Source organism: Acinetobacter sp. AS23 (genome assembly GCF_023612055.1).
Classification (GTDB): Bacteria; Pseudomonadota; Gammaproteobacteria; order Pseudomonadales; family Moraxellaceae; genus Acinetobacter; species Acinetobacter oleivorans.
On sequence record NZ_CP082274.1, the window covers coordinates 2,766,304 to 2,996,989 of the forward strand.

227 protein-coding genes, 2 tRNA genes, 1 other RNA gene and 1 pseudogene (2 of these 231 running past the window's edge) are annotated in these 230,686 nt (G+C 38.9%); 102 read left to right on the top strand and 129 right to left on the bottom strand.

Annotated features, from left to right (window positions below):
- Together ahpF and K6I41_RS13055 are read left to right on the top strand one after the other, a co-directional pair.
- Positions 1-41, top strand: the end of a protein-coding gene (gene ahpF, locus K6I41_RS13050) for an alkyl hydroperoxide reductase subunit F (RefSeq protein ID WP_250374515.1). 1,525 nt of this gene lie to the left of the window's left edge; 41 of the gene's 1,566 nt are visible here — the last part of the coding sequence; its start codon lies beyond the left edge, outside the window; its stop codon occupies positions 39-41.
- A 172-nt stretch (positions 42-213) separates the two neighbouring features.
- Positions 214-558 (top strand): hypothetical protein, encoded by a 345-nt coding sequence (locus K6I41_RS13055; RefSeq protein WP_005303582.1) that lies wholly within the window; start codon positions 214-216, stop codon positions 556-558.
- Positions 559-623: 65 nt separating this feature from the next.
- Here K6I41_RS13055 and K6I41_RS13060 read toward each other — a convergent pair whose 3' ends face one another.
- Positions 624-1,235 (bottom strand): glutathione binding-like protein, encoded by a 612-nt coding sequence (locus tag K6I41_RS13060; protein ID WP_005303579.1) that lies wholly within the window; start codon positions 1,233-1,235, stop codon positions 624-626.
- A 207-nt stretch (positions 1,236-1,442) separates the two neighbouring features.
- Positions 1,443-3,881 (bottom strand): ExeM/NucH family extracellular endonuclease, encoded by a 2,439-nt coding sequence (locus K6I41_RS13065; RefSeq protein WP_250374516.1) that lies wholly within the window; start codon positions 3,879-3,881, stop codon positions 1,443-1,445.
- A 145-nt stretch (positions 3,882-4,026) separates the two neighbouring features.
- On the opposite strand from K6I41_RS13065, the gene trmB reads away from it, so the two are divergent.
- Positions 4,027-4,743 carry a tRNA (guanosine(46)-N7)-methyltransferase TrmB gene (gene trmB / locus K6I41_RS13070; RefSeq protein WP_004642023.1) on the top strand — a complete coding sequence of 239 codons (717 nt, stop codon included), beginning with the start codon at positions 4,027-4,029 and terminating at the stop codon, positions 4,741-4,743.
- A 175-nt stretch (positions 4,744-4,918) separates the two neighbouring features.
- Complete coding sequence (locus K6I41_RS13075; protein WP_250374517.1) at positions 4,919-5,545, top strand: glutathione S-transferase family protein; 627 nt, start codon at positions 4,919-4,921, stop codon at positions 5,543-5,545.
- 13 nt (positions 5,546-5,558) lie between these two features.
- Here K6I41_RS13075 and K6I41_RS13080 read toward each other — a convergent pair whose 3' ends face one another.
- From K6I41_RS13080 to K6I41_RS13100, 5 genes are all read right to left on the bottom strand, one after another.
- Positions 5,559-6,338, bottom strand: a complete 780-nt coding sequence (locus tag K6I41_RS13080) for a Rossmann-like and DUF2520 domain-containing protein (protein WP_250374518.1) — start codon at positions 6,336-6,338, stop codon at positions 5,559-5,561.
- Between the two features lie 94 nt (positions 6,339-6,432).
- A complete protein-coding gene (locus tag K6I41_RS13085) occupies positions 6,433-7,848 on the bottom strand; it encodes an OmpA family protein (protein WP_151826925.1) in 1,416 nt (471 codons plus the stop codon).
- Positions 7,849-8,061: 213 nt separating this feature from the next.
- Complete coding sequence (locus K6I41_RS13090; RefSeq protein ID WP_174766096.1) at positions 8,062-9,297, bottom strand: dihydroorotase; 1,236 nt, start codon at positions 9,295-9,297, stop codon at positions 8,062-8,064.
- Between the two features lie 12 nt (positions 9,298-9,309).
- Positions 9,310-10,326 carry an aspartate carbamoyltransferase catalytic subunit gene (locus K6I41_RS13095; protein WP_151987355.1) on the bottom strand — a complete coding sequence of 339 codons (1,017 nt, stop codon included), beginning with the start codon at positions 10,324-10,326 and terminating at the stop codon, positions 9,310-9,312.
- Between the two features lie 122 nt (positions 10,327-10,448).
- On the bottom strand, positions 10,449-10,793 hold the full coding sequence (locus K6I41_RS13100; RefSeq protein ID WP_005299015.1) for a hypothetical protein: 345 nt from the start codon (positions 10,791-10,793) through the stop codon (positions 10,449-10,451).
- Positions 10,794-11,032: 239 nt separating this feature from the next.
- Between K6I41_RS13100 and rlmKL the strand changes: the two genes are divergently transcribed.
- On the top strand, positions 11,033-13,243 hold the full coding sequence (gene rlmKL, locus K6I41_RS13105; RefSeq protein WP_034596304.1) for a bifunctional 23S rRNA (guanine(2069)-N(7))-methyltransferase RlmK/23S rRNA (guanine(2445)-N(2))-methyltransferase RlmL: 2,211 nt from the start codon (positions 11,033-11,035) through the stop codon (positions 13,241-13,243).
- An 18-nt stretch (positions 13,244-13,261) separates the two neighbouring features.
- On the opposite strand, the gene K6I41_RS13110 is transcribed toward rlmKL, so the two are convergent.
- Positions 13,262-13,678, bottom strand: a complete 417-nt coding sequence (locus tag K6I41_RS13110) for a hypothetical protein (protein ID WP_250374519.1) — start codon at positions 13,676-13,678, stop codon at positions 13,262-13,264.
- A 268-nt stretch (positions 13,679-13,946) separates the two neighbouring features.
- On the opposite strand from K6I41_RS13110, the gene K6I41_RS13115 reads away from it, so the two are divergent.
- Positions 13,947-14,441: a CinA family protein gene (locus K6I41_RS13115; RefSeq protein WP_250374520.1), complete on the top strand. Its 495-nt coding sequence runs from the start codon at positions 13,947-13,949 to the stop codon at positions 14,439-14,441.
- 50 nt (positions 14,442-14,491) lie between these two features.
- Here the strand turns inward: K6I41_RS13115 and clpB are convergent, their stop codons facing one another.
- Positions 14,492-17,071, bottom strand: a complete 2,580-nt coding sequence (gene clpB, locus K6I41_RS13120; protein WP_013198493.1) for an ATP-dependent chaperone ClpB — start codon at positions 17,069-17,071, stop codon at positions 14,492-14,494.
- A 300-nt stretch (positions 17,072-17,371) separates the two neighbouring features.
- On the opposite strand from clpB, the gene K6I41_RS13125 reads away from it, so the two are divergent.
- On the top strand, positions 17,372-18,181 hold the full coding sequence (locus K6I41_RS13125) for a M23 family metallopeptidase (protein ID WP_250374521.1): 810 nt from the start codon (positions 17,372-17,374) through the stop codon (positions 18,179-18,181).
- Here the strand turns inward: K6I41_RS13125 and K6I41_RS13130 are convergent.
- The 3 genes and pseudogenes from K6I41_RS13130 to K6I41_RS13140 all read right to left on the bottom strand — a co-directional run.
- The gene (locus K6I41_RS13130; protein WP_250374522.1) at positions 18,178-18,603 is read right to left on the bottom strand and encodes a GNAT family N-acetyltransferase; all 426 of its coding nucleotides are present in this window, start codon (positions 18,601-18,603) and stop codon (positions 18,178-18,180) included. The genes K6I41_RS13125 and K6I41_RS13130 overlap by 4 nt on opposite strands.
- A 94-nt stretch (positions 18,604-18,697) precedes the next feature.
- On the bottom strand, positions 18,698-19,120 hold the full coding sequence (locus tag K6I41_RS13135; protein WP_005041936.1) for an OsmC family protein: 423 nt from the start codon (positions 19,118-19,120) through the stop codon (positions 18,698-18,700).
- Between the two features lie 135 nt (positions 19,121-19,255).
- Positions 19,256-19,318 (bottom strand): annotated as a pseudogene (locus K6I41_RS13140) (hypothetical protein); the annotation flags it as partial.
- Positions 19,319-19,559: 241 nt separating this feature from the next.
- Here K6I41_RS13140 and crp point away from each other — a divergent pair.
- Both crp and K6I41_RS13150 read left to right on the top strand, forming a co-directional pair.
- The gene (crp, locus tag K6I41_RS13145) at positions 19,560-20,267 is read left to right on the top strand and encodes a cAMP-activated global transcriptional regulator CRP (protein ID WP_004793675.1); all 708 of its coding nucleotides are present in this window, start codon (positions 19,560-19,562) and stop codon (positions 20,265-20,267) included.
- Positions 20,268-20,426: 159 nt separating this feature from the next.
- On the top strand, positions 20,427-21,476 hold the full coding sequence (locus tag K6I41_RS13150; RefSeq protein ID WP_250374523.1) for an NADP(H)-dependent aldo-keto reductase: 1,050 nt from the start codon (positions 20,427-20,429) through the stop codon (positions 21,474-21,476).
- A gap of 55 nt (positions 21,477-21,531) precedes the next feature.
- Here K6I41_RS13150 and K6I41_RS13155 read toward each other — a convergent pair whose 3' ends face one another.
- The 6 genes from K6I41_RS13155 to gap form a co-directional block, all read right to left on the bottom strand.
- The gene (locus tag K6I41_RS13155) at positions 21,532-22,311 is read right to left on the bottom strand and encodes a M48 family metallopeptidase (protein WP_013198497.1); all 780 of its coding nucleotides are present in this window, start codon (positions 22,309-22,311) and stop codon (positions 21,532-21,534) included.
- Positions 22,312-22,426: 115 nt separating this feature from the next.
- Positions 22,427-22,744, bottom strand: a complete 318-nt coding sequence (locus K6I41_RS13160; RefSeq protein WP_013198498.1) for a hypothetical protein — start codon at positions 22,742-22,744, stop codon at positions 22,427-22,429.
- Between the two features lie 119 nt (positions 22,745-22,863).
- On the bottom strand, positions 22,864-24,183 hold the full coding sequence (locus K6I41_RS13165) for an adenylosuccinate synthase (protein WP_151767711.1): 1,320 nt from the start codon (positions 24,181-24,183) through the stop codon (positions 22,864-22,866).
- 63 nt (positions 24,184-24,246) lie between these two features.
- Positions 24,247-25,413, bottom strand: a complete 1,167-nt coding sequence (locus K6I41_RS13170) for an ATP phosphoribosyltransferase regulatory subunit (RefSeq protein WP_003652693.1) — start codon at positions 25,411-25,413, stop codon at positions 24,247-24,249.
- 183 nt (positions 25,414-25,596) lie between these two features.
- Positions 25,597-26,685, bottom strand: coding sequence for a hypothetical protein (locus tag K6I41_RS13175; protein WP_250374524.1), 1,089 nt, complete (start codon positions 26,683-26,685; stop codon positions 25,597-25,599).
- A 164-nt stretch (positions 26,686-26,849) separates the two neighbouring features.
- Positions 26,850-27,869 (bottom strand): type I glyceraldehyde-3-phosphate dehydrogenase, encoded by a 1,020-nt coding sequence (gap, locus tag K6I41_RS13180; protein WP_250374525.1) that lies wholly within the window; start codon positions 27,867-27,869, stop codon positions 26,850-26,852.
- Between the two features lie 270 nt (positions 27,870-28,139).
- On the opposite strand from gap, the gene alaS reads away from it, so the two are divergent.
- The 3 genes from alaS (at position 28,140) to csrA (ending at position 32,622) form a co-directional block, all read left to right on the top strand.
- Positions 28,140-30,776 carry an alanine--tRNA ligase gene (alaS, locus tag K6I41_RS13185; RefSeq protein ID WP_174759245.1) on the top strand — a complete coding sequence of 879 codons (2,637 nt, stop codon included), beginning with the start codon at positions 28,140-28,142 and terminating at the stop codon, positions 30,774-30,776.
- A 65-nt stretch (positions 30,777-30,841) separates the two neighbouring features.
- A complete protein-coding gene (locus tag K6I41_RS13190; RefSeq protein ID WP_004793772.1) occupies positions 30,842-32,122 on the top strand; it encodes an aspartate kinase in 1,281 nt (426 codons plus the stop codon).
- A gap of 245 nt (positions 32,123-32,367) precedes the next feature.
- Positions 32,368-32,622, top strand: coding sequence for a carbon storage regulator CsrA (gene csrA / locus K6I41_RS13195; RefSeq protein WP_004793773.1), 255 nt, complete (start codon positions 32,368-32,370; stop codon positions 32,620-32,622).
- A 67-nt stretch (positions 32,623-32,689) separates the two neighbouring features.
- Here the strand turns inward: csrA and rnhB are convergent, their stop codons facing one another.
- Together rnhB and K6I41_RS13205 are read right to left on the bottom strand one after the other, a co-directional pair.
- A complete protein-coding gene (gene rnhB, locus K6I41_RS13200) occupies positions 32,690-33,256 on the bottom strand; it encodes a ribonuclease HII (protein ID WP_250374526.1) in 567 nt (188 codons plus the stop codon).
- A 70-nt stretch (positions 33,257-33,326) separates the two neighbouring features.
- The gene (locus tag K6I41_RS13205; protein ID WP_004793775.1) at positions 33,327-33,716 is read right to left on the bottom strand and encodes a hypothetical protein; all 390 of its coding nucleotides are present in this window, start codon (positions 33,714-33,716) and stop codon (positions 33,327-33,329) included.
- A gap of 237 nt (positions 33,717-33,953) precedes the next feature.
- Here K6I41_RS13205 and K6I41_RS13210 point away from each other — a divergent pair, with 237 nt between their 5' ends.
- Positions 33,954-34,511, top strand: coding sequence for a cytochrome b (locus tag K6I41_RS13210; RefSeq protein ID WP_192455778.1), 558 nt, complete (start codon positions 33,954-33,956; stop codon positions 34,509-34,511).
- Positions 34,512-34,555: 44 nt separating this feature from the next.
- Here K6I41_RS13210 and K6I41_RS13215 read toward each other — a convergent pair whose 3' ends face one another.
- From K6I41_RS13215 to K6I41_RS13225, 3 genes are all read right to left on the bottom strand, one after another.
- Positions 34,556-35,554, bottom strand: a complete 999-nt coding sequence (locus K6I41_RS13215) for an adenosine deaminase (RefSeq protein ID WP_192455779.1) — start codon at positions 35,552-35,554, stop codon at positions 34,556-34,558.
- A gap of 116 nt (positions 35,555-35,670) precedes the next feature.
- Entirely contained in the window at positions 35,671-36,990 is a 1,320-nt protein-coding gene (locus K6I41_RS13220) for an NCS2 family permease (RefSeq protein WP_004793782.1), read from the bottom strand.
- 320 nt (positions 36,991-37,310) lie between these two features.
- Complete coding sequence (locus tag K6I41_RS13225) at positions 37,311-37,538, bottom strand: hypothetical protein (protein ID WP_013198505.1); 228 nt, start codon at positions 37,536-37,538, stop codon at positions 37,311-37,313.
- Positions 37,539-38,110: 572 nt separating this feature from the next.
- Between K6I41_RS13225 and K6I41_RS13230 the strand changes: the two genes are divergently transcribed.
- Positions 38,111-38,833, top strand: coding sequence for a pirin family protein (locus K6I41_RS13230; protein WP_250374527.1), 723 nt, complete (start codon positions 38,111-38,113; stop codon positions 38,831-38,833).
- 77 nt (positions 38,834-38,910) lie between these two features.
- Here the strand turns inward: K6I41_RS13230 and K6I41_RS13235 are convergent, their stop codons facing one another.
- Positions 38,911-39,531 carry a TetR/AcrR family transcriptional regulator gene (locus K6I41_RS13235; protein ID WP_002163161.1) on the bottom strand — a complete coding sequence of 207 codons (621 nt, stop codon included), beginning with the start codon at positions 39,529-39,531 and terminating at the stop codon, positions 38,911-38,913.
- A 523-nt stretch (positions 39,532-40,054) separates the two neighbouring features.
- Between K6I41_RS13235 and K6I41_RS13240 the strand changes: the two genes are divergently transcribed.
- The 4 genes from K6I41_RS13240 (at position 40,055) to K6I41_RS13255 (ending at position 44,451) form a co-directional block, all read left to right on the top strand.
- Complete coding sequence (locus K6I41_RS13240; protein ID WP_005299295.1) at positions 40,055-41,014, top strand: metal-dependent hydrolase; 960 nt, start codon at positions 40,055-40,057, stop codon at positions 41,012-41,014.
- Between the two features lie 65 nt (positions 41,015-41,079).
- Positions 41,080-41,913, top strand: coding sequence for an SDR family NAD(P)-dependent oxidoreductase (locus K6I41_RS13245; RefSeq protein WP_005299298.1), 834 nt, complete (start codon positions 41,080-41,082; stop codon positions 41,911-41,913).
- A gap of 22 nt (positions 41,914-41,935) precedes the next feature.
- Positions 41,936-43,459: a flavin-containing monooxygenase gene (locus K6I41_RS13250; RefSeq protein WP_151767717.1), complete on the top strand. Its 1,524-nt coding sequence runs from the start codon at positions 41,936-41,938 to the stop codon at positions 43,457-43,459.
- Between the two features lie 113 nt (positions 43,460-43,572).
- Positions 43,573-44,451 carry a class I SAM-dependent methyltransferase gene (locus K6I41_RS13255; RefSeq protein WP_250374528.1) on the top strand — a complete coding sequence of 293 codons (879 nt, stop codon included), beginning with the start codon at positions 43,573-43,575 and terminating at the stop codon, positions 44,449-44,451.
- A gap of 58 nt (positions 44,452-44,509) precedes the next feature.
- Here K6I41_RS13255 and K6I41_RS13260 read toward each other — a convergent pair whose 3' ends face one another.
- A complete protein-coding gene (locus K6I41_RS13260; RefSeq protein ID WP_014206176.1) occupies positions 44,510-45,430 on the bottom strand; it encodes a LysR family transcriptional regulator in 921 nt (306 codons plus the stop codon).
- Positions 45,431-45,668: 238 nt separating this feature from the next.
- On the opposite strand from K6I41_RS13260, the gene K6I41_RS13265 reads away from it, so the two are divergent.
- From K6I41_RS13265 to ttdB, 3 genes are read left to right on the top strand one after another with little or no spacing between them, the layout of a single operon-like run.
- Positions 45,669-46,967: an MFS transporter gene (locus K6I41_RS13265; protein WP_250374529.1), complete on the top strand. Its 1,299-nt coding sequence runs from the start codon at positions 45,669-45,671 to the stop codon at positions 46,965-46,967.
- 49 nt (positions 46,968-47,016) lie between these two features.
- Positions 47,017-47,916, top strand: a complete 900-nt coding sequence (ttdA, locus tag K6I41_RS13270) for a L(+)-tartrate dehydratase subunit alpha (protein ID WP_002163154.1) — start codon at positions 47,017-47,019, stop codon at positions 47,914-47,916.
- Positions 47,913-48,521, top strand: a complete 609-nt coding sequence (gene ttdB / locus K6I41_RS13275; RefSeq protein ID WP_000722967.1) for a L(+)-tartrate dehydratase subunit beta — start codon at positions 47,913-47,915, stop codon at positions 48,519-48,521. Before ttdA ends, ttdB begins: the two co-directional genes overlap by 4 nt.
- Before the next feature lie 42 nt (positions 48,522-48,563).
- Here the strand turns inward: ttdB and K6I41_RS13280 are convergent, their stop codons facing one another.
- Positions 48,564-49,577: an AraC family transcriptional regulator gene (locus K6I41_RS13280; RefSeq protein ID WP_250374530.1), complete on the bottom strand. Its 1,014-nt coding sequence runs from the start codon at positions 49,575-49,577 to the stop codon at positions 48,564-48,566.
- Between the two features lie 135 nt (positions 49,578-49,712).
- Between K6I41_RS13280 and K6I41_RS13285 the strand changes: the two genes are divergently transcribed.
- From K6I41_RS13285 to choxAB, 4 genes are all read left to right on the top strand, one after another.
- Positions 49,713-51,200 carry a flavin-containing monooxygenase gene (locus tag K6I41_RS13285; RefSeq protein WP_250374531.1) on the top strand — a complete coding sequence of 496 codons (1,488 nt, stop codon included), beginning with the start codon at positions 49,713-49,715 and terminating at the stop codon, positions 51,198-51,200.
- Positions 51,201-51,244: 44 nt separating this feature from the next.
- Complete coding sequence (locus K6I41_RS13290; RefSeq protein WP_057074190.1) at positions 51,245-52,099, top strand: SDR family NAD(P)-dependent oxidoreductase; 855 nt, start codon at positions 51,245-51,247, stop codon at positions 52,097-52,099.
- A 72-nt stretch (positions 52,100-52,171) separates the two neighbouring features.
- Positions 52,172-53,065: an alpha/beta hydrolase gene (locus K6I41_RS13295; RefSeq protein ID WP_250374532.1), complete on the top strand. Its 894-nt coding sequence runs from the start codon at positions 52,172-52,174 to the stop codon at positions 53,063-53,065.
- Positions 53,066-53,092: 27 nt separating this feature from the next.
- Positions 53,093-54,763 carry a cholesterol oxidase gene (gene choxAB / locus K6I41_RS13300; protein WP_250374533.1) on the top strand — a complete coding sequence of 557 codons (1,671 nt, stop codon included), beginning with the start codon at positions 53,093-53,095 and terminating at the stop codon, positions 54,761-54,763.
- 65 nt (positions 54,764-54,828) lie between these two features.
- On the opposite strand, the gene K6I41_RS13305 is transcribed toward choxAB, so the two are convergent.
- The 3 genes from K6I41_RS13305 to K6I41_RS13315 all read right to left on the bottom strand — a co-directional run bounded on the left by K6I41_RS13305 (position 54,829) and on the right by K6I41_RS13315 (position 59,937).
- Positions 54,829-57,027 carry an OsmC domain/YcaO domain-containing protein gene (locus K6I41_RS13305; protein WP_250374534.1) on the bottom strand — a complete coding sequence of 733 codons (2,199 nt, stop codon included), beginning with the start codon at positions 57,025-57,027 and terminating at the stop codon, positions 54,829-54,831.
- A gap of 251 nt (positions 57,028-57,278) precedes the next feature.
- The gene (locus tag K6I41_RS13310; protein ID WP_250374535.1) at positions 57,279-58,559 is read right to left on the bottom strand and encodes an OprD family outer membrane porin; all 1,281 of its coding nucleotides are present in this window, start codon (positions 58,557-58,559) and stop codon (positions 57,279-57,281) included.
- A gap of 31 nt (positions 58,560-58,590) precedes the next feature.
- Positions 58,591-59,937, bottom strand: a complete 1,347-nt coding sequence (locus K6I41_RS13315; RefSeq protein ID WP_250374536.1) for an MFS transporter — start codon at positions 59,935-59,937, stop codon at positions 58,591-58,593.
- 373 nt (positions 59,938-60,310) lie between these two features.
- Here K6I41_RS13315 and K6I41_RS13320 point away from each other — a divergent pair, with 373 nt between their 5' ends.
- From K6I41_RS13320 to K6I41_RS13340, 5 genes are all read left to right on the top strand, one after another.
- Entirely contained in the window at positions 60,311-61,996 is a 1,686-nt protein-coding gene (locus tag K6I41_RS13320; protein ID WP_250374537.1) for an arylsulfatase, read from the top strand.
- 25 nt (positions 61,997-62,021) lie between these two features.
- The gene (locus K6I41_RS13325; protein ID WP_250375787.1) at positions 62,022-62,975 is read left to right on the top strand and encodes a formylglycine-generating enzyme family protein; all 954 of its coding nucleotides are present in this window, start codon (positions 62,022-62,024) and stop codon (positions 62,973-62,975) included.
- 12 nt (positions 62,976-62,987) lie between these two features.
- Positions 62,988-64,175, top strand: coding sequence for an OprD family outer membrane porin (locus K6I41_RS13330; RefSeq protein WP_250374538.1), 1,188 nt, complete (start codon positions 62,988-62,990; stop codon positions 64,173-64,175).
- Positions 64,176-64,409: 234 nt separating this feature from the next.
- Positions 64,410-65,486 carry an aromatic ring-hydroxylating dioxygenase subunit alpha gene (locus K6I41_RS13335; protein ID WP_250374539.1) on the top strand — a complete coding sequence of 359 codons (1,077 nt, stop codon included), beginning with the start codon at positions 64,410-64,412 and terminating at the stop codon, positions 65,484-65,486.
- Between the two features lie 12 nt (positions 65,487-65,498).
- On the top strand, positions 65,499-66,443 hold the full coding sequence (locus tag K6I41_RS13340) for a PDR/VanB family oxidoreductase (RefSeq protein ID WP_199999614.1): 945 nt from the start codon (positions 65,499-65,501) through the stop codon (positions 66,441-66,443).
- Positions 66,444-66,486: 43 nt separating this feature from the next.
- Here the strand turns inward: K6I41_RS13340 and K6I41_RS13345 are convergent, their stop codons facing one another.
- From K6I41_RS13345 to mhpT, 3 genes are all read right to left on the bottom strand, one after another.
- Entirely contained in the window at positions 66,487-67,179 is a 693-nt protein-coding gene (locus K6I41_RS13345) for a GntR family transcriptional regulator (RefSeq protein WP_250374540.1), read from the bottom strand.
- 123 nt (positions 67,180-67,302) lie between these two features.
- Positions 67,303-67,758, bottom strand: a complete 456-nt coding sequence (locus tag K6I41_RS13350; RefSeq protein WP_250374541.1) for a MarR family winged helix-turn-helix transcriptional regulator — start codon at positions 67,756-67,758, stop codon at positions 67,303-67,305.
- 70 nt (positions 67,759-67,828) lie between these two features.
- Entirely contained in the window at positions 67,829-69,061 is a 1,233-nt protein-coding gene (gene mhpT / locus K6I41_RS13355; RefSeq protein ID WP_013198528.1) for a 3-(3-hydroxy-phenyl)propionate transporter MhpT, read from the bottom strand.
- 248 nt (positions 69,062-69,309) lie between these two features.
- Here mhpT and K6I41_RS13360 point away from each other — a divergent pair, with 248 nt between their 5' ends.
- The 9 genes from K6I41_RS13360 to K6I41_RS13400 all read left to right on the top strand — a co-directional run bounded on the left by K6I41_RS13360 (position 69,310) and on the right by K6I41_RS13400 (position 80,004).
- Entirely contained in the window at positions 69,310-70,149 is an 840-nt protein-coding gene (locus tag K6I41_RS13360) for a p-hydroxycinnamoyl CoA hydratase/lyase (RefSeq protein ID WP_171056853.1), read from the top strand.
- Positions 70,150-70,186: 37 nt separating this feature from the next.
- Positions 70,187-71,638 carry an aldehyde dehydrogenase gene (locus K6I41_RS13365; protein ID WP_250374542.1) on the top strand — a complete coding sequence of 484 codons (1,452 nt, stop codon included), beginning with the start codon at positions 70,187-70,189 and terminating at the stop codon, positions 71,636-71,638.
- A gap of 82 nt (positions 71,639-71,720) precedes the next feature.
- A complete protein-coding gene (locus tag K6I41_RS13370) occupies positions 71,721-73,607 on the top strand; it encodes a feruloyl-CoA synthase (protein ID WP_250374543.1) in 1,887 nt (628 codons plus the stop codon).
- A 75-nt stretch (positions 73,608-73,682) separates the two neighbouring features.
- Entirely contained in the window at positions 73,683-74,822 is a 1,140-nt protein-coding gene (locus K6I41_RS13375) for an acyl-CoA dehydrogenase family protein (RefSeq protein WP_250374544.1), read from the top strand.
- An 81-nt stretch (positions 74,823-74,903) separates the two neighbouring features.
- Entirely contained in the window at positions 74,904-76,154 is a 1,251-nt protein-coding gene (locus tag K6I41_RS13380) for an OprD family porin (RefSeq protein WP_250374545.1), read from the top strand.
- Between the two features lie 57 nt (positions 76,155-76,211).
- Positions 76,212-76,748 (top strand): DUF3237 domain-containing protein, encoded by a 537-nt coding sequence (locus K6I41_RS13385; RefSeq protein ID WP_250374546.1) that lies wholly within the window; start codon positions 76,212-76,214, stop codon positions 76,746-76,748.
- 40 nt (positions 76,749-76,788) lie between these two features.
- On the top strand, positions 76,789-77,178 hold the full coding sequence (locus tag K6I41_RS13390; RefSeq protein WP_192455799.1) for a PaaI family thioesterase: 390 nt from the start codon (positions 76,789-76,791) through the stop codon (positions 77,176-77,178).
- 32 nt (positions 77,179-77,210) lie between these two features.
- Entirely contained in the window at positions 77,211-78,962 is a 1,752-nt protein-coding gene (locus tag K6I41_RS13395; RefSeq protein WP_250374547.1) for a tannase/feruloyl esterase family alpha/beta hydrolase, read from the top strand.
- 145 nt (positions 78,963-79,107) lie between these two features.
- Positions 79,108-80,004 (top strand): DMT family transporter, encoded by an 897-nt coding sequence (locus tag K6I41_RS13400; RefSeq protein ID WP_250374548.1) that lies wholly within the window; start codon positions 79,108-79,110, stop codon positions 80,002-80,004.
- 15 nt (positions 80,005-80,019) lie between these two features.
- Here K6I41_RS13400 and K6I41_RS13405 read toward each other — a convergent pair whose 3' ends face one another.
- Positions 80,020-81,090 (bottom strand): AraC family transcriptional regulator, encoded by a 1,071-nt coding sequence (locus K6I41_RS13405; RefSeq protein WP_250374549.1) that lies wholly within the window; start codon positions 81,088-81,090, stop codon positions 80,020-80,022.
- 129 nt (positions 81,091-81,219) lie between these two features.
- On the opposite strand from K6I41_RS13405, the gene K6I41_RS13410 reads away from it, so the two are divergent.
- Positions 81,220-82,680 (top strand): coniferyl aldehyde dehydrogenase, encoded by a 1,461-nt coding sequence (locus K6I41_RS13410; protein ID WP_250374550.1) that lies wholly within the window; start codon positions 81,220-81,222, stop codon positions 82,678-82,680.
- A 51-nt stretch (positions 82,681-82,731) separates the two neighbouring features.
- Here K6I41_RS13410 and K6I41_RS13415 read toward each other — a convergent pair whose 3' ends face one another.
- The 4 genes from K6I41_RS13415 to K6I41_RS13430 all read right to left on the bottom strand — a co-directional run bounded on the left by K6I41_RS13415 (position 82,732) and on the right by K6I41_RS13430 (position 87,533).
- Positions 82,732-83,097: a hypothetical protein gene (locus K6I41_RS13415; protein WP_250374551.1), complete on the bottom strand. Its 366-nt coding sequence runs from the start codon at positions 83,095-83,097 to the stop codon at positions 82,732-82,734.
- 245 nt (positions 83,098-83,342) lie between these two features.
- Positions 83,343-84,806, bottom strand: coding sequence for an amino acid permease (locus tag K6I41_RS13420; protein WP_004793843.1), 1,464 nt, complete (start codon positions 84,804-84,806; stop codon positions 83,343-83,345).
- 400 nt (positions 84,807-85,206) lie between these two features.
- Positions 85,207-86,301, bottom strand: a complete 1,095-nt coding sequence (gene astA, locus K6I41_RS13425; protein ID WP_250374552.1) for an arginine N-succinyltransferase — start codon at positions 86,299-86,301, stop codon at positions 85,207-85,209.
- A complete protein-coding gene (locus K6I41_RS13430; protein WP_250374553.1) occupies positions 86,298-87,533 on the bottom strand; it encodes an aspartate aminotransferase family protein in 1,236 nt (411 codons plus the stop codon). The genes astA and K6I41_RS13430 overlap by 4 nt, the downstream gene beginning before the upstream one ends.
- Positions 87,534-87,669: 136 nt before the next feature.
- Between K6I41_RS13430 and K6I41_RS13435 the strand changes: the two genes are divergently transcribed.
- From K6I41_RS13435 to K6I41_RS13475, 9 genes are all read left to right on the top strand, one after another.
- Positions 87,670-88,092 carry an Lrp/AsnC family transcriptional regulator gene (locus K6I41_RS13435; protein ID WP_002001056.1) on the top strand — a complete coding sequence of 141 codons (423 nt, stop codon included), beginning with the start codon at positions 87,670-87,672 and terminating at the stop codon, positions 88,090-88,092.
- Between the two features lie 328 nt (positions 88,093-88,420).
- Positions 88,421-89,851 carry a gamma-aminobutyraldehyde dehydrogenase gene (locus K6I41_RS13440; protein ID WP_250374554.1) on the top strand — a complete coding sequence of 477 codons (1,431 nt, stop codon included), beginning with the start codon at positions 88,421-88,423 and terminating at the stop codon, positions 89,849-89,851.
- A 29-nt stretch (positions 89,852-89,880) separates the two neighbouring features.
- Complete coding sequence (locus tag K6I41_RS13445; protein WP_250374555.1) at positions 89,881-90,651, top strand: nuclear transport factor 2 family protein; 771 nt, start codon at positions 89,881-89,883, stop codon at positions 90,649-90,651.
- 55 nt (positions 90,652-90,706) lie between these two features.
- Positions 90,707-91,426: a FadR/GntR family transcriptional regulator gene (locus K6I41_RS13450; protein WP_151822727.1), complete on the top strand. Its 720-nt coding sequence runs from the start codon at positions 90,707-90,709 to the stop codon at positions 91,424-91,426.
- 65 nt (positions 91,427-91,491) lie between these two features.
- Positions 91,492-92,199: a cache domain-containing protein gene (locus K6I41_RS13455; protein WP_250374556.1), complete on the top strand. Its 708-nt coding sequence runs from the start codon at positions 91,492-91,494 to the stop codon at positions 92,197-92,199.
- Between the two features lie 187 nt (positions 92,200-92,386).
- A complete protein-coding gene (locus K6I41_RS13460) occupies positions 92,387-93,718 on the top strand; it encodes an APC family permease (protein ID WP_250374557.1) in 1,332 nt (443 codons plus the stop codon).
- An 18-nt stretch (positions 93,719-93,736) separates the two neighbouring features.
- Positions 93,737-95,182 carry an NAD(P)/FAD-dependent oxidoreductase gene (locus K6I41_RS13465; protein ID WP_250374558.1) on the top strand — a complete coding sequence of 482 codons (1,446 nt, stop codon included), beginning with the start codon at positions 93,737-93,739 and terminating at the stop codon, positions 95,180-95,182.
- Between the two features lie 148 nt (positions 95,183-95,330).
- A complete protein-coding gene (locus K6I41_RS13470) occupies positions 95,331-96,689 on the top strand; it encodes an amino acid permease (protein WP_250374559.1) in 1,359 nt (452 codons plus the stop codon).
- A gap of 378 nt (positions 96,690-97,067) precedes the next feature.
- Complete coding sequence (locus K6I41_RS13475) at positions 97,068-97,427, top strand: C1 domain-containing protein (protein WP_005303542.1); 360 nt, start codon at positions 97,068-97,070, stop codon at positions 97,425-97,427.
- A gap of 94 nt (positions 97,428-97,521) precedes the next feature.
- On the opposite strand, the gene K6I41_RS13480 is transcribed toward K6I41_RS13475, so the two are convergent.
- Positions 97,522-98,076: a TetR/AcrR family transcriptional regulator gene (locus tag K6I41_RS13480; protein ID WP_199942488.1), complete on the bottom strand. Its 555-nt coding sequence runs from the start codon at positions 98,074-98,076 to the stop codon at positions 97,522-97,524.
- A gap of 915 nt (positions 98,077-98,991) precedes the next feature.
- Between K6I41_RS13480 and K6I41_RS13485 the strand changes: the two genes are divergently transcribed.
- Both K6I41_RS13485 and K6I41_RS13490 read left to right on the top strand, forming a co-directional pair.
- Positions 98,992-100,080: a YjgN family protein gene (locus K6I41_RS13485; RefSeq protein WP_250374560.1), complete on the top strand. Its 1,089-nt coding sequence runs from the start codon at positions 98,992-98,994 to the stop codon at positions 100,078-100,080.
- A gap of 20 nt (positions 100,081-100,100) precedes the next feature.
- The gene (locus K6I41_RS13490) at positions 100,101-101,192 is read left to right on the top strand and encodes a M48 family metallopeptidase (protein ID WP_250374561.1); all 1,092 of its coding nucleotides are present in this window, start codon (positions 100,101-100,103) and stop codon (positions 101,190-101,192) included.
- Between the two features lie 154 nt (positions 101,193-101,346).
- Here K6I41_RS13490 and K6I41_RS13495 read toward each other — a convergent pair whose 3' ends face one another.
- Positions 101,347-101,667 carry a hypothetical protein gene (locus tag K6I41_RS13495; protein WP_151768599.1) on the bottom strand — a complete coding sequence of 107 codons (321 nt, stop codon included), beginning with the start codon at positions 101,665-101,667 and terminating at the stop codon, positions 101,347-101,349.
- A 440-nt stretch (positions 101,668-102,107) separates the two neighbouring features.
- Here K6I41_RS13495 and K6I41_RS13500 point away from each other — a divergent pair, with 440 nt between their 5' ends.
- From K6I41_RS13500 to K6I41_RS13515, 4 genes are all read left to right on the top strand, one after another.
- Positions 102,108-102,959: an AraC family transcriptional regulator gene (locus K6I41_RS13500; protein WP_250374562.1), complete on the top strand. Its 852-nt coding sequence runs from the start codon at positions 102,108-102,110 to the stop codon at positions 102,957-102,959.
- 249 nt (positions 102,960-103,208) lie between these two features.
- Positions 103,209-105,458 carry a TonB-dependent siderophore receptor gene (locus K6I41_RS13505; RefSeq protein WP_250374563.1) on the top strand — a complete coding sequence of 750 codons (2,250 nt, stop codon included), beginning with the start codon at positions 103,209-103,211 and terminating at the stop codon, positions 105,456-105,458.
- 113 nt (positions 105,459-105,571) lie between these two features.
- On the top strand, positions 105,572-105,985 hold the full coding sequence (locus K6I41_RS13510; RefSeq protein ID WP_227556341.1) for a hypothetical protein: 414 nt from the start codon (positions 105,572-105,574) through the stop codon (positions 105,983-105,985).
- The gene (locus tag K6I41_RS13515) at positions 105,972-106,373 is read left to right on the top strand and encodes a hypothetical protein (protein ID WP_250374564.1); all 402 of its coding nucleotides are present in this window, start codon (positions 105,972-105,974) and stop codon (positions 106,371-106,373) included. The genes K6I41_RS13510 and K6I41_RS13515 overlap by 14 nt, the downstream gene beginning before the upstream one ends.
- 181 nt (positions 106,374-106,554) lie before the next feature.
- Here the strand turns inward: K6I41_RS13515 and K6I41_RS13520 are convergent, their stop codons facing one another.
- The 4 genes from K6I41_RS13520 to K6I41_RS13535 form a co-directional block, all read right to left on the bottom strand.
- Positions 106,555-108,303, bottom strand: a complete 1,749-nt coding sequence (locus K6I41_RS13520) for an FAD-dependent oxidoreductase (protein WP_250374565.1) — start codon at positions 108,301-108,303, stop codon at positions 106,555-106,557.
- A gap of 356 nt (positions 108,304-108,659) precedes the next feature.
- Complete coding sequence (locus tag K6I41_RS13525) at positions 108,660-109,004, bottom strand: DUF3969 family protein (protein WP_250374566.1); 345 nt, start codon at positions 109,002-109,004, stop codon at positions 108,660-108,662.
- A gap of 241 nt (positions 109,005-109,245) precedes the next feature.
- Positions 109,246-109,335: transfer RNA gene (locus tag K6I41_RS13530), tRNA-Ser, on the bottom strand.
- An 85-nt stretch (positions 109,336-109,420) separates the two neighbouring features.
- On the bottom strand, positions 109,421-111,451 hold the full coding sequence (locus K6I41_RS13535) for an NADPH-dependent 2,4-dienoyl-CoA reductase (RefSeq protein ID WP_192837108.1): 2,031 nt from the start codon (positions 111,449-111,451) through the stop codon (positions 109,421-109,423).
- Between the two features lie 263 nt (positions 111,452-111,714).
- Between K6I41_RS13535 and argG the strand changes: the two genes are divergently transcribed.
- Positions 111,715-113,073 carry an argininosuccinate synthase gene (gene argG / locus K6I41_RS13540; protein WP_009390370.1) on the top strand — a complete coding sequence of 453 codons (1,359 nt, stop codon included), beginning with the start codon at positions 111,715-111,717 and terminating at the stop codon, positions 113,071-113,073.
- A gap of 62 nt (positions 113,074-113,135) precedes the next feature.
- Here the strand turns inward: argG and K6I41_RS13545 are convergent, their stop codons facing one another.
- Positions 113,136-114,398: a GGDEF domain-containing protein gene (locus K6I41_RS13545; RefSeq protein WP_005303451.1), complete on the bottom strand. Its 1,263-nt coding sequence runs from the start codon at positions 114,396-114,398 to the stop codon at positions 113,136-113,138.
- A 149-nt stretch (positions 114,399-114,547) separates the two neighbouring features.
- Here K6I41_RS13545 and pyrC point away from each other — a divergent pair, with 149 nt between their 5' ends.
- From pyrC to K6I41_RS13560, 3 genes are all read left to right on the top strand, one after another.
- On the top strand, positions 114,548-115,582 hold the full coding sequence (gene pyrC, locus K6I41_RS13550) for a dihydroorotase (RefSeq protein ID WP_004793881.1): 1,035 nt from the start codon (positions 114,548-114,550) through the stop codon (positions 115,580-115,582).
- Positions 115,567-116,229 carry a ribonuclease T gene (gene rnt / locus K6I41_RS13555; protein WP_002117536.1) on the top strand — a complete coding sequence of 221 codons (663 nt, stop codon included), beginning with the start codon at positions 115,567-115,569 and terminating at the stop codon, positions 116,227-116,229. Before pyrC ends, rnt begins: the two co-directional genes overlap by 16 nt.
- Before the next feature lie 18 nt (positions 116,230-116,247).
- A tRNA-Glu gene (locus K6I41_RS13560) sits at positions 116,248-116,323 on the top strand.
- Positions 116,324-116,407: 84 nt separating this feature from the next.
- Here K6I41_RS13560 and K6I41_RS13565 read toward each other — a convergent pair.
- On the bottom strand, positions 116,408-116,995 hold the full coding sequence (locus tag K6I41_RS13565; protein ID WP_250374567.1) for a DUF2726 domain-containing protein: 588 nt from the start codon (positions 116,993-116,995) through the stop codon (positions 116,408-116,410).
- A gap of 293 nt (positions 116,996-117,288) precedes the next feature.
- Between K6I41_RS13565 and K6I41_RS13570 the strand changes: the two genes are divergently transcribed.
- Both K6I41_RS13570 and K6I41_RS13575 read left to right on the top strand, forming a co-directional pair.
- Positions 117,289-119,403, top strand: coding sequence for a TonB-dependent siderophore receptor (locus tag K6I41_RS13570; protein ID WP_250374568.1), 2,115 nt, complete (start codon positions 117,289-117,291; stop codon positions 119,401-119,403).
- A gap of 228 nt (positions 119,404-119,631) precedes the next feature.
- Positions 119,632-120,315 (top strand): glutathione binding-like protein, encoded by a 684-nt coding sequence (locus K6I41_RS13575; RefSeq protein WP_250374569.1) that lies wholly within the window; start codon positions 119,632-119,634, stop codon positions 120,313-120,315.
- 5 nt (positions 120,316-120,320) lie between these two features.
- Here K6I41_RS13575 and K6I41_RS13580 read toward each other — a convergent pair whose 3' ends face one another.
- The 6 genes from K6I41_RS13580 to K6I41_RS13605 form a co-directional block, all read right to left on the bottom strand.
- On the bottom strand, positions 120,321-121,565 hold the full coding sequence (locus tag K6I41_RS13580) for an NADH:flavin oxidoreductase/NADH oxidase family protein (RefSeq protein ID WP_250374570.1): 1,245 nt from the start codon (positions 121,563-121,565) through the stop codon (positions 120,321-120,323).
- 189 nt (positions 121,566-121,754) lie between these two features.
- Entirely contained in the window at positions 121,755-123,350 is a 1,596-nt protein-coding gene (locus K6I41_RS13585) for an ABC transporter ATP-binding protein (protein ID WP_250374571.1), read from the bottom strand.
- Positions 123,325-124,335, bottom strand: coding sequence for an ABC transporter permease (locus K6I41_RS13590; RefSeq protein ID WP_250374572.1), 1,011 nt, complete (start codon positions 124,333-124,335; stop codon positions 123,325-123,327). The genes K6I41_RS13585 and K6I41_RS13590 overlap by 26 nt, the downstream gene beginning before the upstream one ends.
- Entirely contained in the window at positions 124,335-125,387 is a 1,053-nt protein-coding gene (locus K6I41_RS13595) for a microcin C ABC transporter permease YejB (protein WP_250374573.1), read from the bottom strand. The genes K6I41_RS13590 and K6I41_RS13595 overlap by 1 nt, the downstream gene beginning before the upstream one ends.
- A gap of 30 nt (positions 125,388-125,417) precedes the next feature.
- A complete protein-coding gene (locus K6I41_RS13600) occupies positions 125,418-127,253 on the bottom strand; it encodes an extracellular solute-binding protein (RefSeq protein WP_250374574.1) in 1,836 nt (611 codons plus the stop codon).
- A gap of 15 nt (positions 127,254-127,268) precedes the next feature.
- Positions 127,269-130,484 (bottom strand): lytic transglycosylase, encoded by a 3,216-nt coding sequence (locus K6I41_RS13605; protein ID WP_250374575.1) that lies wholly within the window; start codon positions 130,482-130,484, stop codon positions 127,269-127,271.
- 233 nt (positions 130,485-130,717) lie between these two features.
- On the opposite strand from K6I41_RS13605, the gene dnaQ reads away from it, so the two are divergent.
- From dnaQ to nudC, 3 genes are all read left to right on the top strand, one after another.
- Entirely contained in the window at positions 130,718-132,094 is a 1,377-nt protein-coding gene (dnaQ, locus tag K6I41_RS13610; RefSeq protein ID WP_198306831.1) for a DNA polymerase III subunit epsilon, read from the top strand.
- A gap of 130 nt (positions 132,095-132,224) precedes the next feature.
- Complete coding sequence (locus tag K6I41_RS13615; protein WP_250374576.1) at positions 132,225-133,868, top strand: chemotaxis protein; 1,644 nt, start codon at positions 132,225-132,227, stop codon at positions 133,866-133,868.
- On the top strand, positions 133,868-134,611 hold the full coding sequence (gene nudC, locus K6I41_RS13620; RefSeq protein WP_151821581.1) for an NAD(+) diphosphatase: 744 nt from the start codon (positions 133,868-133,870) through the stop codon (positions 134,609-134,611). The genes K6I41_RS13615 and nudC overlap by 1 nt, the downstream gene beginning before the upstream one ends.
- A 28-nt stretch (positions 134,612-134,639) precedes the next feature.
- Here the strand turns inward: nudC and K6I41_RS13625 are convergent, their stop codons facing one another.
- The 3 genes from K6I41_RS13625 to K6I41_RS13635 form a co-directional block, all read right to left on the bottom strand.
- Positions 134,640-135,503, bottom strand: coding sequence for an alpha/beta hydrolase (locus K6I41_RS13625; protein ID WP_250374577.1), 864 nt, complete (start codon positions 135,501-135,503; stop codon positions 134,640-134,642).
- 3 nt (positions 135,504-135,506) lie between these two features.
- Positions 135,507-136,214: a BON domain-containing protein gene (locus tag K6I41_RS13630; protein ID WP_107881145.1), complete on the bottom strand. Its 708-nt coding sequence runs from the start codon at positions 136,212-136,214 to the stop codon at positions 135,507-135,509.
- Between the two features lie 77 nt (positions 136,215-136,291).
- Positions 136,292-136,693: a YraN family protein gene (locus tag K6I41_RS13635; protein ID WP_004793907.1), complete on the bottom strand. Its 402-nt coding sequence runs from the start codon at positions 136,691-136,693 to the stop codon at positions 136,292-136,294.
- A gap of 208 nt (positions 136,694-136,901) precedes the next feature.
- Here K6I41_RS13635 and rsmI point away from each other — a divergent pair, with 208 nt between their 5' ends.
- On the top strand, positions 136,902-137,738 hold the full coding sequence (gene rsmI, locus K6I41_RS13640) for a 16S rRNA (cytidine(1402)-2'-O)-methyltransferase (RefSeq protein WP_013198586.1): 837 nt from the start codon (positions 136,902-136,904) through the stop codon (positions 137,736-137,738).
- An 89-nt stretch (positions 137,739-137,827) separates the two neighbouring features.
- A complete protein-coding gene (locus K6I41_RS13645) occupies positions 137,828-138,214 on the top strand; it encodes a hemin receptor (RefSeq protein WP_151987247.1) in 387 nt (128 codons plus the stop codon).
- Between the two features lie 2 nt (positions 138,215-138,216).
- Here the strand turns inward: K6I41_RS13645 and K6I41_RS13650 are convergent, their stop codons facing one another.
- Positions 138,217-139,107, bottom strand: coding sequence for a LysR family transcriptional regulator ArgP (locus K6I41_RS13650; protein ID WP_151987245.1), 891 nt, complete (start codon positions 139,105-139,107; stop codon positions 138,217-138,219).
- 105 nt (positions 139,108-139,212) lie between these two features.
- On the opposite strand from K6I41_RS13650, the gene K6I41_RS13655 reads away from it, so the two are divergent.
- The gene (locus K6I41_RS13655) at positions 139,213-139,815 is read left to right on the top strand and encodes a LysE/ArgO family amino acid transporter (protein ID WP_250374578.1); all 603 of its coding nucleotides are present in this window, start codon (positions 139,213-139,215) and stop codon (positions 139,813-139,815) included.
- 56 nt (positions 139,816-139,871) lie between these two features.
- Here K6I41_RS13655 and K6I41_RS13660 read toward each other — a convergent pair whose 3' ends face one another.
- A complete protein-coding gene (locus tag K6I41_RS13660; protein WP_151987241.1) occupies positions 139,872-140,513 on the bottom strand; it encodes a cation efflux transmembrane domain-containing protein in 642 nt (213 codons plus the stop codon).
- A 65-nt stretch (positions 140,514-140,578) separates the two neighbouring features.
- On the opposite strand from K6I41_RS13660, the gene K6I41_RS13665 reads away from it, so the two are divergent.
- Positions 140,579-140,980, top strand: a complete 402-nt coding sequence (locus K6I41_RS13665; protein WP_005303416.1) for a MerR family transcriptional regulator — start codon at positions 140,579-140,581, stop codon at positions 140,978-140,980.
- 60 nt (positions 140,981-141,040) lie between these two features.
- Here the strand turns inward: K6I41_RS13665 and K6I41_RS13670 are convergent, their stop codons facing one another.
- The 5 genes from K6I41_RS13670 to K6I41_RS13690 all read right to left on the bottom strand — a co-directional run bounded on the left by K6I41_RS13670 (position 141,041) and on the right by K6I41_RS13690 (position 145,984).
- Positions 141,041-141,292, bottom strand: a complete 252-nt coding sequence (locus tag K6I41_RS13670; RefSeq protein WP_005303414.1) for a hypothetical protein — start codon at positions 141,290-141,292, stop codon at positions 141,041-141,043.
- Between the two features lie 206 nt (positions 141,293-141,498).
- A complete protein-coding gene (locus K6I41_RS13675) occupies positions 141,499-142,731 on the bottom strand; it encodes an FAD-dependent monooxygenase (protein ID WP_250374579.1) in 1,233 nt (410 codons plus the stop codon).
- On the bottom strand, positions 142,728-143,936 hold the full coding sequence (gene ubiH / locus K6I41_RS13680; RefSeq protein ID WP_004793923.1) for a 2-octaprenyl-6-methoxyphenyl hydroxylase: 1,209 nt from the start codon (positions 143,934-143,936) through the stop codon (positions 142,728-142,730). Before ubiH ends, K6I41_RS13675 begins: the two co-directional genes overlap by 4 nt.
- A gap of 31 nt (positions 143,937-143,967) precedes the next feature.
- On the bottom strand, positions 143,968-145,287 hold the full coding sequence (pepP, locus tag K6I41_RS13685; RefSeq protein WP_250374580.1) for a Xaa-Pro aminopeptidase: 1,320 nt from the start codon (positions 145,285-145,287) through the stop codon (positions 143,968-143,970).
- A gap of 67 nt (positions 145,288-145,354) precedes the next feature.
- The gene (locus tag K6I41_RS13690) at positions 145,355-145,984 is read right to left on the bottom strand and encodes a UPF0149 family protein (RefSeq protein WP_013198594.1); all 630 of its coding nucleotides are present in this window, start codon (positions 145,982-145,984) and stop codon (positions 145,355-145,357) included.
- Between the two features lie 64 nt (positions 145,985-146,048).
- Between K6I41_RS13690 and K6I41_RS13695 the strand changes: the two genes are divergently transcribed.
- The 4 genes from K6I41_RS13695 to K6I41_RS13710 all read left to right on the top strand — a co-directional run bounded on the left by K6I41_RS13695 (position 146,049) and on the right by K6I41_RS13710 (position 148,756).
- Positions 146,049-146,609: a hypothetical protein gene (locus K6I41_RS13695; RefSeq protein ID WP_003652857.1), complete on the top strand. Its 561-nt coding sequence runs from the start codon at positions 146,049-146,051 to the stop codon at positions 146,607-146,609.
- Positions 146,606-146,890 (top strand): cell division protein ZapA, encoded by a 285-nt coding sequence (locus tag K6I41_RS13700; protein ID WP_003652859.1) that lies wholly within the window; start codon positions 146,606-146,608, stop codon positions 146,888-146,890. Before K6I41_RS13695 ends, K6I41_RS13700 begins: the two co-directional genes overlap by 4 nt.
- Positions 146,891-147,079: 189 nt before the next feature.
- A non-coding RNA gene (gene ssrS, locus K6I41_RS13705) (6S RNA) lies at positions 147,080-147,263 on the top strand.
- Positions 147,264-147,412: 149 nt separating this feature from the next.
- Positions 147,413-148,756, top strand: coding sequence for a tyrosine-type recombinase/integrase (locus tag K6I41_RS13710; RefSeq protein ID WP_250374581.1), 1,344 nt, complete (start codon positions 147,413-147,415; stop codon positions 148,754-148,756).
- Between the two features lie 341 nt (positions 148,757-149,097).
- Here the strand turns inward: K6I41_RS13710 and K6I41_RS13715 are convergent, their stop codons facing one another.
- Positions 149,098-149,844 (bottom strand): hypothetical protein, encoded by a 747-nt coding sequence (locus K6I41_RS13715; protein ID WP_250374582.1) that lies wholly within the window; start codon positions 149,842-149,844, stop codon positions 149,098-149,100.
- 115 nt (positions 149,845-149,959) lie between these two features.
- Between K6I41_RS13715 and K6I41_RS13720 the strand changes: the two genes are divergently transcribed.
- From K6I41_RS13720 to K6I41_RS13730, 3 genes are all read left to right on the top strand, one after another.
- Positions 149,960-150,589, top strand: a complete 630-nt coding sequence (locus K6I41_RS13720) for an SOS response-associated peptidase (RefSeq protein WP_250374583.1) — start codon at positions 149,960-149,962, stop codon at positions 150,587-150,589.
- A gap of 822 nt (positions 150,590-151,411) precedes the next feature.
- Positions 151,412-151,903 carry a LexA family protein gene (locus tag K6I41_RS13725; protein WP_250374584.1) on the top strand — a complete coding sequence of 164 codons (492 nt, stop codon included), beginning with the start codon at positions 151,412-151,414 and terminating at the stop codon, positions 151,901-151,903.
- Positions 151,903-153,201 carry a Y-family DNA polymerase gene (locus K6I41_RS13730; protein ID WP_250374585.1) on the top strand — a complete coding sequence of 433 codons (1,299 nt, stop codon included), beginning with the start codon at positions 151,903-151,905 and terminating at the stop codon, positions 153,199-153,201. Before K6I41_RS13725 ends, K6I41_RS13730 begins: the two co-directional genes overlap by 1 nt.
- Positions 153,202-153,363: 162 nt before the next feature.
- Here the strand turns inward: K6I41_RS13730 and feoB are convergent, their stop codons facing one another.
- From feoB to K6I41_RS13745, 3 genes are read right to left on the bottom strand one after another with little or no spacing between them, the layout of a single operon-like run.
- Positions 153,364-155,193, bottom strand: coding sequence for a ferrous iron transporter B (feoB, locus tag K6I41_RS13735; RefSeq protein ID WP_250374586.1), 1,830 nt, complete (start codon positions 155,191-155,193; stop codon positions 153,364-153,366).
- Positions 155,183-155,443 (bottom strand): FeoA family protein, encoded by a 261-nt coding sequence (locus tag K6I41_RS13740; protein ID WP_250374587.1) that lies wholly within the window; start codon positions 155,441-155,443, stop codon positions 155,183-155,185. Before K6I41_RS13740 ends, feoB begins: the two co-directional genes overlap by 11 nt.
- An 11-nt stretch (positions 155,444-155,454) precedes the next feature.
- On the bottom strand, positions 155,455-156,699 hold the full coding sequence (locus K6I41_RS13745; protein ID WP_250374588.1) for a cation diffusion facilitator family transporter: 1,245 nt from the start codon (positions 156,697-156,699) through the stop codon (positions 155,455-155,457).
- A gap of 83 nt (positions 156,700-156,782) precedes the next feature.
- Between K6I41_RS13745 and cadR the strand changes: the two genes are divergently transcribed.
- Complete coding sequence (cadR, locus tag K6I41_RS13750; protein ID WP_024435721.1) at positions 156,783-157,196, top strand: Cd(II)/Pb(II)-responsive transcriptional regulator; 414 nt, start codon at positions 156,783-156,785, stop codon at positions 157,194-157,196.
- Positions 157,197-157,320: 124 nt separating this feature from the next.
- Here cadR and K6I41_RS13755 read toward each other — a convergent pair whose 3' ends face one another.
- From K6I41_RS13755 to K6I41_RS13810, 12 genes are all read right to left on the bottom strand, one after another.
- A complete protein-coding gene (locus K6I41_RS13755; protein ID WP_250374589.1) occupies positions 157,321-157,638 on the bottom strand; it encodes a ubiquitination-like system serine protease family protein in 318 nt (105 codons plus the stop codon).
- Complete coding sequence (locus tag K6I41_RS13760; RefSeq protein WP_250374590.1) at positions 157,639-158,184, bottom strand: glycoside hydrolase family 108 protein; 546 nt, start codon at positions 158,182-158,184, stop codon at positions 157,639-157,641.
- A gap of 64 nt (positions 158,185-158,248) precedes the next feature.
- Positions 158,249-158,695, bottom strand: coding sequence for a DUF6097 family protein (locus K6I41_RS13765; protein WP_250375788.1), 447 nt, complete (start codon positions 158,693-158,695; stop codon positions 158,249-158,251).
- A 117-nt stretch (positions 158,696-158,812) separates the two neighbouring features.
- Positions 158,813-159,202: a hypothetical protein gene (locus K6I41_RS13770; protein WP_250374591.1), complete on the bottom strand. Its 390-nt coding sequence runs from the start codon at positions 159,200-159,202 to the stop codon at positions 158,813-158,815.
- Between the two features lie 117 nt (positions 159,203-159,319).
- Positions 159,320-162,760 (bottom strand): host specificity factor TipJ family phage tail protein, encoded by a 3,441-nt coding sequence (locus K6I41_RS13775; protein ID WP_250374592.1) that lies wholly within the window; start codon positions 162,758-162,760, stop codon positions 159,320-159,322.
- Complete coding sequence (locus K6I41_RS13780) at positions 162,753-163,115, bottom strand: hypothetical protein (RefSeq protein WP_250374593.1); 363 nt, start codon at positions 163,113-163,115, stop codon at positions 162,753-162,755. The genes K6I41_RS13775 and K6I41_RS13780 overlap by 8 nt, the downstream gene beginning before the upstream one ends.
- Positions 163,112-163,618 carry a DUF1833 family protein gene (locus K6I41_RS13785; RefSeq protein WP_032063835.1) on the bottom strand — a complete coding sequence of 169 codons (507 nt, stop codon included), beginning with the start codon at positions 163,616-163,618 and terminating at the stop codon, positions 163,112-163,114. The genes K6I41_RS13780 and K6I41_RS13785 overlap by 4 nt, the downstream gene beginning before the upstream one ends.
- Positions 163,618-164,016, bottom strand: coding sequence for a hypothetical protein (locus K6I41_RS13790; protein WP_250374594.1), 399 nt, complete (start codon positions 164,014-164,016; stop codon positions 163,618-163,620). The genes K6I41_RS13785 and K6I41_RS13790 overlap by 1 nt, the downstream gene beginning before the upstream one ends.
- 61 nt (positions 164,017-164,077) lie before the next feature.
- Positions 164,078-164,239: a hypothetical protein gene (locus K6I41_RS13795; RefSeq protein ID WP_199968891.1), complete on the bottom strand. Its 162-nt coding sequence runs from the start codon at positions 164,237-164,239 to the stop codon at positions 164,078-164,080.
- 363 nt (positions 164,240-164,602) lie between these two features.
- The gene (locus K6I41_RS13800; protein WP_250374595.1) at positions 164,603-169,558 is read right to left on the bottom strand and encodes a tape measure protein; all 4,956 of its coding nucleotides are present in this window, start codon (positions 169,556-169,558) and stop codon (positions 164,603-164,605) included.
- Positions 169,559-169,643: 85 nt separating this feature from the next.
- A complete protein-coding gene (locus tag K6I41_RS13805) occupies positions 169,644-170,291 on the bottom strand; it encodes a hypothetical protein (protein ID WP_250374596.1) in 648 nt (215 codons plus the stop codon).
- A 271-nt stretch (positions 170,292-170,562) separates the two neighbouring features.
- A complete protein-coding gene (locus K6I41_RS13810) occupies positions 170,563-170,874 on the bottom strand; it encodes a hypothetical protein (RefSeq protein ID WP_250375789.1) in 312 nt (103 codons plus the stop codon).
- Between K6I41_RS13810 and K6I41_RS13815 the strand changes: the two genes are divergently transcribed.
- The gene (locus K6I41_RS13815) at positions 170,795-170,977 is read left to right on the top strand and encodes a hypothetical protein (protein ID WP_250375811.1); all 183 of its coding nucleotides are present in this window, start codon (positions 170,795-170,797) and stop codon (positions 170,975-170,977) included. The genes K6I41_RS13810 and K6I41_RS13815 overlap by 80 nt on opposite strands.
- A 369-nt stretch (positions 170,978-171,346) precedes the next feature.
- Here K6I41_RS13815 and K6I41_RS13820 read toward each other — a convergent pair whose 3' ends face one another.
- The 12 genes from K6I41_RS13820 to K6I41_RS13875 all read right to left on the bottom strand — a co-directional run bounded on the left by K6I41_RS13820 (position 171,347) and on the right by K6I41_RS13875 (position 178,738).
- Entirely contained in the window at positions 171,347-171,646 is a 300-nt protein-coding gene (locus K6I41_RS13820) for a hypothetical protein (protein ID WP_250374597.1), read from the bottom strand.
- Between the two features lie 195 nt (positions 171,647-171,841).
- Positions 171,842-172,468: a hypothetical protein gene (locus K6I41_RS13825; protein WP_250374598.1), complete on the bottom strand. Its 627-nt coding sequence runs from the start codon at positions 172,466-172,468 to the stop codon at positions 171,842-171,844.
- Entirely contained in the window at positions 172,455-173,342 is an 888-nt protein-coding gene (locus K6I41_RS13830) for a DNA-processing protein DprA (RefSeq protein ID WP_250374599.1), read from the bottom strand. Before K6I41_RS13830 ends, K6I41_RS13825 begins: the two co-directional genes overlap by 14 nt.
- A 547-nt stretch (positions 173,343-173,889) precedes the next feature.
- Complete coding sequence (locus K6I41_RS13835) at positions 173,890-174,399, bottom strand: phage-derived protein YdaY family protein (RefSeq protein WP_250374600.1); 510 nt, start codon at positions 174,397-174,399, stop codon at positions 173,890-173,892.
- 71 nt (positions 174,400-174,470) lie between these two features.
- A complete protein-coding gene (locus tag K6I41_RS13840; RefSeq protein WP_250374601.1) occupies positions 174,471-175,388 on the bottom strand; it encodes a phage tail tube protein in 918 nt (305 codons plus the stop codon).
- Positions 175,389-175,484: 96 nt separating this feature from the next.
- Positions 175,485-176,582, bottom strand: coding sequence for a phage tail fiber protein (locus K6I41_RS13845; RefSeq protein WP_250374602.1), 1,098 nt, complete (start codon positions 176,580-176,582; stop codon positions 175,485-175,487).
- Complete coding sequence (locus K6I41_RS13850; RefSeq protein WP_250374603.1) at positions 176,582-176,932, bottom strand: hypothetical protein; 351 nt, start codon at positions 176,930-176,932, stop codon at positions 176,582-176,584. The genes K6I41_RS13845 and K6I41_RS13850 overlap by 1 nt, the downstream gene beginning before the upstream one ends.
- Before the next feature lie 100 nt (positions 176,933-177,032).
- Entirely contained in the window at positions 177,033-177,257 is a 225-nt protein-coding gene (locus K6I41_RS13855) for a hypothetical protein (RefSeq protein ID WP_250375790.1), read from the bottom strand.
- A 113-nt stretch (positions 177,258-177,370) separates the two neighbouring features.
- Positions 177,371-177,589, bottom strand: a complete 219-nt coding sequence (locus K6I41_RS13860) for a hypothetical protein (protein WP_250374604.1) — start codon at positions 177,587-177,589, stop codon at positions 177,371-177,373.
- Position 177,590: 1 nt separating this feature from the next.
- Positions 177,591-177,989: a hypothetical protein gene (locus K6I41_RS13865; RefSeq protein ID WP_250374605.1), complete on the bottom strand. Its 399-nt coding sequence runs from the start codon at positions 177,987-177,989 to the stop codon at positions 177,591-177,593.
- A gap of 1 nt (position 177,990) precedes the next feature.
- The gene (locus tag K6I41_RS13870; protein WP_250374606.1) at positions 177,991-178,359 is read right to left on the bottom strand and encodes an HK97 gp10 family phage protein; all 369 of its coding nucleotides are present in this window, start codon (positions 178,357-178,359) and stop codon (positions 177,991-177,993) included.
- Positions 178,331-178,738 (bottom strand): hypothetical protein, encoded by a 408-nt coding sequence (locus K6I41_RS13875; RefSeq protein WP_250374607.1) that lies wholly within the window; start codon positions 178,736-178,738, stop codon positions 178,331-178,333. The genes K6I41_RS13870 and K6I41_RS13875 overlap by 29 nt, the downstream gene beginning before the upstream one ends.
- A 60-nt stretch (positions 178,739-178,798) precedes the next feature.
- Between K6I41_RS13875 and K6I41_RS13880 the strand changes: the two genes are divergently transcribed.
- Positions 178,799-178,957, top strand: coding sequence for a hypothetical protein (locus K6I41_RS13880; protein ID WP_250375812.1), 159 nt, complete (start codon positions 178,799-178,801; stop codon positions 178,955-178,957).
- 17 nt (positions 178,958-178,974) lie between these two features.
- Here the strand turns inward: K6I41_RS13880 and K6I41_RS13885 are convergent, their stop codons facing one another.
- The 23 genes from K6I41_RS13885 to K6I41_RS13995 form a co-directional block, all read right to left on the bottom strand.
- Positions 178,975-179,628, bottom strand: a complete 654-nt coding sequence (locus tag K6I41_RS13885; protein ID WP_250374608.1) for a hypothetical protein — start codon at positions 179,626-179,628, stop codon at positions 178,975-178,977.
- Between the two features lie 37 nt (positions 179,629-179,665).
- Entirely contained in the window at positions 179,666-180,034 is a 369-nt protein-coding gene (locus tag K6I41_RS13890; RefSeq protein WP_250374609.1) for a glutamate 5-kinase, read from the bottom strand.
- Positions 180,034-180,414: a hypothetical protein gene (locus K6I41_RS13895; protein WP_250374610.1), complete on the bottom strand. Its 381-nt coding sequence runs from the start codon at positions 180,412-180,414 to the stop codon at positions 180,034-180,036. Before K6I41_RS13895 ends, K6I41_RS13890 begins: the two co-directional genes overlap by 1 nt.
- Positions 180,415-180,417: 3 nt before the next feature.
- Complete coding sequence (locus K6I41_RS13900; RefSeq protein ID WP_250374611.1) at positions 180,418-180,792, bottom strand: HeH/LEM domain-containing protein; 375 nt, start codon at positions 180,790-180,792, stop codon at positions 180,418-180,420.
- Positions 180,793-180,835: 43 nt separating this feature from the next.
- On the bottom strand, positions 180,836-181,786 hold the full coding sequence (locus K6I41_RS13905) for a major capsid protein (protein ID WP_250374612.1): 951 nt from the start codon (positions 181,784-181,786) through the stop codon (positions 180,836-180,838).
- A gap of 13 nt (positions 181,787-181,799) precedes the next feature.
- Complete coding sequence (locus K6I41_RS13910; protein ID WP_250374613.1) at positions 181,800-182,591, bottom strand: hypothetical protein; 792 nt, start codon at positions 182,589-182,591, stop codon at positions 181,800-181,802.
- Positions 182,592-182,702: 111 nt separating this feature from the next.
- Complete coding sequence (locus K6I41_RS13915) at positions 182,703-183,620, bottom strand: hypothetical protein (RefSeq protein ID WP_250374614.1); 918 nt, start codon at positions 183,618-183,620, stop codon at positions 182,703-182,705.
- A gap of 48 nt (positions 183,621-183,668) precedes the next feature.
- Positions 183,669-184,772, bottom strand: a complete 1,104-nt coding sequence (locus K6I41_RS13920; protein WP_250374615.1) for a minor capsid protein — start codon at positions 184,770-184,772, stop codon at positions 183,669-183,671.
- Positions 184,773-184,781: 9 nt separating this feature from the next.
- Entirely contained in the window at positions 184,782-186,128 is a 1,347-nt protein-coding gene (locus tag K6I41_RS13925) for a DUF4055 domain-containing protein (protein ID WP_250374616.1), read from the bottom strand.
- A gap of 39 nt (positions 186,129-186,167) precedes the next feature.
- A complete protein-coding gene (locus K6I41_RS13930) occupies positions 186,168-187,484 on the bottom strand; it encodes a phage terminase large subunit family protein (protein WP_250374617.1) in 1,317 nt (438 codons plus the stop codon).
- Positions 187,468-188,025, bottom strand: coding sequence for a DUF2280 domain-containing protein (locus K6I41_RS13935; protein ID WP_250374618.1), 558 nt, complete (start codon positions 188,023-188,025; stop codon positions 187,468-187,470). The genes K6I41_RS13930 and K6I41_RS13935 overlap by 17 nt, the downstream gene beginning before the upstream one ends.
- A gap of 59 nt (positions 188,026-188,084) precedes the next feature.
- The gene (locus K6I41_RS13940; RefSeq protein ID WP_250374619.1) at positions 188,085-188,399 is read right to left on the bottom strand and encodes a hypothetical protein; all 315 of its coding nucleotides are present in this window, start codon (positions 188,397-188,399) and stop codon (positions 188,085-188,087) included.
- Positions 188,359-188,796, bottom strand: a complete 438-nt coding sequence (locus tag K6I41_RS13945; RefSeq protein ID WP_250374620.1) for a hypothetical protein — start codon at positions 188,794-188,796, stop codon at positions 188,359-188,361. Before K6I41_RS13945 ends, K6I41_RS13940 begins: the two co-directional genes overlap by 41 nt.
- Before the next feature lie 58 nt (positions 188,797-188,854).
- Positions 188,855-189,310, bottom strand: coding sequence for a hypothetical protein (locus tag K6I41_RS13950; RefSeq protein WP_250374621.1), 456 nt, complete (start codon positions 189,308-189,310; stop codon positions 188,855-188,857).
- Positions 189,311-189,982: 672 nt separating this feature from the next.
- Complete coding sequence (locus tag K6I41_RS13955; RefSeq protein WP_250374622.1) at positions 189,983-190,165, bottom strand: hypothetical protein; 183 nt, start codon at positions 190,163-190,165, stop codon at positions 189,983-189,985.
- Between the two features lie 356 nt (positions 190,166-190,521).
- Positions 190,522-191,046, bottom strand: coding sequence for a hypothetical protein (locus K6I41_RS13960; RefSeq protein WP_127491095.1), 525 nt, complete (start codon positions 191,044-191,046; stop codon positions 190,522-190,524).
- A 104-nt stretch (positions 191,047-191,150) separates the two neighbouring features.
- The gene (locus K6I41_RS13965) at positions 191,151-191,663 is read right to left on the bottom strand and encodes a hypothetical protein (protein ID WP_250374623.1); all 513 of its coding nucleotides are present in this window, start codon (positions 191,661-191,663) and stop codon (positions 191,151-191,153) included.
- A gap of 2 nt (positions 191,664-191,665) precedes the next feature.
- Positions 191,666-192,058 (bottom strand): DUF559 domain-containing protein, encoded by a 393-nt coding sequence (locus K6I41_RS13970; RefSeq protein WP_250374624.1) that lies wholly within the window; start codon positions 192,056-192,058, stop codon positions 191,666-191,668.
- The gene (locus tag K6I41_RS13975) at positions 192,055-193,008 is read right to left on the bottom strand and encodes a helix-turn-helix domain-containing protein (protein ID WP_250374625.1); all 954 of its coding nucleotides are present in this window, start codon (positions 193,006-193,008) and stop codon (positions 192,055-192,057) included. The genes K6I41_RS13970 and K6I41_RS13975 overlap by 4 nt, the downstream gene beginning before the upstream one ends.
- Positions 193,005-194,018 (bottom strand): DNA cytosine methyltransferase, encoded by a 1,014-nt coding sequence (locus K6I41_RS13980; RefSeq protein WP_250374626.1) that lies wholly within the window; start codon positions 194,016-194,018, stop codon positions 193,005-193,007. Before K6I41_RS13980 ends, K6I41_RS13975 begins: the two co-directional genes overlap by 4 nt.
- Positions 194,015-194,335: a hypothetical protein gene (locus K6I41_RS13985; RefSeq protein ID WP_250374627.1), complete on the bottom strand. Its 321-nt coding sequence runs from the start codon at positions 194,333-194,335 to the stop codon at positions 194,015-194,017. The genes K6I41_RS13980 and K6I41_RS13985 overlap by 4 nt, the downstream gene beginning before the upstream one ends.
- A gap of 48 nt (positions 194,336-194,383) precedes the next feature.
- On the bottom strand, positions 194,384-194,647 hold the full coding sequence (locus K6I41_RS13990; protein WP_004791049.1) for a hypothetical protein: 264 nt from the start codon (positions 194,645-194,647) through the stop codon (positions 194,384-194,386).
- Positions 194,648-194,657: 10 nt separating this feature from the next.
- Positions 194,658-194,843 (bottom strand): Cro/CI family transcriptional regulator, encoded by a 186-nt coding sequence (locus K6I41_RS13995; protein ID WP_151817518.1) that lies wholly within the window; start codon positions 194,841-194,843, stop codon positions 194,658-194,660.
- Positions 194,844-194,919: 76 nt separating this feature from the next.
- On the opposite strand from K6I41_RS13995, the gene K6I41_RS14000 reads away from it, so the two are divergent.
- The 10 genes from K6I41_RS14000 to K6I41_RS14045 all read left to right on the top strand — a co-directional run bounded on the left by K6I41_RS14000 (position 194,920) and on the right by K6I41_RS14045 (position 200,637).
- Positions 194,920-195,591, top strand: a complete 672-nt coding sequence (locus K6I41_RS14000) for a LexA family protein (protein WP_151817517.1) — start codon at positions 194,920-194,922, stop codon at positions 195,589-195,591.
- Positions 195,592-195,729: 138 nt separating this feature from the next.
- The gene (locus K6I41_RS14005) at positions 195,730-195,945 is read left to right on the top strand and encodes a KTSC domain-containing protein (RefSeq protein ID WP_068934303.1); all 216 of its coding nucleotides are present in this window, start codon (positions 195,730-195,732) and stop codon (positions 195,943-195,945) included.
- Positions 195,946-195,997: 52 nt separating this feature from the next.
- Complete coding sequence (locus K6I41_RS14010) at positions 195,998-196,510, top strand: hypothetical protein (protein WP_151817516.1); 513 nt, start codon at positions 195,998-196,000, stop codon at positions 196,508-196,510.
- Between the two features lie 397 nt (positions 196,511-196,907).
- Complete coding sequence (locus K6I41_RS14015; protein ID WP_250374628.1) at positions 196,908-197,348, top strand: hypothetical protein; 441 nt, start codon at positions 196,908-196,910, stop codon at positions 197,346-197,348.
- Between the two features lie 2 nt (positions 197,349-197,350).
- The gene (locus K6I41_RS14020; protein WP_250374629.1) at positions 197,351-197,674 is read left to right on the top strand and encodes a hypothetical protein; all 324 of its coding nucleotides are present in this window, start codon (positions 197,351-197,353) and stop codon (positions 197,672-197,674) included.
- A 12-nt stretch (positions 197,675-197,686) separates the two neighbouring features.
- Positions 197,687-198,805: an ATP-binding protein gene (locus K6I41_RS14025; protein WP_250374630.1), complete on the top strand. Its 1,119-nt coding sequence runs from the start codon at positions 197,687-197,689 to the stop codon at positions 198,803-198,805.
- Positions 198,802-199,725, top strand: a complete 924-nt coding sequence (locus K6I41_RS14030) for a hypothetical protein (protein WP_250374631.1) — start codon at positions 198,802-198,804, stop codon at positions 199,723-199,725. Before K6I41_RS14025 ends, K6I41_RS14030 begins: the two co-directional genes overlap by 4 nt.
- Positions 199,725-200,021: a hypothetical protein gene (locus K6I41_RS14035; protein ID WP_250374632.1), complete on the top strand. Its 297-nt coding sequence runs from the start codon at positions 199,725-199,727 to the stop codon at positions 200,019-200,021. The genes K6I41_RS14030 and K6I41_RS14035 overlap by 1 nt, the downstream gene beginning before the upstream one ends.
- On the top strand, positions 200,022-200,306 hold the full coding sequence (locus K6I41_RS14040; RefSeq protein WP_202745228.1) for a hypothetical protein: 285 nt from the start codon (positions 200,022-200,024) through the stop codon (positions 200,304-200,306).
- Positions 200,307-200,388: 82 nt separating this feature from the next.
- Positions 200,389-200,637, top strand: coding sequence for a helix-turn-helix domain-containing protein (locus K6I41_RS14045; protein WP_198078883.1), 249 nt, complete (start codon positions 200,389-200,391; stop codon positions 200,635-200,637).
- Between the two features lie 403 nt (positions 200,638-201,040).
- On the opposite strand, the gene K6I41_RS14050 is transcribed toward K6I41_RS14045, so the two are convergent.
- From K6I41_RS14050 to K6I41_RS14060, 3 genes are all read right to left on the bottom strand, one after another.
- Positions 201,041-201,382, bottom strand: coding sequence for a hypothetical protein (locus K6I41_RS14050; RefSeq protein WP_151987232.1), 342 nt, complete (start codon positions 201,380-201,382; stop codon positions 201,041-201,043).
- Positions 201,383-201,474: 92 nt separating this feature from the next.
- The gene (locus K6I41_RS14055; RefSeq protein ID WP_004793930.1) at positions 201,475-201,588 is read right to left on the bottom strand and encodes a hypothetical protein; all 114 of its coding nucleotides are present in this window, start codon (positions 201,586-201,588) and stop codon (positions 201,475-201,477) included.
- Positions 201,589-201,701: 113 nt separating this feature from the next.
- Complete coding sequence (locus K6I41_RS14060; RefSeq protein WP_005303401.1) at positions 201,702-202,046, bottom strand: hypothetical protein; 345 nt, start codon at positions 202,044-202,046, stop codon at positions 201,702-201,704.
- A gap of 223 nt (positions 202,047-202,269) precedes the next feature.
- Between K6I41_RS14060 and K6I41_RS14065 the strand changes: the two genes are divergently transcribed.
- The 5 genes from K6I41_RS14065 to K6I41_RS14085 all read left to right on the top strand — a co-directional run bounded on the left by K6I41_RS14065 (position 202,270) and on the right by K6I41_RS14085 (position 208,682).
- On the top strand, positions 202,270-202,854 hold the full coding sequence (locus K6I41_RS14065; RefSeq protein ID WP_250374633.1) for a 5-formyltetrahydrofolate cyclo-ligase: 585 nt from the start codon (positions 202,270-202,272) through the stop codon (positions 202,852-202,854).
- Positions 202,855-203,300: 446 nt separating this feature from the next.
- Entirely contained in the window at positions 203,301-205,730 is a 2,430-nt protein-coding gene (gene lon, locus K6I41_RS14070) for an endopeptidase La (RefSeq protein ID WP_005303397.1), read from the top strand.
- 303 nt (positions 205,731-206,033) lie between these two features.
- On the top strand, positions 206,034-206,513 hold the full coding sequence (rlmH, locus tag K6I41_RS14075; protein WP_004793934.1) for a 23S rRNA (pseudouridine(1915)-N(3))-methyltransferase RlmH: 480 nt from the start codon (positions 206,034-206,036) through the stop codon (positions 206,511-206,513).
- Positions 206,514-206,625: 112 nt separating this feature from the next.
- On the top strand, positions 206,626-207,402 hold the full coding sequence (locus tag K6I41_RS14080) for a DODA-type extradiol aromatic ring-opening family dioxygenase (protein WP_005303395.1): 777 nt from the start codon (positions 206,626-206,628) through the stop codon (positions 207,400-207,402).
- A 170-nt stretch (positions 207,403-207,572) separates the two neighbouring features.
- Entirely contained in the window at positions 207,573-208,682 is a 1,110-nt protein-coding gene (locus K6I41_RS14085) for an META and DUF4377 domain-containing protein (RefSeq protein WP_250374634.1), read from the top strand.
- A 55-nt stretch (positions 208,683-208,737) separates the two neighbouring features.
- On the opposite strand, the gene gdhA is transcribed toward K6I41_RS14085, so the two are convergent.
- Complete coding sequence (gene gdhA, locus K6I41_RS14090; protein WP_250374635.1) at positions 208,738-210,141, bottom strand: NADP-specific glutamate dehydrogenase; 1,404 nt, start codon at positions 210,139-210,141, stop codon at positions 208,738-208,740.
- Between the two features lie 272 nt (positions 210,142-210,413).
- Here gdhA and K6I41_RS14095 point away from each other — a divergent pair, with 272 nt between their 5' ends.
- Together K6I41_RS14095 and nth are read left to right on the top strand one after the other, a co-directional pair.
- A complete protein-coding gene (locus tag K6I41_RS14095) occupies positions 210,414-211,205 on the top strand; it encodes an RnfABCDGE type electron transport complex subunit B (protein ID WP_250374636.1) in 792 nt (263 codons plus the stop codon).
- Positions 211,206-211,895 carry an endonuclease III gene (gene nth, locus K6I41_RS14100; protein WP_005048343.1) on the top strand — a complete coding sequence of 230 codons (690 nt, stop codon included), beginning with the start codon at positions 211,206-211,208 and terminating at the stop codon, positions 211,893-211,895.
- Positions 211,896-211,932: 37 nt separating this feature from the next.
- Here the strand turns inward: nth and K6I41_RS19205 are convergent, their stop codons facing one another.
- From K6I41_RS19205 to K6I41_RS14120, 4 genes are all read right to left on the bottom strand, one after another.
- Entirely contained in the window at positions 211,933-212,070 is a 138-nt protein-coding gene (locus K6I41_RS19205) for a hypothetical protein (RefSeq protein WP_013198601.1), read from the bottom strand.
- Between the two features lie 71 nt (positions 212,071-212,141).
- Positions 212,142-212,795 carry an adenylate kinase gene (gene adk / locus K6I41_RS14110; RefSeq protein ID WP_005303386.1) on the bottom strand — a complete coding sequence of 218 codons (654 nt, stop codon included), beginning with the start codon at positions 212,793-212,795 and terminating at the stop codon, positions 212,142-212,144.
- Positions 212,796-212,881: 86 nt separating this feature from the next.
- On the bottom strand, positions 212,882-214,195 hold the full coding sequence (locus K6I41_RS14115) for a DUF445 domain-containing protein (RefSeq protein WP_004793941.1): 1,314 nt from the start codon (positions 214,193-214,195) through the stop codon (positions 212,882-212,884).
- Positions 214,196-214,256: 61 nt separating this feature from the next.
- Positions 214,257-214,775, bottom strand: a complete 519-nt coding sequence (locus K6I41_RS14120; protein ID WP_005303385.1) for a hypothetical protein — start codon at positions 214,773-214,775, stop codon at positions 214,257-214,259.
- Positions 214,776-215,010: 235 nt separating this feature from the next.
- Between K6I41_RS14120 and mrdA the strand changes: the two genes are divergently transcribed.
- Together mrdA and rsmD are read left to right on the top strand one after the other, a co-directional pair.
- Positions 215,011-217,032: a penicillin-binding protein 2 gene (gene mrdA / locus K6I41_RS14125; protein WP_151987223.1), complete on the top strand. Its 2,022-nt coding sequence runs from the start codon at positions 215,011-215,013 to the stop codon at positions 217,030-217,032.
- Positions 217,032-217,583, top strand: coding sequence for a 16S rRNA (guanine(966)-N(2))-methyltransferase RsmD (rsmD, locus tag K6I41_RS14130; RefSeq protein WP_151767167.1), 552 nt, complete (start codon positions 217,032-217,034; stop codon positions 217,581-217,583). The genes mrdA and rsmD overlap by 1 nt, the downstream gene beginning before the upstream one ends.
- 42 nt (positions 217,584-217,625) lie before the next feature.
- Here rsmD and K6I41_RS14135 read toward each other — a convergent pair whose 3' ends face one another.
- The 8 genes from K6I41_RS14135 to K6I41_RS14170 all read right to left on the bottom strand — a co-directional run bounded on the left by K6I41_RS14135 (position 217,626) and on the right by K6I41_RS14170 (position 223,388).
- Positions 217,626-218,195 (bottom strand): HupE/UreJ family protein, encoded by a 570-nt coding sequence (locus tag K6I41_RS14135; protein ID WP_250374637.1) that lies wholly within the window; start codon positions 218,193-218,195, stop codon positions 217,626-217,628.
- A 9-nt stretch (positions 218,196-218,204) separates the two neighbouring features.
- Positions 218,205-218,819 (bottom strand): urease accessory protein UreG, encoded by a 615-nt coding sequence (ureG, locus tag K6I41_RS14140; protein WP_002117800.1) that lies wholly within the window; start codon positions 218,817-218,819, stop codon positions 218,205-218,207.
- Between the two features lie 24 nt (positions 218,820-218,843).
- A complete protein-coding gene (locus tag K6I41_RS14145; RefSeq protein ID WP_174740569.1) occupies positions 218,844-219,509 on the bottom strand; it encodes an urease accessory protein UreF in 666 nt (221 codons plus the stop codon).
- On the bottom strand, positions 219,496-219,978 hold the full coding sequence (ureE, locus tag K6I41_RS14150; RefSeq protein WP_151987219.1) for an urease accessory protein UreE: 483 nt from the start codon (positions 219,976-219,978) through the stop codon (positions 219,496-219,498). Before ureE ends, K6I41_RS14145 begins: the two co-directional genes overlap by 14 nt.
- Before the next feature lie 73 nt (positions 219,979-220,051).
- Entirely contained in the window at positions 220,052-221,752 is a 1,701-nt protein-coding gene (gene ureC / locus K6I41_RS14155) for an urease subunit alpha (RefSeq protein WP_005303373.1), read from the bottom strand.
- Between the two features lie 37 nt (positions 221,753-221,789).
- Complete coding sequence (locus K6I41_RS14160; RefSeq protein ID WP_013198608.1) at positions 221,790-222,098, bottom strand: urease subunit beta; 309 nt, start codon at positions 222,096-222,098, stop codon at positions 221,790-221,792.
- 11 nt (positions 222,099-222,109) lie between these two features.
- On the bottom strand, positions 222,110-222,412 hold the full coding sequence (gene ureA / locus K6I41_RS14165; RefSeq protein ID WP_002117495.1) for an urease subunit gamma: 303 nt from the start codon (positions 222,410-222,412) through the stop codon (positions 222,110-222,112).
- Between the two features lie 100 nt (positions 222,413-222,512).
- Positions 222,513-223,388 carry an urease accessory protein UreD gene (locus tag K6I41_RS14170; RefSeq protein WP_250374638.1) on the bottom strand — a complete coding sequence of 292 codons (876 nt, stop codon included), beginning with the start codon at positions 223,386-223,388 and terminating at the stop codon, positions 222,513-222,515.
- Between the two features lie 201 nt (positions 223,389-223,589).
- On the opposite strand from K6I41_RS14170, the gene K6I41_RS14175 reads away from it, so the two are divergent.
- A complete protein-coding gene (locus K6I41_RS14175) occupies positions 223,590-223,913 on the top strand; it encodes a hypothetical protein (RefSeq protein WP_005042208.1) in 324 nt (107 codons plus the stop codon).
- 187 nt (positions 223,914-224,100) lie between these two features.
- The gene (locus tag K6I41_RS14180; RefSeq protein WP_250374639.1) at positions 224,101-224,571 is read left to right on the top strand and encodes a copper resistance protein NlpE; all 471 of its coding nucleotides are present in this window, start codon (positions 224,101-224,103) and stop codon (positions 224,569-224,571) included.
- Positions 224,572-224,629: 58 nt separating this feature from the next.
- On the opposite strand, the gene K6I41_RS14185 is transcribed toward K6I41_RS14180, so the two are convergent.
- On the bottom strand, positions 224,630-226,234 hold the full coding sequence (locus K6I41_RS14185) for an isocitrate lyase (RefSeq protein ID WP_005303365.1): 1,605 nt from the start codon (positions 226,232-226,234) through the stop codon (positions 224,630-224,632).
- Positions 226,235-226,821: 587 nt separating this feature from the next.
- Between K6I41_RS14185 and K6I41_RS14190 the strand changes: the two genes are divergently transcribed.
- From K6I41_RS14190 to K6I41_RS14200, 3 genes are all read left to right on the top strand, one after another.
- Complete coding sequence (locus K6I41_RS14190) at positions 226,822-227,811, top strand: LysR family transcriptional regulator (RefSeq protein WP_004703082.1); 990 nt, start codon at positions 226,822-226,824, stop codon at positions 227,809-227,811.
- Positions 227,812-227,923: 112 nt separating this feature from the next.
- Positions 227,924-229,249, top strand: a complete 1,326-nt coding sequence (gene paeA / locus K6I41_RS14195) for a polyamine export protein PaeA (protein WP_004793961.1) — start codon at positions 227,924-227,926, stop codon at positions 229,247-229,249.
- Between the two features lie 569 nt (positions 229,250-229,818).
- Positions 229,819-230,686, top strand: the 5' portion of a protein-coding gene (locus tag K6I41_RS14200) for a CitMHS family transporter (protein WP_250374640.1). Its footprint extends 470 nt past the window's final position; 868 of the gene's 1,338 nt are visible here — the first part of the coding sequence; the start codon lies at positions 229,819-229,821; its stop codon lies off the right edge, out of view.

Consider the following 230,686-nt stretch of genomic DNA (forward strand, 5'->3'; position numbering starts at 1 on the left):
CACTCTCTGCGTTTGATTACATTATTCGTTCTGGGCAGTAATATTTAGTCAAACCAGTATGATTTAACGCAAGCCTAGCATTACAAAATGCTAGGCTTTTTTAATATTAGAGTTACAACTCTTTAACAATTTTCGATCTTTATTAATCAGTTAGTTTATGTTTATATTTTATACATCCATATTTGGATGCCATGAATTAGAAGGAAAAACACAATGAATAAATTACTTGTTGCTTTAGGTCTTGCTGCGACCGTTGCCCTTGTTGGATGTAATAAAGATAAAGCTCCAGAAACAGGTGCGACAACGGGTGAACACTTAGAAAATGCTGCTCAACAAGCAACTGCAGATATCAAATCAGCTGGTGACAAAGCTGCAAGCGATATTGCTACTGCAACTGATAATGCTACTGCAAAAATCGATGCTGCAACTGACCATGCTGCTGACGCAACCGCTGAAGCTGCTGCAAAAACTGAAGCAACTGCTCGTAAGGCAACTGCTGATGCTGCCCAAGCTGTTGAAAATACTGCTGCTGATGTGAAAAAAGATGCTCAACACTAATCATCTTTAGCATAAAAAAAGCCCCTGTTCATACAGGGGCTTTTTATTAAAGTCTAAAAAACTGATTAAGAAATTAGACCTTCATCACGCATCGCAATTTGTACAGATTGACGTTCTGCTACCTTATTACGTAGAGCAATAATATGTTTATATGGCGTTAAATCATGTTCAATAGAGTTTGACCAGTTTGTTAAAACAAATAGATAAGCATCTGCTGGGCCGAAATTATCATTTACCAAATAATCATAATCAGACTCAGCCAAATAGTTATCGATATATTTTAAAAGGCGATCAATTTCTGCATAAGCTTTATTTTTTTCATCAGTCGTTAACGGCGCCCCAAAGAAGACTGCATATGCATCATGTAATTCAGAGTTCAAATATCCCAACCATTCCAATACTTTCGCACGGCCCATCCCTGATGGAGGAATTAAGTCTTGTTTAGGATCATGCTGAGCAAGGAACGGTAAAATCGCAACGTTTTCAGTTAACATTAAACCCGGATTAATTTCTAAAGCTGGTACATATCCTTTTGGGTTAATCTCGTAATAATCTGCGCCTTTTTCTGTTTTATGAGTTTTTAAATTTACCCGTTCTAAGTCAAAATCAACATTAATTTCATTTAAAATAATATGTGCAGCTAAAGAACATGCGCCTGGCGAATAATATAATTTCATATCTGATCCTTGTTATCTCATATTAACGTTTTAAATTGCTTCTAGAAAACCTGCAAGGTTTGCACAATTCTTTAATTGTAAAAAAGCGTAAACTTATAAAATACTTACACCATCTAATATTCTTCAAAAAGTCATTCCTTGCAAGTTGTCTTGCGTGACGATTGTTTAAAATATGATAAAACACATTTGCGTCACGCAATTTTTCCTTTAATTACGTTTAAAAAGCTGGCTCAGCCAATTCACTAATTCAGTTAAGAAATCAAAAATCCCATTTTTCTTATCATCGTCAGGATGACTTGAGTCTTTTCCATTTAAATCTAGATCGACAATTACAGGGTCATGATCCGAAGAACGATAAGCATCTTCACCAAAGAATAATGCCTTTTGCTCATCCGTTTTATATTCTTCGTTGTAATCTAGAACCGTTGGCTCATCTGCATTGATATGCCATGCAAAGGTTCGAACCACTTTTGGATATAAAGCTGCATCAGCAATTGCATGATCTAAGTTACCTGCTCCACCATTACCGTTGGCATCACTCGCAACACCATACACATAGCTATACGCCTGAGTCCCCTGTCCGACCTTAGTGTCATTAAGTAAAACTTTATAGTTCGCTTTTTCAAATGACAAAATAGGCTCTTCTTTTGCGTAACTATTCATATCCCCTACAAGTAAAGCATTTTGCTTTTGCACTTGAGTTGGATTTTTCGCGAGCCATTGCACAATTTGATCAACTGCTTTTACACGAGTTGGGTTCCAGCAACCTTGACCATCTTTTTGGTCGGCGTCAGTAGAGCTAGCATCGACCCCACTACAGCTTTTTGATTTCAAGTGGTTTGGAATAACAGTAAACGTTTTATTACCACGAACTGCTTGGAAACTTTGCGCCAAAGTTGTTCGGTTCTTATCACCTAAATCAAGCACAACAGATTTATTTAAAGGCTTAACACGCTTGCTGTTATAAATAATAGCAACTGCGATTGCATCACCACCTAAACGATCTAGATTTTCAGGAACCACATATTTCCAATCGCTACCTAAAGCTTTGGTCAAATTGGCAATTGCACTGTTAGACCCATAACCATTGTTCGCAATTTCCATTAAACCGTAAACATCGGCATCAATCGCTTTTAATGCACTCACAATTTTACGATGCTGTTTATCAAACTCAGCTTGTGTTGTCGCACCACGTTCTGTTGGGAAACCCGTTGCACCATTGTCATAGTTCAAAACGTTAAATGAAGCTACACGAATGTGATTAGCATTTTTAGTAAGGACGCTTTGACGCGGGTTTGTTTGAGTAATAACTTCAGGCTGATTACGTCCGAGCACAGGTTGTACACGCCAACCATTAAAACGATATTCTAAAATACCTTCAGCATTTTTAAGTTGATAACCCGAGCGTAACGTATTGGCAGCGCTAAAATTACTTGGTAACCAAGGTGTACGGTTTTGATTGTTATAACCATCATCAAAAATAATTTTCGATAATAAATTTTTCTGAGCTAGAGCTTTGGCTTCAGGAGATAAAGCTGGATATAAATTGGTTGGAATATATAAACGGCCTAAACTCAGCGATAACTCACCATAGCGACCATAATTGTAATTCTCACTCACCGTTAAAGTCTGAGGTAGTTTGATCAACATACCTTGATAACGCTGCGGTGAATTAGTTGAGCCCCCCGTTAAACTAGCAAACGGAAGTTCGAGGCTAATCGGCTGAACCTGATTTGCCATATTGCTATTACAGATTTGAATATCTTGTTGTAATTGATCTATTTGTAGCTGATTTTGATAAGACGTTAAACGACCACGTAAAATAACTTCATCACCAACTTGTCCACCTTTTACCGCACTACTATTTGGAATATAAACAAAAATAGCATTACTGACATTTGCACGTGCTTTTGTATCTGGCGTCTGAACATAAAAACCAGAGAAGCCATTGGCATAACGATAGTCAGCTGTAATCACACCACGCACAGTATAAGTCTGGTCTTGAGTTGCTGCCGTCAAGTCTGCAATTGGTGTATCTGAGCTTGAACAACTTACCGTTTCAACAGGAGGCTGAGTTGTAGAACCCGATAAATTTGAAAAGTCATTTCGGTTTGTCCAAGCCGACCATGAATGGTCCAAATCAAATGCTGCGGTTGCATCAACACTTAAAGCTGGATTTTCTGTTTCAATACGCTTAAAACTATTTCCGAGGCTTGAAACTGCCGTCCCCCATCCCGCTGCTGGGCGTTCACCAATACGGCCAAAACGATCTACAGGCGTACCTTTATAAACGAGTACAACCGCATCATCTCCATTGAAAGATAAAGCAGCGACCTGATTAACTTTACTTCCAAGCTCAGTTTGTAACTCTGAGCGCCCCACTAAAAACTTCTGCTTACTCGCGAGCGTGCCTTGTAAACGAAAAGCCACTGTCTTTGCTGTACCACCATTATTAAATTGTTGAATCTCATAATCGGCTAAATTAACTGTAGCGCCATCTGGATTATAAATTTCCAAGCCTTTTTTATTGCTGCTGCCATCAACATATTGGCTAAACATGAGCTGTGCTTGAGCAACTGAGCTATATGAAAATGCACCTAATGCACTTAAAAAGACCGAAAGTGTTCTTAATTGAAAAGTTTTCATGAGTAAAAGTGTTCATATGAGTTTTAATTAGTCTCTTAGAGTAAATATTGATCATGACATCTACATGAAGAAAAACACCGAAACATTTGACTTGATCCCATGAAGACTTAAAATACCGCATTTGAATTTCAATATTGCCAAGGTTATGTCGATCGATCAGTTAGAAACGCAAATTGCAGACTTAGACAATTTGCCTGAACACCGTGAAATTGTGACGTTTATGCGTCGTTCAGCACCACTTAATACGTCTCAACGCACGGCATTAGAACAACATCGCGATTTAATTTTGGAATATCCTGTTGGCGACTTACGTCAACACTTCGAACACCCAGAGCGTCCATTAACTGTTGAAATCGGTTTTGGTATGGGTCGTTCATTAGTGCTTATGGCAAAAGCAAACCCTGAACGCAACTATGTGGGTATTGAAGTCCATGTGCCTGGTATTGCTCAATGCCTATATGAAGCAGGTATAGCAGAAGTTAAAAACTTACGTGTACTTGATGCAGATGCAATTCAGGTTCTACGTGAAATGCCAGACAACAGCATTAACTGTGTTCAGCTTTACTTCCCAGACCCTTGGCAAAAGAAACGTCATTTTAAACGCCGTTTTGTCGCTCATGAGCGTATGCCATTGGTTGAACAAAAACTTGAGCTTGGCGGTACGTTCCATGCTGCAACAGATTGGGAACCGTATGCTGAGTGGATGCTAGATGTATTAGACAACCGTCCAGATCTTGAAAACTTGGCAGGTAAAGGCAATAGCTACCCACGTCCGGACTGGCGCCCAGTGACTAAGTTTGAACGCCGTGGTATTGAGTCAGGTCATAAGATTAATGACTTTATCTTTAAAAAGATTAAGTAAATAATAAAAAAGGCTTAGTAATAAACTAGGCCTTTTTATTTTAATATTAAAAAGAAAATAAATAATCATAGTTTACCTATTCTATTTCTTCTTAATTAATAATTGCCAATCGAGCCAAATCTAGCTATTTATAGAAACTGGTACTTGCCATACTAAAAATTACTAAGGACAACACATGTTAAAAATTTTAGGGCGCGATAACTCCATTAATGTTCGCAAAGTCTTATGGTTGTGTGAAGAACTAGATCTTGAATATGAAAGAGAAGACTGGGGACGAGGCTTTCGCTCTGCTCAATCACCTGAATATTTACAATTAAACCCAAATGGACAAATTCCTGTAGTTTTAGATGGCGATTTAGTCCTTTGGCAGTCCAATAGTATTATCCGTTATCTGGCAAATGCTTATGATAAAAAGCATCAACTTTACCCTACTCAAGCGAAAGAAAGATTCTTTGTCGACCAGTGGATTGATTGGCAAGCGATCGAGCTGAATAACAGTTGGACTTATACAATTATGTCTCTCTTGAGACATTCTCCAAATCATCAAGATCCAAACTTATTGCAACAAGGTATTGATGACTGGAATCATCATATGCAGATTCTTGATCAACAACTCGCAAAAACTCAGGACTATGTTGCAGGTACTGAGTTCACTCTAGCGGACATTCCAATTGGTCTATCTGTACAGCGCTGGAAGGCCACCCCTTTTGACCATCCAACGCTTAAGAATGTCGACCAATATTTTGAACGTTTAAATCAACGTGCTGGTTTCTTAAAATGGGGAAATAACGGCGAACCTTAATTTTAAATCACTTTTAATCCGAGTGATGGCGTTTCACGATGCCATCACTTAAAAGTTGATACACCTGTTTTAAATCATCTTGATTTGCTTGAGCCAATAAGTCTTGATGCATTGCCAAGATATTCTGATCTCCCCTTACCGCAGGCCCAGTTTGCATTTGTTTCGGATCATTTTCAGTCGCTTTTTTAGCTGTTTCCAAAATTAAAGGATAGAGCAAGCCAAAGTCCACCTGCTCTTTATCTACAACCTGCTTTGCCATATCAAAACAGTAATTACTAAAGTTACAAGCGAACACAGCCGCTAAGTGTAAAGTTAAACGTTGTTTTGAGGTGTATTGATATACTCGGCTACTCAGGCTATTTGCTAAATCTAAGAGTAGTTCCTGATCGACATCTGTTATTGCTTCAACAAATAACGGCGTTGCAGACCAATCAACATCTCTTTCTAAGCTAAATGTTTGTAATGGATAAAACACCCCTGCTTTTTCATGCACATGACTGATGACTTCAATATCAGTACTACCCGAAGTGTGAACAATAAGTGTGTCAGGAAAGAATTCATGAACTTGTTTTACAAGCTCTGCAATTGCACTATCTGAAACCGCTAGAATGATAAGATCGCTTGATTGGAATTCGCGAAGAGTTTGGCATGCTTTTGCTTGAATTTTCTCTGCAAATTCTTGGGTTTTATCAAAATCACGTGCATAGACTTGTACGATGTTATGACCTTGGCCCAATAAAGCCTTTGCCAAATGAAAGGCAACTCGCCCACTTCCCACCAAACTGATTTTCATATCAATCCAACATTATTTGTCTCAACAAAAAAGCTTCTCAAAATGAGAAGCTTTTTTCAAATTAAAAATAACTAATTTTTCATAAATCAGTCGATTATTGGGCTACTGAAAACTCAATACGACGGTTTTTAAAGCGACCTTCTTCTGTCGTGTTTTCTGCAACTGGCTGATCAGAACCATGACCTTCTGCAACTAATTTAGAAGCATCCACACCTTTAGATTTTAAATAATCTACCACTGCTTGAGCACGGCGTTGAGATAAAGCTTTATTTGCAGCAGCGTTACCTGTTGAGTCAGTATGACCACCCACATTTAATTTGACGCTAGTCACTTTATTTAAAAGTGTTGCAGCTTGGTCAAGAATGGCTTTGTTATCGGCAGGTATGTCACTTGAACCACTGGCAAAATTAATAATTTGCAAGTTAAGTGCTTTCACCAAAGCATTTACATCGACATTGTTCGGGTCAATTGAGCCTAGAGCAGTTTGCGAAGCAGTTAAGCTATTGCTTACAGATTGCTCAGCGGTTACTGGTGCTGTACCGACAACTTCTGTATGTGGCACCAATGCTTTTACTTTTGCAGTTAAAGCTTCTAATGCTGCCGCATCACCCGCTTTCAAAGTAATTTTGTCGCCTACCCATTCTAAAGATGCATTTGGTACACCTTTTAATGCACCTAACACACCTGCAAGCGCATCTTTGTCTGTAAATGAAGCTGCATAAGTTTGGCTTGTATCCACCTTACAATCTTGAGTTGTCGAAAAAACCTTTTTAACGTTGGTTTGTAGCGTTGCCAAGAAGCCTTGATCACCAATTCCAGCCTGACACTCACTCACTGCGCCTTTATCATCGGTACTTAAAGTTAAGCTAGCGGGTGCAGCAGCAGCTTCAACACCACTGGCAGCGGTCGGTTCTGGTGCTGGTACAGCTTCTTTATGCTGACAAGAACGCCATAACCAAGCAATGATCAGACCCAGAATAATGAGGGCAATAATCGGTAAGAACCCACGAGACTTACCTGTATTTTCAGTTGCTGCCGCAAGCGGAGGTGCAGTTGATGGCGTGACAGAAGATAAACCTGCACCAAGCCCTAGCGGAGCTAATAGACCCACTGCCCATGCTGGTAAATATGAACGAATAGTATCTGCATGCTGGCGCAAGTAATTCACAATACTTTGCTGGTCATTTCCGGCAACATCTGAAATTGCATTAAGGCTGGGTTTAATCGCACTGTTGAGCGTGCTTTCAATTTCATTATTTGGTGCTGTACCACTTAAATGGGTAAGTACAGTATTTTTGATTTGGTCATTATGAGAAAAAAGGTCTGATAAGGAAGGAGCCAAACTGTTTTTCAATTGTCCGATAAGATCAGGTTTAGCAGCTAATAATGAAAGTAAAATTGGATAAAACTTAGATAAAGCATTCGATTTTTCGCCTAGGTATCCATCCTGTTCATTTAATAATATTGAAGATACTTTTTCTTTAAGCAATTCTATAGGGTTTATCGACATTGGTTATTCTCCCGAATCTTATACGTCGTAACCAGCAATTTTTGATTATTCAAATACTTCTCTTTGCTGATAGTTTTTTATTCTAATCTTCCTTCAATCTTTTGTTGTTTTTTATATAATTTATATACAATTTTCCATCTAGTATTTACAAAACAGGTAGATCATATTGATCTACCTGTTCATATTTTAAATTTACTTTAACTAAGCACTTTATCAGTTAGCAAAAGTTTGAAGTACTTTACCCGTCAAGGTTTGCCCCAACAATGGGGTATTTTTTCCTTGCGATAAAATAGTATCTTTGCTTACTGTCCAGCTTAAAGCAGGATCTACCAATACCCAGCCAGCTTCATCTTCCCAACGCGAAGTCATATTGGCAACCTGGGCTGGCACGCTAGTAACTTTAGCAACCCATTCTAAAGGTTCAAATAAACCCTCATTAATGAGTTGGACACCTAAAGATACATAAGTATCAAAAGCGGTAATACCCGGCTGAGTTTCAGCAAATGGCGCCATTTTTGCGGAACTGCTTAAAGGTTCATGGTGCGTACAAATTGCATCAATTACGCCTTCTTTTAATCCTTGACGTAAAAGTTCTTTATCTTGCTCAGAACGCAATGGTGGGCGAACGTGTGCAAGTGAATTGAAACCGTCGATTAAGTGTTCAGTTAAATGTAACTGGTGCATTGCAACGTCAGCAGTCACAGGCAAGCCTTTTGCTTTTGCCGCACGAATTAATTCAACCGATGCACCACAAGACAACAAACCAAAGTGAGCTTTTACACCAGTTGCTTCAATCATAAGCAAATATTTTGCAATCGCTACAGTTTCAGCAAGCGCCGGAATCATTGGCAGACCTTGGCGAGAAGCAATAAAGCCTTCGTGTGTACATCCATCTTTAGCAATTTGTGGTTCTTCGGCATAGAACACAACCGTTAAGCCAAGACCCGCTGCATATTCCAAAGTACGAATAACCACATCATCATTTTCAAAAGCAGCGTTGGCATTTGAAACAGCAGTACAACCACCCTTTTTAAGACCAGCCATATTTGCAGGTTGTTTACCATTTAAACCTTGGGTTTGAGCACCGATGATATGCATATGAATGCCGCCATCAAGCCATGCCTTTTCAATCAAGCCATGAATAAGCGCACCGTTGTCTTGTACAATCGGCTTTGAATCTGGCGGAGTAATCACATGCAAAATACCATTAGCACGTGCTGCCTTCCCTTCAGATTTAAGTGTACCGTGTTGCTGTTGACCAGGTTCACGTAAACGCGCGCACAAATCAACCATGGTTGGCATTAACCATTTGCCTTGACCATCAATGGTTTGTTCAACTTGCTCTACTGGAGCAACCAACTTGCCATTTTGAATATATACAGTTTGTACGTTGTCTGTTTTTTGGATTGGGTCTAACACACGTACATTTTCAATTTTTACAATACTCATGTGATCCATTCCTTACAACGTAATCGCTTCAATTAAACCTTGCTCTTGGAGTTGGCCTTGCATTGACAGTGCCAACACAGCCATACGAACAGCAATACCGTTGGTTACTTGTTTCAAAATAACCGACTGGTCTCCATCTGCAACACTTGAGTCAATTTCCACACCACGATTCATTGGTCCCGGGTGCATCACGATACAGTCCGGTTTAGCTAAACCAAGACGCTCTTTGTTTAATCCATACATTCTGTAGAATTCAGACTGTGAAGATAATGCCGGAGAGTCAATACGCTCATTTTGAATACGTAGCGCAATAATCACATCACAATCTGCGATTCCAGCATCCATATTATTGAACAAGCGAACGTGTTCACCATATTCTGAAAAACCCACTGGCAATAATGTATTCGGTGCAATAACGCGAATATCTTTACATCCGAGGGTTTGTAATGCTGCTACATCCGAACGTGCTACGCGAGAGTGTTTAATGTCCCCAATAATGGCAACACTCAACTCTTCAAAAGGTTTCTTTGTTTCACGGCGAATTGTAAGCATATCAAGCATCGCTTGCGTTGGATGAGCATGACGTCCATCTCCAGCATTAATAATCGCGACCTTTGGACATACATCTTTAGCAATGAAATGTGCAGCGCCAGAAGATGAATGGCGGACAACAAAAATATCGGCAGCCATTGCTTCAAGGTTCCAAAGCGTATCTCGTAGCGTTTCACCTTTTGATGTACTTGAACGTGCAATATCAATATTCAATACATTGGCAGACAAGCGTTTTGCTGCTGCTTCAAAAGTAGTACGAGTACGGGTGGAGTTTTCAAAGAAAAGATTCATAACCGTCAATCCCTCTAAGAGCGGACGATTAATTAAATTATTATTATCATCTAAAAAGCTTTGTGCGGTATCTAAAATCTTCGTGAGGTTTCCTTTTGAAAGTCCCTCAATTGTTAAAAAATGTTTTAAATTTCCGTCCTGATTGAGCTGAACCTGGCTCGGCTGATGCAACGCTGCAATATGCATAATGGATTCCTATGGGTCGAATCGCGAAAACGTGCATAGTGTAGCTGAATTCCGCTCTTTTCGCAGAAGAACTTTACAGAATAAGACCCTAAATTGACCAAAATTTAAGGTCTTATTCGAGATTACCTTAAAGCACCAATATAATGATGTGGAACTTGTGCCCGATAAATGTCTTCGGCTGTTATTTCTGGCTCCTCATCGACCTTAGCAACAGCGAGCGTTTCTTTTTGAGAAGGTTCTGGCAGTGTGTCAACTAACGCTCTTAATCGCTCAACACATCGTTTTAATTCATCATCCTCTGTTTCTAACGCCACCGTAATTACATATTTTGCGTAATCTTTATTTTGAATCACATACATTGCATCTATTACCCGCCCTGTTACCCGACGCATACGTACATATATTTGTGTGGCCACTGAGAAAGCATCCGCATTCGTAATAAAACCATTCCCCATCATGTCTTTCATTTATAACGTCCCCATCCATTAAAATTATAAAAATGGTTAAAAATCGACTTTGTCTGTTAAATAAATAACCATCAATTATCTTGGTCTAGCAAAATACATACCAATTACAAGGTATTACTCTTTAAAAATCAGATTATTGGTTGCTAAATGAAAGGTTGCAATAATTTAAAAACCTTTAGACATCAAAATAAGTTAAACTTTGCATCGTTAATATTTATATGTTTTGGTCAATCGAGTTTATGAATACCTCTTTACGTTTAAACCACTATTGGATTACTTGTGCTGATGGTTTAGAACCCCTCTTACAAGAAGAAATAGAACAGCTTGGCACCAAAGTGACAGAACGTAAAGCAGGACGTTTAATCATTGAAGGAACGCTTGAACAAGCTTACCGCATCTGTATGTGGTCGCGTCTCGCTTCTCGTGTTTTACTTCCTATTCATACTTATGAACTTGATTTTACGCATGATGCACGTGATGTCGCAGAAGAACTCTACGAAGGTGCAATGAGCTTTGACTGGTCACTTGTTTTTGCACCACAAAGTACCTTTGCAATTCGCTTGCATGCCGAACGTGAAATCATGGTCAATTCGCAATTTGCGACACTACGTGTAAAAGATGGTGTCGTTGATTCCTTTATGGAAGCTGTAGGCCGTCGTCCTAGCATTGACACTAAACAACCAGAAATTACGATCTATGCTTTGGCAGGTAAAACTGAGCATACCTACTGTCTAGATTTATCAGGTGACTCACTCCATAAGCGTGGTTACCGCCGTTACATGACAGATGCACCAATTAAAGAAAACCTTGCTGCGGCAATTTTACAAAAAGCTCAGCTTAAACAGCGTAATCCAGAGATTGTACTTGACCCAATGTGTGGTTCAGGCACATTCATCATTGAAGCATTAATGATTTTAACTGACCGTGCACCGGGACTTGTTCGCCGTTTTGGATTTAATGGCTGGCATGGTCATGACCGTGAACTTTGGCTTTCACTTAAAGCAGAAGCAGCAGAACGTCACGAAAAAGCACTTCAATTACCTTTACCTAAATTTTATGCCTACGATGCAGATTGGGAAGCAATTAAAGCAACCCGTGAAAATATTATTGCGGCAGGTTTTGAAAATTTATTAGGTCAGATTCAAATCGAAGAGCGTACTTTAGCGGATTGGCCAGATTTTGCTGCTGAAGGCAAAACTGCATTTATTGTCACTAACCCGCCTTATGGTGAACGTTTAGGTGAAAAAGCATCAAACCGTTCTCTATACTTAGGTTTATCAGCGCTTTTACAAAAACATTTTCCAAATCAATATGCAGCAGTTATTGCTGCTCAAATTGAACAATCTGATGTTCTAGCATTTGAAGCACCTGAAACCTTACGCTTAATGAATGGTAAATTACCAATTTATATTCGTTTCGGTGTAATCAAACCTGAAAAAGTAACTCAACCATTTTTAGCAACTTGGCAAGCTCAACCTATTGAAATGGAAGAAGCTCAAGACTTCGCTAACCGTTTGCAAAAAAATATGACTGCCTTGAAAAAATGGGCAACAAAAGAAAATGTTTATTGCTTACGTTTGTATGATGCAGACTTACCTGACTTTAATGTCGCTGTGGACTTATATGGTGACCGTTTACACGTTCAGGAATATGCACCACCAAAAACAATCGATCCAGAAAAAGCTAAAAAACGTTTTAATTTAGCGCTTGCTGCAATTCGTGCTGTTACTGGTTTAAACCGTGATGCCATCTTTATTAAGACACGTGCACGCCAAACTGGTACAACTCAATATACAAAGCAAAGTACAGCTTCAAAACGTTTTATCGTTCAAGAAGGTAAAGCTAAAATTTTAGTTAACCTGACTGATTACCTCGACACAGGTTTATTCCTTGACCACCGTCAAATGCGTTTACGTATTGCTCAAGAAGCACGTGGTAAACACTTCTTGAACTTATATAGTTACACGTCTACTGCAAGCTTACATGCTGCGCTTGGCGGTGCTGCTAGTACAACAAGTGTGGATTTATCTAACACTTACCTAAACTGGTCAAAAGAAAACTTTGTTTTAAATGGCTTAACTGTAGATCATGCAGATGAACAACACATGTTCTTTGCTAGCGACTGTTTTGAGTGGTTAAAAGAAGGTCATGAACAATACGATCTTATTTTTATTGATCCACCGACATTCTCAAACTCGAAAAAATTCTATGGTACATTCGATGTACAACGTGACCACATCTCACTTATTAAACGTGCAATGAACCGTTTACACAGTGAAGGCACGCTGTACTTCTCGAATAACTATCGTGGTTTTGAAATGGACGAAGAGATCGAAGCTATTTTTCAGGTTGAAGAAATCACTTCTGAAACTATCGGCCTTGATTTTAAACGTAATCAAAAAATCCACCGTGCATGGAAAATTCAGCACCCTGGTTTAGATCAGTATTAATGAGACTAGAGGTTATTATTACTTCACGGTAATAATAACCTCACCATGAACATTTTTTGACTCAAAATCATATTTAGTAAAACGATCTGCTCTTTCTGGTAACGCAATCATTTCTAACTTCTTCTTTTCTTTACTATCAACAACATGATTCTGTTTTTGTTCTTGATACGGAGAAAGTACGCTAGTTCTAAGAGCATTCCATCGAACTTGCTGCAAATAATTATCTCCTAACGCCTGCTGTACTTGTTTTTGTTCTATCGCAGGTTTTTTAGCATCATCCTGAGCTTTAGCAATAATTACGGGTAAAGATGCGTTTATCGCCCCTGTTTGAGTGGCAAGCGCACTTTCCGACATAGGTTGTGCTGCCCATGTGTTTGATAATAATACAGATACACCGCTCAAAATTCCCAGCATATACCCTTGCTTATTGTTCATTTCATTCATCCTAAAATTGTTATTGTTCGTTATATTGAACAAAATTAACAATTTTTTACGCATGTCGCAATGTTATAAATAAACTTCCCGACAATTAACATTGAACATTTTAAAACCTGATTTTTTCACAGGCATTTTGTGAATATTCAAGTAGTTTTATAGATTTTTATCCCAGACTTGAATGACTCCCTTAAATCACTTACTGTAATTTTATAATTTATCTGTAAATTGATTTTATTTATAAATAAACACCATTCGAGGTGAAATAATGCTTCAGCACTGCTGCCAACTATTAGAAAATCTTCAACTCAAAATTGCCTTTATTGAAAGTGCGAGTTCCGGTTATTTAACCAGTCAATTTTCTATTCATAAAAATAGCGGTGCAGATATTTTACTCGGTGGTTTAGTGAGTTATGACCCCAGCATTAAAATTAGTATTTTAAATATTAATCCCAAGTTAATAGAGACTTACACAGCTGAGTCACCACAAGTTACAGAGGAAATGTGCAAGCTGGGACAAAGCTTATTTCAACAAGCCGATATTATTGTAAGCTGTACGGGGCTATTAAAATCTGGGGGAAGTGAAACCTCAGAAAAACCTGTAGGTACCTTTTTTATCTGCATTTCTTATCAAGAACGTATTTATCATTACCATTATTTTTTATCTGGACATCCTGAACAAAAGTTAAAGACATTAACTCAGAAAGTTTCAGACACCCTAATTGCTTTACTCACATCAAAAACCCAAATAGCTTCGCCATAAAAAAAGAGAATATGTTTCCATATTCTCTTTTCGGTTTTAGCAGAACAAGGTTAGCTGAGTTTCATTTTATCGAAGACTAAATGACCATTTTCACCTTTCACTAAAATGGTATCACCTGCGACAAAATCACCCGACAAGATTTTTTGTGCTAATGTGTTTTCAATCTGTTGTTGAATCGCACGTTTTAATGGACGTGCGCCATAAACAGGGTCGAAACCAGCATCAATCAATAAATCAAAAGCAGTGTCATCTACAGTTAAACTCATATCACGATCAACCAGACGCGAACGTAATCGATCCAACTGAATATCGGCAATGCCTCGAATCTGTGCTTTTTTGAGTGAATGGAAAATCACAAGCTCATCAATCCGGTTAATAAATTCCGGACGGAAATGCTGACTTACTGCATTCATTACAATGGTACGCACTTCATCGTCTGTTGCACCCTCACCTAGCTCACGTACATCTTGTGAACCTAAGTTCGAGGTCATCACAATCACAGTGTTTTTAAAGTCTACTACTCGACCTTGTGAGTCTGTTAAGCGACCGTCATCCAATACTTGTAGCAAGATATTGAATACATCTGGATGCGCTTTTTCAACCTCATCAAACAACACCACACTATATGGTTTACGGCGAACAGCTTCGGTTAAAACACCGCCTTCTTCATAACCCACATATCCTGGAGGCGCACCAACCAAACGGCTAACCGAATGTTTTTCCATGAATTCACTCATGTCGATACGAATCATGGCATCATCGCTGTCAAACAAGAAATTAGCCAATGCTTTGGTTAATTCTGTTTTACCAACACCTGTTGGACCCAAGAACAAGAATGATCCGCTAGGACGATTCGGGTCAGACAAGCCCGCACGTGAACGACGTACGGCATTCGAAACGGCTACAACAGCTTCATCTTGACCTACAACACGGTCATGTAAAAACTCTTCCATATTAAGGAGTTTTTCACGCTCACCTTGCATCATTTTCGCAACCGGAATTCCTGTTGCAGCACTCACAACTTCGGCAATTTCATTTTCAGTCACTTTAGTACGAATGAGTTTTGGCTCTTCGTTTTCTTCAGCAACTTCGTCTTGCTCCAGTTGTTTTTGTAACTCTGGAATTACGCCATACTGTAAGCGCGCTGCTTCAGCCAAATCGCCTTCACGCTGAGCCTTTTCAAAAGCAATACGCGCTTTATCAAGTTCAACCTGAGCCTGTTTAGTACCCTCAACAAGAGTCTTCTCAGATTTCCAGATTTCTTCAAGATCGTTATATTCTTTCTCGACTTCAGCAATCTGTTTTTCAAGATGATTAACTTCAGCTTTACTGCCGACATCTTCATCTTTTTTCACAGCTTCCAATTGCATTTTCAACTGGATTAAACGGCGATCAAGTTTATCAAGTGCTTCAGGTTTAGAGTCAATTTCCATCTTAATACGAGAAGCGGCTTCATCAATCAAGTCAATTGCTTTGTCTGGTAATTGACGATCTGTAATATAGCGATGAGACATTTTTGCCGCTGCAATAATCGCTGAGTCTAAAATTTGCACACCATGGTGAGTGGCATATTTCTCTTTTAGACCACGTAAAATCGCAATGGTATCTTCAACACTTGGTTCATCAACCAACACTTTTTGGAAACGACGCTCTAATGCAGCATCTTTTTCAATATATTGGCGGTATTCATCTAAAGTTGTTGCACCCACACAGCGCAATTCACCACGAGCCAATGCAGGTTTTAACATATTACCTGCATCCATAGCACCATCGCCCTTACCCGCGCCTACAAGCGTATGTAGCTCATCAATAAACAGGATGATTTCGCCTTCGTGTTTTGCCAAATCTTTTAAAACAGCTTTTAAACGTTCTTCAAACTCACCACGATATTTAGCACCAGCAAGTAATGAACCTAAATCTAAAGATAAAACACGTTTGCTTTTTAAGCCTTCTGGTACTTCACCATTGACAATACGTTGAGCCAAACCTTCAACAATAGCGGTTTTACCTACACCTGGTTCACCAATAAGAACAGGATTGTTTTTTGTACGACGCGACAAGACTTGAATGGTACGGCGAATCTCATCATCACGCCCAATCACCGGATCAAGTTTTCCAGATAAGGCACGCTCAGTTAAATCAATCGTATATTTATTAAGTGAGTCACGTTGATCTTCGTGATTATTACTCATGACTTTGTCACTACCTCGAATATGTTCAATTACTTTGCGTAGACTGTCGGGAGTTACCCCTACGGCACTTAAAATATTTTTAGTTTCGCCTGTTTCTGCTAGACCTAATAGCACCCAGTCAGTTGACAAAAATTCATCACCCGCTTTTTGCGCATATCGATCTGCCAGATTAAGCGCTTTAACAGCTTCAGGGTTTAAATTGACATCCCCAGTCGGATTCGCAATGGTCGGAGCATCTTTTATAGCTTGCTCAAGCTTTTGTTTAAGTTCAGGTAACCGTGCACCTGCTTGTTGCAACAAACTAATATTTGATGGCTCTTCTAAAAGGGTACTCAAAATATGAATACCCGCGATCGCGGTATGGTCTTTACCCATCGCTAAAGATTGAGCATCTGAAAGGGCTTGCTGCAAGCGGTTTGTAAATTTTTCAAAACGCATTCTTGTTATTCCTCACAACAAATTTGTACTTGTCTAATAGATGGGAACATTTCTTCGGATTTCAAATAAATTTTTATATATTTTTCATAATGTTATTAAAATAACAATGAGTAAAACTCCATTATAATATGGGATTGTTTTGTATATATTTCAAGTACAGTTCAGCTACATTTTATTAAAATACTTGAATATTTAGCTTCATGCTTATTCATACTACGCTTTTCACAAACTCTTCATTGAGAATTTATTGATTAAGCTTTAGTTTATCTTGTTAGTTTACTACTCGTTTTGAAATGAAAAATGCACTTTAAACACATTCTATTAACAACAACTTGTCTTTTTACTTCAGCACTGGCAGTCGCTCAACTTCCACAAGACTCAAGAAGACCCGGTGGCATCGCAGTTGTCCCATTAACCGCTGATATTACTCAGGTCACTTTTCAACAAAAGCCAGTTTTAATTAGTCAGGAAGGTCAGCAGCGTTATGCTGTTGTGGGTATTTCCTTATCTACCCCACTTGGCAATGTACAACTCGACACGAATAAAACCCCTATTCAAATAGAAATTAAGTCCTATCCCTATGCGGAGCAACGGATTAAAGTCACTAACCAAGATTATGTGAACCCGAACCAAAGCCAGTTAGACCGTTATGCTCAAGAAGCTAAAGAACAAAATGATGTGTATAGCTCATTTACAAAGAGTTCATGGCAAACCTTACCAGCATTTATACGCCCGACTTCAGGGAAATTTTCTAACTCTTTTGGAAGAAAGCGCTTTTTTAATGGTGAAGAACGTGCTCCCCATTCAGGTTTAGATATCCCTGCGCCAATAGGACAAAAAGTTGTTGCACCCGCAGATGGTGTTGTTATCCAAACCGGATCTTATTTTTTTAATGGTCAAACCGTGTTGATTGATCATGGCCAAGGCCTAGTCAGCATGTTCTGCCATTTAAGCGCAATTAAAGTAGAGAAAGGCCAACATATCCGCCAAGGAGAAACACTAGGTTTAGTGGGCAAAACTGGACGTGTGACAGGTCCTCACCTGCATTGGGGCATGAGCCTTAATAATGCTCGGGTAGATCCTCAGCTTTTTCTAAATACAGCTCGTTAATTTAAAGCTTTACGAAAATACTTTGGTGCTTCGATATAGCCTTCTCTTAGGTAAAATTGATGTGCCAAAGGTCTTTGCACTCCAGAATGAAGTTCCATTCGATCACAACCACGGCGCTTGGCTTGTTGCTCAGCTTCTTGTAGGAGTAACCGCCCTACACCTTTACTACGCATATTCTCATCAACGCACAGATAGCATATTTTGGCAAAGTCACCTTCTAAGGCAATTTGCGGAATAAAATAAAGAGATAAAAAGCCACAAATCTTGCCATTTTCTTCAGCAACCAAAATTTGTGAGTTAGCGTCATTATGCAGTATTTCAAATTTTTCTTGGATAAGAGTGAGTGGCTGTGGGTAGCCCATCTGTTTAAGTAAATCGCATATTGCTTGAGTATCTTCCCATTTAGCAGTACGAATATTCATTTCATCCCTCCTCTTATTTTTTAGTTATTTTTGACAATAAAAAAGCCAACCCTAATGTCAGCTTCTTTTAATTTTTAGCTATCAAAAAACTGTCTTATTCCGCTTCAATAATTTCAAAGTCATGGGTAATTTCTACACCACCATCGGAAAGCATTTTACTCGCTGAACAATATTTTTCGGCAGACAATTCAACCGCTTTTGCAACCTGTTTTTCTTTAACAGCTTTACCCGTTACCACAAAGTGTAAGTGGATTTTAGTAAAAACAGCCGGAATTGTGTCAGCACGCTCAGCTTTTAAATTACATACAACATTCGTCACATCTTGACGAGATTTCTTTAAAATGGTCACAATATCAAACGAAGCACACCCACCAAGTCCCATTAATAGCAATTCCATAGGACGTGGACCACGGTTTTCACCACCATACTCAGGTGAGCCATCCATAATGACACTATGCCCACTATCCGATTTCGCTTCAAAAGCAACATTCTCTAGCCAATGTACACTTGTTTGCATTGCAACTACCTAAAAAAAATTATAAATTTAAGCAGGGTCTGTTGACATTTCATCTATGGATTGCGTTAGAGCTAAAAATTAATCCAAATAAGACGCAAAACCCAGACAATGGCAATCCTTTGTCCAGTTTTGTTATATAGTTTGTGAAATTTCAGCCATAATCTGAGTTGCCATTTAAGCAGCGCAGGCACAGCGCAAGACCATGTTATTTTGTACGTTCCGTTGTTAAGATCTATTTATTTAGAATGGCTAAATTTCATAGCTCTTGCTTGGTAACGTCTAAAAGAATTGTCTTATGTCGCAACCATCTGTGAAATGTCAACAGACCCTTGTTTTGTACACTAACATAAAATGAGTTGATAAGGAATTTCATCTCTTCTGTGTAATAGCTCATCTCGGGCTTGTGTGAATTGTTTACCCTATTCGGAACATATTAAGCATGACTTCAAATTTTTCACAACTCAGCACAGATGCTTTATCTCCGGGGCAACTACCTGAATCCGTTAAAGCATTGTTAAAACGTGCTCACATCAACAGATATCCAAAACGAACCACAATTGTTGATGCCGGAACAGAGTCAAAATCTTTATACTTAATTTTAAAAGGCTCAGTTTCAATTATTTTACGTGAAGATGACGAACGTGAAATTGTTGTTGCATATTTGAATCCGGGCGACTTCTTTGGGGAAATGGGGCTTTTCGAACCGAACCCTCAACGTACAGCTGAAGTTCGTACTCGTGATGTCTGTGAAATTGCAGAAATTTCTTATGACAACTTCCACGAACTTAGCAAACAATATCCGGACTTAAGTTATGCTGTTTTTGCACAACTTGTTCGCCGTCTAAAAAATACAACTCGTAAAATGACAGATCTTGCATTTATTGATGTATCTGGGCGTATTGCACGTTGTTTAATCGACTTATCTTCACAACCAGAAGCAATGATTTTGCCAAACGGTCGTCAAATTCGTATTACTCGTCAAGAAATTGGCCGTATTGTGGGATGTTCACGTGAGATGGTTGGCCGTGTACTTAAGACATTAGAAGATCAAGGTATGATCCAGACAGATGGTAAAGCTATTCTTATTTTTGATGTTTCATTAGAAGAAGCTCCAGTTTCTGATGAAGACTATGATGATGAAGAATAATATTTATTAAGTTTTTAATAAAAAGCAAACTTCGGTTTGCTTTTTTTATATGCAACAATGAGTTAATACACAAAACTTACAAACTATTCTAATTTTATGATTTAAGTTGAATACATATTCTCCGTTAGGCTAACTCAAAATTTCCAAGGATTCCGCTGTATGCAATTTAACCCACTTAGTCGCACAGGTCTCAAGCTTCCAGAAATTTGTTTAGGCACCATGACATTTGGTGAGCAAAACTCCCAGCAAGAAGCATTTGAACAACTCAATTATGCTCTGGCGCACGGTTTGTATTTTTGGGATACGGCAGAGATGTATTCGGTTCCGCCAAAACCTGAAACCTATGGTGCAACTGAAACGATTATTGGCAATTGGTTTGCCCAAAATGGTCAACGTGACAAAGTCTTTCTTGCCTCTAAAATTGCAGGGCCAGGCTTTGGAGGAACACACATCAGAGAAGGCCATACGTGCTTCAACAGCGATCATATTGCTAAAGCCCTAGATGGCTCCCTGAAACGTCTCCAAACCGACTATATCGATCTCTATCAACTACATTGGCCTGAACGTCATACCAACTTTTTCGGTACGCTAGCTTATGGCAACCAGCAAGCACAAAATGATTACGATACCACCCCTCTAGAAGAAACATTACTTGCTCTACAAGAAGAGATTAACCGAGGACGCATTCGCTATATTGGCTTATCGAATGAAACGCCGTGGGGCACTATGAAATTTTTACATTTGGCTGAAAAGTTAGGTGTAAGTAAATTTGTAAGTGTTCAAAATCCATATAGCCTTCTCAACCGTACGTATGAAATAGGTATGTCTGAAATTGCTAAATATGAAGATGTTGGTTTACTCGCTTACTCTCCTCTTGCGTTTGGCTATCTCTCTGGCAAGTTTAGAAATGGCGCTCGTCCCGCGAATGCTCGTGTCACATTATTTCCACGTTTTAGCCGCTATAGTAACCCTCAAAGTGAGTGGGCAACTGAACAATATGCACAGCTAGCTGAGAAACATGGGTTAAGCTTAACTCAAATGGCATTAGCTTTTATTAAACAACAATTCTTTGTGACCAGCACAATTATTGGTGCCACTAATCTAGACCAACTTAAAGAAAATATTCAGGCATTTGAAATTGAACTACCTGCCGAAGTTTTACAAGGTATTGAAGCTATTCATGTCCAACAGCCCAACCCTGCTCCTTAAATAAAAAAACGGATGCTTAAGCATCCGTTTTCTTTATCTATAAAAAATTTATATCTTATTTACGGCCATTATAAATAGCCATTGCTGCAGGCAAGTTTTGACGCATATCGCTAATACGCTGAGAGTTAGATGGGTGAGTAGATAAGAATGATGAACCACCACCACCTTCAAGCTTATTCATTTTTTCCCAAAGTGTAATCGCTGCATTTGGATTATAACCTGCACGTGCCATTAGCATTAAGCCACCTTGGTCAGCACGACTTTCCAAACTACGAGAATATGGTAAGCCTACACCCACTTGTGAACCTAGCTGAGCCGCAGCAGTACCAAGTTGGCCAACATTATTGCCAGCATAGCTTAAACCAATACCAAGAGCTAAATCAGTTAGAGCCTGAGCACCGATTTTACTTTTTGCGTGCTCTTCTAAGGCGTGAGTCATTTCATGTCCCATAACAGCTGCAATTTCAGCATCTGTCAGGTTCAATTTATTTACAATGCCTGTATAGAACACCACTTTACCACCTGGTGCTACATAAGCATTAATCGTATCTGATTTCAGTACTGCCAACTGCCAGCTAAAAGGCTGACCAGTCTGGTTCATCTGGTTCGCATAAGGTTTTAAACGGTTAAAAACAGCATTAATACGGCTATAGGTACTTGAACTTGTATCCAAAGTTCCTTTGCCACGTGCTTCCTGCACCATCTTATTAAAACCTTGAGCAGATTGGGCATTTAAGGTTGCAGTATCTGCACCCGCCATGTCCGCTACTGTTGCACAGCCAGAAATGGTCATCACACTTGCCGCACACAAGCTTAAAAAGAGTTTTTTATTCATAACATGGATCACCTAAATCGAGAAAAAGCTGTTTATTCTTTTGCACTTATTATAAGAAATACCGCTTACACTTTGAATGTCTCATTTCTTCATGATCATAGTATTTATGTAACGATCAAGCCGATAAAGTCATCAAATAAATCCAGAAAATTAGACATATTATATTTAAGCCAAGATAAACATAACTTAAAAACTTAACTTTCTCTTCAAGATTAGGACTTTCTCTTTTCCAGAGTAAATAACTATTTTGTATGAGCACCACAGGAATTAACACACATGCGAACAATACCGACAAACTCATAAACGCGGTCATGAAGAAATCTTCATGATATTCTTGACCATAAATAACTAACATCGCCAGTGTCGGTGAACCACCAATAGCGAATAAAAAAGAATAAAAAATTGTTTTCGAAATAGTTGGTTGTAGCTTCATCCTGAGCCCATCATTCCTTATCTATCTAACGTTTTAATCTGAATCGAATAAAACGAAAACTGCACTTTAGTCGGGTATAAAAAAGCCCCCTTTTAGGAGGCCTTTTTAATCTTTGCTAATTAAGCAGAGAATGGATGACGTAAAACAATTGTTTCTGCACGGTCTGGACCAGTTGAAACGATATCAATCGGACATTCGATTAATTGTTCAATACGCTTCACATAAGCTAAAGCATTTGCTGGTAATTGATCGATACTGGTTAAACCAACAGTCGATTCGCTCCAACCTGGCATAGTTTCATAAATTGGTTTCAAGCATTCAAAAGAAACCGCATCAGAAGAACCTACACAACCTGAGTCTGTATTTTCATAGCCCACACAGATTTTTACTTCTTCTAAACCATCTAGAACGTCTAGTTTAGTTAAGCAAATACCAGAAAGTGAGTTTACATCTACAGAACGGCGAAGGATTTCAGCATCAAACCAACCACAACGACGTTGACGACCAGTAGAAGCACCAAATTCATGACCAACTGTACCAAGGTGTTTACCCACTGGGTCACCAGCATCAGCAGCTGCATCGTAAACCAATTCAGTTGGGAATGGGCCAGCACCTACACGTGTTGTATAAGCTTTAGTAATACCTAATACATAATCAAGATGTAAAGGTCCCATACCTGAACCAGAGCTTACGCCACCAGCAGTTGTATTTGAGCTAGTCACATACGGATAAGTACCGTGGTCGATGTCTAAAAGTGAGCCTTGAGCGCCTTCAAACATTACAGGCTTACCTTCTTTGCGGTAGTCATGTAACACTTTAGTCACGTCAATCACTAATGGAGCAAGAACTTCACGCCATTGGTTGCAAAGAGCCAATACATCTTCAAATTTAACAGCTTCTACACCGTAGAACTGAGTTAATTGGAAGTTATGTAACTCAAGCATTTCAGACAGTTTTTCTTCTAATGCTGCACCACCACGAACAAGGTCAGCAACACGCACTGCACGACGAGCTACTTTATCTTCGTAAGCAGGACCAATACCACGACCTGTAGTACCGATTTTAGCATTACCACGTTTCTTTTCACGTGCCTGATCAAGTGCAATGTGGTTAGGCAAAATGAGTGGACAGTTTGGAGAAATACGTAGGCGTTCTTTAACAGGAACTCCTTCCGCTTCCAAAATTCCCATTTCTTCAATTAACGCGGCTGGTGAAAGTACTACACCATTACCAATTAAGCACAATACGTTTTCACGTAAAATGCCTGATGGAATGAGGTGCAATACAGTCTTTTTACCACCTACGACAAGAGTATGACCTGCGTTATGTCCGCCTTGATAACGTACTACCGCAGCCGCCTGATCTGTGAGCAGGTCGACGATTTTACCTTTACCTTCGTCGCCCCATTGGGTACCAAGTACCACAACATTTTTGCCCATAATAGCCTCATTACATCATGCTGTTAAAATTGGAAACCACCAGTAAAAACTTACCGTTGGCGTTTAAATCTTTTCAATATTCCATTGACCATTTTGCGCCACGAGTTGATGGGTCGCGTATGGAATAGAACTTAAATCATCATTACCTAACAATTGAACGACACGTAAACCTTGAGCGCGTGCATTCGAAATTGCTGAGAGTAAATCTTGTTCTGAGCCTTTTGGAGCAACAACAGTTTCTATTTCGGCGAACTGATTTGCACCTAAGGCATATAAATCGCAACTGAAGCCAGTAGCAGGACGTGCACGACCAAAGTGCTCACCAATACCATCGTAACGACCACCCTGCGCTAACGGCGCAGCACGGTTCGGCGCATAGACTGCATACATTAAGCCAGTGTGATAGTGATAACTACGTAGCTCTACAACATCAATACCGATATTGAGATTTGGCCAACGACCTTTAATTTGTTCAAGTGTCGTCTTTAGTGCATCTAATGCTGACTTAAATTCAGCATCTTGCAAAATATTGGCACTTAAATTCGTCTGCAATGCTTCTAAATCACTAGAATAACGACCAAGCGCATAGAAATCAGAACCCATATTGAGGCTTTGAGTAAACTCTGCTAACTCTGGCAATGCTTTTCTTTGATAAAGATCAGACAGTTCATGTTCTTCATTTTTTGACAGGCCAGCATACTTCACTAGACTGCGGAACAAACCTACATGGCCCAAATCTAAATGCGCGCCTTGTAAGGTATAGATGTTCTCAATCAATCCCAGCATAACATCGACCATTTCGACATCAGCTTCGATACTATCGTGGCCATATAACTCTGCACCCAATTGCAAAGGTGCACGTGTGGCATTGAAATTTTGTGGTTTAGTATGTAATACAGTCCCTGAATAACAGTAACGTGCAACACCTTCAACTGGTCTTACATGTGCATCAATACGTGCAACTTGTGGCGTCATATCAGCACGAACACCGAGTAAACGGCCTGAGAGCTGATCAATAACCTTAAAAGTTACTAAATCCAAGTCTTGATTTGATTCTGATAATGAAGACAACGATTCGATGTATTCGATAAATGGTGTATATACCAATTGATAACCTCGCACCGCGAGGAAATCTAAAGCTTCACGGCGAAGTTTTTCAATGACTTGTGCCTGTTCCGGCAATACATCTGCTACCCCGTCAGGCAGCAACCATGTCTCTGAAATGGTCATATTTCAAGCCTAAAATCTGATCAACGTGGAACGACCCCACATAAAAAAATCGGGAACACACCCGATTTCTCTTAGTGTAGCATGATACTTTCTGCCATGCACCTGACAATTTGCATAAATCTTTCTTAATAAACTCTAAAGTCAAAAAGAAGTTTTAAACAATTAATAATAATATTCAATATCTTACTCTGCTTCGTTTATATCATAGACAAAAGTTCTTCGACCAAAGAAAGGGCCAATAACTGAACTATCACCTTGTTTCCAGTTAACCAAATTTAGCTTTTGAATAGCTTGAACTGCCTGAGTATTAAAAGCAAAGCAACCTTTTTCAAGATTTGCGATTTTTAACTTTTGTCTGAAAGCAATTAATGAATGCACATCATTAAGCGGGTTATCTTCTACAAAATAAAGGTGAGACTTCTCATACGCCAAACTTTTATCGGCATCCCATAAACTGCTTGATACAAATTCCATAGAAGCAGACTGATCATTATTATTACCTGCTACACTTTGAGTATCACCAGTTTCTAAGTTTTCTAAAACAGTTAAGTTATAGCCGTACCACTGCGAGTTTAGAAGCCTAAAATACTTTTTATCTAGACCTAGGTTATTATATCTTTCGATGATTGACTGCTTTTTCTCACTAAACGCGGGATTGGCATAAAAACTAGATATATATGAAATATAAGATTGATTCCATTGAGTCTCTTTTAAACGATAACAATAACTATTCTTTGGAAACGAAACATTCTTATAGTTTTGGTAAAATTCAATTAAATTTTTATCAAGCTGATTATGAAGTCCCGTTTCTAAATTTATATTTTCTTTATAGCCTGGCAATACACGATCAAAGATATTTTCACCATCTAACTTCACAATTTCAAACTTTAAATTTTGTTTCAAATCAGGAGTTAGCTCATAAGTCCAACTACCAGGTGTTAACCTTTTCACAATATTAGTTTGTAACGTCCCTTTATTTAAAATTTTCTTTTCAGTTAAAACCTCAGTTTCTAACGGCTGGTTATGTGACTTTGCAAAAAATATTTCATTATTTTTAATTGGATATTGAGTAATTTCAAAAAAATCAGTATAGATACCTGAAGAAATATCAGAAGATTGATAATAAACTTGGTAAATTTCGTCTTCTTTTTCTAAATTATTTTCAGCTTGACCATTGATATTTTGATCTGAGCTTTCACCACCACAAGCAGTTAAAATAATAGTAGATGTAAAAATTAAAAAAACACTTATTCTTTTTGAATTAAATTTCATATGAACTCTATAATTAAAATTTTAATGTTTGCGAATCATACAAATAGATATAATTTTACACAACACTAATATTTATAATTTTCATTATTTTTAACTTTTTATACTTCAAATTAATAATTATAAAAGGATGTTTATTTAACATCCTTTATTACTTCAATTCAATTTTAGAAAGAATCGCACAAATCTAATAATCGATTTGCATAGCCCCATTCATTATCGTACCAAGCAAATACTTTAGCTTGATGCCCCACAACCATAGTTTGAGTTAAATCAACGATGAGTGAATAAGGTGAATGGTTAAAATCACTGGAAACTAACGGCTCATCCGTTACTGCCATAATTTCCGCATAGTCTGTTTGAGATGCTTTAATTAGCAATTCATTAATATGATGCACAGTAATTGGAGATTGCGCGATAAAAGTTAAGTCAATTGCAGCTACATTAATAGTAGGTACCCGAATTGAATAACCGTCTATACGGTCTTCCATTTTAGGCATAACACGTTTTAATGCACCGAGTGCACTAGACGTGGTCGGAATAATATTTTGTCCTGAAGCTCTAGCGCGGCGCAAATCACGATGTGCGTGGTCGAGTACAGATTGGTCTGCCGTTACTGCATGAATTTCAGTCATAAGCGCTGTTTCAATACCAAAAGCATCATCAATGATTTTTACCAATGGAACCAAAGCCTGCGTAGTACATGAAACGCTTGATATGATCTGATCAGTCACTTTGACTTCATGATGGTTCACACCATAAACAATGGCTGCATCGACATGATCAAAAGGCGCTGCCCCAATAATCACCCGCTTCGCCCCTGCTTGTAGATGACGCGTTGCATCAGAGTGAGAACGGAACAGTCCTGTACACTCAAGCACCACATCAACATCTAAACTAGACCATGGTAAAAGTTCAGGTTGTTTCTGCTTTAAAACCTCAACTTTTAGGGTTCGTTGATTTGACTGAATATTCAAAAAAACTTTTTCATTTTCAATGAAAATTTCCACATTTCCATTGAAGCGGCCATGTGTTGAGTCATATTTAAATAAATGCACTAATGTTTGCACATCAGCTATGTCGTTAATCGCCACGATTTCAAATTGAAATTGTTTTGAGCTCTCAAACCAGGCACGTAAAACATTACGTCCAATTCGGCCAAACCCATTAATGGCGATACGTTGCATGACCTATCCTTATCTACAAAACTACAGGCTAAAGAAGGCATATAGTAAAGCACGTCACGCCCAATTGAATATAGATTTTTAGCCAAATCACAGTTTTGTAAGATATTCCTTTTAAAATCGTTGGTTCGGTGGGGTTTTTCCGCTACAATTTAGCGTTTTTAAAAAATAAGCCCCGTATCACATGCTAAGGTTTGGCATAAAACAAACAGGCATTGATACATTTAGCCAAATTCGAAAATATGGAGTGACTTGGTTGTGAGTACTCGTTTAATGACATCTGCTGAAATTCGTGAAGCATTTTTGCGCTATTTTGAGACGCAAGGGCATACACGTGTCGCGTCGAGTTCTCTTGTTCCTGCCAACGACCCAACTTTATTATTTACAAATGCTGGGATGAACCAGTTTAAAGACTGCTTCTTAGGTCTTGAAAAACGTGACTATGTACGTGCAACTACATCACAAAAATGTGTACGTGCTGGTGGTAAACACAATGATTTAGACAACGTTGGTTACACTGCTCGTCACCATACATTCTTTGAAATGTTAGGTAATTTCTCATTTGGTGATTATTTCAAGCGTGATGCACTTAAATTCGCTTGGGAATTTTTGACTAGCGATGAATGGTTAGCTCTCCCTAAAGACCGTTTATATGCGACCGTTTATCACACCGATGATGAAGCTTATGACATCTGGAATAAAGAAATTGGTTTAGCGCCTGAACGTATTATCCGTATTGGTGATAATAAAGGCGAAAAATACGCATCTGATAACTTCTGGGCAATGGGTGACACAGGTCCATGTGGTCCATGTTCTGAAATCTTCTTTGACCATGGCGATCACATTTGGGGTGGTTTACCAGGCACACCTGAAGAAGATGGCGACCGTTTCATTGAAATCTGGAACAACGTTTTCATGCAGTTCAACCGTACTGCTGATGGCGTGCTTCACCCTCTCCCTGCTCCATCTGTTGATACAGGTATGGGCTTAGAACGTATTTCTGCTGTATTGCAACATGTTAATTCAAACTACGACATTGACCTGTTCCAACACTTATTAAAAGCTGCTGCAAACATTATTGGTATTGAAGACGAAGGTCAGCCTTCTTTACGTGTTGTTGCAGACCATGCGCGTTCATGCTGTTTCTTAATTGCTGATGGTGTTAACCCAAGCAATGAAGGTCGCGGTTATGTACTACGCCGTATTATCCGCCGCGCTGTGCGTCACGGTAATAAGCTTGGTGCAACTGGTACGTTCTTCTACAAAATGTTGCAACCTTTAATCGAAGTTATGGGTGAGGCTTATCCTGAACTCGCAGCTCGTAAAGATGTGATTGAAGCAACTTTAGTTCGTGAAGAAGAACAGTTTGCAAAAACACTTGAGCAAGGTTTAAAACTACTTGAAGGTGAACTTGCTCAGTTAAAAGACAAGACTATTCCTGGGGCGACAGTCTTCAAACTTTACGACACTTACGGCTTCCCAACAGACTTAACTGCTGATATTGCACGTGAACGTGACTTTATTATTGACGAAGCTGGTTTTGAAGTAGAAATGGCTGCTCAGCGTCAACGTGCTCGTGATGCTGGTAAATTCGCTATTGACTATAACAGCATTGTACAAGTTGAAGGCGAAACCCAGTTTGATGGTTACATCAACACCACTGGTCAAGGCCAAATTGTAGCGATCTATAAAGATGGCGTACAAGTTGATGAAGTTTCTGAAGGCGACGAAGCACTTATCGTTTTAAACCAGACTCCTTTCTATGCAGAAAGTGGTGGTCAGATTGGTGACACAGGTATCTTCAAAAACGAAACTGGTATTTTTGAAGTTCAAGATACTAAGAAATCAGGCGGTGCCTTTGTTCATCAAGGTATTGTGACTGTTGGTAACCTTAAAGCTGATCAAAACGTTGAAGCAATTGTTAAAGCAGATATTCGTGAAGCTACTGCACGCAACCACTCGGCAACTCACCTATTACATGCTGCTCTACGTCAAATCTTAGGTTCACACGTACAACAAAAAGGTTCTTTAGTTGCAAGTGATATCTTACGTTTTGACTTTGCTAACGATCAACCTGTAACTTTTGAACAGTTACAACAGGTTGAGCGTTTAGTTAATGCAGAAATTATTGCAAATACAGCTGTAACCACTGAACTCCTTGACATTGAAGCGGCAAAAGCAAAAGGCGCAATGATGTTGTTCGGTGAAAAATACGGTAACGAAGTTCGTGTTCTCGCTATGGGTTCAGTGATTGATGAGAAAAACTTCTCAATTGAACTTTGTGGTGGTATTCACGTTAAGCGTACAGGTGATATTGGTTTATTTAAAATCACTTCTGAAGGCGGTGTAGCTGCTGGTGTACGTCGTATTGAAGCAGTGACTGGTACTAAAGCTTTAGAAGTAGTACAAAAAACTGATTCAGATATCCAGCACATTAATGGCTTATTAAAAGCACAGAAAGACCAAACTGTTGAGCGTGTACAGGCTAATGTAGAACTTGTTTCTGCATTACAAAAGCAGATTGAACAGCTCAATCAGAAATTGGCAAACTTCCAAGCGTCAGAATTGATTGATCAGGTACAAACGATTTCTGGTCGTCAAACGCTTATTACCACTGTTCAAGGTGTAGACGCGAAATCACTTCGCAACTTGCACGACAGTGTTAAATCAAAATTAGAGAATGCAGTTATTGTGTTAGCTGGCGTAGAGGGTGACAAAGTTAGCCTACTTGCTTCAGTTGCATCACAATACACTGCAAATCTAAAAGCAGGTGACATCATCAAACATCTAGCAACCGAGTTAGGTGGTAAAGGTGGTGGTAAACCTGACTTAGCACAAGGTGGCGCGCCACTTAACGAGAAGTTTGGACAAGTTATTGCTGCATTACCTGCATGGCTTGAACAAAAATAAGACTTCACTTTTTGTGTAACTGACCCTGAAAAGCCTCTCAGGGTCATGGCTTATATGGAAAAACTATGGCATTAATCGTTCAAAAATATGGCGGTACTTCTATGGGTACCCCCGAGCGCATTTTAAATGTTGCTCGTCGTGTTAAGCGTTGGCATGATCACGGTCACAAGGTTGTTGTGGTTGTATCTGCAATGAGTGGTGAAACAAACCGCTTACTTGCTCTCGCTAAAGCCATTACCGAAACACCTGACCCACGCGAGTTAGACCAAATGGTTTCAACCGGTGAACAGGTGACGATTTCCATGTTAGCTATGGCACTTAATTCGATTGGTGTGGAAGCTAAATCCTATACCGGACGTCAAGTCGGTATTAAAACTGACAGTGCATTTACCAAGGCGCGTATTGAGTCTATTGATACAGATGTCATGACCAATGACCTAGATGCAGGCCGTGTTATTGTTGTTGCAGGTTTCCAAGGCTTTGACGCTAACGGAAATATCACAACACTAGGCCGCGGTGGTTCAGATACTTCTGGTGTTGCTCTTGCTGCTGCCCTAAAAGCAGATGAATGCCAAATTTACACTGATGTAGATGGCGTTTACACCACTGACCCGCGTGTTGCTCCTAAAGCTAAAAAAATCGACCGTATTTCTTTTGAAGAAATGCTAGAAATGGCTTCATTAGGTTCAAAAGTTTTACAAATTCGCTCAGTAGAATTTGCCGGGAAATATCAAGTTCCTTTACGTGTATTATCAAGTTTTGATAATGATAACGACGGCGCGTTTGACGAAGAATTTAAAGAAAATGTAGGTACACTCATTACGACTGAGGCGGAAGATACTATGGAACAGCCAATTATTGCAGGTATTGCTTTTAACCGTGACGAAGCAAAATTAACGATTTTAGGTGTACCTGATGAACCAGGTATTGCTTCTAAAATTTTATCACCAGTAAGTGATGCCAATATTGAAGTCGACATGATAGTGCAAAATGTTGAAGAAGATGGCACAACAGATTTCACTTTCACTGTAAACCGTGTTGATTTAGCGAAAGCTGAAAAAATCTTAAATGAAACTGCCAAAAATATTGGCGCACGTGAAGTTTCAACACGTGATGACATCGTTAAAGTGTCTATCGTAGGTGTAGGTATGCGTTCACATGCAGGCGTAGCGAGCAAGATGTTCACTGCCCTAGCTGACGAAGGCATCAACATTCTTATGATTTCAACTTCTGAAATTAAAGTTTCTGTCATTATTGACGAGAAATATCTTGAACTTGCTGTTCGTTGTCTACATACCGCTTTTGGTTTAGATCGTGAACATGGTGAAAGCAGCGCCCGCGCTTAATTTTACCAAACGGTCAATAATTCATTAAAAAATGTTTACTTGTCCGACAATAATCAAAGAAAACACAGAGCCGCTATAGTTTTTTTTATAGCGGCTCTGTTATATTAAACGGAAAGTTTTTTGGCAGTGATTATCAAAATATGACTTTGTTCTCATATTTCTGTTAGAATCTGACTGAAAACTGAGGTTGAGCTTTTATTTGGGTACCAATATTGCAGTTTTAAGCGTTTAGCAAGGAGATAAACATGCTGATTCTGACCCGCCGTGTCGGGGAAACATTAATGATTGGGGATCAAGTCAGTGTTACTGTGCTTGGCGTCAAAGGAAACCAAGTTCGTATTGGTGTGAATGCACCAAAAGAGGTTTCTGTTCATCGCGAAGAAATTTATCAACGTATTCAACATGAACGTGCAATGCATGAACACCTTCAACATCTTGATCAAGATTATCAAGTTTCTTTTGAAGATGATAATTATGCACAGAAAAACTTCAATCGTTAATATGAAGTTATTCTCTCCCTAATTAAAGCGACTTTCTAGTCGCTTTAAATTTTTTAGGACTTTGTATTTATAGGCCTAGAGCACGTTTAACAGGAGCATAGCTACGGCGGTGCTGATCGATTACCCCATGCGCTGCAATCGCTTCAAAATGCGCTTTAGTTGGGTATCCTTTATGTTTGGCAAAACCAAATAATGGATATTGCTGATCTAATTCCTCCATTTGTCGGTCACGTGTAACCTTTGCCAGAATACTCGCAGCACTGATCTCTGGATGACTCGCATCTCCCCCAACAATAGCTTCACAAGGAATAATGATTCCTTTTGGAATTTGATTCCCGTCTACAATCACTTTTTGTGGTTGAGCTTTTAAACCATCAACTGCGCGCTGCATGGCCAAAAAAGTCGCTTGTAAAATATTTAATTCATCGATTTCAGCATGCGTTGCTTCTGCAATTGACCAAGCTAAGGCTTTTTCTTGTATTTCAATAAACAACTTTTCACGTTTCTTTTCAGTTAATTTTTTAGAATCATTTAATCCCTCAATTGGATTATTCGGATCTAAAATAACAGCCGCTGCCACAACGGAACCTACTAATGGGCCACGTCCCGCCTCATCTACACCAGCAATAAACATTTACTCTTCACCTTTAAACAAAAGAGGCTGATCAATAGTAATCAGCCTTCTTTAATACAAAAATCATTAATTACTTTTGTAAAGCTTCTGCCACACACTCATTTACAGTTTTTGAAACCACTTGGTTTACAATTGTAGCACGTGCATTTACATCAAATGCAGCCGCTGCCAATTCTACTGCCGTTACACTATTTGGTGCCTTTTCGCTCACACAACCACAAACATTAGTTTGAATGCTATCACGTTGCTCAGCAGTCATAAGCTTTGTTGCTGTTTTCCAAGCGGCAACATTATTAATCTCTGTAATACATTTCGCATTTACAGCAACTTTTAATGCAGCAACACCCAACTGCTGAGTTGTTGTTTGTGCAGAAGTAGCCCCTGTACCCGTACCTGTAGTCGTTGCACACGCTGTTAAAGCTAAAACAACTGGCGCTAGAGCGAGCATCAATTTTTTCATCATTTTTTCCTTTGATTGAACGTTGGCAGCGCGTATTGTGCCTAAACTCGACTTTAGAAGAAACAAATAATTTGATGCATTTATGCAATCTTTTTTCCCCAGCATAACTCAGCTCATCAAATGCATTTTTCCTTAAACGTTCTGTTTTTAGCACGCTCTGTTACATTTAAAACATTTCTCAAAATCAGTGCTTTCTCATAAAATTGAAAATCAAAACGACAAAAAAATAGGTTTTTTATGCCTGCTGTTTCATCTCAGTATTACACCCGTACCGCACAAATCCTGCATTGGGTGATGGCAATCATTTTCATCGCAGCATGGGCTATTGGTTTCTATAGTGGAAATTTTTTAAGTTATGACGTTGATGGCTCTTTTAAAGGCGATGTCATTACGCTGCACAAAAATATTGCGACCACCATTATCTTTTTGGTGATTATCCGGATTTTATGGCGCTACACACACCCAGCTCCAAAATTGCCTGACAGCATGTCTCCAATGATGAAAACTCTGGCTCACATTGGTCATCTATTGCTTTATGTGATTTTGGTGGCTTTACCTGTCACGGGTTGTTTATTTAGCTGGAGCGCGGGTCACCCTGCCCCTGTTTTATATTTATTTGAAATTCCGCGTTTAGTACAAGATAACCCAGAGCTTTTAGCTGTTGTTAAACCATTACACGTTTATATTTCTTGGTTTGCAGGCTTGCTTATTGTTGGGCATGTGCTTGCAGCTTTAAAACATCACTTTGTTGATAAAGACAATATTTTAAATAGTATGACCAAACAACCTAAATAAAACGTATGTATAAAAAAACCGCCTGAGATAGGCGGTTTTTTTATTTAGATTTTTTGGATTGCTGCAATCCACTTTTGTTTTTCTTCATCTGAAATGAAAGAGGCTTCAAAAGAGTTAATTGCGAGTTGCTTCAACTCATCATTGTTTAAGTCTAAAGCTTGTTGGATAGCAAAGAAATTATCATTCATATATCCACCGAAATATGAAGGATCGTCTGAGTTAACCGTTACGTGTACGCCTTTTTGCAATAGACGACGGATATTATGATCTTTCATATCCTTAACAACACATAGCTTTAAGTTACTTAAAGGGCAAACAGTTAAAGGCATTTTTTCGTTAATTAAACGCGCCATTAATTGTTCGTCTTCTTCAGAACGTACACCATGATCAATACGGTTCACTTTGAGTAGATCTAAAGCTTCCCATACATATTCAGGTGGACCTTCTTCACCAGCGTGAGCAACGATTAAGAAGCCTTCTTCACGCGCCTTAGCAAAAACACGTTCAAATTTAGCTGGTGGATGCCCTACTTCACTTGAATCGAGGCCGACTGCAATAATGTCTTGTTTAAATGGTAAAGCTTGTTCGAGTGTTTCAAATGCAGCTTCTTCACTTAAATGACGTAAGAAACACATAATCAGTTGAGAGCTGATACCAAACTTAGCTTTAGCATCTGCACACGCACGCTTTAAACCGCTAATCACTGTTGAAAACGCAACACCACGGTCAGTGTGGGTTTGCGGATCGAAGAACATTTCTGTATGAACGACATGATCTTCAGCGCATTTCTCAAAATAAGCCCATGCTAAATCATAAAAGTCTTGTTCATGTACAAGGACATTCGCACCAGCATAGTAAATATCTAAAAATGATTGAAGATTATGAAAGTTATAAGCTTGCTTTACTTCTTCAACAGATTTGTAAGGAATCTGAATCTGATTGCGCTGGGCAATTGCAAACATTAATTCAGGTTCAAAAGTCCCTTCAATATGCACATGCAATTCGGCTTTTGGTAAGGCGCGAATCAGCTCGACTTGATTCATATTAACTCCACATCTAAAGAAAAAAGGGTGTGGTCAAAATCACACCCTTCTATAACTTTCTTCTTATTAGAAACTACAACTAAGATAGCTCAAGAAGAAAATTATAAAAAATCATATTAACCGCCAAATGCGATAAATTTAAATACCCAAAGCGCAGCAATAATCCATACCATGTACGGTACAGTTTTTGCCTTACCCGTGAATAATTTAACTAATGCATAGCTAATAAAGCCCATTGCAATACCATCAGCAATTGAATAGGTAAATGGCATAAATACAATAGTTAAAAAGGCTGGAACAGCTTCAGTAATATCATCCCAATCGATATGAGTGATACCTTGAATCATCAACACACCAATGAACAATAAAGCTGGCGCCGTTGCAAAACCTGGTACAGATTGAGCAAGAGGTGCTAAAAATAAACAGCAGATAAATAGGACAGCAACCACAACAGCAGTTAAACCAGTACGTCCACCCGCTGCTACACCTGAAGCTGATTCAATATATGGCGTAGTTGAAGATGTACCTAATGCAGCACCAGCAACAATTGCAGTAGAGTCTGCAAATAATGCTTTCTTCAAACGAGGTAATTTACCGTCTTGTAAAAGACCCGCACGGTGTGAAACACCAACTAAAGTACCCGTACTGTCAAATAAATCGACAATAAAGAATACAAAGATGACGCCGACCATACTTGCTGTAAATAGACCTTTAAAGTCCATTTGCATGAAGGTTGGTGCAATTGAAGGGATTTGACCCACTACACCTTTAAATTCGTTTAGACCTAAAGCAGTAGCAATGCCTGTAACGACTAAAATACTAATAATGATTGCACCGCGAATCTTCAACTGGTGTAAAACTACAATCATTAAAAATCCGAATAGTGCTAATAATACTGTAGGCTGTTTGATATCACCTAAACCGACTAATGTCGCTTGGTTATCAACAATGATTCCAGCATTTTTTAGTGCAATCAGTGCTAGGAATAAACCAATACCCCCACCGATTGCAAACTTAAGTGACATCGGAATCGCATTGACAATCGCTTCACGAATTTTAAAGAAGCTAATTGCAAGAAAAACAAGGCCTGAAACAAAAACAGCCGCTAAAGCTGTTTGCCATGGCACGCCCATCCCCATACAAACCGAGTAGGTAAAGTAAGCGTTTAAACCCATACCAGGGGCCAGTGCGATTGGATAATTTGCAATGATCCCCATTACTAAACATCCGATTGCTGCTGCCAAACAGGTCGCAACGAATACGGCACCATGATCCATGCCGGTTTCAGATAAAATGAGTGGATTGACAATAATGATGTAACACATCGTTAGGAATGTAGTTACACCAGCAAGAACTTCAGTTCGGAAAGTGGTTTTATTGTCGCTTAACTTAAATAAACGCTCTAACCAGCCTGCCGAAGAATTGGGCGCCGCCATAAGTAGCCTCTATGCAAAATCTGAACTGTGGAATATTTACGTCTATGTAGGTCGCTGAACAATATTGTTTTTCTGTTCAGCCCTATAAACAAGAATCTCAAACTTATGAAGCAACAAATATGCCACTCATTTGATTTCTACTTCTTACATAGGAAATAGCCACAGCCCCTCTTGAAACACAAAAAAGCTGCATAACCCCTATGCAGCTTTTTTACTATACGTTAAATAAGTTTAACAGATTCAACAGAAACATGATCAAAATTTATGAAAAGATATGACCAATGACAAAGTAAAATTCAGAAATTTATCATTCAATATTTTTAGAAAATAATTCTTTTCTCACTTATATATCCTTGCAAATTATAAGAAGCCAAATTGCTGTGGTGAGCATGATTAGGATTGCGTTCGATACTTTGTAAATTTTGTTCTGCTTCTTGAATGATCCGCATTAGCTCTTGATGTCTTTTATTTTGAGTATCTAAATAGGCCCAATATCCCAATACAAAGACGATACCCACGCACAACACTATTAATACTTTATTGATCATTATTATTATCTCTATGTTTTTAATGTTAATGATCTTAACAAAAAATTATAGCTTTGTGAATATTTTCACATTTATTTACAATAACACAATCTCACTCAAACTATTGAAAAGAAAGGTGATTTTAAATTCATCATTTCAATAAGTGATAAATACAAAACATTTCCATTGAAAAGTAACTTTATTTCAAAACAGTTTAGGTTTAGTTATTTTTAATATTAGCTTTTTATTCATTTTCATTATTAAGTTCTTTTAAATACACAGGGTAGACTAATGTGTATATCGCATGAAATATCTCTAAATTTTCTACCAATTAAATAGGATAAAAAGATTCATTTTTCTTTCAATTGTTTTATTTAAAAGTGTTTGGCGATCTCGCTATTTCTCGATTTTCATCTTTAGCTTTAAAAATAAAATTTCAGTTTTAACCCAAAGAGCCCTTTTTCTTAGCTAAAAAATAATTTTCATTTAATCGTTCTAAAAATCGTACCAAGCTTTCCATTTTCAGTGCTTTATTACGATAAACGCTACGATAAACTACGCTCAGATAGAAAATTAAATCAGGAGAATACATCATGTTTGATATGCGTTTATCTCACGAGCGTGGTGCAGCACATCATGGTTGGTTACAATCAAAACATAGCTTTTCATTCGCTAACTATTGGGATCCTAAACAAGTTGGTTTTTCTGATCTACTTGTAATTAATGATGATAACGTTGCTCCATCTAAAGGCTTTGGTACTCACCCTCACCGCAATATGGAAATTATTTCCTATGTGCTCGAAGGTGCATTAGAGCATAAAGACTCAATGGGTACAGGTTCTGTGATTGTGCCGGGTGACATTCAGCTCATGAGTGCAGGTCGTGGCGTTGCCCATAGTGAATTTAACCATTCAGCTCATGAAGGCGTTCATTTTTTACAAATTTGGGTTGTTCCAAATGAAGTGAATACAGATCCAGACTATCAACAAGTTCATATTGATGAAGCAGACAAACGCGGTAAATTGCATTTGATCATCTCACCGAAAGGTGGCGAGAAAACTTTATCGATCAAACAAGACATTAATATTTACTCAGGTCTTTTTGATGGTGAAGAAACTGCTGAATTTGTAATTCCTGAGGGTCGATATGTTTACCTACACGTTGCTAAAGGTCGTGTTGATGTAAATGGTAAAACATTTAACACTGGCGATGCTGCACGTATTCGTGAAGGCGGAAGTTTATCGTTTACCAATGGTGATAACGCCGAAATTTTGATTTTCGATATGCGTCCTGAAGAAGTTCCAACCATGCCATAATGCAACTAAGCCCTCGCATAAAATTTATGCGAGGGCTTTTTTATTGTTGATCGGACTTATAAAAAATCTATCTCTGCTCAATGCTCTTCTGAACGTGCCATCTCTGTATTGATATAGCTCATAATCATCGTGGTTAGCCCCTGCACCATTTCATCAAAACTAATATAAGGGTTTGGCAAAATAAGATGCCGTGCGACATTAAAAATTCCGCTATTAATACAAATGTAGGTAATTACAGGCAAATTATTGATTTTTAGGTATTTGGGATTGTGCATCATATATTTCATGATCACCTCCATTAAAGCCTGTTCAATTTTTGGGATGTATTTGTCGTACTGCAATTCCCCTGCATAGCGCAAAACAGTCAAATAGCGGTCATTATTTTTCTTTAATAAATCACTAAAAGTATAAAAAATCATTTCAATGACAGGCTCTAACTCCAACTGTAAAATCGTCGGTGTAAGCTCTGTAATCATGTCCAGAATTTCCCGAACAAAAAAGTGATTCATCGCATCATAAATTTCTTCTTTATTTTTAAAATATTCGTATAAAGACCCGACACTCACCCCTGCAATCTCTGCAATATGGCGTGTTGTAGTGCCACTCGGTCCGTGAAGTGCCACTGCAATAAAACCTGCTTCAATAATCGTGTCGACAGTGACTTTGGCTCGAGTTTGACGAGGTTTTCGCGTAGTCATACGATCTAATCAATAATCCGAACATAAAGTCAGATTAGCATGTAATTTGGCTTAGAAGAAATATAAAAACAAAATCCGAATAGTTGTCAAACTTAGTAAAAAGAAATGAGAAAAACATGCCCTAAGCTATGAGTGAAACTGTGTTTTTAAGTGACCACCGCAATAGCTAAAATTTAAATTAATTTATTATTTTTCAATTATATAAAATCATTTAATCTAAAATTTTTATTGCAGAATGGGTCTATAAAATACTTTGATATTTTTAAAAATTTACCCGAATTGAATCCGAACATAAAGTCAGATTAATATGAAAAAATTAAAGAAGAGTCACTAAATAGTTTGTCTATCTCTACTCTTCTTTCCGTTATTCAGCCAAATAATCAAACAAATAACGGAGCAACAACACCGTAGTCAATGCAGAGAATCATCTGCTTTTGAAAATGGAATTTTACAGTGCTTTGTTGATCATTGAGTTTATTGATTTTCATCAAAAAGCACCTCTACTTTGCCTCAGGGTGTCGCCATGATCTCGACCGCAGTTAAAAAATCATTCAACAAACTTAAATTTCAGCGTGAAATTGAGTTACCGGATTTTTCTAGCAAAAGCTCAATTCCAATCCGACATTTAAATATTGGTTTTGATGGAAAGGAAATTGATGTCAGATTCTATATGGACAATCAATTTGCTACTTTGTTTTTTGCCACACTTTCGGTGTTTTTAACCTATGGTGAAGATCTGGTTATTGAAACCGCTCGCCATCACCGCGAATTTATTAAAGACCCAGTTTTAAAGCAACGTGTTACCTCACTGATTGGCCAAGAAGCAATTCATTCTAAATTGCACAATGAATATAACGATGCCCTTCAAGATGCTGAATATCCTGTTGCGCTATATCGTTTTCTTGGTTCAAACTTCTTTAAATATGTATTTTTGAAATTTCCACAACCACTAAAATTGTCAATGATGGCAGGTATTGAGCATTTTACTGCGGTACTTGCTGAATACATGATGAAGCATGAAAAGAATTTCTATTATTCAGATGATGCAAAAAGCCGTGCGTTGTGGATGTGGCATATGCTTGAAGAATCTGAACATAAAGACATTGCCTACGATGTTTATCAAATCTTAAATGGCAGCTATCCACTGCGCGCATCTGGTTTCTTCCTTGCGCTATTTACGATTTTAGGCTTAATCCCTGCGACTACCTTATTTGTCCCTGTATTAAGAAAGCCGCAAGAGATGCTGACCTTAAAATTCTGGAAAGATGCTCGTCGTGGTGTAGGCTTAATTTTTGGTCCAAAAGATGGTGTTTTTGGCAGTACGATTGGTCAAATTCTTGACTATTTACGTCCAGACTTCCATCCAAATGATCATGATACAACTGAATATCTTGAGTATTACAAACAGAAATTACTGAACGAAGGCGGCGCGATTGCACCTTACTTTGTTAAAGAATTTACCCCACCAGTACGCATGTCTTAATCGTCCTGTATTTCCAGCTATCAAACAGATAGCTGGTATCTCTTCAAGCTATTTATGGATGAATCATGATTTTATTTGGCAAAAAGAAAGTTAAACCAAGCCAAAAAGCTTATGCCGTAGTGACGGGTGCAGGCAGTGGGATTGGTCGAAGTTTTGCACTTGAACTTGCAAAACGTGGTGGCAGCGTAGTGTGTGCAGATATTAATCTCGAAGCTGCTGAAGAAACAGTAAAACTTCTTGAACAAGAAGGCGCTAAAGCTTTTGCTATGCGTTGTGATGTGGGTAATGCTGAACAAGTTAACCATCTAGCTGAAACTGCTGAAATCTTACTTGGACATCCTGTAACTCTTGTCATTAATAATGCTGGTGTGGGTTTGGGTGGCAAGTTTGACGAGCTAAGCCTAGAAGACTGGAACTGGGTCATGAATATTAACCTTTGGGGTGTTATTCATGGTTGCCATGCATTTGTTCCCAAGTTTAAAAAGCTAGGTTACGGTGCGATTATTAATGTGGCATCTGCTGCATCGTATACGGCTGCACCAGAAATGACCGCTTATAACGTGACTAAAGCGGGTGTGCGCGCGCTTTCAGAAACGCTTTCAGCTGAACTGCATAAGTTTAATATTAAAGTGAATGTACTCTGCCCGACGCTGGTTCCAACCAATATCATTAAAAATGGTCGAATTCCCGGACGTTATTCAAAGCTAGCAGACCATGCGCTGATGAACTATGCCTTCACGACAAGTGATGATGTTGCAAGATTAACACTTAATCGCCTTGATCAGGATGAGTTGTATACCATTCCTCAAATTGATGCAAAGTTATTCTGGCTCATGAAACGTGCATCTCCAAGCTTGTACAACAAGTTCCTTGGCACATCGTACAAATTATTTAAATAAGAAATTTATAGGTAGTACACATATGACTGCTCAAATGAAAACAAATGCTTCAGCAAAAAAAGCTGTCAAATCACCAAGCCATATTTTCGATACTTTTATTGTGGGTGCTGGCATTTCAGGTATTGCCGCTGCTATTCGCCTAGATCAAGTTGGTTATACCAATTATAAGATTATTGAAAAAGCTGGCCGTGTTGGTGGAACATGGCGTGAAAATACCTACCCAGGTTGTGGTTGTGATGTACCTTCTGCTCTTTACTCTTATTCATTTGCACCAAGTGCAAAATGGAGCCATTTATTTGCGCGCCAACCAGAAATCTTAAGTTATCTGGAAGATGTAAGTAACGAGTTTAATGTTACGTCTAAAATCGAGTTTAATAGCGAACTGCTCAACGCAGCATGGGATGACTCACGTCATGTGTGGGTACTTGATACCAGTACTGGTCAATATTTGTCTAAAACCGTTATTTTTGCCACAGGTCCAATTACCGAAGCTCAAATTCCACGTCTTGAAGGCTTAGACACATTTAAAGGCGAGATGTTCCATTCAGCGAAATGGAACCACGATTATGATTTAACTGACAAACGCATTGCCGTGATTGGTACTGGTGCATCTGCTATTCAGTTTGTGCCACAAATTCAACCAAAAGCGAAAGAACTGTTTGTATTTCAACGTACAGCACCTTGGGTACTACCGAAACCAGATACAGACTTGGGCGAATTTAGTAAATCAGTGATTGCTAAATATCCTTCTATTCAGGCGAGCTGGCGTAAAAGTGTAGCGTTAACGCTGAATGCGATTAACTTTGGTTTACGTAATCCACTTGCCCTAAAACCAGTCAATGTATTGGGTAAGCAATTACTTAAATTGCAAATTAATGACCCTGTGCTACGTAAAAACGTAACGCCAAACTTTGATATTGGTTGTAAACGTATTTTATTCGCTAACAACTACTACCCTGCACTACAAGCACCGAATACTACACTTATTCCGCATGGCTTGGTGAAAGTAGAAGGCAATACGGTGGTTGCTGCAAATGGTGAGCGCCACGAAGTGGATGTGATTATTTGGGGTACAGGCTTTGAAGTATCTCACCCACCCATTGGTAAACGTGTCCACAATGAAAAAGGCCAATGTTTACAAGATATATGGAAAAGTAGTTCACCAGAGGCTTACTTAGGAACTAACATCGAAAATGTACCCAATGCATTTTTAGTTTTAGGGCCTAACGTACTGGTTTATGACTCTTTCATTGGTTTGGCAGAAGCGCAGCTCGACTATATCGTAGATGGCTTATTGAAAATTAAAAACAAAGGAATTAGCAAATTAAATGTTAAATCTGATGTGATTAAAAAGCATAACGATTTAGTGCAAAAGCACTTACAAACGACCGTATTTAATAGCGGCGGATGTAAGAGTTACTACCTTGATGCCAACGGGCGTAACTTTGCTGCATGGCCTTGGTCATTGAAAAAACTTAAACAACGTTTGAAAAAAGTAGATTTGAAAGATTATGAAGTAACGTATCAAACGACAAAAACTCACTAATTTGTAGTTTCGATCAAATCAGTTGTAAGAAAGAGGCAGTGTATTTTAGGTTTTCATGAAATACATTGCCTTCTTCGTTGAGTATCTTCAAGAAATAAAAAAACAGGATAAAGATGAAAGAAGGTCAATCAAGTCGTACCGCCGAAGCTGCCGCTGCATTACGGGCCAATCATTTTCAAAATACAAAGAACCCTGTATTTTCAGACCCTTATGCTTTTGAACTAACCAGTAAAGGCTGGAAAAAACTGCTCTCTAGCCCACTTATTGTTAAAGTCATGAATTCTGCGGTGTTAAACCGCACTTTAGGTTTACTTACTGGGCAAGTGGTCGGACGCTCTCGTTATGCCGAAGATTTACTTGATCAGGCAGTTCAACAAAATATTCAACAATATGTGTTAGTGGGTGCGGGCCTAGACTCTTTTGCACTACGTGAATCACACCATTACCCTACTTTGAAAATTTTTGAAGTCGATCACCCTGATACTCAAGCTGCCAAACAGACTAAGCTAAAAAAGTTAGGAAATATTCCTACTACTGTTGAGTTTGTCTCGATTAACTTTGAAAAAGAGTCTATTTCGGAAGCTCTGACCAGAAGTGTCTATGATTCATCTGCTCCTGCTTTTTTTTCATGGTTAGGCACAACTCACTATTTAAATCCGCAAACCACCTTGGAAACTTTAAAAAGTATTGCCGAATTTGCTGAAAACGGTAGTGAAATGGTACTCGACTATTCGACCGATTTTCAGGAATTAAACGGTATTGAGCGACTTGGAAGTATGGGCGTTGCACAGTTTACCCATTTGCTGAAAGAACCTTTATTAGGTCAATTTAAACCAATAGATTTACATCATGCAGTGGAACAAATGGGATTTGAAGTGGTCGAAGATCTTTCAGGTGAAGCCATTACTGAACGATATTTTAATGCACGAATCGATGAAATCCGCCACACCTCAGCAACACGATTATTGCATTTGCGTTTAAATAGAAAATAATGTTGAAAGCCAACTTAGACTTTAAGTTGGCTTTTTTAAATCTAGCCTAATACCATCATTACCAGCTTGAACGCGGCTCTGGCCCATCGACATGCTGATTTAAAAATTGGCGTAAATGATCTAAAAAGTGCGCGACTTTAGGTGATAGATTCAGTCTCTCTAAATACACCGCATAGACATCTGCTGGCGGTGTTTCATAATCCTCTAGCACTTGAACCAATCTGCCACTTCTTAAATATTTTGCTACGTCCCACTCTGCTCGCATCAAAATACCGTAGCCTTCTAAAGCCCAATTTAATGCAACTGCCCCATCATTGGTACTCAGTTGCCCATGAACTTTAACAGTTTCAACTTGTTTGCCATGACTCAACCGCCAATTCCCATAAGCAGAATCATTTTGCCGAATCACAATACACTGATGCTGCGTTAAATCATGAGGAGTGAGTGGTTGCCCTGCCGTTTTTAAATAGCTAGGTGATGCACATAATAAACGGCGGTTGGCTGCCAATTTTTTGGCAATTAGACGTGAATCGGGTATTTCACCAAAGCGGATTGACACATCAATGGCTTCATCTGGCAGATTAATCGGGCGATCAGTTAAATGCAGTTGGACATCGACATCAGGATAGATTTTGGCAAATGTAGAAATCGCTGGCGCAATATAAGAACGACCAAAGCCTAAAGGAGCATTCACACGTAATACCCCTTTGGGGGCTGCTCGACTACTTGAAACCAAACGCTCCATTTCATCAATCTCTTTTAAAATACGAACCGCATTTTCAAAGTAGACCTCACCTTCACTGGTTAAGCTAATTCGGCGTGTTGTTCTATTTAAAAGCCTTACTCCTAAACGCTCTTCAAGTTGAGTTAAACGTCTAGAAACCGCAGGTGGGGTCAAGTTTAACTCTCGTGCCGTCGCGACAAGACTTCCTTGTTTAACCAATAAACAAAAGAAAGCTAATTCCGTATCTGCGTTCATGATTATTAAGTTTTTTGCAATAGTGATTTAACTTTATATCGATTCATCAGTTTTTTAAAGGGTTTAACATCCATTTCATTGTTTCCCGACATAAGTCGCCTCTTGTTTAAGAGCATAAAAACGTCCGCAGAAGGAATGCTGTGGATGAACGGGGAAAAGCCATCTAGCCGAATGAATAGCGGTAAAGAAAGCGAAAACTACCAATCAGGATTGGTAGTCATGAATATGGAGTCATGACATGGAAATGGATATTAAAAAGCGAACGTTACGTCGAATCACGTGGAGAATCGTACCGTTTATTATGTTGTTATACCTTGTAGCCTATATCGACCGCGTCAATATTGGCTTTGCAGCACTCACCATGAAAGAAGATCTAGGGTTTACCGCCTCAGTTCTCGGGTTTGGTGCCGGAATTTTCTTTTTGGGTTATTTCTTATTTGAAGTCCCATCCAACATTATTTTGCATAAAGTCGGTGCCCGTATCTGGATTGCTCGAGTCATGGTGACTTGGGGCCTGATTGCAGCGGGAATGGCATTTGTAGAAAGCTCAACCAGCTTTTACGTTATGCGATTTTTACTCGGTGTTGCCGAAGCGGGTTTCTTTCCGGGCATTATTTTGTACTTAACTTACTGGTTTCCTGCACGCCATCGCGCTGGTGTGATTGCTTTATTTATGGCAGCCGCCCCAATTGCCACAGCAGTTGGTTCACCAATCTCTGCCGCGTTACTTGAAATGCATGGAATTTGGGGACTCGCTGGCTGGCAGTGGATGTTCATTATCGAAGCTATACCAGCACTCATCTTAGGCGTTGTGGTTTTTAAATATATGACTGACCGTCCTGAACAAGCCACTTGGTTAAAACAGGATGAACGCGAATGGCTTGTAAAAACCATGAAGGAAGAAGATGTAGGGAAAAATGCACCTCAGCATCACAGCATTCTTCGCGGTCTTGCCAACCCACGGGTACTTGCCCTTGCATTGATTTATTTCGGAACGTCAGCTGGGCTTTATACCCTCGGCATCTGGGCACCACAAATTATTAAACAGCTTGGCGTAACGTCTATGACTGTCGGGCTTTTAAATGCCATTCCACCAATCGTTTCTGTCATTGCCATGGTTTTATGGTCTCGACACTCTGACCGCACCAATGAACGTACATGGCATGTTGCTCTCGCGTGCTTAACCGCAGCGGTTGGTCTCGCAATTGCAGCTGGCACACACAACGTCATTGGTTTAATTGCAGCACTTACCATTGTGAATGTTGGTATTAGCTGTGCCAAGCCACCGCTATGGAGTATGCCAACCATGTTCTTATCAGGATCAGCCGCAGCAGCAGGTATTGCCACGATTAACTCAATTGGAAATTTAGGTGGGTTTGCAGGCCCTGCCATGATCGGCTGGATTAAAGATCAAACTGGAGATTTCACAGGTGGACTCTATTTTGTTGCAGGCCTACTCATTATCTCAACCTTACTGACACTAGTGCTGAGCTTCTCCCAAAAAGTGAAAGTAAACACTGCCAAAGCAACCCAATAACCCTATTTACATCAATTAGATCTGAACAAGTTTCTTCAAGGAGCACAACATGGACAAAGATATTGCAGTCCAGTCCCTTACGGACACCATGGCCAAATTTACGGCTTATATTGGAAAACGCTTACCCAAAGATGTGAAAAGCAAGTTAATTGAACTTCGTACTTTAGAAACCAATCCATTGGCTAAATCAGTTTATGATTCGATGGAGGAAAATCAGCAAGCAGCCGATAAGCTCAACCGCCCAAGCTGTCAAGACACGGGTGTCATTCAATATTTCGTTGAAGCAGGTGCTAACTTCCCTTTGCTTGGTGAACTTCAAGATATTTTGAGCGAAGCAACTGCTGAAGCAACACGCATAGGTCCATTACGTCACAACGCTGTTGAAACCTTCGATGAAAAAAATACGGGCACCAATACAGGTACTCAAATTCCATGGTTAGACTGGCGTATTGTGCCTGAACTCGACACTTGTACCATTGATGTCTATATGGCTGGTGGCGGTTGTACCCTACCCGGTGCGGCAAAAGTTTTAATGCCAGGTCAAGGCTATGAAGGCGTTGCTGAATTTGTGATGGATGTTATTACCGAACGTGGTGTAAATGCCTGTCCGCCGTTACTGGTTGGTGTGGGCGTATCAACTTCGGTTGAAACCGCAGCTCGTCTTTCTAAACTCGCGATTATGCGTCCGGTTGACTCAACAAGTGATAATCCACGCGCAGCCTTGATGGAGCAACTGTTAGAACAAGGTCTTAATGAAATTGGTATTGGCCCGCAGGGACTCACAGGTAATAACAGTGTGATGGGAGTCAATATTGAATCTTCTGCACGCCACCCATCAACCATTGGGGTTGCAGTAAATACAGGTTGCTGGGCACATCGCCGTGGCAAAATTAAGATTAACCCAGATATGTCGTATGAAATCTTGTCTCATGAAGGAGTTGTACTATGAAAAAAATTCTGACAACTCCTATTAAAGATGAAGATCTTTTAGACCTTAAAGTAGGTGATGTGGTTTATTTGACTGGCCGTTTGGTAACTTGTCGCGATGTTGCCCATCGCAGACTGATCGAACAAGGTCGAGAACTACCAGTTAACCTTGAAGGCGGAGCGATTTTTCACGCTGGCCCTATTGTGCGCAAGAAAGGTGAAAACGACTTCGAAATGGTTTCTATTGGCCCAACAACCAGTATGCGGATGGAAAAATTCGAACGGGAATTTATCAAACAAACTGGCGTAAAGCTCATCGTGGGTAAAGGTGGCATGGGACCAGAAACAGCTGCTGGATGTCAGGAAAATATCGCAGTTCATGCGATTTTCCCAGGTGGTTGCGCGGTGCTCGCAGCAACCTTAGTTGAAGAGATTGAAGGCGCTGAATGGCAGGATTTAGGTATGCCAGAAACTCTTTGGATAAATCGAGTGAGAGAATTTGGTCCGCTCATTATTTCTATCGATACGAAAGGCAACAACCTGATTCAACAAAACAAAGTTGAATTTCAAGCCAAGAAAGCCCCGATTTTAGAAAAAATCAGCAAACAACTGAGCTTTATTAAATAAACCACTCTTTAAATGAAGGGAAAGCAAAAGCCCCTTCATCTTTTATTTTTGTACTAAACGCATGGCATGAGGTGTTTTCCCATGCCATCTTTTATAGGCATGAATAAAACTGGCAGGCTCGGCATAACCTAACCACTCGGCAATCTGCTCAACCGAAGCTTTTGGTAATGCCAAATATTGCTCAGCTAAAACTTGTCTGACTTCTTCACGTATTTGAATAAAAGTCATTCCTTCAGATGCCAAATGACGGCGTAAAGTACGAACATTTAAATGCAAACGTTCAGCCACGATTTCCATAGAAGGCATTTCCCCTCGCACAGTCATCAATTGCTGTTGTACTAAATTAATAAATTTCTTTTGGGTTTGACGCTTATCTAAAATTTGTCGACATTGTTCTTCTGCCGTATGTAGCACCAGCTCATTTGCCATTTGCAGCTTTTGATTAATTTTCTGTGCATCAAGCAGAACAAAACTTTTGCTAGAACCAAATTCAGGCATCACCCCAAATAATTTTTCATAAGCCTCTAAATGATCTGTAGGTTCAAAAGAAAAAGCCAAATATTGGCAAAAGTTATCTTGTACGAGGTCGCGTTGCACCGTAATAAGAGCGGCAGCATCGCGTTCAATAATAAATTGCCTAACCAAAGATGGAATTCCTTCCTCTTCAATCTCGACACGTGTTCCTGCATCAGTATCTGAAACTAAAAAACGGGTAAACGCAAAAGTAAGTGAAAAATAAGTGAGAGCTAAATCAAGCGCTTCACGAATGCTGGCACTACTCATCAGCGCCATACCTAATGGCCCAAATGTTGTGAAATGATAGCGTGTACCTACTTCTAAGCCCAACACTGGTCGGTCTGGAAACTGTGCAACCAGATTATGAATGAGCTGTAATTCCTGTTGCCCTGACACCACCATATTCGGGTCAAGCAACTGCTGTTGACTCAATCCTGTTCCATCTAAAATGGTCTGATAAGAAGCTCCTGCTTCTACTGCAAAATCAGCCATGAGTCGGACACTATGTATGCTGCGTTCAAATGCCCAAGCGTACGTCACTGTACTTTCCAAAATGTCCTCGAATCACAATATTTTGTCCTCATCCATCCTCTAAATCAAGTTAATAAACGTCTATTCTGCGTACAGGAAATTGCGATTCTTTCGCCCACTGTTTTTAAGGATTTAGAGCAGCCTATGTTTAATTCGTCGACTAATTCAAATAAAAATGTACGCATCGCCATTATTGGCACTGGCTTTGGTGGTCTAGGCCTTGCCATTCGCCTCAAACAAGCAGGTTTTGAACAATTTACCCTATTTGAAAAAGCTGCCGATGTAGGTGGTGTTTGGCGTGACAACACGTATCCGGGTGCTGCATGCGACGTGCCTTCTCATCTTTATTCTTTTTCTTTTGAACAAGAGCTGGGTTGGAAAAATCGCTACGGAACCTCTCAAGAGATTTATCAATATTTACGCCACTGCGCCGATAAATATGACATTCGTCCACATGTTCAATTTAACACTGAAATAGCCAATGCCGAATTTAATGCCCTACAAGGTATATGGCACATTCAAAGTACGACAGGTGAACAGTTCGAAGCTGAATTCTTAGTGGGCGCGGTAGGCCAACTCAACCGCCCTGCCTATCCAAAACTTAAAGGTATTGAAAACTTTAAAGGTAAAGCGTTTCACTCAGCACGTTGGGATCATGACTATGACTTAACTGGCAAACGTGTTGCAGTCATTGGCACAGGTGCAAGTGCGATTCAATTCGTACCTGAAATTGCAAAACAAGTAGCACATCTAGACGTTTATCAACGCTCGGCACCTTACGTGATTCCAAAACCAGATCGGGTTTACCAACCTTTAGAGAAAAAGGCTTTCCGTAAATTACCTATTTTGCAAAGTCTGGACCGTGCCTTGCAATATGGACACCATGAAATTCGTTTGCTGGCCTTTACTACTTCACTCAATGAAATGCCTTTGGTGGAATATTTATTCCAACGTCACATCCGTAAAGTCGTTAAAGATGGGAAGTTACGCCACCGTTTAATGCCGGATTATCCAATTGGTTGTAAACGTATTTTAATCTCTAACCAGTGGTATGAAACGCTGACTCAACCTCATGTCGATGTGATTAATACTGGCATTCAAGAAATTACCGAAAACGGCATTTTAGATACGGAAGGAAAGCTACGTGAAATCGATACCATTATTTATGGTACAGGTTTTGCCGCAACCGAATTTATGGCGCCAATGCAGATTACAGGTCTTGATGGTCGCACCTTAAAAGACACATGGAAAGATGGTGCAGAAGCTTATCTCGGCTTAACTGTGAGCGGCTTTCCAAACTTCTTTATGCTTTATGGTCCAAACACCAATCTTGGGCACAACTCAATTGTCTATATGATTGAAAGCCAAGTGAATTATATTTTAGATGCCATTCAAACAACCCTACAAAATAAACTTCTGTTCACCAATGTTCGTACAGAAGTTCAACATGAGTTTAATCAAAGCATTCAAGAAAAAATGAAGAAAACTGTCTGGGCACAAGGTTGTACTAGTTGGTATCAAACTGCTGATGGCAAAAATACCAATAACTGGCCGGGCTTTACCCTTGAATATCGACAACGCACTCGTCGCTTCGATGTTGAAAACTACACTCAGGTTTCGGCTATTTCTTAATAAAGCTTCACCATAGGAAATGAGAAAAATAAACGGAGAATTTTATGAAGTCTTTTAAAAATAAAGTCGCAGCTGTGACAGGTGCTGGCTCTGGTATTGGACAAGCAATTGCCATTGCACTCGCAAAACAAGGTTGCCATCTGGCACTTTCCGATATTAGTGAAGCTGGATTAGCTAAAACAGTCGAGCTGTTAACGCCTTATTCAGTCAAAGTAACCACACAAAAAGTCGATGTGGCTAAGCGTGATGAAGTTGCAACTTGGGCAAAGGCAGTTGTAGATGAACATGGCCAAGTTAATTTGATTTTTAATAATGCAGGTGTCGCAATAGGCAGTACGGCTGAAGGTGTGAGCTATGAAGATCTTGAATGGCTGATTGGTATTAATTTTTGGGGCGTGGTTTATGGCACCAAAGAATTTTTACCTTACTTAAAGCAAAGTGGTGATGGGCATATTATTAATATTTCCAGTATGTTTGGCTTAACAGCTCAACCAACTCAAAGTGCTTATAACGCTAGTAAATTTGCCGTTCGTGGCTTCACTGAATCCCTACGCCAAGAACTCGATCTACAAAATGCTGGAGTGAGTGCGACTTGTGTGCATCCGGGTGGTATTCGTACCAATATTGCCAAAGCTGCCCGCATGAATAATAGCGTCCAGTCTTTAGGAATGGATCCTTTAAAAAGTCAGGATGCTTTCGATAAATTACTTCGCACCCCTGCTGACGATGCCGCTCAACAAATTTTAGAAGCTGTTCGTAAAGACCGTCGCCGCTTACTCATTGGAGCCGATGCGAAAGCCGTTGATGTGATTCAACGTATTCTTCCTCAGGGTTATCAAAAGATTTTTGCAACCGCGACTGCCTTGCAAACTCGTCTACTCAACAAATCAGCAAAATAAAAACAGTGGTCAGCATACTCTTTATTTTAAGAGATGCTGACTGAGATTAAATGCTTAGTATGAGTCCTTATTATGAAGCAGCTTCTTGCATGGACTATTCGTACCACGCTACGTCCAGCTTTATCCCCTAAAACACCACTTAAGCTACAACGTTTTTGTAGCGATACAGCCAGTGCAATTGTGCTTGGGCCACGTGGCTATAAAACAAAAAAGCAAACAATTGATCAAGTACCGACAGTTCATATTCAGCCCAAAACGACTCAATCAGGCCTCGGCATCTTGTATTTACATGGCGGTGGCTATGTGGTGGGTAGCTCAAAAAGTCACACTAAGCTTGCTGCTCAAACTGGACATGCAGCTCAAGCACAAGTCTGGTTACCTGAATATCGTCTAGCCCCAGAGCACACAAGTCCTGCTGCTATTGAAGATGTGGTTGCAGTCTATAAAGCTCTACTTGCTCAAGGGCAGGACCCGAAAAAACTCGTGATCGCTGGCGATTCTGCGGGCGGTGGACTGAGTTTAAGTACTGCAATTGCGATACGGGACGCAGGGTTACCTTTACCAGCGGCTTTAGTTTTACTCTCGCCTTGGGTTGACTTAAGTCTTTCAGGAAACACGATGAAAACTCATGCAGCTCAAGATGCGATGTTGTCAGAAGACTGGTTAGCGTGGTGTGCAAAAAACTATTGCGGACAAAAATCGACAACCGATCCAACCTGTTCCCCACTCTATGCCGACTTAACTGGATTACCGCCTGTTTTAATTCATGTCGGTACCGAAGAAGTCTTATTAGACGATGCAAAACGGCTCGCTAAACAAACCGAAAAGTATGGTATTCCGACGAATTTGAAGGTTTATGACCGAGTCGGACATGTTTTTCAATTTCACGCGGGTATACTAAAAGAATCTAATGACTCGATTGAGCGCATTGGGCAATTCATTGATAAACATACACAGTCAATATAAAAATATCGCCAGAGAGGAGCCCTCGGCATGACAACAAACAATTATGACTATGATTACCTCATTATTGGTTCAGGCTTTGGTGGTAGTGTTTCTGCCTGCCGTCTAACCGAAAAGGGCTACTCAGTTGCTGTAATGGAAATGGGGCGACGCTGGGAAGCTAAAGATTTTGCTAAAAATAACTGGAATACCCGTCGTTGGATTTGGCGCCCGGGCATGAAACTTTTCGGTTATTTCAATATGCGTTTTTTTCGCCATGTCACCATTATTTGCGGTAATGCTGTAGGCGGTGGCTCAATTACCTATGCCAACACCCTACTTGTTCCACCTGAACATATTTGGGATGAAGGCACGTGGGCAGATGCAGCGGACTGGAAAAAAGAAATGCCACAGCATTATGCAGAAGCAGAACGTATGCTTGGGGTGACGGATAATAAAATTTTTGGTCCTGCCGACCATATGCTTAAACAAATGGGTGAAGCTATCGGCGTGGGTCACACATTTAAACCGACTCGTGTTGCGACTTTCTTCCCACCCGAAGGTGAACAAGGCGGCAAAACATACCCCGACCCATATTTTAACGGTGAAGGTCCAGACCGCGGAACCTGTACAGCATGTGGCGGCTGTATGACGGGTTGTAAACACAACGCAAAAAATACATTAGATAAAAACTATTTGTACTTTGCCGAAAAAAATGGCGCCAAGGTTTACGAAGAAACCAAAGTCGTTGATGTTAAACCACTCAATGGTAAAGCCGATGGCAGTGATGGCTATGAAGTTACGACTGAATGTTCAAGCTCATGGTTTAATAAACAACGCCGTACATGGCGTGTTCGTAATGTGATTTTTTCGGCATCGTCTTTAGGTACGCAAGAAATGCTGTTCCGTTTAAAACAGTCTGGTTCTCTGCCAAATGTTTCTGATGATTTGGGCAATCGGGTTCGTACTAATGCCGAGTCGATTTTAGGCGTTCGCTTTTTTGGTAAAGATGTCGACATGAGTAAAGGGGTTGCGATTGGTTCAAGTATTTACCTTGACCACGACACTCACATTGAAGCGACTCGTTACCAAACTGGCTCAGATGCTATGGGCCTCATGTGTACTTACATGGCTAAAGGCAAACCGGGTTGGACGCGTATTTTCTTTTGGTTATGGGCACTTATTTGCCATCCATTTATTTTCCTTCGCATGAGTAACCCTGTCAGTTTTGCACGCCAGACTTTAATTTTCTTGGTGATGCAAACAGCAGATGCCTCTATTAATATGCGCTTGAAACGTAATTGGTTCTGGCCTTTTGGCAAGGTATTATCGAGCGAAGGTAAAAAACTACCTGTGTATATTCCGCAGGCCAATGCTTTTACTGAAAAAGTCGCAAAAATGTTTAATGGCCACCCAATGACGACCATTACCGAAATTTTGTTTAACGTGCCTTTTACAGCCCACTGTATGGGTGGTTGTGCAATCGCTTCAAGTGCAGAACGCGGCGTAGTGGATGGACAAAACCGTGTCTTTAACTATAAAAACTTATATGTTGTAGATGGTTCAATGTTAGGTGCAAATTTGGGCGTTAACCCAAGTCTTACCATTACAGCTCTAGCAGAACGCGCAATGTCGTATATTCCGGCTAAACATACTTTGGATGAACAGCAAGATGATACAGTAGATGCAGAAACCATAGAGATCACCAAAGCTTCTGCTTAAACCAGCAAGTTGTTTTATAAAAAAAGCCTATTTAAAAATAGGCTTTTTTCTTTCACTTTTTTAAATTACATCGCTACGGCTTTAGCACGAGCTGCATGCAATTTTTTATAGCTCTCGATCAGACGTAAATGGCGATCAAGCCCTTCTAGTTTCATACTTGTTGGAGTTAAACCATAGAAACGAACGCTACCATCGACAGAACCTAATACCGCGTCCATTCGTGTATCACCAAACATACGACGGAAATTAGTCAGATAGTCTTCAAGCTCTAGTTCTTCATCTAGCATCACTTCAAGCACCACGTTCATGCACTGATAGAACAATCCGCGCTCAACGGTGTTGGTGTTATATTGCAAGTAAGTTTCGACAAGCTCTTTTGCTTCTTCAAACTGTTGTAAAGCAACATAAATCAGCAATTTCAACTCTAAGATTGTGAGCTGTCCCCAAACTGTATTGTCATCAAACTCGATGCCAATTAGCGTGGTGATTTCGGTGTAATCGTCTAACTCACATTCCTCTAAACGCTCAACCAACGCCTCAAGCTGTTCGTTATCTAAACGATGCAGATTTAGAATATCTTCACGGAATGAAAGTGCCTTATTGGTATTGTCCCAAATCAAATCTTCAACGAGATAAATTTCTGAGTAATCCGGTACTAAAATACGGCAAGCAGTCGCACCTAAGTGCTCGTACACTGCCATATATACTTCTTTGCCCATCTCTTCGAGAATGCCGAACAATGTTGCAGCTTCTTCTGCGTTCGACTCTTCGCCTTCGCCAGAAAAATCCCATTCAACAAAATCATAGTCAGATTTAGAGCTAAAGAAGCGCCAAGATACCAAACCGCTTGAGTCAATAAAGTGCTCAACAAAGTTGTTCGGCTCAGTGACCGCATTACTTTGGAAAGTCGGTTGAGGTAAATCATTTAAGCCTTCAAAACTACGACCTTGAAGTAATTCAGTCAGACTACGTTCTAACGCAACTTCAAAACTTGGATGCGCACCGAAAGATGCAAACACCCCACCCGTACGTGGGTTCATTAAAGTCACACACATTACAGGGAACTGGCCACCTAACGATGCATCTTTAACTAATACAGGGAAACCTTGCTCTTCTAAGCCTTTAATACCAGCAACAATACTTGGGTATTTTGCTAATACGTCTTCAGGAACATCCGGAAGTGCAATTTCACCTTCTAAAATTTCACGTTTTACAGCACGTTCAAAAATTTCTGACAAGCATTGAACTTGAGCTTCTGCCAAAGTGTTGCCGGCACTCATACCATTACTTAAGTACAAGTTTTCAATTAAATTTGATGGGAAATATACAACTTCATCGTCAGACTGGCGCACAAAAGGTAACGAGCAAATGCCACGCTCTACGTTGCCTGAGTTGGTGTCATATAAATGTGTGCCAAGTAACTCATCATCTGGGTTATAAATCTCAAGACAGTATTCATCTAAGATTTCTTTAGGTAATTCACCATTTGGACCCGGTTTAAACCATTTTTCATCTGGATAATGCACAAATTCAGCATTGGCAATTTCTTCACCCCAGAACTGGTCGTTATAGAAGAAGTTACAGTTTAAACGCTCAATAAACTCGCCTAATGCAGACGCTAAAGCACTCTCTTTAGTTGCACCTTTACCGTTGGTAAAACACATCGGAGACTGCGCATCACGAATGTGTAATGACCATACATTCGGGACAATATTACGCCAAGACGCGATTTCAATCTTCATGCCCAAATTTGCCAAAATAGCAGACATATTGGCAATGGTTTCTTCTAATGGCAGGTCTTTACCTTGAATAAAAGTATGACTTTCTGAAGTTAGGCTTGGCAATAACAATGCTTGTGCATCTGCATCAATGCTTTCCACTTCTTCAATAATAAATTCAGGACCCGTTTGAATCACTTTTTTAACAGTACAACGGTCAATCGAACGTAAAATCCCTTGGCGATCTTTCTCTGAAATATCGGCTGGTAATTCAATTTGAATTTTAAATGTTTGTTTGTAGCGGTTTTCAGGATCAACAATATTATTTTGCGATAAACGAATATTATCGGTTGGGATATCTCGAGCGGCACAATACACTTTTACAAAGTACGCTGCACACAATGCTGACGATGCTAAAAAATAGTCAAATGGGCCCGGTGCCGAACCGTCACCCTTATAGCGAATTGGTTGATCGGCAATTACCGTAAAGTCATCGAACTTAGCTTCCTGTCGAAGATTGTCGAGATAATTAACCTTGATTTCCATGCTGGCACCTAAATATTTTTATGTGTCAGCACAGACACATAAAATTCTAAATATTGAAAAATAAGCCGAATCACAGCGAAGAAATTGACTTAAAAAAATGAGAGATTAAAGCCATGTGTTTAATGAGAGACTCAATTGGCTTTAATAAGATTGGCGGTATTATAGAGGGATTTTGTGCAGTTGATAACTAAAGTTAAAACATTGCTGCTCACAATGTTTTAACTTGTCTTTAATTTAATAAATATTGAACATTAAAATTTAAAGGTGTAATCGACATTTAACCGCGTTTCATTTGTCGAGTGAAAGGTCATATTCGTTGGCATATCGTTGCGGTAGTGAGAAAAACGGGCTCGCATTCCCAATCCTTTTAGCTTACCTTCAGGAATTTTATAGCCCAAATCAAACTCTATCGACTCTTCTTTGAAACGCTGATCGCCGTATTGCAGCAAATCAATGTCTTCACCTTTTGCATAGCGGGTCATAAAGCGTAGTCCATTTAATGAAACATCACCTACCCGCGCATTTTTAAAGTCATATTCATAACGAATCGAATAGACTTTTTCGTCTTTATTTGAATAGTCCGAACTCATAAAATCAAGCACAACCGGACTTTCAGTTCCTGATAAAAATGGTAAACCAGTCGAGCCAAATGACTGCATGTAGCCCAAAGAAAGCGTATGATTTTGATAGTTCAAACCAAATAAGCCACCAATATGTCGGTTATCGACCTCTCCTATTTTTTTACTTCCTGTTTCCTCACTATTAAAAAACCGTACGTCACTTAAAAAATTAAGCTGGTCATTTAAAGGCTGTTTACCGTTAAAGCCCAAAAATTGTTGCTGGTAAATGTCTTTGAGTCCAGCATGATAAGCCCGTAGACGATAATCCTTTAACTGATAGCTTCCACCTAATGTATAAAAAGAATCAGTAGTTGCCGCTTTGTCAAAACGATGGTTGATATTGTCTGTTCCAACATCGGTATAACGAATTGAGTCGCGCTGCCGTACTTCGTCGACATAAAAGCCTTCAAGTTGAAGATTTGGAATTTCATTTGAAACAAAGCGAATACCGCGATACGTCTGTGGAAACAAGCGCGCTGGCGATGAAAATAGGGTTGGTAATTGCGGAACCAGATCACCCACAAAAAGCTCATTTTTTCTAAATTTAGCCTTCCCTGTAATGCCGATTTTTCCATAATAATCGTCACGTGAGTTATCGGTATCAACTGGAAGTAAGCCACTACGCGCATAGTCATCAGCACGGCTTCCCATCAGGTTAAAACCTGCCATTGCCAGTACATCAACACCGAACCCAACTGTCCCTTCGGTGTAACCAGACTGTCCTTTAAAAATTAAACCCTGCGCCCAATCTCTACCTGCTGTATAGGGATATGGGTCTTTTTTATAGTCTCGGTCAAAGTAAAAATTACGTAGTGTTAGCTCAGCTTTACTATCTGCAAGAAATTCGGCATGCACAACTTGACTAAATAATGGGCACAAGCATACCCCCACCCATAATGGTGTCTTTTTCATTTTTTATCTCAACTATTTAATTTTTAATGGATTAAGGTGCTGTTTTAAGCAAGTAGTTCTGCTCTTTTTGACTGCGGTAAAAAGCACTACCCAAACTTAAAATCAGGAAAATAGCCAAAATAAACACCACACCGTAATAGGCATACAGCGTTGCGGGTGCTATACCTTTATCCAAAAAAATGCCTGCAACCGTTGGCGATAAAATTGCCCCAATTCGTCCAAAACCAATTGCATAGCCCACGCCGCGACTACGGATTTCAGCATCATAAATTGTTGGAGAAATCGAATATAAACCTGCCACACAGCCATTAATGAGTGTGCCAAGTAATAACCCAACCATGAGTGCAACACTGACTTGAGCGGAGACTGCGACAAATAGGAAAACACATGCCGAGGTTAGCCCTAAAAATAGACTTAAGGCATAGAAAATTTTCATACGTGATGCTAATAAACCAATAATGGCTGCCCCGAAAATCCCGCCAATACTAATTAAAATGCCGGTACTTACGCCTTGATGTGGCGACATCCCCATTGAAATAAGAATTTTCGGTGTCCAGCTCATCACAAAGTAAAAGCCAAACATCACTAAAAAGAATGCAAACCACAAACAAAGTGTTTGAAATCCAAGTTGTCCAGCAAACAACTTGCCCAGTTCACTACCATTTTGCGTACTAATTTTTTCATAACGCGGCATAACTGGTAATTCGTTTAGCCCCATACGATTTACAGTTGCATTAATACGTTCTAGTGCCTGTTTTGGTCGTTTCGCGAGTAAATAATCTAGAGATTCAGGTAATAACCATGCGCTGATCAGCAACATTGCAATAGTAGTAATGCCGCCTGCTAAAAAGATTGAGCGCCAACCTAAGTGCTCAATCAATGCCAGTGATAGTACCCCGCCCAGTGTCGCGCCAATTCCATAACCGGTAGACATTAAGCTCACAGCAAGACTGCGCCAGCGAGCATTGGCATATTCACTCGCCAATACATTACTACTCGCAAGGATGCCACCCACCCCAATTCCAGTAATAAACCGAAGTGCGGCTAACATGCCGTGGCTTTGTACAAAAGCACAGCCCAGCATGCTAAGACCTGCAATAACAAGACAAACTAAGATGAGTAAACGTCGACCGATTTTATCGGCTAAAGGTGCAAGAAAAATTGAACCGGCAGCCATTCCAAAAAGACCTGAACTGAGTAACAAACCAATTTGTGCGCCTGAAAGTGACCATTCTGCCGAAACAGATGGAGCAGTAAATGCCATTACCATCACGTCAAAGCCATCAATAATATTGAGACAAATACAGATCAGAATAACGAACCATTGGTAGCGGCTCATGTTGTTTTGATTGATCTCACTTAGAACGTCTCTTTCCATTTGTGTATCTCCCTTGGATAAGACATACACACGACATTGCTGATATAAGCGATTGGGTGGTTATGCACATCCGTATCCATAATGACCTAGAGGAATATTTGTTTTTTGAGCATCCTGCTCTTTTTCTATACTGAATATTTGGATCCAAAAAATCAACTAAAATTATAAATGGATTATTAAAAAGTATATAAACACATAAATTATATAAGTATAAAATTATTAAAAACATAAAATTGGAATGCTTAAATATTTTTATGGATCCATATTAAAAAATCCATTATGATCGATTCCAGAGCATTTTTTAGCCAAAAAAAGCTCAGTTTATTTCCAGGAAATGCAAGATGCATTTATGAAACATCAAAGGATTGTTGTTATGAAACTCAAAAGAGTAAGTCAGCTTACATTGGGACTTTTTTTTGCCAGCCAGTTGTTTTACACAGCGCAAGCAGCACCTCCAAAAAATCAACAACCACCTAACATCATGATTATTTTGGCCGATGATCTTGGATTCTCAGATATCAGTGCTTATGGTGGCGAAATTAAAACCCCTCATATTGATAGCCTGTTAAAGCAAGGAAAAATGCTTTTTAATTTTCATGCTTCATCAATGTGTTCACCTACTCGTGCACAGCTTATGACTGGTGCAGATAACCACTTGGTAGGTTTAGGTGCGATGTATGAAACATCAAAACGACAAGAAAAATTGGTTGGCGCCGATAGCCCGCGTGCACTCCTCAAAATTGATGGCTATTCAGGTCATTTAACGCAAAATGCTTACACACTCGCAGAAATTTTAAAGACTAAAGATTATTACACCTTCATGGTCGGTAAATGGCACTTAGGCTATGCTCCCAACCAAAACCCTAAATCCCGTGGCTTTGATCAATCTTTTGCTCTGCTCGATGGCTTCGATTTACACTTTAAAGACCAACCTAAAAACTATCCGCGCAACACCCAATACACTGAAAATGGTCAAAAGACCACTTTGCCTGACAACTACTATTCGACCGACTTTTTTACACAAAAAGCGTTTGAGTACTTAGACAAAAATAAAGCGCAAAAACCATTTTTTGCTTACTTAGCCTATACCGCTCCACATTGGCCGATACAGGCACCCGCTCATTACAGAGACTTATATAAAGGTAAATACGATCAAGGCTACGATGCAATTCGTAAGCAACGCTTTGAGAGACAAAAGCAACTAGGATTAATTCCTGCAAATGCAGAATACCCAGTCGAACGTGGCAATCAAGCTTTAGGCACCAAAAGCTGGAATGAACTTACACCACAAGAGCGCAAATACGAAGCGCGCAAAATGGAAGTTTATGCGGGCATGGTTACCCAGTTAGACGACCGCGTGGGTGATGTCATTCAATATCTTAAAAAGCATCATTTATATGACAATACTTTGATTGTGTTTATGTCAGATAACGGCGCTGAGGGTGGTGATCATAATTTCCCAATGGGTGATGCCGACAATCGCTATGAAAATATAGGCAACGCCAGCTCATATGTTTATATGGGACCACGATGGGCTGAAGTGAGCAGCACTCCATTTACGTACTGGAAGTCAGCCGCTTCAGAAGGCGGTGTGCGAGTTCCATTTATTGTTAAATCACCTGTTCAGATTTCTAAACAACATGGAATCAACAATAACTTTGCGACAGTCAGAGATATATTCCCAACTGTGATGGAGCTAGCTGGTATTCAAAATAGTCAGGTTTATCCAACTTCAAGCACCAAAATTAAACCATCTGGTTTTAGTCTGATCCCTGCGTTTAAAGATAATACTGCCCGTATTCGTCCTGTTAATTATTATGACTTTAAAGAATTACATGGCAGCCGCTACGCTAAAACTGACCAATGGAAACTTGTTGAAAACTCACCTTCTAAATTTAAGAGCCATGGTTGGGAACTCTACAATTTAAAAACAGATTTTAATGAACAACATAATGTTTACGCAGAACATCCTGAAATCGTCAAAGTCTTAAATGATAAATATTTAAGATATGCCGATGAAAACGGCGTTGTGGATTTTGAGCAATACAACAAAAAGTAGAGAAAACCAGATGAAACAAATCATAATGCTTTCATCTTTCCTCTTACTTTGTGCATGCCAAAAAACTACACCTCGACTAGAACAAAATCCTTTGCCCGACCTAGGCACTAAAGCTAAATGTTCTTCCTATTCAGGCCTTCCTTCGGGATGGCCTAACAATAAAGAAGCAGGCATGGTTAAACTTCCGCAAGGAAAAATTGTTTTAGGCACCACACAAGGTTATGAAGATGAACGCCCATTAAACTTACAGGCAACTTCAGTTCCCGCTTTTTTAATTGATGCAACTGAAGTCACCAACGCTCAATTTCAAGAGTTTGTTAAACAAACGGGTTATGTCACCGACGCAGAGAAGCAAGGCGGCGCAGCTATGTTTATACAACCAGATCATCCAATTGAAGAATTACAGTGGTGGAAATTTGAAAAAGGAGCCAATTGGAAACATCCATGGGGCTTAAACAACCCTAAACAACCCGCGCCTCATGAGCCTGTTCGCATGGTGACATGGAATGATGCCTACGCTTATGCAAACTGGCTAGGTCATGACTTACCGACTGAGCTTGAGTGGGAATATGCAGCCAAAGGTTTTCAGCAAAATTCCGATATTGGCCCTACCCACGAAGGCCATATTGTAGCCAATTTCTGGCAAGGCGAATTTCCTTATAAAAACATTCAGGAAGATAGTTTTAAGGATGTTGCCCCTGTTGGTTGTTTTAGTAAAAACCCCTTTGGTTTGTATGACTTGATTGGCAATGTATGGGAATGGACGCAAACACCCTATACAGGACCACGAGATCACCATATGGGAGATCCATCGAAATATCGGCAAAGTCACGAACAGATTTTGCAATACACGATTAAAGGCGGATCTTATTTATGCGCAACCAACTATTGCGCGCGTTATCGTGCTGCCGCGAGGCATCCACAGGAACTCGACCTTGCCACCAGCCATGTCGGATTTAGAACAGTAAAACGCTTTTAAACGGATTTAAAAATGAAGCATATTTTTATTTATGGGATTTTCTTCTCAGCGATAACCCTTGCCTGCTGTTTAGCTCACAGTGAAGTAGATGTTAATTTTCAAAATACACTCACACTAAAAACATTCAACTTCGACAGACAATATGAAAATGGTACTAGCCCCGATACTCATAGCTTGAGCCAAGGTCTGATCTATCGTGGTAACTGGTCAACTCAGCTTAATGATGTTCAGCTACACCTCAATCCAAGCATCCAATATGCATATCGCCTAAGTCACGACCAATACACCAATGATATGGTCATACCCTTTGACCCTAACACAAAAAAACAAGCACGAGACCAAGTTAAATATGGCTTAGGTGCTGGAGTTGAATATCAAAACTTTCGCATGAATGTAGGTGAAATCGCTCCCGATTCACCACTTACTCCACAAGTCGATACACATCAATTACGGGTGAACTATAAAGGCTTAGAATTAAAATATAAGACACCACAACAAAATTTCGAGCTAGGTTTGATTAACCGTTATTCGCCAAAAAATGAGGAGGACTACCACAAACTTGCCATCTCAAAACATGAATCTGATGGACTTTACTTTTTCCAGTGGGATGGGAAAACGCCTCAATATCATTGGAAATTTTATAATGGTTATTTAACAGATCTCATCAATCAAAGTTACTTTGCTTTTGATTATCAATGGACAAAACAGCACACCACAAAATTACGTGTGTTTCGCCACGACGATATCGGTAAATCAAAGCTTGGTGAATATGACAATACATCTGTAGGGGCCATGCATTTCATTAAACATGGAAACTTTACAACTGGAATTGGCTACCAAGAAAACTTTGGCAAAGATGGTATTCCAAAACTCGACAATATGCCCATCCCCCATATGATGAACTGGACCTTAGGCGCTTTTACCAAAGCAGACGAAAAGTCTTATCATTTCGTTGCCTCGTATGACTTTAAAGACTACATCAAGGGCCTAAAAGTGACCTATAAATATATTTATGGCGATTCATTTCAAACCATGAATCAAAATGATTTTGAGCAAGAAAGTAATGTGTTGATTCAGTACGACCTAAATGCTTGGATTAAAAATCTTAAGTTTCTTTTCTTAAATATTAACTACGACACCAAACATGGCAAAAGTCTGGATGAACAGCGCATGATGCTTCACTACACGGTTAATTTCTAATTCTCACTTTCCATAATGGCTTAACCATAGCCGTTATGGATCCAAATTAAGATGAATAAAAATTTCAGCCATAAAATTTAAAAGAAACACAAAAAGCCTTTATCAACATTAAAACACATGCACAATGACCACACATAAAGATCAATATTTTTTAAAAAATATACTGCCTATCAATTGACCAATATTTTTATTTATTATAAATTGGATCCAATAAGTGATAAGGAGTCGTCACAAATGTTTATTAAAAATGCTTGGTATGTTGCCTGCCGCCCAGAAGAAATCCAAGACAAACCACTAGGTCGCACTATTTGTGGTGAAAAAATTGTTTTTTATCGTGGTAAAGGAAACCAAGTTGCAGCCGTTGAAGATTTTTGTCCCCATCGCGGTGCCCCACTTTCACTTGGATATGTAGAAGATGGAAACCTCGTATGTGGCTATCATGGCTTAGTCATGGGTTGTGATGGAAAGACTGTTTCAATGCCAACCCAACGTGTAAATGGCTTCCCTTGCAACAAATCATATGCAGTTGTTGAAAAGTTCGGTTTTATTTGGATATGGCCGGGCGAGAAAGCTTTAGCAGATGAAACAAAACTGCCAACTTTAGAATGGGCAGATCATGCTGAATGGAGCTATGGTGGAGGCCTATTTCATATTCAGTGTGACTATCGCTTGATGGTCGATAACCTAATGGATTTAACCCACGAGACCTATGTTCACTCAAGCAGCATCGGACAAAAAGAGATTGATGAATCATTGCCTGTCACTAAAGTTGACGGTGATCATGTGATTACCGAACGCTACATGGAAAATGTGATTGCACCTCCATTTTGGCAAATGGCCCTTCGCGGTAATCACTTGGCGGATAATGTACCAGTTGACCGTTGGCAACGTTGCCACTTCTTTGCGCCAAGTAATGTCCACATTGAAGTAGGTGTAGCGCATGCTGGACATGGTGGTTATCACGCACCAAAAGACAAAAAAGTTTCCTCAATCGTGGTCGATTTTATTACGCCAGAAACCGAAACCTCTCACTGGTATTTCTGGGGAATGGCACGTAACTTCCAACCTGACAATGCTGAACTCACCGATCAAATTCGTGAAGGCCAAGGCAAAATCTTTACTGAAGATTTAGAAATGCTTGAGCAACAGCAGCAAAATATTTTAAACAATCCACATCGCAAGTTACTAATGCTCAACATCGACGCAGGCGGTGTACAGTCTCGTAAGGTGATTGAGCGACTACTTGCCGAAGAAAATAAAACACCTCCTGAAACATCCACACAGAAGTTTCCAAACATTCGGATTATTTAAAGGAGCATGAACATGGACGTTATTATTCAAAAAATTCACCAGCTTACCCCGACCATTCGTGCTTTTGAATTGGTTGCGGCAAATGGTACAGCGCTGCCAAGTTTTGAAGCAGGCGCTCATATTGATGTGCACCTGAAAAACGGTCTCACCCGCCAATATTCACTTTCAAACTGCTGCACTGAAAAGCATCGTTATGTGATTGGCGTTTTACATGATGCCAATTCACGCGGTGGCTCACGTTGCATCCACACCGAATATTGTGAAGGCGACCATTTAAAGATTGGTGAACCACGCAATTTATTTGAGATTCATCCTCAAACAAAACAGGCAGTTTTATTTGCTGGTGGTATTGGTATTACCCCTATTTTGTCGATGGCGTATCGTCTTAAGTCGGCCAATATTCCTTTCGAACTGCACTACTTTGTTCGTAGTCATGAAATGATTGCTTTTTATGGCAACTTAACCGAGCACTTTGGTGACCAAGTTCATTTTCATATTCAAGACCAACCCGACACCGAATGTAATATGGCAGAGGTTTTAGCGCAAGCTTCACCAAACAGACACTTATATGTATGCGGTCCGACAGGATTTATGCAGTTTGTCATGAGCTCGGCCGAACAAGCTGACTGGCACAGCGAACAGTTACATCAAGAGCATTTTGTCGCTCAAAAAGTAGATACATCTAACGATGAAGCTTTTACCATTGAAGTTAAAGGTACGGGCCGTCGAATTGAAGTATTACCAGAGCAAACTGCTACTGAGGCATTAATTGCAAATGGTTTTGATATTCCTGTTTCGTGTGAACAAGGTATTTGCGGGACCTGTATTACCCGCGTAGTAGAAGGCACGCCTGATCATCGAGATATGTTTATGACCGATGAGGAACATGCTTTGAACGACCAATTTACGCCCTGCTGTTCTCGTGCAAAAACTAAAAATCTTGTGATTGAACTTTAATATTTAAGTTCCTTTATTCAGAAATAAAGGAACTTATTTCAGCTTAAGCGCTGAGAACACTTCTTAGCGTTTCACCTAAAATTACCACGCTACTGTGCTCACGCATTAAGGTTTCAGCACGTCCTGCCTGACGATGGACCAATGCATCAAAAATCGAGCAATGCTGTAAATGTGCATAGTGCAAACGGCGATATTCTGACAAAGCTCGGTTCTGGTCATAGGTAATAGCTTGAGCAGAAGCCATCGGTAATTGGTTGTTTTTTGCCAAGGCTTGTATGAGTGCGACGTTTTGCGCGCCCTCAATAATGGTATCATGAAAAATGACGTTAAAATGGTGATAACGTTCTAGTTCAGCATCACCAAACTCGTCTTTATCATTAAATAATTTTTCAGTTTCTTGAATGCAATGTTGCAGCGTCTTTTTCTGCTCTTCGCTTAAGCCTTGTTCTGCCAAAGTTTTGGCAGCTAATCCTTCCAGCACACCACGCACTTCAAGCGCATCATGAACAAGTTGTTCTGAAATTTCACGAACCGTGTAACCACGAGTTGGGTTTTTAATGAGGAGGCCTTCTTGCTCGAGCAAGCGAAAGGCAATACGAACAGGCTGCCTTGAAACACCAAGTAACTCGGCAGTCGGAATTTCGGCAATTCTGGCACCGCCTTCAAGTTCCCCTGAAATAATCATTTTTCTTAGTTTAAGTAAAACTTGTTGTCCTGAAGACATTCGCTGCCACACATCACCAAAAACGTCACTTCGATGCTAGCAAGTTCATTTGTAAAATGAAATAAATTTTCTGTGTGAATCAGTGCTTAAGCATTTCTATTAAGTTTAATAAATTAAATTGCAAACTACCTTTCATCAAAGGTTTTTAAGATTATTGACCATAATATCGAGATTATTACGGATTAAATAAGCCAAGTTAATATCAATGCCTTCAAGCATTTTTTCTTCGACTTTTAAAACCACTTCATTACATTTATTTAGCTTTTCAATACCGCTTTCAGTCAGCGTAATTAAAATACGGCGGCCATGTGTTGGATCTGGTTTTTTCTCAATCCAGCCATTGACCAGTAAATCTTGCAAAATTTTGTTAGCCGATTGCGGCTTAATAAAAGACCGCTCAGCGAGCTTAGCATTGGATACATTACTTTTTGAAGCTAAAACAGAAAGTGCTGTAAATTGCGGCAAGGTAATCTCAAGCTCTTTTAAATGTTCTGTTAAATGTTTACTAATAATTCGGTCAACACGAGCAATCATGTAACTTAACTTTGGCTCATCTTCTACTTTTTTTGGAACTGAATTCGAACGTACCATAACCTTTCAATCATCATAAGAAAATCTGTAGTGAAAGTATGAGGCTCTAACCCCATACTTTCGTTAAAACTTAGCGAGCACCTGAGCTTTGTACTAAATGTACAGGCTGTTTAGGTTTTTTGACAAGAAGTAATGCAGAGATCGCTGCAATTAAAATCACTGGAATACTTGAACCAATCACGATGGTCGAGCTTTGTCCAAGCGAGAGTAAAAAACCAGCCATTAAAGGCCCTGCAAAAGAACCAATACGCCCGATCGCAACCGCTGAACCTACACCTGTTCCACGCATTTCTGTTGGATAATACATGGCAGCCAAACCGTACAACGCCGATTGTCCGCCCACAATGAATAAACCACAGCCCACTGCCGAAAGTGCAAGTAAAGCAACGGTTGGGGATATCGCTAAACAACAAAGCGAAAATAAAATGCCGAGATAAATCAGTTTAATCACAAAACTCATGCGTAACTTATCCAGCAATACACCCATGAGAATCGAACCTAAAATTCCACCCACGTTATAACCCATCTGCACATAGTTTGCCTGTAATTTCGATAAGCCTTGCGCGCCCATCAGCAATGGCAACCAATTCAATAAGAAATACAGTACAACGAGCGTACAGAAAAAACTGACCCAAAGCTGAATGGTCGACATACGACGTTCTTTCGCAAATAAAACTTCCAAGAATGGAGTCGTTTTTTGCGCTTGACCTTTACGTTGCAGGTAATCATTTGACTCAGGTAAAAAGCGCATAATCAGTGGAATGAGTAAAATAGGCGCAATCCCACCAATATAGAAAATATGACGCCACTCTGCATCGCCTGCCAACGACATGGCAACAACAGAAGTGAGTAATCCTCCAAAAGGAATACCGCTATACATGATGCTGACAGCAGTACCTTTATATTTATCAGGTACAGCTTCAGATGCCAGTGTAATCATCATTGGAAGTGCCCCACCCATTCCTAAACCAGTACAAAAACGAATGAGTAACAGCAAACTAAAGTTAGCAGCATAAGCCGTTAGCAAAGACATAATTCCAAAAAGTAAAATACTAAAAATCAGAATTTTCTTACGCCCGACAATATCGGCAAATCTACCGCCTAATATGGCACCTGGTAGTGTTCCTAAAATTGCAGCACTAAATGCCCACGCCATCTGGCCATTGTCCAACATAAACTCAGCCCGCATTCTTGGAGCGGCTACCCCCATTGACTGAAGATCAAAACCTTCAAAAATTGCTATTGCAAAGCATAATAGCAACGTGATTTTTGCCCTTGCAGACTGTCCTAATATCTTTTCCATTGTGTTATCCCTTATTGACTAGTCGTTCCATTTAGCCCTTTGTGTATTATTGTTTAAACACACCAAAAATATCAGTTAAACTTACTAAAAAATCAACATATTTTTATATTAAATCAGAAATAAAATTAATTAATATTTAAAATACAATTATTTATAAAATATTTATGAAATTTTATAAAAAAGACTTGAATGTAAGTTTAACTGATATTAAATTAAATCCCAGAACAGCAAAAAATCATTCAAGGAGTATGAAGATGAGTTATGAAAACCGCTGGGAAACAGTAGATGTTAAAGTTGAAGATGGAATTGCATGGGTAACACTAAACCGCCCAGAAAAGAAAAATGCCATGAGCCCAACACTCAACCGTGAAATGATTGATGTACTTGAAGCGATAGAACTTGATCAAAATGCACGTGTGCTTGTATTGACAGGTGCAGGCGATTCTTGGACAGCAGGCATGGACTTAAAGGAATATTTCCGTGAAGTCGATACTCAGCCAGAAATTTATCAAGAACGTATTCGCCGTGACTCATGCCGTTGGCAGTGGCAACTTCTTCGCATGTATTCAAAACCAACCATTGCTATGGTCAACGGCTGGTGCTTTGGAGGCGGTTTCTCACCTTTAGTGGCTTGTGACCTAGCAATTGCAGCAGATGAAGCAACTTTCGGTTTATCTGAAATTAACTGGGGGATCCCACCGGGTAACCTGGTCAGCAAAGCAATGGCAGACACTGTTGGTCACCGTGCCTCTTTGTACTACATCATGACGGGTAAAACCTTTAGTGGTAAAGAAGCCGAAACTATGGGCCTTGTAAATAAAAGCGTACCGCTTGAACAATTAAAAGCAGAAGTGACTGAGCTTGCAAACTGTCTACTTGAGAAAAACCCTGTGGTTCTTCGTACCGCTAAAAATGGATTTAAGCGTTGTCGTGAACTGACTTGGGATCAAAACGAAGACTACTTATATGCCAAACTTGATCAATGTATCCACCGCGATACAGAAAATGGCCGCCAAGAAGGTTTGAAACAATTCTTAGATGAAAAATCAATTAAACCGGGTTTACAGAGCTATAAACGTACTGGTTAACTTTTGATTCTTTAATGGCAATGTAAGGACACAACCCATGCAAAATGTACAGTTACTTATTCACGGTCAATCTGTTGATGCATCAAATCAGGCAACTTTTGAGCGTATCAGTCCAATTGATGGATCGGTGGCAACTAAAGCTGCTGCTGCAACGTTGGAAGATGTTGATCGTGCAATCGATTCGGCACAACAAGCTTTTAAAGTATGGTCGAAACTCTCGCCTACCGAACGTCGCTTACGTTTGTTAAAAGCAGCCGATCTAATGGACCAAAAGACTGAGCAATTCATTCAAACTGGAATGCAAGAAACAGGTTCAACTGCGACATGGTATGGGTTTAACGTTCATCTTGCTGCCAACATGTTACGTGAGGCCGCAGCCATGACCACACAAATTGACGGAAGTCTGATTCCGTCAGATGTGCCGGGCAATCTTGCAATGGGTGTGCGGGTTCCTTGTGGTGTAATTGTAGGAATTGCACCTTGGAATGCCCCTGTCATTTTGGCAACACGTGCGCTTGCTATGCCTTTGGCTTGTGGCAACACCGTTGTATTAAAAGCATCGGAAGCCTGCCCAGCAACACATCGTTTAATTGGTGAAGTGTTACATGAAGCAGGTCTTGGCGAAGGTGTGGTGAATGTAATTACGCATGCCGCTGAAGATGCACCACAAATCGTGGAGCGTTTAGTCTCTCATCCAGCCGTGAAGCGTATTAATTTTACGGGTTCAACCAAAGTCGGAAAAATTATTGCCGAGACTGCTGCCAAATATTTAAAACCTGTTTTACTTGAATTGGGTGGTAAGGCGCCTGTCGTGGTTTTAAATGAAGCTGACATTAATGAAGCCGTAAAAGCAGTCGCTTTTGGAGCATTCTTTAATCAGGGGCAAATCTGTATGTCGACCGAACGTGTTTTGGTTCAAGACAATATTGCCGACCAATTTATTGAAAAACTGATTGAAAAAACCCGCTCTATTCGAGCAGGTAATCCAACCTCAAAAGACAATGTACTCGGTGTTTTAGAAAGTCGACGTGCTGCAAACCGTATTCAGCATTTGCTGGAAGATGCTCAAAACAAAGGTGCTGACTTACCTTTAGGCATTCATATTGAAGACACCACCATGCAACCGACGCTGGTGCTCAATATTAAACCTGACATGCTGCTTTACCGCGAAGAATCATTTGGACCTGTATGCACAGTTCAACGCTTTTCAAGCATTGAAGAAGGCGTAGCACTGGCAAATGACAGCGAGTTCGGCCTTTCTTCGGCAGTGTTTAGTCAAAATATTTCACAGGCATTAGAAGTCGCTCAACAGATTGATTCGGGTATTTGTCACATTAACGGCGCAACCGTACATGACGAAGCTCAAATGCCATTTGGCGGAACCAAATCGAGTGGTTACGGACGTTTTGGTAGTAAAGTCTCTGTTGCCGAATTTACCGACTTACGCTGGATTACCATTCAAACCCAATCACGTCATTACCCGATTTAGTCAGGGTAATGCAGACAACAACATATTAAATAAAAATTGCATGATGCAAAAAAATAAAGCGCAGTGATGCGCTTTCCATGGAGTGAAAGAAATGCAAATGAATGCCACTCAATCACAAGACCGCGAACGGTTCGTAAAATTAGGGCAACATGATATTCATTATCACCATAAAGATGACATGCTCTATATCAGCCCAAAAGAGCAATTAAAACCGTATCCACAAAAACTTACAGATCGGTTAATTCATTTTGCACAAACCAAACCAGACCATATTTTTGCAGCAAAACGCAATGCTCAAGGTGAATGGGTCAAACTGAGTTATGCAGAAGTTTTACAACGTGCATGGCACATTGCTCAGGCATTACATGAACGTAAGTTAAACCAAGAAAGACCTCTGGTTATTTTAAGTGGTAATGATCTCGAACATTTAACACTCTCTATGGGTGCCATGCTGGCAGGTGTGCCTTTTTCAGCAATTTCACCAGCCTACTCTCTGATTTCTCAAGACTTTGGCAAACTTAAACATGTGTTTGAAGTGCTTACACCTGGTATGGTTTATGCCAGCGATGGACAAGCTTTTGCCAAAGCGATTCAGGCATGTATTACACCTGACATTGAAGTGGTGACCAATAAAGGGATTGTGGGCGATCAGATCTGCACATCTTTTCAATCGCTTTTAGATACGCCTGTTTCAAATGTTCAAGAGTTTTACCAAACCCTTGATGAAAACCAAATTGCCAAATTCCTATTTACGTCAGGTTCAACCAAATTACCTAAAGCTGTACCGACCACGCATTTAATGCTGTGTGTTAATCAGCAAATGTTGTTGCAGACTTTCCCTGAGTTTGAAGAAACGCCGCCTGTCCTACTCGACTGGCTGTCTTGGCACCACACCTTTGGCGGCAGTCACAATGTCGGCATTGCACTCTATAACGGCGGTACCATTTACATTGATGACGGCAAACCCGTTGCAGGAAAATTTGATGAAACCATTCGTAATCTCAAAGAAATTTCTCCAACAGTTTATTTAAATGTGCCAAAAGGCTGGGAAGAACTCACCGAAGCGTTAGAAAAAGATGAAGAATTAAGAGACCGCTTTTTTGTCAAAGTTAAAATTCTATTCTTTGCAGGTGCAGCGCTTTCAGAAGCGGGCTGGAACAGGCTCGACAAAATTGCTCAGCAGCATTGCGGAGAGAAAATTCGTATTATGAGCGGATTGGGCATGACCGAAACTGCTCCCTCTTGTGCTTTTACCACTGGTCCACGGGTGATGGCTGGCTTTATTGGTTACCCTGCTCCGGGGTGTGAAATTAAGCTGGTTCCATGTGGTGACAAACTTGAGTTTTGTGTTCGTGGCAAACATGTCATGAAAGGCTATTGGCGCTTAAAAGCGGACCAGCAAAGTACTATTTTTGATGATGAAGGCTTTTTCCACACTGGCGATGCTGTTCGTTTGGTCGATGTGAATGATCCAACTAAAGGCCTGATGTACGACGGACGAATTGCTGAAGACTTTAAACTCAATACAGGCACTTTTGTGAATGTGGGCACACTACGCAACAAAGTACTCATTCAAGGTAATTTACTGGTTCAAGATGTTTGTATTACAGGTTCAAACCTGAATGCGGTTGGCTTTTTGATTTTTCCAAAACTAGATGCTTGTGCTCAACAAGCTGGCCTTAAGCTGGGCGAACATTCTCCAGCAGAGATACTACAGCATCCTAAAGTCCAGCAATGGTTCCGCCAATTTTTAACCACTTTTAATAAAGATGCGACTGGTAGCTCAAATACAGTCTCAATGCTTTATTTAATGACCGAGCCACCTCAACTCGATGCAGGCGAAGTCACCGATAAAGGCAACCTCAATCAAAGCAATATTACCAAGCGTCGTGCAGCTTTAATTGATGAGCTTTATCAAAAGCAGAATGATAACCCGCTGATTATTCGGGTGCCTACCTTAAAGCAATAAGCAATTGAAATAGAAAAGGAAGCTCAAACTTCGGTTTGGGCTATAGCCTCACTTTTGCCTAAAAAAAGGTTCAACATGCCACACGATACAGAATTTGAACTATTTCGGGACAGCTATCGCAGATTCTTAAAAGAACAGGTTGCTCCGTATTACGAACAGTGGGAACACGATGGTCTTATCCCACGTGATCTATGGCTTCGTCTTGGGGAAAATGGCTTTTTGTGCGTCGATGTACCCGAGGAATATGGCGGTTACGGCGCTCCTGTGCACTACTCACTGATGCTGGTTCAAGAAACGGCTCAAGCTGGCTTTGCGTCTTTGGCGGTTGCCATTGGCGGGCAAAATGAGTTGGTCTCTCCTTATCTGCAAAATATTGGAACTGAAGAGCAAAAACGTTATTGGCTACCGAAAATGGTGACAGGCGAAGTTGTCACTGCAATAGCCATGACCGAAGCGAATGCTGGTTCAGACTTACAGGCCATACGCACTCAAGCGATTTTAGAAAATGACCACTATCGTATTAATGGTTCAAAAACGTTTATTTCAAATGGTTTGCATGCCGACCTGATTGTCCTGGTGGCGAAAACTGATCCTCAAGCCAAAGCAAAAGGCATTTCGATTTTATTAGTCGATGCTGCTTTAGATGGCGTTAAAAAAGGCCGTTCATTACAAAAAATCGGACTCCATGCCCAAGATACAGCTGACCTATTTTTTGATGATGTCTGTGTGCCTGCAACTCAGCGTTTGGGTGAAGAAGGACAAGGTTTTGCTTATTTAATGCAAGAGTTACCTCGCGAACGTTTAAGCATTTCGATGATGGCGTTGGGGTCAATTTTAGGCGCCATCGAACTGACTAAAGACTACGTTTTGGAACGTAAAGCTTTCGGACAACCTTTAAGTCAAATGCAAAACACACGGTTTGTACTCGCAAACGCGCAAATTAAAGCAAAAGCCGCTCAAGCTTTTGTAGACCAATGTGCAGCGCTGTATCAACAACACCTGTTAAGCGTGACTCAAGTTGCCGCACTGAAATGCTTTATCACCGATGTCCAATGTGAAGTGATTGACCAATTACTTCAGCTTTTTGGTGGCTACGGTTACATGCAGGAATACCCAATTTCACGCTTTTTTGTCGATGCGCGGGTACAAAAAATTTATGGGGGAACCAATGAAATTATGAAAGAAATCGTGGCCCGAGAACTGCTCGGAAAATAATTCGATTTAAAACCAAACAAGGCAGACACAACAACTATGCCTTGTTTAAAACAAAAAAATGTTATTTCAGGAAGAAATGCTATGTCGAAATTATGGATGTACTCTACCCTCATGCTCTCTGGTTCAGTGTGGGCTGGCAATTTTATTGACAACAGTTCAGTAGAACTCACCACGCGAAATTTCTATTTTGACCGCGACTACCAAGAGCAATCTGCTTACCCTGCTGCCAAGGACTGGACACAAGGTTTTATTCTTAAAGCCAATTCAGGTTATACCGAAGGGACTGTTGGTTTTGGACTGGATGTACTTGCGACGGCGGGTTTTAAACTCGATGCCGACGCAGAGCATGGCGGTACAGGAAACTTACCTAGAGACACGCGTACCAATGAACCTGCTGACTCTTATGGGGAAATTGGGGTCACAGCAAAAGCGAAAATAAGCCAGACTGAGCTACGTATTGGTACGCTAATGCCGATGAACCCAGTTTTAGTAGCTTCACCTGCTCGTTTGCTTCCTCAAACCTATCGAGGAATTTCACTGACCAGTAAAGATATTAAAGATTTTGATTTACAGGCAGCCTACCTCGATAAAGTGAATCATCGTGATTCGACCAACTATGAAAAAATTAAAATTTCAGGCGTAAATGGACGCTTTAAAAGTGCTGAAACGGATGGACTCTATTATTTAGGTGGAAACTATCAGTTTAATCCCGCACTCAAGCTCACCGCTTTTTATATGGATGTTGATGATCTTTATAACCAAACCATGGTCGGTGCCTTACACCAACATAAAATTAATGACACCACTAACTTTAGCTCACAATTACGTTACTACCGCAGCCGAGATGACGGGCAAGCAAAAGCAGGCTTAGTCGATAATGACCTTTATCATGCGCATTTCGAACTCAAACATCAAAACCATAAATTTATTTTTGGAACTTTCCAGCATCACGGCGACACCGCCTTTCCGTATTTGACTGGAGGTGAAACTGGGCTTCTCATTGACACATGGCCAGGTGAGTTTTTAAACCCAAAAGAAAAAGCCTATAGCTTCCGCTATGAATATGACTTTAAAGATTATGTGCCGGGTTTACGTTTCATGACTCGTTACACCACAGGCCACAATATTTATGCACCTAACTTAGGTGGCACCAATCTAAAAGAACGCGAAACCGACTTTGATTTAGGTTACACCGTTCAAAGTGGCTGGTTAAAAAATCTAGGGCTACGTGCGCGCTACGCCATTTATGACAACAACATGCTCTCTACAGCCAACATCAAACCTGTAAATGAAACGCGTATCAACATTGACTACACATGGAAATTTAAATAATTCAAAACGAGAGGTTCTGTCACACATAGAACCTCCTTTTATTTCGGGAAATTCATCATGAAGAAAGTTGTAACGCTACTCTGCGGAATTTGTCTCATTAGCCTGACTCATGCCGAAACACAATATAGCCCGCCACCTATTCAGCTTGAACCTTTAGCAAAATTCAGTGTTGATTTAAATGCGCCTGTTTGGGAATTAGGCACAACCAATGACGCAGGTAAACGCCGAATTATTCCCATTACCGGTGGGACATTCGAAGGGAAATCAATTAAAGGCCGCATTTTAAATAATGGCGCAGATTGGCAAATCGTCGACAGTAAAGGGCTGGCCATTATTGATACACGATATTTGTTAGAAACCGATGACGGTGCACTCATTTATCTTCAAACCAAAGGTTACCGACATGGCTCGGCAGAAACACTAAAACAGCTTGCTCAAGGTAAAGATGTCGACCCGAAAAATTACTATTTCAAAATTACCATGCAGTTTGAAACCAGCTCACCTAAATACTCATGGCTTAACCAGACCGTTGCGGTAGGTAGTGCAATGCGTTTGGGCAAAGCGGTTATTTATGATGCCTATACCCTGAAATAATAATTTTTATAACACCAACAAAAAGGATGGACCCTTAACTATGGATCAAAAAATTTTAGAACACTTACCCCCCATTCATCACCATTTGGGTGGACATAATATCCATTGGAATGACAAGAACACTGAACTCACCATCCACTACACGGCGCTAGAAAGCTTTACCAATCCACGCGGCACCGTTGAAGGCGGCATGATCTGCGCCATGCTTGACGATGTGATGGGACTTTTTGCCTTTCTCGCCAATGACCATAAACCCGCTACCACTATCAACTTAACGATGGATTTTTTGAGGCCCTGTGTTGTGGGAGAAGTCATTACGAAATGCCGATTCATTAAACAAGGCAAAACTGTACTGAATCTCGAAAGTGAAGCTTGGCAAAACAACAAAATGATTGCACGAAGCACAGCTAATTTTCTGGTTTTAGATTAATTGCGACCATTCATTCAATAAGGATATGAATAATGAATTACACCAACAATAAACGAATTTTGACCCACTCCGCTTTAGTGCTTGCCATGCTTGGTGCTTTGGCAGGCTGTGGAAGTGATAATGATGACACAACTGTTCCCTCAACAACCAAACCACCGCAGTTATCTCCTGCTGTGGGTGTAAAAATGACAGGAAGCTGTACGGACTTACTTGGATTTCAATACAACAATACGGTCATTAGCTCAGCTACCCTTCAAGAAGCAGGCACATTGACTGTCGCCAACAAACCGATTGGCGCTCATTGTTTGATTAAAGGTTATATGGACCAACGGGTAAGCCCTGTCGATGGACAAACCTATCAAATTGGTTTTGAAATGCGCTTACCAATAGACTGGAACGGCCGTTTTCTCTATCAAGGCAATGGTGGAACCGATGGTAATTTAGTCCCTGCAACAGGTCAGGTTGGCAGCGGCGGTCCACTGACCAATGCCCTACATGATGGTTTTGCTATTATTTCTTCCGATGCAGGACATAATGCTTCACAAAATCCAATGTTTGGTTTAGACCCTCAAGCCAGAATTAACTACGGCTACGGTGCAATTACCAAACTCACGCCTATGGCAAAAAACCTAATTAAAGCCGCCTATGGTAAATTGCCAGACCGCTCCTATGCAGGCGGTACATCGAACGGCGGGCGTCATGCCATGATTGCTGCAACCCGTTTAGGTGATCAATATGATGGAATTTTAGCAAGCACACCGGGTTTTCATTTACCTCGTGCGGCCGCAGCTCAACTCTATACAGCGCAGCAGCTTCGTCGTGTCGCAACAGATGAAAGTGACCTAAGTACCGCCCTGACCCTTTCGGAACGTAAAGTTTTAGCAAAAGCGATTTTAGATCGATGCGATGCACTAGACGGTGTTGCAGATGGCTTGGTTCAAGATGTTGAAGCTTGCCGTACAGCTTTTGATATTCACCAACATGTACCCGTTTGCTCAAGCACAAGAGATGACACATGTCTAAGCACCGAACAAATTGATGTGTTAGCCAACATTTACCGCGGCCCTGTAAACTCTGCTGGACAAGCACTTTATGCAACCCAGCCTTTCGACCCCGGTTTAGTCGGTAGTAACTGGGCAAGTTGGAAATTTGAATCTTCGGTGGGAACAGCGCGTGACCCCGTTGCAGTCGGCATTCTTTTTCAGGTTCCACCCGACCCAACTGTGACTCAAAACTCTAGACAATTTGCCTTTAATTTTAACTTCGATACCGACTATCCAAAACTCTCGGCAACCAATGATGTATACACCGAAAGTTCGATGTCATTCATGATGCCACCCGATGAACTCAATCTAGATAAACTCCGTAATCACGGTGGGAAAATGATTGTGGTACAAGGCACAGCAGACGGCGTTTTCTCTGTGGATGACACCCAAAATTGGTACGATCAGCTACTACAACATTATAAAAATGATGCAAAAGGTACAGCGCCTGAATTTGCACGTTTCTTTAGAGTTCCGGGCATGAACCATACCCGTGATGGCATTGCGACTGACCAATTTGATGCGCTGACTGCTTTAGTCAACTGGGTGGAATATGGGCAAGTCCCTGACAAAATCATTGCGACCGCACGCGGAGCTGGTAACCCAAGTGCTCAAGTGAATACTGAACTTCCGCAAGACTGGGCACCAGACCGTACACGCCCACTTTGTCCTTACCCACTCATTGCCCGTTACAATGGTCAAGGTGATAGCGAAAAAGCTGAAAACTTTAGCTGTAAATAACATCCAATAAGATAAAAAGAGAGCTGACCCAGGCTCTCTTTTTTTATTTTAATAAATATCACTATTGAATCATTATCAAATGATATTTCATCCAATGCCTGCATCACTGCTAAGATAACACCGAAAGCCAAAAACTCATTTCTCTATGCAAAATCAGACTGCTCCAAATCTCCCCTCTACACAACTTGGAAAAGCACTGCTTTGTCTTATGACATCGGCATTATTATTTTCCATTATGGGAGTGTGCATTCGTTTTGCTTCGCAAACGGTAGACAACGCGACCGTCGTGTTTTTTAGAAATGCAGTGGGTTTATTTATTTTTATTCCGATGCTGTTTAAACAGGGTTTAGACTTTATTAAAACCGATAAACTCTGGATGCACACTTGGCGAAGCCTAGTAGGTCTTGCTGCAATGTATGGTTTTTTCTATGCTATTGCGAACTTAAAACTATCAAATGCCATGGTTTTTAGTTATTCATCTCCTATCTTTATTCCACTGATTGCATGGCTTTTCTTAAAAGAAAAAATTACCAAATCGATGATTTTTGCCGCTGTGATTGGCCTCGTTGGGGTTTTATTTGTTGCTAAACCCGACCAAGGTTTATTTAACGCACTATCATTTATTGGCTTGGGTGCATGCTTTTTATCAGCAATGGCTTTTGTCACCGTAAGAGCTTTAACCAGTACAGAGCCGCCTGAACGTATCGTTTTTTACTTCTGTGTTTTTGGTAGTTTAATTTCCTCTATTCCGATGTTTTGGCATTGGCGTATTTTCACTTGGCACGAATTAAGCCTACTCATTGCCGCAGGACTTTTAGCTAATATTAGTCAACTATTTATGTCTTATGCTTATAGCTTAGCGCCAGCAGGACAAATTGGCCCCATGAATTACATTGCCATTATTTTTGCAGGAATATGGGGATTTGTTTTTTGGCATGAATTACCGGATCTGTTTAGCATTATCGGTATATTTATTATTTTATTTGCCATTTTGCTCTGTAATCCATTTTTGCAGAAAAAGTTACTCTCTCGATTTAAGTAGCAGCCAAACTTGATTTTAATTTTGGTACTGTATTCGATACTCATTTGGTGAAATGCCCGTCCAGTGACGATAGGCTTTTCGAAAGTTAGAAGTGTCTGAAAAGCCAATTCTTTCAGCAATTTCATCTACGGTTAAAGTTGTTTCTCGCAAATATTCATCCGCAAGACGGCGCCGAGTCTCATCTAATAACTCTTGATAAGTCAGACTAAAACTTGCCAAACGCCGATGTAAGGTACGCTTTGACATATGTAACCGTTCAGCCATTTCTTGAGCTGATGGAAAAAGCCCCGTTCCATCCAATAATATTAAACGAATCGTTTTCACCAACTCAGGCTCTTCAAGTTCAGCAGCACCTAGCATCCGCTCACAAAACGATTTACACATATCAGCGGTAATCGGGTTGGCATTTGGGCAAGGTACATCGAGCCACTTCAAATCAAAGTGCCATTGCATCACCCCAGCATTAAACTGAACAGGACAATGAAACACTTTTTCATATTCTTCTGCATAGTCAGGCGCTGGGTATGGCAATAAAAGCTTCTTCGCTTGAAATGGTCCTTCAAGCACACGTTCAATTAAGGTTTGCATGGAGCTAAACCAAAACTCGCACACTAAAGGTAGAAGCTTACCAAGCGCAATAATGTCCTGTCCTTCAAAAATGGCAACATCATCTCGAATATAAAAAGACTTCTTTAAAATAGGCCCTGCAAGTTTAATATGCCGAATACCAAGCTCTACCGCTTGTCTAAAATTACGCGAAGAATATAGCGCATAACCATACACCCCAAAATCAGACAATCGCTGCTTTTGTCCTGCGCGTAGTCCAATTAAAGGATCGTGAGATAGTTTTTGAATATTTTGAAATAGCTGAATTTTTTGGACTTGAGAAATATATAAAGAGGATTGATTCATCGTATCTGGCGAAATATTTGTGCCAGTCAGAACTTCTGATATTAAATGGCCTTGTGACCCCATTTCATCGAATAAACTGGTCAAACCTAGCAAATATGTATTCGAACCTAAGGAGGTATTATCATAATTTCCTTCAATAACACTATTTGCATTTTTATAAAGATTTTTAGGCATTTAACTCACACCATCCCTAGAGTGACGTGCATAATGGCACTAAACTACCTCTTGTTGTCTCAATTTAACATCGACCATACGACGCTTCAAGCATAAAGTATGATAAGCAAAAGTATGGAAGGAACAATAATGGAAAGCTCCACTTTAAAAGAATATAGCGGTTCTGCCACCGAACATATGGAACTTATTTTTTCCAAACAACGTGCCAATTTTGAGGCAGATCCCTACCCAAGTCTTGAGTCACGCCGCACAAAACTGCATCAACTCAAAAAACAAATTATTCGCTATCAAGATGCTTTAGCTGCTGCGATTAATTCTGATTTTAGTTCAAGATCACTCGATGAATCTAAACTACTAGATTTGCTTGGCTCTGTGTTGGAAGCCGATCATGCGATTCATCATTTACGCCGCTGGATGCGTCCAAGCAAACGCCGTACCGAGCTTTTATTTTTATCAAACCGTTTAAGTGTGCAATACCAACCTAAAGGCGTGGTTGGTGTAATTGTTCCTTGGAACTTCCCCGTTTATTTAGCACTTGGCCCACTCATTGCCGCTTTAGCTGCGGGCAACAGAGTCATGATTAAGCTGCCTGAAATTACCCCCAATACCAATGCAATGCTACGTCGCATGCTGGCAGAAGTCTTTAATGAAGATGAAGTAGCGGTTTTTGGTGAAGAAATTACAGACCCAGCAAGATTTACCTCTTTACCGTTTAACCATATTGTATTTACTGGCTCTCCTGCCATTGGCAAGGTAGTCATGCGAGCAGCGGCTGAAAATCTAACCCCTGTTACACTTGAGTTAGGCGGTAAATCACCGGCAATTGTGAGCCGTAATTACCCACTTGCCGATGCGGCAAAGCGCATTACCCATGGTAAAGCAACAAATAGTGGTCAAATCTGTGTAGCGCCTGACTACGCGTTGGTTCCCAAAGAAAGTATTGATGAATTTGTGGATGCTGCGAAATCAAGCTTTATAAAAATGTTTGGTCAAAACATTGAAAATAATGAGAATTACACATCGATTGTAAATGACCGCCATTTAAAACGTATTCAAGATATTTTGATCGATGCACAAGAAAAAGGTGCACGCGTTATTCCTTGTGACACTTATAGCTTCGACCAACAAGGCCGTAGAATGCCTGTACAGATTGTGCTGAATTGCACGCCAGACATGCGCATTATGAAAGAAGAACTCTTTGGCCCTATTTTACCTGTCGTGGCTTATGATTCTTTAGATGATGCAATTACCTATGTGAAATCGGACGAACGACCATTAGCTCTTTATTGCTTTACACATAGCTCTGTAGAACGTGATCGTATTTTACGTGAAACTCATTCGGGTGGCGTGACCATTAATGATTGGGGTTGGCATGTAGTCAACCATGATGCTCCTTTTGGTGGTATCGGCAACTCAGGCATGGGGTCATATCATGGTGAAGAAGGTTTCCGTGAACTTTCACATGCAAAAACTGTGTTTATACGTCATCGGTTTTTCCCAACTCAGCTTTTCCACCCTCCTTATGGAACATTCCTACAAAAACTAGCGATTCGCTTTTTCTTGAAAAAAGGCGATCCAAATATTAAATAAAGATTATGAAAAAAGCCTCGTCATGAGGCTTTTTTATCGGCTTTTAATTAATCAATCGGACATAATAGAAAAATTATGAAATTTACAGATCTTTAAATAAGTATCTTCAAATAATTTTTCCATTTTAGGATTTCCATCATGATAGTCATCCCAGAATGCTCCACTAAATTCTTTAGGTTCAATAGTAGTAGTTATAGTATCTTCCTGTTTATAAAGTGAAATTTTCCAACCTTCAGGTATACTAGGTTTAATTATTTCAAATTTAGAGATTTCTACAATAACAGGAGTACCATCAGAATCGCGGCGAACAGATACTTTTGTTTCATTTCGATATTCATTAAATTGCACCCCAAAACAGATGTATCTTTTCCCAATAGTAAAATCGTACAAATCACTATCATTACACTTAAGTATCATGAGTTTACTATTCCTTTTACCTTGTAATCTTTAGTTTTAAAATCAATTTAATTCATTTTAATATTTATGACTACTTTTAAAATCCTGAAAAAATTTCGGATCTTACCAAAATTTTCTGAGTAAATTTTCTACTAAAGAATGTAACCATAAACAAATTATCTTAATCAAAAATTATAAATTATTATTTTCAAAACAAAAAAGCTAGGCACTTACCTAGCTTTAATATAAAAGCAACTACACTCGACTTAAATATAATCAACCTTTTGAGCTTTCAAGATATCAAGTTGCAACATCTTTTTCTTTTTATATTTATAGGCAATAAATAAACCAATAAACCATACTGGTGAAAACTCTAAAGCAATCAGCGTATCATGATCTAAAGCTAAAATTACTATAGTGAAGACTAAAAACAACATCGTCATCCATGCCATAAATAAACCACCTGGCATTTTATATTTTGACTGGATATGTAATTCAGGACTTTTCTTACGATAATAAATATACGAAAGCACAATCAGCATGAATGTAAAAATACATAAAATTGAAGTAAGTGCTGAAATAATCGTAAATGCCGTCATAACATTTGGAACAATGAATAGAATTGATGTTCCAAGCGTTACACAAGCCATTGAAAATACGAGGCCTCTAATTGGAACCTTTCTTTTCGATAATTTACTAAAGCTTTTAGGTGCATCGTTGTCTAAAGCTAAACCATATAACATACGGCTGGTCGCAAAGATTCCACTGTTTGCCGAAGATAACGCAGAAGTCGCAACAACAAAGTTGATTAAACCTGCCGCAATTGGTAACCCAACTAAAGTAAACATTTCTACAAATGGGCTTTTTTCTGGTGAAACCTTAGCCCAAGATGTAACCGCAATAATACAAACCAATGCACCCACATAGAATAATAAAATACGTAAAGGAATAGAGTTAATTGCTTTTGGAAGCGAGGTATGCGGGTCTTTGGTTTCAGCAGCAGTTGTACCAACCAGCTCAATACCCACAAACGCAAATATGGCAATTTGGAAACCCGCTAAGAAACCTGTTACACCATAAGGAAACATAGACTGTGTTTCGAACAAATGGCTCATTGAGGCCTTAACCCCATTTGGAGAAGTAAATCCAGTACTAATTAAATAAATACCAGCCAAAATAAACAGAATAATTGCAGTAATTTTGATGAGTGAGAACCAAAACTCAAGTTCACCGAACAATCGAACGGCCACAAAGTTGAGTATGGTTAAGACGGCCAATGAAGTAAATGCAGGAATCCAAACGGGTAAATCGGGATACCAAAACTGCATGTACCCTCCGATCACAATCACGTCTGCAATCGCAGTAATAATCCAGTTACACCAGTAGGACCAACCAAGGAAAAACCCCGCCCATGGACCAAGATAAGCCGTTGCAAAATCGGCGAAGGTTTTAAAATTGGTGTTCGCAAGCAACAATTCACCCATTGCTCGCATCACGAAGAAAAAGAAGAAACCAATAATTAAATAGGTTAAAACAATTGAAGTACCCGAAACACTTAATGTTTTCCCGGAACCCATAAATAATCCAGTACCAATTGCACCACCAATTGCGATCATCTGAATATGACGATTGGTTAATGAGCGCTGCAATTTCTCTTCTTCTTGTTCAGTCATATGTTGACTACCAAGAAGATCTCCTTCCAGGAACTGCTTTCCGTTATTCTTACTCATGTAATATTTACTCCAATTTATAGCAACCGTCGTAAATGCTTTAATAATAAATAAATTATATGATTATTAATTTAGTCCATTAAATCATGTTAAAAATATTATTAAACCACTTAAAACCTTATAAATTCCTTTTTAAAAGCTATTACCTATAACAATAAAAAATTAATCATCAATCTTTTCCTTCATTATTATATTAGCCTGCTTTTCTCAATATAATTTCAATAAATATTTAAAATATATAGATTAATTAAATATTTTATTTACTTAATCTTTATATAGAAAAACAGGCTAATTAATCCCAGCTCAGCGAACAAGATTGTATTTATCCATATACCCATCTTGCGCTAGCGATAATATAGTATTCCTTCTTAAATTTGGTGAAATGTATAGTAATTTCCGCTTAATTAACAGCCATTCGAAAATGTTCAGTGGCTTTGAGTTTATTGACCACTTCTGGGCTCGAAACTTGTTTAACTTGAACGCTTAGCACCCGAACTAAAGAGCCATTTTCAACATTCAATTGTTTTACTTGTTCTCTTGTTAACTGCAATATGTTTTGATGAGGTTTGCTATACACAAGAATCGAGCGATAATTTTCATAGTCATCATTAGCCACAATGTAAGCTTCATCACCTACCGCAATATTTTCAGGTTGTTCAATTTGTACTGCTACAGACTGACTTTCTTTTATTGCCCGTAAATTTTCGATATCTGCTTGCAGCGTCGCACCACCATCAAAAATATCGACATAGCCTTTATAGCGTAGTCCCTCTTCAAGCAAGAGGTTGTAGGCTGGTCGAGTATTTGGATGAACAATGCCAATCGCGGCTTTCGCATCATCAGGTAACATATCGACATAGAGTGGATGTCTTGGCATTAGCTCAGCAATAAAAGCCTTTTGCCCGACTCCACTCAAATAATCGGCTTTGGTAAATTCAATATTAAAAAACTTATGCCCTACCGCATTCCAAAATGGTGATTGTCCATTTGCATCAGAGTATCCACGCATTTCAGCAACAATCGTTTCTTCAAAATATTGGCGAAATGCTGACAGAAACAAGAAGCGAACTTTAGATAAAAACTTGCCATTTTTATTTAAGCGATAGTCAGGATCTAAAAATAAAGTACAAAGCTCACTACAGTTAGTATGGTCATTACTCAAATACAAAGTAGGTAAAGCGTTATAAACACTTAAGGGTTCTGACGCATGAACTTGGGTTCCCACATGGAAGTTGTACCAAGGCTCTTTTAAACCAAGTGCGACTTCAATACCGCAAACACCAACGACTTTGTTGAGTTCAGTATCTTCTAAAACAAATAAATAGACCTGATCTGCTTTTGATAATTCGCCTGCAACTGTTTTACACGCCCGCTCAATACGAGCAGCAAGTTTTTCCATATTTGGTTGCAAAGATGTCAAACCAAAACCCGCTTTTTGCGCCAACAGGTAAAGGTCATTAACATCTTTAGGTTCGATGTAGCGAATAATCATCATGCTGCTTGTTCATCCTTTTGAATTTCCACAAAGCGAGCAAGCGCACGTTCAAAGCGTTTTAAGCCTTCATCAATATCAGCAAATGGAATAATTAAAGACGGCGTAAAACGTATAACGTTTGGACCAGCAATCAGACTCAGTAAACCTTCTTCACCAGCAAGATTATTAATATCTTTTGCTTTACCAGCAAATTTGTCTTTTAAGGCACAGCCAATCAATAGACCTTCACCACGAATCGTTTCAAAGATTTCATATTTTTCATTTAATTGATTTAAAGCGTTTTTATAGTAATCATGACGTTCTTTCACACCTTCAAGCACTTCAGGCGTATTAATAAATTCAAATACTGCACCTGCAACCGCACTTGCTAACGGGTTACCGCCATAAGTCGTACCATGTGTACCCACTGAAAAATGTGGAGCAAATTTATCAATTGTTAGCATTGCACCCACAGGGAAACCACCGCCTAATGCTTTTGCGGTCGTTAACACATCTGGAATAACGCCAGAGTTCATGTAGGCATACAGTGCGCCTGTACGGCCTACACCAGTTTGTACTTCATCAAAAATCAGTAAGGCACCAAACTCATCACACAGTGCACGTAAACCTTTTAAAAATTCGATGTTCGCAGGAATAACGCCGCCTTCACCTTGGATCGGTTCAACAATGACTGCACATGTTTGCTCATTAATCACCGCTTTTGCAGCTTCTAAATCATTAAAGGCAACGTGGTTAATACCGTTTGGAAGTGGTGCAAAGTCTTGTGAATATTTAGGTTGACCACCCGCTGAAACGGTAAATAAAGTACGACCATGGAAAGCATTATTAAATGCCACAATGCCACTTTTACCGGCAACACCGCTATCTAAACCAACTTTACGAGCCAGTTTTAAAGCAGCTTCGTTCGCTTCAGCACCTGAGTTACAGAAGAAAACCTTGTCTGCAAATGTATTTTCGGTGAGTTGTTTTGCAAGGCGTAGAACGGGTTCATTTGTATAACCGTTACCTACATGCCAAAGTTTTGTTGCTTGTTCTATTAAAGCATTCACTGCCACTGGATGCGCATGACCTAATGCGTTTACTGCAATCCCGCCTGCAAAATCAATATATTCTTTATTTTCTTGATCCCAAATACGTGAACCTTCGCCACGTACCGGAATGAAATTTGCCGGTGCAAAAACTGGAACCATCCACTCGTTAAAGTCACTACGTGAAACTGCAAAATTATTCATTTTATCTAGTCCATTAAATTAAAATTATGAGGGTTAGCTGATGACCCTATTATTCAAAATCAAATTGATTCACAAAATTTGTAATTCAGTCAAAAATGAATTATTTTTTACCAATCTGATAATTGACAATTACAATATGGATAACATTGATCAAATTATTTTAGGTTTACTTAAAGATAACGCACGGATGTCTGTTACCGAGTTAGCCGAAAAAGTTCACGTTTCAAGAGCAACTATTAAAAAGAGAATGGAGTATTTAGAGTCTTCAGGCATCATTACTGGATATACAGTACGGTTTAAACCCAATGCTGAACGCAACGTTATTCGTGCATGGATGAGTATTATGGTCGAAGGTACCAAAGCACAGTCTGTGATTAAAGAATTACGCCTAGAAAGTGCCGTTGAATGTTTGCATAAAACCAATGGTAAATGGGACATTTTGGTTGAGCTACGATCTGACACTTTAGAAAACTTCGACAAAGTTTTAGAAAGAATCAGGAACATTTCAGGTATTTATAACAGTGAAACCAGCATTCTGCTTGCGAGTCATAAGACCTAATCATTCACTTTAATTTCAATAAACAAGAACTCGAAATTGATGAGCTAAGCACAATGTTTGGGTCATCAAGCTGCTCTCGATTAGAAAAATTATTCTATTATTTTTCATCAAATCTACTGAATTAATACGACGATGAACCTGCTCTAAAAATCTTCACAAATTTTTAATTTTTTTTAAATAATCAAATCAAAAACTTAAAATCTAATCTGAAGTAAATTCCAACTTTTTTCACCCACTCCCCTCATCAAAGCATTTGACAGAAAATTTAAAACATAATACATATAGTATTATATGTTATATGTTAAAACCTAAGGACAAGGTATAAAAAATGGCTAAAACTCAACTACAACACTTTATTAACGGCGAATATGTTGCTAGCAAAGGAAATGATTATTTCGACTTGGTAAGCCCAGTGACTGGTGAAGTTTATGCACAATCACCGAATGCAACGGAGGCCGAAGTTGATGCAGCTTATGCTGCTGCAAAAGAAGCATTCAAAATTTGGGGACGCAGCACACCTTCAACTCGTCAAAAAGCATTATTGAATTTGGCAGATGCTATTGAAGCAAATGCGGAGCGTTTAATTGAGGCGCAAAGTCGTAATACAGGTCAGTTAAAACACTTAATTGCATCGGAAGAAGTGGGGGCATCGGCAGATCAGGTTCGTTTCTTTGCAGGCGCTGCCCGTTTACTCAATGGCACAGCTTCAGGTGAATATTTAGAAGGTTTAACCTCTTCTATTCGCCGCGAACCAGTCGGTGTGGTTGGTCAAGTTACACCTTGGAACTATCCACTCATGATGGCTGTTTGGAAAATTGCTCCTGCTTTGGCTGCGGGTAACACAGTGGTACTTAAACCAAGTGATACCACTCCTGAAAGTACCCTTTTACTTGCAGAAATTGCTGCACCTTTTTTCCCTAAGGGCGCATTTAACGTAGTGTTAGGCCAAGCGCAGGTCGGTTCAAAAGTTGTATCCCATAAAACACCAGCACTTGTTTCTATTACAGGTTCGGTTCGTGCTGGATTACAGGTTGCAGCTTCTGCCGCTGCAAATTTAGCAAAAGCTCACCTTGAGCTTGGTGGTAAAGCACCTGTCGTGGTTTTTGAAGATGCCGACATCGATAAAGCAGTTGAAATGATTGCTTTAACAGGCTATTTCAACGCAGGCCAAGACTGTACTGCGGCAACACGTGTGATTGTGTCTGAAGCTGTTCATGATGAGTTTTTAGGCAAACTCGTTGAAGCTGCAAAGAATACCCGTTTTGGTGAACCCGATGATCAAGATGCGCTTTATGGTCCACTCAACAATTCTAATCAATTAAAGAATGTCAAAGCCTTTATTGACAACTTACCTGCTCACGCCAAAGTTGAAACAGGTGGAAAACAGGCAGACCGTCCAGGCTTCTATTTTGAACCCACTGTTATTAGTGGTTTAAAACAACACGATGAAGCCATTCAAAATGAAATTTTTGGACCAGTCATCACCGTTCAAAAATTTACCGATGAAAATGATGCGATTGAAAAAGCCAACGATGTTGAATATGGCCTAGCTTCAAGTGTTTGGACTAAAGATCATGCTCGCGCCACTCGTCTTTCTCGTGAACTTGATTTCGGTACAGTTTGGATTAACACCCATATTCCTTTAACCGCAGAAATGCCACACGGCGGTTTCAAAAAATCAGGTTATGGCAAGGATTTATCTGGCTACGGTTTTGAAGAATATACTCGCGTTAAACATGTGATGAGTTCAAATGAATAATAACAATGAACTTTGAAAAGGAGATCAAAATGAATAAACAAGAAATGAAAGACTTGGTCAGCAAAGCCCATCACGAGCTCTTTAATTTGCACGACACCACTGCTCTGGATCGTTATTTTTCTGAAGACTTTATAGAGCACTCACCACTCGTTGCAAATGGCATTTCAGGCCTTCGCCAATTGGTAGAAGACTGTCCTGACATGCAACATGAAGCTGTGCGTGTATTGGCAGATGGTGACTTGGTTGCAATTCATGGCCGCTTTCAAGGATTAGATGAAAACCCTTTAGTTGGTTTTGATATTTACCGAGTGAAAGACGGGAAAATTGTGGAACATTGGGATGGACTGGTAGCAGAAGCAGCTCCGAATGTGAGTGGTAGAACCCAATTAGATGGTCCAACAGAAATCGTCACTCACCATGATCCAGAGAAAAATCGTGAGATTGTGACCTCGTTCTTTAAGAAATCATTAATTGATGGCAACTACGAAGCATTTAAAGAATACACTCACAACGATCAGTTCATTCAACATAGCCCAGATATTGGCGATGGTGTTAAAGCAGTCATTGATTTTTTGAACAATATCCGTAATGAAGGACAAGGTTTGGTATACTCCAAAACTCATCGCTCCATTGCTGATGGTCAATTTGTATTGACACATTCCGAAGGAAATATTGCTGGAAATCGACATGCCTATTTTGAATTGTGGCGTTTAGATAACGGCAAAATTGTTGAACTTTGGGATGCAATACCAGCTGTGCCTGAAGATGAACAGGCAGTCCATCAATATGGCGTGTTTTAATCATTTATCCGTTTCATTAAGCTAAGTCACTGACTTAGCTTTTAGAGAATTCGCCATGTCAGCATATACGATAATTTTTGCACCTATCGCTCAGGCAACTCGATCGGAACAAGTTGTAGAACGCTTGGAAAATGCAATTATCTCTGGATTGCTTAAAAGCAATGAACAACTTCCTAACGAGGCGGATCTAGCTCGCTTAATGGGAGTGTCACCCATTACCGTTCGTGAAGCTTTAAATACTTTACGCGTAAAGGGTCTGATTGATACACGACGCGGGCGAAACGGCGGAAGCTTTGTTTGTGAGTTACCTTCCGATTTACTCTTAAACAAGCATCCTCTACGTCAAGCTTCAAATGAATATCTAGCTGATTTAGGCGAGTTTCATAGTGCAATTTTAAGCCATGGTGCATATTTGGCAGCACAAAGAACCACTGAATATGAACTGAACAAAATCAAAGAGCTGATTGAACAATTTGAACAGGCCATTGAAGCAGACACGCGTGCCCAACTTGATTTACGTTGTTTGCTGACCCTCACCTCTTTTGCTCAATCAGCTCGTCTAGCAAATCAAGAGTTAACTATACAAGCCGAATGGGCGCCGCTCATTGCTGTGCTTTACCAAGATGATCAATTTCATCAACTGGTCGTCGCTCAATACCACCAACTTTTATCATCTTTTGTTCAAGCCAATGAAGATGATGCTGTTATTCAAGCACGAAAAATTATTTCGATGCTAACGGATCAAATGCTTCGATATAAGTTATCTATCGAATAAAAACAATAAAACAGAGCGCTTATCAAATATCGAGTGAGAAATACGGAATTTTAGGAGTTATAGGAATGACCCAACATTTAGATATAGAAGAGCTTCAAAATTTGTTAAAGACGGTGGTTGAAGAAACGACAACCATTACAGAAAATCTGGCAACCAAAGCGAGCAAAATTCTCTCAAAACATGAACCTGAAAAAACAAAAGACATTAAGCTTTCAGGTTCAGAGCGTTCAGCTTTGCAAAAAGAAATTAAAAAGGCCTTACAGGAAAGCCATTACAGTCAAGGTATCGGCTTTGCAAGTTATAGCCCTGCAACCCAAGAAGAACAAGATTATTGGACACTCGAATGGTGGTATAAAAAAGAAGATCAGTTACAACAAGCGAAACTTGAAAACTATCAAAATGCTCAGCGCTTTTTAGATTTTCGCTCTTTTGAATGGTTCCATAAACCTGCTCAAAATAAAAGTCCGTGCATCCATGGGCCATACGTCGACTATATCTGCAATGGTGCATATACCATCACCCTTGCCCATCCAGTCATGATTCGTGATCAATTTATCGGTGTAATTGCCACCGACATTTTAGTTTCAGCACTCGAAAAACTACTGATGCCGAAACTTAAAAATATTAAACAAAAAGCAATCGTGATCAACGATTCCTCTCGTGTGATTACTTCAAATGACATCACTATCAGAACAGGCACATTATTTAAAGGCCAAAGCCCACAGCAGGTTCTGTCACGACCGTGTCAATCTTTTCAACTGGTCGTGATCTAGAGCGAAGTCAAAGATATAAATATTTGACCTTGCTTTAGGGCATCACCAAGGCGAAATAGCCCCTAGCTTTTGTACAAACTTTCTTCAAACAGACTTGTTTATTCAGGTCTAGGGGAAGTTTTGGCTCAAAAATAGCATCGCTTTTCCGGATGAAAAGCAAAACAACGAAATTTGAGGTTGAAATGACATGGAAAATAAAACGTCTTCCTTAAAAAAACTGTCTCTTTGGCAAGTCACAATTATTGGTATTGCCTACATGACTCCCATGACGGTGTTTGATACTTTCGGTATTGTCTCAGGCATTACCAATGGACACGTACCACTCGCATATTTACTCGCACTTGGTGCTATGCTACTCACCGCTTGGAGCTATGCAAGATTCAGCAAAAATTCAGAAAAATCAGGCTCGGCATATAGCTATACCGCTGAAAGTTTAGGTCCTAAAAGCGGTTTCTTTGTCGGTTGGTGTTCCCTACTCGACTATCTATTATTACCCCTCATTAATGTTTTGCTGGCTGCAATTTATCTCACAGCCCTTATTCCAAGTCTGCCTTATTGGTTTTGGGTGTTGGTATCGGCAGGCCTAGTCACTTTAGTGAATTGTTTCCGCATTCGGTTACTCGCTAATTTAAGTCTCGTGTTTGTATTTGCACCCATCATACTTATGGTCATTTTTGTTTATTTAGTGATTCAGGGTATTGGCTCGACTCAAGGTTATGAGCATGTGCTTACGTTAGCTCCACTCTGGCATGAGCACCAATCTATACTACCGCTCGTTGCAGGTGCCTCAGTTTTGTGCTTTTCATTTTTGGGCTTTGATGCGGTTACCACACTCTCAAATGAAACCAAACAACCCACCAAAAATATTCCTCGAGCAGTCATGTTAACAACACTAGTTGGTGGGTTCATTTTCTTTACAGCCGCTTGGTTTATTCAGCTTTATTTTCCAAATAATATGCGCTTCCAGCACCCTACTGAAGCACTTCCTGAAATTGTACTTTACGTGGGTGGTGCATTCTTCCAATCCGTATTCTTATGCGGGCAAATTATGAACACTGTCGCCTCTGGCCTTGCCTCACATGCCAGCGCTTCGCGTTTACTGTATATAATGGGCACTGATAATATTTTTCCTAAAAAGTATTTTGGGACAATTCACATCTCCTTAGGTACACCATTTTTTTCGGTTTTATTTGTTGGTCTTATTTCAATGTCTGCGGTTTTTCTAGATTTAGCACAAGTCGTAAGCCTCATTAGCTTTGGTGCGCTAGTCGCTTTTACAGCCGTAAATTTCTCAGTTTTTATGAAGTTTTATATTAAAGATAAACAGCGCTCAGGGTTTAAAAATAAATTTCTAAACCTCTTTTTACCGCTTTTATCCGTCATCAGCATTATTTGCCTATGGCTTAACCTTGATTCATCTTCACTCACTTTCGGATGTTTCTGGTTATCGTTAGGCATTCTTTTATTTACCTATAAAACGATTAAAAAACAAAGTATTGCGATTAGTAATGCTTATTAATTTTTAAGGAACTTCGTCATGAAAATTATTTCTAAACCTCAACTTTTAAAAGACGTGCAATATAAACCAAGTAAATCTCTACAAGTGGGCAAAGAGTGGAGCTGGTTAAATCCAAAACATGCAAATTTTGACACAACAAATGTAGAAGGTGTAACGATAGATAATCCAGCCAACTACTATGAAAGCTCACTTTCTGATTGGCATACATTTGACAGTTTACAAGCTGATATTGAATGTGACGTGGTGGTTATTGGCGGTGGTTTATTAGGTTCATCAAGTGCATTACATTTAGCTGAACAAGGCGTAGATACGGTCTTATTAGAAAAAAATCGGATTGGTAGTGCAGCTTCTGGCAGAAATGGTGGACAACTTACCCCCGGTTTAGCTCGCTGGGAAGCCCAAGAAATGGCCGATCGCTTAAGCTATGAAGATGCCAAAAAGCTCTGGCATTTTACTTCTACAGAAGCCATGCAACTTATTGATGATATCTCAGAAAAATACCAGCTCAACTTTGACCGAAAATACGGCCATATTACCGCCGCCGTTCATGAAGGACATTTAGTCGGCTTAACCCAAGGCGCCGATGCTCGAAAATATTTAGGTGAAGACCATACGCGCATTGTAGGTAAACACGAACTCATGGACTATATTAAGTCTGATTATTACACAGGTGGTTTAATTGATGAGTTAGGTGGACAGATTCATCCTTTAGCTTTAAACCGTGGCTTAATTTATGGCTTTTGCCAAAATGGCGGTACTGTTTATGAACAAACAGAAGTTATTTCAATAGAAGAAAAAGCAGATGGTATTTATGTTCAAACAGCAAATGCTGTCGTAAAAGCTAAAAAGTCTGTGGTGTTAGCGGTACACCATGCCTCGTTTAAACTTTTATCAGAGCAAAGCAATACTACTATTCCGTTTTACACCTATGTTGCGACGACTGCCCCACTAGAACTTGATACAAAAGAGCTTCTGCCATTTGGGCATCCTGTTTATGACACTCAGTTCCAGATTGATTACTACCGTCCCGTGTTTAACAACCGCTTATTGTTTGGTGGACAAGGTACAGGAACATGTTGGGGACCTGAGAAAACGTTAAATTACCTAGAGCATCGAATTCATACCGTTTTCCCTCAAATTAAAAATCTAGAGATGGATTTTGTCTGGAGTGGAACAACTGATTTAACCGTAAATGGTGCAGTCGATAGCCGTAAGTTTGGCAATAAATTCCCGATTTATGCTGTTCACGGCTGGAGTGGTCACGGCGTTGCACAGACGGTACGCATTGGTAAAGCGATTGCAAATGACTTTGTTGGGCAATCTAACGACTTTGAAATGTTATCTAAAATTGACCATCAAAATATTATGTTTGGTCGTACCCTTGCTCCCGTTGTCATCCCGCTCGCAAAAAGTATGTATGGCATCGGCGCAATGATTAACCCCGGCAAAATGGTGTCTTTCTAATTTATAGAAACGTCATTTTTCTAAAAAAGGATTCGTATAGCTTTGTACGGATCCTTTTTTATTTAACTGAGTAAAATCCTTTTCAAATTAGGTGATCCCTAGCCAATCTATTACAATAGCATCAGCTTTTTTATTCAGCGCATATATTTTGAGCAACTCATCTTCCCAATTAAAACGCGGACTTAAAAATCGCCACATCCAGCTAATCGCTATGGGTGGTGCTGTCGGGACAGGTTTATTTTTAGGCTCTGCACAAGTCATCCAGTCTGCTGGTCCTTCTATTATTTTAGGTTATGCCATTGTCGGTTTGGTCGCATTTTTAATCATGCGCCAAATGGGTGAAATGATCGTAGAAGAACCTGTGGTCGGTTCCTTTAGTTACTTTGCACAAAAATATTGGGGAAGATTCCCCGGTTTTTTATCGGGCTGGAACTATTGGGTGGTCTATATTTTGGTCGCAATGACCGAGCTGACAGCAGTTGCTAAATATGTGCATTACTGGTGGCCTCATATTCCTGCTTGGATATCAGCCTTATTTTTCTTTGTTTTGGTCACGTGTTTGAACTTAGGCAATGTTAAATTTTATGGTGAATCTGAGTTTTGGTTAGCCATTATTAAAGTCGCGGCGGTCATTGCAATGATCGTGTTTGGCTTATATTTATTGGTCACCGCAGGTAGTGACTCTATCGCTAGCTTCTCAAACTTATGGCAGCATGGCGGATTTTTCCCGCAGGGGTTCTCGGGCCTATTTTATATGCTCGCCTTCTTAATGTTTGCTTTTGGCGGTATTGAACTGATCGGGATGACTGCTGCTGAAGCCGAAAATCCTGAAAAAAGCATTCCACAAGCCATTAACCAAGTCATCTTTCGAATCTTAGTTTTCTATGTAGCTTCGCTTGCTATCATCATGTCGCTCATTCCTTGGAATCAGCTTGACCTTGGTGGTTTAGATAAAAGCCCATTTGTAATGATTTTTAGCCAGCTCGGGATTGGTTGGGCAGCACATTTACTTAACTTTATTATTTTGACCGCTGCACTGTCAGTCTATAACAGCGGTATGTACGCAAATAGTCGCATGTTGTATGGCCTAGCAGTACAAGGCCACGCATCCAAAATTTTTACAAAAGTGAGCAAACAAGGGGTTCCAACACCTGCTGTTATTTTCTCTTCTATTCTAATTTTTGGTTGTGTATTACTGAACTATTTTATCCCAGAAGAAGCTTTAAGCTATCTCATGTACATGGCTGTGGCTGCACTGGTTTTAAACTGGGCAATTATTAGCTTTACCCATTTGAAGTTTAAACGTGCCATGAAACTTGAAGGTAAAGTTGTTAAATTCCCTGCGCTATTTTCACCGTTAAGCAACTATATCGTTTTGATTTTTATAGGCATGATTCTATACATCATGTGGACTCAAAGCTTTGAAAAATCGGTAATTTTAATTCCAATCTGGATTACATTCATGTTTGGATTATATAAATTTTTGAGTTGGAAAAAATCACTCTAATCTTCAAAAAAGGCTTATTCAAACAGAATAAGCCTTTTATCATTAAATAGCTTGTCCTCTTCAATAACTTCAAAAAATCTACTCAAAAAACCATTCACATTTTATTCATCATTATTGAATTGTTCTTTACTAGACACATTGATATGTAAGCCTTAGTCATTCTAAACATTGGTATTTAATGAGATAATTATTAAAGTACAAGTGTTTACATGATCTATAAATATTTGTGTCAATGTTCAGCTAAAATCAAAGCAGACCAGTTATCGTTACGATCACTCAATAGGAAAAAGACACTTCATCGAAAGACAGGTTCTTTACCCACTTTACTGATTTAGCGCCGTCAACTGTGTCACTCAATGATGAAAGACAGGAAATTTTATGGAAAAAGCTCTGCAATGTCCTAAGTGTGGTTCTACAGAAATTGAAGCACGTGACCATGACAAATTACTTAGAACAACTGGCGGTGTTTTACTGACAGCTGCTGGTACAACAGCAGGCACAGTAGGTGGTGCTGCAACTGGAGCTTCTGTTGGTGCAGCGATTGGTACGATTGCTGGCCCTTTAGGTGTGATTGTTGGCGGAACTGTAGGAACTTTTGTCGGTGCAATTAGCGCAGGTATTACTGGCGGTGTGGTTGGCAATATTTTTGGTAAAAAAGCAGGCGTGATGATCGATAAAAATATTTTTCAAGATTATCGCTGTCTAAAGTGTAAATACCGCTTTAAGCAAAAGAAGTAATGTTTATTTAAATTAAGCTCAGGTTTAATTTACTTTCAAAGTAAGGAAAGTAAGCAATTATTAGTATCTTTCCTTACCTATGTTTTCCTCGAATTTATCCTAAAGTAATAAAAAAATAATCTAACAACTTCTCTCTTTCATCTGGCTTGTTTGGATCTAAAAGCTGAACCATTGCTCCATCAATCACAAACAAAAACATGTGAGCATCTTGTTTTGAAGCATTTGTGTTGGTGGTTAAAAGCAAATTATAGATTTCATTAATAAACCAGTTTCGATATTCAATGACCACCTGATATGCCTTGGGATGCGTTTTTGAAATTTCAAAAATAGCTTTAAAAGGCAAATGATAAAGTCCATCTAAATCGGCATGTAAAAAGTAAAGCTTACGCAGTTTTTCAACTAGGGTTAATTCTTTTTGATCATGAATGATTGAAAGCACTTCTTGTTTTAGACCATCTTTTTGAAAGGTTAAACTCATTTGAATTAACCTTTCTTTTGAGTGAAAGTAATTATAAAAAGTCGCTTTTGGGATTTTCGCCGACTCAACAATTCGGTCGACCCCGACATTGTGAAAGCCATAGTTGTTAAACAGATATCGGGAAGTATGAAGCACACTTAAAGCACGAGATGGGAGATCTGAATGTGGCATAGTTTTACCGTTATAAAATAAATTCTTGTTGTATATAAATGAGATAAAAATACCTTAACTCTTTTTAAGCAAATATAAGGCATAGCAAAGCCCATAAAGACTGTGCTTGGCACATCTCAAGTTTTATTGTTGATTAAGTTTTAAGTGATAAAGAGTTAAAGTCCGAAAAGCCTAGTGACTTTCAAACTGCTTTAAAAGTTTAAGTTGTATCGTTATAGCTTTTGGCAAAGGCTGCCAAGAAATGATAAATGTGCAAAGCCAACTCCTTTTTATTGGGAGTTCTGCCAAAACATTAAAATTATGGTGGCAGAACGAAAGGGGGTTCGCAGACTGGTCATAGATCCAGCACACCCGAGGGTGTCCCCCTCCCGTTCCACCGTAGAGGGGGCGCGAGGGTGTACACACTAAAAGTATAAAACCTTTAATGCTTCTATGAGACGGTCTGCGACAACCGACTGGCAATGTGGCCAGCAGGCAAAGGATAGTGCTCTACCCTATTGCAGTCAAGCACACAAAACGACATTTGCTTTAAAATAGACCATTAAAAAGTAAGGATAAATAATTAAAATTTATTGTTAATTTGGGATTTATAACGAAATTGAAATTTATATAGAGATATTAGTTTCGACAGGTAAGATTAGAATATAAATATGGTAAGTGATGAAATGAATGATGTAGAAAATTTTTCAGTTAGAAATCGCAATAATTCACCAATATGCCTTTAAACCTATTATTTATACTTCTCTCGATCTGCTTTCTGCTCCGAACAATTCAATAAGAATATAATGGTAAAAATAGTTGTTTGCTTTTCATTCTATTTCTTTCCATTTATAAAAAATATATAATATTCTCAATAGCTTTCTAATTATCTATTACTTTCAATCAAGATCATTTAGTTTCAATAAAGAGAATAAAATGCAAGAACAAGCTTTACCCTCATCTCCTCAAGATTTGAATGAGGATCAAAATATTACGTCACCACCAATTTCTCAAGCAGGAATTTATCATTTTAAGTTTCATGGTAAAGCCTCAGAATATTTTGGAATCTGGATCGTTAATATTCTTTTAACTATTATTACTTTAAGCTTATATGCACCGTGGGCTAAAGTTCGTCGCTTACGCTATTTCTATGGCAATACAGAATTTTTTGAACGTCGCTTTGATTTTACAGGCATTCCAACCAAGATTTTGATTGGACGTTTAATTGCATTAGGAATTTACGCAGTATTTGCAATTTCATCACAGTATTCAATAATTGCGACTGTGGTTGGGCTAGTTGCATTATATACAGCAATACCTTGGCTAATTCGCGCTACTTTGCGTTTTACTGCAAGAAATAGTAAGTTCGGCAACGCACGTTTTTATTTTGGTGGAACCATAAAAGAATCTTATAAAGTCTTTCTTTTGAGTATATTGGTATATATTTTCACATTAGGAATTTTTACACCTGTAGCTATTTGGCTATATAAAAAATATTATCTAAACAACTTATATGCTGGACAATTAAATTTTAAATTAAACGCAAAATGGTCTGCATATATGGCTGCAGTTTATATACCAGTTTTTATTGCAATTGGTATAATTGCTATTTTTTCAATCATTTACTTTGCCATGGCAGGAACAATTGCTGGCTTCTCACCGAACGTTGTAGTCTTCGGAATAGTTATGGTCTATGCATTTATTGGATTATTTATTTATCCATTAATTGCTGCACGTATTTTTATTACGACATGGAACAATACTACAGTTGGAAACAGTCAATTTAAAACAGACTGTAATCAATGGCGTTTTGCATGGATTGTAGCTTCAAACTGGATTGTAAAAATCTTAACCATAGGTTTAATGTCTGCTTGGGCTGCAGTTCGTATTCACAAATATCAGATTGAATCGATGAGTTTAATTTTATTAGATGATCCAGATCAAATGATGAATCTCGCTCAGCAAGAACAAAGTGCTTTAGCTGAAGAAATCAGTGATATTTTTGATATCGACATCTCTTTATAATAATCTGAGTTTAATAATTTATGTCCCAAGCAGTAGATATCATTTTCTATGATGGCATAGTGTCTAAACCTCACCGTGCTCAGATTTCAGCTCAATCTAAATCTGAAGTTCTGATTCGGTATGGTGAGCAATTAGAACAACAACGTCATTATCAATATACTGATATGAAATTGATTGGTGCGCTGGGACAGTTACACCCAGTGATTGAATTATCTGATGATGCACGGATTGAATTTCATAGTGCATTACCAGAATGGTTTAATTACACAACTAAAAAGGTTCAACATTCGATCTGGAAACTTGAACGCTCTCCGAGTCTTATTCTTTTTAGTGTAATTTTTGTGATTACTTTCGCGATCAGTCTAGTGAAATGGGGTGTTCCAGCCACATCCCATTATCTTGCTTTTCAATTACCTGAAAATACTTTAAAGAAACTAGGTGATGAAGCCGAGAATTATGTATTAAATAATTGGACTGCACCCAGCCAATTAGCACAAACTCAAAAAGACCAAATTACTAAACAATATTTGAATACTGTTGCTGAAAACAGACCAGCCAAATTAGTCTTCCGTAAAGGCGATCAATTAGGGGCAAATGCTGTAGCATTACCTAATAATACGATCATCATCACAGATGAACTAATCAAAATGGCACATACTAATCAGGAAGTCTTAGGCGTATTAGCCCATGAACAAGGCCATTTGGTTTATCGCCATAGTTTGCAACAAGGGTTAACTAGTTTAGGCCTAAGTATATTATACATTGCAATGACAGGAGATAATTCAGACTTATTTACCTCATTACCTGCCGCTATGATTGGTGCAAATTATTCACGTAAATTTGAGTCAGAAGCCGATCTATATGCTTTACAGCTGATGGATAGGAAGCATATAGAAGTCTCGCACTTCGCAAATTTCTTACAACGTTTAAGCGATACAACAGAAGAAGGTATCGATAAAAAAAATCAGTCCAACCCACCAGCTTCTCAAGAAGAATCTTCAGCGAATAAACTATCTACAGCTGTTCTTGATACTTTATCTTCTCATCCTGCAACTGAAGAGCGTATTCGAATGGTTCATGATTTTAAGAAAAAACAACATGCTAAAGATTAAATAGTAGAAAGTGAGGATTCATTCTCAAGACACGATGAAGTATAAAGTTAAGCTGAAATCTCAATCTGCTTAACTCAATCCAAATTTCCATATGAGTTGCTAAGTACTCAAACCTTTTTAAAGGCACTCAAAATAATTTATAGGCTCACAGAGTCTATCTAGAAAATTTATGGTCTTTAGGAAGTGGAGCATCACATGGTTGATCCGTCTTTACATTGACCATTTTCACAGGCCCATCGTTGTAGATTGTTACCTTACAGCCTTTCACGACATATTCCTGTTGAATGCCACCGTACATTTCATCCTCAGAAACAGCAGATGCAACGTCACACGCGTCGTCAGCACGGCACATATCCTCTTGCCCACCTACAACTTCTGCTCCAGCAGCTTCCATTACATCTACTACAGCACTCTCCTGTACTTCAGCATCTACAGTCTGTATTTTTGCTGCATATGTGTTTGAAAGATTCATCATAAGAAAAATTGCAAGAAAGAACTTATTACTAGGTTTTATTAAATTCATGAATTATCCATATCTCTTAATTTAAATTTGGTATATATCAGGCGATTTTACTATGCAAGATAGTTACGCCAAAAAGTAGTCTGATAATGAAATCAAGAAAATAAGCCATTCTTAACATTTATAAATAGCCTATTTAGAGTTGAGTTAGCATGCAATTTTAGCGTCACTACTCCCAATCTCCGATTTTCTAGCTAAACCGCTATTACACAAGCATTAATTAATACTTAACAACACAATTCGTCAAGTTAATAAGAGAATTACTTCCAATAACCAGATCTAATATCTTTATATATTCATACTCTAACCGAATCATTAGACATCATTGCCTAAGTTCATCATAATATTTTTCAATTAGGCCAATACCTCATCTTCCGTCCGAGGTTTTATACGTCATGTCACACATTACCCTCACTGATTTGGTTCCGCCTAGAGACGTCGATAGCGTACCTCGACCTGTTGTAGCTTTGAGCGCCACCTCAGTAACCAAAGGCTGGGAAAATGCGAGACATCAACATCACAAGGCTCAACTCATTTACTCCGTTCGCGGCATCCTTAACTGTGAAATCGAAAATGGTATTTGGATCGTACCGCCACAGTGTGCAATATGGATACCTGGAGACTTACCACACTCCGCAAGAGGAGTCGGTAATACCGAATGTTATTGCTTATTCATCAAACCTGATGCAGCAGCAGAGCTTCCAACAACTTGTTGTACGATTTCGGTATCGCCATTGCTACGTGAGTTACTGCTGAAAGCTGTAGGCTTTCCTGAGTTGTACGCTTTGGGCGGGCCAGAGGAAAGACTAATTGCCACATTGCTCGACGAGTTAGTGGCAGCTCCAGTAGAAGACTTACATTTGCCTATGCCACGCGATCAGCGATTGCGCCAACTCACGAAAATGCTATTGGCAAACCCGACTGATAAAACCACAAAAGCGGATTGGGCCATCTACATTGGGATGAGTGAACGAAGTATGAGTCGACGTTTCCTGAATGAAACTGGAATGAGCTTCGGACGCTGGCGTCGGCAGTTGCATGTGATCCTTGCACTTCAACGTATGACCAAAGGTGAAAGTGTGCAAACTGTGGCATTAGAGCTGGGATATGAAAACGCCAGTGGGTTCATCACCATGTTCCGCAAAGCAGTAGGCAAGCCTCCAGCCCGCTACCTATCTGATCGCATGAGTAGTGAAGAGTTTTCGCTAATGCCCAGCACCATTCTTCCTGATGAAATCTCAATCTGATTAGAGCATCTTGTCTTGGAAATGACATAGGGTACATATTTCCTGCATGTGTAATCACTCATAAACACACACTTGTCCGAGAACAATAGCAGCATCCGCTCATCATAATTGGCCTAATCAAACAATAATTTGGCTCAATTTCGCCATCAAGAAGAATAAGTCTATTGTTAAATAAAGCACACAAATGATAATGAGTATTATTTAATGTGCTATTCCAAAGAGGCTGAAAACAGCGAATGCAAAATCGGTATGAATACTGCCTATTCTGAGCTGGATAGCCCCATCAAAGATACCTCACGCCACGCACTCGGTTCAGCATTTGCCGTAGCTATTCTCATGAGTGGACAAGGAGTATTTGCCAATGAACCCGCTCAAATACAAAACAAAACTGAGGGAAAAAGTTCTCTAGATACAATGACTTTACCGACCATTGCTGTAACAGCTCAAGTGAATGTGGCAAAGACCGAGGGTACAGGCTCCTATACAACAAGCGAGACGACAGCAGCGGTACATTTACCTCTATCCCTACGAGAAACACCACAGTCAACCACGGTGATTACTCGTCAACGCATGGATGACCAGCAACTGAATTCGGTGCAAAGTGTACTAGAAAATACAGCTGGTATTACACCCTATCAATCAGACAGTGAACGAACAAGCTTCTATTCTCGTGGTTTTTTAATCAACAACATTCAGTATGACAACATCCCCACGATCATTGGTAACTCCATCAACGGGAGTGGCATCAGCTCCCTTGATACCGCATTCTATGACCGTGTCGAAATCGTACGTGGTGCCTCAGGCTTACTCACTGGTACTGGCAATCCGTCGGCTGCCATTAATCTGATTCGAAAACGACCAACTCGTGACTTTTCGGTAGCTGCCTTGCTTGGTGCTGGGAGTTGGGATACTTACAGGGGTATGGGTGACATCTCAACACCACTAAACAAGGATGGTAGCATCCGCGCACGCATGGTGGGTACATATCAGGATGGACACTCTTACATCGACGGCTACAAACCAGATAAGCAAGGCATCTATGGCATTATCGAAACGGATTTAACTCCAGATACAACGGTAAGCCTAGGCTATGATTACCAAAACATCAAGCCCAAAGGCTCAACCTGGGGAGGCTTGCCGCTTTGGTTCAGCGACGGCACACAAGCAGAATATTCGCGTTCCCAAAACTATGCGCAAGACTGGAGCCATTGGGATAATACACTTAAAACAGCATTTGCCGAGATTGAACACCACTTCGACAACGGCTGGAAACTTCAGGCAATTGCCAATCAATACCGCACAAACTACGACGCAGAGCTGCTCGGTCTAATCGGCCAACCTGATCACAACACTGGATTAGGCACTTATCCCTATGGGGCTTATCCGGCAGCACTGGCATCTCAAGGGCAAAGTCGTCAGAACAGCTTCGACGTGATGGCAAGTGGCCCATTCAAGTTGCTGGGTCGCCAACATGACCTTGTGGTTGGAGCGACAAGTTCGCGCCACACCTCGACTCAAGCGGATATCGCACCGTTCTATGCTGGTATTGCACCCATCAATGTCTATGACTTGAGTTCAGTCTTTCCCCGCCCCGACTTCCAAGCCATGACATGGATACCGACCCACACCCAAATCAAACAGAGCGGTGTTTATAGCGCTGCCCGATTTTCGCTGACCGAACCTCTAAAACTCATCATCGGTGGTCGCTTTAGCAACTACGAAATTAATGACAGCGTCAACGGTGCTTCATTGCATTACAAAAAGAATGGTGAATTTAGCCCATATGCTGGCTTGATCTACGACATCAACAAAACCTATTCAACCTACATCAGCTACACAGGGATCTTCAACCCGCAAACTGACTATCGGGACAACAATGGCAACGTACTCACGCCGTCCAAAGGGAAAACCAAAGAAATCGGTCTGAAAAGCGAATACTTCGACAAACGTTTGAATGCATCAGTGGCCTTGTTCGAAACCGAACTTGATAACGCGGCACAGATGGTTGCAGGAACCTATACACCAAGTGGTGCTCAAGCCTATAAAAACACGGATGGGACGAAATCACGCGGAGTCGAATTAGATTTGCAGGGAGAATTAGCGCGAAACTGGAATATCTACGCAGGTATCGCCCACTTTACAGCGAAAGATGGCACTGGTATCCGTTTGAACTCGCAAATACCACGCACCACAGCTCAACTTTTTACCACCTACCAATTATCGGGAGAGTTGAGCAAGTTGACATTGGGAGGCGGCGTTAAATGGCAAAGCAGTTTCTACAAGGCACCCAATACTGGCACCAGTTCGCTCGGTGGAGAGCAACGTTCTTATGCCTTGGCATCATTGATGGGACGTTACTCCATCACGAAGCAGGCCGACGTGACCATTAACCTCAACAATGTGTTCGACAAAAAATACGCTCTACAAAAGGGTGATTTCGACACAGTGAGCTATGGTGCACCGCGCAACGTGATGGTCACTTTGAATTACAAGTATTAATTTTCTAGTGAACAAATACCTCACCCAACTTCGGTTTCTATGAATATCCAACAATTGATTCTTGAGAAATTTTTATGTCACTTCCTACTTCTACCCCACCCAAAGGCTTACCCATGAATAACGCAAATAAGATCACTCTCTACTGGTTAACGACAACCGTTGGGGCTGTATTTTTTGTCACGTTCCAGTTGTTCTTTTACATAAATGACTTTGTGAAAATTCATGGAGCAACACCGGTAATTACATTTGAGACCAATGTACTGTGGATGTTTTCCGCATTCTATGGCTCTTGGATCATAACAGTACTTCTCGCACTAATCGGAACACGAACAGCACAATGGATTGTTCTAATTCTCGGCAGCCTGCTTGTTGTTCTGACCACTTTAGGAGGAATCGCAGACGGATTACGTGACGGTTGGCACATAGCCTTTACAGCAATACTCTTCGTTACGTTATCTGGTCTATTCGCAATTTCAGCCACTTGGCGAAATATCAAAAATAAAGGAGATAACCATGTCAATGAATAGCTCTGACTTCCCTTTGGTTTGGATGAATCTTTCACAAGAACCTGGACATGATCACCAAAAAGACTTCGATGAATTTGAAGCCAATTTAAAGCGTGATAAACCGTTCATACTCTTGAGTGATACCGTGCCAACCAACGACCATGAGCACTCTCCAGAAGAGAAGAAACTTACTGCCCTGTGGATGAAAAAGCACAAACTTGAATTGCGAAGGCTTGTTTTAGCAATGATCTTGATTGAACCTAATTCAACAAAACGTTTTGGATACAAAGCTTTTTCGACCGTTTTTGCAAAGTTCTGGGGTTATCCCTTACTTCTTGCCTCTTCGCACAAGCAAGCAATAGAGATGGCAAGAGAACTGTTGTCTGAAGTGGAGAAGTCATCCCATTAATGGCACACTCAACTATGTAATTTTTTCATAAAACTCAGCTCGCTTTACTTTGTCACAGCGAACTTTTGCATTCGCATTTCAAGGTATAGTGAAAAAACCATCCATATTGTTGCTAGCCCAAATAAGCGAAAAGCCCCTACATTTAACAGAGGCTTTTCGAATTTGGTGAAGCAGTGAAATCCTAATTCAAATGAAGTATTGATGACATGGCTTTGTGCAATTGATTGTCGGCCGATTCAATTTTGTTGCTTTGCCAAGCAATATAACCATCTGGTCTGATCATGATGCAAGCATTTTCATCATTGCCCCAAGAGCGAGAAAGTTCTCCATAAGAGTCTTCAACGTCTCTTTTTGGACCTACCTGTATAACTTTAATATCCAAGTTGAGTTGGTTATTAAGTTTGTCTACAGCACACTTCCATTTGTCACCTTGTAGCCAACAGAAAAGCGTAAACTTTCCATTTCCGATTAAGTCTAAGGTTGATATTTTTTTATGACTTTTGACTAGCCATACATGAGGAAGTTTATGACCTGGGGTAAATAAAGGGTAATAGTGAAGATCTTCATCTCTACTAGAATCTATTTTATTTTCAATAGCAAACTCTGCTCCAATAATTGCAGATGAATAATACCGTACGTTAGTTTCTACGCCTAAGGCAGCAAATTCATAAGCTTTATATTCAATTGCAGATCTTAAATCACGGCGTTTAACAGCACCTTTTTCATTACCTTCGCTTAAGGCATTTATACTTCCTTGCATCGTCTCTGTACTGTACTTTCCATCTAACTCTAAAGCAGAAAAGATTGTAGAGAACTCTCTAACACTTTGATTTGCTCGTTTAACAATTCGCTCTCCAACAGGTGCTCTTTCATCATTAAAACTGTCTAATAAACCACTACCCGCTTTGCCATTTAATACAAATGCTAATTTCCAACATAAATTATAAGCGTCTTGTATAGATGAGTTTGAACCTAATCCATTCGAAGGTGGATGACGATGGACAGCATCGCCAATACAGAAAACTCGACCTTTCGAATATTGTTCTGCATACATTTCATTTACTGTCCATAACGACTTACTACTTATGTTTATTTCAATGTCGTTATCACCAATAAGCTGTTTGCAAATCGCAATCGCCTCATCATCGGTAAGAGAGGGTTCTTCTTTTTCAATGTCATACCCCCAAACAATCTGCCATTCATTCCAAGGTCTGACCATACGCAACAACCCTAGGCCAATCCCGCCAATGTTTGCTCCAGGTTGTATAATCCACCAGAGGTAACCAGGTCGATGTGAAACGTATTTTGTTAAATCGGCTTTAAAAATAATGCTGATACTGCCACTTTTCCCCATTTTACCTGCCATAGGTAAATCTAAATCTTTTACGACTTGGCTGCTTGCACCATCAGCTCCAATTAAATACTTACATCGGATTAAATATGTTTGTTTAGTTAATCTATCTAAAACAGTGACTGTTACGCCGTTCTCATCTTGTACATGAGATAAATATTCCGTATCAAATCTTGGATGACTCCCTCGCGATGCTGCATTTGAAAGTAAAATAGGTTCAAATAGGTGTTGAGGAAGATCGCACTGTTCACAGGGGCTCGCTTTAGCATATTCTGACATTCTTTCTGGATGATTCATTCCATAAGGAAAGCGTCCAATTTCATCACCCGTTAAAGATGTGCAATAAACAACATCTCCCATGACTTCTTTTGGTGCTGCTTTTGCGATTACTTCATCTGAGATCCCCAAGTCTCGAACAATTTCCATAGTTCTTTGACTGATATAATGAGCACGAGGACTGTTTGCCAGCCATCTATATTTAGTTATTATGATATTTCTAATTCCATAACTACTTAACATAAGTGCAGCAGAAGAACCTGCTGGACCACTTCCAACAATTAAAACATCAGTTTCTAACATTTTTATCCTATTACTTACATATTTTTGACAGCTAAATAGTTACTACATACATTTAAAGCAAATAACCATTTTGAATATAATATTGCTTCTAAAAACAAGCTCAGTTATTAATAAAGTACTCACAACATTAAGCGTAAAATAAAATTTCGCCCTAATTTTTAAATATAAATTATTCCTACAACCCCCTATTTACAAAATAATCATAAATACAATCTCTATCCAATAACAGCTATTTATAAATTTTGATAATTCTTTAAACTCTAAAATTATTCGTAAATTTTCAAAGCTCCTAAACTACTTTCTATAGTATCAAGATCTAATAAGGTGTCAGCAATATTTTTTATATTAAATATATCTCAATTATATTTGTTAAATAAATTTTGATCATACCATTTTTCAAATTCAAAACTAGTTTCAGGAAAATTCTTGATCATATCCTCGCATTCCTTAAACATTTTTTCTACTTCACTTTTAAAATCAATCTTTAATTCCCCAAGATCTTCTAGTTCGGTCCCTTTATGAATTATATTAATTAAGTCAATAGAGCAATTATTTTCTTTCAAAAGTCTAAGCATATATGGTGTATACAAAAAATATTCAGCTTCATTTATATCTATATAATTATTTTTTAAAGAGTACAAAACACCTAGATTAATTAATAAAATTAACTTTTCCAAATCAGTTTTTCCAGATCTACTCATTTTTCTCTCCAACTATTCTTATATTAATCGAAAAATCTTATTAAACTAGCTTTAGTAATAATCGATATGTTCATTTTATATCTAAGTAACTCTATTAAATTTTTCTATTTAGAACCACTTTAAATCCTACAAAATAAGTATAGTAACCTTCAACCTCCAGACTAGATGCTGACGCAACTCAATCAATTTATGCCATAGAAATAAAAAAAAGCCCCTGCTATTAACAGGGGCTTTTCGAATTTGGCGGAAGCGGTGAGATTCGAACTCACGGAGGACTCACACCCTCGTCGGTTTTCAAGACCGGTGCATTAAACCGCTCTGCCACGCTTCCATGTGCGTAAGAATACAAAGCTTATTCATTTTATTCAAGAAAAATATCATCGCTTTGTGTTCAAGTGCATATTGTTTCATCAATTTTACAATCGAGCAGCTAATTCTGCTCCTTCTTTGATCGCACGCTTCGCATCTAGCTCTGCTGCGAGCTTTGCTCCACCAATAATATGGTAGTTCGCTATAGTCGACTCACCTTCTTTTGGCATCAAGTCTTTTACCGACTCTTGACCCGCACACACTACAACCGTGTCTACACGTAAAAGCTGGTCTTGACCATTGTGCTCAATCCAAAGCCCTTCATCAGTGACAGCTTTATATTGCACACCACGTAACATACGCACGCCATGCTTTTTAAGCTGTGCACGGTGTACCCAACCTGAAGTCTTGCCTAGGCCAATACCGAGAGGTGTTGTTTTACGTTGTAGTAAATAAATCTCGCGGATTGCTGGTTCAACCATTGGTGGCTGCATACCACCTTCAGAAACATAGTTCGGATCTGGGTCTACCCCCCATTCACGTTGCCACTCTGCTAAAGGTTGAGGCTGTGGTTGATGTGGAGGTTTAAGTAAAAACTCAGATACATCAAAACCAATACCGCCTGCACCAATCACTGCTACTTTTTGCCCAACTTCTGCACCTTTTAAAACTTGAGCATAAGAAAGAACTTGTGGTGCATTGCTTCCTTCAATTTTTAATGCACGAGGGATTACACCAGTTGCAACAATCACTTCATCAAAACCTTCGCGCTCAAGCTGCTCACGATTCACGCGAGTATTTAAACGTACATCCACCCCTGTTTTTTCAAGCTGGACTTTAAAGTAGCGAATCGTTTCGTGGAATTCTTCTTTACCTGGTACAACTTTGGCAAAGTTAAATTGTCCACCTACATCTGAAGTTGCTTCAAATAGTGTCACTGCATGGCCACGGCTTGCCGCAACAGTTGCCGCGGACATACCTGCTACACCACCGCCTACAACGGCAATACGTTTAGGCTGCTTAGTTTTTAAATAAACCAGTTCTGTTTCATGGCCTGCACGTGGGTTCACTAAACAAGACACACGCTTATTTTTAAAAGCATGGTCTAAACAGGCTTGGTTACAAGCAATACAGGTATTAATTTCATCAACGCGGTTAGTCGCAGTTTTATTGACCCAAAATGCATCGGCCAATAAAGGGCGAGCCATTTGAACCATATCTGCTTTGCCAGTTGCCAAAATCTCTTCGGCAGTTTCAGGCATGTTAATACGGTTTGATGCAATAATCGGAATTGAAATATGCTGTTTTACATGCGCCGTGTAATCGACAAAAGCTGCACGAGGCACTGACGTTACAATGGTCGGAACACGAGCTTCATGCCAACCAATGCCAGTATTTAATAAAGTTACACCCGCTTTTTCTAAAGCTTTTGCAACAGTAACTACTTCTTGCATGGTGTTACCGTCATGCACAAGGTCGAGTAAAGACAAGCGGAAACAAATAATAAATTTCTCACCAACTTTGGCGCGAATCGCTTTAACAATCTCAACTGGAAAGCGCATACGGTTTTCAATTTCACCGCCCCAACGGTCAGTACGCTGGTTTACGTGGCTACTTAAAAACTGGTTAATTAAATAACCTTCCGAGCCCATAATTTCGACACCGTCATAGCCTGCTTTTTTGGCAATGTCAGCGCACTGTGCGTAATCTTCTATTGTGCTGAGAATATTTTTTTCAGAAAGCTGACGCGGTTTAAATGGTGAAATTGGAGATTTAATTGCTGTTGAAGACACAACAAATGGTTGGTAACCATATCGGCCAGCGTGCAAAATCTGCATTAAGATTTTAGAGCCATGTTTATGAACAGCATGGGTTACCAAACGGTGCTGAGGAACATCAAAGAGACTGTTCATGGTTCCACCCGCAGGTGCCAACCATCCCTGACGGTTCGGAGAAATACCACCTGTCACAATCAGGCCAACCCCGCCTTTTGCACGCTCTTCAAAATAAGCTGCCAGTTTTGGGTAGTTAAAAAAACGGTCTTCAAGTCCCGTATGCATGGATCCCATCACCACACGGTTTTTAATGGTGGTAAAGCCTAAATGTAATGGTTTTAATAAATTGGCGTAACTTGTCATGCTGCGTCCCAATAGTTTTTGCAACTTGTTGCATAGTACTTTAATACTTTTTTGATAATTTTGGATGACCCAGAATTATTTTTTATTCGAGATTATGGTCAATCTATATATAAAGAAGACAATCCCTTATTTTCTCCAAATAATAAATACCAATCAGAACAAGTGAATTAATGCTTTTTTTGCCAAAAAAACCACCATGAATAGTGCTACAATAGCCGCCATTCAGAATTCTCGAGACCACCTCAACGGGGTCTTTTTTATAAATGTTAGGATTAGCAATGACTGATAATGCAACTATCTTGCAGCATGTACCAGTAGGCAAAAAAGTTGGGATTGCCTTCTCCGGAGGCCTAGACACTTCAGCTGCTTTATTATGGATGAAACAAAAGGGCGCAGAGCCTTATGCATATACTGCAAACTTAGGTCAGCCTGATGAAGATGACTACGATGCAATTCCAAAGAAAGCAGAACAATACGGCGCTGTAAAAGCTCGCTTAATTGACTGCCGCTTACAACTTGCACTTGAAGGTATTGCTGCAATTCAGTGTGGTGCATTCCATATCAGTACAGGTGGTGTTCCTTATTTCAATACGACTCCATTAGGTCGTGCAGTAACAGGTACAATGTTAGTTACTGCAATGAAAGAAGATGACGTAAACATCTGGGGTGACGGTTCAACTTACAAAGGTAACGATATTGAACGTTTCTATCGTTATGGTTTGTTGACCAACCCGAATCTTAAAATTTATAAGCCTTGGTTAGATCAAAACTTCATCGATGAACTCGGTGGCCGTGCAGAAATGTCACAGTTCCTGATCGACAACGGTTTTGACTACAAAATGTCAAAAGAAAAAGCGTACTCAACTGACTCAAACATGTTGGGTGCAACTCACGAAGCAAAAGATCTTGAATACTTAAATGCTGGTATCAAAATCGTTGACCCAATTATGGGCGTTGCTTTCTGGAAAGAAGAAGTTGAAATCAAACCAGAAGAAGTAACTGTACGTTTTGAAGAAGGTGTACCTGTTGCGTTAAACGGTCAAACTTTTAACAATCCAGTTGAGCTTATTCTTGAAGCAAACCGTATTGGTGGTCGTCATGGTTTAGGTATGTCTGACCAAATCGAAAACCGTATTATCGAAGCGAAATCTCGTGGTATTTATGAAGCACCGGGTATGGCTCTTCTTCATATTGCTTACGAGCGTTTGGTTACTGGTATTCATAACGAAGATACAATCGAACAATACCGTATTAACGGTTTACGTTTAGGTCGTTTACTTTACCAAGGTCGTTGGTTCGACTCTCAAGCGCTTATGTTGCGTGAAACGGCTCAGCGTTGGGTTGCTAAAGCTGTTACAGGTGAAGTTACACTTGAACTTCGTCGTGGTAATGATTACACCATCATGAACACTGAATCTCCAAACTTAACGTACGAAGCTGAACGTTTAACAATGGAAAAAGGCGATTCAATGTTCTCGCCTATGGACCGTATTGGTCAGTTGACTATGCGTAACCTCGACATTACCGATACACGTGCAAAACTTGGTATCTATACAGATGCTGGTTTACTTTCAATCGGTCAAGGTTCTGCTATTCCTCAATTAGACAGTAAGAAAAAATAATTTTCTTATAACGTCAAAAAAGGCCACCTATTTAAGGTGGCCTTTTTATTTTTAAAATTAGTTCAGGCAATCTCGGCGACTTGTAAAGGCTGATAATAAATCTGGTTACGCCCAAGCTGCTTAGCCCGATATAAAGCTTGATCGGCAGCATGAATTAGATTTTCCTGAGTAACTTTTAAACCCTCTGTGTAAACAGTAAAACCCAAACTAATTGTTACATGCGTAGAGACCAAAGATGCCGCATGGGGTATCGCTTGACGTTCAATCGCTTTATAAATATTGGCAGCCACAGCATATGCACCTTGAGCAGGTGTTTTTGGTAAAAGAACCACAAACTCTTCTCCGCCATATCGGGCTACAAAATCAACATGACGAATCGAATTTTTAATTGCAGAGGCAATAGACGAGATGACTTTGTCCCCCATCTGATGTCCATAAAAATCGTTATAGTTTTTAAAAAAATCGATATCAATAAATAAAACGGCCAATGGACGTTGTTCTTGTTTTGCCCGATAGTAAAAAAAGTCGAACATCTCATCAAAAGTACGTCGATTAGAAATTTTAGTGAGTGCATCTTGCTGACTTAAATGAAGCAATTCAGATGCCTCAATACGCAAAATCTTTTCGTTAAGCTCAGCAAGCTGATTATTTAAAAAAAGACTTCTTTCCCTAGACGTAAGCATCGTACTAATTGAAAAACCTAGAATACAGCTACCAAACAGTGCTCGCCCCAAAGCAATATAGTCACAATTCGCTTGCAATAAAATCAATGAAGAAAAAACAAAAATTGCTGCTGTTAAACCCACATAAAGCATATGTAGAGGCTTTATACCGCTTAAAATAAAGCCGAGCATATATAAAAAAGAAAGTAGCAACATCGACTGATTTTTAAGAGCGATATTTCCTACACTAAGCAGCAACATTGCATTGAAAATAATGGTAAAAAATACAATCCCGCACGCAGCGATGTAAAAATATTCAGTGAGTTTTTTAAACTTGGCAAAAACCCAAAATAGCAGCAGCGCACAAGCAATATTAATTGCACTCAGTAAGCAGTAAATAAAGTCCCAAGTAATGTAAGGTACGCCAATCACTAAGTAGTCTGTAGGGAGCGCTAATAAAATAAAAATGAGATAGGTGAGAACGCCACTTGCTAAAAATTTGGAGATATTTTGTTTAGTTCGTTCAAGATTTAAGCACCAGAACTTTTTTTCTAATTGATGAGGCAAAGGTGTATTGGCATAACGATGGGTATGTAAAGTTACCAGATATTCTATTTCTTCTTTTGCTTTGAGTAATTCCTGTACATTTCCCCTATTTACCACTACCTGATTCCTACCTCTTACACATTAACAAAATATAACATTATTTTTTGAGGCCTCTTGCGCTTTATTTTGCCATTTGTCCGTAATTCTCGTTACCATTTTCACACTTTATCGATTATCATTTGTTTTATTTCGAAGTTTGAACTGCCTTGGACTCTATTACCCTGCTCCAGCCAGATGACTGGCATGCACATTTACGTGATGGTTTAGCATTAAAACGTACTGTACCTGATTTGGCTAAACAGTTTGCTCGTGCGATCTGTATGCCAAACCTTGTTCCACCTGTAAAAACTGTGGAAGAAGCACTGGCTTACCGTGAACGTATTCTTGCTCATGTTCCAGAAGGTCTCAATTTTGACCCGCGTATGGTGCTTTATTTTACTGACTTCACCTCACCAGATGAAGTTCGTAAAATTAAAGAATCTGGACATGTAAATGCAATTAAACTTTACCCAGCGGGCGCAACCACCAATTCTGATAATGGTGTGAGTGATATCCGTAAGGTTTATGCAGTTATTGAACAATTAGAAGAACATCAAGTTCCGTTATTACTTCATGGTGAAGTAACTCATAACCATGTCGATATTTTTGACCGTGAAAAGCGTTTCCTTGACGAAGTACTCAACCCACTCTTAAAACAGTTTCCAAAACTTAAAGTGGTACTTGAGCACATTACAACAAGCGATGCGGCTCATTTTGTTTTAGAGCATGACCGTAATGTTGCGGCAACAATCACTCCTCAGCATTTATTATTTAACCGTAATGATATGTTGGTTGGTGGCATTAAACCGCATTTTTACTGTTTGCCAATTTTAAAGCGCCAAACACATCAAACAACTTTGCTTGAAGTTGCAACGAGTGGTAACCCTAAATTTTTCTTGGGTACAGATAGCGCTCCTCACTCACAAAATGCAAAAGAAAATGCGTGTGGCTGTGCGGGCTGTTATAGTGCACCTAATGCAATTGAGCTTTATGCCCAAGCATTTGACCAAGTGGGTAAATTAGAGCGTTTAGAAGGTTTTGCTAGCCATTTTGGCGCAGACTTCTACGGTCTACCACGTAATACTTCTACCATTACTTTGGTAAAAGAAGATAACCTTGTCCCAGAATCTTTTGATTATTTAGATGATCAAAAAATTATCCCGCTGCATGCCGGGAAAACGCTGCAATGGAGAAAAGTGTGACACAAGAAACCTCTGTCCCGGTCATTGGCCAACGTTTTCGTGGCTTCTTACCTGTTGTTGTTGACGTTGAAACGGCAGGTTTTAATGCCCAGACAGATGCATTGCTAGAAATTGCGTGCATTCCAATTGTGTATGATGCTCAGGGACAATTTGTCCCTGGTCCAGCATTTCATGCGCACATTAACCCATTTGAAGGGGCTAACCTCGACCGTCGTTCGCTAGACTTTATTGGTATTGATCCATTCAATCCAATGCGTATAGCAATGGCTGAAGATGAACGGACTGCATTACGCCGTATTTTTAAATCAGTCAATGAAGTTCGCAAACAGCAACACTGTACGCATGCAGTATTGGTCGGTCATAACGCTCATTTTGATCTTGGTTTTGTTCAAGCTGCAATTGCACGTACAAGCACAAAAAACCAGAACCCTTTTCATAGTTTTTCAGTCATGGATACAGTTACTTTAAGTGCTGTAATGTTTGGACAAACCGTCCTTGCTAAAGCATGTATTCAAGCTGGAATTGAGTTCGATGGTAAAGAAGCACACTCTGCTTTATACGATACTCAGAAGACTGCTGAACTGTTTTGCTATATTTTGAACAAACTATCTCCTTACCTACTTGACAGTTTGGTGGCGGCTTCTTAAGATACCGCCATCCTCAACGTCCCTATCGTCTAGAGGCCTAGGACATCGCCCTTTCACGGCGGTAACCGGGGTTCGAATCCCCGTAGGGACGCCATATTCTTTCTATAAAGAATCATTTCTTTAAATTATTTATCTCACTTCAAATTTCATCCATGAGATAAATTTTTTATTTTCAAAATCAAGACTTCAACTTTACTTCATCAAAATGTTGAGTGGGTTGTACATTTGGCTCATCTTTCTCAATAATTATTGCATCAGCAACTAACTTTGTTTTTGTTAAATCTGCCTCTATTGAAACTTGGTCTAACGAAATTTTTGAAACATTAAAATCAGCATGTATTTGAGCAAGCTCTGGTGTTCTTTTATAACGTACAACTCTAAAACCTGCTTCCCGAATTAAAGCATCTCGTTCTGCATCAATTTTTTCTTTCCCCTTATGGCTAGAATCATCTAACTCAACAATAGCAACAATATTAAATGCCCTATCTAACACAACAAAATCAGCAACTTTACGATTAAACAAATTACGTGTCGTATACCCTTGTGCTGTCATAAAAGCACTAAAAGCAACTTGTGCCAAAATAATATGTTCAGGCAAAGCTTCTCTTAGCTTTATAAAAGTCGGTTGCTCATTCATAGTAATGATACGCTTTCCCTTAATTGGGCTGCGTTTTCCATTCCTGTCTTTGCTTTCCCCTTTCTTTAAAACCCTTAAAATTGCCAATATAATTATGGTCAACAAAACCATGCCGATAAGCATAGACATTAGACTTCCCCTTAATAAAAATAAAAAACCAACTGATCTCTAAAAAATACAATTTAAAACGGTTAGCTATGAAATATTTTCTTGATTTTTAAAGCTATTGTTTATACATGTAGCGAGCTATTTTAGACTGAAATTTAAAATTATTTAAGGATATTTTTTAACTCTCTAAATTTATATTTCCAAATAAAATACATTTGTATTTAAATATCACTGATCCAGTATTTTCTTTACATAGATTTACATTATAATAATTCTTATTTTTATACTGATATCTATTATCAATAAGGTTTTAAATGGATCTTAAGCTTCGCCTCCTCTCCCTGAGCATCGCTCAACTATGCTATATATCAAGTGCGTTTGCAGATACCGACAACTCTTCAACTACTCTTGCAACTATCAAAATTAAAGCTCAACAAGCCGCTGACCAAACATACAAAGTAGATAATTCAAGTAGCGCAACACGTAGTGAAGTTGCATTAAAAGATACGCCGCAATCTGTCAGTGTGGTGACTCAAAAAGTAATTGAAGATATTGGAGCAACACGTTTAATCGAAGCGCTGGATTTAGCTGGCGGCGTTACTCGTGCTAATAACTTTGGAGGTCAAGGCTTAACAGGATTTAACCTTCGCGGTTTCACTAGCGGTGAGTTTTACCGTAATGGATTCCCAATTAACCGTGGTTATCCGAACGCTCCAGATAGCAACACGATTGAACGCGTAGACGTTTTACGTGGCCCCTCTTCTAGCTTGTATGGCCGTGGTGACCCAGGTGGTACGTTTAACTTAATTTCTAAAACACCAAAGTCTGAGCAACAAACCACTTTGGGCGCACAGCTTAACAGTGAAGGTTTATACCGCACCACTGTCGACACAACAGGCACTATTCCAAATGCAGAAAATATTGGTTATCGCCTCAATGTGATTGCAGAAGGTGGTGATAGTTATCGCGACCACGTTGAATCTAAACGTTATGGAATTGCTCCAGTCATTCAATGGCAAGCTTCTGATGCAACCAAAGTTACCTTTGAAGCAGATATTTTACGAAATCAGCATCCACTTGATCGCGGCCAAACACGCTATGCAGGTCAAAAGTCTTTTAATAGTTCACCCGAAACCTATTTATGGGAAACGGGTAAATACAACAACCGGCTCTACAATGATAACAATATGACTCAATTACGAGTCGAACACGACCTTGGAAATGAATGGAAGCTGAATGCTGGTGTTCAATATTTAAATGGCAAATTGTATGGCTATGCGGTAGAAGCAAATGGTATTCAAAATGACGGTGAAACTTTAGGCCGGAATTACAACTATCGTGAATTGAAATGGCAAGATACAGATGCCCAAATTAACTTAACAGGTAATTTCCAGCTTTTAGGTTTAACACATACCTTAGTGACTGGGCTTGAATATGAAAATTATGATTACAAGTCATACATTATTCGTTCAAGTGGTGATGTCGGTAGTTACCCTATTAATATTTATAATCCTGTTTTAGGCCAACCGCTGCCTGAGCTTAATCGGGTTACGACACATGACCGTGAAAACTTAAAAACAACTGCTCTTTTTGTACAAGACCAAATCGATTTAAATGAGCGCTTAAGCGCGCTACTGGGTTTGCGTTTTGAGCACTATGAACATGATTACAAAAACCTATTACCGAATACTGCAAACTGGAATACCAGTGATGATGCGTTTATTCCACGTTTAGGGTTGGTTTTTAAAGCTCGTGATGACCTCTCAATCTATAGCAATGCTGCAAAATCTTTTAAACCAAACACTGGTGCTAGCCGTAATGGAGAAAGTTTTGACCCAGAAGAAGGCATGGCTTACGAGTTAGGCTTTAAATGGCAAGCACTCGACAATATGCTATCGGTTGACTCTGCTATTTTTTATGCAAAAAAAGAAAATGTCTTAACTCTAGATCCTATAGATTCAGCCTATAAAGTTGCTGCTGGTGAAGTTCGCAGCCAAGGTATTGAGCTAAATGTTGCAGGGCAAATTACTCCAGCTTGGAAAATTATTGGTGGATATGCCTATACAGATGCAGAAGTCAGCAAAGACAATACTTTGAAAAAAGGAACCACCTTAGCCAATATTCCAAAGAATAGTTTTAATCTTTTAAATATCTACGAGTTTCAGGATGGCCCTTTAGAAGGCTTAGGTCTAGGAATTAATCAAAAATATATTGATAAGCGTGCAGGACAAACAGCCAATAGTACTTACACCATGAAAGGTTATGCGGTTACAGATTTGGTTTCTTACTATCAAGCGACACCAAAAGTTCGTCTTACCTTAGATCTGAAAAATATTTTTGACAAAGTTTATGATGAAAGTGCTTTCAATTTATATGCTTATCCGGGTGAATCACGTACGGTTCAATTAGGTATGAGCTATACGTTCTAAACTGAACTATAAAAAGATCTGATATACGGTAGTCTCTTCAAGGCGACAAACTTGTAGGTCAGATCTCGTTAGGGATATCAAACACTAAAAAGCCACTGCATTTTTAAGGCAGTGGCTTTTTATTAAGCTACTTTTATAAAAAAATATAATCTACTGATTTATAAATATTTTTATAATTAAATTATGTTCTATACTCAATATAGATCAAAACTATAATTTGAACATGACATGCAAATTCGATTATTTCACCTAAAAAATTCGCGCTCTCAACGCATCATTTGGTTTTTAGAAGAATTAGAACTCAACTATGAGCTCACTATTAAAGATCATTCAGGCATAGGCGAAGATAAAAACTCACCTCATCAATTATCAAAATTTCCAACTCTCGAAATTATTGAACAAGAAAAGACTTCAGTCTTAGCTGAAACCTCAGCAATTTTAGATTACCTATCTCATTTACACCCACAATTGGGACCGAACAGCCTATCAAGCCAACAACCCCTAAATTTTTATTATTGGAAAAATTATTGTGAGGCAACATTCATTCCCGATTTAGTACTCAAACAAATCTTTCACCAAATTGCACAACGTACACCTTTTCCGATCCGTTTCATTCCTAAACTTTTAAAATATGGATTCGATCAAGGCTATCTCAATCAATCATTACAACGACAAATGAAAATGATTGATGAACATTTAGAGCAACATGCATGGTTTGCCGGAGATCAGTTTACTATTGTTGATATTTTGATGTGGTTTCCATTATTAGCTTGCTCACAAAATTACAGTCAGTTTAAACATATACACCGTTATCTTGCCCAAATAGAAAACAGACCCGCCTTTAACAATGCTTTAATTAAAGGCCAATGGTCTGCTTCTACATTTAACGCTTACTGGACGACTGCATGGTAATGAAATTATGCAGACTTACGCGAATTCACTTGACCTTGAATCACCGCTTTAATATTGCCTTTGGCATAATTTAAAAACACCACAAGTGGTGAAAGTTTTGGATTTGGTTTTTTACCCTTGCCAATGGTTTTAAATTGAGCGGCATACCAAATAATTTCCATAATTGCCATTTTATCAACAAAAGGTAAACCTGTTTTAATCGGTTTTACGGCATAACGCACGTCTTGCCCTGCAATTAGACGTTCTGTTAAATCGGTTTCCACGGCAAATGGGCGAGCAATACCAATAAAGTCACATGCACCACTTTCAAGTGCGGCATTCATGCCTTCTACAGTACGGAAACCGCCTGTCACCATGAGTTTACACTTAACATGCTGGCGGATTTTCTCTGCAAAATCTAAAAAGTATGCTTCACGTGCAATCGTGCTTGCCTTACGTTTATCCGCCTTAGCCCCAGCCATTGCTGGTGCCTCGTAAGTACCGCCTGAAATTTCAATTAAATCGATACCAGCTTCATCCACTGCTTTAAATACTGAAATTACATCTTCTTCGCTAATACCACCACGCTGGAAGTCAGCCGAGTTAAGCTTCACGGAAATAATAAAATTTTCTGAGGTTGCTTCACGTACCGCTTTATAAACTTCTAATAAAAAACGGCTACGATTTTCAACTGAACCGCCCCACTGATCTGTACGCTTATTGGTTAATGGCGATAAAAACTGACTAATTAAATAACCATGTGCGCCGTGCAATTGCACGCCTTCAAAACCTGCTTTTTCACAGATCTGAGCTGCTGTCGCGAAACGTTTAATAATATCTAGAATTTCATCATGAATAAGTTCACGTGGCGTTCCAAACATGGTTGCTAAAGCTGGGCTAAAAGGTACTGCCGATGGTGCAACGGTTTCTTTATTTAAACCTTTTGGACACTGACGACCTGGGTGTGACAATTGAATCAATTGCACCATGCCATGTTTTTTACCTAAGGCCGCCCACTCTTTTAAGCGATCTAGGTCACGTTCAGTTTCAATAACCACAACACCCGGTTCATTCTTTGCTCCAGCATTTACCATGACATTGCCCGTAATGGCACAGCCAAGCTCACCTTTTGCCCAAGCACCATATAAGCCCAAATGTAAATCATTTGGTTGGCCTTCATAATTTGCAAGCGCCTCACTCATCGCACCTTTAATAATTCGGTTTTTAAAGGTGGTATTACGAATTGTGATGGGTTGGGCAATCTGGTTCATGGTTAACCTCTTTTTTTGAATTATAGAGCAATTACTCTAATTTAAATGAGTTATTCGGTGTGTCAAGACATAATCGATAACTGACAATAGCACATGTCAATTTTAAAGAATATAAAAATATGCAACTTTTTGCATAAGTTAAAAATTAAATTTATTCTATTAAAAAACAAATAATTAAAATAAAATATCTTAAAGAGATGCTCTAATTAACTGTCTGGTATATTCAGTTTTCGGTTTAGAAAATAGAAGTTCAGTTTCCTGATATTCAACAACTTTAGCATGACGTAATACCATTACTTTATGGCACAGTGATTTCACTATATTTAGATCATGACTAATAAAAATATAACTTAACTGCTCAGTTTGCTGTAATTGTCGCAACAACTTAATCATAGCTTTTTGCGTGGTCCGATCTAAAGCCGATGTAGGTTCATCCAAAACTAAAAGTTTCGGCTGAACCACCAAAGCTCTGGCTAAGGCTACACGTTGACGTTGGCCACCCGAAAGTTCATGAGGATAACGATGTTGAAAATCTTTAGCCAACTCAACTTTTATCAAGGCAGATTCAACTTGCTGGATTACCTCTTTTTCATTCACAGCTTTTAACTTTAACCCTTCAGCAATAATCTGTCCTACCGTCATACGTGGGTTTAAACTGCCAAATGGGTCTTGGAATACAAGTTGAAAATCTGATCTCATCAACCGTAGCACTTTTGGCTGTAACTGATTCAAATCTTGCCCTAAAAAAACAATTTGCCCTTTACTCTTAACAAGCTGAACCAAAGCAAGGGCTAAAGATGACTTACCCGCACCACTTTCACCAACTACCCCAAGTGATTCAGCTTGAGCAAGATCGAAACTCAAATCTTCTATTGCAGTGAAATATCCTTGAATGCGATTTAAAATTCCTTTTCTTATAGGAAATTGCACGCTGAGCTGTCGAACTGATAAAACATTCTGTTGAGTGGGTCTAGACTCTACACTTCCAAAATCATGATCTAACAACTGTGCTGTATAAGCTGTTTTAGGGTTTGCAAAGATTTGGTTCAGTTCACCTTGCTCTACTACACGCCCACTTTGCAATACAATCAGTTTCTCAGCATAGCGATGTACTAAATTTAGATCATGGCTAATTAAAATAAGTGCCATTCCATATTTTGCTTGTAAAGATTTTAATAGCTCTAAAATCTGTATCTGTAAGACCACATCTAACGCAGTAGTAGGTTCATCAGCAATCAAAATTTTAGGCTGAAGCGCCAATGTCATCGCAATCATGACACGTTGTTTTTGTCCACCAGAGAGCTCATGTGGATAGCGTTTTAAAATTTGTTCTGGTTCAACAATTCCGACATCTTTTAGCAGCTCAACTATTTGCTGTCGAACCTCGTGTTTTGAGAAACCCGATAATAGAAGGTTTTCCCCTATGATTTTTTCAACACGATGGAGCGGATTTAACGCAGTAGCAGGTTCTTGAAAAATCATAGCGATTTGACGACCACGTAAATATACTTGAGCTTTCTCATCTAACTCAAACATGTTTTGTAAGCCAATCCAGACCTGACCCGTTACTTCTAATTTTTCTTGCAGCAATCCCATTATTGCTAAGCAACTCATTGACTTACCTGAACCACTCTCGCCCACAATAGCGAGTGTTTCCCCTTCGCTTAAGTAAAAATTTAGGTCTTCCAATAAAATCTTTTGGTCTTTGGTTTGAACCGAAAGATGTTCTACCTTCAATAACGTTGAGGCGGTATTTAAATTATTTTCTTGGGTCAAACGCATCACGGGCCGCCTCCCCAATATAAATTAAAAGTGAAAGAACAATAGCCAGACTAAAAAAGCCCGAAATTGCTAGCCATGGTGCATCTAAATTATTTTTACCTTGCAACAATAACTCGCCTAAAGATGCTGCATCAGGTGGCAGCCCATACCCTAAAAAATCAAGAGCGGTTAAAGCGCTAATATTAGTCGTTAAAATAAAAGGTAATTGAGACAAACTCGAACTGATCGCATTTGGCAAAATATGCTTAAAAATGATAGCGCGATCGGTCACTCCCAAAACTTGGGCTGCACGAACATAATCCAACTGGCGAGCTTTCAAAAATTCGGCTCTGACAATACCCACCAAAACGGTCCAGCCAAAAAACAACATAATGAAAAATAGCCAATATACATTTGGAACAAACATACTGACTAAAATCATGACCATAAAAAGCATGGGTAAGCCATTCCAGACCTCAACCAAACGTTGTCCTAATAAATCTACCCAACCGCCATAATAACCTTGAATGGCACCTACGGTAATTCCAAATAAAGCGGAACAAAAGGTTAAGGCTAAACCGAAAAGCAACGATACTCTTAATCCATAAAGAATGCGGGCTAAAACATCCCTTCCCTGATCATCTGTTCCTAACCAATTTTGCTTGGAGGGTGATGACGGTACAGGAACAGCCAAGTCTAAATTGGGCGTTTGATATGAAAATTGAATGAGCGGCCAAACTGCCCATCCTTTAGCCTCAATAAGCGCTTGTACAGCAGGGTCTTTATAATCAGCTTCTGTTTCAAATACTCCGCCAAACGCAGTTTCAGGATAAGTTTTTAACACAGGCAAATAGTAAGAATCTTCATACTTCACTAACAGCGGCTTATCGTTAGCAATCAACTCCGCCGCTAATGACAAAACCAAAATCAGACTAAATAAAATGAAGCTGGCCCAGCCCAATTTATGCTGTCTAAAACGTTGTAATCGTGTACGCACAATCAGAGACATTATTTGCCTCCTTGTGCATCAAAGTGAATTCGGGGATCAATCCATTGGTACAACACATCACATATGAGACGTAAAATTAGACTAAATAAAGTAAAGAAAAATAAAACCCCAAAAATAACAGGATAGTCACGCTGGACAATTGCTTCAAAGCCCAGCAAACCCACCCCATCTAAATGAAAGATAATTTCTACAAACAGATTACCTACAAAGAAAATGCCCGCTAACACTTCTGGCAAGCCTGCGAGCACAACTAAAATGGCATTACGAAATACATGCTTATATAAGACCTGTTGGCTGTTCAAACCTTTTGCATAGGCTGCCAAAACGTAAGGTTTATTGAGTTCTTCTAAAAATGAGTATTTAGTTAAATAGGTTAAACTGGCAAAACCGCCTAATACCATCGTAATCAGTGGCAAAGTCATATGCCATAAATAATCGGTAACTTTGCCCCAAAGACTAAGTTGATGAAAGTTATCTGATACTAAATTTTGTAATGGAAACCATTGAAAATAAGAGCCGCCTGCAAAAAAAACAACCAACAAAATGGCAAATACAAAACTTGGTACGGCGTACCCCACCACAAGCACTAAAGAGGTGGACCGATCAAACCATGAGCCTTGCTGTCTTGCTTTCTTAATCCCAAGTGGAATAGAAATTAAATAAATCAGAAAAGTGCTCACTAGCCCAAGCGAAATCGAAACAGGTATTTTTTCCCACAACAATTGTACGACAGGTTTATCTTTAAAGAAACTTTGTCCAAAATCTAAATTTAAATAGCCTTTTAACATTAGAAAAAATCGTTCAGGGCCAGAACGATCAAAGCCGTACTGAGCCTTAATTTGCTCAACCATTTCAGGGCTTAAACCTTGAGCACCTTGATAATAAGTTTCTGCACTCAAAGCACGACCAATTCCCAAATCACTTTGTGCCTGATGTATTGCTTGCTCAACTGGCCCACCCGGTGCAATTTGCACAACCACAAAGTTAATCAATAAAATGACAAACAATGTGGGAATCATTAAAAGAAGTCGCTTGAGAATATATGAACCCATATAACAGGATTTCCTTTATGGCAGGTGCTTTTATTGTTGATGTAAATATTTGGCAACTGTTTTGGCTTTGTTTGCATCACTCCACCAATATTCTATCCCAGAAGAAAGTGCTGGTTTAACTTTAGGTTGTTGATACATATTCCAATAAGCATACCAGTTTTCACCTTTACCATAGGTCGGAATTTGATAATAACCAGCTCTAAGCAATCGATCGAGAATGCGAGTATAAATAACCTGTTGTTCACGACTTCTACTTGCAACAAGTTTTGAAATCACTTGATCAATTACGGGGTTGCGAATCCCTGCATAGTTGTAATTTCCATCCTGCGCTGCGGCGATACTTCCCCAGAACTGAGTTTGTTCATTGCCTGGGTTGAGAGATTGCGGCAGATTCATTGTGGTCATATCAAAATCATAACGACGAGTCCTTTCTAAATATTGCGGAGCATCGACCTGACGCAAATTAACTGCAATACCTAACTTTTTTAGGTTACGAATAAAAGGTAAAAGTGTTCGTTGTTTACCATCTTGCTGAATTAAAAACTCAAGCTGAACTTTTTTTCCTTCTGGTGTAAATAATTGCCCTTCTTTAACTTTATAACCAGCCTGTATGAGTAATTGCCGTGCAGTTAACAAGTTCTGACGGTTGAACCCACTTGCATCCGACACTGGATATTTCCAGTCGGCTAAAACACCTTGTTGCATGAGTGGAGATAACTTAGGCAATAACGGTTTTAACAAGTCTAATTCAGTTTTTGAAGGTCGATCTGTTGCTGCTAATTCACTATTTTCAAAATAACTTTGAAGACGTTGATATTGACCATAAAACAAAGCTTTATTTTGCCATTCAAAGTCATAAGCATAGGTTAAGGCTTGTCTAAAACGAATATCATTTAAAGGTTTTCGCCTAGTGTTAAACACATAGCTTTCAGTGGCAATCGGGATATGGTGACGAAATTTATATTGAGTAACCAGTCCAGCTTTTACGGCAGGAAAACGATAATCTGTTACCCATTTTTTAGGATTAGTTTCTTCATGCAAAGTGTATTGCCCAGATTTAAATCCTTCAAAAGCAATATCCCAATTTCGATAATAGACATATTTTAATCGGTCAAAATTATAACGCCCCTTGTTAATAGGCAAATCTTTTGCCCAATAATTTGGGTTTCTTTTATAACTAATGCTTCTACCTGCATCAACTCGTTCAACTACATATGGCCCCGAACCAACAATCGGCTGTAGGGTAATTCGGCTAAAATCTCTTTTTTGCCAATCCGCTTTTGAATAAATGGGTAAGGTTGCCAAAATGAATGGCATTTTAGGATTATGGTTAGACTTAAAACTAAACTTTACTTGATAAGCATTGATGACTTCTGTTTTTGCCAAATCAGCAAGGTACATCTGTAAACCTAAATTGGACTTCGTCTGATAGGCATCAAAACTAAATTTAACATCTGCCGCAGTGACTGGCTGTCCATTACTAAAACGCGCTTTAGGGTTTAAATAGAAAGTAACAGACTGCGTTTTTTCTGGGTCATAACTCACTTTCTCGGCTAAAAGCGGATATAAAACTCCGACCTCATCTAGCGACTGCGTCATTAAAGTATCAAAAAGATAATTAACGCCCTCTGTAGCATTCCCCTTACCATTCATACTATTGAGGTTATCAAAAGTTCCTTGAGCGGCCTGACTTAACAGACCACCTTTAGGAGCATTCGGGTTTGCATATGGCATAGCCATCATTCCTAAATATTTAGGTTTGGAATGAATCGCTATATATGAAGTGGTTTGCTGTGCAGAAAAAACTGCATGCGAAACGACACTGAGCCCGACTAGCAGGCTCAGTTGAAAAGATGATTTATGCATAAGTTGCTAATTATTTTATAAATTAGGCACTTTAATAACATCACCAATGCGAAGCTGAGTAGAAGGTGTCAAATTATTCAGCTCAGCCAAGAAATTGGTTTCTAAACCATATTTGCTAGCAAGACCAATTAATGTATCACCACGCTTCACTTTGTATTCCACAACAGTTTTTGGAATTACAATATTTTGGCCGCGCTGTAAATTAGCACTCGCTTTTAATGCATTCATTTCAGCAAGTTCACGCACTGAAATGCCAGCACGGCTCGCAATACTATTTAAAGACTCACCAGATTTCACAGTATATCTTTCAGTGTTTTTACCAGCTGCAACTGTTTTAGTTGAAGACTTGGTATCTACTTTAGCTGTTTCTACTGTAGGTACATCACCTGTTAGCTTTAAACGTTGCCCTACACGAACGCTACTGGTACGTGAAAGACCATTTAATGAAGCAAGGTAGTCCAACTGTAAGTGATAACGGTTAGCGATATTACCTAAGCTATCACCAGATTTGACTGTATATGTTTCTGGTGTTTCTTCTTTAGTATTTTTAGAAGGCTTAGTTGGTGCTTCTTCTTCAACTGTACCTGTGAGTTTTAAACGTTGACCAGCACGTAACCCAGCAGTACGAGACAAACCATTTAAGTCAGCCAAATAACCTGTTTGCAAGTTATATTTACTCGCAATCGCATTTAAGCTATCACCCGACTTTACAACGTATTGTTCTGGAACACTTAACCCTGCTGGTACTTTTATCGTTTGACCAAGCTGTACATGACTATTTGCTTTTAAGTTATTTAACTCGGCTAACTCAGCTAGGCTAATTTTTGATTTCGTTGCAATACTCGATAAAGTATCACCGCGCTGTACTTTATAGCCTTCTGTTTTATAAGAAATACTAGCAGCAGCCTTCTCAGATTTACTAGAAGTTTTAGTTTCAGCAACTTCATCTACAGAAATATCTTGTGTTGGCACATTAATTTTTTGGCCAACCATCAAGTTACTACCCGCAGATAAACCTGGTGTTAATTCAGCAAGTTCCTGATTCGAGAGCGCATAACGATCTGCAATCAATTTAAGGTATTCACCGCGCTTCACAGTATAACTTTTCGTTGCTATACGTTTTGCATTTGCCTGAACTGCTTTCGGTTCGACTTTAGCACTTGAACGACTATTCTTCGGCTCTTTTAACAGTAATTTTTGCCCAACAAACAGACCATCTGTTACTGATAAATCGTTATATTCAGCTAACTGTCTTACCGACAAATTAAACTGATTAGCAACACCGCTTAAACTGTCATTAGCTTCAACTACATATACATCTGGTTTAGCTGTACTTTTAGAAGTAGTTTGAGTTTCTTGTGGTTTAGCATCATAGAGGTAAAGTGTTGAACCTACATATAACGTCTTTTCAGGGTCAATCTGGTTCCACTTTGCAACATCGCGCCAGTTTACGCCATTTTTCATTGCAATAACGGCCAACGTATCACCTGGTAAAACAGTATAGGTACTACGCTTACCTTTAGGTTGTACAACCACTACATCAGTATCAGTCTTGATGTAAGGTTTGTCTTTATTACGCTGTCCGTCTTCAGAGTTAGCTACAGTCACGTCTTCAGCTAAAGTTTTTGGATAGGCAAAACCTCTACTGACCTCTTTACCTTGTTGCTCTGCAACTGACTGGCTCGTCTGAATTGCGGTTAACCTAATTTTGCCATCATACGGATCGACAATTTCGGTTCCTTTAGGCGCGATTGCTTTTAATTCAGCAACGACTTGATCTTTTTCAGCTTGTGTTGGTTGCGGCTCTAAAGCTTGTTGAACTGTTTCTTTCTCACCTTCAGCTCGTACTGCCGCTAAAATCTTCTCACGCTCTGCAGCTGAAATTGGTGGCTCCATCTTAACAGGCTTCGTAATGTTAGCTGCATTGGTCACAGCTACAGGAATACGCGGCGCACTTGGTACATCCGCTGATGCTGCAAAGGCAGCCAATGCATCAGAACCACGTGGTGTAGATTTTGAAATCGTTGAAGTATTCTTCACTGGTGAAGAAGGTTTAACTGGCTGAACTTGTGTTGTTGGTGTTGTTCTTGTTGTCACTGTAGTAGAAGGACTAACAGTTGTCGGTGTAGACGGTGAAGTTGCATTTGCCCACCAACCCGAGCTACCACCCGTTTTTTTGCCTTTTAATTTATTATCAATTGAAGGACTTAAATCTGCTGGAATCAAAATACGCATTGGGCTCGCAGGGTCTACTGCTTCACCACGATATCCCGGGTTCAATGCATAAAGTTCTGCACGGCTTAATCCTGCTGTAGAAGCAATTTCATTTAACGTTAAAGGTGCTGATAAAGTCACTTCACGGAAATGGGGTCTATTTGCAATAGGTGGTAGTTCTACACCATAAGCCTTTGGATTTTTAATAATTTGAGCAACTGCTAAGAAACGTGGAACATAGTTCATTGTTTCTTGAGGTAATTTTAATGACCAATAATCAGTTGGCAAACCAGCAGCTTGGTTGCGGTTAATCGCCTGCTGAATACGTCCAGGGCCAGCATTATAGGCAGCTAATGCAAGTTCCCAAGAACCAAATTGGTTATAGAGACTTCCTAAAAACTCATAAGCTGCGCGAGTCGATTCAACCACATCTCGGCGCCCATCATACATACCAGTTTGCTTTAAGCCATAAATACGACCAGTGCTTGGAATAAACTGCCATAGGCCCGCTGCTGCTGCACTACTTGTTGCAGCTGGGTCATAAGAACTTTCAATTACAGGTAATAATGCAAGTTCTGTCGGTAGTCCACGGCGTTCAGCTTCTTTTACAGTATGGTACAAATAACGACTGGCACGAGCACTCAAGCGATCAAGGTAAGGCTGACGAGAAATAAACCAGCTACGCTGAGCTTCAATACGTGAATCCCAATGATTCAAGTCCATTTTGAAACCCACAGACATACGCTTCCAGACATCACCATGCTTCAAAATAAGCAGACGATCGCCTTCTACAGCGCGCATATCGGTTGCTGAAAGTAAGTCTTCCAAAGAGTCAAGACTACTCGCATCTAAATAACCTGCACCACTGACCTGTTTCGATTTTGAGGTTTTTGCAGATTGCGGAGTCGATGAACAGCCTGTTGTAATACCCAACGCAGCTAAAGCAGAGCTAAGTACGGTAATTTTGAACAATGATGCCGCAGATGGCTGCCACACAAATGTGGTTGGTTTATACATAAAAACTTCCAAACAACTCGCGTAATATTTTTTTGGGGTCTGGCCACAAACCCTAGGTCTTCGATGCCATTGTAGTAAAGCGTGCAAGATAGACAAGGCAATAATTTGATGTCATTTGCATGGAAATGTTACAAGAAATTAAAAAAACCTTGCTTTGTAACGATGGAACCGAACTTTTTGCGTATACAATACACCATATTCAGTTCTTTTTCTTTTAGTTTAGGTTTCGATTTATGTCTCAAACAATCACACTGTATGTTGATGGTGCATGTCGTGGCAATCCGGGTTTAGGTGGTTGGGGCGCATATGTCATTACCGAGCAGGGTGAGCATAAATTATTTGGCGGTGAACCTGAGACAACCAATAACCGCATGGAGCTTACTGCTGCGATTGAAGGCGTTTCATTTTGCCCACCCGATGCTCACTTAATTATCTGGACAGATTCAAATTATGTGAAGCAAGGCATTACTGAATGGATTCATGGCTGGAAAAAGAAAAACTGGAAAGATGTAAAAAATCCTGACCTTTGGCAAAAATTAGATGCTGTATGTGCAGGTAGAAATATTGAGTGGAACTGGATTAAAGGCCATGCTGGACATGCAGGCAACGAAATGGCCGATGAGCTTGCAAATATCGGAGCCGATCAAACAGCACTTCAAAAAAAAACAGTTCTAGCGACTGCCCTGCAAGATATAAAAAAGCCTGAAGAGGATTGGTTGCTTGATGACCCTTTTGGGTTTGATATGGCAGAAGTAGCCGAAGAAGATAATATTGATCTTGAACAGCCCGAAGAAGTTAAGATGATTATTGTGGAAGAAGAAGTTATTGAAGTTGAAGCTGCTGAGCCAGAAAGTAAGCAACCCATTAATAATATTCATCCTCAAATTGTTGTGACTGAAGCCAAATTACAATTACAAGGGCCTCGACAACTGATTCTCGATACGGAAACCACTGGTTTTTATTTCCAAGATGGCGACCGAATTATTGAGGTAGGCGCTATTGAAATGATTAACCGGAAACTTACCGGTAGCTCAATTCATATTTATATTAACCCGCAAAAACCAGTGGGTGACTCAGAAAATATCCATGGTATCAGTGATAATTTCTTAAAAGATAAACCGCTCTATGCGGAAATTGCCGACACTCTCTTTGATTATCTAAAAGGCGCAGAGATTATTGCCCATAACGCAACCTTCGATATGAACTTCCTTGATATGGAGTTTAGACGCGCTGGTCTTCCCGCGCTTTCCGAAGTATGTGAGGTAACAGATACGTTAGCTTTAGCAAAAAGCAAACATCCGGGACAAAAAAACTCGCTTGATGCCCTTGTAAGACGTTATGAAATTCCGGCACGTGACCGTACCTTCCACGGTGCATTACTCGATGCTGAAATTCTTTCAGACGTTTACCTAGCAATGACAGGTGGACAGGTTTCTTTTGATATAGATGCCTTATCCCAAAGTGAAAATAGCCAGAACACAACAAATAAAACTAGGATTCAAATTGACCTACCAGTTATTTACCCTTCTGAAGAAGAGCTAAATACACATGAGACTTGGGTCAAAGAATTTGAGAAAAAACATGGAGAACCTTGCCTTTTTGCAAAATAAATTTTTGATTCTTTAGCGTTTTTAGCTTTTCCCCTTTGTAAGTTAAGTTATATTAGTCACATAGATTTTTAGCTCAAATTACCGAGCACTACGAATATAACAATTGATTTTTTTTCAAAGGGGAACGTTTATGTCTGAGCATACTTCGATTCATTTCGATCCAACAGCTTTACTCATCATCAAACATGAAATTGATCGCTCAATAAAACTGGTTGAAGGTGCAGTAAGCACTTTAATTGAAGAACAAACGCTCCCTTTTGGTATTGATGATGCATTAGAACAATTTAAGCAATGCACTCAGGTCCTACGTTTAATTGATATCCCCTATCTTGCAAAAATCACTCAATATTCAACTGAGCTGATGCAAAAAATTATTGCGAAACCAACCCAAATTAATACCGACGATGTCGTTGCGCTGAGTGAAGGCACGACCATGGTAAAGCGATATATTGAGTTTATCTGCTTGCGTGAATTACAAGTTCCTCAGTTTCTTCTTAATACCTTAAATAATTTAGAATTAGCTTTAAATAAACCACTGACCTCTTCTGGGCAAGCGATTGCTCCTTTACTTGCAAATGCTTCGTTTGAACTTCCATTCCCAGAAGTATTCATTAATGAAAAAACTCAGTTTATCCATCAACTCTATAAACTATCTCTGCATCAATTTTTAAATAAAACAGAATCTAATCATCATTATCAAGCTTTTAAACTGATCGGTACCTATTTGGTCAGCTTGGCAAAACACCAGCCAAGCCAACAATATTGGCAACTCGTAAATTATACTTTTGACCATATTGATAACTTGCTTTTAAATGATTCACGCCTACGTGTACTCATTAATATTGAAAGTTATATTGGTCAATTCTTAGCAACGCCGGAAACTTTCAAGCCTGATTTGGCTGCGCTTGCAGATATTTTAAGTATAGTTATCGCTCAGGAAGATGAAGTTGCTCACCATATTCGCAACCAACTTCATATAGGCGATGAAACACCGACAGATACGCAACTACTGGTTTTAAGCCGCCATCTTTTTGGTCCTGATTTCGACACCATGCACGCAGTCAGCCAATTAATTTTGAGCGAAATGAACAAAGTGCGTAACGATATTGAATATAACTATCAAAATATGTCGACTGAAAAAGCACAACAATTGCAAACGAGTCTTTTACAGCTCGCTTATACATTCAAACTACTTAACCTTGATGAAGCCTCAGTTGAGCTTTCTCAACAAGCGAGCAGTTTAAGTCAGCTCAATATATTAAGTAATGAAAACTATGCACAGCAGCTTATGGACAGCATTTTGTCTGCCATGAACTCAATTGGTATTTTGGTCCGCCAATATACGTCTAGTCGCTTACAACTTAATGTGAACAATACGAATATTTCTTTAGATCGCCTTGATGAGGCACATCAAGCCTTACTCACCGAGACAAAAAATCTAATTGATTTTATTTGTCAGAGCCTTACGTTATATGCAAATGATTCAACACAGAATATTGAAGCAATTGCAGGTTCACTAAAAGAGCTAGCAGGCGCGGCCGAATTCCTAGGAAGTACCATTCAACAAGATGCTTTACTTCAAACAGCTCAATTTGTTCAACAACAACTTGAACAAAACCAGCCTTTTAATACAGACCAAATTCACTGTATTTTTAACGTATTAGCGGGCCTTGACATGTTGGTTGACAATTTAAAAAATAAACAACCTGTTCTACAATCCATGTTTAATGTAGCATTGTCGAGTAGTCAACAACTTCAAGAAAAGGCAGCTTAATGTCTGAATTATCACTTGCTTATATTTTTCATCATCAACAATTACTGGTTGATCACAACCTTCAACTACCCAAAGTCGAAAAGTTAGCAAGTGATTTACTTTTCACTCATGATGAGCAAGTCATTGCACGTGACTTGCTTGCTGAGGAACCCATTCCCGAAGGCTTACAACTAGTTCCAATTCGCCAACTCATTACAAGTTGGTCAAAAGAACAGTTCTTGCAAGCAAGCCGCGCTGTACAGTTACTTGAATGGCGACGTAATCATAAGTTTTGTAGTCACTGCGGGCACCCAACAGAAGTTCATCCAACCGAATACGCAATGGTGTGTCCTTCTTGTCGCTATCATCAATACCCTCGCGTAAACCCATGCATTATTACGGTCATTACTCGAGGTGATGATGAAATCTTGCTAGCGAAGTCAGTCCACAATAAAACCAATATGTATGGTTTGATTGCAGGTTTTGTTGAGGTCGGTGAAACGCTTGAAGAAGCGGTACAACGCGAAGCTTTTGAAGAAGTAGGCCTAAGACTCAAAAATGTTCAATATATGTCAAGTCAACCTTGGCCTTTCCCTAGTAACCTGATGGTTGCGTTTAGAGCAGAATATGAGTCTGGTGAAATTAAGCTACAAGAAGAAGAAATTGCAGATGCACAATTCTTCAAAATTGATCAATTACCTGAAATTCCATTTAAAGGTAGTATTGCTCATTCAATGATTATGCAGATTACCCAAGCCGGGTAATCTGCCGTGTTTTAAACGAGAGTATCGTTTAAAACACTTCTTCAAGAAAATGCAAAATAGTTCTTTTAGTCCTGAAGTAATGACTAATAAAACTAGAGAGACTGGCCAAAATTGTAATATGCCCAGTTTTAGGAATCACGGCGATATGGCTGTGATTTCCCTTTTCTCTAAGCGCTAAATCCATATCTAAAGTATTGTGCTTTTTCACAATCTGATCATTTTCAGCCATCAAAAGGTAATGTTTAATATTATTTTGATTGACGAAATAATATGGCATGACTTCTTTATAAGAGATACCTTGATCAAAAGCATCTTTGGCCAGTGGGTCACCCTTATAGTCAAAATGATAAGGCCCAGCTAAACCGATTATTGCCTTAATTTTCCCTAGACACTCAATTTTAGTTGAATCAGGGTGATAAACAGCAGACATCACATTAAATGCGCCTGCTGAATGCCCCATAAGTACAATATTTTCTGTAGAGATTTCTAGCTTGTCTTGGTTTTGATGCAAATAATTCAATGCCTGAGTCAGGTCATCAACAAAACTTGGGAAAATATTTTTAGGTGCTAACTGATAGTTAATCACAGCAACGTCATAGCCTTCTTTGGCAAAGGTCTCACCAATAAAAAGATAATCTCGTTTATTACCATGTTGCCACGCCCCACCATGCACAAAAACAATGAGTGGCTGGTGAGATAGCTTTTTAACAGATCGATAAATATCCAAACGGTGGCGAGGCTTTAGCCCATAACGAACATTTGGAACCTGTTCAAAACCATCTTTTGGCGTAAAACGGTTTAAAGCAAAACTCCCCAAATCATACAGGCGGAACTCTTTATAGAGAGTTCGCGCCTGTTCAATTTTGCTTTGTAGTTGTTCAATCAGATTCATATATTACTGTGCAGTCGAAGCAGGATCTGTTTGGTCAGGATCAATTGCAACAGGTGTTTGAACTGTTGGCTGAGCAATGACGTTATTAATAATTGGTGTAGTCGTTGTGCTACCAGTACTCGCTGCTGGAGCAGGCGCCAAATCAACATTATCAATTAAAGTAACAATTTTGGTCACGTTACCAACGTTTTGTAAGACGCTATTTAAATCGTTAATTTCAGCTGTATTTAAACGGCCCATTACATAAAGTACGCCGTCTTCGGTATGGACGAGAACCTTACTATCAGAAACCACAGGTGCCTTCATTAAAAGAGCACGTGTATTTGCTGTTACACCCGCATCTTGCATGATGGTGTTATAGCTAACTTTGTTACCCACCGTAATATAGTTATGTACGGCTTTCACATCACTCATGGCTTTAAGATTGTCTTCTGCCAATTGTTTCAAGTACGGGTCTGGCACTTGGCCAGTTAATAAAACTGTACTGTGGAAGCTTTCAATATTAATACGTGACTGCTTGAAACGTTGATCAAGTTTATAAATGTTGATATTCGCTGTACGTTTAATTGAAGAGTCAATGAATACTTGGCCTAGACTGCGGACACCGCTATCTGTGCCCACTGGAGCTGTGCCTGTTCCACCAGAAATAAAACTTGCGCAACCTGATAAACTTGCGACACAAAGCATTGTTACAGCAATACGGTTTAACACTCCACCAGACTCCTATCAATTTCTTGGCTTGATCATAAAGCATCAGACTTAAATTTGCTCAAAAGAGTAATGAACTCTTAATCCAAAGTAAATGCATTTTCGATCCATTGCAGATCATAATGGAATTTTGAAAAGTCATGCTGTACTGTTTTTGCAATTTTCTGTGGAAAATCAAAACAAATCACATCAAAACGACAATAAAAATCCTGATAAGATGGATAGCGCTGTAAAAAACGCATCGCAGTTTTGATAATTTTCTTCTGTTTTGTCCACGTTACCATTTCACAAGCTTGTCCATAATTTCCTATAGTGCGTGCTTTTACTTCCACAAAAACTAACTCTTGCCCTCTTTTGACGATTAAATCCACTTCGCCACGGCGTGAATGGTAATTACTTGTGACCCATACATAGTTTTGTGCTTGTAAAAGGCTTAAAGCAGTTTGCTCTGCCCATTTCCCCAACTGTTGCGCCAATAACATTTTTATTTTCCCCAATGAAAAGCATCTCTAGATGTTTTTATGTGTAAGTTATTTTCTTAAATTCATCTGACATATCAGAACTAAATCGAACAAATGAAAATCAGATCATTTCCGAAAAGCTCAAGCTAGCAGACATTGTTCACGCCCAAATCATAATTTCGGGTAAACTACCCGATTAAAATTGTTTATCTGTACGGAGTAAAACCAAATGAGTGCTCAGTTATTTGTTGTAGCCACCCCAATCGGGCACTTAGATGATATGACTTTCCGTGCAATTGATATTTTAAAATCAGTTTCTATTGTAGCTGCCGAAGATACTCGCCAATCAGCACAATTATTTAAGCACTATAATATATCGACTCAACTTACTGCATGTCATGATCACAATGAAAGCAATAAAATTGAGCAGTTAGTCCAAAAATTACTTGCGGGCGATAGCATTGCTTTAATTAGTGATGCAGGTACACCGCTCATCAGTGACCCAGGCTTTAAATTAGTCCGTGCTGCTCAAGAGAACGGTATTAAAGTTGTTCCAGTGCCAGGTGCATGTGCTGCTATTGCTGCCTTAAGCGCGGTAGGTTTACCAAGTGACCGTTTTAGCTTTGAAGGATTTTTACCATCTAGAGCTTCACAACGTATTTCTCAATTAGAAAAACTTAAAAATGAAACCCAAACCTTAATTTTCTATGAGGCACCTCATCGTATTTTAGAGTCTATTAAAGATATGGCTCAGGTATTTGGTGAAGACCGTCCTGTAGGATTTGCACGTGAAATTACCAAAACCTTTGAAACCATCAAAAAAATGACCTTAAAAGATTTGGTCAGTTTTATTGAAAATGACCACAACCAAGAAAAAGGTGAAATTGTAGTGGTTGTGGGTGGTGCAGCTGCAAAAACAGATCTAGAACAAGAAAAACTAGATGAACTTTTAAAGCGTTTACTTCAAGACTTATCTGTTAAAGCAGCATCTCAACTTGCTGCCGATTTAACAGGAATTAAGAAGAAAGTCGCTTATCAACGTGCGCTCGAGTTAACACAATCTTAATTTTTGATTAGGTATGGTGATGACACAGACTCTTTGTTATCACCATCTGTTAATTTTGCATAATAAAATATAAGAATAAGAGTATTAATATGACTCAACAAATGGGCAAACTTGGCCCCCATGAAGGACAAGAGCTAGAATTATTACTTTCAGGCGAGAAATCTATCGCTCTATTTTACGATCTATTACCTGTCAGTTTCTTAAAGCATCTCGAACAAGGTACTTTATCAATGCTGAGTAAAGATATTGAAACTTCTCTGCCTTTACCCTTTTCAATTATGCTGATCTATAAAGATGCAGCTTTAGCAGATTTAAATGAACTCATGATATGTATTGAAACTTTATTTAAAGAAACTAATTTTGAAAAATGCATAGAGCTTGAACGAAGAATTGGACAACTTTTAGGTTACTCAGCGCAAGATATAGAGTTTTATATTCAGCATATTTCCAATCGCCATTTAAAGAGAAACCTCTAAAACTATCTCAATATGTGTTTTGCTGACTCGACAATAGTTTCCGTCAGTGCATCCAACTGTTTAGACTGCCTTTTCCAATGGTGCCAATATAACGGAATGTCGAGCCCAGCCTCAGGTATAACATCCACTAAAGTTCCATTGCTTAGTAAAGATTGAACCTGAAGTTCAGGCACCATGCCATATCCCAAACCTAATTGGATTGCTTTCACAAACGCATCTGTAGCAGGAATAAAACTATAAGGATAGCTCTGCAAAGGCAAACCATAATATTTCAGTAATACCTCTGAATGCATAAGATCTTTATGGTTAAAAATTACAGCTGGTGCACTTCTTAAAGTTTCTCGGTTTACGCCATGTTTAAACCAGTCAGCTGCAAATGCATCAGAAGCCAACATTTTATAACGCATTTTCCCGAGTGGTTGAGCTAAACAGCCTGACATGACCTGTTCTTCTGCAGAGATACATGCGTTGACTTGTCCTGTTTCTAATAAAGTATGCGTATGCGATTGATCATCAATTTTTAGTTCTAAGACTATTTTTTCTTTAAAAAGTGTTTGCTGAATGCTCGGTAAAAGCCAAGTCGCTAGCGAATCTGCATTGGACGCTAGAGCAATTTTATAGAATTCCGATTCCGATGATTTCCCCATCAAACCTTGTAATAAGTTTTGCTCCATTAATCTCGTATGACGTAAATGTTGCAATAACGTTTGCCCAGCTTGTGTGAGTACACATGGCCGCCCACGTATAATTAAAATTTGGCCTAAATACTTTTCTAAAGCTTGCACACGTAAGGACACTGCCGAGGGCGTAATATATAAATGCTCACCTGCCGCGTCAAAACTTCCCACTTCTGCGACTGCAAGAAAGGCTTCACACTGTTTGCTATCTAGCATATCAAACCTAAATTTTTTTTAGCTAAACCTAAATATTCTTAATTTTACTTATTTCTTAAGAAAAAGTCAGATAATTCCCACATCTGATTTTTCCACCTTATTGTTATGTTCTCTCTTAGTATATTTTTTAAAGGTTTCGGTATTGGTAGCGGCCTTATTGTAGCAATTGGAGCTCAAAATGCTTTTGTTCTAAAACAGGGGCTCAAACAGCAATATGTATTTTGGCTATGTTTAATCTGTGCGCTGTCCGACTCAATTCTAATCGCGTTTGGTGTATTAGGTTTTGCCGAAATCATGACAGCATCACCCATCTTAATTACGGTCGCTAAATATTTAGGGGCAACGTTTTTATTGGTCTACGGTGCGAAAGCATTCTATGCTGCCTTAAAACCCCCCCAGAGTATGGAGCTTGATAGCAGCCAGAAACAGACTTTAACTCAAGCACTAGTGACCTGTCTTGCCTTTACTTGGCTTAACCCACATGTCTATTTAGATACCATTGTTCTGATTGGTTCAGTTGCAACTCAACTAGAAGACAAAATTAGTTTCGCTTTGGGCAGCATTGTTGCCTCTTGGATTTTCTTTTTCAGTTTAGGTTATGGCGCAAGATTATTAAAACCATTATTTACCAATCCAAAAGCTTGGAAAATTTTAGATTTCATTATCGGTTGTGTTATGTGGGGTATTGCAATATCGCTTCTCATCTAATGCATTCAAACAGTAAAAAGTACCATGTCTGAATGGTACTTTTTATGCGCTCATAATTATGCTTGAGAACCCAACACCAGTTTTGACTGTTTTCTTTCTTGCTGAGACTGTTTTATGACAGCGTAACCAGAAGACACACCCAAGTACGCAATTACAAAGGCAACAAATAAATCTGGAAATACACTCCCTGTTCCAAATACACCAACGGCCGCTAAAATCACAGCAATATTGGCAATAGAATCATTTCTGCTGCACAACCAGACGGAACGCATATTGGCATCTCCATCACGGTACGCATAGAGCATAAGCGCGACTGAAACGTTAGCAATTAAAGCCATCACGCCAATTGCTCCCATGACCATTGGTTCAGGTGAAACACCATAAAAATAAGACCAAACCACTTTTGCAATAACAAAAATACCGAAAGCTGCCATCGTTATTCCTTTAAGTAATGCAGCTGTTGCGCGCCAATATAAACTCATCGAAAGCACAACTAAAGATAATGCATAATTTGCTGCATCTCCGGCAAAATCTAATGCATCGGCCCATAGCGAAACAGATTGAGCCTTATAACCGCCCAATATTTCTACTACAAACATCAACGCATTGATCACGAGAGCAAACCATAACGCTTTTCTAAAACGTGGACTCACTTTCTTTGAAGGAGAACATGTTGAAGCACAACCACATCCAGCCATTTTATTTCCTCAAGAACTCTTTTATAGTGATTAAAAACCCTTGAGTAGCTCCAGAGTCAAGCCTTATGAGTCTTTCTATTGGTCAATTATCAAAAAAAGCGGATGTTCCAATTGATACGATCCGTTATTACGAAAAAGTAGGTGTACTTGATCGTATCCAACGTTCAGAAAATAATTATCGTATTTACACCGAGCAGACCCTCAACGACCTATTGTTTATTAAACATTGCCGCGAATTAGATATTTCACTCAGTGATATTAAAACTTTAAAAGAAATGAAAGCTGAGCCTAAACAGGCATGTACAAAAATTGATAATTTAGTAGATAAATACTTAAATGAAGTAACTGAAAAAATTGAAAGATTATTACTTTTAAAAGAATCTTTAATTGATTTAAAACAGCACTGCTCTACCAATCGAACAGTGGATGAGTGTGGAATTTTAAAAGAACTGCAAAGCTCGCCTTAAACCTATTTTGATAAATTCATACAAATAAAAAAGCACCACTCATGTGATGCTTTTTTAAGATTAATGGTCGCTATGTTCATCAGGAGGAACTTCGGTAATTCTACCACCTCGAGCTAAAAATGCGGCAACTTCATCTTCCAACGCTTGGCGCTGTTTCTGTTTAGCAGTTACAGTCAGCGTTTCTGCTTCGGCAAGGTCAGTATCACTCAAACTGCCTGCTTCTTCATCAGCTGCACCGCTTTCGGCTGCTTTCGCTTCATCTTCATCTACAGCAGAATCTTCTGCATCTTCATAATCATTGATATCTGACATTTCACACTCCCCAGAATGATTTTATTGCATCATTGCTATGGTCCCAAGACCTCAGAAATTTAGCAATCTCTTTGCATTTAGCAAAGAGCCAATTTGGTCAATTCCGTATCTTTTATGACCAAATTGGTAATGATATATAAATGATTGTTCAAAAAATATCTACTGGTATTTAATTCACTCAGTAGAGTATAGACCCAGTAAATATTTTAATGCTTATAACGGGTACTTTGTAAAGCCCCTAAACCATTTGCTTGTTGCATAAATCGGTCTTTTAAAACCAGAGTCAGCTCAACTTGCTTAAGCCCCATATTGCGAGCCCACACGACTGGAAATAGCTCACTACTTTCAAGCCAACCAATTGCCGACATGCTATGCATCATTGCATCATTCTGACCTTTACGGCGATGTTCATAGCGCAATAAAGTTTGCTCATGTGCCCATACACCACGGTTTAAATCGTGAAGCAATACATCACACAGTACTGCGGCATCAAGACAGCCAATATTTACCCCTTGCCCAGCAAGTGGATGAATCACATGTGCTGCATCACCAATCAAAGCTAAACCTGCTTTTACATATTGTTTAGCAGCGCGAGCTTTGAGCGGAAATTGTGCTCTTGAACGAACTTCTAACACCTCACCCAACATGTGTTGGCTTTCTTGAGTTAAAAGCTGCATAAACGCTGTATCGTTTAAAGCTGAATATTCATCGGCATAATCATCTGGTAGTGTCCAGACAATCGATTGCCAATATCCATTTTCAGTTTCTTCAAGACTTGCCATTGGTAAATATGCCAAAGGTCCAGTAGGTAGGAAAATTTGGCGGGCAACATAATGATGAGGCTTTGCTGTTCTAATTGCACAGCTAATGGCTGCTTGTTTGTAATCTAGTACGTCGAGGTCAATAAAAGCCTGTTCACGTACAAATGAATTCGCACCATCTGCACCAATAAGCAGTTTAGTTTTAAGTGTCGTACCATCTGCTAATTGAATATGCCAGCATCCAACACCCTGCTCAATACGTGTAACACGAACTTGAGTACGGTAATCTGTAAGCTGCTGCAACATTTTTTGCTGAATAGCAACGTTCAGTACACTTGGTTCCACCATAGAACCCAAGGCTTGCTCAGCTAAAGGCTGACGTGCAGAGTCTTGACCAAAATTAATTTCACCATAGCCATTAAGATTCCAGACCTGCATGCCTGTATAAGGCATTTGGCGTGCAAGATCATCCCAAACATTTACCGTTTTAAGCAAATGAATGGTCGCTTGGCTAAGTGCTAAAACACGCGGGTTCATCACACTTAATGTTTTCTCAACATCAAGCACAGGAGCCGCATCAAGCACTGTGGGTTGTACGCCACCTTGCGCAAGTAATAAAGCAGTTAAACCACCAACCAATCCACCACCAACAATGACGACATCCAACACTTCACTCATGCTTTTAACCCCATTGCATAGTTAGCCACCAATGGTTTTACACCCGGAATGACATCAAACGCAATTAAACCCGTATTACGAATTAATTTTAATAATGGATTTTGGTTACTAAAACCACGAACAACTGTGTCACAGAACTTAATCACGCGCTGCTGATCTGATAAACGAGCTTGCTCATAGGCAAGTAAGTTATCAGGATTACCTAAATCATCAGAAGTAGTTAATTGGTTCACTAAATAACGCACTAAAACATCGGCATCACGTAGACATAAATTAAAGCCCTGTCCTGCAACTGGATGAATTGTATGCGCTGCATTACCCATTAGAATAACGCGACCAACAGCTTGTTTATGGGCAAGCACTTGTGAAAGTGGATAGCTAAAACGTTTACCCGTTTTTTCAAATTTACCTGCTCGGTCACCGTAAGTTTGTTGTAAAGCACTTAAGAAATGCTGGTCATTTTCATCACCCAACCATTCATTTTCGGTGCCTTTTTTAACAGGCCATACCACTGAGCGGCGGTACTCACCCGGTAAAGGTAATAAGGCTAAAGGACCTAATGCGCTAAACCGTTCAAAACCTACCTGCTCATGCGGTTTTGATGTCTGAACCGTAGTCACAATTGCAACCTGATCATAGTCGTGAACATCAACACCCACACCAATTGCCTGACGACAAAAAGAATCGCGTCCATCAGCCGCAATTAATAATTTTGACTCAAGTTTTAAAGTTTCCTCACCACGCAAAGCTTCAATATGTACTTGCTCAGCATCTTGAGTTAAAGCGGTAACCTGTACACCATCAATGAGTTCAATCAAAGGTTGCTGACGCACTTGAGTTAACAACACACGACCAAGCCAAGCATTTTCAATTACCTGACCAAAGCTTTCGACTTTCTCTTGTTCTGCAATTAAACGTGCTTTACCAAAACTGCCTTGCTCAGTAATGTGGACTTGCAAAATTGGGGTCGCATGTTGCTGTAATGCATCCCATAACCCTAGCTTCTGATAAATCTGTACGCTACGACGCGATAAAGCCGTATTACGCGCATCAAAACTCGAATGGTAAGGAGCAACATTTTGATCATCATAATTTGGGTATTTCACAGCTTCTAATAGCTTTACCGCAATATTAGCCTTCGCGAGCATGAGTGAAAGGCTCAAACCCACCATTCCCCCACCTACAATAATCACTTGTTGTTGCATCGAGTTTTGCTCCTTTGGCGAATACGTTTAATTATGCTTTAGCTTGCGCCATTAAATGTTCAATATCTGCAATATCTTTAACCACATTAGCAGTTAAAACTCGTGGTCCTTTCGAGGTTGCGACCACATCATCTTCAATACGAATACCAATACCACGCCATTTTTCATCTACAGTTTCATCATCTGGTGCGATGTATAAACCAGGTTCAACTGTAATGACCATACCCTCTTCATATTGACGCCAATCTTCACCTTTTCTGTAAGACCCGACATCGTGTACATCCATGCCTAGCCAATGACCTGTGCCGTGCATATAAAACTGACGGTATGCTTCGGTTTCGATGAGTTCGTTAACATCACCTTTGAGTAAACCTAAATTAACTAGACCTTCAGTTAAAATTTTAACTGCTATTTCATGAGGCTCACGGTATGAATTACCAATACGAACTGCATCAATCGCTGCATATTGGGCAGCCAATACAACTTCATATAATGCTTTTTGCTCAGCACTAAATTTACCATTGACCGGAAAAGTACGAGTTATATCCGAAGCATAGAATTCATATTCACATGCAGCATCAATTAAGACTAAATCACCATCTTTGAGTGGCTTGTTATTTTCAACATAATGTAAAACACAAGCATTAGCTCCACCGCCTACAATACTGTTATAAGACGGAACACAGCCATTTTTCCCAAAAATATAATTGAGTTCAGCTTCAAGAGCATATTCCATCATTTCTGGGTGCACCGTTTGCATCGCACGCTTATGTGCTTCAGCACTAATATTTGCAGCAATTTGCATTAGCTCAAGTTCTTGTGGTGACTTAACTAAACGCATTTCATCAACAATACGGTCGAGCTGTAGCAATTGAGCGGGAGCGTTTTCATGTCGGTGCTCGGCATCTGCTTTTTTAATCCACTGGCTCACTCGCGCGTCAAACTCAGCATCGTGCCCAATCCGATAATAAAGACGCTCTTTATTTAATAATTTTTCAATAATTTCTTCATCAAGCAAATCAATGACATATGCTTCATCAGCATCATAGTCTTCAACTGCACCATCAACTCCAGCACGGAAACCATTCCAGATTTCCATCTCGCGATTACGTTCACGGCAAAAAAGACTATAGCTATATTCTTCATCGTCGAAGGTTTCAATGACAGCAACTGCCTCAGGCTCAGCAAAGCCCGTCAAATAGAAAAAACTACTATCGGCACGGAATTTATAATCCGCATCACGATTACGGTACATTTCTTCACGCGTTGCAATAATTGCAATGCTGTTTGGACCCATTTTTTCTGCCAGACGGTCTCTACGATGTCGAAAATCAGCTTGAGGCAATTTCATAATGATCTACTTGATTTAGAATTTTAAAGTCAAAAAATAAAATACAACCAATAACACATCGCCTCAATTAGCTTGGGCGATGTGGAGTAAACATTTCTACAATATTTTGTTCTGTGTCTACAGCAGCAGATTTACTTTTTGCATGAAATTTTTTCAATAAAGAACTTTCAGCTACAGTAATTTTTTTTCTGCCAATAGACAAACTTACAGGGATTAAGCGTACAAATTCATATAATTCTTCGTAGCTGCTTTCACCTTCTTCATCATTGTCAGAGTCTTCAAATTCGACTGCTGCAATATCTTGAAGGTTCTCAATCAACTCAAGTTCATCTGGACGAATATGACCCGATGCCAATCCAAAACCTAATACAACGCCTGCACACCAATCTGATAAAGCTTGTACACGCTCTTGAAGTAGATGGTCATCGTCAGGAAGCATAGGTAAATAATCTAATTCATCTTCAGATAGTGCATGAATAACATCTTCTGCTTCATCAGTTAAAAGCGTTAGAGCATCTTCACTTAACTCTGGCACATTAAGGGTTGTTAAAATTTGTGACCATTGTTCACGCGTTGGCGCTTCTGTCACACAAACAATACCTGTTAATAGACCATGTAACTCACTAGGGCTTGAAATTTCTTCAATTCCTTCAAAATGAGCGTTCCAATCTGTCCAGCCTGAAATATCGTCTTGCATTCGTTTATCCAATCTCTATACTTTGTATATATTACCTTTGATTGCAATTCTGTGCGACCTCGTTATGTTAGAACAATTACAGCGGCTACAAGCGCATATCAGCGTATTAAAAACACGCTTACATCATTTAGAGAGTGAACATGCGGCACTCTCAGAAGCTAAAGAACTGGCTGAAACAGAGCATCACGCACAAGTTGTGCAAAAAAATAGTATTATCACTAAAAAACAAGAGGAAATTGAGTCGGTAACTGAGCAACTATCTCAGTTAAAAGGTCAATTTCAACAGTTGAATCAGGATGCTAACACACTTGCGGAACGTTATAGCCGATTAGAAAAAAGTACGACTGATTTAAAAAATCGTTTTCAAGAAATTCTTGCCGAGCGCAATGAATTACGTGTTGCAAAAGAAAAGTTACAAGCCCACCAGCGTCAAACTCAACAAGAGCTCCATGATTTACAACAAGATCGTGATCGTTTGTTACAAAAAAATGAGCTTGCTAAATCAAAAGTTGAAGCGATTATTCAACGTTTAGGAATTTTAGGCACTGCTCAAGATCAGCATGCTCAAGAAATTCAGCAGCTTGCCCATCCTAATGCTGAAACTGGTGAGGAGACCCAATCATGAGTGAACAAGTCATGGTAGAGCTTAGGCTGATTGAGCAGACCTTTAGACTCGCAACTACTTTAGACAAAAAAGATGAACTTGAACGTGCAGCAGAACTTCTCAATGAGAAATTTAATGAGATGCGTCGTAGTGCTCCACGTGTTGAGCACAACAAACTGGTCATTATGGTTGCTCTACAATTGACTCAAGAAGTACTGAGCCTTAATAAGTCTTTGCAAGAATACACTCACTGTGAACGTTTACTGCAAACGATATTGGATGATGTTGAACAAATTGTTTAAATAAATTATCCATACAAAAACGCCTTGCTCTATGAATAATAAATGCAAGGCGTTTTTTATTGGCACTATTAAGCGTAATTGAAATTACTTTATGCCTGTTAATGTACAAAGCTTCATCAAACGCAAACTAAGTTTACAGTTCCAGAGGTTTAGGTGATTGCCAACATGGTCAGATCGGTTATACTTAAACTGTCTCTGGGATGTTCGCCAGCGGGTCTATTCCCCTGCCGATACTTAAACTTATGGATGTGTTCTGTATATTTAGAGTGTATGCCTACCTTCGTGTAGGAAACCCAGCAAGTATACGTCGCGTCCACCTTGAACTCATCGGGTTCAGGGTAACGACACATGCAGCGGCATCTTCGGAGCATTTATTTAATTATAAAAACAATAACTTAAGACAAGAATTATCAATTTGAAAACCTATTATTTTTCACCAAATTAATCAAAAATAGGCTTATAGTAGGCTACAGAAATATTGTGGTATATTGCTGCGTATCGTTTCATCCTTTTTAAGTCACCATGACCCAAAGATATAAACTTACAAAAACATTTATCGACAACATCCCGCTCGAAGAAACGGGGACTAAATTTTATCGTGACTCAGTTACTATTGGTTTTGGTTTAATTGCAACAAAGTCGAAAACCTATTTTGTTGAAACGAGAATGCCTGATGGACGAAATAAAAGGAAATCCATTGGTAAACATGGTGTATATACTCTTGAGCAAGCACGTACTGAAGCTAAAAAAATATTGCTAATGATGCATCAGGGCATTGATCCAGTTGCTCAAAAAAGACAATTAAAGAATGATTTTAAATCCGAAAAAGAAGCAAACGAATTAATCCCAACTCTTGAACAAGCATATGAAGTCTACAAAAGTAAAAAAAAGCTAAGCGCTAATACGATTGATGCTTATGACCGATGTGCCAATGATTATTTTGAAGATTGGAAAAACATCAAAATTACTGAAATTTCTCAGAAAATGACTTTAAACAAGCATATGGATTTATCTGAGCGAAGCTTAGCGCAGGCAAATCTTGCAATGAAGTTTTTATCTGCTGTTTATAACTTCAATGCCTCAATTCTATATAACGATAATGATGAAAAAATTATCACAGAAAAAAGCCCTGTTGGGGTTATTTATAAAGAAAAGAAATGGAACAAGATAAAACGTCGTAAGGGGTATATTCGAGCAGACCAGATACATGACTGGTCACTTGCTGTGTGTACAACTTGGTGGGCAGGCAACCAAAATTTAAATCATCGTGCATACACAAATCAGGACTTCTTACTTCTATTGATCCTAACCGGATTCCGCAGAGAAGAAGGCGAAACACTGGAATGGGCAAATGTTGACTTAAAATATGGAACTTTAAAAATTCAGGACCCAAAAAATCATGAAGACCTTCTCCTACCGATGGGAGAAATGCTTTGGTATATATTGGCAGAACGAAAAAAACTTGCTGGCAATAATAAATACGTTTTCGCTGGTGATACGCTTGATTCACATATCGTTGATAAGCGTGAAGCTCGTCATACGATTACTGAAACAACTGGTATTCAATTTACATTTCATGACTTGCGGAGAACTTTCGGAACAATCGCGAATAGTCTAGCGATTGGTAGTTACACAATTAAAAAACTTATTAATCATACAGTCAGTGATGATGATAGCGATGTAACCGATGGGTATGTTCAAGTGACATTTGATGATCTTCGCAAAGCTATGAATATGATTGAAAACGTTGTGTTATCTGATATTTCAAAAGCTTTGATCAAAAACAGAATCTACTTTGAACAAAAATCAATAAGGAATATGAGAGAAAAATGGGTTGAGCATAACAATAGTATTATAAGCAGATAATGTGAATAGTTGGGCTAGTTTCGATGGTCCTAAATATTAAATCACTTACAGAAAATTGAGAATTAGCAAATGAAAGATTGGGTTTACTTTTATATCGAGCACACAATTAAATATGGTGAGCCATTCTATAAAGAGATAGGCTGGTCTCTAGGTTTGCAAAATAATTATATTGTTATGAGCGCGATACAAAGCTAAACAAAGATAAACAAAGATAAACAAAGATAAACAAAGATAAACAAAGATAAACAAAGATAAAAAAATAGAATAGCAGATTAGTTAATTAAATTAATATTTCAAAGCTATTTAAAATAATTTTTAAATAGCTTTTTATTTTCTATCTTTTACTTTTTCTTTAAAACTGGTGAGTAATTACCATTTTCTAATTTCAAGATAAGATAATTAGTCATGATATCAGAATATCCCTGATGCTCTAAAAATTCATTAATAACATGTTCATTTACTACTTTACCGCCACTTAAATCAATGCCATTGTAATTAAAATTCCATTCATGATGTATAAAGCCACTATTTGAAACGAACGATAATTTTTGCACGTCATTACTCACATATAAAATAGCATATGGATCTCTACCATCATGCACTACACCATTATATGATGTTGTAGATTTATTTATCCTTTTATATTTAAAGAGCTCTTTTAAATTTCTTTTATTAAGTTTACATTTAATTAGCTTGCCTACAGAATCCAAAACAATAGTTGCCTTAGTATAGTCCGGTTCATATAATTCATTATTTTTATAAAGTTTACTATGAGCTTTTGTTTTTATACTTACAGCTCCATATGGTTCAATTACTATAGGGGGATCACATACCTCAACCTCTAAAATACTTTCGTTTTCAAATAGTGCATATATTCCAAAAACAGGTACAGGTTTATCTTTATGATTAACAAGAACAATATCATCTATTCTTTTGGCCGATATTATATCTGAAACAATCTTATAATGTACGGTTACTTTATTTCCAATTTTTTTCGAAGATAGAAGAATTGTTATGGCTGTAGATAAAACTATGATTAATGGTCTAAAGTAGTGATCAACAATCCCTATTATGTCTGCTATACCCATTGATAATTTCCTATTTAATGATATTTTTAAAATGCTTATATCATACAAAAAATCTAAGGATATAAATATTTTTCTATTGCATAGTAATTACTTAAAGATATAAGGGGCTTTGATTATGTGTGCAAACTATGAGCCGATATCAAAAGACCGGGTACATCTGCTAGATCTCTTCGAACCTACTTTCGAATATAAAGCGGATGTTTACCCGGGTTATGACTGCCCTCTTATTTTTTCTCAAGATGGCCACATCGAATGGCGCCAAGTAAAGTTCGGTATGATTCCACCATGGAACCACGACCTTAAATTCTCAAAGTATACGTATAACGCTAGAACTGAAACGGTAGATAAAAAGCCGAGCTTCCGACATGCATGGGCTAAAAGCCAGTTTGCTTTAATACCTGTTGAAAAGATCTATGAACCAAGATATGTGAATGGCAAAGCTGAACGTTGGGGAATATATCGCGAAGATGGACTACCTTTTACGGTAGCCGCTATTTACGACTCTACTGTGATTAATGGCCAACAGGTGAGATCAATGTCGATGCTGACTATTAATGCGGATAACCACCCTTTCATGAGTCAATTCCATAAACCAGAAGATGAAAAGAGATCAGTCATCGTCATTCCAGAAGAGTATCGTGAAGATTGGTTGAACTGTAAAAAAGAAGATGCTGAGCAATTTTTCTTTGAAATGCCCTTAGGTGAATTTACTGCTGACTACTTTCCTAAACAGAAAATTCGATAAAAGCCGCCTGTTTACACAAACGGCTTTAGATTTTCTTACAAGATAGTAAATTAACGAATCACAAAATCAGCGATCTGAACTAAATCAGCTAAGATCCCGATTAAATGAAAGCATACGAATTTCAAGACTTTAAGTCCTAACATTACATTTCGCCTGTATTGCGGCGTCAAAATTCGCTGTTTGAATTTTTTTTAAAACAATGTCACTATATTCAAAATTGAATACGGTTTAAGACTTCGTTTTAAATTTCGTTGAAAATTAAATTAAACAGTGTTTAAAAACGCGCTTGTTTAAATTCGCTGCTCTCTTTCGTCCTCGACCAAAATTTCGAAAGTGAGCAGCCCCTCCTAATGTTTTTATTCCTAGTCAAAAAAATCAACGAACAAATTCTCTTGCCAAAAATACATTAGTTATTTAGACAGCAAGCTATCTCTTTGTATTTTTAAGCTTATAGCACTCGCCATAGCAGATCAATCTTGACTTTTTAGTAATTTTTTATCTGTATGATTTGATGAGAGATAGCATAGCAAAGCTATTAAAAAACGCTTATTGATAGCTTTGTGGATAACTCAAAAATCAATAACTTAGATATAGGTTCTTCTAGAAGTGACTCATTTTGTTATAATTTTTTTGTTACTTTCTTCACCCTAAATTCCAAGTTTACAAAGTAATTTAATTTGAAGAATTTCCGACCAAACGCACAATGAAGCGCGACAAGTTACGACTAGTCATTATTTATCCACAACTTTTTAAATTTGAAATTTAACTAAGCTCTAGCATATCATCTTGAATATGTTACAAATTCAAGTTAGGGGATATTCTATGAGCGAAATTGCACCATCCATCATCCAGATAAAACCGTATTTACAAGGTGCTGTTTTATCTGAAGCCTTGTTAATCAAGCAAGTTGTTCCCTCAACTCACCTGCTTGTCCCTTACGCTCTAGAAAAAATTTCCGCTGGCTTCCCCTCTCCTGCACAAGACTATATAGACAAAGCGCTCGATATGAACGAGCACTTAATAAAAAATGAAACCGCTACGTTTATTGTGAAAGTTGCTTCGCTATCGATGCTCAACGCTGGAATTGATATTGATGACGAACTAATTGTCGATCGTAGCCTTGACGCGAAACATGGCGATATTGTTGTAGCACTAATAGATAACGATTTCACCGTTAAGCGATTAATGATTGAAGAGTCTAGGAAATGGCTTAAAGCTGAAAACCCTGAGTATAAAAATATTTATTTAATGGATGGCCAAGAATTAATTATCTGGGGCGTTGTTACCTGCATCATTAAAATGATTAGAAACTAATGAAACATGAGAACAAAGTCTTTTTCTTGATTGACGTCAATAACATGTATGTTTCATGCGAAAGAGTCTTTGACCCAAGTTTGAACAATAAGCCTGTAATAGTTCTATCTAACAATGATGGTTGTGCCGTTGCTCGCAGCAATGAATCAAAAGCGTTAGGCATTAAAATGGGTGTTCCCCTATTTCAGATCAAAGATATTGTTCAGCAAAACAAGGTAATAGTACTTTCAAGCAATTATGCAATGTATGCAGAAATGTCGAGACGTTTTCATACGATCCTTGGTTCATACGTAACGGATGAAGAAGTTGAGCCATACTCGATTGATGAGTGCTTTGTTGATTTTTCTGCTTATGAAAAAAATTTCGATCTTGAAAAGGTCGGGCAACAAATGCGGCAGCAAATATGGAAATGGCTCGGTTTACCAGTATGTGTTGGAATCGGAAGAAGTAAAACAGAATCTAAGATTGCTAATCACATTGCTAAAAAGAATCCCGGTTTTAACAGTGTGTGCGATCTGGTATCTATGGATCCGTGCAATAAAGAATATTATTTCTCATCAATTGAAGTATCTGAAGTTTGGGGCGTTGGTCGTAAGCACTCTAAAAAGCTTCAATCGATGGGTATTAATACAGTGCTTGATCTAGCTTGTGCTGAGCCTCGAGAGATGCAAAAGAAATTTTCAATTGTGATGGCAAGAACCATTTATGAGCTACAAGGCATCTCATGCATTGAGATAGAGCACACCCCTCCCTCAAAAAAGCAAATAGTTGCAAGCCGATCTTTCGGTGGTCGCGTAACTGAGTTAACGGATTTAAAAGAAGCTATCTCAATGTATGCTCAAGATGCTTGCAAGCGATTGAGGGATGAAGGTCTTTTATGCGGTTGCATGATTGCTTTTGTTCAATCAAATCCATTTGATCCTAACGTGCCGTTTTACAATAAATCTATTACAGGCTCTTTTTCAGAACCAACGGACTGCGCTATTGATTTTGCAAACGCTGCGACAAGGATGGTGGCTGAAATCTATAAGGAAGGGATTAAATATAAGAAGTGCGGTGTTGTGCTGACAGGACTTGAGCCCAAAACTGGCCATACCTATGACCTCTTAACCGACTTTGAGCACATAGAGAAAAAGGAATGTTTGATGAAAGCTATGGATGGTATCCATAGTAAGTTTGGAAAGAAAAAGATTGGTATAGGTCCGTGCTTTGTGCCAAATCGAAACTGGTCGATGTCTCGGGATAAATTGAGTAGAAATCCATTTCGGTGGGATGAGTTGCTATTGATAACGAAATGAGAAAAGATTTGCACTTATAAAATTATTTTTACCGATTCTGAGCACATGTTTGCTCAAAATTTAATTTTTACCTTCATCTATAATTGATTACATAAGCTTTGTATTCTACAAAAAATTAATATGGGTAATTAGTGTGTCTACTACACTAACTACCCGAAGTACTTAGAATCTAATCAAAGTTTGATAAGTAAGAAAAGCAAAGAAATAAGCAAGTCCAAATAAGTAAGTCGCCATAATAACCGGCTGTTTCCAGCTACCAGTTTCACGGCGAATCGTCGCTAATGTTGCAAGACAATGTGGTGCAAAAATGTACCAAACTAATAATGACATCCCCGTAGCTAGCCCCCAGCCATCAGGACCTGAAATTTGACTCAATAATGTTTGAGTTACAGTATCCTCATCTCCTGACATAGCATAAATCACACCTAAAGCAGCAATTACAACTTCCCTTGCAGCCATAGCAGGAATTAATGCAATACAGATTTCCCAAGTAAAGCCAATAGGTGCAAATATAGGTTGAATAATATGTCCAAGTTGCCCAGCTAAACTATAGTTGATAGCAGGCATTGTGGCATGTTCAGGAGGTTGAGGGAATGTCACCAACACCCAAAGCAATATAGATAATGCTACGATAATGCCACCAACCCTTTTTAAAAAGATCGTAGCTCGATCATAAAGTCCTAATGCAACATTTCGAATATCTGGTAATCGGTAAGTAGGCAACTCAAAGATAAAAATACTTTCTGTTTTATCTTTTCTAACTAGTTTCAAAAATAAAGAAACACATAGTGCTGAAACAATGCCAGCCATATAAAGTCCAAAAAGAACTAAACCTTGTAGACTCAACCAACCATAAACTAATTTGTTTGGAATGAATGCCGCAATAAGTAAAGCATAAACAGGTAATCTTGCAGAACAAGTCATTAATGGCGCAATCATAATGGTTGCTAGACGATCTCTTTCTGAACTAATGCTTCGTGTGGCCATGACACCAGGAATTGCACAGGCAAAACTAGACAATAATGGAATAAAGGAACGTCCACTTAAACCAGCTTTGGACATCAACTTATCGAGAAGAAAAGCTGCCCGTGGCAAATAACCTGATTCTTCTAAAATTAAAATAAAGAAGAATAGAATAAGGATCTGCGGCATATAAGCCAAAACACTACCCGATCCAGCGATCACACCATCAACAATAAGACTTCTAAGTAATGGATGAGTAATGAGCGGGCCAATTGTATCGCCTAACCAAGCAATTGCATTCTCAATTAATGAGATAAAAGGTTGTGCCCAAATAAATACGGCTTGGAACATGATAAACATGGTAAGCGTTAGGATGACTAAACCAAGTACAGGGTGTAAGAAAATTCTGTCCAAGAAAGCTGTTCTTGCGTCGCCGTTATCATTTTTTAAAATTACCTGTTTAGTAATATTTTTAATCTGATCAAAATGATTCAGATCAGAATGATAAGGAGTGACAAATAGATTTTTTTTATCTAATTGATTTAGTAGATCCTGCACGCCTTTAGTTTTAACAGCAACAGCCTCGATAACTGGGATACCCAACAATTCTGAAAGCTTATTAATATCTATTGAAATACCACGTTTTTTGACTTCATCCATCATATTTAAAACAAGAAGCATTGGTCGATTCAATGCCCTTATTTCAAGTACAAGGCTTAAATGTAAATGTAAATTCGTTGCATCAACCACACATATATATATATCAGGTAAAACCTCACCCTCTAGCTCACCTAAGCATACAGCCCTTGTTACCTCTTCATCTAGACTCGTAGGCTTTAAGCTATATGTACCGGGCAAATCTAAAACACGAACTGATTCACCAGAAGGTAGTTTAAAGAAACCTTCTTTCCGCTCAACAGTAACACCAGCATAATTAGCTACTTTTTGACGAGTGCCTGTTAGAGTATTAAAGAGAGATGTTTTCCCACAATTTGGGTTACCAATAAGTGCAATATTTTTACTGTTCATTTGAAACAATCTCTACAAAAATTCGTTCAGCTTCATTCTTTCTTAACGCAAATCGAGAAGTTTCAATTTGAACCAATACTGGATCACCACCGAAAATCCCCTTAGCTAGAACTTGTAAAGTTTCACCAATTCTGAAACCTAATAATTCAAGTCGTTCGAGAACTGGATCATTTTTATCTGAATATTGGTTACCTTTTTTTAGGTCAACAATTTTGACAAATTCATTTGGTTTAACTTGGAATAAATTCATTTTTACGACTCTTATTTCAATGCCAAAATTTTTCGAGCACCGTTAAGTACGAAAAGTGAAACAATTATTCCTATAACAAGATCTGGGTATGCGGAACCTGTCAAAGCAACAAGGAAGCCAGCAATAATTACACCTAGATTCACAATCACATCATTAGCTGAGAAAATCCAGCTTGCTTTCATATGTGCTCCACCATCTTTATGCCCAGAAATTAGGTAAAGACAGGCAACATTCGCAATCAGTGCAAAAAAGCCAATTACAATCATTAATAAAGATTCAGGCTCACTACCTAATATAAAACGTCTAATTACATCGACAATTACAGTTATAGCTAGGAATAATTGAATCCAACCCGCAAAATGGGCTGCTTTAACCTGGTACTTTGCAGCTTTCCCTACAGCGTAAAGTGCAATCCCATAAACAGCAGCATCTGCAAACATATCAAGAGAATCTGCGATTAACCCTGTAGATGCTGCAATTAGGCCACTAATAAACTCAATAACGAAAAGTGCAGCATTAATTGCTAAAAGAATCTTTAAAACTTTTGCTTGTTCAGACGAATCTATTTTTTCAGGAATTTGACCGACAGATGCAACAGTACTTTCTAGTTTGGCACCAAAACCAAGTGCCTCAAGCTTGCTAGTAATGTCTTTAAGGCCATCATTATGAAAAACTTTCAATTTCCTATTAGGTAAATCAAATGCTAGCCCTCTGACTTCATTCACTGAAGATAATGCCATTCGAACCATCTGCTCCTCAGCAGAGCAATCCATTTTCGGGATGACAAATGTGCTTGTTTCATTACTATTAGTTTGGGATTCAACCGTATCTGTTTTATCTAGTTTGGAACCAAACCCTAAGCCATCAAGAGTTTTGGAAATCTCACTGACTTCACCGCTGTGTAATACTTTTAAATTCCTATTAGGTAAATCAAAATATAACTGCTCTACATTTTCATTGCTTGATAATGCCATTCTGACCATTTGCTCCTCTGCGGAACAATCCATTTTCGGAATAGAAAAGTAACTCAAAAATTTATTAGATTGGTTCGTAGGAGAATTACCCAATAGGCTCTCTGATTGACAGGGTGAATTGCAAGTTTCAACGGTAGTTTCACAGCTTCCTTTATCGCAGCAATCGGTTTTTTTCTCTTCCAGTTGAACAACCACTTTTTCTTCTTTTTCATTACTGGAACAGCCGCAGCCACTACTTTCACATGAAGTCAAAGGCTTAACTCCATTTGTCTCATTGCTCATTTTTTGGTTGCCATTAACTATAAATAATTTATAGTATTAGACACCCTATAGTTACTATAGAGTCAAGTGATTAGGTAGTTAGAATGAGTCTAAAAATTGGTGAATTATCTCGATTAACTGGATGCCCAGTCGTTACAATCAGATTTTACGAAAAAGAAGGTTTATTAGCTGAACCAGAGAGAACTGAAGGTAACTATAGAATTTACAACAAGACTCATTTAGAACGACTTCAATTCATTCTAAATTGTAGATTATTAAACATGAATTTAGATGAAATACAGTCTTTAATCAGCTTCAAAATGAAACCATGTGGTGACTGTAGTTCAGTAAATTTATTGATAGATAAGCATATTCTTCAATTAGAAGAAAATATTCAAAAACAAATGCAATTGAAACAACAACTCTCAAACTTAAGAGGAAAATGTTCTGGTTCTAATGATATTGATTCATGTGAAGTTTTGAAAGGACTCACTAAAGAGATATTAGCAAGCAATTAAAATTTAAAATATAAAGCTGTATAAAAGCCCTCCTCAGAGGGCTTTTATACAAACACCTACCTTTACATTACTATTGATCGTATGAGCTGTGCATCCCGAAAACAGAATACACAGCAATAAAACCTTAAACATCGATCGGCACCATATCGACCGTTTGCCCTGCTAACTCATGATGACAATCTGATAAGAATTGAATTTTTCCATCAGTCAAGAATAAGTGGCAGCGGCTTGCTGGATAATGGTCATTAACAAGTAATGAGGGGGTAAAAGTTGGCTTTTCAACATCCCCGTTAAAATTCCAGATGCTGCCATTATGATGTGCGCGCTCTTTAACATGAAAAGGGTGTAAATACTTACATCCTGGGCACTTAAACATATAGATGCCACTGCTCCAGTATTCTAAAAATGGCGTGAGCTGAGTTACTGCTTCTGCTTGAGTCATTTAAATCACCACTCGATTAGCAATCCAGCCATAGAAAAATTGTTCCTGACTTGGATTACGCTCACAGATTTCAATGTAACGTTGGCCTTGCATAATATTTAGAACCCGCACCAGGACTTTCTCTCCTTCTTTACCTCTTTTTGATAGATAAACTTTGAGAGCATTTAGAGTGGCGGTTCCATAAATTCCGTCGACCGCAAGATCTGGCCAACCTGCTTTTCCCTGGTTATTAAGTAGGTTTAACGCGCGCTGTAAAAGAGGTTTAGCAAAGCTGGGACCACAATTTACTCCAGTGTCTAGTAACTCCTCTGCTACTGCAGAAGAAACGGCATTAACCTGGTCAAAATGGGGAGCTGTCCAATAGTTTTTGCGATAAATAGACTTGGCCACACCAAGCGGTAAATCCTTCATGTTCCCTTTAAATCCGTTTGCTCGAGCAACTGCTTCAGTAATACCGTATTTGGTTGCCCCTCCTCGATCCGCAGGATTATTTACATACCCGCCCTCACGTTTAATCAACTCTTCAAGATATTGCTCGATGTTCATTTCACTTTTCCTCAGATAATAAAAAACCTCGCTAATGCGAGGTTTCAGGATTTTAAAAATTTATTTAGCTAAGAAGCTTTTCTACATTCTTTTCAATTAATTGTTTGCTTTGATTGTTAAGTAAATAAAAGTAACCAATCAATCCGAAGAATACTGCAGCATAAAGAATGACAATCCATATATACTTAAATACGTTTTCAAATAACATATGGTTCATCATATCCACATCAAGATTGATTCCAAAGTTATGTATATATCGACTTAAGAATAAGGCAACACAGTAAATCAATACAGGAACAGCAAGAATCCCTGTCCAGACATTGATCTTATTTTTCTTAAGCTCAAGTTTTTCAAACTCAGTTTCACCAAAATATTTTTCAACCTCGACGACCTGTTTATTCAAATCATCTTTTAGTGATATTGGTAATCTCTTGTCCTTAATATGATATTGAACATCCTTCAATATTTCTGCATTCTCTAACGTTTCACCTAAAATTCTTAAATTTCCCATAAAAACCATAATTAAATCAGTAAAACCAAGGATTTTAGGACAAATAATATGCTCGAAATCACTTTTTAACATAAAAGTAATAAATTGAGTTTTGATAAAAACCGCCCGAAGGCGGCATTAACTGTTTTCGATATCATTTCTGGCTTTCTTAACTTCTTTGATTACTTCAATAATCGTCTTTCCTTCCTGCTTATTTATAAAGTTAAAGGTCCAGCGGACTAAAGCCCAACCAGGAATACCGCAAACGAAGAAGAAACCACCGAGTGCCATCATTCCCCAAACATCAGTAATCCATTCATGAAGGCCCCACTTCACAATAATGAATGAGCCGCCCGCCAGACTTGATACAACAGTACAAATCAATCCTACGGCCCACTCTTGTGGTGACCGTGGCATACGAGTCATTAATACAACTGCTGCAACTAAAGCGACAGCTAAAGTCACCATAATTGCTGCACCATAAAATTTTAAAATTGCTGTTACACCACTAGTGGAAACTGGTTCCATTTATTTCTCCAGAAATAGAAAAACCGCTAGAAAGCGGTAGTTGTTCGTTGTCCAATCCATCATTGGACCGACAATAAAAAAGCACCCGAAAAGGATGCTCTAAGTTCTTTCAAAGTATTAAAGGGTTTGTAAGATTTTCCCTCCATTGATCAATTTAGTTGTGAGTGGTGCTACTCCAACAATTGCAGTACCGCCCGCTCCAGGCTGTCCTTCTGTTGTTCCATGGTAATTCCAGTTCGAAGTTCCACTATTTGTCGACTTGGTACCGCGCTGGCCCCAGCCTCCTCCATCGCCAGATAAAGGTGATACATAGCGGTCATTTTGAGTGCGGTATCCCTTACCCGGTATCACAGCTTCGGCATCTGTGACTTTTACAACCATCAAATACCCACCATTCAAATACCAACGCCAGTCCTGAGTATCATTGTAGATCGGCTGCCCTGTCATCACTCGGCCGAATGGTGCACCAGCTCCACCAGGAACACCCTGCACTCCATAACCTAGCTCGGTATAGATACCACTTGGTGTAGCCCCACCTCCAGAGCCACCTCGAGCCAAAGTACCTCCATCAATAATCAGATTCAATTTACTGTGACGATTCATTAACCCAGGTGCTCCTTGGAATCCATCACGGCGTGTTTTGGCAAAGTTATAATCGGAATCACTTGACCATGCACCAAAGGCCAAATGTGGTAAACCACCATCACCACCTCGACCAACCACAGATCCTTTAATCGTAAGATTTACAGTAAGACCAGGAGGGAATTCTCCTGTATCAATGGCTGGAAATTCAGGAGCAGCTGGAACAATAAACTCCTGTTTGGCTGGACTAGAATTATAGTCAAACTTATAAACCATTCGTGTTTCTGGCCGAAGTGAACTGGAACTCGAAACCAAAGCACCAGCTTCAACAATAAAGCTAATTTCTCCAGTCGTTGGCAAGTCACCTCTTTGCATCTGATATAGCCGTGCAAGATTAATATCTAGCTGGTCATAACGGATGTAAATCGGAGAATTATCAATTGGTACATCAATAAAGTCCTTGTCGTTAAGGTAATACCGAACATCGTAATTTACTGCTGTAACGGTATTTGAAAACTTATCAACCGGATCCTTTTTTGCGACCAGATAAGGTAATGAATCTTTTGTATCGTCATTAACAACTGTATAGATCGTATTCACAAAATCATCAGCACTCAGCTTTAAAGCACTATTTGGCAAACGTCCTAAAACTACTTTGTTCTTAGCAGATCCAGCAGTAATAGGAAGTAAATCAACGGTACCATCTCCCATTTGCAAATAAATCACGTAGCTCTTGCCAGCTATGAAATCAACATCATGGCTTAGAGTGAGAATTAAACCCTCTTGTTTAACCACATCACCACTTTGATGGATGCCATTACGATAATCAGCTACGGCAATACGGTCACGTAAAACAAGTAACTCAGATTCAGGAGCAGCATCAAAGGTAATGGATTTGCGCTGAAAGCGTAGTTTATTCCAGAGGCGGTACGCATTAAAACGGGCTTGCCATTTATTGCGCACACCTACTGACTTCACTTCTTTGGGGTTCTTGGCTCCCTTATCCGGAAGATAGATATTGATGCGGGTGTCGTCGGCCGGATCCGTATATTCATAGACCAAGCCATCATAGTCATCCATCATGCCTAGCGTTAGATCATGTTTATAACTATCTGGAATGATATTCCTGAAGTTAAACAGTAATACCGAATTATCAGTTGGCCGTTCAAAATAGATCTTTAGCTTGTTGTTCTGACGATATGCCGTACAAAACACTGCATCACAAAGATTGGTAACCAGCTCTTCAAATGAAAGATTGGTGTCATCAATAGTGGTACAGAACTCGGCTGCTAAGGGTGTACCGAAGTAATCGACAATATCGTTATAAGTACGATAGATGTTTTCAATATCAATCTCGTCGATCGTACGGCGGCCAATCTTGTCATCGAGCGCCATCGAAACCAGTGCATCTGCAAAGCTTGAAGTTGGAAACAATTCAGTCGTCATTGCTCCATTTTTATAAGTTGGCAACATCCGCTGAAGGTCAAAATTGATCTTGCGCGACTTAACAGATAAAGCCCCAGTCGTTGCATATGTACGTGCACGAAAAACCGTTTCATATTCATACATCGTGCTTTGCAGCGGAAATGCACCATATAACGCTTGCCACTTCACCTCATCAACAACTGTTGTCACTGCTGGGGTTGGAGTTAAACGTCGAGCACGTACGCTACAACGCCCCTGAAATGTGACCATATCCAGCGTTGTACCAACCGTCTGGCGTGATTTCGCAGAGCCTTTAAGAATGATCTGTTTCAACATTGGATTACCAATAGCTGCTCCAGACTCATTCACTGGAGTTACTTCAACTTCAATTGTGACATTTACAGCTGCCTGATTGCCTCCTGAAGAGACTGTATAAAGCCCATTATTCGCGACAAAATTAAAGATGACACGATTACGTTCAATGTTGTCCAGGATAAAGGGGCCAATCCACTTCTCACCAATGGATGAAAGCTTAGGAGAAGCAGCAGCCGTTTGCTGGTTAGTGAGTGCTTTTACCTTTAGCCAGTTTGGATTTACTGCTGCTGGGTTAGACAAAGCCATCCGATCATCGGCAACTGATAAGACGCTATAAGTACCGTTTAAATCGTATGTTTGCCCGTTATAAGTAAAAGAAGCATTAGTGATTTCAATACGGTCATTACTGACAAACTTAGTTGTTAAATCGGTATTATTAGCCGCTGCTCTAAGGATCTCGTTTGGATAAGCAAAATGAAGATAATTGGTGCCTTCCAGACTTTGAGTGTCCGCAGGTCGCAAGATCTGACCATTCACTGAGTTTTGGTGCTGAACAGTTAAAGGCGGCGTAGTAATTTCGCTACCGAGGGAAAAATAAGGCTGTCCAGATACGATATCTACACCTGGTCGAAAGGCCTCTACCGACGCACCTGCAATATCAACAATATTGGTTTCACCATCGTAAGCGCCTTTGATGTGATAGTGACCACGCCCAATACAGCCAACAAGATGTTCGACTTCGACGTTGTTCTCATAGACCTTATAAGGAACTGCAATTAAATCAGGCGTATCCCAAGCTGCACCATAAATATCAGCAATACGTCCATTCACTCGCATTTTGTTTTCGCGGTTTGAAAGTTCATTATTTGCTGATGAGGATTGGTTGTTATTCTGAGTGGTTTGGGCAATTGACGGCGCGGGCATTAAAAATGCAATCGCCACACTTAAGACAATAGAAACGATAGCAGCAATAAGCGCAGGCATACCTTTCGGGTTTTCAATCACAATGAAAGTGCCAGGTAAGAAATCAAGCTGCTTTAAGTCGTGAGCATTCTTAGGTGTAACTTCATTGGCAAAAGAGATCTCAGCATGATCCATATTGCTTGAAGTGTGAAAAATACGGACATGCTCAGGTAAGTATTCATATTTTGAAGTAAGCCATTGCCCGATAGTTTCGGCATGCTCTATTGTCTTCTCTTCAGACAAAGGATCCTGTTTATAAATAATCTTAATCATAGTAACTGACCCGACTAAACCCCATTGCTTTAATGACGTCTTCAGCTAAATAAGTGACTCCACTCTCCATCAGGTGTAAAACCTTCTGCCCACGAAAAAGCCCCACATGCGGGGGCTTATTTCTTTGTCTTGGATGGAATGCGACTATGCATCCCTCCTTGGGCATGGGCAGCGGATTTAAGAGTTTTAATCGTGAGACTTTAAATTCGATATGGCCTTTAGGTTGCATGAACAAATCTAAAGCTTCGCTCCGGTCTACTCCGTATAGATCCAAAGCGGCTTCATGTGCAAAGTGAACACAATTGTATCGCTCTTCGTCATATTGCTTATCAAGTAAATGATCATGACTTTTCATACAGCCCCCTTCAGTCCACTAAAACGATCCAATGAGAAAATGTCACCAGTTTTAGAAGTATTTAAACGAGGTGATTCAGCTTTAAAAGTCACAGCTTTATGGTTCATTGAAACACCTGCAAGTTGTAGGCCTAGTAAATAATGGATTGGTGTATTCAAGTTATCTGAACTATAAAGGCGGTAATTAACAGTAGGTTTCACATCTGCAAACTGGCCTTCCAGCACTCGCTCAAACTCATCCGGCAATATATCGCCAAGACCTGAAACTGAAACAGTTAAAGTCTGGTCCAGATCACCTAACATTCCGGATCTTTGAATCGTTAATGGTAAATATTCATAATAGAACTGGCCTGACCCTTCTTTGTGCTGTACATAGACACCTCGATCATCATTACGAACAACACGATAAGTATTTAGAAATGATGGGTGTGATAACTCAATACACTCCAGTTGATAGATATCAACTTTACGATTGAGAAAGAACTTGGCGTATTCGTTGTCCATTAGACCTCCCAATCTTTGATCAATGCTGCATCAGCTGTTAGGTTCGGCTGGTTCTGAACAACCTCAATCTGAGCTGTTACCCGGTAAAGATTTCCATTTACCTCATTTGTCTTGAATGACTCAGGGATGAAGTTGCATTGGTATTGCTGACGCGTCCCCTGATCAATGACCAAATCAGCATAAAATGAAGCTGGCTTATTTTGGTAAAGTCGCCAAAAAGCCATCATTTTATTGAAATCGGTTTTACTTAAATTCCAGTTCACATCGACAATGTGGCTATTACGTTTTACATCGATGTAATAGCGCCCTCGCCCTCCATCCATCTGTTGGCGTTTCACATCATCACCCGGTGTTACGCCATAGCCATTTGTTTGAGGATTTAGCTTTAACTTGTACATAACTTTCCTTCAGGCAATAAAAAACCGCCCGAAGGCGGTACCAAAAGATAAAAACTATTTATTAATCATCGTCTTTATCTTTCCTAACAGCTTTAATTATTTCGGGTAATTTCCATGCAAGAATGCATAAAATTGCTGCGAGTAAATAAAATATTGACGACCATATAGATAAACTTGATGTCATTTTGATCAATCCTGTAATTGCTATGATATAATCAGTCATATAGAGATTTCTCCTTAACTATCGCTGGTTGAGTTGAATTGAAAACCTCAGTGCGCCAACACTGGGGTTTTTGCTTTTCTGATCATAGAAAACTTGGTTCGGGGTTTCCTCCGGCCCTATTTCCATAAATTAAAAAAAGCCACCCGAGGGCAGCTCATTAATTGTAAGTAGCTTCTAAAGTTGAAAAAAGATATGTAGGTGCTGTGGTGTCAACAGCTCTTCTTCCTTATACCTGTTACTTTAAAAGTTATTAACAGGGTTTAAAACTTGTTGATTTTGTATATAACTCACATACAAATGTCAGATAATAAAAACCATCCGAAGATGATTCCTATTTTTCCTCTTATACGTGTACTTCTAAAACTATCGATTACGTCTTGCAGTTGTATTCTCAGTCATTGAGCGGCTAATTAGCGAGTTTGGATTTTTAATATCCTCGCTTACTAATCTTGGTACCGCTTTTGGAAGTTGCTTATCCAGCTCTTCCCTTACGATGATTCGGACTGTTTTCTCATCCAATTGTTCAGCCTCAACTGTTGCACCGCTGACTTGGTTCACGACCTCAATCTTGAAATTGATAGTTGGAGAAGATTCCTCAAAAGAAGGCGTAAACTCAGTTTGAGGCCGCGAAGATTGACCTGAGGTAAAGTCCTGCACATCTTCAAGATTTGAACGATCCTGAACTAAACCATTTGAAGAGAAGTAAACTTTGCCGTCATGGAATAGATCTGAGTTCGCCGTGTTAGAGGGGTTAGCAGCACTAGTATTTCCCTTATAGATAATCTGATCATCTTGATAAGACTGATTAAAGATGTTCGAGATATCTCTACTTTGGTTAAATGCTCGTGAACTTTGATTAGCTCGATTCATGATATTTTCAAATGAAGTGTTATTTTTAGCATAGTTAGAAATAAATGATTCTGGACTTCTAGCCTTCCTCAATTGTTCAACTTTCTCGACACCCCCCCAATTTCTAATATCATCCTGAGACCAGACAATCTCATTTCTATGCACAGCACCAGCTACATCATACTTTTTGCCTCTCCCTGTAAACCCTCCATTCGCAAAGCCTTTTAAACCATCCACAATAATCGGATTTGAATTACCACCATCCCTAAAGATCGAAACCTCCTTTAGCAATTCTTTCTGAGCATTCTGAACAGTAGTGTTTGAAACATTACTATTTTGAATTTTCGAGTTAGAAAAATGAGATAAGTTCGATTTATTGGCAGTAAAGGATTTACTACTTTGAATCGATTTTTCTAGAACGTTGCTAAAGTTTGAATTGTTCCCAGCGTACTGGTTAGTAATGCTTTGAACATCTCCCGATCTTGATACCGCATCTTTGCTTGGCTTAAGAGCATTAACGATAATCTGATTCTCTCGAGTAGGTTGGCTAAAGATATTCGAGATATTTTGATTATCATTAAAAGCTTTTGAGCTTAGGAATGAACGATTATAGACATTTTCCGCTGAAGTATTATTAGTAGCATGGTTATTAATAAATGCTTCAGGGCTTGCACTCTTACGCATACTCTCAACCAAACCAACACCACCCCATCGTTTAATATCTTCTTGGGACCAGACTACCTCTCCTTTGTGGACAATACCCGCAGGATCATATTTGCCACCATATCCAGTAAAACCACCATCAGCAAAGCCCTGATCCTTGATTGCCCGGATGTTTGCAATAATGCTGACACCTTGGGCAACTGCCCCAGCAATTAAAGGCAAGTTGTAAGGAAAACCAACTTTTGCAGCTGCTGCAATGTTTTGCTGAATGGCAAGACCAGCCGCAGCGATCGCATAAGCCTTATCCGCCGCAAACATAAGCTTGTAGGCTTTGGATTGTTCGCCAAACATAGAACCAAACATTGAGGTGACTGAGCCCATCATTTGTCCACCAAGGGCAATTTGGGTGTTCAGTCGATCCTGTTGATATTTGTCTTCAATATCTTTAGCGTTCTGAGCATATTCACTACTAATCTGATTGCGTTGCTCTTGAGCAGCTTGAATGATTGCGGTCTTCTGGTTTTCGAAATCTTGCTGACTAATAAGCTGCTGCTCAAACTGAGCATTGAGTGTTTCTAATGAGTTTTGTTCGTTTAAGTTAACCACTCCTTTTTGACTATCAAAAAAATTGGTCGCGGAGCTCATACGACTAGATCGCTCCTGATCCTGTCTATAAAACTCACTAGTGCCATTCATATCAGCTTGAACGCCACCCCATGTTTGTCCAGCTTTTGTCGCCCGATCAAGTGTTTCAAGCTGCTCTTGTGATTTCGATAAAGCAATTCGCTTTCTTCTTTCTTCCTCATCCTTTACAGTTTTTTGGATTTCAAGGCGCTCTAATCTGTAACGTTCTTGCATTGCATCTGTTTCAGATAGCAGAAAAATACGAGCCTGAAATAAACGCTGCTCTTGAGCCAATTTCATAAGCGCGTTTTCTTGCTGATATTGCTGTTCTAGCAATTCCGCAGCCTGCTTTTTTTCAGATTTACTTAATTCAATATCATGAGCCGCGTTAAACTTTTTACGGTTAAAGTTCTCTTCAAGTAACTGCTCCTCGGTTTTCTGGAACTCCTTATAGTCCTCTAGTTTGCTTCTAGTGGCTTGTTTGGCGATCGCAATATCATTATCAGCACGGCGCTGTAATTCAGCCTTAATTTCAACTGTACGCTCTGGAGTAAAGCCAGCTTTATCAACATCCTCCAGTCTAACCGTTAAGTTATTCTGGATCCGCTGTACTTCAGTGGCCACTTCATTTTCAAGTGACCGTTGTGCATCTAATTGACGTTCAAGCTGTGATTGGATATCACCTGATGCTTTATCACTCCCTTTACTCGCCCCACCTTTAACCTTGCTTTGCATACTTGGTGACTGATGCAGAAGTTTAAGTGTTACTCCATCCTCAAAGATCACCTCGCTAACATAGCCACCACCTTTGCTGTCATATCTTGTCTTGATATCTTTCACAGCGACATTGGTTGTGATCGGCGTACCTTCAGGCATTGAGAAATCAATACCCTTATGAAATGAAGAAGCCCCTTTAGTAGGGGCTTGTCGTGGACCGTAATTTGAACTGATCTTGTAGGATGACAATGGTTTGCCACCCGCCTGCAATCTGGCCAGATGCTCATTAGAGACTTTCTGGCCAGACATTGAACCACCATAGCGAACATCAAGATGAGGGCCTGTCCCAATACCTGATTGACCAGAAACACCAACTAGGCGTTTTGTGATTTTTTCTTGCTTAGCAAGTTCGCTTGTGTGCTTTCGTTCAGCTGCTGTTAGTTCATCTTTCTTATCCTTTAGTACATCGAGAGCTTTTTGAGCTTTAGCAACCTGATCCATTTCTTCTTTAGAAATAATCGCCGTTGTTCCAGTTGGAGCAACGGCTTGCTTAGCTTTTTGTAATTCAAGTATTTTTTTTACGGTTTCCTCACTATAACCAAGATTTAATAAGGCTAACTCTTCATTAGATTTCAGTACTTCATTGCGAAGACTATCAAAATATCCTTTCTGAGCTTTTGCTGCCTTTTGAGCTGCACTTTCATTGCCAATTAAAGCTTTAGAGTTTTCATCAATTCCAGCTGCTGCCCTTTGAGCCTTATTTCCTGAAAGTTCTACTTCAATATTAAGGAGTTTTAGAGAATCCTTAGTGGTTTTAGCTGTCTTAGCATTTTTTTCAAACTCTGAAGTATTCTCTTTAAATGAGTTATAAATATCCTTACTTATGCGCAACTCATTAAAACGTTTAACTGCCTCATTCATGCTAATGGTGCCATCCTTTGCATCATTAACTACCTGAACAATTTCTTTATTACCTTTATAAAGTTGGGCAATCGCATTCAATTGAATATTGATCTTACTACTAGATTCAGCAAGTGCCTTATTCTGCCGCTCAAAAGCAGAAGTCATATCACTAATGGCCGAGTCTTTTTCTAATCCACGTAGAGCTAACAATTCATCTTTTGCTCTCTTAGCTACAGCAGCTTGCTCTTCTAACTTCTTGTTAGCCTTATCAGCTTTGTCCTGGAAATACATATAGCCAGCGGCTAATGCTGTAATACCAAGAGTTACTGCGCCAATTGGTCCACCAACTAAACTTAACGCACGACTTCCAAGAGAGGCAACTCTATTTAAATTTCCTTGAGCTACAGTATATGCAGCAGTTGCTGCGGTGGCCTCTTTTAAAGCAACACTATGAGCAACTTCAGCTGCTGTCTTGCGTTGTACAGCGATTGCACGTGCATCGGCAGTAATCGCTGCATTATATTCTGCTCGAGCTAATCCTATTTCTGTTAAAGCTAATGCCGCAGATTGTCTCGCTCTCATTGCCTCTACACCAAGCAACTGAACTTGAGATTGTGCTTCAGCTAAATTTGCAGCTCTTTGTTGAGTAGAAGCGACAATGCTAGCTTGTATAGCAATGGTTTTTGTTAAAACTGCTTTCGTCATCAATCCGATCCCAAGGACAAAAGCACTATCCACAATTAGATCGAGATTATTAGCCAGAATCTGAATAGATCCAGCTAAAGTTTGAGCTGCACCAGAACCTTGCCCTGTTTCACCTACAAACTTTGTAATACCATTACTTAACATCTCTAAAGACTGAGCAATTGTTTTATCAGTTTTTCCATAGAGTTCTTCGACACTATCACCAGCTTTTAACAAGGCTTTAGTGATAACTTCTCCAGTAAGCTGCCCATCAAGCATCATTTGACGGAGTTCACCACGGGTCACTCCTAGACCTTTAGCCATTGCGTTTAAGAGGCCACCCGCTCCATCGACTAGACTGTTAAACTCTTCTGCACGAAGAATATTTCCATCAAGGCTCTGACCGTACTGAAATAATGCTGCAGCTGCTGATTCAGCATTTGAACCACTAATAGCAACAGCTTTCGAGGTAATTTCTGTAAGTTTTGCAGTTTGTTCTTGAGTTAAATTTAGTGTCTTAGCATTGGACATATATTTGGAATAGACATCATTCACGGCACTCCAAGAGGATGCTGAACGCTGTGCAATTTCAAAAGTATCATTCATTGCCAGATTTAATTCTTCTTGGTTATTAGTAACTAATTTTAATTTGTTATTAATACCAGTGTAGAGATCCATCTTGCTAATGGCTGAACCAATTGTAACCACACCAGCCATGTAACCTGCTAACGAACGAGTGGCTACAGACATTCGGTCCATTGACTTAGTAGCAAAGTCGCCGTTCTTTTCTATGCTATTAAGTTCATTGCCTAAATTACGCGCATTGCGTTCAGCATTTTGCGAATCAATAACAATGACCAGACGAGATTCTTGTGCCATTTTACTTTCCTCTAGGCAATAAAAAACCCGCCGTAGCGGGTTAAAGATTTAGCTTAAATACTATTTAGTTAGGAACCTTCAAAAATTAAGAAAATGACTCATCCCAACTTTGTCGAAGTTTTTCAGCTTCATTATCAAGACGTTTAAACTCGTTAATACTTTCAATTTCTTTAAAACGTTTGCTATCAGTTTCATTAAATTGACTATCGGCTGTACCTACAATTTTTTTGATATCACTATTTATAGAGAAATTTGAGCCATTCAATTCAGATATAGGAATATTGACTCCAAGATTGATGTCTTCACCATCATTAATCAATTTATATAGATAAATGTTTAAAGGCTTTGGACTAGTTTCAGTATTATTCAATCTAGTGATGTATTTACATTGATAAAGCCCTCTGATGGATGCGCCAAAGGAATTTTGTGCTTCATAATCAATATTTACTAACAATTCTCTAAAGCGTGCTTTTTCAGTTTTTATATTTTCTTCTATGATTCCGTTTTTAGTAATTAACTCACCAAATACGCTATTAATATCTTCAGCGTTCGCAGTATTAGATGAAATATTCGCAGCACGGACTTTAAGACTTGAAGGGCTTTTCAAAGAGTCAGTTAAGTAATCCACACATTTACTATAAGAAGTATTGAACAAGTTTTTATCAAATCCCGTTTGTGTTTCTTTGCATCCAACTAAACCAATTAATAAACATGAAAACAATAATCTTTTCATAAAAATACCCATTTTAATAATGAGTAAAATTTAACAGTTAGGACATAAAAAAACCACCCGAAGGCGGTTCATTTATTTGTATTAGTTATCCCTACCTGGTCAACTATCAAATCTGCAATATCTTGTGTTGTCATATGTTTAACGAAATGCAAATAAACAATAATTAGAAATACCAAAACTAGTGACCATGAAAAATATTTTCTCATTAGAATCCTTTATTAAAAATTTTCAAGTTTAGAAAACAAATTATTAAAGGCTTAAGTGACAAAAATCAACCACAATTAACTACAAAAGTTTTTTTATAGAAGCTAATCACAGCCTCATAGTCTCTTAATAGAGTTTCCTCTGTATATACTTTAGGAGAAAGCTTAAGTAGAGCTGGCATGTACTGTTTTTTGTAGACATCAGGATAGGTGTTGCACAATATCCCCTTCTTCCGTTGAAGGGGAATATTTCGATTTTCTAGGTCATCGAGCATCTTCCCTATTTGTTGGTCCGCACTCATGAACTGTGCTTCAGCTGAAGAAGGAATTGCCTTATTTTCCAATTGTTTAGTGCAACCAACAAAAGTTAAAGAGATCACCAAGCAAGAAGATAAAAAAGTTGAATTTCTCATCTTCCGTACTTTCTCTTTTTTAGACGATCATGAAGTCCAATTAGTTCAAAAAATCCATGAACGGCAATAATTAATGGTAATACAACTACCCCCCAACGGAGTGTGTCAAAGTTTCTTAATATAAGTTCATATAAAGGATAAGTATTCAGGATTTGAAGGTTCGCAAGCCACCTTAAACATGGAAAGAAAAGAAAGATCACTGCAACTATCAATACGAGATAAACCATCTTTAAATAAAAGACTTTGGGATATTCTTCAAAGACGTCATTTAATACCCATAACTTTTCTAAAAGCTTTTCTAACATACATTCCCCAATCAAATATAAAGTTATTAAAATTAGTTATTTATAGGTTGTATCTTACACAAAACAATAAATTAGGAAAAGATAGATATTAAAAAACCACCCGGAGGTGGTGAGTTTTGAATTAAAAACCTAAATCATTTTATACTTTGGCAAATATCTAACTTACCTTTGACTTGCTTAATACAAGACCATGCATCATTTTTATAGTCTTCACTAAACTTTTTAGTTTTAAAGTCCCGCGGATAAATTTCAGCTTCTAATAATTCATCTGATTTTTCACCCAATGAGTAAGTAAGATCTTCACCGTCTGAAACCGTTATTTTCTCTTGAAGAATATAATATGAGGCATCAGGAAGTATAAGAGTTGTTTGATATCTCTCAGCTGAACCACTTTCAGAAACAAGACATGGTTTAGTTATATTCTTGCCATCCACAACAAAACACTGGCCTTTATAAAATAAATTTTTGATCTGCAAGCGTAGTAGAAGATATTAAAATAGAACTTATTAAACAGATAATGGTTTTCATAAAAATTTCCAATCTAATAATGAGTAAGTTTTAACAAGTGAAAAAATTGAAATTTATACCAATTAAAGATAATTAAATTAGTAAAATATATTTTTAATTTTCTATTCTTCAATTTTTCTTCTAGCTATGAAAAGCCCATATATATCCGCAGATGGGAAAACTTGTTCTAAGTGATATTTCACTGCTTTATAATGACACCCTGTAGTTAAAACATCATCAATTATTATTATTGTTTCAGGTACAGGTTGAAGGAGATTTTGGTCTATTCGATAATTTTGAATTAACTTTTGAACATCTCGTCTTGCATCACTTTGATGAGAGGCATCTGTTGAATTAATTTGAACAACTAATTCTCTATAACATCCGTCCATCCACCCATGGTTTAACTTCTTTAAAACTTGAATCATTCTATCATCGTATAATGGATGATCCTTCGTTTTAGAAGGGGGAACTGGCACAAATAAAACTGTTGAAATCGGGTTTAAAGTCCCGTTTAAAATATTAGCTACTTGCTCTATTGCTTGAGTTTTATATTTCCATTCAGGTAATCCCTTACGGTCAACTGATTTTTTAAAATTTGAAATAATATTATTAGTTTGACTATGCGAAAATGAAGCACGAGCAGTGTATTCACCAAAATAAAAGCAATGATCATTCTCATCTAAATAACTATGATCTGCTAACTTATCTGGTGTAATAGTCTGAAATCGAAGATCATTCTGACTCAAGGGCGCCTCGTATATCATCTATATGACGCACACGAATAGCTCCTTTCTCAGCATATTTATGAGGCCATGTAATATTAGGATTGTTAAAACAACTATCCAAAATAAACAATTTTCTGCCTTGTTTCAATGCTGCTCTTGCTTGAATTAATGAACCAGATGTTTCTCCAGCTTCAACTATGATTGTGGCTTGAGATAAAGCTGACATAGTTGCATTTCTTTCAGGAAAAAAGATTCTATTAACTCTAAAATTTTGCTCATGATAACGTTTGATTGGTACCTGACTTATTAGCAAATGTTCTTTAGCGATAAAGTTTTGAAGATTTCTATTCTCTGGAGGATAATAGTCAGTAATAGGAGTACCTATAACTGCAACAGTTTTTCCACCGTTATCTATAGCTGTCGTATGGGCAACAGTATCTACGCCTTTTGCCAAACCTGAAAAAATAGTGTATCCAGCTTCCACTAGAAGCCTTGTTAGTTTTCTTGTTCTAATCACACCTTCTGGTGAGGGGTTTCTACTCCCAACAATCGCAACCCGTTTTGGGGAGGATAAAAGTTCTAACCACCCTTTATAATAGAACATTTCAACGGGGTATACTGCATCCCTCAAAGATTCTGGATAATCCAAGGTTCCATACAAAGATATATCAAAGTCCTTTTCCTTTATCCAATAGTTAAGCTCATTAAGGGTATTCTTAATATAGCTGTCATCAACCAACTCAGAAGGAAGTGTATTAGGATTATCTTGAAATAACTCTGCTAATTTTTTAAATGTTGTGCCTTGTTGAGCCCATAGGAACTCATAAGCCCCCATCTCGTCTTCAACATTGACGGGAGGTCTTTTAAACAAGCTTTTTGATATAGCTGCGTTCATAACCTTTAACCCATATCAACCTAATAATAGATTTAAAAAATAAAACTGTATTGCACAAAACAATTTTTTGTATATGGCAAAACTAGCATAAAAAAGGCAATTGTCAATTGTGCTTTACATCCAATAATGGGTGTATTTTCAATAATTTCAATTAAATATCAATATCTTATTGATTTATGGTTTTTTTAAAAAATAGATATATAATTTTTTTAAAACTATGCTAAAAGTGCGGTATATTGCGTTTTTCTTAAAATACCCCGCACTAGATTTAGTTTTAAGAAGTTGGATCTTAAAACCTTTTATTTTTTCTTCTTAAACCCCTTATGCCACTCATCTAAAAGCATGTTGTCTAAAGCAAAAATACAGTCATTAAAGATATGAGCATCAACAGGTAAATCATTATGCTCAGCATAGACATTGATTGCCTGCTGATCTAAGCACAACGGTACACTTTGCTCATATCGTCTTGATCTAATAATCGTGCTAAAGGCTGCAAGAATTGAGTCAGCTGCATAAGAATATTCTGGTGGATCTGGAACGTGTCCACCTAAGAACTTAATTTGTTCGATTTCGTGCGGCGTTTTCGACGCATAGGTCTTTTGGTACTTGTAGAGTTCGATGACTTTCCCAAAATTGTCGCCTTGTCCTTATCAGCATCTTCCTGAATTTTTTGCGCCTGCTCTTTAATGAATGACCAGATCAATAGTCCAATATCACCAAGGTTAAGTAGCTTAGATGCATTCTCTGCTGTATAGGGCTGTTCAGTTTCGACTGTAGCTTCATCTTCAACTTCAGCGAAAACAACGCCTTTCCAGTCTTCGATTAAATGAGCGCCAGCCGCATCTAATAAAAGCTCATGATATAGCTTGCTATTTTCATCTCTTACCATCACATCATAGCCTTTGGACGTAATTTGATTACCTGCTTTCTCTAGCGCTACTTGAAAGGGTTTATAACCAATCCCTCGAATTTTAAATTCCGCCTGCCCATTTGTTGTTTCAAACGTGCACCATTTAGATACTTCTGAGCTTCGTACAATTCCGACTTTTAAAGCCATACCTACCTCGAAAATTTTGGAAATAAAAAAGCCCATGGATTTCCATAGGCTTTAAGGTTTGTTAATTTGAATTACACAAGAGCACGCACAATGGTTGGAGTTGTCCGCACTTGAGCAAAGTTAATATCTAAAGTGATAATGTCATCACCTCCACCATCCGGATGATTGGCTTCCATCACTTCAAGCTGCGGGAAGTTAAATGAGTATTTACTTCCTTTGCTGTCTTTAATATCGAAAGTCAGAGTGAACACATCACGGGTTTTGATTGCATCAATCCAACCTGCAGCTGTAGCCGAGAACATAAATGTAGCATTCGCTTCAATATCCATCATCTTCTCTAAGTAAAACTCTGGCGTGTATTTGCCCGAACCGATACAACGAACTGCTTCCAGATTATTGTTAAACGAAAGCGTTAGTGTCTGCGTACACGCCTTACCTTGAGTTGATTGACCATTCACAAGTAGGTTTTCAACATTAGGCATGCTGACCAATGGACGGCTTGATGCAGCTACCGGATTAACAACCGGATTGACTTGCTGGCGGGTAAATGAATTACCAACCAAGCCAAAGTTACCAGTGATCTTTCCTGTGGTCTGAATGGTAATTTCACCCGTATTTACCTGAACACCACGGTAAATAAAGACCTGACCAACATCTTCAAAGACTTTAACCAGAGTAAATGATTTACGTACATTTCCGCCAAAGCTGAGAGCGTTGGCTGCCCAGTTATTGAATGCCAATGCACTTAAAAATAGATCAAATGTCCCTACAGATAATTCAAACTCTAACTGACCTGCCACTTCAGCTTCAGTAACCACACCACCTTGCCGGAAGCGCGAATCTACAACCTCACTGCTTTCTTCTGTAGAGACGTTTTCTGATAATCCATCACTCACACGGCGAACCACGTACCAGATTGGATTTGCTGGAGTAGTTCCCAGTACTGCTTCTTCACAAGCATATAATCGAATTTTTGCGCCTGAACTCATTTATAGTTCTCCAAAATTTAGGCATAAAAAAACCCGCTTCATCAGCAGGTCGTTATAAAAAATGGGCGTAAAAAAACCCGCTAATTTAGCGGGTCGTTATTTAGTTTCATTTGAGTCGGAGACTTCTGGAGGCTCTACACCATTCAATGCGGCAGCTACTGCTTCAGATAAATTGGTAGGTTGAAACTCTACAGGTGTTTCACTAACTGGTTCCTCAGGCTCTGGTTCAGGTTCTTCATGCAGTCGGATATCAATCCAACGCGACTCAGGAATATCTACCGGATTATCAAAATCAGGAACGATTGAGGCGGTTTCGATATCAAACTTTTTCTTGTAAGTTTTTACTGAGATGTCTCCATCTTCAAGCTGCTCATAAGACACCGCAACAACCACATTGCCGTTTGCATCCTTAGGCATTTCGATATACCAGCCCTCTTTGGCAAAACCCAGCGAGTCTTTAATCAGATAGTCACCAATATCTATCTTTTCAAAGCTAATTGGCTGATTTGAAGCATCTTCATTGAGTTCAAGTGAATCTGCAAACAGTCTTGCAATCGGTGAAGCTGCTTTATAAACCCCGTTTGAGTCAACGGTGAAGCCTTTGGAACTAAGTTCACCTGTGTTTGCAACAGTGACCAACTTCCCACTTGTGGCACTGTTATCTGTTGTATAAATGACGGCGTTCTTGCTGGTATAAACAATTTGCTCGGTTTTGCTGAGATTTCCAGTAGAAGAGTTATAACTCCATGCAATTACTGCCATGTTATTCGCACGTGTTGAGGTGTAGTACGGTAAGAATAACTCCGTTCCTGTAAGTCCTCCTCGTGTGATCACAATTGAAGGCCCATACCCTGCAACAAATGGATTTGCATAAATATTGGAGGGCGCATTTTTAAACCGTGTTTTTTGAGTACCAGACTTATAAACTAAATCCAAATCTGTTTCCGGTTCAGATACTGGTGAAGCTCCATATCCAAAATCAGCAACACCATATGGACCGAAAGTTGCAACCTCTCCGTTTCCAGTACCGGCATTTTTTGTGGCCGCTGTGCCAAGCCCTGTTACCTGCGACCAGTCGGGTGTTAAATTTGGAATACCTGAGGCAAAAGGAAGCATAAACTGCCGCTTTCCTTGAGCAGAGTTATATTGAAATGGCCGATGATCCCATGAGAATTTAAAAACTAGATTTGCCATTATGCCGTTACTCCATCAATCACCTGAAAAATCAAAGTTTCAGTATGTTGAATAACGCCGCCAACAACCGCTTTAATATCCATCTGACACAAGCCCAAAGGCCATGCAGCAGTACTGACAGTTGATTTCACGTTCAACCATCCTTTCTGCGTACTCTGGCTCAGTGCGGCGCAAGTTAATGTTGCAACGGCGGTACCATCCAGAGTTTTAACCTGTGAAGTAAAGGTATACCCTGTTAAATCAATGGCTCGTCGCACATCATTTGATGGATATTGCAATGCATCATCCATGTCAACGAGCTGCAAATTTAAGTTGAATGTGTCACCACGCTTAAAAACAAAATTGCTCATAAGTGATTCCTATAGACATAAAAAAACCACCGATGAGGTGGCTATAACAAAGCAATAAAAAAAGACGCTAAAATGCGCCCTTTTCTACGACTACTTTTCTTTATTCAATTTCTAAATGGTGCTTTTCAGTCACCATTTTAATTTTGATCCCTTTGTAATAACGGACCATTGGATCTTCTTTATCCTTTTCAATTTTATCTAGAAACTTATCGTTTTCCATTAAAACGGCAAAAGTTTTATATCCAATTACTAATTTCTTTGGATCTTTACCACTGCTTTTAAAATCATCAATGTGTTTATTAAGCTCTTTTAAAGTCATTTCTATTTCCAGTGTTGTAACTTTTAATAGAAATTTAACAATTAATTATGACAAATTAATTTTTCTAAAATATAGATAAACATAAAAACTGCCTGATAGCGTTCATTTTCTTGATGAAATTAAGGCTTGTAATCCAGATCTACACTTACGCCTGTCACGACATTGTGTTTTGATTCCCCCTTGTTATGCACTTTAGCCAACCGAATATTCACATCCGAAACGCATAGCTTATTTTCACTTTGCCATTTACTTAGTTCTACAGACATAACCTTTTCTAAATGACACTCCAGCTCTTGTCGTTTAAATTCGATTTCTTCTAAAGTCAGCATGCATGACATATCAATTCACCTTATAACCAATCGTCACATTATACTGAATGAAGTCAGCGTCTTGCCCTATAAAAATTGATTGTCCTTGTAAGCACTCCAAATGCTCACTAGTGAAATATTCAAAATGCTGAAGTAAGGAATCACTTAACTCAGTTAAACCTTTCGCACCACTATGATGTCTTGCAAAACACTGGACCATGATATTACCTGTACGGCGTGTACATGGTTTATCAGCAACTCCTGCCACAAAACTCGGTCCACCTGCAATCGTTAAGCGACACCATAAGCCTTCCTTAGGTACGATAAAGCCTGGTGCATTTGGATACTGGATTCTGTCCTGGGCAATACCTGTAAGGCTTTGCATTCGATCGATAATGGCTTGCCTAGTCTGCTCTAAAGTCATTGCCATCTTAACCACCGTACTTTTGAGAAATATAAGTAAACGTGGTGTTGTAAATACCTTGCGGTGCTTGATCAGACCAACCATTTTCTAAGCGTTCAGCATATGGCTTATTGTTCTGTATGTAGACTAAATTGCCGAGCTTAAACTTCACAGCTTGAATTGCTGCATCTTGCACTGCGTTTGTTTCAGGTCCACGTACACCAAAGTCACCAGAACCAATAGAAACAATATGAGAAGCACGATAAGCGCCAGTATCAACGGGACTTGAAACAACTAAAGACTGAACAGCATCCATGGTAATTTTCTTTACCTTATCTTCTGCCGTTTTAGTCACATCAAAACTAAAATCAGTTGGCTTTTTCCCCTTCCACCCCATCGTTTACCTCGCTTTCTTCATACATTTTAAAAAGGTCTTGAGCGATCGCTTGAATTGAATATGCTTCAAATTCTGAACTAGGCTCTTTTTCTCCCATGAGCTTTTTAACTTTCTGCCAAACATGAACAGCTTCATGTAAAAGCAAACCATAGATCTCAATCAATTTTCTTTCTGAAGTATCGCCAAGTTGGACAACTGCATACGAACCATTAGAATAAAAATCAACTTGTGCCGCTGCGCCTTCTAAGGAGAGGAACTCGTCTACATGATTCATGTCTTCAAATAACAGATCCATATGAAGCTGATTTCTAGCAAGCGTGTATTGAACATGTTGGAATGGTGAGATATGCCATAAAGGTACGTAATCTGTACTAACCATGGGTTATCCTTTTCAGCTTAGTAAAGGCGTTTCAGATGCCTCTCTGCCATCAAATGCGTTATGAATAAAAAATGCCATCCACATATTCGGGATGGCATTCGCAGTGAAAAAATGAATGAGGTTTTTGATCATCGTCAGGTATTACCTGATCGCTGTCATAAAACTCATGTACAGACCAAGTCATATTTGCTCCAAAAAAAACCCACCGAAGTGAGTTAATACTTAAACTCTTAGTTTTAAACATGAAGTATTTTTAGCTCTTTTTGCATATTCAAATAATTTGTTAAACATTCAGATTTTTTTGCGCCAGCTTCATTTATTTTATCTCCATAGCTCCTTTTTAAAATTTCACTTGATGGACTTCCTTCTGGTACAGACTCATAAAACTTATTAAACTGATATTGTTGTTGAAAACAAGACCAATTATCAAAAATAATAGCTTCTAATTTATCTATATCTTCAACAAATTGCTTAGACATACTATCAATTGGATTAATAGTTAACTTTTTCCCTTTTAAATCAAAATACAATGAAAAATATTTTTGTCTAAAATTTAAAAAGCTCTCATCATTTTCTATATCTAAATAATATGTATTAATAAAAGGAAATATTTTAGTAACAATATCCACAATATCTTTACTATTTTTTTCATTATTTATTGAAGCATGTTGTTCTCGCCAATCACTAAACAATATTAAAGCTGCAATAGGAGCTAAAAAGTAAGCTGTAAGTGTTAAAGAGTCCCTCAATACCTCATAAAAGATAGTTGAATCAATAGGCTTAGTTAAATCAGATTTTAAAATGAATCCAAAGATCAAATATGTTAAACAGAATAATCCCAGCCAAAAGATTGAGATCTCTATTTTATCTTTTAGTTTTCTTTTAGCCATATATCCCCCTAGTTTAGAAGGATATTAGACCAAGTATTTAAACCTTCCTCAACTGACATTTCCAAATTGTCGCGGCTGGATCCTGCTGAATATGAACGACTCGGAATGAACCTAAGGCTGTAACCCACTCATCATCAATTTTTGGGGCCATAGTGACTTCATTTTGCAGCATAGTTGCCTTCTTATCCGTTGCCAATACTCCAAGTGTCTGGATCTCATATTGACTGTATGATCCAAATAGAACACCACGGCCTGAGTAATTTTCCATAACTTCCACATGAGTTTCTAACTTAGGATGCCAGTTTGACTTAGTGACTCGCTCACAAGTAAAGGTGTGAACGGCATCAGCTAGATCCTCATTAAATGCTTCAGCAATATCTGCCTGAATTTCGTCACGTAAGCCCATTATATTTTCCTGACAAAAAATACGCGTTTGCGTTTGCAATATGGCTTGATCAAATCAAGAATAAACTGCTCAGTTGCCGTTAGTTTTACCGATCCATCTTGAAATTCTTTTTCCGTCTCAACCGTATCAGCTTTTACTTTCTTGCGCTTTAATGCCTGTTCCTGCCCTTGATATAAATCACCTTTAATAATGCCCTTGATGATTTGATATGAGGCTGTTTTCAGGGGCTCAGGAACCAGAGTGACATCTTCATAAGATATAACATTACGTGCTAATAGATAAGCTTCAGCCATCTGAAGGTATTGAGCCTTATCACTGGCAGATAAAGCATCAAAGCCTTCAACATGTTCTATCGCTTCTTGTTCAGTGATAAAGCTCATGGATTATTCCTTTGGAATTAATGCTAAAAGTTCGTCTTTTTTAGCGCCTGATTCAAATGAAATACCCTTTTCAGTTAATACAGCTCGAAGCTCATCAACTTTAAGTCCTGCATAGTTAATTGGTTGAACCTGGTCATCACCAATTTTTTGACCCCCTTCAGGGTTTTGGTTGTCTTGATTTTGCTGATTGTCACCCTCTGAAGTTTGTTTCCCTTTACCTAATTCAAGTTCAGCAATACGTGCTTGCATAGCTTCAGGATTATTCTGGAATGCAATAAATTCACCTTTCAATGTTGCTAGTTGTTCTTCTAGCTCATTTATTTTAGCTTCAGTCATTTGTTGTCTTTCCCGTGCACGGTTAAATGATGAAAGTCCCATAGAAGGATCTCCAAAAAATAAGGCGGTGTTACCCGCCTTTTAGTTATTTGATTTTGTGCTTAAATGCCACAATACGGATCTGTTTAGGATCGTATACACGCTCCCAGTTAGTACCAGTTGCAAGCCCGGTATTTTTAGGAGCAATTCCATTTGGTCCTGCCCATTTAACACCACGTGGATGCAGCACAAAGTGACGGCGGTTAATCAAGATATCTACACCAGCAAGGCTGTCGCGATCAGTTTCAACCGCATTTGGAGCGCCAATATCTTGGAAGCCCACAGCGCCTTGACCAAATAAGAAAGAAGTAAATACATCACCATCAACGGGCATGCCATCATCAACAATCACACGGCGTTCCATAAAGGTTTTATAGAGTAAAACCCCATCAGCATCACGCACGGTTTCAATCAAGCCCTGCTTAGATAAAGCTGACATAGTGAATGAATGCATTGAAATCGCCGTTAATTTGTCAACCGCATCGCCAAGCTTATATGACGCATCAACAAAAGAATGACCATCAATAATCGCTGCGGCCCCTGTTTCGGCAGAAATATCATGTACATTACTTGCCATACTTGCAGCGCCAAAAACACCTTTGAGGGTATTCACGGTAAAACCTTGAAACTCACGGGCCCAATAATCTGCTACAAGATCACCAACCGCTCCAAGTGGATCGTCGCCAGATAATGCCTTTGCTAAATCGTTAGCCCCCCATGCCTTACCGCGGGCATGAAGAATTGCAATATCTTGACCTGAAGTAATGTTATTTACAGTTAAAGGGGTTAGATCAGAAAGAACTTCAGATTCACCACTTAAGTCGTTCCAAAAAGGAATATTTACAGTAGTACCGCCTTTCGTTCCGAAAGCTACATCTTCTTCAAGATCCCCCACGATGCCAGACTGCCATAAGGCAGATTTCTCAGCGGTTTTATTTAAAACATACGGAGTGAATAACTCAGGTACGATTACATCAGCAATTTTGGTATCACCCATTAGGCTTTACTCCTTAAAGTTTAATATTGTGTTTTGCAGCTAGTTCTTTAGCTAACTGCGGATTTTCATTTCGTAATTGCGCCAATTTGGTTAAGTTCACTGAACCATCTGGTTTGAGAATGTCGACTTGACCTTTTGTATTGGCACTACCTGGTGCCCCCATACCATTCGCCTTAGGCCAGTAGTACGGCTTTTGCTCACGTAGAGATTCAACCCACTCTTTTGGGGTTTGCGGTGTTTGGCCATCTTTGCCAATAACCACTTCGCCGTTTTCATCAACAGCAACCGCTTTACCGTTGTCATCTAATGCAAACTTTGATTTTGCTAAAAACGCAATGTCACCTGTTGCTTCAGCTAATGCTTCAAGCTCTACAGCTGCTTGAACGATTTGCCCCTGAATCACAGACTCCTTAAACTTATTTGCATAAGCTTCGGCCCTGTCAGCACGGTCTTTTTCAGCTTTAAGTACCTTTTCATGTTCTTCACGCATCTTCTCGGTACGCTTCTGGATCACTTCGGTAATTTTGCCTTCAGCAATTAGCTTGGCTTCTTCATCTTGATCAAGTTGAGCAAAGACTCTTTTGACGATTTCAGGGTCAATCCCTTCGAACTGATTTTGAAGTTCCTGAAGTTTTCGTTTTGCATCTTTAGCGGCATCACGCTCGCTTTGAAGTGCAGTTTTGAGCCCTTTTGGATCTTCATAGCCGTCTAAATCGAGGCGAAACTTCCCGTTTTCCTCAACATATAAAGCGCGGTGCTCTTCTTTGATTGCATCAAGTGAATCAACAATAAATGGCAATGGCATGTTCAAACCTCTCGTTTGATTAAGTTAAGCCTTATCTCAAGGCAATAAAAAAGCAGCCATTTGGCTGCTCATCTCTTTAATTAAAATAGAAAATATTTATTTTTTGTTTATTTATTCCCTATCTTCACTTTTATACTTCTCTTCAAAATCATCAATCATTTCCTCAATATAGCTCATAGCATCAGAGCTGTTTTCAGCCAAGATTGTTTCATATTCTTCTATTAAATTATCACCTTTAATATCTTTTCTAATTAGCACATTTAATTTATTAATTTCTTTAATTACATCTGAGATTCCCTTTATATAAATTCTGTTTAACCTGCTAACTTCTAAATTTGACTCTTCTACTAGATTTAAATGTCGCTCAGCAAGATCTTTCCTTCTAGTCTCATTATTTACATATTCCCCCCAAAACTTCCTGTCTAAATCATGATCATAATTTTTAGAAAGCTTATTGTCCGTTATTAACCTAAATACTCTATTTTTTTCATCTTCATATACATTGATATAAGGCTTAATTGCATTAGACTCAGCAGTTAAATCAATTAAATTTTTCCGTTCCTTCAGCATTAAAAAATACAATTTAGAACATACTTTCATTACTTGCATTGTTTGCTTGGTCGTTGTTACATTGGCAATTAGCTGCAAGCGATTCATTGAATAACAAAATTTTAAAAAATGTTCATTTGATTTTTTAAAATCAAATTCTAAATTAGGAACTTGACCTATTAATGAATGAATTTCAATCAACTCATTAACCGCATTTAAATAAATATCCTTTTTAAGGTTAAAAGATCTATCAGTTTCTTTTTGATTTGACTCAAATTCAAAACGTTCATTTTGATTTTTATTATTAAAATAGTTTGTTATCCAAACACCACCTAAACCAGAGAATACACTCATCAATCCAATAATTACAGGAATAAACTTTTCATTGTTTTCTATAGCATAACCTAGAGCTAATAAAAGTATTATAAAAAGTACACTAACGAAAATACCGAAAATATATCTTAGAATTTTTCTTTTCATCTAATTAAATAACTCCTATAAAATCATATCGATATTACCAAGTATTTTTTATTTACCCAATTCATTAAATATCCTTTCATCCAGCTTTCTTAACTCTTCCAATGTATAAAGCTGCCCTTCAGGATCAAAGAACTTTTCAAAATCAAATTTTCCTTCTTTATAAAGCTTGTACCGCTTTGGCCCTAGCCATTCTTTCTGGAAGAAATCATCTGTTTTCTTAAAAAACTCTCTGAATGTTGTATTGGCATCCAATTGGCCGATGAGTTGGCTACGCTCCTCTTTGGGGATGTCTTTAACTCTCCGCTCATCCATGACAAACGGACGTTCTCCTACCAAGAGACCATCTTTCTCAACTGGTACCAGAATGCTTCTGCAGTGTGGATGTAAGGGCGGCACCCGTTTAGCTGGATCGTTAATCTCCCATACGGAACCATCAAGAGATGCACAAAGTTTTGAAGTTCTACCATCCAGCGTTGCGACAAGCTTTACGTATTCAAAGCCAATCCGATTAAAAATATCTAGGTAAGCTTGATTGGCCACATGACTTCGAACCGTCCTTACAGTCCTATCGATATCATATTTAGTGCTAGTTAAAATGCCATCTTCATAATTGAGGCGCTTGGTACCACGAATACGCTGGACAATTTCCTGATTAGTTTTACCAGAGCTAATCCCATCACGAATAGCATATTCAACCTTTAGACGGGCGCTTTCAGCTATTTTAGAAAGAAGTTCATCAACCAGTGCTCCACCAACTAAAGGGATCTTCTTCGCGGCAGTAAAAAGCTTTTCACCGTTAGGTTTCTTAATCTTGCTTCCATAAAGCTTCGCCATGTAATTAGCTTCATAAACAGCTAATGCCGTAGCTGAAACGGCGAATGCTTCAGGCAAAGAAGTATTTACTGTCGTAAACCACTGATAAATTAAATCCCGAATCTCTTTAAGGTTTGTCGTGGTGTACTGGCCACCAGCAAGAGCTACCTTTTCAGAATCATTTAACTCATCCAACAAATCTCGAAGCTTTGCCAGCATAACTGCCGACTCATCATTAAAGATTGTTAATAATTCATTAACTGATTGAGAAGAAGTTCGATATAAATACGCCTGATGTTGTGTAAGTACTTCGATCAAGGTTTTATCTTTTGAAGTCATGTCTCACCTCTACAACGGCATACTATCCCGCTCACTTTCAACTCGCTTCAGCTCTTCCTTAAAATCATGAGCTGGCAACTTCCCAGTAGCGATATATTCCCAATAGGTCTGAAATGAATTCTTTCCAGAAATAGCACCTTCATAAAGCTGCTTAGCCAGATTGATATCGTATTTCTGGACAATAAACTCAGGCTCTACCGTAAAACTAATTTTAGAAGGATCAAGTTTTAGCCACTGAGCTGCATATTTAATGGCTTGTTCAATAGCAGCTGCTGCACACATCACAATACTGTGTAAGCTCGCATGCTGATCATCCTGACGTGCACGGCGGGCTTCGCCTGATTCTTGTGTATTCGTGTCTACAACTTTTGCCCCAGCTTCAAGAGCTGCATTTTTTTGGGAATCCATTTCCTGTTTGGTTAATTCAATGCCACTGCCAGAAATTTCCAAGTAACCGCATTGTGATTCCTTAGGCAGACTCCAGACAGCCATGACACCAGTAACACTAATATCTGGATCATCATCATTGTCGATGCCGTTTATCCAAGGTTGTGGATGTGCTGTGTGATGAAGTGACTGAAAATAGTCCGCGCTGAGCTGGTAATGCTTTAGTGCTGCTTTTGCCATGGTTAAAAGAGGTACTGTGCCAACATCCGGCGAATTATCAGTGGTACCGCAGAAAACAAAAGGCGTGAACGTTAATTGATTACCGCCCAATGTAGGCGTTTTATCTTCTTCACTAGAGCCATCAAACAAACGAACTGCTAAGACCCCGTCAATCATGGATAAAACACGGTGGACTGTTTTAGTATCATGGCCAAACTCATCTTCACTATTATCAAACTGCTCCTCGAGCACTAATAGCTTCAGATCCTTACGCCCACCTATACTGTTTTCTTTCCAATTGATGATAGATAAAGCGTCATATAACGCAAAATAAGGAACACTTTTATCATCAACATCTACCATTAATCCGCAGCGGCCAAATACCAAGAGCTCCAGACAAATACGAATAAAAAGCTGTTTTAGTCCAAATCCATCATTAGTTGCATTATCAATTAGCCCTTTAAGCAAAGAACTTTCAATAACAAAATTCGGATCAAGCTTCGAGACTAGACCAATCATCGTGCGTAATGAATCTTGAACCCATAATGGATACTGAGCTCGGCTGAGATAGGCTTTATAAATCTCTCCAGTCGTATCCCCCTGCTTTTCAGCTTCAATCATGCCAGCTGATTTAGCCAGGTACTTTGTTTGTTCCTGTTTGATTTGCTCTTCACCTGCAACAGCGTCGCGCATAATCAACCAGCTTTTTTGTGCAGCAATATACTGCGGATGTTTATCAGTAACTGCCATAAAAACACCAATAAAAAAGCACCTATAAAGGTGCGTTGTTTAAGACATCCCACGAATTCTACGCATACCAATTGATTTTTTATCAATGGGAAATAGATAAGCGATTGGATATGTACCAGCATCATTCATATGGTCAAATCCTGATTTCTTATCAGGTTGTCCATAATCATCATAAATTTGTCGCTCTAAGCATTTAGCAAAGTGTGGGCATTTGGTCACGTTCACAAATAACCTGCGCTCAGATAACGTATTGCAGAGCATGCCATTCATAGAGTTGATGCGATCTTTAACAGCAGGGTTTCTGTTATTCACATGAACTTTAAATCCTGCCTTTCTGAGCAAAGCCAGATCCGTTTCACTTGCATTACTAGACTTACGGTTTTCACCTGAAGCATCCGGATATACAGCAATTTCATGATTAGGAAAACGCTCCTGAATAGCTTCAATCATTGCTGGGGTATCAAAAAGATTTACGAACTCATCAACAGCATGCATCTGCTCACCACGGCGAACATATACAACTGCAGCCATTTTGGTTACGTTGAAGTCCATCCCCACATGAAGCACATCATTTGCCTGAACTGTTTCTGTCGATGCGCTTAGTAAACGATTAAAGCAGTAAAAGATAACGCCTTGGTAACTTTCAAAGCTTGCCTCATATTCCTGACTAAATGTCTTAGGATCCATCTTGCGCTTAGCAACAATGATTTCAGACTCAGGAATATTCCCCCCTTGTAGGGAGGTATAAGAAAAGCTTTTACAATCTGGTTCATGCCCCGGCTGACCATCCATGAAAGTGTCATAACAATGGTTAAAGCCCTTAGGTGTTCCAATCCTTAAAACATGTCCACCAACTCGTTGCTCACCATTTACCACATATTTACATGTAGAAAGCATTGGGCGAAGTACTTCTTCCCATGCAGCCCACTTACAATCAGCCCATTCATCAATGATTAAGAAAAATAAGCCAGAACCGCGAAGGTCATCATAATTATCTAAACCTACAACACGGATAACATGGCCGCTTCTTAATGTGATTGAACATTCAGTCTCATTCGGCTTACCAGCTCGCCATGATGCTGGAATTGCCTGCTTTAATCTCTTCCAGAAAACCCGTTTAGCTTGCTTAAATGTAGGTGCTGCATACCAGATTTCATCCTCGACAGAAACATTCCATTTAGCCGCCAGCCTTGCGGCTCTACGCATTTCCGCTTTAGCTAGGAAAGTCTTACCAAAACGTCGGCCACAAACAGCATCACGAAATCGGGCTTCTTTTTGCCAGCCCCACAAATATATATTTGCCTGCTTTGGCGTTAGCTGAACTGAACCTTCAGGAGGATTAAAGAATTGGCTCATTAGGGATCTCCTCATCAGGATTCAAAACAAGTTTGTAATCCTCATCAGGTGGTCTATGTTCTGGTGGATTCACTTCACGCTGTAACTTCTGAAGCTCAAGCTTTTTAATCTCAAGCTCTACTTCAGCTTTTGTTTGGCCTTCTTCATTAACTCTCCCCTTTCTTGCCTGATCGCCTTTCTTGTCATAAAACCCTTTGGTGATTTTTTGCATCTGGTCGACGATCTGGAGTGTCATTCTCACGTTATTTTTTTTGGACCACAGCAGATCATTCAGAATTTTCAACTGGACAATGTCATTTACACCGCTAATTTTATTAAGTGGCTGTTCAAGATACTCATCCCGAACTTTCTCGAAAAAATCTTTAAATTCCTTGCTTAAATCTCTACCCGCAACTTTAGTTGGATCGTAAGATTCAACTTGCTGCCTTGAGACTTCAATATCAAATTCTTCCTTGACGAGTGCTACTGTTTCTTGAGGGGTATTAAAAACAGCAAGTGACTGCACAATAAAGAGTTTTTGCTTTTTGTTTAAAGTCGCCATTTCTCTCTATCCGTCAAGGTACGTCAAGGAAACATGGCAAAAAAAATGAGCCAAACGGCTCAACTTATTAAACATGTCCCACAGCACTTTGAAATATTTACATCTGATACAAACGGCGCTTGCTTCGCCACTTCAATTAGTCGCTTCACGCTTTCGTCCGCTCCCCATCTTTTTATTACACCAACAAACTCTTCATTGTCGTGAAGTAGCTCAGCAATATGATCATGATCAGGGTTATGAAGAGGTCCACCAACAGTTAAAAAGTTTGTGATCACCCAATTCATTAGGTCTGGTGCTGGAGCCAATCTAATTGCTTCATCCTCTTCGGCTTTATCAAGCAAGTCCTGTGGTGGAAATGGTCTGATCTGATCCATTTTCTATTCTCGCTAATTCACTTTTTATCCAGTTGATTGCATAACCTGATTCAATTTGATGAGGCTCAAGACGCTCAAATACATAACCTCTATCCAAAGCTAGATCATATTTACCTACAGCATTTGCAATCTTTCTACCCCCGCGACCAACAGCCCAAGGGCTACCAGCAATTTCTATAAGTAGATTCAACTTCACAATATAAAAATCGAATCGCCAGTTTTTGGTTGATTCAAATTGAAATTTCCGTCGATAACCAATTAGATGCTCTTCTAGTTCTTGAAATAAAGTTTCCTCGGCCTCGAGAAATTTTTCTTTTGCCTTAGGTAGTGGTCTGGATTTTGGTTTGGTTTTAGGTTCTTTTTTCCGGGTAAGCCAAAAGTATTCTTTATCGTTCATATTTCACCCATAAAAAAACCGCCCTTAGGCGGTGGCTAAACTCAGAGACAATAAAATATTACTTCTTAAAAGTTGACTTATAGAGCTTTGAATTAAAGAAATCCGTAATTTCTTTACCTTCGTTTTGAACTTTTTCCTCATTTAAAGGTAAAAAATCTAATTCAGATTTTAAGCTCATAAACTCTGGAATAAATTTTTTAATTGGTGGAGGTGGTTTAGGTCCTCCTTCTGTAATTTTTTCGATAAATCCAGCTAACCATAAAATGTATTCATCTTTTAAATTATGATGGGGGATCAGACTCACATCTATTTTTACTTTGCATTCATCTAGTGGTGTACTAAATAATTCCATAAAATCAATAAAATTATATTTTAATTTAAATTCAGTCCCCTCAATTTCACTGCGTATAAATTTCATAAGTGTGTTCATATTTTCAATACAATCTTGTGAAAATAGTTCTTCATCTTTCACTTTCTTATAAATATTTTCCGCAAAAATAAGATACTGTGGCATTTCGGGAGATCCTCATTTTTATAAAGTAATTTTTCTAAAGGTATTCCTATTACAACAATGTTACAACAAGTAATTTTAGTTTTTTAAGGAAATTTTAAGATAAGATATAAATCATTTATATTCAATAACTTATACCACTATAAAGTTGATTTTGCTTTTTAATTTTAAAATGAATTATTCAGGCTAATCGATCAATTTAAAAAGCTTGCCTAGTAGGCAAGCTCCCCCTTTTTGATATTTGCGCTGATCATCAAGGTTAAGTGTTACTTAAAGCAACACTATGATAGTACAGAAATATTTAAAAATAAAAAAGCCCATTTCTGCTTCTCAATCAGAAATGGGCTTAGCGAAAAAATTTCGCTAATACCTGAAATAGGAAATATCTATTCGGAAATATTTCCAACTGAATATTTGCATAATATTTAAGCACTATCAATATGAATTGAATTAAAAATAAAATAATTCAAATGTTTAAAAAACATAGATATTTTAATACACAACTATTTTCAGAGCTATGTAAACTTGTTTGATTCCTAGTACGAATAATCCAGCTATTTGAACTATTAACTTTAATGGATCTTAAAAAAAATTAAAAAAGCCCCGCCAATATCTAGTATTTAGCGGAGCCATTTTGTGCCGTAATACGCTCGGCAAATTTTAAAAAATCAAATTTCAACTTTTAGTTGAAGATTCAATCTGAACTTTATATTTAATTTTTTTATCCTCATCAGTATAGGATAAAATTTGCTCATCCCTTTTTTTTCTTAGTTTTCCAATTTCAGAATCAATTTTTGCTGTAATCAAAGACTCTTCTTCTTCTTCCTCATTTGGAATGTACTCTATAGGTGGTTTCACATTTTAAAACTCCTGACCCTTCTCGCATTGTTAGTACAGGACAGGTAAATAAAGTAGTGCATTCATGTGTTTTATAGTAAAGAAGAGAATATAGCCAATCCGTAAAACAAAAAAGCCCACCTTTTGGCGAGCTCTTTTAAAGGTTATCTTGGTTTCTTAATTAATTTTTCTGGCATAGAGTCGCCAACAATCTTGATTGGTGGAGTTGGAGCTGGTGGCGGTACTGGCTTAGATGCACTTATACCCATATTATTTATGCTCCAGTTTACGTTTATCACTTCTTTCTTCAATAACTATTGGGGGTCTATCAACCTCTGGAGGAACAGGCTTATTAAATCGAATCTTTTCCATATCACTTAAATGATCAAAATATCAACTATAATCAATAGTACAGTTAACACAAACATTAATCCACAGAATTTTATCTCTATAAAAGCCTTATTCAAATAATTAACTTTTATAGCATTTCTATCTTCATATGTTTTAATCACCCCAGCCATATCGATGGAAAGATAATAGTAGATAGTTGTTAGCTCATTCTGTGTAAAGTAATTGACCATATCCTTATTATTTTCTAGTTTCCCCACCTTACTAACTTCTAGAACATGAAATAAATTTCTAGCTATACTGGATAATGACAAGAAAACAAAAACCATCAAAACGACAATTAAGTAAAATATAAAAGATTTGTTTTCAACATCAAACAAATACTGTTTTGAAAATATACTCATAGCTGCAATAATTATTGATGTAAATGTTAGATATTTAGCTGCTTTATCCTCATGTTTTGCATGTAATGCCTTTACACTTTCAAGCCCTTTTAATTGAAACTCATATAGTGTTTTATAAACTTCTTTATCAAATTGATCATCGTCAGCCATAAACATCCCAGAATGACAAAACCCCGCATTTGCGAGGCTTTTAAATGGCTTTAAATTAAAAAATCGCCAAGATATCACGAATATGCCACAACCTGTATTTACAGTCAAGAAAGTTGATTTTCAATAACTACAATCTTTATAAATTTTTCAATTTGAAAATGTGGATAACGTGATTTGATAAAAGCCAAGCCACATTTAATATCCTGTTGAATTTGCGAACCATATGTGTCACTACTCTTTGCAATATCACGAATTGACTCACCCATAACGTAATGCCACCAGATCGCCCCAATCCACTCCTGAAGAACCTCATCATCTATAGATTGAAGATCAAGTATCAATCTATGGATTGCACGTGCTTCGTTATCGTTTAACTGACAGCAAGTGCCCTTACGACGGGTACACAGGCGATCTTTTAAATTTTCATCGCTCATATACATAGCCATTAATTGCTCACGTTGTTTTTGAGTGATGCGCTTAGTTGGCATGGTTTTAACAACTTTAACCATTGTTTCAGTATTACCGTTTAGCCATGCTCCTAACTGACGACACCACTCTTCAAAACTATACTTAGACCAATCGACCGCTTGTAAAATGTGTTGTACTGGCATATTCATTATCATCCCACCAATTGCTCAATTTGTTTAATCGCCACGCCTGCTTTAACTTGCTCTATACTGAACCGTAAAACTGTAAAACCCATCATTGCCGCCGAGTTATATTTCTCCATATCCCCGATATAACCTTTGCCTCTTGTGTGACGTCCACCGCTCCAGATCCCACCTTCCACTTCAACCAATATCTTCTTACCCGTAATTAAAAAATCCGCCCGCCATTTACGTTTTGGGTGGAATTTATATTCCTGCTCAAAATCAATCTTGCAGGCTTTAAGATGAGTTGCTAATAAAACCTCCCCTACACTTGGTTCCCGTGTTTGCTTTGCTGAACGGCGCTTTTTATTTTTCTGAATAGGAAATAATTCACGGTATTCAGCAAGGCTCATTGATGTCATGCGGCCCCCTTTGTAGTGAAACCAACTTGAATGAGGTATGGCATTAATTTCTGTTGTTGTGCAGGATCTGCGAGTTTTACTGCGATACGTGCTGCAAGTTGTTCATAGCTTTCGTTACCTTCGGCGTATTTGCTTGCAAACTCTGGATGTACGGAAAGTTTTTGAGCAAAAGCGTAAATCTGTTTTGAACTAAGTGTGTTTGATTCACCCTGCGGGACTCGAACCTGTGTTTCAGCTTTTGGGTATTTAGAATGATCACGTGCTTGGTATTTGCCACATGCGTTGATTAACCAATCAGCAAAGTGATAATTCATGAGTTCATCACAAAGATTCTTCTGAGCGTTGTAGAGTTCAAATGCTCGTAACTCACGATCGAACCAAGTCGCGTTTTTGATTTGCTCGTAAGTTTCCTGATCAGTTGCCAAACGAATTTCTTCACCAAGTTTTTTCAAACTCAACCATGTTTTTTTATTTTTAGATTCAATTGATAGATTCTTTGAAAGATTCCGTGTCCCAACGTTGGGACTGTTTAACGGAATTGTTGGGACTCTTTCATGGAATTGTTGGAACTGTTCCGTTGTTGGAACTGTTCCATTGTTGGGACTGTTTAAATCATCATTTCCCATGTCAAAGTGTACCGTTGTTGGTACTGTTTCTCGGCCCTTGACTCCGATCAAAAGATAAACTTTAACTTGCTTTGTTCTGCCTTCACGCTTACCAGTATCGATAATAAATCCGTCCTCGATTAACTCATCAATAATTTTTAATACTGTCTTACGGTCCATTTCTGTATCCTCGACTAGACGGGCAACACTTGGATAGCATTCATGAGTTTCGCCCGCTCTATCTGCTAACGAAAGAAGGACCAATTTTTTAAGTGGTTTTAAGGCACCACCTAACTTTTGTTTTTGCCGGGTTTTCCAAGCCCAAACTGTTGCATCTAAGCTCATAGATCTTCCCCTAAAAATTCAAATGCGCTTTTCGCCACAATTGAAACTTGTCCATTTCCAATGGCTTTAAGTCGGTCCACCCGATTGGCCACCCCATCAGCCACTCGACCCAGTTCGGGTTCAATCGCCCACCATTCCCACCCTCTGGCGAAACTGCTGTATTGAGACGGATCTGGCGTCCCTTCGCTTTGCGTTCGACTAAAGACTCGTTGCTCCACTTGTTTGCATCGCTCGCAGTTGGTGTCGGAAAATTCATGATCGCACCCGGTAAACCATTTCTCGGATGAGGACTTACATTGCCACGCTTGTTCCAGTCGGATGCTTTTGGGGTTGGCCACATCTTTACCGTTGATTCCAGACAAGGACTTTTCCTGTTGCGTTCCGATAGACAATCCATTCGTTTTGCATCCGATGCTTTGGGGGTTGGCCAACGTTCGGGAGTTTTTATTTGCTGAGCTAGTGAAATGCCTGTCATATTTGCCGTTATTTTCCCACCCCGTGTTGAGTCGCTCGCTGCGGGAGTAGCCCACAATCCAGATTCGGTCACGGATATGGGGCGCTCCAAAGTTAGATGCTGAAAAACGTGCCCATTGCGCGTCATACCCCATTTGGGCAAGGTCACTGATGACTCTTGTAAGTCCTCTGGAAACAAGCATTGGTGAGTTTTCCACGAACACGTAGCTAGGTCGTACTTCACCGATAATTCGTGCCATTTCTGCCCAAAGCCCGGAACGTTCACCTTCGATACCTGCTCCTTTTCCTGCAGATGAGATGTCTTGGCACGGAAAGCCGCCAGATATAACGTCAACAATTCCTCTCCATGGATTTCCGTCAAAAGTTGTAATGTCAGACCAAATTGGGAAAGCTTCGAGAATTCCATCATTCTGTCGTTGCGCCAGAACTTGTGCGGCGTAGGCATCACGTTCAACTGCGCACACTGTTCGCCATCCCAAGAGATAAGATGCGAGTACTCCACCACCAGCGCCTGCGAAAAGAGCCAACTCATTCATTTATCCCCCTCTTCATTCATTTGAATGAAAGTGCTGCCCAAATAACGGATCCGTTTAGCCCGATATAAGCTTGAGATAATTTGGCCAGCATGGAAAAGTGGCATTCTGTGCTGATCTGAAAGTGCTTGCATAAACTCATCACGTTTTACCGCTGCATTTTTTTCTTCGCGGTTTTGGTTTCTCAAATTCTCTCTACGCTTTTCAAGTAAATCGTCTAACGTTTTTAGAGCTGGCTCATACCAAGATTGAATTATTTGCTGCCTCTTCTGTTCTTGCAGATTGTCTTTAGTGGTTTGATTTGATAAATTAGTTTGCATATTCATTGACCTCGAAATTAATGAATTAACTAAGCCTGATCCACGAAATCAGGCTTTTTTAATTTCTAAAATATGTGAATCAGGGTTTACCCCAACACGACCAAGAATTCCCAAGCTCTCCCTTTTCTTCCTATTTTTATTAGCTCTTTCAAGCATTAAGCTAACTTCATGGTATTCACCCATAATTGCTTTTTCTAAAAGGACAATAGCTTGATGTGCATAATCATTCCCTCTAACGTCGGCAATAAGACGCAATCGCTCCATCATGTCGGGGAGCATCTTCAAACGAAGATCTTCTTTTTCAAGGCTCATAAAAAATTCCTTATTCAGCAGTTGCTTTGTGTTTTAGTGGCACTTTGCCTTCAGCTAAATCACGAATTTGATATTCACGAGCTAATGGGATTTTCTGATCTGGCCATTGATAAACCGCTGAAGGCTCAATGCCTAACATTCCAGCCAACCCCACACCATTCACCCCAAGCAACTTAAATGCTTCTTCTTTAGTCATAATCACACCCAAAAAGTAAGATTTCTTAGTATTTAATCAAAGAAAACTTATAAAAGCAATATGTAAGATAACTTATATGAATACAGATACTATTGGTCAGCGCATACGTGCGCTTAGACGAGCTAAAAAATTAACTCAAGTGCAATTAGCGAAGATTGCAGGTGTTAGTTCGCCTGCTGTTACGGAATGGGAAAAAGACAGTTATTTACCCAAAGCAGGCTCGTTAGAGGCAATGGCTAATGCATTTGGAGTTACAACTGAATATATTTTGACAGGTAAAGGTGAAATTCCTGTTCAAGCAACTACAAATGTAGCCCCTGTTCAAGCTCGTATGGCTCCAGTTCTCTCTTGGGTTCAAGCAGGTAACTTTACTAATGTTGAATCTGTAGATATGTCTCAGGTTGTCGAATGGTTTCCATTACCAGACGACTGCGAAAAATGTTTTTACCTAAAAGTCAGAGGTGTAAGTAATGAGCCAGACTTCATTGAAGGAGATTACATTGTTGTAGATCCAACGGTTCATTATTCTGATATGCAATCTGGAGACATCATTGTTGTTAGAAATGATAAAGATGCGACTTTCAAGAAGTTAGTTATTGAATCTGACGGCTCACGATATCTCAAGGCAATAAACCCGAACTTTCATCCAAATATCTTACCAATTGATGAAAATTGTCACTTCATTGGACAAGTGATTGATTCAATGAGGTATACATATCGCGCAAAAAGAAGAGTCCGTAAAAGTTAATTTAAGAAAATTATGACCTAATACATTCTATTTAATTAGGAAAATGAATATTTCAATACCACGCATGAAGCTATAAATAAAAGTTAAAAATGAATTAATGAGAACACAACACAATATTTTCAGAAAGGGAATCAAGATATGGAAAAAATTGAAGTAAATTCCCGCAATATAAGCCATGTTCTTTACCAGCATTTCTTATTGACGGTGGTGCTCAGAACAGGTGAAAGGTTTATTTACAGACTTCTTGAAGCAAGTACATTCAAAGAGTTTATTGATTCAGAAGACAGAGATAAATTTTATAGAAGCCATATTGAGGCTAATAAGAAATTTAAACGGATTCAACTTTTTGTGTAATTGAAACCGTGACCCGACACGGCCCAATAGAATATATCGGAAGGAGTTAATAATGAGTTTTAATTTTGAAAATTTAAATCAAAGTGTTCGCGAAAAGATGTTGAAAGAAATTCAATTAGATATTTCTAATAATAATCTATATTTAAGCAAAAGATTTAGTCAAAAAGGCATATATGATTATCCAGATATTTTAATGAAACATGTTGCTAGTGGTGATGAAGTATCACTTGGTAGTGAGTTAAATCTAGATGGCAGATTTAACTCAATGGAACAAACAAAAACAGGGATTAAAAAGGTTCCATTTAATGCACATGAAACCTTAGCCGAAGATCAGTTTAATCGCTTCTATGTAAGGGCTTTGTGTTTGGTTGCAATTGAAACAAATAAGTCACTTCAAGTTTACAGGGCAAAGAGTGTATCGAATGCAAGAACGGCATCTCAACAAAAGATTGGTGAGCTTGTTGACCCGATTCAATTACTTAATGATCTAAGATCTAATGGGTTAGACACAGCGTTAGGCTTACCTGCGGGGCCCAACTCAGGATTAAGTGTCAAATTAATTTAATACCAAGTAAAAACTAGAGAGCCATCTTTTTGCAATATATATCCAGATGCATTCATATGGTTTTCTATTTCATCCATATATATCATCTTTTGTCGTACCATCGTCATTAAGAAAGTTGGACAGATATATATCATGCTTATGTGATAAAGCTGTCAATTCTTCTAAAAATCTTAATTTAGCCTTTTCGTTCATAATCCCCCCATCCAACCCACCACCATGGTGGGTTTTCTTTTGTCTATTAACACAAGGAAAATAAGTTATCTTAAAAAAACTTAAGTATTCTTACATTTCCACTTGACTCAAAAACTAAGTTTTCTTATATTTATCTCATAGACAACAAAAAAGCACATCGAACCTTCTACCTCTCGATGTGCTTTTGCAAACTGCGAGATCAATTATGAACGTAAATGCAATTCCTTTCAACCAATTCAAAGTTACAGGCTTTACCGCTTTAGTTTTGATTGCTGGTTTAGCTTCTTGTGAATACAAGACTGCTCAATCTAGCTCTGCATCTAATACCTACAACTTCACACCACAAACTCAACCTAGCAGCTATGGCGTTCAAACAGCGAAAATCACAGGTAAGACCTCAGGCATTGCAGTTATCAAACTTGATGGCTTCCGAGTAAACGTAAGCTTTGATTTTGAAACCCATCCTGATAGTTACGGTGTTCCGGGTTCTGAATTTACTGCGGTTGATGTAACCCAGCTCACAATTAATGAAATAAAAGATGTAAACGGTAAGTCATACAACGATTTCACTGATTACAACGATCACCGCAATATCAATGCCCTTCTCAAAGGCTTCATCGAACGTAATAAGTTGGTGGAGGCTTAATCATGTCTAACGTCAAAAAACACCCTGATGGTTATAAGTCTTATTTAGGCCGTGACAATACAGGCCTCTACTCTGTTCGCATTGGCTGGACTGTTTATGTCTCAAATGCTAATGGCTCAGTTCTTTATAAAGTTAAAGACGACATTAAGACGCCTTTAGATGTTGAAAAGTTCAAAACTGAATATCCGAACGTTTGGGAAGTTCTCACACAAGAAATTAGCTTTCAGCGCTCTAAGCAACTAGCTAAAGACCTAGGCGGCTCACACATCCCTTCACCTGACCGTAAAGCTTATAAGCAAAAACGTGGCTTTACTGGTAGTAGATAGGAGCAAAATATTATGGCTTTAAATATTATTCGACCTTCTCAGCCAATCTTAGTAAATGCCATTAAAGTTTACTTCTATGGCGACCCAGGTATGCATAAAACAACCTTGGGCATGACTGCTGATAAACCACTTATTATCGATGCTGACAAAGGTGCTTACCGTACTGGGGCAAATCGCCGTGGTGATGTGGTAGTAGCTGAAACATGGCTTGATATAGCTAATATCACAGAGAACGACTTAGCTCCATACAATACAGTTGTTTTCGATACTATCGGCCGTGTCCTTGATCTGATTAAAGCTCACCTAGCAAGCAATCAAAAAAACACTAAAAGTGATGGTTCTTTAAAGCTGAACGTTCAAGGTGTTGCCAACAACATGTTTAGTTTATTCGTCAATAAACTAATTGGATTTGGCAAAGATGTCATTTTCATTGCTCATGCTACTGAAGATAAAAACGATACTTTGACTTTGGTTCGTCCAGATCTAGGCGGCAAAAACCGTCAAGAGATTTACCGCCTAGCTGATGCCATGGCCTATCTTGCAGAAGAAACTGATGCAAAAGGTAATACCAACAAAGTACTTAAGTTCAAGGGTGGCGAAGGTTTCCATACTAAAGATTCTGGAGCTCTAGGAAACATTATTGTTCCTGATCTACACAAACCCGAGAACGCTAACTTTATGGCTAATTTAATCCAGCGTACTAAGGACCATTTAAACACACTGACCCCTGAGCAGCAGGCAACTATGAAATTGCAGCAAGAATGGGAGCAATGGAATAAAGCATGTGAAGAGGCGCACTACCCTTCTGATTTCAATGCATTGCTAGAAACATTAGATCAAAACCATCCACATATTAAAAACATGTGGGAATGCATGAAGCACTATGCAACTAACCTAGGATTCACCTACAACAAAGAAAAAAGGAAGTGGCTGGAACTGGAAGTTTTACCTTCAACCATTTCGGAAGAACAGCGTGACGAACTTCAGAACTTTATTGCTGAACGTGGATTAGATGTGAAAACGGTTTGTGAGCACTTAGGCATTGATGCCCTTATCCAAATTGAAGCGGCAAAACTAACAGCAGTTAAAAAAGACATTGAAACATTGGCTAAAACGGGGATGACAGCATGAAAATACTTAATAAAATCGAAGCAAAACTTGCTTGGGCCAATGGTGAATTACTATTAGTAAATAATACAGAGCGTAATGGCTGGGAACTTTTTAACCCTTATGATTTTGGTTTTGATGTATTTGATAAATTTGAATTTCAAATTAAACCAAGAACTATTTTTATTGGTGAGTTTGAAGTGCCAGAGCCATTAAAAGAAGTGCCAGAAAAAGGTTCTACTTGCTCTTATCCAAGCCCAACTGTTGAATTAGGTGTGCAGCAGTTTAAGTGGAATGGTTCTAAAGGACAATTGCGCATGCTCCAGCATGGCCAAGTTCACTCAAGTTTTGATAATGCATTTGCTCATTGCTGCGCGATTATCAAAGTCAGTGGTGGTGAGTTTGCTGAAGATATGCTGAAACTTCTGAATAAGCCAACTGAGGAAGATGAAGTACTTACCGAAAGTGTTGTTGTATCTTCAAATGTGAAAACGTCAACAACAAATAATTCAGAAAAAACACCAATAACTGAACCCGTTGTTAAGGAAGAAACCGAAGATGCGGAATATAAAAAGACACTTGAGACACTTTTACAGCGTGTAAAAGAGTCTAAAACACCAGCTGAGGTAAATGCTGTTTATCGATACACCCGTACATGGTCAGATAAACAAATGGATCCTTTACTCAAAGCTACACACAAGCGTTTGACTGAGCTTGCAGATGAAAAGCCTGTAGAGAGTGAACCGCCTTCACTAATGGTTCAGATCCAAACTGCACCAGACCTTACAACTTTAGATGCTTTGGAAATTGATGTGTCTGCACGAGATACGTTAATTCAACCGAAGCTTATGGGCTACATAAAAAAACGCCGCTTCGAGTTAGAAAATCCAGCAGGTTCTCAACCAGATGCTGAACCTGATTACTTACTAGAGGAACCTTTCTAATGTCGAAACAGATTACTCCAGAGTTTCTTTTCGAGCCAAAGCTGCTACCCAAGCAGCTTTTCGAGAAGTTCATAGTATTTAATGTAAATGCTGGTTATCGCGGAAGAGGTACACCGAAAGGCGTAAACCTGATTAAAGGTAATAAAGCTACCCTCACCTTAACCGATAAAGGTGAGATGAACAAAGCAGCTCAAGAGCGCTACAAATTAATGTTATTGAAGTATTTCAAGGAAGGTCGCTCAGCAATGGATGAGCTGAATCATGAAGTTAAACGTATTTATAAACAGGTGGCGTGAATGAGTAAGGTTATTGGTGAAGTTAATTTGAACCCTAGCTGTATTGAAGGTACACCCGCTGAAGTAGCAGCACATATCTTTCAAAAAATTATTTGCCCAAGTACGGAAGAGTTACTTAAAAACAATCCTGAAGCAGCCAAAGTATTTGCATATCACATTTTTGGATTAGCTCTATCTCAGTTTGCTGAGTTTCAATCTACTAAGAATTTTGAGAAAACAGTGAGCGTTACCCTGAACAACTTAGTAACTCGCTTAAAGCAAGAACGTAACGAATTGAGGAGCTAACGAATGAAAGAAGCACTCTATGGAACAAATATTTTATGGTTTTTAGCTTTTTTAATTTCTGTGTATTGGTGAGGTGATTTAAATGAAATGTATTGATAAACAAGCCGAGATTGATAAATTCAACGCCGCTAATGATGATGAAGAATTTTCACCCGAATCTCTTGCGGCAATCCTTGATGTTTCGACTTCTTGGTTGCAAAAAAAGCGTTGTGAAGGTGGTGGTATTCCATTTGCAAAAGTACATTACAGAAAAATAATCTACAAAAAATCTGATGTGTTAGCCTATATAGAACGACGTCGCATACAATCAACATCACAAATGGCGGTTTAACCGCCTTTTTTATTAAAAAAAATTTGTAGGCAAACAATAGGCTAAAAACTCATAAAAATAGGCAAATTAAAAGAAATAGGCAGATAGTAGGCAAATAAAGTATATTATCGTGTTATGAAATATGCTTTAATATTGTTTCAGGTATTTTTATTAAAATACAAAAACTTAAAAAAACTTTTCATGTGGTTAAATATGATCTAATATCGTTTCATATTGCTATAAAATCGTTTCTACCCGAGAACTCATCGGGTTCAGGGTAACGACACATGCAGCGGCATCTTCGGAGCATTTAGTTTTAACTTTAAGAAAAATTCAAAATATTTATTTTAATTTAGCTTTCCATACAGACCTTTCAGTCTAAAATTTTCTTTTTAAACATTAAATTGCAGCTTAGCCGATTAATCTACTCCGCCTTCTCTAATATTATTTTTTTATTTCTACTCAGACACTCTTCATACCAGCCTGCTTGAAAATCTTCTATTGCCTTTCTTTTAAAGAAACTGGTTCTAAATATTTTGGCAGAGTAAGCCGAGTTAATTAAATCTTGGTAAAGTTGTTTGGCTTCTGGGTCTTCAAGACCATTCGCTATCTGTTGCAAGTCTTGAGATGGAACTTTTTGTTGACGTGCTTCCATGACAGTATAAGCGACTTTTTTTACTACATTACAAATATCAGGATCTCTTACATTGTCGTCGGCATGACATCCTAAAGCTAAAAAACTAAGAAAAAATAATTTAAACTTCATGGTCCTACCTTATTTTTATAGTTTGAAATTTATAACAAAATTTAATTATAAAAAAAGAAATAGAAGATTTCTTACTATTTCTTTTTAAAAGATCACGCTGGATTAATCACGTAAAAATAAATAATAAGCCCAGCTAAAACAGTTGAAGCAATCGTTAAGTATGTACCAACCGTATTAAAACTCTGTAAGAATTTCAAGATTTCCATATCTAGAACCCCCTAAATTAGCAACTATAAAGACAAAATGAAATTTACCACAACTTAATAATGCCAATCAATTCACACTTATCGGATTTTTTGAGAATTAAAACATCAATTAATTATTGGTTACACCGAATCGCAAAGGCATCTTTGTAGTAATCAGTTGCACTCTTCAAATCTGACAATAATTTTTCTTCGGTATAAGGTTTAGGTGAAATTTTAATTAATGCAGGCATATATTGGGTCTTATAAACCTCAGGATAGTCATGGCACAAGATTTTGACTTTAACTTCTTGTGGCGTATTCGGATTATCCAGTTGATCTAAAAACTCTCCAATTTTACGGTCAGACTCTTCGAATTGAGCTTTATAGTCAACTTCAGCAGCTTCAGGTTCTGTTTGTTTTGTACACCCGCCTAGCATCAATACGGCGCTTATTGTAATGGTTAAAATTTTTAACTTCATAGGCTTAACAATTTCACATTCATCCTTTTAAATATTCTTATCTGATTAAATGTAAATAAATACTGGTAATACGTAAAGAAATAGAATTTTTTATCGCTAAAGAACATACCTCGCATCAAGTAAATTTAAAGTTATTTCTTAATTAATTCTCTATTTCCATAAATCTTAAGAAAAATAGGTATAATTTTGCTCGACTGATCTCAAATCTTTGTTAGATTTACGCATGAATGAACTTAGTTTTATTAGAAAAAATTTAAGATCTAAAAGACGCTTTTTGTCCCCATTGGAGCAAAAAAAAGCTCAGCTAAATGTTCTGCATTATTTAAACAGTCTTGCTATTTTTCATTCATCAAAAAAAATTGGTTTGTACCTGCACGCCTTCGGAGAAGTTCATACAGATCTGATCATAAAGTTATGTTTTCAAAAAAATAAACAAGTTTATTTACCTATGATTTGTTCTATGAATCAACGTTTAGTTTGGGTAAAAATATCTAGAAACCAATATTTAAATCGACGTTTTTCTCATCATCCATTGGGTATGAAAGAACCCATGGCAACAAGAGGAAAACATGTATCAAAACTTGATTTACTATTAATGCCACTTTTAGCTTGTGATCACTACGGTACGCGTATTGGTATGGGTGGCGGCTATTATGACCGTACATTGGCTAGTGCAAAACATAGACCTTATCGTTTGGGAATGGCGCATCAATTTCAATTTATTGAACATACTTTAAAACGTCAAAGTTGGGATCAACCCTTAGATGCTTTACTTACCCCTCAACATATTTATTATTTTAAAAGATAATATTTATATGAAAATTAAAAATTAGCCTTAAGTTTTTAATGCCCCTAAAATCATAAAAGTAACCACCCTAAGGATGGTTACTTCTACGTGACAGACCGATTTACCAACTTATAGTAACACGGCTATTTAATGATCAATATTAAATAAGTTTTGCATTATTGTTAATGATACAATGCCGATAAACGACATAAGAAAATGGTTATTTTCCATCCAAACGTCTTTTTTACTATATGAATATTTCATAATTATTAAGCTAAATTACCTATCCTTTCTACAAAATTTTATTCTTCTTAAGAATTAATCCGTTGATTCATAATATTTTAATAAAAAAGTTGACTAAATTAGTCATTTTTTCCACATTTTCTATAGAGAGGCCCTTGTAATTTTTGAAATACACATCACTATAAAAAACATGGCAACCTCGTTGTCACTCATTAGGAGTGCCCATGTCTGAACTTATTATGAATGAAAAAACTGACTTAGAGCCTCAGGTTCCAAGTGTATTACCACTTTTAGCGTTACGTGATGTAGTGGTCTACCCACACATGCAAATTGCGTTATTCGTGGGTCGTGAAAAATCGATCAATGCAGTTGATGTGGCTCGTAACAGTGACAATTTAGTATTTGTAGTTGCGCAAAAAGATTCGCTTACAGAAGATATTGATCACGATAACCTTTATCAGTACGGAACTGTCGCTAAGATTGTTCAGGTTGTAAATCATGAGAATGATGAAAACTGTATCAAAGTACTGATTGAAGGGTTACAGCGCTCTAAGCTTGAAAAAATTATCGATGAAGATAGCCATTTGACTGCTGAGCATAGCTTAAGTCCAATGACAATTAACGTAGATAAAGCTACTCAAGAGACTCGTTTACAAGAGTTGCGTAATTTATTTGCTCAATATGCTGAAGCAAAATTACGTAATGCACGTGAACTGGTTGCAGCTGCTAATAAAATTGAAGACTTACTACAGCTTATGTTCTTCGTGGCAACACGTGTACCTCTAAATATTGAAATTAAACAGAAGTTTTTAGAGCACGATGAATTTGAAGCACATTTGCAAGAGCTTATGAGCTACTTGGTAAATCAATCTGCCGAACAGCAAATTGAACAAACTTTGCATGACAGCGTAAAACGCCAAATGGAAAAAAACCAACGTGAATACTTTCTAAATGAAAAAATGAAAGTCATTCAACGTGAACTTTCTGACATGAATGGTGGCGCTGAAGATGACGTTGCTGAAATAGAAAAACGTCTTACTGAAGCTGATTTACCTGAACACGTACGTAAAAAAGCTGAAGCTGAGTTCCGTAAGCTTAAAGCAATGCAACCTGCATCTAGTGAAGCGGCTGTTGTACGCAACTATCTAGAAGTAATTTTAGATACGCCGTGGAATAAGGCGAGCAAAGTCAGCATTAACCTTGCGAAAGCTCAAGAGATTCTTGATACAGATCATTACGGCTTAGATGACGTTAAAGATCGTATTGTTGAATACTTAGCGGTTCAGTCTCGTGTTAAAAAACTCAAAGGTCCTATCCTATGTTTAGTAGGCCCTCCTGGTGTAGGTAAAACTTCGCTTGGTGAATCAGTTGCGAAAGCAACAGGTCGTGAGTTTGTTCGTATGGCACTCGGTGGCGTACGTGACGAAGCTGAAATTCGTGGTCACCGTCGTACTTATATTGGTGCGATGCCAGGTAAAATCGTGCAGTCTTTAACAAAAGTTGGCGTGAAGAACCCACTGTTCTTACTCGACGAAATTGACAAGATGGCACAAGACTACCGCGGTGATCCTGCTTCTGCATTGCTTGAAGTATTAGATCCATCACAAAACAGTAAGTTCAACGATCACTATTTAGATCTTGATCTTGACCTATCTGAAGTGATGTTCATCTGTACTGCAAACAGTATGAATATTCCTGAGGCATTGCTTGACCGTATGGAAGTTATTCGTCTACCGGGTTATACCGAAGATGAAAAAGTTAACATTGCTGAACGTTACCTTGTTCCAAAAGCGATTAAGAACAATGGTCTGCGTGCAAAAGAGTTAACAATTCATGAAGAAGCGATTCGTGACATTGTTCAGCGCTATACACGTGAAGCTGGTGTACGTAGTTTAGAACGTGAAGTGTCTAAAATTGCGCGTAAAGTGGTAAAAGAAGCAGTAAGTAAAAAGTCTAAAAACTTACAACTTGATGTGACTTCTGCCAATCTTCCAGAATACTTAGGTCCACACAAGTTTGACTTTGGTATTGCAGAAGATGAAGCGCAAGTAGGCCGCGTAAATGGTCTAGCTTGGACATCTGTAGGTGGTGAGTTGCTTACCATTGAAGTTGCAGCTGTTAAAGGTAAAGGTAAATTCATTACAACCGGTTCACTCGGCGACGTAATGAAAGAGTCTATTACCACAGCAATGACTTTAGTACGCACACGTGCCGATGAGCTAGGTATTGAAGCTTCTCGTTTTGAAGAAACTGATGTACACGTTCACTTACCAGAAGGTGCAACACCAAAAGATGGTCCATCTGCTGGTTTAGCATTAACAACTGCGCTTGTATCAGCATTTACAGGTATTGCAATTCGTCCTGATATTGCAATGACTGGTGAAACAAGCTTAGGTGGTCGTGCAATGCGTATTGGTGGCTTAAAAGAAAAACTTCTTGCAGCACACCGTGGTGGAATTAAACTTGTATTTATTCCACAAGATAACGTTCGTGATTTGGCAGAAATTCCAGCCAATGTTAAAGAAGGTTTAGAAATCAAAGCTGTGAAAAGTATTGATGACATCTTGCCTTTAGCATTAGTTTCGATGCCAAAGCCTTTACCAAAAACACCGATTGTAAAACCGGTGGAAGGTTCAAAAGCAGCACGTCACTAATTAAAGTGTGAAAAAAGAGAGCTTCGGCTCTCTTTTTTTTGTTACACAATTTGATTGAAAAATATCCAACCATCCTCATAATAGGTATTAAGAGTATTTAATTAAATTAAGTATTCTTCGTTATCTATTATTTTATAGATAGCCTTGTTTTATTCTCTATGATCATCTGAACTCCAGACAGATGATCATTTGATCGCAGTCCAACACCGTTTTTTGGACTGCGTTTTTTATGCCTATTTTACTACCACGAACTTATCTCTTCCTCAGGTATAATGCGCCAGCTGTTTTAAATGAATAGATAATATGAAAATTCGTATTCTGACCATTGGTCAAAAAATGCCTGCTTGGGTTCTCACTGGTTTTGAAGATTACTTCAAACGTATTCAACCTTTTGTGCAAACTCAAGTCATTGAACTTCCTATGGCCAAACGTGGTAAGAATGATTCAGAAGCGGATATTTTAAAATATTGTCAGATTGAAGGTGAAAGTATTCTAAATGCTTTAAAACCGAATGAAACTTTAATTGCTCTAGAGGTCGGTGGCCGAGAACTCAGCACAGAGAAACTGGCTGACACCATGAAACAGTGGATGCTTGAAGGCAATGATGTAGCACTTGCTATTGGTGGACCAGATGGTTTATCAGATCAAGTACGTAAAGCTGCCGCATGGCATTGGTCACTTTCAAAACTTACAATGCCCCATCCTTTGGTACGTGTTTTACTCATTGAGCAACTATATCGGGCAATGACTATTAATCATAATCATCCCTATCACCGTGCATAAAAACAACAACCGTTTCATTTTAGGAACAATCCGTTGAAATCAGGATACTTTTAACATGTCCTGATTTTGGCATAATAACTATTATTCTGCTTTTTAACTCAGGTGTAATGCAATGGAACTACAAACCCTTCCCGGACTGTTTATTTCACATGGTTCACCCATGCTTGCACTTGATCCAGAACAAGTAGGCCCTGCTCTACACCGCTTAGGAGCTAACCTTCCCGTACCAAAGGCAATCATTGTGATGTCTGCGCATTGGGAAAGTAAAGCACTTGAAGTGAGTATTTCGACTCGCCCTGAAACATGGCATGACTTCCGCGGCTTTCCTAAAGAGTTATATGAAATTCGCTACAGCGCACCTGGGCAACCAGAACTTGCTGAAGAAATCTTAAAATTACTGGCAGATGCTCATTTAGTTGCACATGCGAATAGTACGCGCCCTCGTGACCATGGCGTATGGATGCCTCTATTGCATATGTATCCTGATGCTGACATTCCTGTCGTCGAGATCTCTTTGCCAACCAATTTAAGCGCACAAGAAATTTATCGCATAGGACAAACACTCGCGCCTTTACGTGACAAACAGATTTTACTCATTGGTTCAGGCAGTATCACTCATAATCTTGCAGAGCTATCTTGGCAAGGAGACAACTCTAAAGTTCCAGAATGGGCCTCAACTTTTAGAAATGCTGTTGTGAATAAACTTACCCATCAAGATTATGATGGCGTACTGGACTGGCAATCGTTGCCCTTTGTAAAACGTAATCATCCGACCCTTGAACATTTTGCCCCATTGTTTTTTGCTATGGGTACAGGCAATCGTTTTACGATTGTTCACAGCAGCTTCACAATGGGCTCGCTAGGCATGGATATCTATCGTTTTGATTAATTATTAGCAAATACCCCGTTTCGCGGGGTATACCATTATTTTTGTTGAAAATTAGAATAACTTACAAACTTATACATTTTAAAAACCGAAACAATCAAATGTTTACATTTTCTTTTTTTAAGAATGTTTTAAGCTTATTGCTGTTGTTTTTTTACTTGAAGTTTTTTTAAATGAAAATTAAATATTTAATTCTTGCGTTATTACCTTTTTCTTTGATGGCGTGTCAAACAGTTACCAATACTCCTGCTCCAATTGTATCTGAGCAACAACAAAACCTTGCAGCCACTTTAGGTGAATATGCTTGGACTTATCAAAATGTAAAAGCTTCTAAACCACTTATCCTTAACTTTAATGCAGATGGCAAATTAGCAATCAATACAGGTTGTAATGGCCAAGGCGGTACTTGGAAAGTTGAAGGTAACCAACTTGTTACTTCTAACCTTGTTTCAACAATGATGGCTTGCCAAGATGATTTAATGAAACAAGAACAATTGTCGAATAGCATCTTTAGTGACGCAAAATTACCAATCGAAATTAGCAACAATAATGGTCAGGTGATTTTAAGCGTGACAGATAAAACTGGTCAAAAGCATATTTTCCAAGGTCAAAAAGCAGTGAATACTCAAGCTTTAACAGACTACTCTTGGTCTTATCAGCCTGAAAATACAAAAAAACCTATCGTTCTTAACTTTACCAACGACCGTTTATCTATCGCAACGGGTTGTAACCGCCAAGGAACAGCTTGGAAAGTTGAAAACAATACCATCGTAACTGCTGATGTAATGTCAACAATGATGGCGTGTGAACCAGCTTTAATGAAACAGGAACAATTTTCTAGCAGCCTTTTCCAAAAACGTGCGATTCCGTTTGAACTCAACACCACAAACGTTGATCAACCAACACTAACGGTATCTGATGCTCAAGGTCAAAAATATACCTTTACTGGTAAAATGACACCTGAAGCAAAATATCAATCTGAAGGAAAAACTGTTTTCCTAGAAGTTGCTCCACAAACTAAATCATGTACTGGTGTTGCCCCACAAACTTGTATGCAAGTTCGTGAAATTAAATATGATGACAAAGGCGTTAAAACTTACGCTGACAAAAACTGGTCATTATATTATGGCCAAATTGAAGGTTTTGAACACAATCCAGATCAACGCGTAATTTTACGTGTAAAACGTTTTGAAGTGAAAAACCCAGCAGCAGACCAATCTAGTCAAGCTGATGTATTAGATATGGTTGTTGAGCAAGAATTAGTTAAAAAACCTAAAAAATAAGTTTTTAGACTAAAAAAAATCCGATGCTTTTGCATCGGATTTTTTATTTCTATTTTTAGAAAATACCTTGAGCAAGCATTGCATCAGCTACTTTTACAAAACCTGCAATATTGGCACCATCAACATAATTAACAGTACCGTCTTCTTTAGTACCGTATCTTACACAATTGGCATGAATGTCTTTCATGATTGCATGTAAGCGTTCATCGACCTCAGCATGTGTCCAGCTTAAACGAATTGCATTTTGAGACATTTCTAAACCAGACGTTGCTACCCCACCCGCATTAGATGCTTTTCCTGGCGCATACAAAATTTTAGCTTCGATGAAGTGTTCAACTGCTTCAAGTGTAGATGGCATATTAGCGCCTTCAGCCACACAAATTACACCATTTGCAATAAGCGTTTTAGCATCTTCACCCGTTAATTCATTTTGCGTTGCACATGGTAAAGCAATATCGACAGGAATATGCCAAGGCGTTTTTCCTTCAAAATATTCAAAACCATGTTTAGAAGCAAACTCGGAAATACGACCACGCTTAACGTTTTTCAGCTCCATGACTTCAACAAGCAACTCATCTGTAAAACCGTTTTTTACATAAACTGTGCCGTTTGAGTCAGATAAAGTAACAACTTTCGCCCCTAAGAACATGGCCTTCTCTGCTGCATATTGTGCAACGTTACCAGAGCCAGATACTGAAACAGTTTTACCAGCAAAAGATTGTCCACGCGCTTTTAGCATTTCCTCTGCAAAATAAACCGTACCATAGCCAGTTGCTTCAGGACGCATTAAGCTACCACCAAATGAAATTCCCTTACCAGTAAAGACACAAGCGGTGTCATTACTCAGCTTTTTCATCATGCCTGCCATATAACCGACTTCACGTGCACCCACACCAATATCACCAGCAGGAATATCAGTATTTGGTCCTAAATGGCGATAAAGCTCAATGATTAGTGCCTGACAGAATCGCATAATTTCTGCATCAGATTTACCTTTAGGATCGAAATCTGAACCACCTTTCCCCCCACCCATTGGCAAAGTGGTAAGGGAGTTTTTAAAAGTCTGCTCAAAACCTAAAAATTTTAAAATTGATAGATTGACCGATGGGTGGAAACGCATTCCCCCTTTGAATGGACCAATTGCTGAATTGTATTGAACACGGAAAGCTCGGTTAACTTGAGTCTGACCTTGATCATCCATCCATGAAACACGAAATTGAATCACACGCTCAGGTTCAATTAAGCGTTCTAACAAACCCTGCTCTGCATATTCCGGATTTTTTTCAATAAATGGCCACAAACTCGTCATGACTTCTTCGACAGCTTGTAAGAACTCAGGTTGATGCGGATCACGCGCTTGCACGTAATTCAGGAATTCATTCAGGTTGTTATATTTCAATGCACGGTCCTCAGCATAGTAATGAATTAAATTGGTGCAATACATTATTAAATGCATCATTTAGCAGCAAAATATTAAATCTCTTTCCATCAATTTTAACAATAGTTATTTTAAATTATTTTATTCACCTTAATTATCAAAAACTTATTTTTATAAAAACTACTCAAAGATAAGAAATAGTCATTTAACTTTTCACTTTTATTGATCTATTATTGTGCAGAATTAGCGACATTTTAGGTCAATTAAAAACCCGATAAATTCGTTAAAATCCATTGACCTTACTTAGCTTTTTCTTCATTATCGCATCGTTTTAACCAAGCTATTTGCCCACTATGAATTCATCTATTTCTCTCATACGCGAGATTGATGCGTTATTACCACAAACACAATGTGGTCTATGTGGACATCGTGATGGATGTCTACCCTACGCAAAGTCGATTGCTGAAGGTGAAGAAGCAAATAAATGTGTTCCAGGTGGACAACCTGTTGCTGATGCACTCGCAAATCTATTAAATCGCTCTCCATTAACTGCAGAAAGTAGCGTATGGCCTATACAAACAGATGGCCGCCCACAGCGAATGAAAGCAATTATTCGTGAAGATGAATGCATTGGCTGCACCAAATGTATTAGTGCTTGTCCTGTAGATGCTATTATTGGCAGTGGTAAGCTCATGCACACCATTTTGACTGACTTATGTACAGGTTGTGAGTTATGCATTCCACCATGTCCCGTAGATTGCATTGATTTGGTTGAGGACACACAAGCCTTACCAAATGAACAACAGCGTAACGCAGAACAAAATGATTTAAGACAACGCTATTACGCCCACATTCAGCGTGAAGAAAAGCGTCGCAGTCACCGTAAAGGTCCAGTGGTACGTGCTGAAATTGATACTCAACTGTTTGCGCAGTTTTCTCAGGCACTTGATGAATTACCTTCAATTGAACTCATTGAGAAACCTAAAGAGACTGTGCCAACTGATGCTAAAACTACAATTGAGTTAGCTAAAATTCGTACACAAATTAAGAAACTGGAAAAACAGCTAGGTGTACGTGAAGATGCTAAAAAACGTCTTCAACTCGAAGAACTACAACAGCAACTCATGCAACTACAGGAGGTCTGAATGGCTGTCAAAAATATGACGAAAAAGCAGATTCAAATTTTCTTTGAACGCCTTCGCGAACAACGGCCCTCTCCTCAAACCGAGTTAAAATACTCATCTTCTTTTGAGTTACTCATTGCAGTTATGTTGTCAGCTCAAGCGACCGACGTGAGTGTGAATAAAGCAACTGATAAACTTTACCCTGTGGCTAATACAGCCGAGAAAATCTATAACTTAGGCGTAGATGGGTTAAAGGAATATATTAAAACAATTGGCCTTTACAACGCTAAAGCCGAAAATGTCATTAAGACCTGTAAGATTTTAATGGAACAATTTAACGGCGAAGTTCCAAGTAACAGAAAAGACTTGGAAGCTTTACCGGGCGTCGGACGTAAAACCGCAAATGTTGTTTTAAATACAGCTTTTGGACAACCAACTATGGCTGTCGATACCCATATTTTCCGAGTGGGAAATCGAACTGGTTTAGCCGTAGGTAAAAATGTACTTGAAGTTGAGCACCGTTTAATTAAGGTCATTCCTAAAGAATTTATTTTAGATTCACATCACTGGCTCATATTACACGGTCGTTATTGTTGTATTGCCCGTAAACCTAAATGTGCAGAATGTGTTGTTGCAGATGTTTGTAACTGGCCTGATCGTTTTGAATTTGGTGCACAAAAGCAAATTGCTATTAAAAATATTGAAGCTTAAAAATATGACTGGGTATAGGCAATATACCCAGTCAATCTTACTTTAGACGTTTTTTCTCATTACGCCCTTCTTTTGCTTGTTTTTGTACCTGTCTAAGCATTTTATAGCTCTGATAACTTAAAAATATAACGAGTGCCAGACTTAGCAATACCACCAAAATCAATATGATTTTCATATTGTTCTCCTGCACTGAATGAAAGAAAAGAGCCCTCACAAAGAGGGCTCATTATCACAAACAATATTAAATTATTTGTCTAAGATGTTGAACAAATCTTTTTGTACATCTTCAATTGTACGCAAGCCATCAAGCTTGTCATAAGTCGGTGCGTTCTCACCAGATGCAGCACGGCTTTGATAGAATCCAACCAATTGCTCAGTTTCTGTATGATAAGAAGCTAAACGTTTACGGATTGTTTCTTCTTGGTCATCTGGACGTTGAACAAGATCTTCACCAGTTTCATCATCTTTACCTTCCACTTTAGGCGGATTGTAAACTGTATGATAAACACGGCCAGAAGCTGGATGCTGACGACGACCAGAAAGACGTTGTACGATTTCTTCGTCAGGAACATCAATTTCAATCACGTGATCAATGTTAATCCCTTCTTTTTCCAAAGCTTCAGCTTGTGGAATAGTACGTGGGAAACCATCGAAAATGCAGCCATTTACACAGTCAGGCTGAGCAATACGTTCTTTTACTAAACCGATAATAAGTTCATCTGAAACCAAACCACCAGATTCCATTACACTTTTAGCTTTTAGACCTAATTCAGTACCTTCACGAATTGCAGCACGGAGCATATCACCGGTTGAAATTTGTGGGACATTGTAGCGCTTACAGATCAACTGAGCCTGAGTCCCTTTGCCTGCTCCAGGTGGTCCGAGTAAAATAATGCGCATAAAAAACATCCTCATTTAAAACAATGAATATGAAGTCCGGCAGAAAAAGTCTCGTTAATCTTCAATAGATCCTGCCCGACGTCGAATTATAAGAAAGCCACAAACAAATGTATTGTACCAGCAATAAATCCGGTTACCCCACCTAGTACAATAAGAATCCACTCATCCTCCTGAAATGCAGGACGCAATAAATTCTGAAACTCTTTTGGTGTCAGTTCGCGAATACGCTCTTTAAACATTTGAAAAATCTTCTGTGCCCGGCTTGCGTTCAGCGCTGGGTCACATACGGGTCCCATCGTAATTTCAATTGATCGATCAATCAAGTCCGTCTTTAATCTTGCGTACTCTCTTGGCCCTAAAGAAAGCTGTAAAGATGTACGAACTAACGGTGTTTCCATAATTTCGTTAATATGACGCTTCACAATGCGGCGGGTCTTATCTTTACGCGGCCCATACATCATTTCGGTCATAATCGATTTTAACGTAATTAAATCCTCTGTTACTACGCTTGAAAATACATCAGAGACTTCCTCTTGACGCTTCATGAAAGCACCTTGGAAATTATAAGTCCCAATTCGAAGAACGGGTACAATCCAAGGGAACTTACGATCTTTTGTTAATCTAAAAATCTGTGGGTAACGAATATAATGTGGTTCAATCGGATTAAATACCATCCAGATCGCAATCCAGTTCGTTAAAAAGCCCCAAATTGAAGCCCAAAACGGTACAGTCCAGTGCCAAGGTACGACAAACCAAACAATCATTTGGAAAATACCAAAGAACATTCCAATTAAAGCACTAATATGCCAAATAAAGTTGATTTCTTTTTGCCCAACTTTTAAGAACATGCGTACCATTAAACGGCGGTCACCTTCCATCTGGCTCACCACCATTTCACGCATATTAACCAGTGACTCGACGTTCATGGTCAGCTCAGTCACTAATTCTCTTAACACGCCTGGTAATTGTTTATGCGCCTGTGCATAAATACGGCGTTTAATTGAATAAGGTAAATTTTCCCAAAGTACGGCATTACGATCGATCATGACTTCATCAATCAGATGTTCAAGTTCAAATCCAACCTGCTCACCTATAATGCGTGCCATATCTTCAGGGTCCATTGCCTCTAAAAATTCACGCAATGAACCTAACTTAGATAATGTATTGTCGGTAATAATACCCGAGATACGTCCAGCTTTACGTGGCACAATACCTTGCCAACCTACTGGTAATGGACCTAAATGGAATCCCCAAAATTTAATTGGGTAAAACACCATTTTCAAAGCCATCCAAACGTGTGCCCATGTAACAAAGGCAGTGACTGGAATGATACTCAAAACGGCCCAAAAATCAGGTCTGTGTAAAAAGGTCTGCCACAATCCGCTGACGTACTCTAACATGTAAGACTCTCGTATTTATTTGTGCTCTGCTTATGGCGAGTTAAAGATAAACTGCTTTGTTTTATAAACCAAAACTTAGAGAATAAGAAAATTGAATCTGTGGTTTAGTATCCGCAGCAACTGCTCCGTTCTGGTCAGTTAGTTTTTCCGCCGCGCCAATACCCACACTAAAAGTACTAATTCTTTCTGAATTCAACAATACATAGGCCAAATCGACGCCAGCGCCTAAACGGGATTTATAATCACCATCGACCTCTTTACTATCGAGATGCCCAGCATAAAAACCAATATAGTAACCATTTTTATCTGTGCCGGTAAGATAGTAAGGATATCGAAACCCGACTTGGCCACCAGCAGTTTTGTCACCATTCAAAAATGCGCCAACTTTGGCATACGCGATACCATAAGGGTTTACCCATTCGCCGTTTAAATGTAATAGTTTTTGTGTAAAACCGGCACCCACATTCCACGTAGATGCAGTATGTCCTGTTAATTTTGCTTCTGGAAGAAACGAATAGTCTTGAGCATGAGCCCAACTACTTACCGTCAGAACTGCAAGTAAGGGATAAATTTTTCTCATTATTTTCTCCATTTTCCCTAATCGTATGGTGAGAACAACCCTATTCTATTGAATGAGAGACTTTAACAGAATTATTTTGCTTCTTATATACAAGTATCTACAATTTTGTTGTCTGCAAAGTCAAAACGTATCTTATCGAAATGCACGGAAACTTTGAAAATTATGCAATATTTTAAGTGCTCTTGCGTTAGAATAAGCAGCTATTTTTCCACCCTATGTCATTAAGTCGATCCTTATGAAGCAGCACTTTCCTTTAAAAGATATCCAGCAAGAAAAGCGCATTTATCGAGGACGAATCTTTTTTGCCGTAGGTCTTGTTATCGTTTGCTTATTAGTACTGATTAGCAGATACGCTTATCTGCAAATTTTTCACTACGACGAGTTTTCTACCGCATCTGATAAAAACCGAATTCGCTTACAGCCACTTCCACCCGCTCGTGGTTATATCTATGACCGAAATGGTGTATTACTGGCAGATAATTATCCTGTTTTTACAGCAACTTTAAGTAAAACAGATGTAGAAGATGTGGATGGTGTTGTTGAGCAGCTACAGCCTATTTTAGATCTAACACAAGAAGATATTGACCGCTTCAAAAGTCGTATAAAAACTGCTCGAAAAACTGAACGTGTCGCAATTAAACTTAATCTAACCGAAGCCAATATTGCCAAGTTTAGTGAAGCTAAATATAAATTTCCCGGCGTAAGAATCGAAACACAAATGACTCGTTACTATCCACACGGTGAGTTATTTGCTCATGTGATTGGTTATGTAGGGCGTATTAACGATAAAGAATTAAAAAGTATTGATAAAGATTTATATGCTGGAACCAACCTGATTGGAAAGATTGGTGTTGAGAAAAGCTATGAAGATTTGCTACACGGAACACCAGGTTACGAATCTGTTGAAGCAGATGCTCACAGTAACATATTGCGCCATTTAGGCCGTAAAGATCCTACTCGCGGCAATGACCTCTATTTATCTTTAGATTATGGTTTACAGGTTGTTGCATCTCAACAACTCTCAGGCCGTCGTGGCGCGATTGTTGCTATCGACCCTCGTACGGGTGAAATTCTGGCTTTAGTATCTAGTCCAAGTTTCAACCCTAATTTATTTGTGACGGGTATTAACCATAAAGACTATAGTTCTTTACGTGATAATTTAGATCAACCGCTTTATAACCGTGCGGTACAAGGTGCATACCCTCCAGGCTCTACCATTAAACCAATGGAAGCGATGGGCGGCTTACACTACGGTATTGTAAACTGGTCAACAGCCATTTCTGACCCAGGCTATTTCCACTTACCTGGCGATTCGCATAAGTTCCGCGACTGGAAAAAAACCGGTCATGGTATCGTAAACATGCATAAAGCCATCATTATGTCATGTGACACCTATTTTTATATTCTTGCCCATCAAATGGGTATTGATCAAATGAACCAATGGATGCGTCAATTTGGGTTCGGTCAAAAAACAGGTGTCGACCTACCAAGTGAAAGTGAAGGTCTTTACCCAAATCCTGAATGGAAAATGCGTACTCGCAAAGCCAAGTGGATGAAAGGTGAAACGATTTCTGTGAGTATTGGTCAAGGTGCATTTACAGCGACACCTTTACAACTAGCTATGGCGACTGCAATTACAGCCAATCATGGTTCTCATGTCACCCCTCATGTTTTACGTGCAACGCATGGTGCAAAACCATTTACAGTACGTAATGCACCTGATGGCAAAATCAACTTCAACGGAACAGATGAAGACTGGATTCAAATGCGCGATGCCATGATTGATGTAATTCAATCGGGTACTGGTCGAGGCATTCGTACACCTCTCTATCAAATTGCAGGAAAAACAGGAACTGCACAGGTTAAAAGTATTGCACAGGGTAAACGCTACAATGAAGCAGCCCTGAGCGAACGCCAACTTGACCATGGTTTATTTGTTGGATTTGCACCAGCTGATAAGCCAGAAATTGCGATTGCCGTGATTTGGGAAAATGGTCGTCATGGTGGTTCTGCTGCTCAACTTGCAAGACCTATTTTTGATTACTGGTTATTAACTCGTAAGAAAAACCCAGTTCGACCAGCAAACCATCAAGTCAATGGTGGACTAATGACCGCTGGAATTAAGCCAGGTGAGCTATCAAGCGGCGGCGAAGTTGCGAGCTCTACTCCTGCAGCATCAGCTACTTCAACTGCACCCGCAGCCTCAACACCACAGGCTACACCAGCTCGCCCTGCAACCAATGAGGTCGATGAATAATGAAAAACCAATTACGCATTATTGGTGGCGAATGGAAAAGACGAGTACTTCCCTTCGCTAGCATTGAGGGCTTACGCCCAACTCCAGACAGAGTCCGCGAAACTCTATTTAACTGGCTCATGTGGGATATTCAAAATGCACATGTCCTCGATGTTTGTACAGGCTCTGGCGCATTAGGTTTTGAAGCATTGTCGCGTGGTGCTGCATCAGTTTATATGATTGAACCAGACAAAACTCAGGCACGTTTTTTAAAAGATAATGTTGAGCTATTAAAAGCCAAAAACTGTCATTTAATCAATGCGACTGCTCAGCAAGCTTTACCCCGTTTAAAAGAACAGTTTGATGTTGTGTTTTTAGACCCTCCTTATAGTCTAGACTTATGGCAAGAGCTTTCGAACTTGGCAGAACCCCATATTAAAAAGAATGGGTATATTTATGTTGAAGCTGATCGAGATTTATCTCAACTTCTCCTCCCTTCAACATGGCAACAATTTAAGACAACAAAAGCTGGTACCGTTCACGCAGGGCTTTATCAAAAAGTAGCTGAATAAAAAAGGTAGCCTAATGCTACCTTTTACTTTTCAAAATTATGACTAACTTAATCCAATCACTGCAACAACTGCTGCACAAGCGCCAACAATTTTTTTGCCATATGGCACATATCGTGTAAGCGCAGCACCCAATGCTAATCCACCACAATAAATTAAAGCCATAGCTGAAACCATACCCATTACTAATGCAACGACATGGCCTGAGTGTGCTAATTCAACACCATGCGCTATGCCATGAAAGCTTGCAAGCAATGCCGCAGCGATAGGTAAAATCCGATTTGATTTTGTCCATAGCGCAGTTGCTGTAACGACTAAAGAAGCAACAATTCCATATTCAGCAACATTTACAGGGACTAAGCCTTGAGCACCGATTAAAAAGCCAATAATTAGAGTAACACTTAAAGTTATGACACCTGCAATTTTCCATTGCTTAGCTGCTGACCAGAGTAGAACACCAAAAGCCAAAGCCATGATTAAATGATCTAAGCCAGTAAAGGGATGAATAAAACCCGCTACAAAGCCAGAATGTTCATGGTCATGTCCTGGATGCGCCATTGCAAGTGCCGGCAATAATGCAAGGAGCCCTATGCCCCATTTTTTAATGAAGTTCATAATCTCTCCTTAAGCTTTAAACAGCCCTTGTTTCTCGATAAATTGAATGATTTCTTCAAGACCATCTTGGGTTTTCATATTTGAAAATAAGAATGGCTTTTCTCCACGCATGCGTTTCGCATCTTGATCCATCACATCAAGATTTGCGCCGACCATTGGTGCAAGGTCTGTTTTATTAATAATCAGTAAATCTGATTTGGTAATACCCGGCCCGCCTTTACGAGGGATTTTTTCTCCGCCTGCGACATCAATCACATATAGAGTTAAATCAGAAAGCTCAGGACTAAATGTTGCAGCTAAATTATCGCCACCGCTTTCAATAATAATAAGCTCCAAGCCTTCAAACTTTTCACACAAATCATCAATTGCGGCCAAGTTAATTGAAGCATCTTCACGAATTGCTGTATGAGGGCAACCACCTGTTTCTACACCCACAATACGATCTGGCGACATCGCTTCGTTACGGGTTAAAAAGTTTGAATCTTCTTTGGTGTAAATATCATTTGTCACCACAGCCATGTTGTATTTATTACGCAAGGCTAAACATAAATTAAGTGTAAGCGCAGTTTTACCCGAACCTACCGGTCCGCCAATTCCAACTCGTAATGGACTACGTTCTGTCATGATTTTTATCCTTCTTTCCTAAACTTAAGATCTGAATAACCGTGAATATTGTGTTTCGTGTTTCATGCTCAGCATTGCATAACGGGGCAAAGCACTACTCAATTGCTCATCAACAAGTTGCAAGGCTTTTTCCACAGCTTGGGGCACTAAACCATGTAAATGCCATAAAATTCTTTGTCCAGCCATTTGCCCTAAAGGAACAGTTTTTACCGCAGCCAGAACCTGATTTTCTAAAACGGTAAAGGTATAAGCTGTGAGCACATCAACATCGTTAAGCCCAAGTCGACCACAGAGCTGTGCATAGACAGGCACAAAACCAAACTGCTTTTTAACCTCAACAGGTTTTTTTAAAACATCTCTAATCCACGCATTCAAAGAAAATGCCAGCTGTTGAGACTCTGCCAAAAGCTCTTTAGTTTCACGACTTGCCTTATATAAATTTGCCCAAACCAGAAACTGATCTTGATCATCATGATGTTGCATGAGACGTTTTAATACTGGTAGCTCAAACCGTACTAACAGCATTTCCAGCACTTCTTCGAAATAAGCAATTGCTGAGGTTTCATCGTGTATTAAGCCAATATCGATGGCTGTTTCTACACCTTGTGAATAACAATATGCTCCAACTGGCAGCGCCGTAGAAGACAATGTCAGCAATTGAAGTAATTGTGCTGCGTTATGAATGGACATGATGCAAAGCTTTGATTGGGCTTAAGCGGTGGTCATGACTATGCTGTGCATAGGCGCCGCTTTCAGGTTCAAACGGATGATCAGTTTCTGAGACTGTAAGACCCAGTCCTTCTACCATTTCTGCAAGCACATGATCAGGTTCAAAATATAAAGCTGTAGGTGTCAACATTAATGGCACATGTCGGTTACCAAGGTGATAAGCTGCTTTAAGTAAATCAAAATCGGTTTGAGCAGTGACTTGCATTAAACGTTCAGGCTTAGCATCTACACGTAGTACATCACCTTGTTGAGTTGCAATATATGAGCCACTACGCAAAATGCCAGTACGAGGTAAATCAGCACCAATATCTACACCACTCGCTAAAGTCGCCCGAAAGCGGGATTTTTGGCGGGTATCAAAAGTCAGTTCAACCGTTTCAAATGCTTGATCAGGAGAAATATGTTCAAGGCGTTGTGTATAGATTTTCATTTAGCTCTTCTCTCCTTATTTATTTCATTCATGTTGTATAAATTAATGAGGTAATTCACCTCGATAAAACTCATCAGAACAAGAAATAACGCTGAGCCATGGGTAATACATCAGCCGGTTCACACGTTAATAACTCACCATCGGCCCGCACCTCGTAAGTTTCAGGGTGAACATGCATGACTGGACAATATGTGTTGTGTTTCATGTCAGTTTTGCTAATTTCGCGTGTGTTTTTACACGGGCTAATTAACTTCTTCAGGTTTAATTTTTCAGCAACTTTTTCATCAATCGCTGCTTGAGATAAAAAGGTAATGCAAGTGTTATGAACACCACGTGGATAGGCACCAAACATTGGACGGTAATGCACGGGTTGAGGTGTCGGAATTGAAGCATTAATATCACCCATCGGTGCTGCTGCAATCATGCCTCCTTTAATAATCATCGAAGGTTTCACACCAAAAAAGGCTGGCTTCCACAACACTAAATCAGCAAGTTTTCCGACCTCAATCGAGCCAATTTCATGGCTTAAACCATGTGTAATTGCTGGGTTAATCGTATATTTAGCAATATAGCGTTTAACGCGATTGTTATCATGAAATTCATTGTCACCCTCTAAAGGGCCACGTTGAATTTTCATTTTATGGGCAGTTTGCCAAGTACGTAAAATCACTTCACCCACGCGCCCCATCGCCTGAGAGTCCGAAGACATCATGGCAATCGCGCCTAAATCTTGCAAAATATCTTCAGCAGCAATGGTTTCACGGCGAATACGGCTTTCTGCAAAAGCGATATCTTCAGCAATTGCTGGGTCTAAATGATGGCAGACCATGAGCATATCTAAATGCTCATCAATGGTATTAATCGTATAAGGTCGCGTTGGATTAGTTGAAGATGGCAATACGTTACTTTGCCCAATTGCTTTTAAAATGTCAGGTGCATGCCCACCGCCCGCACCTTCGGTATGGTATGTATGAATCGTACGATTTTTAAATGCAGCTAGAGTTTCTTCTAAAAAACCGCTTTCATTTAAAGTATCTGTATGAATTGCCACCTGCACATCAAACTCGTCTGCCACACTCAAGCAGTTATCAATAGCTGCCGGTGTTGAACCCCAGTCTTCATGCAGCTTTAAGCCAATTACTCCAGCTTTAATTTGCTCACGAATTGGGTCAGGTAAACTCAAATTCCCTTTGCCTAATAGACCAATATTCATAGGCAAATCATCAATCGCCTGTAACATGGTAGCAATATGCCAAGGCCCCGGAGTCACTGTCGTTGCCGAAGTTCCTGCTGCTGGTCCTGTACCGCCACCGACCATGGTTGTTGTACCCGACATTAACGCAGTTTCAACTTGTTGAGGACAAATCCAGTGAATGTGTGTATCAATACCACCTGCTGTTAAAATTTGTCCTTCACCCGCAATCACTTCTGTTGCAGCCCCTAAAGGAATCGTAATGTCTGGTTGAATATCTGGATTTCCAGCTTTTCCTATTTTCCAGATTCGACCATTTTTTAAGCCCACGTCAGCTTTAACAATGCCCCACCAATCCACAATTAAAGCATTGGTAATGACCGTATCAGCAACTTCATCAGCTAAAAGCTGTGATTGCCCCATCCCGTCACGAATAACTTTTCCGCCACCAAATTTAACTTCTTCACCATAAGTCGTTAAGTCTTGCTCAACTTCAATAAAGAGCTCTGTATCTGCCAAACGAATACGATCACCAACCGTTGGACCAAACATCTCAGCATATGCACGACGTGACATTTTCATAACTTATTACTCATCTCTTTCATTATCGTTGTTATGTTTAATCCAACTTGCCCATGACGCGGCCTGCGAAACCATAAACCTCTCGTTTACCGACCAAAGCAACAAGCTCCACTTCTCGAGTTTGTCCCGGTTCAAAACGAATTGCTGTACCAGCTGCAATATTCAGTCGAAAACCCTTCGCCATTTCGCGATCAAACTGTAATGCATCATTTGCTTCATAAAAATGAAAATGAGAACCCACCTGAATAGGTCGATCACCAATGTTGGCAACTACAACTTTTAAAGTTTGCCGTCCAACATTCAGCTCAATATCAGCATCTGGAGTAATGATTTCGCCGGGGATCATAAATGCTCCTTTTATACGATTGGCTGATGGACAGTGACTAATTTAGAGCCATCAGGGAAAGTTGCCTCGACTTGAACCTCAGCAATCATTTCTGGCACACCATCCATCACATCTTCGCGCTTTAATAAGGTTGTACCGTAGTGCATTAAATCACTGACCGTCATACCGTCCCGTGCACCTTCAAGTAAAGCTGCTGAAATAAAAGCAATAGCTTCAGGATAATTCAGTTTCAAGCCACGCGCTTTACGGCGTTCAGCAACAAGTCCTGCTGTAAAAATCAGTAATTTATCTTTTTCTGTTGGATTGAGTTCCATATCTCTTTCCTAAATTTCATTTATATTCTTTAAGCAAAATACGTGCTCAAAAACAGCATACTTGTTTTAACTGTTTTTTAAATACGCAATTTAACGTAATTTATGTTTTCCATATTCTTGGAAATTCTTCTTCTAAATCAAACCAATATCGACGCAATTTAGCCCGTATAGCTGCAAAAGCATCATGACAATGACGGACATCATTTCCCAAAAAACGAGCTGAAACCACATCATCCAATAATGTTAATGTGACAGGTGCTTGCATACGCATCATCAATTCACGAATGAGCTCTAACTGTTGTTCTAAGTAAAATGATGAACGATATTTCTCGGGAGCGGCTGCCCAAAAGCTTCCCATCACAGCTTGCTTGTTCATACCTAAACATGAACTAAGCCAACGGTCTTCTCCTTCAAAATACAATGTATCTGCAACCAACAATTTATTTTCGCGCCACAATTTAAACTGGTTGTAATAACTACCTTGAACAAAGCGTTCAGCACGTGCCTGTCGCCCAAGTACCAACATATCCCATCCAATAAAACTTGCAGCATTATCAAGATGAATATGAATTTCTGAATGCGCTAAAGCCCCATCAAAAAGCATCGTTTCTTGTGGAACCCACTCTAAAATAGACTGATCTTTCACATGCAAATCAATATGCTGAAAAGCTTGCTTGCCATTGGTTTTATACCATTTCCCCGCACCAGGAGTAGTTACTACCGCATGAGCTTGATCTTTAGTTTCAATTTCAAACGTAAGATGATCTCCTCCTGCAATTCCTGCTGGAGGATGAACAATAATGGCATGACATACACCCGTTCTTTCAGGCCAGAGCATTTTTTGCACTCTAACAGGGCCATGATGCTTTCTATGACTCATTATGGTGCGTGAATTTTCAAAACAAAATCCGAGCTCTAATCGCGCATACCAAAATGGTGCTAAAGAGTTTTTTAAAAACGTTTGTACCTGATTCATTCTGGTTCATATGTTCAAAATAAGTGCTTAAAGTTATAAGCAAAATACGCACCAAATATGAAAATAAGCCCACTGATAAAATTAGATACAATTTTTCGATTTTAATGAGTTAAAAAATCATCAATGTCTAACATAAAACCACAGTAACTTATGGAATTGTTTATACAATAGCGCCCACCGTTGCTTCCATACTTGCTCTCCATGAAACTTTTTTTCGTGTTAACCCCACTTGTCTTTTTAACTGGGTGTATTTTTGGCCAATCTAGTGAGGTCAAACGTGCAGAAAAGATCCTGCACAATTTCGAATGTAAAAATGTTGAGACAAGCCAGCTTGCAACAAGCTCGATTAATTCTTATTACCAGCAATCTTTAGCGGTAAGCAAAGAAAAAGCAACTTCATACGTAGAGAGCTACAAAAATGGTGAAGAATTATTCGACATGCCGCTAGATGAAGTTTTAAAGCAACAATACCAACTCTATAAATCAGCATGTGACTCTCTAGGTGGAGTTTCAGCGCAACCGTAATTTATAAGGTATTCATTAAATCGTTTTAGTGGATACCTGCTTTTTATTTTTGTTTTAATAATTATTCCAAAATTTACTCACTTTACCTTTTGTTAAAATTAAATTACATACTTAAACTTTTATTAAGCTCTCATATTTCATAGCCTGTTATTTGCTTTTTTATTTATTTTCCGAGGTTTAGATCATCATGAAAAAAACATTATTATCAGTTGCACTTGTAAGTGCCCTTCTTGTTGCTTGTAGCAAAAACGAAAATAAAGCCAATACAACGACACAAGCCTCTGCTCCAGCTCAAACCACTGAAGCGAATAACAATGCAGTAGATACTGCTCATACAGCTGAAAACTCACTAGATTGGAATGGCACATATAAAGGCACTCTTCCATGTGCAGACTGTGAAGGCATCAAAACTGATTTAGAGTTAAAAAATGATAAAACTTATGAATTGACTGAAACTTATCTTGGCAAAGGTGATAAGAAACCATTTGAAACCCATGGTACATTTACTTTTGACAAAGATAATACTTCAGTCATTACGTTAGATGATAAAGGACAAAACCGTAAATTCTTTATTGGTGAAAATACGGCAACTGCTTTAGATATGGAAGGTAAGAAAATTGAAGGCTCTTTAGCTGAGCATTATGTTTTGAAAAAATAATTGTTTTTAATATAAAAAAACCCGCTCATGTGAGCGGGTTTTCTTTTGAAATCAATTCTTAGTGAGCTGCGAATTGATTCATTGTGTTTTTAGCATCATCATGTGCTTTAAGAGCGTTGTCACCAGAGAAGATTTCTTTGTGATCATCACCGATGTCAGAACCCGCCATTGCTTGGTGTTTAACACAAGCGATACCACCACGGATTTCTTTACGTTGTACACCAGCAACATAAGCCAACATACCTTCAGAACCGAAGTAACCTTGTGCAAGCTCATGTGTAGAAAGAGCAGCAGTATGGTAAGTCGGAAGTGTGATCAAGTGATGGAACACACCCGCTTCACGAGAAGCATCTGCTTGGAATGTACGGATCTTAGCATCTGCATCAGCAGCTAATTCAGTATTATCATATTCAGCGCTCATTAATTTAGCGCGGTCATATGCAGAAACGTCTTTACCTTCAGCAACCCAACGGTCGTAAGCTTGTTGACGGAAGTTTAAAGTCCAGTTGAATGATGGGCTGTTGTTATAAACAAGCTTAGCATTTGGAACAACTTCTTTAACACGGTTAACCATGTGTGCGATTTCTTCTACGTTTGGAGTCGCAGTTTCGATCCAAAGAAGGTCAGCACCGTTTTGAAGGCTAGATACACAGTCAAGTACAACACGGTCAATTTGTGTGTCAGCACGGAACTGATATAAACCAGAAGCTAAACGCTTAGGACGGTGTAATTTACCATTACGCTTAATCAAGATTTCGTCTTCTTGAGCATCAGCAATGTCAATTTCAACAGTATCTAAGTAGCTGATGTATTGAGATGCGATATCGCCTGGCTCTTTAACCACTGGGATTTTTTGAGTCAAGTCAGCGCCTTCTGAGTCAGTACGCGCAACGATAATACCGTCATCAAGACCCATTTCTAAGAATGCATAACGTAATGCATGGATTTTAGCGATGAAGTCTTCGTGTGGAACAGTTACTTTACCAGCTTGGTGACCACATTGTTTAGCATCAGATACTTGGTTTTCGATTTGAAGCGCACAAGCACCAGCTTCAATCATTTTACGAGCAAGTAAGTAAGTCGCTTCTTCGTTACCGAAACCAGCATCGATGTCAGCAATAATTGGCACAATGTGAGTTTGGAAGCCGTCGATTTGAGCAGTGATTTCAGCAGCTTTAGCAGTATCACCAGCTTCGTTTGCTTTTTTAAGCGCACGGAATAAATCGTTTAATTCTTTTGCGTCAGCTTGACGTAAGAAAGTGTAGATTTCTTCGATTAATGCAGGTACTGAAGTTTTTTCGTGCATAGATTGGTCAGGAAGTGGACCAAATTCTGAACGAAGAGCAGCAACCATCCAACCAGAAAGGTAGATATAGCGACGCTCAGTAGTACCGAAGTATTTTTTGTTCGCAATCATTTTTTGTTGTGCGATAAAACCGTGCCAGCAACCTAATGATTGAGTATATTTGCTAGAGTCAGCATCATAAGCAGCCATATCACGACGCATAATCGCAGCTGTATATTTAGCAATATCTAAACCAGTTTTGAATTGGTTTTGCATTTGCATACGTGCAGCATCTTCTGGGCTAATATCGCGCCAAGTGCTACCGAATTTTGCTTTTAGTTCGCGGATTGCATCAATCGCTGTTTGATATGTAGTCATGATATTGTCCTGTATTCATTTTAGGATTTCATCGATTGAAGCCTAGAGTCATGTACTTAAATTTCTTATGACACCAGCTGCTTCGTCATGAACACAGCTTAGACTTAGCCAATCAATTAATCCAATATCCTTTATTAATCTTCAGTATTTATTTAAAAAATATACCGATAAATCGATATTATAGATAAAACCAAAAACATTAACACTTTGTTTATAAAAATAAAATTATTCTAAAGGAGTATAGAATTTTATTCTAAAAACCTAGTAAGTCTTATTTTTATACAATTTTTGAAGTTTTTCCAGCCATTTTTAATTTAAAAAGTCAATTGTAAATTAGGCTATTTTTGCCAATGTAAAAAGTCAATTTACATGCTAGAAAGTAGTAAGTTATATATAAATATATTCTATTTATCTCCTTCATACTTAAAAACGTAGCAAAGACAATAAAATCGAGCCTTTGAAGTACCTCTCCCCCCTACTTAATTCCTACAAAAAATGTCGTTTTTCTCATCATTTTTTCACACAATAGTTATTAGATATGGCATAATTTGAAACAATTTCAGGGTTTTATTTTCGGTATTTTTTTTATGAATCTGGAGCGAGTAGATCTTAATCTATTAATATATCTTGATGTACTTCTTCGTGAAAAAAATGTTACACGCGCGGCCGAACAACTTGGGGTAACTCAGCCTGCAATGAGTAATATTTTACGTCGTTTGCGTAATTTATTTAATGACCCTCTTCTTATCCGCTCGTCCGAAGGCATGACTCCAACAGAACGTGCACTTGAATTACAGCCTCGTATTCGTGATGCCCTTTCTGATCTCTCCATGATTTTGGAACCCCGTACCGAATTCCGCCCTTATACAAGTAATCGCGTTTTCCGCATTATGACGTCTGACTATGCTGAGGCAACTTTAGTTCCTCGTCTTGTCAAAGCGCTCCGCTCTGAAGCTCCAAATGTTGTTCTTGATTTTCTTACACCGAGTGATGTGTCTTATAGAGACATGGAACAAGGTAAAGTTGATCTTGCAATTAATAGATTTAATGAAATACCGCAAAGTTTCCATCAGGTTTTAGTTTGGCGTGATAGTTTCAGTTGTATTCTGAACGACAAACACCCTGCTGTGACTCATTTAAATTTAAAAAGCTATTTAGATGCACAACATATCTGGGTTTCTAAAACAGGTATGGGTGTAGGTTTTGGTGTAAACCCTGACAAACAAGGTGGTTTAGGCTGGATTGATCAAGCATTAGAACGTATTGGTCAACGTCGTAAAATTTCAGTATTTACTCGCCACTACCAAATGCCTGCATTACTTGCTCAAAATGTAGATCTTATTGCTACATTACCAACACGCATGGCACGCCTACAAACACAGAATCCTAAACTGGTTATAAAGGATCCTCCTTTTTATATTCCAGAGTTCGAACTTAAAATGGCTTGGTGTCCGTTGTTACATCATCACCCTGCTCATCGCTGGCTACGCCAACTTATCTTATTTGTTGCTCGTCAAATGATTGAAGAAGAAAACCGTGAATTTCTAACCAATAATTCACAATTTTCTCACTATTAAATAAATTTTAATTTAATTGTCCTATCTTCAAGCGCTGAGCAATCAATCTGATTACCTCAGCGCTTTTTTATGTTAAAACATAGTCATAATAATGATGAACCTCAGGTGATTTGTGAGTCTCTTTCAAAATATCATTATCATCGTACTGCTTATCATCGGAGCAGGCTTTTTATCTTTAACTGAAATTGCACTAGCAGGTGCCCGAAAAGTTAAGCTAAAAATTCTAGCCGAAGCGGGTGAAGAACGCGCCCAACAAGTACTAGATTTACAAGAACAATCTGCTGACTTTTTTGCAGCCTCTCAAATTGGTCTAAATGCAGTTGCAATTTTAGGCGGTATTTTGGGTGAAGCTGCTTTTCGTCCTTATTTTGTCACTTTAGTGGACCGCTTTTACACAGGCCCTTGGACACAAACGATCGGTTTTGCCCTTTCCTTTACCCTAGTGACCTCACTCTTTATTTTATTTGCCGATCTTATGCCAAAACGTTTGGCTATGATTGCACCTGAAAAAATTGCAATTAGTGTTATTAACCCAATTCAGGTTTTTATTAAAATTTGCAAACCTTTAGCTTGGGGAATTAACGCAATTGCCAACCTGCTATTCCGTTTGTTTAAAGTGAATACAACGCGAGAAGACAATATTACTTTTGATGATATTTCAGCAGTAATGGATGCAGGTGCTCAAGCAGGCGTACTTCAAAAACAAGAACACCACTTTATCGAGAATGTTTTTGAATTAGAAGAACGTAACGTACCTTCGAGTATGACTACACGTGAAAATGTTGTTTATTTTACTTTAAATGAACATGAAGATAGCATTCGCCAAAAATTAGCAGAGTATCCATATTCAAAATTTTTGGTATGTAATGAAAATATTGATCAAGTTATTGGTTACGTCGACGCCAAAGACTTTCTTGTGCGCATTTTAAATAACCAGTCTCCAACTCAATTGAATGAATCGACCATTCGTACTGTCTTGATGATTCCTGACACCCTAACCCTCTCGGAATTACTTGATCGTTTCCGCTCTACGAAAGAAAAGTTTGCGGTTGTGATAAACGAATATGCGCTTGTCGTAGGTGTTATTACTTTAAGCGATATTATGATTACGGTTATGGGCGACTGGGTCACTCCAATTGATGAAGAGCAACAAATCATTAAACGTGATAATAACTCATGGTTAATTGATGGCAGCACACCAATTGATGACTTAAGACACGCACTTGAAATTGATGAAATGCCTGATGAAGAAAATTATGAAACTTTAGCAGGCTTCATGATGTACCGCCTACGCAAAATTCCACGTCCGGCAGATTTTGTAGAATTCGGTGGATACAAGTTTGAAGTAGTCGATGTCGATCATTTTAAAATTGACCAACTTCTTGTAACTCGAATTTTAGAACAAACTGAAGTACATTCATCAATTGATGACAACTGATTTATATTAATTTAAATACCTCACAATTTTATGTGGGGTATTTTTTAAATCTAAATAAATTTTTCAAATATGTGTAATAATTATTTTAGATTCATAAATTCAAGTTGCTCTTTTAATCTAAAAGCAATATTATTTAAATCATCATTTATATTAAATCTTAAATACTGAAAAATAATAGAATAATCTATATATCTCAATTACCACTAAGCAGTTAAGTCCCAATTTACATTACCTCAGATCTTATGGAACTTAGCTCAAAGCAAGTCTTTAAATGGTTCTTCTTCTCATTTCCCCCATCAAACCATATATAATTTAAAAAAATATCATATAATTTTTAATTTTATAAAACCTTTATAATCTAATATAATGAATCACATTTATTATAAGCTTATTATAATCTTAATATATATGTTCAGTATTTCGCCTAAATATACCCCTCCAACTGAATATATATTAACCAAATAAACTAAATATATTATTTGTCTTTTTAATAAAAATTAATAAGAATAACCAAGGTCAGAGTTTTGAATAAACTTGTTCAGTAAAACTATAGGCAAAGGATTGATTGTATGCTGACATTACTTGGTGTTGGCATGATTTTGTGCTTCATGTACTTAATCATGTCCAAACGTTTAAGCCCTATTATTGCTTTAATTCTCATCCCATTTATTTTTTCTCTTGTTGCCTGGGGCCTAGGTCACTACTTTGAAAGTTTAAGTCACATTGAACTCAAAGGTCTCAGTGAGATGATGCTGGATGGCATCAAAAAATTAGCGCCAACTGGCGTAATGCTTTTATTCGCAATTTTATATTTTGCCTTAATGATCGATGCAGGTCTTTTCGATCCACCGGTTAAATGGATTTTAAAAAAGGTTAAAGGTGATCCTCTAAAAATCACACTAGGAACTGTGTTCTTAACCACAATGGTTTCTTTAGATGGTGATGGTTCTACAACCTATATGATTTGTGTAGCTGCAATGCTGCCACTTTATCAACGCTTAGGAATGAATACCCTCATCATGACTGCACTTATGCTGTTATGTAGTGGTGTAATGAACCTAACCCCATGGGGTGGCCCTACAGCTCGTGCTGCAAGCGCCCTGCAAGTTGACCCAAGCCACATTTTCGTACCAATGATTATCCCTATGATCATTAGTATTGGTTGGTTATTCTTCTTGGCATACTTATATGGTCGTTACGAGCAAAAACGTTTAGGCGTTATTGAACTTGAAACTCACCATGGTGATAACATTACTGTATCGAAAGATCCTGAAGCGACTCGCCCACATTTACGTAAAGTAAACATGGTGCTCACAATCCTTCTTATGGTTGCTTTGATCAAAGGCATTTTGCCTATGTCTGTGTTGTTCATGATAGCATTCTGTATTGCAATGCTCATTAACTACCCAGATGTTGATATGCAGAAAAAACGCATTG

Bases quoted from the DNA above. Each gene is read 5' to 3' on its own strand.
- K6I41_RS13645 (WP_151987247.1), top strand. From the start codon at position 137,828: ATGACTCAACAAATGGGCAAACTTGGCCCCCATGAAGGACAAGAGCTA.
- K6I41_RS13415 (WP_250374551.1), bottom strand. From the start codon at position 83,097: ATGATACTTAAGTGTAATGATAGTGATTTGTACGATTTTACTATTGGG.
- K6I41_RS13165 (WP_151767711.1), bottom strand. From the start codon at position 24,183: ATGGGCAAAAATGTTGTGGTACTTGGTACCCAATGGGGCGACGAAGGT.
- K6I41_RS13830 (WP_250374599.1), bottom strand. From the start codon at position 173,342: ATGAACGCAGCTATATCAAAAAGCTTGTTTAAAAGACCTCCCGTCAAT.
- K6I41_RS13245 (WP_005299298.1), top strand. From the start codon at position 41,080: ATGATTTTATTTGGCAAAAAGAAAGTTAAACCAAGCCAAAAAGCTTAT.
- K6I41_RS13075 (WP_250374517.1), top strand. From the start codon at position 4,919: ATGTTAAAAATTTTAGGGCGCGATAACTCCATTAATGTTCGCAAAGTC.
- K6I41_RS14000 (WP_151817517.1), top strand. From the start codon at position 194,920: ATGAATACAGATACTATTGGTCAGCGCATACGTGCGCTTAGACGAGCT.
- K6I41_RS14135 (WP_250374637.1), bottom strand. From the start codon at position 218,195: ATGAACTTCATTAAAAAATGGGGCATAGGGCTCCTTGCATTATTGCCG.
- K6I41_RS13725 (WP_250374584.1), top strand. From the start codon at position 151,412: ATGAGCGAAATTGCACCATCCATCATCCAGATAAAACCGTATTTACAA.
- K6I41_RS14055 (WP_004793930.1), bottom strand. From the start codon at position 201,588: ATGGAAATCTTGAAATTCTTACAGAGTTTTAATACGGTTGGTACATAC.
- K6I41_RS13360 (WP_171056853.1), top strand. From the start codon at position 69,310: ATGAAGATGAGTTATGAAAACCGCTGGGAAACAGTAGATGTTAAAGTT.
- K6I41_RS13410 (WP_250374550.1), top strand. From the start codon at position 81,220: ATGGAAAGCTCCACTTTAAAAGAATATAGCGGTTCTGCCACCGAACAT.
- K6I41_RS14115 (WP_004793941.1), bottom strand. From the start codon at position 214,195: ATGTTAGAGTACGTCAGCGGATTGTGGCAGACCTTTTTACACAGACCT.
- K6I41_RS13850 (WP_250374603.1), bottom strand. From the start codon at position 176,932: ATGAGCAATTTTGTTTTTAAGCGTGGTGACACATTCAACTTAAATTTG.
- K6I41_RS14065 (WP_250374633.1), top strand. From the start codon at position 202,270: ATGAATGAACTTAGTTTTATTAGAAAAAATTTAAGATCTAAAAGACGC.
- K6I41_RS13730 (WP_250374585.1), top strand. From the start codon at position 151,903: ATGAAACATGAGAACAAAGTCTTTTTCTTGATTGACGTCAATAACATG.
- K6I41_RS14030 (WP_250374631.1), top strand. From the start codon at position 198,802: ATGAAAATACTTAATAAAATCGAAGCAAAACTTGCTTGGGCCAATGGT.
- K6I41_RS13945 (WP_250374620.1), bottom strand. From the start codon at position 188,796: ATGAACGATAAAGAATACTTTTGGCTTACCCGGAAAAAAGAACCTAAA.
- K6I41_RS14085 (WP_250374634.1), top strand. From the start codon at position 207,573: ATGAAAATTAAATATTTAATTCTTGCGTTATTACCTTTTTCTTTGATG.
- rlmH (WP_004793934.1), top strand. From the start codon at position 206,034: ATGAAAATTCGTATTCTGACCATTGGTCAAAAAATGCCTGCTTGGGTT.
- K6I41_RS14145 (WP_174740569.1), bottom strand. From the start codon at position 219,509: ATGTCCATTCATAACGCAGCACAATTACTTCAATTGCTGACATTGTCT.
- K6I41_RS13925 (WP_250374616.1), bottom strand. From the start codon at position 186,128: ATGGCAGTTACTGATAAACATCCGCAGTATATTGCTGCACAAAAAAGC.
- K6I41_RS13590 (WP_250374572.1), bottom strand. From the start codon at position 124,335: ATGTCTCTGATTGTGCGTACACGATTACAACGTTTTAGACAGCATAAA.
- cadR (WP_024435721.1), top strand. From the start codon at position 156,783: ATGAGTCTAAAAATTGGTGAATTATCTCGATTAACTGGATGCCCAGTC.
- K6I41_RS13465 (WP_250374558.1), top strand. From the start codon at position 93,737: ATGAAAATTATTTCTAAACCTCAACTTTTAAAAGACGTGCAATATAAA.
- K6I41_RS14060 (WP_005303401.1), bottom strand. From the start codon at position 202,046: ATGAAGTTAAAAATTTTAACCATTACAATAAGCGCCGTATTGATGCTA.
- K6I41_RS19205 (WP_013198601.1), bottom strand. From the start codon at position 212,070: ATGAAAATCATATTGATTTTGGTGGTATTGCTAAGTCTGGCACTCGTT.
- K6I41_RS13290 (WP_057074190.1), top strand. From the start codon at position 51,245: ATGAAGTCTTTTAAAAATAAAGTCGCAGCTGTGACAGGTGCTGGCTCT.
- K6I41_RS13405 (WP_250374549.1), bottom strand. From the start codon at position 81,090: ATGCCTAAAAATCTTTATAAAAATGCAAATAGTGTTATTGAAGGAAAT.
- K6I41_RS13840 (WP_250374601.1), bottom strand. From the start codon at position 175,388: ATGAGTTCAGGCGCAAAAATTCGATTATATGCTTGTGAAGAAGCAGTA.
- K6I41_RS13785 (WP_032063835.1), bottom strand. From the start codon at position 163,618: ATGGACAACGAATACGCCAAGTTCTTTCTCAATCGTAAAGTTGATATC.
- K6I41_RS13420 (WP_004793843.1), bottom strand. From the start codon at position 84,806: ATGAGTAAGAATAACGGAAAGCAGTTCCTGGAAGGAGATCTTCTTGGT.
- K6I41_RS13805 (WP_250374596.1), bottom strand. From the start codon at position 170,291: ATGAAAAGATTATTGTTTTCATGTTTATTAATTGGTTTAGTTGGATGC.
- K6I41_RS13110 (WP_250374519.1), bottom strand. From the start codon at position 13,678: ATGAACAATAAGCAAGGGTATATGCTGGGAATTTTGAGCGGTGTATCT.
- ureE (WP_151987219.1), bottom strand. From the start codon at position 219,978: ATGAAAATCTATACACAACGCCTTGAACATATTTCTCCTGATCAAGCA.
- K6I41_RS13485 (WP_250374560.1), top strand. From the start codon at position 98,992: ATGCAAGAACAAGCTTTACCCTCATCTCCTCAAGATTTGAATGAGGAT.
- K6I41_RS13455 (WP_250374556.1), top strand. From the start codon at position 91,492: ATGACCCAACATTTAGATATAGAAGAGCTTCAAAATTTGTTAAAGACG.
- feoB (WP_250374586.1), bottom strand. From the start codon at position 155,193: ATGAACAGTAAAAATATTGCACTTATTGGTAACCCAAATTGTGGGAAA.
- K6I41_RS13225 (WP_013198505.1), bottom strand. From the start codon at position 37,538: ATGATCAATAAAGTATTAATAGTGTTGTGCGTGGGTATCGTCTTTGTA.
- adk (WP_005303386.1), bottom strand. From the start codon at position 212,795: ATGCGCATTATTTTACTCGGACCACCTGGAGCAGGCAAAGGGACTCAG.
- K6I41_RS13885 (WP_250374608.1), bottom strand. From the start codon at position 179,628: ATGGCTAAAAGAAAACTAAAAGATAAAATAGAGATCTCAATCTTTTGG.
- K6I41_RS13395 (WP_250374547.1), top strand. From the start codon at position 77,211: ATGAATTACACCAACAATAAACGAATTTTGACCCACTCCGCTTTAGTG.
- K6I41_RS13330 (WP_250374538.1), top strand. From the start codon at position 62,988: ATGAAGCATATTTTTATTTATGGGATTTTCTTCTCAGCGATAACCCTT.
- choxAB (WP_250374533.1), top strand. From the start codon at position 53,093: ATGACAACAAACAATTATGACTATGATTACCTCATTATTGGTTCAGGC.
- K6I41_RS13990 (WP_004791049.1), bottom strand. From the start codon at position 194,647: ATGAGCCTTGAAAAAGAAGATCTTCGTTTGAAGATGCTCCCCGACATG.
- K6I41_RS14010 (WP_151817516.1), top strand. From the start codon at position 195,998: ATGAGTTTTAATTTTGAAAATTTAAATCAAAGTGTTCGCGAAAAGATG.
- K6I41_RS13115 (WP_250374520.1), top strand. From the start codon at position 13,947: ATGCTTCAGCACTGCTGCCAACTATTAGAAAATCTTCAACTCAAAATT.
- K6I41_RS13870 (WP_250374606.1), bottom strand. From the start codon at position 178,359: ATGGGGTGGAAGGGGAAAAAGCCAACTGATTTTAGTTTTGATGTGACT.
- rnt (WP_002117536.1), top strand. From the start codon at position 115,567: ATGGAGAAAAGTGTGACACAAGAAACCTCTGTCCCGGTCATTGGCCAA.
- K6I41_RS13460 (WP_250374557.1), top strand. From the start codon at position 92,387: ATGGAAAATAAAACGTCTTCCTTAAAAAAACTGTCTCTTTGGCAAGTC.
- K6I41_RS13480 (WP_199942488.1), bottom strand. From the start codon at position 98,076: ATGCCACATTCAGATCTCCCATCTCGTGCTTTAAGTGTGCTTCATACT.
- clpB (WP_013198493.1), bottom strand. From the start codon at position 17,071: ATGCGTTTTGAAAAATTTACAAACCGCTTGCAGCAAGCCCTTTCAGAT.
- K6I41_RS13055 (WP_005303582.1), top strand. From the start codon at position 214: ATGAATAAATTACTTGTTGCTTTAGGTCTTGCTGCGACCGTTGCCCTT.
- rsmD (WP_151767167.1), top strand. From the start codon at position 217,032: ATGAAAAACCAATTACGCATTATTGGTGGCGAATGGAAAAGACGAGTA.
- ttdB (WP_000722967.1), top strand. From the start codon at position 47,913: ATGAAAAAAATTCTGACAACTCCTATTAAAGATGAAGATCTTTTAGAC.
- K6I41_RS13400 (WP_250374548.1), top strand. From the start codon at position 79,108: ATGCAAAATCAGACTGCTCCAAATCTCCCCTCTACACAACTTGGAAAA.
- K6I41_RS14185 (WP_005303365.1), bottom strand. From the start codon at position 226,234: ATGACTACATATCAAACAGCGATTGATGCAATCCGCGAACTAAAAGCA.
- K6I41_RS13715 (WP_250374582.1), bottom strand. From the start codon at position 149,844: ATGGGTATAGCAGACATAATAGGGATTGTTGATCACTACTTTAGACCA.
- K6I41_RS13450 (WP_151822727.1), top strand. From the start codon at position 90,707: ATGTCAGCATATACGATAATTTTTGCACCTATCGCTCAGGCAACTCGA.
- K6I41_RS13375 (WP_250374544.1), top strand. From the start codon at position 73,683: ATGCCACACGATACAGAATTTGAACTATTTCGGGACAGCTATCGCAGA.
- ureA (WP_002117495.1), bottom strand. From the start codon at position 222,412: ATGGAACTCAATCCAACAGAAAAAGATAAATTACTGATTTTTACAGCA.
- K6I41_RS13315 (WP_250374536.1), bottom strand. From the start codon at position 59,937: ATGGAAAGAGACGTTCTAAGTGAGATCAATCAAAACAACATGAGCCGC.
- K6I41_RS13285 (WP_250374531.1), top strand. From the start codon at position 49,713: ATGTTTAATTCGTCGACTAATTCAAATAAAAATGTACGCATCGCCATT.
- K6I41_RS13790 (WP_250374594.1), bottom strand. From the start codon at position 164,016: ATGTACAAGTTAAAGCTAAATCCTCAAACAAATGGCTATGGCGTAACA.
- mhpT (WP_013198528.1), bottom strand. From the start codon at position 69,061: ATGGAAAAGATATTAGGACAGTCTGCAAGGGCAAAAATCACGTTGCTA.
- K6I41_RS13625 (WP_250374577.1), bottom strand. From the start codon at position 135,503: ATGAATCTGATTGAACAACTACAAAGCAAAATTGAACAGGCGCGAACT.
- K6I41_RS13495 (WP_151768599.1), bottom strand. From the start codon at position 101,667: ATGATGAATCTTTCAAACACATATGCAGCAAAAATACAGACTGTAGAT.
- K6I41_RS13930 (WP_250374617.1), bottom strand. From the start codon at position 187,484: ATGAGCCAATTCTTTAATCCTCCTGAAGGTTCAGTTCAGCTAACGCCA.
- K6I41_RS13060 (WP_005303579.1), bottom strand. From the start codon at position 1,235: ATGAAATTATATTATTCGCCAGGCGCATGTTCTTTAGCTGCACATATT.
- K6I41_RS13175 (WP_250374524.1), bottom strand. From the start codon at position 26,685: ATGAAATTTAATTCAAAAAGAATAAGTGTTTTTTTAATTTTTACATCT.
- K6I41_RS13125 (WP_250374521.1), top strand. From the start codon at position 17,372: ATGCACTTTAAACACATTCTATTAACAACAACTTGTCTTTTTACTTCA.
- K6I41_RS13895 (WP_250374610.1), bottom strand. From the start codon at position 180,414: ATGAGCTTTATCACTGAACAAGAAGCGATAGAACATGTTGAAGGCTTT.
- K6I41_RS13310 (WP_250374535.1), bottom strand. From the start codon at position 58,559: ATGAAAAAGACACCATTATGGGTGGGGGTATGCTTGTGCCCATTATTT.
- K6I41_RS13210 (WP_192455778.1), top strand. From the start codon at position 33,954: ATGCCTGCTGTTTCATCTCAGTATTACACCCGTACCGCACAAATCCTG.
- K6I41_RS14015 (WP_250374628.1), top strand. From the start codon at position 196,908: ATGAACGTAAATGCAATTCCTTTCAACCAATTCAAAGTTACAGGCTTT.
- K6I41_RS13860 (WP_250374604.1), bottom strand. From the start codon at position 177,589: ATGTCATGCATGCTGACTTTAGAAGAAATCGAATTTAAACGACAAGAG.
- K6I41_RS14050 (WP_151987232.1), bottom strand. From the start codon at position 201,382: ATGAAGTTTAAATTATTTTTTCTTAGTTTTTTAGCTTTAGGATGTCAT.
- K6I41_RS13235 (WP_002163161.1), bottom strand. From the start codon at position 39,531: ATGACTACGCGAAAACCTCGTCAAACTCGAGCCAAAGTCACTGTCGAC.
- K6I41_RS13710 (WP_250374581.1), top strand. From the start codon at position 147,413: ATGACCCAAAGATATAAACTTACAAAAACATTTATCGACAACATCCCG.
- K6I41_RS13085 (WP_151826925.1), bottom strand. From the start codon at position 7,848: ATGTCGATAAACCCTATAGAATTGCTTAAAGAAAAAGTATCTTCAATA.
- K6I41_RS13985 (WP_250374627.1), bottom strand. From the start codon at position 194,335: ATGCAAACTAATTTATCAAATCAAACCACTAAAGACAATCTGCAAGAA.
- ureG (WP_002117800.1), bottom strand. From the start codon at position 218,819: ATGACAGAACGTAGTCCATTACGAGTTGGAATTGGCGGACCGGTAGGT.
- K6I41_RS13390 (WP_192455799.1), top strand. From the start codon at position 76,789: ATGGATCAAAAAATTTTAGAACACTTACCCCCCATTCATCACCATTTG.
- K6I41_RS14045 (WP_198078883.1), top strand. From the start codon at position 200,389: ATGAAATGTATTGATAAACAAGCCGAGATTGATAAATTCAACGCCGCT.
- K6I41_RS13220 (WP_004793782.1), bottom strand. From the start codon at position 36,990: ATGGCGGCGCCCAATTCTTCGGCAGGCTGGTTAGAGCGTTTATTTAAG.
- K6I41_RS13675 (WP_250374579.1), bottom strand. From the start codon at position 142,731: ATGAGTGAAGTGTTGGATGTCGTCATTGTTGGTGGTGGATTGGTTGGT.
- K6I41_RS13230 (WP_250374527.1), top strand. From the start codon at position 38,111: ATGTTTGATATGCGTTTATCTCACGAGCGTGGTGCAGCACATCATGGT.
- K6I41_RS13875 (WP_250374607.1), bottom strand. From the start codon at position 178,738: ATGGTTAGTACAGATTACGTACCTTTATGGCATATCTCACCATTCCAA.
- K6I41_RS13515 (WP_250374564.1), top strand. From the start codon at position 105,972: ATGTCAATGAATAGCTCTGACTTCCCTTTGGTTTGGATGAATCTTTCA.
- K6I41_RS13775 (WP_250374592.1), bottom strand. From the start codon at position 162,760: ATGATTAAGATTATTTATAAACAGGATCCTTTGTCTGAAGAGAAGACA.
- K6I41_RS13765 (WP_250375788.1), bottom strand. From the start codon at position 158,695: ATGGGAAATTTAAGAATTTTAGGTGAAACGTTAGAGAATGCAGAAATA.
- K6I41_RS13215 (WP_192455779.1), bottom strand. From the start codon at position 35,554: ATGAATCAAGTCGAGCTGATTCGCGCCTTACCAAAAGCCGAATTGCAT.
- K6I41_RS13135 (WP_005041936.1), bottom strand. From the start codon at position 19,120: ATGCAAACAAGTGTACATTGGCTAGAGAATGTTGCTTTTGAAGCGAAA.
- K6I41_RS14190 (WP_004703082.1), top strand. From the start codon at position 226,822: ATGAATCTGGAGCGAGTAGATCTTAATCTATTAATATATCTTGATGTA.
- K6I41_RS13505 (WP_250374563.1), top strand. From the start codon at position 103,209: ATGAATACTGCCTATTCTGAGCTGGATAGCCCCATCAAAGATACCTCA.
- K6I41_RS13090 (WP_174766096.1), bottom strand. From the start codon at position 9,297: ATGAGTATTGTAAAAATTGAAAATGTACGTGTGTTAGACCCAATCCAA.
- K6I41_RS13690 (WP_013198594.1), bottom strand. From the start codon at position 145,984: ATGCAAGACGATATTTCAGGCTGGACAGATTGGAACGCTCATTTTGAA.
- K6I41_RS13260 (WP_014206176.1), bottom strand. From the start codon at position 45,430: ATGAACGCAGATACGGAATTAGCTTTCTTTTGTTTATTGGTTAAACAA.
- K6I41_RS13655 (WP_250374578.1), top strand. From the start codon at position 139,213: ATGTTCTCTCTTAGTATATTTTTTAAAGGTTTCGGTATTGGTAGCGGC.
- K6I41_RS14160 (WP_013198608.1), bottom strand. From the start codon at position 222,098: ATGATCCCCGGCGAAATCATTACTCCAGATGCTGATATTGAGCTGAAT.
- K6I41_RS13800 (WP_250374595.1), bottom strand. From the start codon at position 169,558: ATGGCACAAGAATCTCGTCTGGTCATTGTTATTGATTCGCAAAATGCT.
- K6I41_RS13755 (WP_250374589.1), bottom strand. From the start codon at position 157,638: ATGACTCAAGCAGAAGCAGTAACTCAGCTCACGCCATTTTTAGAATAC.
- K6I41_RS13080 (WP_250374518.1), bottom strand. From the start codon at position 6,338: ATGAAAATCAGTTTGGTGGGAAGTGGGCGAGTTGCCTTTCATTTGGCA.
- K6I41_RS14120 (WP_005303385.1), bottom strand. From the start codon at position 214,775: ATGAGAAAAATTTATCCCTTACTTGCAGTTCTGACGGTAAGTAGTTGG.
- K6I41_RS14180 (WP_250374639.1), top strand. From the start codon at position 224,101: ATGAAAAAAACATTATTATCAGTTGCACTTGTAAGTGCCCTTCTTGTT.
- trmB (WP_004642023.1), top strand. From the start codon at position 4,027: ATGTCGATCGATCAGTTAGAAACGCAAATTGCAGACTTAGACAATTTG.
- K6I41_RS13900 (WP_250374611.1), bottom strand. From the start codon at position 180,792: ATGGGACTTTCATCATTTAACCGTGCACGGGAAAGACAACAAATGACT.
- K6I41_RS13605 (WP_250374575.1), bottom strand. From the start codon at position 130,484: ATGTATAAACCAACCACATTTGTGTGGCAGCCATCTGCGGCATCATTG.
- K6I41_RS14080 (WP_005303395.1), top strand. From the start codon at position 206,626: ATGGAACTACAAACCCTTCCCGGACTGTTTATTTCACATGGTTCACCC.
- K6I41_RS13865 (WP_250374605.1), bottom strand. From the start codon at position 177,989: ATGGCAATGACTTTAGAGCAGACTAGGCAAGCCATTATCGATCGAATG.
- K6I41_RS13365 (WP_250374542.1), top strand. From the start codon at position 70,187: ATGCAAAATGTACAGTTACTTATTCACGGTCAATCTGTTGATGCATCA.
- nth (WP_005048343.1), top strand. From the start codon at position 211,206: ATGGCTGTCAAAAATATGACGAAAAAGCAGATTCAAATTTTCTTTGAA.
- K6I41_RS14095 (WP_250374636.1), top strand. From the start codon at position 210,414: ATGAATTCATCTATTTCTCTCATACGCGAGATTGATGCGTTATTACCA.
- K6I41_RS13295 (WP_250374532.1), top strand. From the start codon at position 52,172: ATGAAGCAGCTTCTTGCATGGACTATTCGTACCACGCTACGTCCAGCT.
- argG (WP_009390370.1), top strand. From the start codon at position 111,715: ATGTTAGGATTAGCAATGACTGATAATGCAACTATCTTGCAGCATGTA.
- K6I41_RS13650 (WP_151987245.1), bottom strand. From the start codon at position 139,107: ATGCTAGATAGCAAACAGTGTGAAGCCTTTCTTGCAGTCGCAGAAGTG.
- K6I41_RS13440 (WP_250374554.1), top strand. From the start codon at position 88,421: ATGGCTAAAACTCAACTACAACACTTTATTAACGGCGAATATGTTGCT.
- K6I41_RS13250 (WP_151767717.1), top strand. From the start codon at position 41,936: ATGACTGCTCAAATGAAAACAAATGCTTCAGCAAAAAAAGCTGTCAAA.
- K6I41_RS13935 (WP_250374618.1), bottom strand. From the start codon at position 188,025: ATGGCGACTTTAAACAAAAAGCAAAAACTCTTTATTGTGCAGTCACTT.
- K6I41_RS13960 (WP_127491095.1), bottom strand. From the start codon at position 191,046: ATGGCTGACGATGATCAATTTGATAAAGAAGTTTATAAAACACTATAT.
- K6I41_RS13720 (WP_250374583.1), top strand. From the start codon at position 149,960: ATGTGTGCAAACTATGAGCCGATATCAAAAGACCGGGTACATCTGCTA.
- nudC (WP_151821581.1), top strand. From the start codon at position 133,868: ATGTCTGAATTATCACTTGCTTATATTTTTCATCATCAACAATTACTG.
- astA (WP_250374552.1), bottom strand. From the start codon at position 86,301: ATGATGATTATTCGCTACATCGAACCTAAAGATGTTAATGACCTTTAC.
- K6I41_RS13380 (WP_250374545.1), top strand. From the start codon at position 74,904: ATGTCGAAATTATGGATGTACTCTACCCTCATGCTCTCTGGTTCAGTG.
- K6I41_RS13265 (WP_250374529.1), top strand. From the start codon at position 45,669: ATGGAAATGGATATTAAAAAGCGAACGTTACGTCGAATCACGTGGAGA.
- K6I41_RS14170 (WP_250374638.1), bottom strand. From the start codon at position 223,388: ATGAATCAGGTACAAACGTTTTTAAAAAACTCTTTAGCACCATTTTGG.
- K6I41_RS13795 (WP_199968891.1), bottom strand. From the start codon at position 164,239: ATGACTGATTATATCATAGCAATTACAGGATTGATCAAAATGACATCA.
- K6I41_RS13890 (WP_250374609.1), bottom strand. From the start codon at position 180,034: ATGGGCTTACGTGACGAAATTCAGGCAGATATTGCTGAAGCATTTAAT.
- K6I41_RS13880 (WP_250375812.1), top strand. From the start codon at position 178,799: ATGAATAAAAAATGCCATCCACATATTCGGGATGGCATTCGCAGTGAA.
- K6I41_RS13770 (WP_250374591.1), bottom strand. From the start codon at position 159,202: ATGGAACCAGTTTCCACTAGTGGTGTAACAGCAATTTTAAAATTTTAT.
- K6I41_RS13665 (WP_005303416.1), top strand. From the start codon at position 140,579: ATGAGTCTTTCTATTGGTCAATTATCAAAAAAAGCGGATGTTCCAATT.
- K6I41_RS13995 (WP_151817518.1), bottom strand. From the start codon at position 194,843: ATGACTAAAGAAGAAGCATTTAAGTTGCTTGGGGTGAATGGTGTGGGG.
- K6I41_RS13940 (WP_250374619.1), bottom strand. From the start codon at position 188,399: ATGGATCAGATCAGACCATTTCCACCACAGGACTTGCTTGATAAAGCC.
- K6I41_RS13170 (WP_003652693.1), bottom strand. From the start codon at position 25,413: ATGACCATTTCAGAGACATGGTTGCTGCCTGACGGGGTAGCAGATGTA.
- gap (WP_250374525.1), bottom strand. From the start codon at position 27,869: ATGCAACGTATCGCCATTAATGGGTTTGGCCGAATTGGACGTAATGTT.
- K6I41_RS13635 (WP_004793907.1), bottom strand. From the start codon at position 136,693: ATGTTATTGGCGCAACAGTTGGGGAAATGGGCAGAGCAAACTGCTTTA.
- K6I41_RS13815 (WP_250375811.1), top strand. From the start codon at position 170,795: ATGAACTGTGCTTCAGCTGAAGAAGGAATTGCCTTATTTTCCAATTGT.
- K6I41_RS13385 (WP_250374546.1), top strand. From the start codon at position 76,212: ATGAAGAAAGTTGTAACGCTACTCTGCGGAATTTGTCTCATTAGCCTG.
- K6I41_RS14035 (WP_250374632.1), top strand. From the start codon at position 199,725: ATGTCGAAACAGATTACTCCAGAGTTTCTTTTCGAGCCAAAGCTGCTA.
- K6I41_RS13780 (WP_250374593.1), bottom strand. From the start codon at position 163,115: ATGAAAAGTCATGATCATTTACTTGATAAGCAATATGACGAAGAGCGA.
- K6I41_RS14040 (WP_202745228.1), top strand. From the start codon at position 200,022: ATGAGTAAGGTTATTGGTGAAGTTAATTTGAACCCTAGCTGTATTGAA.
- K6I41_RS13700 (WP_003652859.1), top strand. From the start codon at position 146,606: ATGAGTGAACAAGTCATGGTAGAGCTTAGGCTGATTGAGCAGACCTTT.
- ubiH (WP_004793923.1), bottom strand. From the start codon at position 143,936: ATGCAACAACAAGTGATTATTGTAGGTGGGGGAATGGTGGGTTTGAGC.
- K6I41_RS13430 (WP_250374553.1), bottom strand. From the start codon at position 87,533: ATGAATAATTTTGCAGTTTCACGTAGTGACTTTAACGAGTGGATGGTT.
- K6I41_RS13255 (WP_250374528.1), top strand. From the start codon at position 43,573: ATGAAAGAAGGTCAATCAAGTCGTACCGCCGAAGCTGCCGCTGCATTA.
- csrA (WP_004793773.1), top strand. From the start codon at position 32,368: ATGCTGATTCTGACCCGCCGTGTCGGGGAAACATTAATGATTGGGGAT.
- K6I41_RS13520 (WP_250374565.1), bottom strand. From the start codon at position 108,303: ATGTTAGAAACTGATGTTTTAATTGTTGGAAGTGGTCCAGCAGGTTCT.
- rlmKL (WP_034596304.1), top strand. From the start codon at position 11,033: ATGAATACCTCTTTACGTTTAAACCACTATTGGATTACTTGTGCTGAT.
- K6I41_RS13575 (WP_250374569.1), top strand. From the start codon at position 119,632: ATGCAAATTCGATTATTTCACCTAAAAAATTCGCGCTCTCAACGCATC.
- K6I41_RS13130 (WP_250374522.1), bottom strand. From the start codon at position 18,603: ATGAATATTCGTACTGCTAAATGGGAAGATACTCAAGCAATATGCGAT.
- K6I41_RS13740 (WP_250374587.1), bottom strand. From the start codon at position 155,443: ATGAATTTATTCCAAGTTAAACCAAATGAATTTGTCAAAATTGTTGAC.
- K6I41_RS13670 (WP_005303414.1), bottom strand. From the start codon at position 141,292: ATGTCAGATATCAATGATTATGAAGATGCAGAAGATTCTGCTGTAGAT.
- pepP (WP_250374580.1), bottom strand. From the start codon at position 145,287: ATGAAATTGCCTCAAGCTGATTTTCGACATCGTAGAGACCGTCTGGCA.
- ureC (WP_005303373.1), bottom strand. From the start codon at position 221,752: ATGAAAATGTCACGTCGTGCATATGCTGAGATGTTTGGTCCAACGGTT.
- K6I41_RS13950 (WP_250374621.1), bottom strand. From the start codon at position 189,310: ATGCCACAGTATCTTATTTTTGCGGAAAATATTTATAAGAAAGTGAAA.
- gdhA (WP_250374635.1), bottom strand. From the start codon at position 210,141: ATGATGCATTTAATAATGTATTGCACCAATTTAATTCATTACTATGCT.
- K6I41_RS13150 (WP_250374523.1), top strand. From the start codon at position 20,427: ATGCAATTTAACCCACTTAGTCGCACAGGTCTCAAGCTTCCAGAAATT.
- K6I41_RS13065 (WP_250374516.1), bottom strand. From the start codon at position 3,881: ATGAAAACTTTTCAATTAAGAACACTTTCGGTCTTTTTAAGTGCATTA.
- K6I41_RS13600 (WP_250374574.1), bottom strand. From the start codon at position 127,253: ATGCATAAATCATCTTTTCAACTGAGCCTGCTAGTCGGGCTCAGTGTC.
- K6I41_RS13760 (WP_250374590.1), bottom strand. From the start codon at position 158,184: ATGAACATCGAGCAATATCTTGAAGAGTTGATTAAACGTGAGGGCGGG.
- crp (WP_004793675.1), top strand. From the start codon at position 19,560: ATGACTTCAAATTTTTCACAACTCAGCACAGATGCTTTATCTCCGGGG.
- K6I41_RS14020 (WP_250374629.1), top strand. From the start codon at position 197,351: ATGTCTAACGTCAAAAAACACCCTGATGGTTATAAGTCTTATTTAGGC.
- K6I41_RS13205 (WP_004793775.1), bottom strand. From the start codon at position 33,716: ATGAAAAAATTGATGCTCGCTCTAGCGCCAGTTGTTTTAGCTTTAACA.
- K6I41_RS13535 (WP_192837108.1), bottom strand. From the start codon at position 111,451: ATGACAAGTTACGCCAATTTATTAAAACCATTACATTTAGGCTTTACC.
- K6I41_RS13905 (WP_250374612.1), bottom strand. From the start codon at position 181,786: ATGGGTGATACCAAAATTGCTGATGTAATCGTACCTGAGTTATTCACT.
- K6I41_RS13335 (WP_250374539.1), top strand. From the start codon at position 64,410: ATGTTTATTAAAAATGCTTGGTATGTTGCCTGCCGCCCAGAAGAAATC.
- K6I41_RS13965 (WP_250374623.1), bottom strand. From the start codon at position 191,663: ATGAATATGCCAGTACAACACATTTTACAAGCGGTCGATTGGTCTAAG.
- K6I41_RS13445 (WP_250374555.1), top strand. From the start codon at position 89,881: ATGAATAAACAAGAAATGAAAGACTTGGTCAGCAAAGCCCATCACGAG.
- lon (WP_005303397.1), top strand. From the start codon at position 203,301: ATGTCTGAACTTATTATGAATGAAAAAACTGACTTAGAGCCTCAGGTT.
- K6I41_RS13975 (WP_250374625.1), bottom strand. From the start codon at position 193,008: ATGAGCTTAGATGCAACAGTTTGGGCTTGGAAAACCCGGCAAAAACAA.
- K6I41_RS13660 (WP_151987241.1), bottom strand. From the start codon at position 140,513: ATGGCTGGATGTGGTTGTGCTTCAACATGTTCTCCTTCAAAGAAAGTG.
- K6I41_RS13500 (WP_250374562.1), top strand. From the start codon at position 102,108: ATGTCACACATTACCCTCACTGATTTGGTTCCGCCTAGAGACGTCGAT.
- K6I41_RS13155 (WP_013198497.1), bottom strand. From the start codon at position 22,311: ATGAATAAAAAACTCTTTTTAAGCTTGTGTGCGGCAAGTGTGATGACC.
- K6I41_RS13835 (WP_250374600.1), bottom strand. From the start codon at position 174,399: ATGGCTTTAAAAGTCGGAATTGTACGAAGCTCAGAAGTATCTAAATGG.
- K6I41_RS13915 (WP_250374614.1), bottom strand. From the start codon at position 183,620: ATGAAAAGAAAAATTCTAAGATATATTTTCGGTATTTTCGTTAGTGTA.
- K6I41_RS13980 (WP_250374626.1), bottom strand. From the start codon at position 194,018: ATGAATGAGTTGGCTCTTTTCGCAGGCGCTGGTGGTGGAGTACTCGCA.
- K6I41_RS13745 (WP_250374588.1), bottom strand. From the start codon at position 156,699: ATGAGCAATGAGACAAATGGAGTTAAGCCTTTGACTTCATGTGAAAGT.
- K6I41_RS13095 (WP_151987355.1), bottom strand. From the start codon at position 10,326: ATGCATATTGCAGCGTTGCATCAGCCGAGCCAGGTTCAGCTCAATCAG.
- K6I41_RS13490 (WP_250374561.1), top strand. From the start codon at position 100,101: ATGTCCCAAGCAGTAGATATCATTTTCTATGATGGCATAGTGTCTAAA.
- K6I41_RS13510 (WP_227556341.1), top strand. From the start codon at position 105,572: ATGAATAACGCAAATAAGATCACTCTCTACTGGTTAACGACAACCGTT.
- K6I41_RS13475 (WP_005303542.1), top strand. From the start codon at position 97,068: ATGGAAAAAGCTCTGCAATGTCCTAAGTGTGGTTCTACAGAAATTGAA.
- K6I41_RS13525 (WP_250374566.1), bottom strand. From the start codon at position 109,004: ATGAGTAGATCTGGAAAAACTGATTTGGAAAAGTTAATTTTATTAATT.
- K6I41_RS13325 (WP_250375787.1), top strand. From the start codon at position 62,022: ATGCTTTCATCTTTCCTCTTACTTTGTGCATGCCAAAAAACTACACCT.
- K6I41_RS13190 (WP_004793772.1), top strand. From the start codon at position 30,842: ATGGCATTAATCGTTCAAAAATATGGCGGTACTTCTATGGGTACCCCC.
- K6I41_RS13845 (WP_250374602.1), bottom strand. From the start codon at position 176,582: ATGGCAAATCTAGTTTTTAAATTCTCATGGGATCATCGGCCATTTCAA.
- rnhB (WP_250374526.1), bottom strand. From the start codon at position 33,256: ATGTTTATTGCTGGTGTAGATGAGGCGGGACGTGGCCCATTAGTAGGT.
- K6I41_RS13350 (WP_250374541.1), bottom strand. From the start codon at position 67,758: ATGGTACGTTCGAATTCAGTTCCAAAAAAAGTAGAAGATGAGCCAAAG.
- K6I41_RS13565 (WP_250374567.1), bottom strand. From the start codon at position 116,995: ATGTCTATGCTTATCGGCATGGTTTTGTTGACCATAATTATATTGGCA.
- K6I41_RS13340 (WP_199999614.1), top strand. From the start codon at position 65,499: ATGGACGTTATTATTCAAAAAATTCACCAGCTTACCCCGACCATTCGT.
- K6I41_RS13595 (WP_250374573.1), bottom strand. From the start codon at position 125,387: ATGGGTTCATATATTCTCAAGCGACTTCTTTTAATGATTCCCACATTG.
- ttdA (WP_002163154.1), top strand. From the start codon at position 47,017: ATGGACAAAGATATTGCAGTCCAGTCCCTTACGGACACCATGGCCAAA.
- dnaQ (WP_198306831.1), top strand. From the start codon at position 130,718: ATGTCTCAAACAATCACACTGTATGTTGATGGTGCATGTCGTGGCAAT.
- K6I41_RS14175 (WP_005042208.1), top strand. From the start codon at position 223,590: ATGAAACTTTTTTTCGTGTTAACCCCACTTGTCTTTTTAACTGGGTGT.
- K6I41_RS13305 (WP_250374534.1), bottom strand. From the start codon at position 57,027: ATGGAAATCAAGGTTAATTATCTCGACAATCTTCGACAGGAAGCTAAG.
- mrdA (WP_151987223.1), top strand. From the start codon at position 215,011: ATGAAGCAGCACTTTCCTTTAAAAGATATCCAGCAAGAAAAGCGCATT.
- K6I41_RS14025 (WP_250374630.1), top strand. From the start codon at position 197,687: ATGGCTTTAAATATTATTCGACCTTCTCAGCCAATCTTAGTAAATGCC.
- K6I41_RS13580 (WP_250374570.1), bottom strand. From the start codon at position 121,565: ATGAACCAGATTGCCCAACCCATCACAATTCGTAATACCACCTTTAAA.
- K6I41_RS13435 (WP_002001056.1), top strand. From the start codon at position 87,670: ATGGATAACATTGATCAAATTATTTTAGGTTTACTTAAAGATAACGCA.
- K6I41_RS13615 (WP_250374576.1), top strand. From the start codon at position 132,225: ATGTCTGAGCATACTTCGATTCATTTCGATCCAACAGCTTTACTCATC.
- K6I41_RS13910 (WP_250374613.1), bottom strand. From the start codon at position 182,591: ATGCCATTGCCATTTATTGTTGATTCACTTGATGCAATCAAAGAAGAG.
- K6I41_RS13920 (WP_250374615.1), bottom strand. From the start codon at position 184,772: ATGACTTCAAAAGATAAAACCTTGATCGAAGTACTTACACAACATCAG.
- rsmI (WP_013198586.1), top strand. From the start codon at position 136,902: ATGAGTGCTCAGTTATTTGTTGTAGCCACCCCAATCGGGCACTTAGAT.
- K6I41_RS13160 (WP_013198498.1), bottom strand. From the start codon at position 22,744: ATGAAGCTACAACCAACTATTTCGAAAACAATTTTTTATTCTTTTTTA.
- alaS (WP_174759245.1), top strand. From the start codon at position 28,140: ATGACATCTGCTGAAATTCGTGAAGCATTTTTGCGCTATTTTGAGACG.
- K6I41_RS13570 (WP_250374568.1), top strand. From the start codon at position 117,289: ATGGATCTTAAGCTTCGCCTCCTCTCCCTGAGCATCGCTCAACTATGC.
- K6I41_RS14005 (WP_068934303.1), top strand. From the start codon at position 195,730: ATGGAAAAAATTGAAGTAAATTCCCGCAATATAAGCCATGTTCTTTAC.
- K6I41_RS13695 (WP_003652857.1), top strand. From the start codon at position 146,049: ATGTTAGAACAATTACAGCGGCTACAAGCGCATATCAGCGTATTAAAA.
- K6I41_RS13100 (WP_005299015.1), bottom strand. From the start codon at position 10,793: ATGAAAGACATGATGGGGAATGGTTTTATTACGAATGCGGATGCTTTC.
- K6I41_RS13240 (WP_005299295.1), top strand. From the start codon at position 40,055: ATGATCTCGACCGCAGTTAAAAAATCATTCAACAAACTTAAATTTCAG.
- K6I41_RS13320 (WP_250374537.1), top strand. From the start codon at position 60,311: ATGAAACTCAAAAGAGTAAGTCAGCTTACATTGGGACTTTTTTTTGCC.
- K6I41_RS13970 (WP_250374624.1), bottom strand. From the start codon at position 192,058: ATGACATCAATGAGCCTTGCTGAATACCGTGAATTATTTCCTATTCAG.